A 228718-nucleotide genomic window follows, 5' to 3' on the forward strand; every position below is an offset into this window, starting at 1 on the left:
CAACGTGATCGGCTACGGCGCGACCTCGGGCGAGATGTTCATCCGCGGCGTCGTCGGCGAGCGTTTCTGCGTCCGCAACTCCGGCGCGGTGGCCGTCGTCGAGGGCGTCGGTGACCACGGCTGCGAGTACATGACCGGCGGGCGGGTCGTCGTCCTGGGACGCACCGGGCGCAACTTCGCGGCCGGCATGTCCGGCGGCGTGGCCTACCTGCTCGACATGGACCGCAACCGGGTCAACCCGGAGATGGTCGACCTCGACCCGCTGTCGGACGAGGACCGCTCGATCGTGCACGACCTCGTCGAGCGGCACCACGCCGAGACCGGGTCGGCGGTGGCGCACGCGCTGCTCGCCGACTGGGACGCCGCCGTCGAGCGGTTCGGCAAGGTCATGCCCAAGGACTACAAGCGCGTGCTGCTCGCGACGGAGAACGCCGAGCGCGAGGGCCGCGATGTCAACCAGGCGATCATGGAGGCTGCTCATGGGTGACCCCAAGGGCTTCATGACCACTCCCCGGCAGACGCCGACCCGGCGGCCGGTGGACCTGCGGCTGATGGACTGGCGCGAGGTCTACGAGGACTTCCCGCAGAAGACCCTCGAGGCCCAGGCCGGGCGCTGCATGAACTGCGGCATCCCGTTCTGTCACCAGGGCTGCCCGCTGGGGAACCTCATCCCCGAGTGGAACGACCTGGTCTACCGCCAGGACTGGCGGGAGGCGATCGAGCGGCTGCACGCCACGAACAACTTCCCGGAGTTCACCGGGACGCTGTGCCCCGCCCCGTGCGAGGCGGCGTGCGTGCTGGCCATCAACGACGACGCCGTCACGATCAAGCAGGTCGAGATCGAGATCGTCGACAAGGCCTGGGACGAGGGCTGGGTCACCCCGCAGGTGCCCGAGGCGCGGACCGGCAAGAAGGTCGCCGTCGTCGGGTCGGGGCCGGCCGGGCTGGCCGCCGCCCAGCAGCTGACCCGGGTCGGGCACGACGTCGTCGTGTTCGAGCGGGCCGACCGCATCGGCGGGCTGCTGCGCTACGGCATCCCCGAGTTCAAGATGGAGAAGGCGCGCCTGGACCGGCGCCTGGAGCAGATGGTCGCCGAGGGCACCCACTTCCGGGCCTCGGTCGACGTCGGCACCGACGTCACCGTCGAGCAGCTCCGTGCCGAGTACGACGCGATCGTCCTCGCCGGCGGCGCGACGGCGTGGCGCGACCTGCCCGCCGACGGCCGCGAGGCCGAGGGCGTGTACCAGGCCATGGAGTTCCTGCCGTGGGCCAACCACGTGCAGCAGGGCGACCTGGACGCGCCGCCGGTCTCCGCCGAGGGCAAGGACGTCGTGATCATCGGCGGCGGTGACACCGGCGCCGACTGCCTGGGCACCTCGCACCGCCAGGGTGCGCGCTCGGTGACCCAGCTGGAGATCATGCCGACCCCGCCGGAGCACCGCACCGACGGCATGCCCTGGCCGACCTACCCGATGGTCTACCGGGTCTCCTCCGCGCACGAGGAGGGCGGCGAGCGGCTGTTCTCGGTCAACACCACCGAGTTCGTGAAGGACGCCGACGGGAAGCTCGCCGGCATCCGGATCGTCGAGGTCAAGCGCGGCGACAACGGGTTCGAGCCGGTCGGGGGCACCGAGCAGGAGCTCCCGGCGCAGCTGGTGCTGCTCGCGATGGGCTTCGTCGGCCCGGAGAAGGGCGCGCTGCTGAACGACCTCGAGGTCGACCTCGACGAGCGCGGCAACGTCGCCCGCGACGAGCGCTACATGTCCTCCGCCGACGGCGTGTTCGTCGCCGGGGACATGGGCCGCGGGCAGTCGCTGATCGTGTGGGCGATCTCCGAGGGCCGCTCCGCGGCCGCCGGGGTGGACGAGTACCTGACCGGGCGCACCGTGCTGCCGCGCCCGATCGACCCGACCGACCGGCAGATCGCCTGACCGCACGCACCACCGCCGGACCCGAGGGCCCGGCCGCGCACGCTCCCGTCGCGCGGCCGGGCCCTCGGGCGTCGCGGGATGGCGGGGCGGTGCGGCTCAGTCGAGCCGTTCGAGCTCGAAGGCGTCGTCGCCGATCCAGATGCGCACGCCCTCGCCGTCGTCGGAGACGTAGCCGTCCTCCTCCTCGCCGAGCTCGCGGATCGCCCCCAGCGCGCGGCGGGAGAACTCGACGACACCGCCGCCGACGTCCATCGGGCGGTACTCGCGCGCCAGCAACGCGGTCCGGCACCGCGTCGCGAGCCACTCCGCGTTCTCCGGCCCGACCTCGACCCGCCACCGCTCCTCGGCCATGCCGCCCAGTATGACCGAGGGACGACCGCGGTATGACCGCGATCACTCCGTCCGTCGCCGATCGGCTACCGGCGATCGTGACGGAACGCTGCCGACCGGACGCACCGGGCGAACCGGGGCCGTCCGCCGCGGACGCGACGCCGCTCACGGTGGCGGGCGAGACGGGCACCACTGCACCCACAACCCGACGCGGAGTCGGGCGTTGAACCCCATGACCGGCATCTGCAGAACCGGGAGCCCCTGTCGATGCCGGGCACCATCGGGTCACCGGGTACCGCGGCCACGCGCCGCGGTCCCGGTGCCCGGTGGTGTATCCCCGCCGGGGCCGATGAGTTCCACCGCGACGGACGGTCGGAACGACGAATGCCCCGGGCAGGCCGGGGCCGTGCCCCGGAGGTCACCGTGACCGTCTCCACGTCCCGCTCCCGCCTCACCCACCGTGCGCTGTGGGTCCTGCAGGTGCTGCTCGGACTGTTCTTCGTCCTCGCCTCGGCGCTGCCCAAGTTCTGGGGCGACCCGTTCGCCGTCGCGATCTTCGACGGCATCGGCCTCGGCCAGTGGCTGCGCTACGCCGTCGGTGCCCTCGAGCTGGCAGGGGGCATCGGGCTGCTCGTCCCCCGGTTCGCGGCGCCCGCGGCGGCGGGACTGGTCGTCGTGATGATCGGGGCGACGCTGACGCAGGCGTTCGTCCTGCACGGCGGGGTGCTCGTCGTGACGCCGATCGTGCTCGGCCTGCTCGCCGCGGTGATCGCCGTCGCACGGCGGGGCGAGACGCGCGCCACGGCTGTCTGAGCCGCGTTTGCCGATCCCGATCTTCGGGCATTCCCGGCGGGAGAAGACCGTGCCGGACGCCCCGGTACGCCCGAGCAGTTCCCGTCCAGGGGAGGAACCCGCCATGGCCGATCGCCACGTCAAGCCGGTGGACGACGGTTGGACCGTCGAGAAGGAAGACGCCCAGCGCCCGAGTGCCCGCACGAGCACCCAGGCCGAGGCCATCACCCGGGCGGTGGAGATCATCGCCAACGACGGCGGCGGCAACCTCGTGGTCCACGGCACCGACGGCTCGGTGCGCGAGCGCCGCGCGATCGACACCGACGCCGACGGCGGCACCGCCGCCAAGGCGGCCACCGGTGCGGCCGCGACCGCGGTCAAGGACACCGCGTCCACGGCCGCGAAGACCACCGGCGCGGCCGCGGAGGAGGTCGGCGCGGACACCCGCACGACCGCCAAGAAGGTCGCGGGCGAGACCGGCGACGCCGCGTCCAAGGCCGGTGACGCGCTGAAGGCCGGCGCCGCCGAGGTCGCCGCCGAGGCCCGCAAGGTCGACCAGAACGGCAAGGACCCGAAGAAGGCGGGCAAGGCCGCCGCGGCGGCCGCCAAAGCCACCGGTGAGCACCTCGCCGACACCGCGCAGCGCACCGGCAAGCAGGTCGCCGGTGAGGTGGCCGCCTCCGCCGAGCGCTCGGCCGCCACCGTGCAGGCCGTCGCCGACCAGGGCGCCGACTCCGCGGTCCGCACCGCCGACCGGGCCGCCCGCGTCGGCGAGCGCATCGAGGACGACCTCGACGACACCGGCGCCACGCTCGCGCGGCGCCTGTACGAGAACGGCGAGCGGGCCGCGGGCAAGCTCGACGAGTTCGCCCTGCGCGTCTACAAGCCGCTGAACCCGATCCGGTTCACCAGCCGGGTCGCGGCCGGGGCGGTCGCCACCGCGTTCGGCGTGACCGGTGCGGTCACCTCGCGCGCGGGCAAGCTGTTCCAGCGCGGCACCCGCAAGGCCACCGGCCGCTGAGGCCGCACGGCCACCGAGACCACGCAGCGACCACTCAGCGACCACTCAGCCGCGACGGCGCCCCCGGGACCACGGTCCCGGGGGCGCCGTCGTGTCAGCCGGTGGGCCGCAGCACGTAGTCGCCGGTGTCGTCGCTCCACTCCATCGCGACGAGGTCGCGCGCCCGCGCTGCCTTGGCGAAGGACAGGAAGCTGCCGAAGCCGTAGCGCTTCTCCGAGAAGTCCGGCACCCGCTTGCGGAGCTGGTTCTTCAGGCCGGACAGCTGCGGCGCGTCGCCGGAGGCGGCCAGCTCGCGGACCACGTCGACCAGCAGCGCGAACGCGTCGTGGTCGGCGTCGGGGTCGTCGGGCAGCGCCACCTCGGGGTCGCCCTGCGCGGCACCGACGGTCAGCGTGACCGCCCCCCGGTCCTGCAGGTGGCGCAGCAGCTCGCCGAACCCGCGGAAGCCGTGGTCGGACTCGTCGAAGGTGGGGTCCTTGCGCAGGATCGCCCGCTTCAGGCGCGACGCCAGCACCGGCCCGTCGGCCTGCCGGGCGAGCCCGCCCAGGGTGGAGACGACGAGCCCGGACAGGTCGCGCTCCTCGGCCCCGGTGGTGGCGGTGTCGTCGGTGCCGTCGGAGAAGGTGACGTCGAACGGGTCCGGCGGGACGGCCGGGACCGGTGCCGGCTCCGGAGCGGCGGCCGGGACCGCCGACGGGGCGGCCGCGGCGGGGCGCGAGGAGCCTCGGCGCCGCCGGGCCGGGGCGGGCGCCTGCGTCGGCTCGACGCCGGGCAGCCGGTCGTAGAACAGGAACTCGTCGCAGGCCGGGGGCAGCAGCGCCGACGTCGAGGACTGCACGCCGATGCCGATCACCCGCTTGTCCAGCTCGCGCAGCTTGTGCATGAGCGGGGTGAAGTCCGAGTCGCCGGTGGCGATGGCGAAGGTCGTGACGAAGCCGCGCTCGTAGGCCAGCTCGATGGCGTCGACGGCGAGCTTGATGTCCGCGGCGTTCTTGCGGGAGCCGCCGATCCGCTGCGGGATCTCGATCAGCTCGACCTGGGCGCGGGCCATCAGGCGGCGGTCCTCGTCGAAGGCCGACCAGTCGGCGTAGGCGCGCCGGACCACGACGCGGCCGCGCTCGGCCAGCGCGTCGGCGACCGGGCCGAAGTCGAACGGCACGACGCCGAGCCCGTCGCGGGCACCGATCGCCAGGTTCTCGTAGTCGAGCAGCAGTGCGATGCGTTCGTCCTCGTGGGCCACCGCGGAAGCCTAATGCGCTGGCCGGGACCCGCGTGGGCAGGGCAGGGTGCACCCGTGCGAGCCGAGGACGTCGAGGACGCGGTGACGATGCTGGTGGCGGCGCTGGAGGCGGTGCCCGACGACGGCTGGTCCCCGCCCGCGGGCCCGCTGGAGTGGTCGTGCCGCGACACCGTCGTCCACGTCGCGGACGACCTGATCGGCTACGCGGGCCAGGTCGCCATCGCCCCGCCGGACGGCTACGCCCCGTTCGACGTCGCCGTCGACCCCGCCACCGGCACCGCCGGGCTGCTGCGCGTGGTCGAGGCCGGCGGCGCGCTGCTCGCCGCGGCCGTGCGCACCAGCCCGCCCGGCGTCCGCGGCTGGCACCCCTACGGGGACTCCGACGCCGCCGGTTTCGCCGCGATGGGCGTCACCGAGGTGCTGGTCCACACCCACGACATCACGCGGGCCACGGCCCCGTCGTGGGCGCTGCCGCCCGGTCCGTGCCGCGCGGTGCTCGCCCGGCTGTGGCCGGGCGTCGACCCCGGCACCGACCCGGGCGCCACACTGCTGCACCACACCGGGCGGGCCCCGCTGGACGGTGTGCCGGCGCCCTCGCGCTGGCGCTGGCACGGCGCACCGGCCTGAGCACGGTCAGTCCGCGTCGGGGGCTCCGCGCCGCTCCTGGCCCGGCAGCGGCTGCTCGCTGAACTGCCCGGTCCAGGCGGCCCGCGCGCCGGACTCGCCGATCTGCACCGTCGTCACCACCGCACCGACCGCGACGACGACGGCGAGCACCGCGAGCAGCACCGTCACCGCGGTCCCGCCCGGCGGGCGCGCCGGCTCCGCGGGGATCTCGGCGGACGGTCCGCCGACCGTGGCCGGGACCCGCCGGTCGGCTCCGGCGCGCCGGGCCACGAGGACGTGGCGGACGGCGACGGCCAGGGCCAGCACCGTCAGCCCGGCCGCCCACGGCAGCAGCCCGTCGCCGAGCTCGGTGTGCTCGTGCAGCAGCTCGGTGCGGGGCAGCCGGTGCTCCAGCCACTCCCCCGCCTCGGTCGTCACCGGCACCAGCGCCGTCGACACCACGGCGAGCGCGACCGTCGGCCAGACCAGGCGGGCCCGGGCTGCCGGCCACACGGCGACGAGCACCAGGGCGAGTGCGGTCAGCGGTACGAGCACGACGACCGCGTGCACGAGCAGGATGTGCGCCGGCAACCCGGCGATGGTGGACTCCACGGCGGCACGCTAGGACGCCGCCGGCACCGCGGCCCAGAGGTCTCAGGCGATCCTCACCGAGTTCTCACCCGGGCCTCACGAACCCGCGCGATGATCCCCCGGGCTCGAGCGAGGGGACGGTACATGGGCGCCGCCGTCAGCACGATCACGATCACCGGCCCCGGCTTCGTGGTGGGGTTCGCCGTCGCCGGGCTCGGGGTGCTGGTGCTGCTCGTGGCGGGGGTGCGGCGGGCCGGCCGGTCGCGGCGGCGGACGGTGCGGGTGGCCGCGCGGGCCGCCGCCGGCGCCACCGCGCTGGTGGTGCTGCTCGCCAACGCCCTGGTCGGGGTGAACGCGGGACTGGACTACCTGCGCACCGTCGGCGACGTCGTCGGCACCGGTCCCGCGGCGGGGGTCGGGGTGGCGCAGCTGCTGCTGTCGCGGCAGGTGCCGGCGACCGGTGAGGTCGCCGACGTCCCGATCCCCGGCTCGGTGTCGGGGTTCGCCGCACGGCCCGCGGTCGTGTGGCTGCCACCGGTGTGGTTCGCCCGGCCCCGACCGCAGCTGCCGGTGGTCGTGCTGCTGCACGGCACCCCCGGCCGGCCGGCGGACTGGGTGGACTCCGGCGGCGCCGCCGACGTCGCGGACGCCTGGGCCGCCGCCCACCACGGCGTCGCCCCGATCCTGGTCATGCCCGACGTCAACGGCACCTACACCGCGGACTCCGAGTGCGTCGACACCCCGGGCTCGCGGGTCGAGACCTACCTGACCCGCGACGTCCCGCGGGTGGTGACGCACCTGTTCGGCACGGCGCCGCCGGGCCGGGCGTGGGCGGTGGCCGGGCTGTCGGAGGGCGGGACCTGCGCGGTCGTGCTCGCCGCGCGCCACCCCGCGCTGTTCGCGACCTTCGGCGACTACGCCGGGCTGCTCGGACCGCGCACCGGGGACACCAACGGCGGCGTCGCCGACACCGTGGCGGCGCTGTTCGACGGGTCGCGGGCCGCGTTCGACGCGCACGACCCGGCGACCCTGCTGGCCCGCCCGGCGCCCGGGCTCGCCGGCTGGTTCGAGGCCGGCGACGCCGACACCGACCCCGCCGCCGCGGCGCGCCGGCTGTCCGCGGTCGCGTCCGGCGCCGGGACGGAGTCCCACCTGGTCGTCGTGCCGGGCGGCGGGCACGACTTCGACCTGTTCTCCCGCGCGCTGACCGACTCGTGGCCGTGGCTCGTGGCGCGGGTCACCCCGGCGGTCCCCGAGCCGGGACCACCGGCCCTGTCGTCCAGGTGCCCCTGCCGCGCAGGCTGACCGGACCAGCACCACCCGGGAGGACCACGATGGTGACCGTCGTACGGCCGCAGGCCGAGACCCTCCGGCGCGCGGTCGCCGCCGCCCTGCTCGCACCGTCGGTGCACAACACCCAGCCCTGGCGCTGGCGCGTCTGCACCGACCGGGTGGAGCTCTACGCCGACCGTGACCGCCGGCTGCCCGCCACCGACCCCGACGGCCGGGACCTGCTGGTGAGCTGCGGCATCGCGCTGGGCCACCTGCACGTGGCGCTCGCCGCGGCGGGGGTGGCGTCCACGACGCTGCGCTTCCCCGACGGCGACCGCGACCGCCTGGCGACGGTGCGCGTCACCGCCGGGCCGCCCGACCTCGACGCCCGCGCCGACGCCGTCCTCGCGCCGGCGATCGGGCGGCGCCGCTCGGACCGCAGGCCCTACCCGGACGGGGTGCTCGCCGCGCCGGTGCGCGCCGCGCTCGGGGTGCGTGCCGCGCGGCGCGGCGCCACCCTGCTCGTCGTCGACGACCCGGCGGCGCGCGCGCACCTCGTCGAGCTGGAGGCCGAGGCCGCCGGTGACGCCCGGGGCCGGCCGGGGCACGCCGCGGAGCTGCTCGTCTGGACCCACCGCTACGCCGGGTCCGGTGACGGCGTGCACGCCGAGTCCGTCCCGTCGGGCACGCGGTGGCCGCAGGAGCCCGAGCTCGGCCTGCGCTTCCCGCCGGGTCGGCTGCCCGCCCCGTCGGGGGCGCCGGACCGGGCCGCGATCCTGGTGCTGACCACCCCCGCCGACGACGACCCGGCCCGCCTGGCGGCCGGCGAGGCCGCGTCCGGGGTGCTGCTGTCGGCCACCCGCTCCGGGCTCGCCACCTGCCCGCTGAGCCGGGTGCTGGAGTCCCCGCGGACCCGGTCGGCGGTGGCGTCGCGGGTGCTGCGCACGACGGCACACCCGCAGCTGCTGATCCGTGTGGGGCGCCCGCCGGACGACCGCGAGCTGCCCGCCACGCCGCGCCGCCGGCTGTCGGACGTGCTGGCCCACGGCGGGTGATCCCCGGCACGGACCTTCGGCCCGGTCCCGCCGGTCGTCCGGCGGGTTACCGTCGTGGCCAGGGCCCCGCCGGGGCCGGTGACGGGGAACGGGGCGCGACCATGACGATCTCGGTGTTCCTGCTCGACGACCACGAGATCGTGCGCCGCGGGCTGGCCCAGCTGCTGGAGTTCGAGGACGACGTCGAGATCGTCGGCGAGGCCGCGACCGCCGCCCAGGCGCTGGCCCGGATCCCCGCGCTGCGCCCGGACGTCGCGGTGCTGGACGTGCGCCTGCCCGACGGCGACGGCGTCTCGGTGTGCCGCGACATCCGCTCGTCGATGGTCCCGCCGCCGGCCTGCCTGATGCTGACCTCCTACGCCGACGACGAGGCCCTGTTCGGCGCGATCATGGCCGGGGCCGCGGGCTACCTGCTCAAGCAGGTCGCCGGGGTGGACCTGGTCGGCGCGGTCCGCACGGTGGCCGCGGGCGGGTCGCTGCTGGACCCGCGGGCCACCGCGGCGGTGCTGGAGCGGCTGCGCCACCCGGCCGCCGAGGAGGACCCGCGCTACGACTCGCTGAGCCCGCAGGAGCAGCGGATCCTCGAGCTCGTCGCGGACGGGATGACGAACCGGCAGATCGGCGAGACGCTGCACCTGGCCGAGAAGACCGTGAAGAACTACGTGTCCTCGGTGCTGCACAAGCTCGGGTACTCGCGCCGCACCGAGGCCGCGGTCTACGCGGTGGAGCGCCGCCGCCGCTGACGTGCGCGGGCACTCAGGGCAGCGGGACCGTCCACACCAGACGGGTGCCGCCGTCCGGCGGGGTCTCGGTGCGCAGGGTCCCGCCGAGCCCGGCGGCGCGGTCGGCGAGGTTGCGCAGCCCGCTGCGCCGTCCGGTGCCGCCGATCCCACGGCCGTCGTCGGTGACCTCGACCGTGAGGTCCCGCCCGGCCGTGACGGCCACCTCCAGGGACGACCCGCCGGAGTGGCGCACCGCGTTGGTCACGGCCTCGCGGACGACGGCGAGCAGCTGCACCGCGACCGGCTCGGGCACCAGCGTGTCCACCGGGCCGGTGGTCGTCACCGACGTGCTCAGCCCGGAGTCCGTGCCGACCTCGGCGACCAGGTCGAGCAGGGCCCGCCGCAGCCCGCCGTGGCCCTGGTGGGCGTGCAGGTCGAAGATGCTCGTGCGGATCTCGCGGACGGTGCGGTCCAGCTCGTCGACGGCCTGCTCCACGCGCCCGCGGACCTGCTCGTCGGTGGTGCGCCGCAGCGTGCCCTGCAGCTTGAGCCCGACCGCGAAGAGCCGCTGGATGACGTGGTCGTGCAGGTCGCGGGCGATCCGGTCGCGGTCGGCGAGCACCGCGACCTGCTGCTGGGCGCGGTGCTTCTCCCCCAGCTCCAGCGCCAGCGCCGCCTGGTCGGCGAACGACACCAGCAGGGGCACCTCCGACGGCCGGAACGGGGGCGCGCCCGGCTCCCGCTCGGCGACCAGGACCCCGATCACCCGCTCGACCGCACGCATCGGCACGGCGACGGTCGGTCCGCCGGGCCGGGTGCGCTCGGCCTCGCCGAGGAAGTCCGCCGGGTGCCCGGCGAGCACCGGCTGGCGGCCGTCGACGACCTCGCCGAGCAGCGTCCCGCCCAGCCCGCCCGCCGGCCAGCCGCGGCCCGCCGTGGCGCCCTCGCGGAAGCCGCCGCCGGCGCCGGGGCCGAGCGCGATCAGGGTGGCCCCGGCGCGGGACAGCTCCAGGCAGCGCCGGGCGATCAGCGCGAGGATGTCGGGCTCGTCGGACCCGGCCAGTACCTCGCCGCGGATCTCCGCGGACGCCTCCAGCCAGTGCTGGCGCAGCCGGCCCTGCTCGAACAGGTCCGCGTTCTGCAGCGCGATCCCGGCGGCCGCGGCGAGGGCCTGCAGGATCAGCTCGTCGTCCGGGGTGAACTCGGCGCCGCCGCGCTTCTCGGTCAGGTAGAGGTTGCCGTAGACGGCGTCACGGATCCGGACCGGGACGCCGACGAAGCTGTGCATCGGCGGATGGTGCGGCGGGAAGCCCGACGACGCCGGGTGCGCGGACAGGTCGGCCAGCCGCAGCGGCCGCGGGTCGTCGATGAGCTGGCCGAGCAGCCCCTTGCCGGCGGGCGGGCGGCCGAGCGCGGCCCGGGTGTCCTCGTCGAGACCGACGTCGACGAAGCGGGCGATCGAGCCGTCCGGGGCGAGCACGCCCAGCGCGCCGTAGCGGGCGTCGACCAGGTCGACGGCGGACTGCACGATCCGCTCCAGGGTCGCGTCGAGCTCGAGCCCGGCCGCGACGACGAGCACCGCGTCGAGCAGCTTCTCCATGCGCCGGCGCGCGGTCACGATCTGCCCGAGGCGGTCCTGCACCTCCGCGAGCAGCTGGTCGAGCCGCAGCCCCGAGAGCAGCTGCGCCAGCTCGCCCGGCTCCGGTCCCCGATCGTCGATCGTCACACCCGTCCCTCCCGCCGTCTCCGGGGCAGAACCTGGCACCGCACGCGCCCGGGCACAAGGACCGGGGCGGGAGAGAGGACCTTCGCACCTGACGCGACGGCGGGGCCCGGGCGGACGCTCACGGCGCACACCCCCGCCCCCCGCGGGACGTGGCCGGGGTCATCGAGGAGGACGGACATGGAGGCGCTCTGCCGCACGGGCACGGTCACCGGAGCCCTGGGGCTCGACGCGGGCCGCACCGCCGAGGTGCTCGCGACGGCGACGCGCGCGCCGTCGCTGCACAACAGCCAGCCGTGGCGGTTCCGCCTGCACCCGGACCGGATCGAGCTGCTCGCCGACCGGGAGCGGCGCCCCGCCGTCGCCGACCCGACGGGCCGCGAGATGCGCATCGGCTGCGGTGCCGCGCTGTTCACCCTGCGCCTGGCGCTGGCCGGGCAGGGGATCCGCCCGATCGTCACGCGCTTCCCGGACCGGCACCGCCACGACCTCGTCGCGGTCGTCCGTCACGGCGGGACCGTCCACCCCGGCCCCGACCAGCGACGGCTGCTCGAGGCGGTACCGCGGCGACGCACCAACCGGCGCCCGTTCCGCGACACCGAGGTCACCGCGCCGGTGCGCTCGGCCCTGCGCCGCGCCGCGTTCGAGGAGGACGCCTGGCTGCACCTGGTGACCGACGACGACGAGCGCCGCGCGCTGGGGCGCCTCGCCCGCGAGGCGCACCGCCTCCAGCTGGCCGACCCGGCGTTCGCGGCGGAGCTCGCGGCGTGGACCGGGCACGACGGGAAGCGCGACGACGGCGTCCCCGCCTCGGCGGGCGGGCCCTGCCCCCCGCCGAACCAGCCGTGGGTGGTGCGCGACTTCGGCGGGGACTCCCGCCCGCGCCCGGCACCGGCCGCGTTCGAGAACGACCCGCTGATCGCCGTGCTCACCGTGCACTCCGACGGTCCGCGCGAGGAGCTGCGGGCCGGGGAGGCGCTGCAGCGGGTGCTGCTGACCGCGACGACCGAGGGCCTGTCGGCGTCGTTCCTGTCCCAGCTGGTGGAGGTGCCCGACGTGCGCGAGCGGACCCGGCGGCTGATCGCGGGCTCGCGCCCGCCGCAGGTGGTGCTGCGGCTCGGGCACGGTGTGCCCGTCCCGCCGACCCCGCGGCGCGCGCCCGCAGACGTCGTCGAGCGCGGGTGAGGGACCAAGGTCGCCACCTCGCGGGACCTTCGTGCACCCGGGGTGCGGACCTGCGGCAGATCCGCACCCCGGGCCCGGCGCGCCAGGCTCTGCGGTGAGCGGCCCGACCGGGGCCCGCACGTCGGAGAGGCGCGATGAACCTCGATCTCGCGCGGTGGCAGTTCGCGATCACCACCGTCTACCACTTCCTGTTCGTCCCGCTGACGATCGGCCTGTCCCTGCTGGTCGCCGGCATGCAGACCGCCTGGCACGTCACCCGCGGGGAGCACTGGCTGCGCGCCACGAAGTTCTGGGGGACGCTGTTCCTGATCAACTTCGCGATGGGCGTGGTCACCGGCATCGTCCAGGAGTTTCAGTTCGGGATGAACTGGAGCGACTACAGCCGCTACGTCGGCGACGTCTTCGGGGCCCCGCTGGCCATCGAGGGCCTGCTGGCGTTCTTCCTGGAGTCGACCTTCCTCGGCCTCTGGATCTTCGGCTGGGACCGGCTGCCCGAGCGGGTGCACCTGGCCTGCATCTGGCTCGCCTCGCTCGGCACCGTGCTCAGCGCGTACTTCATCCTCGCGGCGAACTCCTGGATGCAGCACCCGGTGGGCTCGCGGGTGAACCCGGTGACCGGGCGGGCGGAGCTGACCGACGTCACGGCGATGCTGACCAACCCCACCGCGCTCGGGGCGTTCACCCACACGCTGACCGCCTGCCTGGTGACGGCCGGCATGTTCGTGGTCGGGGTCGGCGCGTGGAACCTGGTGCGCGAGCGGGCGCCGGAGGTGTTCCGGCCCTCGGTCCGGCTCGGCCTGTGGACCACGCTGGTCGCGGGGCTCGGCGTCGTCGTCACCGGTGACCTGCAGGCGCGGCTGATGACCGTGCAGCAGCCGATGAAGATGGCCGCCGCGGAGGCGCTCTACGACACCGTCGCGCCCGCGTCGTTCTCGCTGTTCACGATCGGCACCCCGGACGGCTCGACCGAGCTGTGGAGCCTGCGCGTCCCGCGGCTGCTCTCCTACCTGGCCACCGGGACCTGGGACGGCCGTGTCGAGGGCATCCGCCAGCTGCAGGCGCAGGCGGTGGCCGCGTTCGGGCCCGGCGGGTACGTGCCCGACGTGCCGCTGACCTACTGGACGTTCCGCCTGATGATCGGGTTCGGGCTGCTCGCGGCCGTGCTGGCGGTCGCGGGGCTCTGGCTGACCCGGCGCGCGCGGGCCGACCGGCCGCTGCCGCGGTGGTTCGGCACCGCCGCACTGGCCGGGGTCGCGGCGCCGCTGCTGGCGAACTCGGTCGGCTGGATCTTCACCGAGGCCGGCCGGCAGCCCTGGCTGGTGTACGGCGTGCTGCGCACCGCCGACGGGGTGTCCCCGAGCGTCGGGTGGGCGTCGGTGCTGACCTCGCTGGTGGTGTTCACGCTGCTCTACGGCGCGCTGGCCGTCGTCGAGGTGGTGCTGCTGGTCCGTGCCGTGCGGGGCGGGCCGCCACCGGCGCGGCTCGTGACCGAGACGTCCGAACCCGTCCCCGCGCCGTCGTACTGAAGGAGGACCCGTCATGGCCCTGGTCGACCTGTGGTTCGTGCTGATCGCGGTCCTGTGGACCGGCTACCTGTGCCTGGAGGGCTTCGACTTCGGCGTCGCGATGGTGCTGCCCGTCGTCGCCCGCGACGACACCGACCGGGCCGTCGCGCTCGGGACGATCGGCCCGGTGTGGGACGGCAACGAGGTGTGGCTGCTCGTCGCGGGCGGCGCCACGTTCGCGGCGTTCCCCGAGTGGTACGCGAGCATGTTCTCCGGCTTCTACCTCGCGTTGCTGCTGCTCCTGGTCGCGCTGATCCTGCGCGGGATCGCGCTGGAGTACCGGCACCGGGAGCCGGCGTGGGCGGCGGTGCTCGACCGGGTGCTGACCGGGTCGTCGCTGGCCGCGGCGCTGCTGGTCGGTGTCGCACTGGCGAACGTCGTGCACGGGATCCCGCTCGACGCCGACCACGAGTTCACCGGCACGCTGCTGACCCTGCTCCACCCCTACGCCCTGCTCGGCGGGGTGACGACGGTCCTGGTCTTCGCCCTGCACGGTGCGGTGTTCCTGGCGCTGAAGACCGACGGGCCGGTGCGGGAGCGGTCCCGGTCGGTCGCGGTGACGGCGGGGATGCTCGCCGTCCCGGCGGGCGGGGTGTTCCTGGTGTGGACGCTGCTCGGCGGGGCGCCGGTCTGGGTTCTGGCGCCGGTGGTCGTCGCCGCGGTCGGGCTCGTCGGCGCGACCGCGGCCGTGGCCCGGGGGCGCGAGGGCTGGTCGTTCACCGCGACGACCGTCGCGATCGTCGCGGTGGCCGTGACCCTGTTCGGGTCGCTCTACCCCGACGTGCTGCCCTCGACGACCGACCCGGCGTACTCGCTGACGGTGACCAACGCGGCGTCGACGCCGTACACGCTGACCGTCATGACCTGGGTCGCGGGGATCGTCACGCCGGTGGTCCTGGCCTACCAGGCGTGGACCTTCTGGGTGTTCCGGCGGCGGCTGACCCGCGCCGACGTGGGCGCCGGGCACTGACGGCCGCCCCGGGCGGCGGGGCGGACGGACGACGGCGGGGCGGGCCCGGGAGACCGGTGCCCGCCCCGCCGTCGCGGTGCCCGGGTCAGGGCGTGCCGAAGCCCGCCGCGGTGAGGACCTGGCGGCCCTCGTCGCCGGTCACGAACTCCACCCACCTGCGGGCGAGATCGGCGTCGCGGGCGTTCTTCAGCACCGCGATCGGGTACTGGTTGACCGCCTGCGACGCCTGCGGCACGTCGACACCGCGGGCCTGACCGTTCGACGCCGCGACGTCGGTCCGGTAGACCAGCCCGGCGTCGGCGTTGCCGGTGGTGACCTTCTGCAGGACGGCCTTGACGTCCTGCTCCTCCGAGACCGGCGTGATGTCGACGCCCGCGGCCTGCTCGACCTTCTGCGTCGCCGCGCCGCACGGCACCTGCGGTGCGCACACCACGGTGCGCAGACCGGGCTTCGTCAGGTCCTGCAGCGAGGCGATCTGCTTCGGGTTGTCCGGGCCGACCGCGATCTGCAGGGTGTTGGTCGCGAAGATCTGCGGCTCGCCCTGGGCGTTGCCGGCGTCGGTGACCTTCTTCATGTTGTTCTGGTCCGCCGAGGCGAACACGTCCGCCGGGGCGCCCTGGTCGATCTGCTGGGCCAGGGTCGACGAGCCCGCGAAGTTGAGCGTCACGTCGGTGCCGGGGTTGGCGGCCTCGAACCGCTTCTCCAGCTCGCCGAACGTCCCGGTCAGCGACGCGGCCGCGAACACCGTCAGGGTGCCGCCCTGCGCCTGGCCGCTCGGCTGCGCGGCGCCGGAGCCGCCCGACCCGCCCCCGCAGCCGGCCAGCGCGACCAGCGCCGTCGCCGCGAGCGCGACACCGGCGGCGCGACCTCGTCCTCGGATCCTCACGTACACCCTCCCGGGGTCGACTCCGTCGCCACATCCGACGATCACGAGATGCGGCGTCGCGGGGATCCTATGCACGCAGACACAGATCCGCTACGGGTGATCGAGGCGCATTCCCGGTTCTGCCGTCCGGACCGCTGCGCCGACTCTCAGTGATCACACAGCGTTCTCTGGGACTGCTCCGCGCCTCGACCGGCGGTCTCGGACCGCCGGCGGCGGACGCCTGCCGGCGCGACGGGAGGACGGTCGGGAATGGTGCTGGTGACGCTGGCTGCGGTGGCCCTCGGTGCGGCGGCGGTGGCCGCGGCCGCACGGGCCCGGGACAGCAGCCGCAACCGGGTGGAGTGGCGCGAGCGGGCCCACGACGTGCGTGCGCGCCGGGACGCCCGGGCGCGTCCCGCCGGACCCGGCCGGCACGGGGACACCCGTCCGCTCGCCACGCACCGGTGAGCGCGCTGCGCTCCCCCGAGCGGCCCGCCGGTGGCGGCCGTCCCGCCCGGCTGCGGACCCGCCGGCGGCGGGCCGGGGCCGCGCTCGGCGTGCTCGCCCTGCTCCTCGGCGGGGCCGGAGCCGGGGTCGGCGTGCTGACGGCGGGCGCCCCCGCCCGGCGAGGGGGTGTGGCAGACCGTCGTCACCGACCACGGACGGCCCGCGGTGCAGGTGACGACACTGCGGGTCGACGACACCCCTACCTCCTACGTCGCCGGGGTGCTGCGGATGGACCCGGCGCTGGTGCGGGGCACGCTGCACCCGGGCGTCGGCGAGCCGGCGGGTCGCTGGCGCGCGTCGACGTCGCCGGCCGGAGCGGCCGGCGACGGCGTGGCGGTCGCGTTCAACGGGGGCTTCACGCTGTCGGACCCGAGCCACAACGGCTACCTCGCCGAGGGGCGCACGGTCGCCCCGCTGGTGCCGGGCCGGGCCGGCCTCGTGCTGCGCACCGACGGGACGGCCGACGTCGGCGCCTGGGGCAGCGAGGTCACGGCGGGCCCGGACGTGGCGAGCGTGCGGCAGAACCTGCTCCCGCTCGTCGACGGCGGCGCGGTCACCCCGACCTGCGCGACCGGCGGCACCGCGGAGTGGGGCAGCACCGTCGGGCAGGACGCGTTCGTGCACCGCTCGGGGTTCGGGGTGACGGCCGACGGCGCGGAGGTCTACGTCGCCGGGCCCGCCCTGTCGGTGTGCACGCTGGGCCGGCTACTCGCCGACGCCGGTGTGGTCCGCGGGATGGAGCTCGACATCAACCCGGCCTGGGTGAGCGGGGCGTACTTCCACGACCGCCCGGGGCGCGCACCGCAGGGGTTCGCGCTGTTCCCCGCGGAGCAGGTCCCGCCGACGCACTACCTGACACCGACGACACGCGACTGGTTCGCCTGGTACCTCCGCCCGTGACCGGCACCGGGCCGCACCGGGGCCCGTCCGGCGACGGTCCCGGGTCACCCGGTGGCGGGCCCGGCGGGCCGGGCAGGGGGCTCCGCTCCGCGACGGCCCCGGGTCAGCGCGCGACGGCCCCGGGTAAGCCCGCGGCGGGCCCGGTCAGCCCGCGGCGGGCCCGGCGGGTCCGCGGACGGGGGTCCGCTCCGCGACGGCCGCGGCCGCCCGGGTGGCGACGGCCGAGTACGCGGTCGCGGCGGCCACCTGGTCCGGCCCGAACGTCACCGCACCCACGGCGATCCCGGGCCCCACGGCCGCGGCGACCTCGGCGACGGCCGCGGCGCCGAACCCGCCGCAGAGCTCGACGAGGGTGATCCCCTCCTCGCGCACCAGCGTGGCCGCGACGGCCGGTGCCGACGCGGTGTCGGGCACGCCCACGATCACCGACCGCTGGGCGGGTGAGTCGAGGACGAGGACGTCCCGGGCCGGATCGGCGCCGGGGTGCTCGAACAGGTAGGCCCACCGGGCCGGATCGATGGTCATGCCGCGATCATCGGAGCTGAACCCCACTCGAGGTCAAGCTCCGCCCGGCACGTCACCCGGCTCAGTCGTCGGGCGGAGCCTCGCCCAGCTCGTCGGCGTCCGCGCCGGCGGCGGCGATCTCCTCCTTGACCACGCCGTAGGCGACGCCCGGCCCGTACCCCTTGCGGGCGAGCATCCCGACCAGTTTGCGGGCGGTGGACTGGCGTTCCTCGCGGCTGCCGACGGGCAGGCTGCGCAGCCGCCGGACGACGAGCTCCCGGGCGCGGTCGCGCTCGGAGTCGTCGTCGATGTCGCTCAGCGCCTCGTCGGCGATCTCCCGGTCGACGCCCTTGCGGTGCAGCTCCAGCGCGATGGCCCGCCTGCCCAGGCCGCGGTGCCGGTGCCGGGACCGCACCCACTGCTCGGCGAAGGCCTGGTCGTCGACCAGGCCGACCTCGTCGAACCGGTCGAGGACGCGGTGGGCGATCTCGTCGGGGATCTCCTTGCGGCGCAGCGCGTCGCCGAGCTCCTTGACGGTGCGGGCGCGGTCGGTGAGCAGGCGAAGGCAGATGTCGCGGGCGCGGGTCTCCTGCTCCTGCGGCGTCTCCGTGCGGGGTTCGGCCGCCGCCTCGCCCCGGGGCCCACCCCGCCGGCGACCGCGCCGCCGGTCCTGCCCCGGGTCCGGCAGTCCCTGCGCCCCGGGGTACGGACCCGGCCGCGCGGACGGCGCCCGGTCCGGGGCCGTCACCGGCGTCCGCCCACCGGTGCCGCGACGGCCGCCGTCCCGGGAGCCGCGTGCTCCGCCACGGCGCGTGCCCCGGCCGGACAGCTCCTCGAAGGAGACGACCCTCGGGGCGCCGCTCCGCCCGTGCCCGCCGTCCGGGTCGGGCACGGCGCCGTCGCCGTCCCCGTCGGCGACGAGCGTGAGGCGGCGGGGCGCGGTGTCGGACGGACCGGAGGCACCGGTGTCACCGCTGAGGGCGGCGAAGGAGACCTGCGTGGGTGCGGGGGGCTCGGGGTCGTCCGGGGCGTCGTCGGCGGGGCCGTCACCGGTGCTCGCCGGCGCCGGATCCCCGAGTGCCGGGTCCAGGGTCGGGATCGCGGGGAGGCCCTCGCCGTCGGGCCCCGCGGCCGCGACGCCGAACAGGTCGTCGAGCGGGACGGTGCGGGGCCCTGCCGGCTCCGCACCGTCCCGGCCGGACGTGCCTCCGGCCCCGTCGTGCTCGCGGGTCACGCTCAGAAGTCGACCGGCGCCGGGAGGGGCTCGACCGGGCTGGTGTCCTCGGCGTCGACGACCGCGCCGATGCCGAGCTTCTCCTTGATGCGCTTCTCGACCTCGGCCGCGACGTCCGGGTTCTCCTTCAGGAACTTGCGGGCGTTCTCCTTGCCCTGCCCCATCTGGTCGCCCTCGTAGGTGTACCAGGCACCGGACTTGCGGATGATCCCCTGCTCGACGCCCACGTCGATCAGCGAACCCTCCTTGGAGATGCCGACGCCGTAGAGCACGTCGAACTCGGCCTGCTTGAACGGCGGCGCGACCTTGTTCTTGACGACCTTGACCCGGGTCCGGCTGCCGACCATGTCGGTGCCGTCCTTCAGGGTCTCGATGCGGCGGATGTCCATGCGGACCGAGGCGTAGAACTTGAGCGCCTTGCCACCGGTCGTGGTCTCCGGGGACCCGAACATCACGCCGATCTTCTCGCGCAGCTGGTTGATGAAGATCGCGGTGGTGCCGGAGTTGCTGAGCGCACCGGTGATCTTCCGCAGCGCCTGGCTCATGAGGCGGGCCTGCAGACCGACGTGGCTGTCGCCCATCTCGCCCTCGATCTCGGCGCGGGGCACGAGCGCCGCGACCGAGTCGATGACGATGATGTCGAGCGCGCCGGAGCGGATCAGCATGTCCGCGATCTCCAGCGCCTGCTCACCGGTGTCCGGCTGGGAGACCAGCAGCTCGTCGGTGTCGACGCCGAGGGCCTTCGCGTACTCGGGGTCGAGCGCGTGCTCGGCGTCGACGAACGCGGCGACGCCGCCGGAGGCCTGCGCGCTGGCGACGGCGTGCAGCGCCACCGTCGTCTTACCGCTGGACTCCGGGCCGTAGATCTCGACGACCCGGCCACGCGGGATGCCGCCGACGCCGAGCGCCACGTCGAGCGCGATGGAGCCGGTGGAGATGGCACTGATCGGGACGCGGGCCTGGTCGCCCAGGCGCATCACCGATCCCTTGCCGTGGTTCTTCTCGATCTGGGCGAGGGCGAGTTCGAGCGCCTTCTCGCGGTCCGGAGCGGCCATCTCTTGACTCCTCGCTGGTGGTCGACGATCGGGGCCTGCTGGTGTCTTTCGGGGAGGCACACCACAACGGTATGGGGTACCCCCGACAGTTCCGGGGCCGGATCCGCGCCTGTGGACAACTCGTCCCGCCGCGGGGCACCGCGCCCCGTCCCGGACGGTAGCCGAACACCCGTTCGACCCGACACCGCGACACGCCGACCGGACGCCCGCGGGAGCCGAGCGGTCACCCGCCGTGGCGCCGACCGCGGTCCGGGCGGCTCAGCGCCGCGCGGGCGGCACGTCGTAGGCGGCGCAGACCGCGCGCCAGATCCGGCGCAGGTCGACCCCGGACTCGACGGCCTGCTCGACCGTCCGCCCGTCCAGCTCGGCGAAGACGTGGTCGCGCGACAGCGACGCCGCCCGCACGGGCCCGAACTCGCCCTCCATCAGCTCCCGGAAGTGGCTCAGTCGCACGGGCCGAGGGTAGCGCCGTCACCCGGACGCGCACGATCATGCCCGTATCCGCCGTCGACCGGTAGCATGGGTGATATGTCCGAACTGCTCGCGACGGTCCCCGTCGACGTCGCCGACGAGGTCCTCGCGACGACCGGCATCGGCTCGCCGCTGGCCTGGCAGGTCGTGTCGCTGGTCGCGCTGGTGTCGGCCCTGGTCGTGCTCGTCCGCTGGTGGATCCACCAGCGGCGGCGCTGAGGGCGCCGAGGGGGATCAGGCCGCCACGCCGCGCCCGGCCCGCGCCGCGCGCAGCGCCACCAGCAGGAACGGCGCGGTCAGCAGCACCGCGAGCCCGCCGAGCACCGCGTAGGACGCCACCGTCACCAGCACCCCCGCGACGACCCCGGCCGCGGCACCGGCCAGGTTCATCGCGACGTCCACCGAGCCCTGCACGCGCGGGCGGTCGGCCACCGGGACCGAAGCCGTCAGCAGCGCCGAGCCGCCCACGACGGCCGCCGACCAGCCCAGGCCCAGCAGCACCAGGCCCACCGTGAGCAGCGCCGTCGCGGTCGGGGCGGCCAGCGCGCAGCACACCCCCGCCGTCAGCAGGAGCACCGCGGCACCGGCCAGCACCCGCCCGGGGCCGGCGCGGTCGGCGAGCCACCCGAACAGCGGGCTCAGGGCGTACATCCCCGCGATGTGCAGGCTGATGACCAGACCGACCACCGAGAGCGTCGCGCCGCCGTGGTCCATGTGCACCGGCGTCATCGACATCAGCCCGACCATCACCGCGTGCCCCAGCACGACGCCCGCCGCACCGAGCAGGGCGGGCGGGGACGACCGCAGCACCGCCCACGGCCGCACGGCCGGGGCGTCCGCGGCGGCGGGCGGTGCCCCGGCGCGCTCGCGGGCGCGCAGCAGCGGGTCCGGCCGCAGCCCCGCGCCGCTGACCAGCGCGGCGAGGGCGAACGCGGCCGCGCAGAGCAGGTACGGGCCCGCGACCGCGGGCAGCCCGGCCGCGCCCGCGACCGCCTCCAGCGGGGCGAGCAGGTTCGGCCCCGCGACGGCGCCGACCGTCGTCGCCCACACCACCAGGGCCAGCGCGCGACCGGCGCGGGCGGGGGCCGCGAGGTCGGTGGCGGCGTAGCGCGCGGCCAGGCCCACCGCCGTCCCCGAGCCCACGAACAGCAGCGACACCAGCAGCAGCACCACGCTGCCCGTCGCGGCACCGGCGACCGCACCCAGCGCACCGGCCAGGCCCACCAGGTAGCCGCCCGCGAGGGCGGGTCGGCGGCCGCGGGCCTGTGCGACCCGGGCGACGACCGCGGCCGCACCCGCCGCCCCCAGCACGCCCGCGGTGGAGGCGGCGCCCCCGACCGCGGGCGAGCCGGACAGCCGCGCCGCGACCAGCGAGCTCGCGGCCACCGAGGTCGCCACGGCCGTCCCGCCGAGCACCTGGCCCGCGGCGAGCACCGCGAGCAGTCGGGGCTGGGCGGGATCCTGCTCCGGGGCGTGGGTCACGACCGGATGCTGCCGTGCGCCCGCCGGGTCGCGCCAGGGCGTTAGGCTCGGCGCCGCCGATCACGACCGGGAGGACGGTGACCATGGCCGCACGGGCCGGGAACGCGGGCGGGCCGACGGGTGCCGACGCCGAGCTGGCGGACGCCTACCGCCTGGTCTCCGACGTCCTCGCGGGCGCGGTGCGCGAGACCCTGGCCGCGCCGGGACCGGACCCGGCCCGCTTCGCCGTACGGCGGCTGACCGCGGTCGACCGGGAGCTCCCGCCGGACGCCACGCCGCCGGGATGGTCGCTGGCCTTCCTCGTGCTCGCCGACTGGTACGACGCCGCCCGCACCGCGCTCGCCGGCACCGACGACCGCGCCGACCGGGCGCTGGGCTGGGTCGAGCAGCACCTCGGGAAGCGCTACGCGGCCCGCGCCCGCTACACCGTCGCGCCGCTGGTCGACCCGGCGGACGCGCGCGAGACCTCGCACTACGTCGACGCGCTCGGCCAGGACTTCCTGGCGACGATGGTGTGGACGGTGGCCGGGCTCGTCGCGGAGTTCCCGGCCGAGGACCCCGACGAGATCTGGCCGCGCACCCGCGCCGACGCCGCCCGCTGACCACCCGCCGGGCGCGGTCCGACGGGTGACTGTCGGACCCCCCGGTCATGATGGGCGGCGTGAGCGCACTCGAGGGCTTCTCCCCCGCCACCCGGCAGTGGTTCGAGGGTGCCTTCGCCGCGCCCACCGCCGCCCAGCAGGGGGCCTGGTCCGCGGCCCAGGCCGGCCGCAACGCGCTCGTCGTCGCCCCCACCGGGTCGGGCAAGACCCTGGCGGCGTTCCTCTGGGCGCTCGACCGGCTCGCCGCCGAGCCGCCGCCCGCCGAGCCGAAGCACCGCTGCCGGGTGCTCTACGTGTCCCCGCTCAAGGCACTCGCCGTCGACGTGCAGCGCAACCTGCGTTCCCCGCTGACCGGGATCCGGCAGGCCGCGCAGCGCCTCGGTGAGCCGGTCCCCGACATCACCGTCGGCATGCGCACCGGCGACACACCGGCCGACGAGCGGCGCCAGTTCGCGCGCACGCCGCCCGACGTGCTCGTCACCACCCCCGAGTCGCTGTTCCTGCTGCTCACCTCGGCCGCGCGGGAGTCGCTGCGCGGGGTGTCGACGATCATCCTCGACGAGGTCCACGCCGTCGCGGGCACCAAGCGCGGCGCGCACCTGGCGGTGTCGCTGGAGCGGCTCGAGGAGATCACCGAGACCGCACCGCAGCGGATCGGGCTGTCGGCGACGGTCCGCCCGGTGGACGAGGTGTCCACGTTCCTGTCCGGCGCGCGGCCGGTGGAGGTGGTGCAGCCGTCGACGCCGAAGACGATCCGGGTCGAGGTGCAGGTCCCGGTCCCGGACCTGGCCGCGCTCGACGAGCGGCCCGCCCCCGGCAGCAGCGACGAGGAGGTCGTCGGGTCCGCCGCGGGCACCGCGCAGAAGCCGTCGATCTGGCCCGCCGTCGAGGAACGGCTGCTCGGCCTGGTGCGCGAGCACCGTTCGACGATCGTGTTCTCCAACTCCCGCCGGCTGGCCGAGCGGCTCACCTCCCGGCTCAACGAGCTGGCCGCCGAGCAGGAGGCGGCCGCGGCCGAGGAAGCCGCGCCGCCCGGTCCCGGCGCCGGTCCCGGCGCCTTCCCCGCCGAGGCGGTCGGGCAGTCCGGGGTGGGCGGCGGCGCCGCGCCGACGGTCGCCAAGGCCCATCACGGCTCCATGTCCCGCGACCAGCGCACACTGGTCGAGGAGGAGCTGAAGTCCGGCGTGCTGCCCTGCGTGGTGGCCACCTCCAGCCTGGAGCTGGGCATCGACATGGGCGCGGTCGACCTCGTGGTGCAGGTGGAGGCGCCGCCGTCGGTGGCGTCCGGGCTCCAGCGCGTCGGGCGGGCCGGGCACCAGGTGGGCGCGGTGTCCGAGGGCGTGGTCTTCCCCAAGTACCGCGGGGACCTCGTGTCCTGCGCGGTCGTCGCCGAGCGGATGACGACCGGGTCGATCGAGTCGACGCGCTACCCCCGCAACCCGCTCGACGTGCTGGCCCAGCAGATCGTGGCGATGGTCGCGATGGAGCCGTGGTCGCTGCCGGACCTGGCCGCGACGATCCGCCGCGCGGCACCGTTCGCGGCGCTGCCGGACTCGGCGCTGCACTCGGTGCTGGACATGCTGGCGGGGCGCTACCCGTCCGAGGAGTTCGGCGAGCTGCGCGCCCGCATCACCTGGGACCGGGTGACCGACGAGCTGCGCGGGCGCCCGGGTGCCCAGCGCCTCGCCGTCACCTCCGGCGGCACGATCCCCGACCGCGGGCTGTTCACCGTCATGACCCCCGGCGGGGCGGACGGCGCGGGCTCGCGGGTCGGCGAGCTGGACGAGGAGATGGTCTACGAGTCCCGCGTCGGGGACACGTTCCTGCTGGGCACGTCGTCGTGGCGGGTCGAGGACATCACCCACGACCGCGTGATCGTGACCCCGGCGCCGGGGGTGCCGGCGCGGATGCCGTTCTGGAAGGGCGAGTCGATCGGCCGCCCGCTGGAGCTGGGCCGGGCCGTCGGCGCGTTCGTCCGGGAGATGACCGGGCTGGCCGACGCCGAGGCCCGCGAGCGCGCCGCCGCGGCGGGACTCGACGAGTGGGCGTGCGACAACCTGCTGTCCTACCTGCGCGAGCAGCGCGAGGCGACCCGCCACGTGCCGAGCGACCGCACGATCCTCGTCGAACGCTTCCGCGACGAGCTGGGCGACTGGCGCCTGGTCGTGCACTCCCCCTTCGGCGCGCAGGTCAACGGGCCCTGGGCGCTCGCGATCGCCGCCCGGATGCGGGAGCGCCGCGGGGTCGAGGTGAGCGCCTCGGGCGCCGACGACGGGATCGTGCTGCGCCTGCCCGACGCGGTGGACGACGCGGGCACCGAGGTCGTCCCCGGCGCGGAGGACGTGCTGCTGGAGCCGGGCGAGATCGAGCAGATCGTCGTCGCCGAGCTGGGGAGCTCGGCGCTCTACGCCTCGCGGTTCCGCGAGTGCGCGGCCCGGGCGCTGCTGCTGCCGCGTCGCGACCCGCGCCGGCGCAGCCCACTGTGGCAGCAGCGCCAGCGCTCGGCGCAGCTGCTGAGCGTGGCGGGCAAGTTCGAGCAGTTCCCCATCACGCTGGAGGCCATGCGCGAGTGCGTGCAGGACGTCTACGACCTGCCCGGGCTGCGCGAGCTGATGGGCGACGTCGCCGCGCGGAAGGTGAAGGTCGCCGAGGTCGAGTCGGCGCAGCCGTCGCCGTTCGCGCGCAGCCTGCTGTTCGGCTACGTCGGGATGTTCCTCTACGAGGCCGACGCGCCCCTGGCCGAGCGCCGCGCCGCCGCCCTGTCGCTGGACTCGACACTGCTGTCGGAGCTGCTGGGCTCCGAGGCGATCCGCGAGCTGCTCGACCCCGAGATGCTGGCCGAGATCGAGGCCCAGCTGCAGCGCACCGACCCCGACCGGCACGCCCGCGACGTCGAGGGCGCGGCGGACCTGCTGCGGTTCGTCGGCGACCTGTCCGAGGCCGACGGCCGCGCCCGCGGCGTCGACCCGGCGTGGCTGGCCCAGCTCGAGCGCGACCGGCGCGCGCTGCGGGTGCGCATCGCCGGCGAGGAGCGGTTCGTCGCGATCGAGGACGCCGGGCGCATCCGGGACGCGCTCGGCGCCGCCCTGCCGGTCGGCGTGCCCGAGGCGTTCACCGAGCCGGTCCCCGACCCGCTCGGGGACCTGGTCCTGCGCTGGGCACGCACCCACGGCCCGTTCACCGCGGCCGAGCTCGCCCGGCGGTTCGGGCTGGGTGTGGCCGTCGTGGCCGGGGTGCTGGAGCGGCTGACCGGCACCGGTCGGCTGGTGAAGGGCGAGCTGCGCCCGCAGGCGGCGGTGCCGTCCGGGTCCGGGGGCGAGCTGGAGTACTGCGACGCCGAGGTGCTGCGCCGGCTGCGGCGGGCGTCGCTGGCGAAGCTCCGGCACGAGGTGGAGCCGGTCGAGCAGCGCGCGCTGGGCCGCTTCCTGCCGCTGTGGCAGGGCGTGCAGGTGCGCTCGGGCTCGGAACGGCGGGGGCGGGTGCGGCGCGCTCCCGGCCCCGAGGACGTCCTGGGCGTGGTCGAGCAGCTCGCCGGGGCACCGTTGCCGGCCAGCGCCGTGGAGTCGCTGATCCTGCCCGCCCGGCTGCCCGGCTACACCCCGGCACTGCTCGACGAGCTGACCGCGGCCGGTGAGGTGACGTGGGCGGGCTGCGGCGCGCTGTCCGGGCAGGACGGCTGGCTCGCGCTCGCCCCGACCGACGTCGCGGACCTGCTGCTGCCCGCCCCCGACCTGGACACAGCGGGCACCCCGCTGCACACCGCGGTGCTGGCCGCGCTCGGGCTGACCGACCCGGCCGTGCTGACGGATCCGGAGGCCGCACCCGATTCCGGGGGCGGTGCGCTGTTCTTCCGCGAGCTCGCGACCCGAGCTGGGGTGCTGCTGAAGGAGCAGGACGACGCGGCCCCTTCCGACGACGACGTCGTCGCCGCCGTCTGGGACCTCGTGTGGGCCGGTGCGCTCACCAACGACACGCTCGGCCCGCTGCGGGCCCGGCTGTCCGGCGGCGGGGCGCGGCGCGGCGCGTCCGGCCGCCAGGGCGGCGCGCACCGCACCGCCCGGCGTCCGGCCCGCGGCCGCTACGCCCAGCTCCGCGCGGGCCGCCCGTCGATGCCGAGCCGGACCGGGCCGCCGTCGGTGGGCGGTCGCTGGTCGGTGGCCGTACCCCGGGAGCCGGACGCGACCCGGCGGGCGCACGCCGCCGCCGAGGCGTTCCTGGAGCGCCACGGCGTGCTGACCCGCGGAGCGCTGGGCACCGAGCGCGTCACCGGCGGGTTCGCGGCGGTCTACAAGGTGCTGCGGGCGATGGAGGAGTCCGGCCGGTGCCGGCGCGGCTACATCGTGGAGGGTCTCGGGGCGGCACAGTTCGCGGTGCCGGGGGCGATCGACCGGGTGCGGGCACTGGCCGGGCCGGACGGCGGCTCCGCCGCTCCGCCCCCCACCACCCCCCGGACGCTCGGGGCCGGTCCCGGCGCGGTGACCACGGACCCCGGCGACCCCGGCGGCACGGCGACCGGCGACGACGACACCGGCGCGCTCTCCGGCCCCTACGCCGACGTCCCCGAGGACCTGCTCGCCCCCGGCCTGCACCCCGGCGCCGGTGCCGGGCGCCACGACGAGTTCGACAGGCGGGGCGGGCGGCCGCAGACCCCGCGGGAGGCGTGGCGCGGGCTGTCGCGGCTCGTCCTCGCCGCGACCGACCCCGCCCAGCCCTACGGGGCCGCCCTGCCGTGGCCGGACACCAGCGGCGACACCCGGCACCGGCCCGGCCGCAAGGCGGGCGCGCTGGTCGCGCTCGTCGACGGGGCACCCGCCCTCTACGTCGAACGCGGCGGGAAGTCGCTGCTGTCGTTCACCGAGTCCCACGACGAGCTCCGTGCCGCCGCGGAGTCCCTCGCGGGCGCGGTGCACGAGGGCTGGCTGGGGTCGCTGGCCGTCGAGCGGGCCGACGGGCAGGACTCGCTGGCCTCGGCGCTGTCGGAGGTGCTCACCGAGGCCGGGTTCCGGGTCACGCCGAAGGGCCTGCGGCTGCGGGCCTGACCGGCCACGAGGCCGGGGCGCGACCGGCGACGAGGGCAGGTCCGACCGGGCACGAGGGCGGGCCCGGCCGGCCACGGGGGCGGGCGTCGCGGCGGGGTGGCACGATCCCGGCGTGATCCCCCGCTCCCCCGCCGACACCCGCACCGACCGCCGTCTCGCCGCCGGGCTGGCCGGCCTGCTCGGTGTCGCCGCCGTCCTGCACGTCGTGCGCCCCGAGCCCTTCGACTCCATCGTGCCGCGCAGCATGCCCGGTGAGCCGCGGTTCTGGACCTACGCCTCGGGCGCCGCCGAGGGCGCGGTCGCCGCGGCGATCGCGCACCCGCGCACCCGCCGCGCCGGGGGCTGGGCCGCGGCGGGGCTGTTCGCCGCGGTGTTCCCGGCGAACGTGTCGATGGCGCTGCGGTGGCGGGACAAGGCGCCGGTCCTGCGGGCCGTCGGCTGGGGCCGGCTGCCGCTGCAGGTCCCCCTCGTCCTGTGGGCGCTGCGGATCGCACGGACCGCGCCGCGCCGCTGACCCCGGCGCGGCGCGCCCCGCACAGCGCCCCCCGCACAGCGCGCCCCGCACAGCGTGCCCGGCACAACGCGCCCCGCACAGCGCACCCGGCACAGCGCGCCCGGCACAGCCCGGCGCGGCGCGGCCCGGTTCGGCGCGGCGCGGCCCGGTTCGGCGCGGCCCGGTTCGGCGCGGCCAGATCCGGCGGGGCGGGGCGGATGCGCGGTCCCGCTCGGCCGTGACCGCCCGAACTCGATCGCGCCCGCGTCGCGGACGGGGCACGATGGACGGACACGTCAGAGTCCGGGGGGAACCATGACGTCGTCCACCACTCCGTCCGTTCCGACGGGCCCACCGAGCGTGCCGGCCACACGGTCCACGGCGCCGCCGGGCACCGTCCCGCCGTTCGCGCACACACCCGTCGGGCTCGTCGCCGCGGTGGTCGCGGTCTGCCACCTCGTCGCCGGCGCGCTGGGCGGCGGCCGGTACTTCGACGAGGCCCTGATGCTCGCGATCGGGCGCCACCACCTCGACTGGGGCTCGGCCGACCAGCCGCCGCTCACGCCGGTCGTCGCGTGGGCCGCCGACGCCCTCGCGCCCGGGGTGCAGCTGGTGCTGCGGGTCGTGCCGTCGCTGGCGACCGCGGGCGCCGTCGTCGTCGCGGCGCTGCTGGCGCGCGAGCTCGGCGGGGACCGCCGCGCCCAGGTGCTCACCGCCCTCGCCCAGGCCACCGGGCTGTGGGCCGCGGCCTTCGGGCACCTCCTCACCCCGTACTCCCTCGAACCGGTGCAGTGGCTGCTGATCCTGCTGCTGCTCGTGCGCTGGATCCGGGTCCGCGACGACCGGTTGCTGCTCGCGATCGGCCCGGTGCTGGGGCTGGCCGCGCTGACGAAGTTCCAGGTGATCCTGTTCGGGGCGGTGCTGGTGCTCGCGCTGGCCGCGGTGGGCCCGCGCGCGGTGCTGCGCCGCCCGGCGTTCTGGGCGGCGGCCGCGATCGGGGCGGTGATCGCCGCGCCGACGCTCGTCTGGCAGGCGATGAACGGGTGGCCGCAGCTGAGGATGTCCTCCGTCGTGGCCGGGGAGGCCGCGCTCTTCGGCGGCCCGGGCCCGAACGCGGTGCTGATGCTGCTGCTGGCCGGTGTGCTCGGGACGGCGCTGGTGCTGGTCGGCACGGTCGCGGCGTTCACCACGCCGCGGCTGCGGCCGTACCGGTTCGTGGTCGTGACGTTCCGGGTGCTGTGGGTGGTGTTCGCGGTGACCGTCGGACGCGCCTACTACCTGTGCGGCATCCACGCCGCGGTCGCCGCGATCGGGGCGGTCGGGCTGCAGCAGCGCCGCGAGTCCGGGCACCGGCGGCTGTCCTGGGTCGCGTGGCCGGCCGCGGCACTGGCGGTGCTCCTCGCCGCGGGATCCGTCCGGGGCGGGATCGCCGCCGACGACGCGACGGTGCCCGACCGCATCGTCGCCGCCGTCGCCCGCGCCTACGCCGCACTGCCGCCCGACCAGCGCGAACGCACCGTCGTCTACGGCGGGTCCTACCTCTACTCGGCCTACCTCGACACCGCCGACCCCGCGCTGGGGCTGCCCCCGGCCCACGGTGGCAACCGCAGCTACGGCTACTTCGCACCACCTCCCGGCGACCACGACGCGGTGCTGTTCGTCGGCTCCGACACGGGCGCGCTCGCGCCGACCGGCGTCCGGCTCCGGCCGGTCGCCGACCTCGGCGACGGCACCGGGATCTGGTTCGGTGACGGCATGACGCGGCCGTGGTCGCAGGTGTGGCCGCAGCTGCGGACCCTGGTCGTCGGCTGAGCGGGCGCGCGGCCCGGGCACCCCGGGTAGCGTCGCGGCCGTGCCCGAGGGAGACACCGTGTACCTGGCCGGCAGGCGGCTGCACGCCGCGCTGTCCGGGCACGCGCTGCTGCGCGGCGAGCTGCGCCACCCGCGGCTGGCCGAGCAGGACCTCGCGGGGCTGACCGTCACCGGTGTCGCGTCGGTCGGCAAGCACCTGTTCACCCGCTTCGACGACGGCCGCAGCCTGCACAGCCACTTCCGGATGGACGGCGCCTGGCACCTCTACCGGCCGGGGATGCGCTGGCGGCGGGTCGCCCACGAGGCCCGCGCGGTGCTGGAGACCGACGACCGCGTCGCCGTCGGCTTCGCGCTGCACGACCTGGAGCTGCTGCCCACCGCCGACGAGCACACCCTCGTGGGGCACCTCGGCCCCGACCTGCTCGACCCCGGCTGGGGCCCCGGGCACGACGCCGAGGCGCTGCGGAGGATGACCGCGCGCGGCGACCACGAGCTCGGGCTGGTGCTGCTGGAGCAGCGGGTGATGGCGGGTCTGGGGAACCTCTACCGCAACGACATCTGCTTCCTGCTGGGCCTCACGCCGTGGGTCCCGGTCCGCGAGGTGCCCGACCTGCCCGGGGTGATCGACCTGTCCCGGCGGCTGCTGTCGTCCAACAAGGACCGCCCGGAGCAGACGACGACCGGATCGCTCGCCGCGGGCGAGGCGCACTGGGTGTTCGAGCGTCCGGGACGTCCCTGCCGCCGGTGCGGCACCCGGATCCGCACCGCCGACCAGGGGGTGGACCACCGCGCCCGGGTGACCTACTGGTGCCCGCGCTGCCAGCGGGGCCCGGCCCCGCGACCGGTCCGCCGCGCCGGCGGCCCGCGTCGCGGCGCACCCGGGCGTCCGCCGCCCGGCGCGACCCGCACCCGCTGACCCGGGTCCCGCCGCCGGCGCGGCCGGTCCCGGACGCGCGGACGCCGCGACCCGGCGTGGGTCGCGGCGTCCGTGGGTGCCGGCGGCTCAGGCGGTGCCGGGCTGCTGCTGGTTCTGCGTGGTGTTCTGCTGCGGGGCCGGCGACGAGGACGGCAGCTGCTGGGTGGGCTCGCCCTGCCCGACCTGGGGCGCCTGCTGGCCACCCGCGATCGGTGCGCCCGACATCGACGCCCGGATCTGCTCCAGGCGCGAGGCGCCCGCCATGTCGGTGGTCGACTGCTGCACCTCGAGCATGCGGCCCTGCACCGAGTTCTGGGCCAGCTCGGCCGACCCGAGTGCGGTCGCGTACCGCTTCTCGATCTTGTCGCGGACCTCGTCGAGCGACGGCGCGTTGCGCGGCGCGGACAGCTCGCTCATCTGCTGCAGCGACTTCGCGGCCTGCTCCTGCATCTTGGCCTGCTCGAGCTGGCTGAGCAGCTTGGTGCGCTCGGCGATCTTCTGCTGCAGCACCATCGAGTTGCGCTCGACGGCCTGCTTGGCCTGCGCGGCCGCGCCGATCGACTGGTCGTGCAGCGTCTTGAGGTCCTCGACGCCCTGCTCCGCGGTCACCAGCTGGGTCGCGAAGGTCTGGGCGGACTGCTCGTACTGCTGGGCCTTCTGCTCGTCGCCCTGGGCGCGGGCCTGGTCGGCCAGCACCAGCGCCTGACGCGCCGAGGACTGCAGCTTCTCGATCTCGCCCAGCTGCCGGTTGAGCTTCATCTCCAGCTGGCGCTGGTTGCCGATCACCGCGGCCGCCTGCTGCGACAGCTGTTGATGCTGGCGCTGCGCGTCCTCGATGGCCTGCTGGATCTGCACCTTCGGGTCGGCGTACTCGTCGACCTTCGACGAGAACAGGGCCGACAGATAGCTGAAGAACTTGGTGAATCCGTTGGCCATCTCTGCGCGTCCTCCGCCTGCGTTCGCTCGCGACCGTGCCCGCCGCCACGGCGGGCGTGCGGACCCCGGTCCGGCCCCGCGGTCCCCCCGCGGCCGGTGCCGGACCTCCGGCCCTGTCCATCCTGGCATCGCTGCCGGTCTGCCCGCACCCTACCGCGCAGGAGCGGTGTGCCGGGGCGGCCCGCCGCGACCGGGGTCAGGCGGCGGAGGCGACCGGCCCGCCCGACGACGCGGGCGCGGCGACCACCGAGCCCGGCCGGCCGGCCAGACGCAGCTCGGCGTGGCGCTGCCCGATCGGGACGAGGACGTCGTCGCGCCGGGCGGTCGCGGTCGCCATGTCGGCGGCCACGGTGGTCAGCAGGTCGGGCACGGAGATGCCCAGTGCCTCGCAGATCGCGGCGAGCAGCTCGCTGGAGGGCTCCTTGCGGCCGCGCTCGACCTCCGAGAGGTAGCCGAGGCTCACCCGCGCGGCCCGCGAGATGTCGCGCAGCGTGCGCCGGCGCGCCGTGCGCACCTCGCGCAGCCCACTGCCGATCGCTTCCCGCAGCAGCATGTGCCCTCCTCGCCCGCTCCCCGGACACCCGGTGAGACCTCACCGTACCGACTCCGCGCCCCGCGCCGCGTCACGACGCTGTACGCCCAGGGCGAACACCTCAACGCCGGCCGTGGCCGTTCTCGTCCCCGCAGGTCAGGAGGGGCGCGGGCGCAGCGCCTTGCGGACGTAGTCGACGCCGGTCACGACCGTGAGGACCAGCGCCACCGCCATGACCGCCCACTGGAGGACGAGCACCGCCGTCGCGGCGGCCGTGTCCGGCCCCACCAGCACCGGCAGCGGCAGCAGGAACAGCCCGATCGCGACGGTCTGGGCGACGGTCTTGGCCTTCCCGCCGCGGCTGGCCGGGATGACCCCGCGGCGGATCACCACGAACCGCAGGGCGGTGATGCCGAGCTCGCGTACGACGATCACGACCGTCACCCACCACGGGAGCACGCCCAGCAGCGACAGCCCGACCAGGGCGGCGCCCATCAGGGCCTTGTCCGCGATCGGGTCGACGAGCGCGCCGAACCAGGTCACCAGGCCCCGGCTGCGGGCCAGCTGGCCGTCGAGCCGGTCGGTCGCCGCCGCGACGGCGAACACCGCGAACGCGGCCAGCCGCCACGCCACGTCGTGACCGCCACCGGCGAACAGCACGACCACGAAGACGGGGACCAGCAGCAGCCGCAGCACCGTCAGCGCGTTGGCGATGTTGAGCAGCGGCGGGTCGCCGACCCCGGCGGCGCCACCGGCCGGCCGCGGGGTGCTCATCCGGCGGTCGGGGCCGCCGGGACGGCACCGACGGGCGTCCGTGGCCCGAGCAGCTCCAGCGCCTCCACCAGCAGGTCGACGCCCTCGGTGTCCAGCACCCGGGCGCGGACCAGGTCCCCGGGGCGCAGCGAGCCGGGCTCCGGGCCCCCCTCGGCGGCGGCCACGACGGTGGACTCGCCGTCGGCGTCGGGTCCCTGGTGGGCGGCGCGGCCGGTGCAGTCCTCGTCGTCGGAGTCGGCGGTCTCCACCAGCACGACGACCTCGGTGCCGATCCGTTCCTCGGCGCGCTGCTCCATCAGCTCGTCGACGAGCGCGGAGATGCGCTCGACGCGGGCGCGGACCTCGGCCGGGTCGACCTTGCCGTCGTAGCCCTCGGCCTCGGTGCCGTCCTCGTCGGAGTAGCCGAACACGCCGACGGCGTCGAGCCGGGCGCCGGTCAGGAACGCCTCCAGCTCGGCGAGGTCGTCCTCGGTCTCCCCCGGGAACCCGACGATGACGTTGGAGCGGATCCCGGCCTCCGGCGCGAGCGCGCGGATGCGCTCGCAGAGGTCGAGGAAGTCGGTGCGTGAGCCGAAGCGGCGCATCCGGCGCAGCAGCGGCCCCGAGGCGTGCTGGAACGACAGGTCGAAGTACGGCGCGATCCCCGGCGTCGTCGCGATGACCTGCAGCAGGTCCGGCCGCAGCTCGGCCGGCTGCAGGTAGGCGACCCGGATCCGCTCGATCCCCTCGGTCCGCGCGAGCTCCGGCAGCAGGTCGACCAGGGCGCGGGTGCCGCCGGGCAGGTCCTTGCCGTAGGAGGTCGAGTTCTCGCTGACCAGCACGAGCTCGCGCACGTCCTGCCCGGCCAGCCACGCGGCCTCGCCGAGCACGTCGGCGGGCGGGCGGGACACGAAGCTGCCGCGGAAGCTCGGGATCGCGCAGAACGCGCAGCGCCGGTCGCAGCCCGAGGCCAGCTTGAGCGACGCGACCGGTCCGCCGGACAGGCGGGTGCGGGCGATGTCGGGGACCCAGTCGTGGCCGGGCACCGAGACGTCCGCGGTGGCCGCGGGCCGCGCGACGGGCGAGATCGGCAGCAGCCGGCGGCGGTCGGTGGGGACGTGCGGGGCCGGCGCGTGCCCGCCCAGGACGTCGCCGAGCCGCTCGGCCAGCTCGGGGTAGGCGTCGAAGCCGAGCACCGCGTCGGCCTCGGGCAGGTCGGCGGCGAGCTCGGCGCCGTAGCGCTCGGCCAGGCAGCCGACGGCGACGACCTTGGCCCCGGCCGGGCGCGCCACGTCCGCGGCCGCGAGCACGGTGTCGATCGAGTCCTTCTTCGCCTGCTCGACGAAGCCGCAGGTGTTGACGACGATGACGTCCGGGCTGCCGTCCTCGGCGTCGACCAGCTCCCAGCCGGACCCGGCCAGCCGGCCCGCGAGCTCCTCGGAGTCGACCTCGTTGCGCGCGCAGCCCAGGGTCAGCAGGGCGGCGCGCCGGGGCGCGTTCTCGGGGGAAGCCACGGGTACCAGGGTAGACGTCACCTCCGGCGGGTCCCGAGGTGGACACTAGGCTCCTGCCGTGCCCGAGCCCGAGGTGACCGTCCGCCGCGCCCGCACCCGCGACGTCCGCCGCATCCGGGAGCTGGTCGACGAGTACGCCGGGACCGTCCTGCTGGCCAAGGAGACCGTCACCCTCTACGAGGCCGTGCCGGAGTTCCTCGTCGCCGAGGTCGACGGCGCGGTCGTCGGCTGCGGCGCGCTGCACGTGCTCTGGGAGGACCTCGGCGAGATCCGCACGGTCGCGGTGTCGCCGTCGGTGCTGGGCCGCGGGGTGGGGCACCGGATCGTCGCCGCGCTGATCGGGGGCGCCCGCGAGCTGGGCCTGGAACGGCTGTTCGTGCTGACCTTCGAGAAGCAGTTCTTCGCCCGGCACGGCTTCGCCGAGATCGACGGCACGCCGGTCTCGGCCGAGGTGTTCGCGGCCATGCTGCGCTCCTACGACGCCGGCGTCGCGGAGTTCCTCGACCTCGCCCACGTCAAGCCGAACACCCTGGGCAACGTGCGGATGCTGCTGACACTCTGACCCCGTGGCGGGCGCGTGGCGGTGGCGGACCAGCGCCGCGCTGCGCCCGCTGGTCAGCGAGATCTGGGCGTGGTCGACGCCGGCCGGTCCGCCCGGGGTGCACCAGGGCGTCGCGAGCGGGCACCTGACGGTCGTGCTGTGCCTGCGCGGCACGGTGGACCTGCTGCACACGCCCCGGGCCGGCTCCGGCCGGTTCGTCGCCTCGGCGGCCGGGCTGCACGCGTCACCGGCGGTGATCGCGACCGGCCCGGCGCAGGAGGGCGTGCAGCTGGCCCTGACCTGGCGGGGTGCCCGCACGCTGCTCGGCCTGCCCGCCGCCGAGCTGGCGGGCGACGTCGTCGACCTCGCCGCGCTGCTGCCCGGCGTCGACGCCCTGCTCGACCGGCTGCACGCGGCCCCCACCTGGTCCGCCCGCTGCGCGCTGCTCGACGCGGAGCTGTGCCGCCGGGCCGCCGCCGGACCGGACCGCGCGGCGCCCTCGGAGGTCGGGCGGGCCTGGGACCTGCTCGTCGCCTCCGGCGGGACGGCCCGCATCGCCGCCGTCGCCGACGACGTCGGCTGGTCGGCCCGCCACCTGTCCGAACGCCTGCGCCGCGAGACCGGGCTGGCGACCAAGACCGCCGCGCGGGTCATCCGGTTCGAGCGCGCCTGCCGGGTGCTGCGCTCGCCGGCCGCTCCCCCGCTGGCCGAGCTGGCCGTGCGCTGCGGCTACGCCGACCAGCAGCACCTGGCCCGCGACTTCCGCGACCTCGCCGGGACCACGGCGACGGCGTGGCGGGCCGAGCGGACCTGAGTTGCTCCGGTTCGTCCACGACGACGGGCCCCGACCGCGGGAGCGTCGGCGCCATGAGAGCACCGACTGGCCTCTGGGCCTCCCTGTCCTGCCGCGACCCCCGCGCGACGATCACCTTCCTCACCGCCGCGTTCGGGCTCACCGAGCGCGCCGTGCACACCGAGGCCGGGGAGGTCGTGCACGCCGAGCTGCTCCACGACGAGGGCGGCGGGCTGATGCTCGGCCCGGCGCGTCCGGGCGGCTGCCCGCCGGGCGGCGCCTCGGTGCACCTGGTGTGCGAGGACCCGGACGCCGTGTTCGCCCGCGCCGTCGCGGCCGGCGCGGCGGTCGTCGCCCCGTTCGACGCCGACTACGGCAGCCGGCTGTTCGTCGTCACCGACCCCGAGGGCAACCACTGGAGCGCGGGCACCTGGTACGAGTAGCGGCGTGGTCCGCCTCGCTCTGCACACCCCCGAGATCCCGCCGAACACCGGCAACGCGATCCGGCTGGCCGCCAACACCGGCGCCGAGCTGCACCTGGTCCGGCCGCTGGGGTTCTCGCTGGACGAGCGGTCGGTGCGCCGGGCCGGGCTCGACTACGCCGACCTCGCCCACGTCGTGGTGCACGAGCACACCGCCGCGTTCGCCGCCTGGGTGCGCGCCCGGGCGGCGCGGGTCTACGCGTTCGTCCCGGGCGCCCCGCTGCGCCACACCGAGGTCGCCTACCGGCCCGACGACGTGCTGCTGTTCGGGCGCGAGTCGACCGGCCTGCCGCCCGCGGTGACCGGCGCGGACTGGGTGACGGCCACGGTGTCGCTGCCGATGCGCCCGTCCAACCGGTCGCTGAACCTGTCGAACGCGGCGGCCGTCGCGGTCTACGAGGCGTGGCGCCAGCTGGGGTTCAGCTGATCCCGTCGAGCAGACGCGCGAGCCCGGTGTCGACGATGCGGGCCAGGTCGTAGGGGTAGTCGCCGATGCGGGCCAGTGCCGGTCCGCCGTGGCGGCGCAGCGCCGCCCGCAGGCCCGGGTCGTGCTCGGACCAGGTGTCGGCGTCGACCCCGGTGTCGGCCTCGGCCTCCTGCTCGGCGGCCAGCGTGAGGGCCATCCCCCGCACGAAGCCGGTCAGTGCCACGTGCAGGTCGAACCGCTCGACCGGGTCGGCGACGACCTCCTCCAGCGCGGCGAGCTCGAACTCGGCGAAGCGCAGCAGCGACGGGACCGCCTGCGGGCGCGACAGCGACAGCACCCGCGCGAGCCACGGGTGGCGCCGGTGCACCCGCCACTGGGCGCGCGCCGCGCCCTCCAGCCGGGCCCGCCACGGGCCGTCCGCAGGGGGCAGCACCACCTCGGCGAACACCGCGTCGATCATGTGCAGGAGCAGCTCGTCGCGGCTGCGCACCCGGCGGTAGAGCGACATCGTCGGGACCCCGAAGGCGGCCGCCAGCCGTCGCATCGACAGCGCGGACAGCCCGTCGGTGTCGGCGACGCCGATCGCGGTGCGCACCAGCCGGGCCGTGTCCGGCGGCGCAGCCGTCGGGGGCCGCGACGCCCGTCCGGCGACCACCGAGCCGACCCGGTCGGTCGTGGCCAGCAGCCCCTCCTCGCGCAGCCGGGCCAGCGCCCGGGCCGCCGTGGACGTCGCGACGCCGTGCTCCGCGGCCAGCGCCCGGACCGACGGGGCCCGCGCGCCGGGACGCAGCTCACCGGCGTCGATCCGGGCGCGCAGCGCCGCCACGACCCGGTCCGCCGCCGACTCGGCCATGTGCTCCTCCTGTACCACCTGTACCGGCACAGATGTGGCGTCGCCGCAGCTCCGTCGCCGATCCTCGCTGCGTACACCGTACCGAGGAGTGCACATGACCGACATCCTGATCAGCGGGGCGGGCATCGCGGGCGAGACGCTCGCCTGGTGGCTGCGCCGGCACGGGCTGCGGCCCGTCGTCGTGGAGTCCGCGCCGGGACCGCGTCCGGGTGGGCAGGCCGTCGACGTCCGCGGCCCCGCGCTCGAGGTCGTCGACCGGATGGGGCTGGGGCCGGCCCTGCGGGCAGCGCGCACCGCGATGGACGGGATGTCGCTGGTCGACGAGCAGGGCACCGAGGTCTTCCGCAGCACCGAGGTGACACTGACCGGCGGGCCGGTCGCGAGCGAGGACGTCGAGATCCTGCGCGACGACCTGGCCGCCCTGCTCGGCGGCGCCGTCTCCGGCGTCGAGCACCGCTGGGGCGACCGGGTCACCGCGCTGCGCCCCGGCCCGGACGGTGTCCGCGTCACGTTCGCCTCGGGGACCGAGGAGCGGTTCGACGCCGTCGTCGGCGCCGACGGGCAGCACTCGGGCGTGCGCCGGCTCGCCTTCGGCCCCGACGACGACGGCCGGCTGGTCCCGCTCGGGCAGCACGTCGCCGTGTTCTCCCTGCCCAACACCTTCGGCCTGCGCCGCTGGCAGGTCTTCCTGCAGCGCCCCGACGCGATGGCCGGGCTCTACACCGCCCGCGACGACACCGAGGTCCGGGTGATGCTGGGCTTCACCGACGCCGCCGCCCGCTACGACCACCGCGACACCGACGCACACCGCGCGCTGCTCGCGCGGCACTTCGGCGACGGCGCGTGGTGGCTGCCGGAGCTGCTCGCCGGGTCGGCGACCGCCGAGGACCTCTACCTCACCCCGGTCACCCAGGTCCGGATGCCGTGCTGGTCGCGCGGCCCGGTCGTGCTGCTCGGCGACGCGGCCTGGAGCCCGACCCTGCTCTCCGGCCAGGGCACCACCCTCGCGATCGCCGGGGCGTACGTGCTGGCCGGCGAGCTGGCCCGGGCCGGCGGCGACCCGGTGACCGCGGCCGCGGCCTACGAGCGCCACCTGCGGGGCTGGGTCGTGGCGAACCAGGAGCTCGCGCTGACCAACGCCGAGCGGGTCCGGGAGCTGCGCGACCCCGCCGCGGCCGCGCCGGGGATCGTCGAGCACGGGGCCGCGGCCGCCGCGACGGCGGTCGCGCTCCCCCGCTACCCGTCCTAGCTCTGGCGGATCGCCTGCACGTCGAGCTGGATCTCGATCGTGGAGCCGACCACCGGCAGCCCCTTGGCGATCGTCTGCTGCCAGTTGAGCGTGTAGTGCTCGCGGTGCAGCTGGGTGGTGGCGATCGCGCCGACCCGGTCGCCGTTCCACTCCGCGGCGCCGAGGAACGTCGTGTCGAGCGAGACGTCGCTGGTCAGGCCGTGCAGCGTGAGGTCGCCGTCGACGGTCCACCGGTTCCCGCCGTGCGCGACGAAGCGCACGCTGGAGAAGCGCAGCTCCGGGAAGCGCTCGACGTCGAGGAAGTCGGCCGAGCGCAGGTGGGTGTCGCGGGCGGGCACGTTGGTGTCGACGCTGGCCGCGTCGATGACGACGTCGACCGAGGACTCCTCGAACGGCTCCGCGATCCGGATCTGGCCCTGGAAGCGGTTGAACCGGCCGTACACCTTGGACAGTCCGATGTGGCGCGCGACGAAGCGCACCGAGCTGTGGTCGCCGTCGATGACGAACACGCCCGGCCGCGGCGGCCGCAGCGCCGGGTCCTCGCCGAGCACGATGTGGCCCATCTCGGCGTGCTCGCCCCACGACACCTCGACCAGGTCGGTGACCTGCTGGTACCCGCCGGCCTCGACCCGCACCCGGTAGCGGCCGGGCATCAGCGACGCCGCGAAGCGCCCGAACGGGTCGGTCTCGACGAACACCGCGCGCCGGTCGGCCGCGTCGATCACGGAGATCTCGGTCCCCGCCAGCGCGCCGCCCTGCTGGTCCCGGACCTGCCCGGACAGGACGCCGCCGGTCAGCGGAATCGGGACGAGCGCGTGCCGGTCGGTGGTACCCCGCGCCGGGCGACGACGGTCCTTCTTCCTCCAGAACACCAGCCAGACCTCCTCTGCCCGACGGTGGGGGCAGCACGGCGTGCGGCCACCGGTCGGTGACCCGCCGCCACTCTGGCACGTTCGTGACGGTTTCGTTAACCCGCGGGCGCGAAAGATCGATGACCCACGGTGTTCGTCACATCACGCTGTCGCACAGGGTCAGTCGTCGTCGGCGACCTCGCCGCCGTCGGCGGTGCCGCCACCGCGGATCAGGTACAGCGCACCCTCCAGCTCGTCGGGCTTGACGAGCACGTCGCGGGCCTTCGAGCCCTCCGACGGCCCGACGATGTTGCGCGTCTCCAGCAGGTCCATCAGGCGGCCCGCCTTCGCGAACCCGACCCGCAGCTTGCGCTGCAGCATCGACGTCGACCCGAACTGCGAGGTGACGATGAGCTCGGTGGCCTGCAGCAGCAGGTCGAGGTCGTCGCCGATGTCGGCGTCGATCTCCTTCTTCTCGCCGGCCTTCTGCGCCGTGACGCCCTCGGTGTAGCTGGGCTCGGCCTGCTCCTTGGTGAACGCGACGACCTTGGAGATCTCGTCGTCGTCGACGAACGCGCCCTGCATGCGGACCGGCTTGCCCGCGCCCATCGGCAGGTAGAGCGCGTCGCCCATGCCGATCAGCTTCTCCGCGCCCGGCTGGTCGAGGATGACCCGGCTGTCGGTCAGCGACGACGTGGCGAACGCCAGCCGGGACGGCACGTTCGTCTTGATCAGGCCGGTGACGACGTCGACCGAGGGGCGCTGGGTGGCCAGGATCAGGTGGATCCCCGCGGCCCGCGCCTTCTGCGTGATCCGCACGATCGCGTCCTCGACGTCGCGCGGGGCGGTCATCATGAGGTCGGCGAGCTCGTCGACGATGCACATGATGTACGGGTACGGCCGGTAGACCCGCTCCGACCCGGGCGGCGCGGTGATCTCGCCGGTGCGGACCTTGCGGTTGAAGTCGTCGACGTGGCGGACCCGGTTGGCCTGCATGTCCTGGTAGCGCTGCTCCATCTCCTCCACCAGCCAGGCCAGCGCGGCGGCGGCCTTCTTCGGCTGGGTGATGATGGGCGTGATCAGGTGCGGGATGCCCTCGTAGGGCGTCAGCTCGACCATCTTCGGGTCGATGAGGATCATGCGGACCTCGTCCGGCGTGGCCCGGGTCAGCAGCGACACCAGCATCGAGTTGACGAAGCTCGACTTGCCGGAGCCGGTGGAGCCCGCGACCAGCAGGTGCGGCATCTTCGCCAGGTTCGCGACGAGGTAGTGCCCCTCGATGTCCTTGCCCAGCCCGATGCCCATCGGGTGCTGTTCGGCGCGCGCGTTGCCCGACCGGAGCACGTCGCCGAGGCGGACCATCTCGCGGTCGGTGTTGGGCACCTCGATGCCGACCGCGGACTTGCCGGGGATCGGCGCGAGCAGCCGGACGTTGTCGTTGGCGACGGCGTAGGCGAGGTTGCGCTGCAGCTGGGTGATCTTCTCGACCTTCACCGCCGGGCCGAGCTCGATCTCGTAGCGGGTGACCGTCGGGCCGCGGGTGAAGCCGGTGACCTGGGCGTCGACGTTGAACTGGTCGAGCACGCCGGTGATCGCCTCGATCATGGCGTCGTTGGCGGAGCTGCGGGACTTCGGCGGCGGGCCCGACTCCAGGGTGTCCGCGGGCGGCAGGATGTACTCGGTGTCGCTCTGCGGCTCGCGGATGGCCATCGAGAGCTGCTCGCCCTCGATCGGCTCGTCGACGGCCTGCGGCGTCTCGACGACCGGCCGGCGGGGCTTCGCCGGCGCCGCGGCGGCGGGCGGGACGGCGGCCTGGGCGGGCTGCGCGTCGTCGGGCGCGCCGGGCAGCGACGGGTCGACCGGGGCGGGGGCGTGCTCGCCGTCCCCGGCCCGGAACGCGTCGGCCTCCGAGGCGCCCTGGCGCCGTCGCGACGGGCGGCGCCGCTTCGGGGCCTCCTCGCCCTCGGCGGCGAGGGCCTCCCGCTCGGCGACGGCGTCGGCGACGGTGCGGGGCCGGTCCCCGCCGTCGCCGGAGGCGTCCTGCTCCTCCGCGCCGTCCTCGGGCGGCAGCTGGCCGGTCAGGCGGCGGAAGCGGTCGGGGAGCTCGCGCACCGGGATGCCGGTGACCAGCAGTGCCGAGTACAGCGTCAGCAGGACGAGAACGGGCACGGCCGTCCACACCGTCAGGCCGGCCTGCAGCGGGGTGCCCGCGAGGTAGCCCAGGGCCCCGCCCGCGCCGCGCCAGGCGTCGGGCTCGGACGGTCCGCCGTGGGCGAGGTGCACCAGCCCGAGCACGCCCAGGGCCAGCAGCAGCGACCCGGTGACGATCCGCGGCCGTGCCTCGGGGTGCGCCGGCGTGGTCACCAGCACGACGCCGACGCCGAGCAGGATCAGCGGCAGCAGGACGCCGGCGACGCCCATGACCGCCTGCACGACGAAGGTGAACCAGTAGCCGACCGAACCGCCGGCGTGCCACCACAGACCGGCGGCCGCGATGACCGCCAGCACCAGCATCCCGAACCCGAGGCCGTCGCGGCGGTGGGCCGGGTCGATGTCGCGGGTGCGCCCGACCGCGCGGCCCGACGCGCGGAAGGTCCTGGCGACCCCGCGCCCGACCGCGTCGATCCCGCGGTCGACGAGGTCGGGGCCCTGGCGCTTCGGCGGCGTGCGCCGGGTCGCGGGCCGCTTGCGGGCGCCGGACGCACGGGAGCCGGACCGCCCCGAGCCGCGGCCCGCGGCCGCCCTCGTGGTGGTCCTGCCCGTACCCGTGCGTCCCGCCATGTCACACACGGTAGCCCGCTTCGATGATCGAACCGGGGACCGACGCGGATCCGGGCCCGGCCCCACCCCGCCGGGCGGCGGGCGGGGCCGGGCCGCGGTCGGCTCAGACCGCGATGACCGTGGGGACGATCATCGGGCGCCGGCGGTAGGTGTCCGACACCCAGCGCCCGACGACCCGGCGCACCCCCTGGGCGATCCGGTGCGGGTCGCTGACGCCCTCGTTCTCCAGCCGGGACAGCTCGTCCTCGACCAGGGACTGGGCGGCGTCGAGCGCCTTGGGGTCGTCGGAGAAACCGCGCCCGGACAGCGTCGGACGCGACAGGGCCCGGCCGGTCTTGTGGTCGATCGCGACGTTGATCGCGATGAACCCGCCCTCGCCGAGCGCGATGCGGTCACCGAGCGTGGTCTCGCCGATGTCGCCGACGGCGAGCCCGTCGACGTAGACCTGGCCGACCTCGACCCGGCCGGTGATGGCCGCGCGCCCGTCGACGAGGTCCACGACCACGCCGTTCTCCGCGATGACGACCGACTCCTCCGGCACCCCGGTGCGCACCGCGAGCGCGGCGTTGGCCCGCAGGTGGCGCCACTCGCCGTGCACCGGCATGACGTTGGACGGGCGCACCGCGTTGTAGAGGAACAGCAGCTCGCCGGCCGGGGCGTGCCCCGACACGTGCACCTTCGCGTTGCCCTGGTGGACGACGGTCGCACCGAGGCGGGTCAGGCCGTTGATGACGGCGAAGACCGCGGTCTCGTTGCCCGGGATCAGCGAGCTCGCGAGGATGATCGTGTCGTCGGGCCGGATGGTGATGCTGCGGTGGTCGCCGCGCGCCATCCGCGACAGCGCCGCGAGCGGCTCGCCCTGCGACCCGGTCGAGACGAGCACGAGCTTCTCGTCGGGCAGGCGCATGGCCTCGTCGATGTCGACGAGCAGGCCCTCGGGGATCCGCAGCAGCGAGTGGTCGTCGGCCAGGCCCATGTTGCGGACCATCGAGCGGCCGGTCAGGCACACCTTGCGGCCGTGCGCGGCGGCGGCGTCGAGCACCTGCTGCACGCGGTGCACGTGGCTGGCGAAGCAGGCCAGGATGATCCGCGACGGCGCGCGGCGGACCAGGTCGGAGATGACCGGCCCGATGTCGGCCTCGGGGGTGACGAAGCCGGGCACCTCGGCGTTGGTGGAGTCGACCAGGAACAGGTCGACGCCCTCCTCGCCGAGCCGGGAGAAGCCGCCCAGGTCGGTGAGGCGCCCGTCCAGCGGGAGCTGGTCGAGCTTGATGTCGCCGGTGTGCAGCAGCAGGCCGGCGGGCGTGCGGATCGCGACCGCGACGGCGTCGGGGATCGAGTGGTTGACCGCGAAGTACTCGCAGTCCCAGCCGCCGTGGCGGACCCGGTCGCCCTCCTTGACCTCCTGCAGGTGCGGGGTCAGGCGGTGCTCCTTGCACTTGGCCGCGACCAGGGCGAGCGTGAACCGCGACCCGACGACGGGGATGTCCGGACGCATCCGCAGCAGCCACGGCACGGCACCGATGTGGTCCTCGTGCCCGTGGGTCAGCACGAGCGCGTCGATGTCGTCGAGGCGGTCCTCGATGGCCCGGAAGTCGGGCAGGATCAGGTCGACGCCCGGCTCGGAGTCGGACGGGAACAGCACGCCGCAGTCGACGACGAGCAGCCGTCCCTCGTACTCGAAGACGGTCATGTTGCGACCGACCTCACCGATGCCGCCGAGCGCGTAGACGCGCAGGCCGCCCCGCGCGAGGGCGGGGGGTGCGGCGTCCGGCAGCTCGGGGCGCTCGATGCTCTCCGGCGGGGCGGAGAGCGACCGGCCGGGCCGGTTGCGGCGGTCGTTGCGCTGGGGGCTCACAGGGGTTCGTGCCTCACATGGGTTCGTGTTCTCGGACTCGTGTCGGTTCCGGGGAGCGGGGGCTCACGTCCGGTACAGAAGCTCCGTTCGCTCCGCTCACGTTCGGTGCGGATTCTCCGTTCGCTCCGCTCACGTTCGGTGGTAGGCCACCTCGGCGCCCAGGTCGGCCGCCGTGCGACCGCCCAGTGCGCCGTGGCCGCGCTCATAGGCGGGCTTGTTCGGGCGGGCCTGTGGGTCCAGCGCCACCCCTGCGACGGCCAGGTCCCCGGCGATGGCGGCGACCTGCTCCTCGGTGGCGGGCGGCAGCGGCAGCCGGGTGTCGCCGACGTCGATGCCGCGCAGGCGCAGTGCGGTCTTGGCGAACACCGCACCGCCGACCCGGCCCATCCCGCGGATGACCGGCAGCATCGCGTAGTGCAGCGCACGGGCCCGCTGGTGCTCGCCCGCGTGGTAGGCGTCGATCATCGCACGCAGCCGGTCGGCGACGACGTGCCCGATCACCGAGACGAAGCCGACCGCGCCGACCGAGAGCCAGGGCAGGTTCACCGGGTCGTCACCGGAGTAGTACGCCAGCGTGGTCGTCGCCAGCACCTCGGTGCCGACCCGCAGGTCGTTGCGGGCGTCCTTCACCGCGACGATCCGCGGGTTCTGCGCGAGGCGCTGGAAGGTGTCGACGTCGATCCCGATCACGCTGCGCGGCGGGATGTCGTAGAGCATGACCGGCAGGTCACCCGCGTCGGCGACGGCGGTGAAGTGCGCGAGCAGGCCCTCCTGCGGCGGCCGCGAGTAGTAGGGCGTCACCACGAGCAGGCCGTGCGCACCGGCCCGCTCGGCGCTGCGGGCCAGCTCGACGGAGTGCGCGGTGTCGTAGGTGCCGGCCCCGGCGACGACGGTCGCCCGGTCCCCCACCGCGGAGACCACCGCGCGGATCAGCTCGGACTTCTCGGTGTCCGACGTCGTCGGCCCCTCACCGGTGGTGCCGTTGACGACCAGGCCGTCGTTGCCGAGGTCGACCAGGTGCGCGGCCAGCTCCTCGGCCCGGCCCAGGTCGAGCTCGCCGTCGGCGTCGAAGGGGGTGACCATCGCCGTCAGCACCTCGCCGAACGGTCGGCGCGGCGGGTGCTGCTGCCCGCCGGCTGCGGGCTCGGGACCGGTGCTCATGACTGGTGACGGTACCGCCGCGGGGGCCGCGGATCCCGGTCACATCCCGGACGGTGCCGCCCGGTAGGCCTCGACGTCGGCGGGCAGGCCGGTCACCTCGACCCGGGCGGCGTCGCGGCCGAACGCGTGCAGGACCAGCTCGGCGGGCTCGCCCGTCACCGTGACCACGCCGAACCCGGTCGCGACGACCTGCCGGGCACCCTCCGGGCGGGCCAGCACGACGCCCACCGGGCTGCGCCGGAACAGCAGCCTGGACTGGGTCGCGAGCAGGTTCCACAGCTGCCCGTCGCGCCCGGGGTCGGCCGGGCGGGGCTCCCAGCCGGGCTCGCCGCGGCGCAGGTCCTCGTGGTGGACGAAGAACTCGGCGCCGTTCGCGAGCTCGTCGACCTTGCCCACCTTGAACGGCGACCACGCCGGAGGGCCCTTCCGCAGGTCGTCGATCATGTTCGGCCACGCCTCGGAGGCGTAGCCCTCCATCGCCTTCTCGGTGACCCCGGACAGCGCGGGCACCACGATCCCCGCCGCACTCCACGGCTGGCGCTCCCGCACCAGCAGGTGGGTGAGCAGGTCGCGGGCGTTCCAGCCCTCGCACAGCGTCGGGCGGTCCGGGCCGGAGCGTTCGAACTCGGCGCAGAGGGCGGCACGTTCGTCGGTGGCGAGGCTCACCGTCCCCAACCTAGTCCCGACCGCCCGGCCCCGCATCGAGCGACGAACGGTCGACAGACGGCTGACGGAACGCACGCCTTCTGTAGCCGGTGATACAGATCTCACCCCATCGGTGTCCCGATACTCCGGTCCGTCCCACTCACGCACTACGTCTCGACGGGGAGAACGCACGTGACGAACGCTGCCACCACGCAGCCGCCGCGGTCGATGCGCCGGATCGCGCTCGCGAGCATGACCGGCACGGTCATCGAGTTCTACGACTTCTTCATCTACGGCACCGCCGCGGCGCTGGTGTTCAACAAGGTCTTCTTCCCCGAGCTCGGTGCGGCGGCCGGCACGGCGCTGGCACTGGCGACGTTCGGCGTCGCCTTCGTCGCGCGGCCGTTCGGCTCGATCCTGTTCGGCCACTTCGGCGACCGCCTCGGCCGCAAGGGCACGCTCGTCACCACGCTGTTGCTGATGGGCTTCTCGACGCTGGCGATCGGCCTGCTGCCCACCACCGGGATGATCGGCGTCCTGGCCCCGGTCCTGCTGGTGGTGCTGCGCATCCTGCAGGGCCTCGCCGTCGGCGGCGAGTGGGCCGGGGCGACCCTGCTCACCGCGGAGAACGCACCGACCAAGGCCCGCGGCAAGTACGCGCTGTTCCCGCAGCTCGGCCCGTCGGTCGCGTTCGCGCTGGCCTCGGCCACCTTCCTGGTCACCGCGCTGACCATGAGCAACGAGGCGTTCCTGGCCTGGGGCTGGCGCATCCCGTTCATCGGGTCGGTGCTGCTCGTCGCGGTCGGGCTCTACGTGCGGCTCGCCCTGGAGGAGACCGCCACCTTCAAGCAGAGCGCCCCGGCCTCGACGAGGCTGCCCGTCGCGGAGGTCTTCACCACACGTCCGGCCGCGGTGTTCCTCGGCGCCGGCTCGACGACCGCGGTGTTCGCGTTCTTCTACATCGGCGTCACCTACCTGACCAGCTACGGCACCCAGCAGCTGCAGCTGCCGCGCCCGTCGGTGCTGGCCATGGGCATCGTCGGCGGTCTCGTGTTCGCGATGACGACGATCGCCTCGGCGATCCTGTCCGACCGCGTCGGGCGCCGGAAGATGGTCGTCGGCGGCAACATCGCCTCCGTGGTCGCCGGCCTGATCGCGTTCCCGATCATCGACATCGGCACCGTGTGGTCCTTCGGCCTGGGCCTGTCGCTGGTCCTGGGCGTGGTCGGCATCGCCTACGGCCCGATCGGCGCCCAGCTCCCGGAGCTGTTCCCGACCCGGTTCCGCTACACCGGTGCCGGCATCGCCTACAACCTGGCCGGCGTGTTCGGGGGTGGCGTGGTGCCGCTGTTCGCCGCGGCGCTGGCCGCGTCGACGCTGGGCAGCCTCGGCATCGGACTGCTGCTGTCGGCGGTCTCGCTGCTCAGCCTGCTCTGCACGCTGGCCCTGCCGCACACGAACGCGGACTCGCTGGCCGAGCAGGACGCGCAGCTGGCGTCGGCCTGACCGCACCGGGGCGGCCGGGCCGGGAGGCCGCCCCGCACCGCGGTGCCGGCAGCCGCCGGCCGGCACCCACCCGGACCGGACGGACCGGACGCCCACGCGGCGTCCGGTCCGTCGCCGTGCGCGCTACCCCCCACCCTCCGCCGCGGGATACCGTCCGGCGGACGGGGCACCGGCCCCCGGGGAGGGGGCGAGGATGGGCACCGACGCCGTACGCAGGCCGGACCCGCCCGTGCGCGCTCTGCCCGCACCCGACCCCGACGAGCACCCGGTCACGCCGTTCCTGTCCGCGCCGTGGACGGGCCTGACCCCGCGGATCGCCGCACTCGGCACCCCGCGGCACTACGCCCGCGGCGAGCACGTCTACACCCAGGGCCAGCTGTCGTCGCGGTTCCACCTGGTCGTGTCCGGGCGGGTGCGGATCTACCTGCACCGCCCCGACGGCTCCGAGCGCTCACTCGCCTACGCCGAGCCGGGCGCGAGCCTGGGCGAGGCGGCCTGCGTCGACGGGCGGCCGCGCCACCTCGCCTCGGTCTGCACGCGGCCCTCGGAGATCGTCGCGGTGACCCGCGACGCGCTGCTGGACGCGGCCCGCGAGGAGCCCGAGCTGCTCCTGGAGATCACCCGCCGCATCGCCTACAAGCAGCGCGTCATGCAGCTGCACGTGCTCATCGAGGGGCTGCCCGCGCGGGAGCGGATCGTGCTGCTGCTCGGCCACCTCGTGGAGACCTACGGCGAGATCGCCCTGGACGAGGTCGCGCGGCTGTCCATCCGGCCCGCCGTCGACGAGCTGGGCCTGCTGGTCGGGCTCACCCGGGTCACGACCAGCCGGGAGCTGTCCCGGCTGGTCGCGGAGGGGCTGCTGGAGAAGGAGGGACGCGGGTTCGTCGTGCGGGACCTGCCCGACCTGCGACGACGGGTGCACGCCGTGCTGGCGTGAGCCCCGCTCAGCCCTCGGTGACCAGCGGGCTCGACGCGATCTCGGTGCCGTCGGCCAGGGTCTGGATCTGGAAGTCGGCGAACACGTTCGGCACCTCGCGCTGCAGCTGGCGCAGGCACTCGACGGCGAGGTCGCGGATCTCGACGTCGGCGGCCTCGGAGGCGCGCATCGCGATGAAGTGCCGCCACGCCCGGTAGTTCCCGGTGACGACGATCCTGGTCTCGGTCGCGTTGGGCAGCACCGCACGCGCGGCCTGGCGGGCCTGCTTGCGGCGCAGGGTCCCGTTCGGGACGTCGGCGAAGCGCTTCTCCAGGCCCTCGAGGAGCTTCTCGTAGGCGGCGAGCGCGTCCGCCGAGGCCTGCAGGAACAGCTCGTGCAGCTCGGGGTCGTCGGCGATGACGTCGGGCTCGACCATCGCCGCGTCGCGCTCGGGGACGTAGCGCTGGGAGAGCTGGCTGTAGGAGAAGTGCCGGTGGCGGATGAGCTCGTGGGTCAGCGAGCGCGAGATGCCGGTCAGGTAGAAGCTGACCGAGCCGTGCTCGAGCACCGACAGGTGGCCCACCTCGAGGATGTGGGCGATGTAGCCGGCGTTGGTCGCGGTGCGCGGGTTGGGCTTGGACCAGGACTGGTAGCAGGCCCGGCCGGCGAACTCGGCGAGCGCCTGGCCGCCGTCGGCGTCGGTGGTCCACGGCACGTCCGCGGGCGGGGTGAACTCGGTCTTCGCGACGAGCTGCACGGTCAGCGGGACGGTCAGCGGGACGGTCGTGGGCGTGGTCCCCGGCGTGGTCTCCGGCGCGGTCTCCGACATGGCGACGAGGGTAACGACCTGCGGACCGCGCCCCTCGGGTGGCCGCCGCGTCGACCGTGACGCCGTCGATGACGTCGTCGTGGTTGCGCTGCCGTCACGTGTGACGCCATAGTGACGTCATGGACCTCACGCCCTACGTCGCGCAGCTGCGCGACGACCTGGTGGCCGCCGCGGCCGCGGGCGACGAGCAGACCCGCCGCACCGCGGCGCTGCTCGGCTCCGCGATCGAGCCCGCCGCCCGGCTCGCGATCATGAACGCCCTGTCCGACCTGGCCTCGGAGGCGACCGCCGCGCTCGGCGACCGGTCGGTCGAGGTCCGCCTGCACGGCCGGGAGGTGCGCGTGTCGGTGTCCGGCGGCGACACCGCACCCGGGCACGGCCCGGCCACCGGACCGGCGCCGCACGGCGCTCCCGCCGATCCCGGCACGGCCGGCCCGTTCGGCGCCCTCGGTGGCGACGCCGGCGACATCAGCCGCGTCACCCTGCGGATCGTGGAGCAGATCAAGGCCCAGGCCGAGCGTGCCGCCCAGTCCCAGGGCGTCTCGCTGAACACCTGGGTGTCCCAGGCGGTGCAGGGGGCGCTGGCCGGCGCGGAGGGGCGCGCCGGGCGCGCCCCCCGCGACGGGCGGAGCCTGCGGGGATGGGTGCAGGGATGAGCGACGACGAGCAGAACGGCCCCGTCGGCCCCGAGGGCGGCGACGCCCCGGCCCCGGCGCGGCACGAGCGTCACGACTGCGCCGGGACCGCCGAGATCGAGGTCACGACCGGCGCCGGACGCGTGCGGGTGGACCTGGTCGAGGGCGGGACCGAGGTCCGCGTCGAGGTCGCCGCGGACCGCTCCGCCGCACCGTGGTCGGGCGGCCTCGGCGGGCTCCTGGACTGGATCGGCAGCTCGATGACCGGCGGGGCGCCGGGCCCGCGGGCCGGGGCCGGCTGGTCCGGCCGCGGGTTCGACCCGATCGTCGGCGCCCCGTGGGAGGCCTCGGGCGACCCGTCGGCCGACGCCGTCGACGCCGTGACCGTGGAGTGGTCGGCCTCCTCGCGGCGGCTCGTGGTCCGCGGCCCGGAGGACCCGGCGCTCGGCGCGGTCCCGCTGCTGGTGACGGTGTCCGCGCCCGCCGGGTCGCGCCCGGCGGTGCGGACCGGCGCCGCCGCCGTCGAGGTGACCGGGCGGGCGTCCTGGACGGCGGTGCGGACCGGGTCCGGGACCGCCCGGGTCGCCGAGGTGGCCGGCGACGCCGACGTCACCACCGGGTCGGGCGCCATCGACCTGGGCTCGTGCACCGGGCGGGCGCACCTGCGCACCGGCTCCGGCGTGGTCGAGGCCGGGTCGCTGGGCGGTCCGTCCCGGGTCCGCACCGCCAGCGGCGACGTGCGCGTCGGCGAGCTGACCGCGGACCTGGAGGTGCGCTCCGGGTCGGGGGACGTCGTCGTCGCCGACGCGGTGTCCGGCGAGGTGCACCTGGGCACCGGGTCCGGCTCGGTGCGGATCGGGGTGCACTCCGGGGTCGCGGCGACGCTGGACCTGACCACCGGGTCGGGCCGGGCCCGCTCCGAGCTCGACGTCCGCCACGACGGGCCGCCCGCGGACCCGGCGCTGCGGCTGTCCGGGCGGACCGGCAGCGGCGACGTCCTGGTCACCCGGGCGGCCGCCGTCTGACCCGCGAGGTACCTCGCTCGTCGAGATGGTCGGCGAGCGAGGCACCGGCGTAGGCTCGGCCCCGTGGACCGCACGGAGATCGCCGCGATGAACACCTCGATGACCGGACGGGTGCTGGCGATGCCGCCCGCACCCGTCGTGGACGGCGGGTACGCCCTGCGCGTGCTGCGCACCCGGGGGCGCCGCAGCGGCGAGGACCGCGACACCCCGATCGGCCTCGTCGGTCACGACGGGGCGCAGTACGTCGTCTCCCCCGTCGGCGACCGGGACTGGGTCCGCAACCTGCGGGCCGCGCCGGGGTGCGCGGTGCGCTCCTCCGCGGGCGACGAGCCGCGCCGCGCCGTCGAGCCCGGGCGCGACGAGGCCGCCGCGGCCGTCGTCGGCTACCTGCGGGCGCTCGACGTGCCGTGGGCGCTGCAGGCGTTCCCGGTGCCCGCCGACGCCGGCCCGGAGCAGGTCGCCGAGCACCTCGACACGATCGCGGTGTTCCGCCTCGACCCCGCCTGAGCGGCGGGTCAGCGCACGGCCGCGGCCAGCTCGGCCGCGAGGTCGCCCCGCTCCCCCACCGCGACGCCGTCGAGGCCGAGCCACTCCGCCATCCCCGCGAGCTCCGCGGCCAGCTCGGCCGCGAGGCGCCCGCGCGGCGCCGCCGCGCCCGGCTCGGCGAAGGCCCCCGGCACGCGCAGCAGCCCGGCGCCGCGGTCGGCCTTGAGGTCCACCCGGGCGGCCAGCTCGCCGTCGAGCAGGAACGGGAAGACGTAGTAGCCGTACTGCCGCTGGGGCTCCGGCACGTAGATCTCGATGCGGTAGCGGAACCCGAACATCCGCTCGGTGCGGTCGCGCTCCCACACCAGCGGGTCGAACGGGCACAGCAGCGCCCGCCCGGTGACCGCGCGCGGCACCCGGGCCGCCGGGTCCCGGTAGGCGGGGCGGTCCCAGCCGCGCACCGCGACCGGCTCCAGCGCCCCCGCGTCGACGAGCTCGGCGATCGCGGTGCGGGTGCGCTCCGGGCCGAGGCGGTAGTAGTCGCGCAGGTCGGTCTCGGTGCCGACGCCCAGCGCCGACGCCGCCTTCGCGACGAGCTCGCGGGCCGCGTCGGACGGGTCGGGCGCGGGCAGGTCCAGGACCTCCCGCGGCAGCACCCGGTCGGGCAGGTCGTAGCGCCGCTCGAAGTGCACCCGGGTGCCGACCATCAGCTCCCCCACCGCGAACAGGTACTCGCAGACCCGCTTGACCTCCGAGCGCTCCCACCACGTCGCGCCCGGCGGGCGGGGCCGCACCGTCCCGGCGCGGCCCCCCGGTGCGAGCGCCTTCTCGATCGCACCGGCGCCCAGCGGCCCCGCCTCGGCGACGACGTCGACGATGTCCCCGGCGAGGCGGGGGTGCTTGTCGAGCAGCGGCCCGTAGTGCTTCCACCAGCGCCGCGGCAGCGTCTCGTGCGACAGCAGCGGGCGGTCGACGACCGGGACGAGGCTCGCCTCGTGCGCCCAGGTCTCCACCAGCAGCCGGGGGCGGCGGCCGGTGGGCGACCAGGCGGCGTCGTCGAGCAGGGCGGCGGGGTAGGCGCCGAGTCGGCTGAACACCGGCATGTAGTGGGCGCGGACCGCGACGTTGACCGAGTCGAGCTGCAGCAGCTTCACCCGGTCCAGGACGCGGCCGAGGTGCCGGCGGGTGACCGGCCCCGACGGCCGCGGGTCCGCGAATCCCTGGGCGGCGAGGAAGGTCCGTCGGGCCACGTCGGGCGAGATCGTGCGCACGCCGCGGATGGTGCCACCCGGCACCGACGGTGAACGGGCCGCCGTCAGTTGCCGGGCGGCGGACCGCCGGGCCCGCCACCGCCGGGCCCACCGGCGGGCATCGAGCCGCCCGACGGCTCGGTGGTCGTGTCGACGGCCGCGGTGAGCGCGACCGTGTATCCGGTCGCGGGGTCGCCGGTCGTGGTCCCCACCTGCAGCGCGCCGCCGTCGTCGCCGAAGACGTTGTCGGAGGCGAGGGTGACCTGCGAGAGGTTGGTGACCGACTGCTCGTAGCCGGAGGTGGCGTAGACGGCGTCGCAGGCGGCCTGCGGCAGCGCGACCTGGGAGGTGGCGATCGCGTTGCCGGCGTCGGTGATGTCGGCCTGCGACGGGTAGACCTCGAAGTGGACGTGCGGCCACCGGCCGGAGTAGCACGCCGGGAAGATGCTGGTGAAGCGGACCTTCCCGTCGGTCCCGGCGACCTGCACGCCGCGCAGGTAGTTCTCGTTCTCGATGCCCTCGGAGTACAGCGAGTACTTCCCGTCGCGGTCGCAGTGCCAGACGTAGACCGCGGCCCCGGCCATCCCGGCCGCGGCCATGTCGGTGATCGTCAGCTCCAGGGTCATCGGGACGCCCGGGGCCGTGGTGGTGCTCGTGCCGAAGCTGGAGCGGATGTCGCTGCGGACCACGCCGGACTCGGTGAGCACGTTCGCGCCGTTGGACCCGTCGCCCGGGTAGGGCCCGGCGGTCTCGTCGGGGATCTCGCCGGTGCTCGTGGTGGCCGCCGACGACGAGGTCGACGCGGCGCTGCCGCAGGCGACCAGCCCCACGGTGGCGGCGCCGGCGCCGAGCACGGCCAGCATCCGGCGGCGGTCGAACAGCGTGCCGAGGTCGAAGCCGAGGCCCTGGTCGACGACCTCGTCGTCGGGGCGGGGCAGCTCGCGGCCCTGGTAGCGGGGCATCTGTGGTCCTCCGTGTGCGTCGTCGTCCGGAACTGGGACCGACGGTAGGAACCGGACATGGGACGCGGACCGGAGCCGGCTGTGCGTGCGCTGTGAGCGACACGGTAGGCATGGCACATGGCCACCGCGACCGTCCGCCCCGCCACCGACGACGACGTCGGGACGATCATGGCGATCCAGGACCGCACCTGGCGCACCGCGTACGCCGGGCTGCTGCCCGAGGAGGCGTTCGCGAGCCTGGTCTCCGACGCCGCCCGGGACCACTGGGGCGACGCGGTGCACGCCGGTGACGGCTTCCACCTGCTGGTCGCCGCCGAGGGCGCCACGACCGTCGGGTTCTGCGCCGCGGCCCGCTACGCCGGCGCCGACGGTCTGGCGATCGCCGAGGTCAGCACCCTGGTGGTCGAGCCCCGCTGGGGGCGGCGCGGGCACGGGGGGCGGCTGCTGGCCGCGGCCGCGCAGGCGCTGCGCGAGGGCGGCTCGGACACCGGGCGGGCCTGGGTGCCGGAGGCCGACACGGCGTCGCGGGCGTTCTACGCGCGGGCCGGCTGGGAGGCCGACGGCGCCGTCCGCACCCTGGACACCGGGACCTCCACCCTGCGCGAGGTCCGCGTCGCGGGAACGCTGGACCTGCGCCTCACCGCTTCCTGAGCGGGTCCCGGCCGGGCAGGATCGCCCCCGTGACGGCGTACTGGGTCAACACGTTCACCGCGATCCGCGACGAGGACCGGCTGCGGCGCTACGCCCAGCTCGCCGGCCCCGCGATGCGGGCGGCCGGCGGACGGTTCCTCGCCCGGGGCACGCCCGTCGACGTGCTGGAGGGCGGGCCGGGGCTGCGGACGACGATCATCGCCTTCCCGGACGCGGCCGCGGCCCGGGCCGCCTACGAGTCCGACGCCTACCAGGACGCGCTGCGCGTGCTCGGCGACGCCGCGACGCGCGAGATCCGGGTCCTCGACGGCGTCGACGAACCCTGAGCGGCGCCGGTCAGACCAGCCCGAGCAGCGGCTCGAGCCCGATCGTCAGCCCCGGGCGCCCGCGGACGGCGCGCACGGCCATCAGCACCCCGGGCATGAAACTGGTGCGGTTCATCGAGTCGTGGCGCAGCGTGAGGACCTCGCCGTCGGTGCCCAGGACGACCTCCTGGTGCGCGACGAGGCCGGGCATCCGCACGGCGTGCACGTGGACGCCCTCGACGACCGCGCCACGCGCGCCGTGCGGGTCGTCGGTGGTCGCGTCGGGGACCGCGCCGAGCCCGGCGTCGCGACGGGCCTGTCCGATCACCGCGGCGGTGCGGGCCGCGGTGCCGGACGGGGCGTCGACCTTGCCGGCGTGGTGCAGCTCGATGATCTCCGCGGAGTCGAAGAACCGGGCGGCCTGCGCGGCGAAGTGCATCATCAGGACCGCGCCGACACCGAAGTTCGGCGCGACGAGCACGCTGCCCGAGCCGTGCTCGTCGAGGATCGCGCGGACCGCGTCGAAGCGGGCCGCGTCGAACCCGCTGGTGCCGACGACCGGGGCGACCCCGCGCGCCAGGCAGGCGCGGATGTTGTCCAGCGCGGCACCGGGGTGGGTGAAGTCGACGGCGACGTCGGCGCCGTCGAGTGCGGCCAGGTCGTCGCCCGCGTCGAGCGCGGCGACGAGTTCGGTGTCGGGGGCCGCCTCGACCGCCCGGCACACCTCGGACCCCATCCGGCCCTTCGCCCCGAGAACCGCCACCCTGATCGTCACCGTCTCCGCGCTCACGGCGCTCACCCTACGACGAGCCCGCCGATCCACACCGCGACGGCGACCAGACCTGCGGCGAGCTCGATGAGGATGCTCCACCCCACCGCGGTGAGCGCCTCGCGCGCCGAGCGCCAGGCCGTCGCGGCGTCGGGCAGGCGCACCAGCTCGGCCAGCCACACCCCCAGCACGAAGCCCAGGAACAGCCCGACCACCGGCACGACGAAGAACCCGACCGCGCCCAGGACGAGGCCGGCGAACAGGGTCCGGGTCGGTACCCCGGAGGCCTTCAGACGGCGGCCGGGCAGCAGGTACTTCGCGACCTGACCGGCGACCGTCACCAGCACCGTGATGCCGAGCACCCACCAGCCGACGGCGTCGCCGCGCGGCACCGCCCAGACCGCGACCCCGCCGACGATCAGCACCGGGCCGGGCAGCACCGGCAGCACGATCCCGGCGAGCCCGACGGCGATCATCAGTCCGGCGATCACGGCGAGCCCCGTCATGCCGTCCACCCTGCCAGGAGCAGCACCGGCGTGGACACGGTGTGACCCGCCGCCGTCATCATCACGAATGGGTAAACGCTGTGAGCCGGATCTACCGGATTCTGGTACCGCCGTGCCAGCCTCGATGTCACCCGACACAGCGACACCCGCTCACACAGCGGCCTTCCCACCACCCGTGCGTGCCGGTCACCACCGCACCGCGGACGGAGAAAGAGAAGAGCAGCGTTGCTCCGCTACCTCCTGCGCAGGGGCGCCGGGTGGCTCGCGATGATCGTCGTCGCGACCAACCTCGTCTACTTCCTCGCCAACTCCTTCCTCGACCCGCGGGTCAACTACCTGCAGCTGCGGCCCCCGCGGACCGACGAGGAGATCGCCCGCTCGCTCGGCCAGTACAACCTGGACTCGAACGTCCCGGTCCTGCAGCGGTGGTGGACGTGGGTCACCGGGGTCCTCACGCGGTGGGACTGGGGCGCGAGCCCGATCGGTGACCCGGTGAACGACCAGGTCGCGTTCCGCATCGTGGTGTCGGGCCAGCTGGTGTTCTTCTCGCTGCTGCTGGCGATCGTCATCGGCGTCGCGCTCGGGGTGTACTCCGCGCAGCGCCAGTACCGGGTCGGTGACCGGGCCGCGCAGCTGACCTCGGTGCTCACCCTCAACATCCCCTCCGCGGTCGCGGCGCTCGCGGTCGTGTTCGTGGCGATCGCGGTCAACCAGTCCGTCGGCGGGACCCTGTTCTACGTCGCCGGGTCCGAGACCCCGGGCGTCACCGGGTTCTGGCCGCTGCTCGTCGACCGGGCCCAGCACCTGGTGCTGCCGACGGTCTCGCTGCTGCTCATCTCCTACGCCGGCTACCACCTGCTGCAGCGCTCGATGCTGCTCGACGTGGTCAACTCCGACTACGTGCGCACCGCCCGCGCCAAGGGCCTCACCCGCAACCAGGCGATCCGCCGCCACGGGCTGCGGAGCTCGATGATCCCGGTCGCCACCCAGGTCGCGTTCGCGATCCCGGCGCTGTTCACCGGGGCCGTCATCACCGAGAAGATCTTCGCCTGGCAGGGCATGGGCGACTACTTCATCCGCACGATCGCGACCAACGACATCCACGGCGTCGTCGCGACGGCGGCCTTCGGCGCGGTGACGACGGCGGTCGGCGCCATGCTCGCCGACGTCGCCGTCGTCGCCCTCGACCCCCGGGTGCGGGTGAGCTGACATGAGCCTGAACCTCCCCGAGCTCGCCGTCGGCGACGGTGCCGACGCCGCCCCGCCGGCCGTCGCGGCGCCCCGGCGCCGCGGCGGGCGCACCGCGCTGATCTGGCGCCGCTACCGCCGCAACCGGCCCGCGGTCGCCGGGCTCGCCGTGTTCGCCCTGCTGGTGCTGTTCTCGCTGTTCGGCGGCCTGCTCACGCCCTACTCCCACACCGACGTCGACTTCGCCGCGCTGACCGCGGCGCCCTCGCTGGACCACCCGCTGGGCACCACCGCCGGCGGCAACGACGTCTACGCCCAGGCCGTGCACGGCCTGCAGCGCTCCCTCACCATCGCGGTGACGGTCTCGCTGCTGACCACCCTGATCGCGGCGGTCGTCGGCGCCGGGGCCGCCTACCTCGGCGGCGGGCGCGCCTGGGCGCGGCGCGGGGAGCGCGCGCTGCTCACCGTCATCCACTTCCTGATGGTCGTGCCGACGTTCCTGATCCTGGCGCTGGCCTCGCAGTGGGGCTCCGGTGACTACCGGGTCCTGATCCTCGCGCTCACCGTCCTGGGCTGGATGACCACCGCCCGCGTCGTGTGGACCGTCGCGACGACACTGCGCGAGCGCGAGTACGTCGCCGCCGCCCGCTTCATGGGCGTGAGCGGCCCGTCGATCGTGTTCCGCCACCTCATCCCCAACATCGGCTCGCTGCTCATCGTCACCTTCACCCTCAACGTGGTGAACACGGTGCAGAGCGAGACCGCGCTGTCGTTCATCGGCTTCGGCGTGCAGATCCCCGACGTCTCGCTCGGCACGATGCTCGCCGACGGCGGCTCCTCGATGGCCACCGCGCCGTGGATCTTCATCGTCCCGTCGGTGCTGCTGGTGCTGCTGACCGCGTCGCTGGCCTTCGTCGGCGACGGCCTGCGCGACGCCCTCGACCCCACGTCACAGGCAGGAGGCCGGGCATGAGCCCCGCTGTGCCGTCCCCGGTGCTGTCCGTGCGCGACCTGACCGTCGCGTTCCCGTCCGAGGCGGGCCGGGTCGAGGCCGTCCGCGGCGTCGGCTTCGACCTGCTGCCCGGGCGCACCCTCGGGATCGTCGGCGAGTCCGGTTCGGGCAAGTCGGTCACCTCGCTGGCCGTGATGGGCCTGCTGCCCGCGGCGGCCTCGGTCACCGGGTCGATCACGCTCGGCGGGCGCGAGCTCGTCGGGCTGTCCGACACCGCCATGTCGGGGGTCCGCGGCCGCGAGATCGGCATGATCTTCCAGGACCCGCTGTCCTCGCTGACCCCGATCTTCACCGTCGGCGACCAGCTCGTCGAGGCGATGCAGATCCACCGCGACATCGGCCGGACGCAGGCCCGGGAGCGGGCCGTGGAGCTGCTGGACCTCGTCGGCATCCCCGACCCGCGACGCCGCGCGCGCTCGTTCCCGCACGAGTTCTCCGGCGGCATGCGCCAGCGCGTGATGATCGCGATGGCGATCGCGAACGACCCGACCGTGATCATCGCCGACGAGCCGACGACCGCGCTGGACGTCACCGTGCAGGCGCAGATCCTCGACGTGCTCACGGTGGCCCGGCAGGAGACCGGCGCCGCGGTCGTCATGATCACCCACGACCTGGGGGTCGTCGCCGGCGTCGCCGACGACGTGCTGGTCATGTACGCCGGACGACCGGTGGAGACCGCCGGCGTCGACGAGCTGTTCGCCGCACCGCGGATGCCGTACACGATCGGGCTGCTCGGCGCGGTCCCCCGCGTGGACAGCGTCGGGCGGCGCCCGCTCGTCCCGGTGCCGGGCACCCCGCCCGCCCCGACCGAGCTGCCCGCGGGGTGCGCGTTCGCCCCGCGCTGCCCGGTCGCCGTCGACGACTGCCGCACCGGCGAGCCGCCGCTCGTCGCCGTCACCGGACGCGACGCCCACGCCGCGGCCTGCGTGCGGTCCGGCGAGATCACCGACGGTGCGATCGGCGGCGAACCCGTCTTCGCCGTGCCCGACGTCGCGGCCCGCGACGAGGACACCGGCGACCGCGACGCACGCGAGCCCGTCCTCGCGGTGAGCCACCTGCGCCGGACGTTCCCGCTGATGAAGGGCTCGCTGATCCGGCGCCGGGTCGGGACGGTGCACGCCGTGGCCGACGTCGACCTCGACATCCGGCGCGGCGAGACCCTCGGCCTGGTCGGCGAGTCCGGCTGCGGCAAGACGACCACGCTGCTGGAGATCATGAACCTGCGCCCGCCGGAGGGCGGGCGGATCGAGGTCGCGGGCACCGACGTCGCGACCCTGGGCGGACGCGCCGACGTCGCGGCGCTGCGCCGGGAGATCCAGATCGTCTTCCAGGACCCGATGGGCGCCCTGGACCCGCGGATGACCGTCGGCGACATCCTCGCCGAGCCGCTGCGTGCGGCCGGGCGCGCCGACCGGGACACCGTCACCACCCGCGTCGACGAGCTGATGGCCCTGGTCGGGCTGGACCCCGAGCACGTCGACCGGTTCCCCGCCGCGTTCTCCGGCGGGCAGCGCCAGCGCATCGGCATCGCCCGCGCGCTGGCCACCAGCCCGTCGCTGCTGGTCCTCGACGAGCCGGTGTCGGCACTGGACGTCTCGGTGCAGGCGGGGGTGCTGAACCTGCTCGCCGAGCTGCAGCGCGACCTGGGCCTGAGCTACCTGTTCGTCGCGCACGACCTGTCGGTGGTGCGCCACGTCGCCGACCGGGTCGCGGTCATGTACCTGGGCCGGATCGTCGAGTCGGGCGCGGTCGCCGACGTGTTCGGCAACCCCCAGCACCCCTACACCCAGGCCCTGCTCTCGGCGATCCCGGTGCCCGACCCGCGGGTGGAACGCACCCGGCAGCGGGTCGTGCTGTCCGGGGACCTGCCGAGCCCGACCGACGACGCCCCCGGCTGCGCGTTCCTCGGGCGCTGCCCGCTGGCCCGGACGCTGTCGGAGCACGAACGGTCCCGCTGCGCCGGCGAGACCCCGCCGCTGCTGGTCAAGGACGGCGCGAACGAGGCCGACACCGACCACCGCAACGCCTGCCACTTCCGGTGACCACCCTGCTCCCGCCCGGCCGCGACCCGCGGACGGGCCGGGACGTCTGCCCCGTACCGGGGACGAGGAGAAGGAGAGACATGCGCAGACCGATCCGACACGGGGTGACGACCGCCGCGGTCGCGGCCCTGGCCCTGCTGCTGGCGGGCTGCGGCGGGGGCGCCGACGGCCCCGCACAGACCGGGCAGTCCCTGTCGACGACGCCGTCGTTCAACCAGCAGCCCTACGACAACGTGAAGGACGGCGGGCAGGTCACCCTGCCGATGCGTGCCGAGATCACGCCGCAGTTCAACACCTTCCAGGGCGACGGGACGACCGACACCCGGCTGGCCTGGGACTGGTACAACCCGATCATGGTCACCTACACCCCCACCGGTGACCCGCAGTTCAACCCGGACTACATCGTCGAGGCGAAGGAGGCGGAGACCGGCGGCAACACCACCATCACCTACACGCTGAACCCGAAGGCCGTCTTCAACGACGGCACGCCCATCGACTGGCGCGCCTTCGAGTCGACCTGGAAGGCCAACAACGGCTCGAACACCGCCTTCATCGCCAACTCCACGGACGGCTACGACCGCATCACCTCGGTGGCCCGCGGCACCGACGACCGCCAGGCCGTCGTGACCTTCAAGGGCGGCTACGCGGCCTGGCCGGGCCTGTTCAACCAGGTGCTGCACCCGAAGGCCGCCACGCCGGACGCCTACAACAAGGGCTACCTGAACAGCCCGCACCCCGAGTGGGGCGCCGGGCCGTACGCACTGACGAACTTCGACAAGCAGAACGCGACGCTCACCTTCGAGCGGAACCCGAAGTGGTGGGGCAAGAAGGGCAAGCTCGACAAGGTCACCCTGGTCGCGATGGAGCAGCAGGCCAAGGTCAACGCCTTCCGCAACGGCCAGCTCGACGCGACCGAGGCCGAGACCGCCGACTTCCTGGCCCAGGCCCGCACCGCGCCCGGCGCCGACATCCGGATCTCCGGACGCCCGTCCAGCTACCTGATGACCTTCAACAGCACGGCCCCGGCGCTCAGGGAGCTGCCGGTGCGCAAGGCGCTGATGCAGGCCGTCGACCGCAGCCAGCTGACCCAGATCGCGTTCCAGGGCATGAATTACACCGAGGACCCGCTCGGCTCGCTGGTGAACAAGCCCTACCAGGAGGGCTACGAGGACAACGTCGCCGCGAGCATCGGCGGCTTCGACCCCGAGGCGGCCAAGCAGGGCCTCGACGCGGCCGGCTGGACTCCCGGCCCCGACGGCATCCGGGCGAAGAACGGCCAGCGGCTCGCCGTGAGCTACGTGCAGACCGGTGACTCCCCGACCAAGCGGGCCACCTCGGGCGCGCTGGTCGCGATGATGAAGAACGTCGGCGCCGACCTGCAGGTGCGCCAGGTCCCGTCCGCCCAGTTCGCGACGGTGCTCGCCAACAAGGAGTTCGACCTGCTGATCTCCGGCTTCTTCTCCTACGACCCGTACGGCGTCGCCGGCATCTGCCAGCTGTACTGCTCGGACTCCCAGCTGAACCTCTCCGGCACCGGGACCCCGCAGCTGGACACCGAGCTGCGCGCCATCGCGGACCTGCCGACGCTGCCCGAGCAGAACACCGCCGGCAACGCGGCGGAGAAGAAGGCGCTGGCCACCTACGGCCTGCTGCCGATCTACTCCGGCCCCGAGGTCTGGGCGACCAAGCCCGGTCTGGCGAACTTCGGCGCCGACATCTTCGGCAAGCCGCTGCCGGAGACCGTGGGCTGGCAGAACGGCTCCTGACCCGCGACACCCCACCGGAGCACCGACGAGCCCCGGACCCGCACCGGGTCCGGGGCTCCGCCCCATCTCCCCCTCCCCGCCGCTCCCAGGGGCACCCTCGTCGCGCTCTAAGCCACGAGAGTGCCCCTGGGAGCAGCACGGGGTGGTGGCGAGCGGGCGCGGAGCGCTCCGTCAGGCCAGGTCGCGCAGCGGGGCGGGGAGGTCGTCGAGCTCCTCGTAGGGACCGACGACGGCCCCGGTCAGCGGCTGGGCCAGCAGCTCCGCCGCCATCGTCGCGACCTCGCCGGGCGTGACGGCGTCGATCCGCGCCAGGCTGTCGGCCAGCGACCGCTGACGGCCGTGGTCGAGCTCGGCGCGCCCGAGCCGGTTCATCCGCGACGCGGTGTCCTCGCAGCCCAGCACGAGCCCCCCGCGCAGCGCGCACTTCGCGCGGACGACCTCGGCCTCGGTCAGCCCGTCGGACGCGACCTGCGCGAGCACGTCCCGCACGACGGCGACGACCTCCCCGAGCCGCTCCGGTGCGCAGCCGGCGTAGACCGACAGGGCGCCGGCGTCGGCGTAGCGCACGGTCGAGGAGTACACCTGGTACGCCAGCCCGCGCTGCTCGCGGACCTGCTGGAACAGCCGCGAGGACAGGCCGCCGCCCAGGGCGGTGTTCAGCACGGCGAGCACCGGGCGCCCGGCGCCGGCGCGGCCCTCGGTCGGCACCCCGAGCATCACGTGCGCCTGCTCGGACTCGTCGTCCTGCAGGCCGAGCGCGCCGGTGCGGACGGGCCGCACCCCGGTCGCGGTGCGCGGCGGCACCGGACGGGCACCACCGTGCGCGCGGGCGGCCGGGGCCAGGGCGGCCGCGACGAGCTCCGCGACGTGCGAGTGGTCCAGGTTCCCCGCCGCGGCGACGACCATCCGCGGCGCGGTGTACTCGCCCCGCCAGAAGGTGTGCAGCGTGTCCCGGCTCATCGCCCGGATCGACTCCTCGGAGCCGATCACCGGACGCCCGAGCGGGTGGTCGCCGAACAGCGTCTCGTCGAACAGGTCGCCGAGCAGGTCCTCGGGGTCGTCGTCGCGCATCGAGATCTCCTCGAGCACGACGCCGCGTTCCAGCTCGACGTCGGTGTGCGCGAGCTCCGCGTCGGTGACGACGTCGGCGAGCACGTCCACCGCGAGCGCCACGTCGGTGTCGAGGACGTGGGCGTAGTAGCAGGTGTGCTCCTTCGCGGTGAACGCGTTGAGCTCACCGCCGACCGCGTCCATCTCCTCGGCGATGCCCGCCGCGGTGCGCCGCCGGGTGCCCTTGAACAGCAGGTGCTCCAGGAAGTGCGCGGCCCCGGCCTGCTCGCCGGACTCGTCGACCGAGCCGATGCCGATCCAGATCCCCAGGGCGACCGAGCGGACGCCGGGCACCCGCTCGGTGACGAGCCGGACCCCGCCGGGCAGGTCGCTGCGGCGGACCGTGTCGTCGTCGGGGACCGACGGTGCGGACACACGGGCGGCGGCCCGGGACTGCTCCCGGGCCGCCGCAGCGTGGTCGTTCTCCAGAGCCAAGGTCAGCTCGGGTTCGCGGCCTCGGCCGGGGTGTCCTCGGACACCGCGCCGTCGGCCGGGGCGGACTCGTCGGAGCCCTCCTGGACCGGGACCAGCGAGATCTTGCCGCGGTTGTCGATGTCGGTGACCTCGACGCGGAGCTTGTCGCCGACCTTGACGACGTCCTCGACCTTGCCGATCCGCTTCCCGTTGCCGAGCTTCGAGATGTGGACCAGGCCGTCCTTGCCGGGGACCAGCGAGACGAAGGCACCGAACGCGGCGGCCTTGACCACCGTGCCCAGGAACCGCTCGCCGACCTTCGGCAGCTGCGGGTTGGCGATCGCGTTGATCATGCCGATCGCCTCCTCCGCGGAGGGGCCGTCGTTGGCGCCGACGTAGATCGTGCCGTCGTCCTCGATCGAGATGTCGGCACCGGTCTTCTCGGTGATCGAGTTGATCATCTTGCCCTTCGGGCCGATGACCTCGCCGATCTTGTCGACCGGGACCTTCACCGCGGTGACGCGCGGCGCGTACTTGCTCATCTCGTCCGGGCCGTCGATGGCCTCGCCGATCACCTCGAGGATGGTCAGGCGGGCGTCGCGGGCCTGGTTCAGCGCGGCGGCGAGCACCTCGGACGGGATGCCGTCGAGCTTGGTGTCCAGCTGCAGCGCGGTGACGAACTCCTTGGTGCCGGCGACCTTGAAATCCATGTCGCCGAACGCGTCCTCCGCGCCCAGGATGTCGGTCAGCGCGACGTAGCGGGTCTGCCCGTCGACCTCGTCGGAGACGAGACCCATCGCGATGCCGGCGACCGGCGCCTTCAGCGGCACACCGGCGTTGAGCAGCGACATCGTGGACGCGCAGACCGAGCCCATCGAGGTCGAGCCGTTCGAGCCGAGGGCCTCGGACACCTGCCGGATCGCGTAGGGGAACTCCTCGCGGGTCGGCAGGACCGGGACCAGCGCACGCTCGGCGAGCGCGCCGTGGCCGATCTCGCGCCGCTTCGGCGAGCCGACGCGGCCGGTCTCGCCGGTCGAGAACGGCGGGAAGTTGTAGTGGTGCAGGTAGCGCTTGGTCGTCTCCGGGCCGAGGGAGTCGATCGTCTGCTCCATGCGGAGCATGTTCAGCGTGGTGACACCCATGATCTGGGTCTCGCCGCGCTCGAACAGCGCCGAGCCGTGCGCCCGCGGGACGACCTCGACCTCGGCCGACAGCGGCCGAATGTCGGTGAGGCCGCGGCCGTCGATCCGGACCTGGTCGGTCAGGATGCGGCGGCGGATCAGCTTCTTGTTCAGCGCGCGGAACGCGTTGCCGAGCTCGGCCTCGCGACCCTCGAAGCGCTCGCCGAGCTTCTCCAGCACCGAGGCCTTGACCTCGTCGGTCTTCGACTCGCGCTCCTGCTTGCCGGCGATGGTCAGCGCCTGCGCCAGCTCCTGCTCGACGGCCTCGGAGACCGCCTCGAAGGCGTCGGCCTGGTAGGCCGGGAACACCGGGTAGTCGGCGGTCGGCTTGGCGGCGACGTCGGCCAGCTGCTGCTGGGCGATGCACAGCGAGCGGATGAACGGCTTCGCGGCCTCGAGGCCGTCGGCCACGACGCCCTCGGTCGGCGCGGAGGCGCCGCCGGCGACGAGCTCGATGGTGTTCTCGGTGGCCTCGGCCTCGACCATCATGATCGCGACGTCGTCGCCGACGACCCGGCCCGCGACGACCATGTCGAACGCGGCGCGCTCGAGCTGGTCGTGCGTCGGGAACGCCACCCACTGGGTGTCGGTGCCGGTCTCGTTCGCGACCAGGGCGACGCGGACGCCGCCGACCGGGCCGGAGAACGGCAGGCCGGCGAGCTGGGTGGACGCCGACGCGGCGTTGATCGCCACGACGTCGTAGGGGTCCTTCGGGTCCAGCGACATGACCGTCACGACGACCTGGACCTCGTTGCGCAGGCCGTCGACGAACGACGGGCGCAGCGGGCGGTCGATGAGGCGGCAGGTCAGGATCGCGTCGGTGCCCGGGCGGCCCTCGCGGCGGAAGAACGAGCCGGGGATCCGGCCCGCGGCGTACATCCGCTCCTCGACGTCCACCGTGAGCGGGAAGAAGTCGAACTGGTCCTTCGGCCGCTTCGAGGCGGTCGTGGCGGACAGCAGCATGGTCTCGTCGTCGAGGTACGCGACGACGGACCCGGCGGCCTGGCGGGCGAGCCGGCCGGTCTCGAACCGGACGGTGCGGGTGCCGTAGGTGCCGTTGTCGATGACGGCGGTGCTCTCGTGCACGCCGTCCTCGGAGATGACGTCAGTCATTCGGGGGTGTTCTCCTCGTCGTTGGGAGTGGTCTTCGTCTACCCCCGCCACCGTGACGCCGGATCGCGTCCCCTGCTGGGCCGGTCTTCGATCGAAGCCTCCGGCCGCGCGTCGCGCTCCGGGGGCCACTACCGAGGACCGGCGGACCGCCGGTCGTCCCGCGTGGCGGGCTCTGTTCAGTTGTGTCGCTCGTGGGTGTCGCTTCTACGGAACGACCCGGCACCGGGATCCGGTGCCGGGTCGTCCCGGGCGGGTCAGCGGCGCAGACCCAGCTTCTCGATCAGCGCGCGGTAGCGGGCGACGTCCACCTCGCGCAGGTACTTGAGCAGCCGGCGACGACGACCGACCAGCAGCAGCAGGCCGCGCCGGCTGTGGTGGTCGTGCTTGTGCTGCTTCAGGTGCTCGGTCAGACCGATGATGCGCTGCGTCAGCAGCGCCACCTGGGCCTCGGGGGACCCGGTGTCGGTGGCGTGGGTGCCGTACTTCTCGAGCGTGCTCTTCTTGTCGGCGGTGGTCAGGGCCACTGCTCACTCCTTCATCATCGAGACGGTCCGTGGGGCCGTGCCGTCCGGCGATCCCGGGGAGCTCCCCGGTGGGACGGCAGGAAGTCGGTCGCGGCCGCCACGGACTGCAGCCGGACCCAGCACGAAACGGTACCAGCGACGGGTCCGCGCCCCGTGCCCGCCCCGGGCTCAGCGGCGCCCGCCCGCGGCGCGGCGCAGCACCTCGGCGATCTCGGGGAACGACGGCGACAGCTCCGCCGCCGCGGCGACCAGCCGGGCCGGGGCGCTCACCCCGCGCAGCGCGTCCTCCGCCGTCGGCTCCGCCGCCGCCCGCCGCGGGTGCGGCACCCCGGGCCCCGGCGCGGGGTCCCCGCAGCGGCACGCCGCGGGCGGCCCGGCGGTACCCGTGTCGCGCACCCGGGCGAGCAGCGGGTCGCGCTCGGCGTCGGGGACCGGGCCGTGGGCGAGCCTGCGGTCGAGCACGGCCATGCGGCCCAGCACGGCCGGATCGCCGATCTTGACCCGGCGCCCGCCCGCGAGCTGCGAGAGCATCGCCGGGCTGAGCCCGACGGTGGCGGCGAGCCGGGCCTGGGTGATGCCCAGCCCGGTGGTCAGCCGCCGGATGCGCTCGTCGAGGGACTCGCCGTAGATCGCCCGTTGCCGGTCGCGGTTGCGGCTGATCTCCTGCGCCACCTGCTCGGCGGCCGACCGGTCGTCCATGCCGGCCAGCCTGTCCGGCGGGACCGGTGCGGCACGGCGGATCGGGCCCGGCAGGGGGTTTCCACCTAGTCCGTGCCGTTCGGCCGCGCCGCTCCGGTGTCGTCGGGCCCGGTCGCGTCGCCGGTGGCGGTGAGGATCGCGCGGCAGGTGTCGACGTCGCGGCCCATCTGCTCGACCAGGGCCTCGATGCCGTCGTAGTGCTCCTGGCCGCGCAGCCGCTCGACGAACTCGACGCCGACCTCGTGGCCGTAGAAGTTCTCGTCGACGTCGAGGACGTAGACCTCGACCGTCCGCACCCGCCCGGAGAACGTGGGGTTGGTGCCGACCGAGATCGCGCCCATCAGGCGGCGGCCGCCGATGCGGAACCAGCCGGCGTAGACGCCGTCGGCGGGAATCGCGGCGTGCGGCGGGCCGGCGACGTTCGCCGTCGGGTAGCCGAGGTCGCGGCCGCGCTTGTGACCGTGCACGATCACGCCGTCGACGCGGTGCCAGCGACCCAGCGCGTGCGCGGCGTCGCGGACGGCGCCGGCGTCGATGCAGGACCGGATGTAGGTCGAGGAGAACGTGACCTCGCGGTCGGAGACCAGGTCGAGCGCCTCGCAGGCGAACCCGAAGCGGCGCCCCAGCTCGGCCAGGGTGGCGACGTCGCCGGCGGCCTTGTGGCCGAAGGTGAAGTTGCTGCCGACCACCACGACCGCGGCGTGCAGCCGGTCGACCAGTACCTCGTGGGCGAAACCGGCGGGGGCCATCCGCGAGAGCGCCTCGGTGAACGGGATGACGCAGAAGACGTCGGCACCGGCCTCGGCGACGAGCTCGGCCCGCCTGTCCAGCGTGGACAGCCGCGCCGGGTGCGTGCCGGGGCGGACCAGCTCGGCCGGGTGCGGGTCGAAGGTCACGACGACGGCGGGCAGCCCGCGCTCACGGGCCCGCTCGACCGCACGGGTGATCAGCTGCCGGTGGCCGCGGTGGACGCCGTCGAACACCCCGACGGTGACGACGGACCGGCCCCAGCCGGGCGGGACGGCCTCCAGACCTCGCCAGCGCTGCACGGGCGCGAGCCTAGGCGAACCGGCCCGGCGCACGCGCGGGGGGCGCCCGGTCGGGGCGGGTCAGCCCGCCGGGGCGAGCACGACGACCGGACGCGCGGTGGTCCCCCGGTCGGCCATCAGCGCCAGCGCCGCGCCGTCCGGGGCGAACACGCCGTAGACGCCGTCGATCCCGGCCGCGGGCAGCGACCGGCCGAAGCGGACGTCGGCGGCGGCCTCGTCGCCGAGGTCGACCCGCGGGAACGCGGTCGCGACGGCGGCGGCGAGGTCGAGCGAGAGCCCCGGCTCCCCCGCGAGCTGTTCCACGGTGCGGGCGTGGTCGAGGGTGAACGGGCCGACCCGGGTGCGGCGCAGCGCGGTGAGGTGCCCGCCGGAGCCGAGGGCGGCGCCGAGGTCGCGCGCGAGCGCGCGGACGTAGGTGCCCGAGGAGCACGCGACGGCGACGTCGAGGTCGGTCCACGGGCCGTCGCGGCGCACGGCGAGCAGGTCGAACGCCGAGACGGTCACCGGGCGGGCGGGGATCTCGACGGTCTCGCCGTCGCGGACCCGCTGGTAGGCGCGCTTCCCGTCGATCTTCACGGCCGAGACGGCGCTGGGGACCTGCATGATCTCCCCGGTGAGGGCGGCCATCGCGTCCCGGATGCGGGGCTCGTCGGCGGCCACCGGGACGTGCTCGCCGACGGGCTCGCCCTCGGCGTCGTCGGTGTCGGTGGCCTGCCCGAGCCGCACGGTCGCGGTGTAGGCCTTCGTGTCGAGGGACAGGTGCCCGAGCAGCTTGGTCGCGCGCTCGATCCCGACGACCAGCACGCCGGTCGCCATCGGGTCCAGCGTGCCGGCGTGGCCGACCTTGCGGGTACCCATGATCCGGCGCAGCCTCCCCACGACGTCGTGGCTGGTCGGGCCGCGGTCCTTGTCGACGATCACGAGTCCGGGCGGCGGCGGGGGCGTACGGGGCGGCACCCACGCACGCTAACGCGCGAGCCGGTACCCGACCCCGCGCACCGTCACCACGACGTCGCGGGCGCCGAGCTTGGACCGCAGCGACGCGACGTGCGCCTCCAGCGTGCGGGCCGCGGAGGCGTCGGCGATGCCCCACACCTGCTCCAGCAGCTCGCTGCGGGGCAGCACCGCGCCCTCGCGGCGCGCGAGCGCGGCGAGCAGGTCGAACTCCTTGCGGGTGAGCGCGACGGCGGCGCCGCCCGCGGTGACCGCGCGCCGGTCGAGGTCGACGACGACGTCGCCGACCGTCACCGTCGCGGCGACCGCGGCGCCGGTCGCGCGGCGCAGGACGGCCTCGATCCGCGCCACGAGCTCGTCGGTGGAGACCGGCTTGACCAGGTAGTCGTCGGCGCCCGAACGCAGGCCCTGCACCCGGGCGGCGACGTCGCCGCGTCCGGTGATCGCCAGGATCGGCACCCGGGAACGCTCCCGGATCTCCCGGCAGACGCCGATGCCGTCGCGGTCGGGCAGGCCCATGTCGAGCAGCACGACGTCGGGCTCGCGCGCGGCGACGGCGGCGATCGCCGCGGTCCCGCTGGTGACGAGTTCGGTCGGGTAGCCCTGGCGGTCGAGGCTGCGTCGCAGCGCGTCGCCGAGCACGGCGTCGTCCTCGACCAGCAGCACCCGCACGCGGCCAACCCTAGTCATGATTCCTCAAAGGTTCCTCAAACCCGCCCCCGGCGCTGTTGCCGCACGACACGACGGGGCCCCATGGTTTCGGCACCGAACACGTCGAGGAGGACGGTCATGGCCGAGGTCGCCAACGCAGACGGCTCCACCGGGACGGGGGCACCCCCCGCCCGGCGCAAGAGGAAGGTCTACACCCAGCTCTGGTTCTGGGTGATCATCGGAATCGTCGGCGGCGCCCTCGTCGGCTGGCTCGCCCCCGACATCGGCAAGAGCACCAAGTGGCTGGCCGACGGATTCATCCAGATGATCAAGGTGATCGTCGGCCCGGTCATCTTCTGCACCGTCGTCGTCGGCATCGCCTCGATCGGCAACCTGGCCCGTGCCGGCGGCCTCGCGGTGCGCGCACTCGGCTACTTCTTGGCCGCCACGGCCGTCGCGCTGACGATCGGCCTGCTCGCCGCCAACATCTTCGCGCCGGGCGCCGGCTTCACCGGCACCCCGTCCGCCGCGGACCTGGCGCGGGCCCAGGGCCAGATCGACACCGGCTCGGCCTCGGGCCAGGAGGGTCTCGTCGGCTTCCTCCTCGACGACGTGCTGCCCACCAGCTTCCTGGCGCCGTTCGTCGACAACGAGATCCTGCGCGTGCTCGTGCTCGCGGTCCTCACCGCCTGCGCCGTCTCCGGCCTGACCCCGGCGCTGCGTGAGCGGGTCGTCGGTTCGATCGACACCATCGCCAAGGTCATCTTCGGCATCATCAAGCTGATCATGTGGGCGGCGCCGATCGCCGCGTTCGGCGGCATGGCCTACACCGTGGCCGCGTTCGGCGCGTCGTCGCTGACGAACCTGCTGCAGCTGATGGCCGTGTTCTGGGGCACCTGCCTGTTCTTCGTGGTGGTGGTCCTGGGCGGGGTGTCCGCACTCGCCGGGTTCAACATCTTCAAGGTCGTCCGCCTCATCAAGGACGAGCTGCTGATCATTCTCGGCACGTCGTCCTCGGAGTCGGTGCTGCCCCGCCTGCTGACCAAGCTCGAGGCGGCGGGCGCGTCGAAGCAGACGGTCGGCATGGTCATCCCGACCGGCTACTCGTTCAACCTCGACGGCACCTGCATCTACCTGACACTGGGCGCGCTGTTCATCGCCCAGGCCGGCGGCGAGACCCTGCCGATCGGCCTGCAGATCGGCCTGGCACTGCTGATGGTCCTGACCTCCAAGGGCGCCGCGGGCATCACCGGCGCCGGCCTGGTCACCCTGTCGGCGTCGCTGCAGGCCTTCGGCGGGGAGTTCTTCACCCCCGAGGCGATCGCCATCGGCATCGCGGTCATCATCGGCATCGACCGCGTGATGTCCGAGGGCCGGGCCCTGACCAACTGCATCGGCAACGTCGTCGCGACCCTGGTCATCGCCCGGTGGAACGGCGAGCTGGACCGCGACCGGCTGTCCGCCGTGCTCGACGACCCGAAGCTCGTCGACGCGGCCATGGAGGCCGAGCACGGGTCGGCCCCGGCGGCCACCGACGCGTCCGCGCAGACCGTCGCGGACGACGACCGCACCAAGGTCGGCGCCGGGTCCTGACCCGGCCCTCCTCCCCGACGATGACGACGGCCCCGCGGCGCGGCACCCCCGCCCGCGGGGCCGTCGTCGTGCCGCCCACGGGGATGCCGCTCCCCCGCGCGCGGTGGCACGCTGTCCCGGTGCGCCGGCCGTTCCGATCCTCGCCGCCGCTGCGCCGGTCGCGGCTGGTGCGGCGGCTGTTCCTGCTGCAGGTCGTCACGGTCCTGCTGACCGTGGCCGGGCCGGCCGCGCTCGGCGTGTACGGCGCGAGCCGGCTCGAGCACGACGCCGCCGGCCGGCTCACCACCGCGACCGCGCTCTCGCTCGCGTCGGACCCGGAGGTCCTGTCCGCGGTCCGCGACGGCGGCGACGTCACCACCCTCTCGGCGAGGCTGCAGCCGGTCGCCGAGCGCGTCCGCCGCGCCACGAACAGCAGCTTCGTGGTCGTGATGTCCCCGCAGGGCATCCGCTACAGCCACTACAACCCGGCCGAGATCGGGCTGCCCTACCAGGGCAACATCGCCCCGGCGCTGGCCGGACGGACCGCGACCGAGGTCTACACCGGCACCCTGGGACCGTCGGTCCGCACCGTGACACCGGTGCTCGTCGACGGCCGGATCGCCGCGGTCGTCTCGGTCGGCGTGCTGCAGACCCGCATCAGCGACCTCGCCCTGCGCTGGCTGCCCGCGATCGTCGCCGCCGCCGGGGTCGCCGTGCTGGTCGGATCGGGGCTCGCCGTGCTGCTGGCGCGCCGGCTGCGCCGCCAGACGCTCGGTCTCGAGCCCGAGGACATCACGGCCGCCTACACCCACCACGAGGCCGTGCTGCACGCCGTCGGCGAGGGCCTGCTCGTCGTCGACGGCGACGGGCGGCTCGTGGTCGTCAACGCCGAGGCGCGACGGCTGCTGGGCCTGCCCGACGCCGCCGACCCGGCCGACGTCGCGGTCCCCGGGCGCCCGGTCGCCGCGCTCGGCGCCGACCCGGCGGTGGCCGCGGTGCTGGGCAGCGGGCTGCGCGAGGACCTGCGCGACCGGCCGGCGCTGGCCGGGGAGCGGGTGCTGCTGGTCAACAGCCGTCACGCCGGCCCCGCCGCCGGCCCCGGGACCCGGGTCTTCACCCTGCGCGACCGCACCGAGCTGGCCGGGGCGCTGCGCGAGCGCGACGACGCCCGCGACAAGGTCGCCGCCCTGTCCGGGCAGGCCCACGAGTTCGGCAACCGGCTGCAGACGGTGCTGACGCTCATCGAGCTGGGCGACACCGCCGACGCCGCGGCCGCGGGCACCGCCGCGCTGGACCGCACCCGCGGGCCCGGCGCCCGGGTCGTCGCCGAGGTCTACGACCCGGTCCTCGCCGCGCTGCTCGCGGACAAGGCGTGGCAGGCCGAGGAGCAGGACGTCACGTTCACCGTCACCGACGCCTGCGACCCCGACGCGCTCCCGGACCTGCGCCTGCCCTTCGTCGCCGACGACCTCGTCTCGCTGGCCGGCAACCTCGTCGACAACGCGATCGAGGTCGTCGCCGGGCGCGCCGGGGAGCGGTCGGTGGCCGTGGCGCTGCGCACCACACCCGACGGCCGCGAGCTGCTCGTCGAGGTCGCCGACAGCGGTCCCGGGGTGCCCCCGGACACCGCGAGGGAGCTGTTCACCTTCGGGTTCAGCACCCGCGCCACGCCCGGGGGACGCCCCCGCGGGATCGGGCTCGCGCTCGTGGACCGGATCTCCCGGCGCCTCGGCGGGTCCGTGCGCGTCGGTACCCGCGACGACGGCAGCGGCGCCGTGTTCACCGTCCGGCTGCCGCTGCCCACAGGCCCCGGGGTCCGGCCCCCCGTGACGGCTCAGTCCGAGTAGATGTAGGGGCTGCGGCTGCAGTCCCAGTACGCTCGGGGTGCGTCGACGGAATCCGCGATCGCGGAGCGTCGCACCCGGTAGGTGCAGCCCGCACCGGACATCCAGTCCGCCACGCCCCATCCCGCGTACCGGGCCTTCATCTGCCGGATCGACGCGAGACCCTCGGGGCTCGCGTTGAACGCCTCGGAGTACTCCACGACGTCCTTGGTCAGGCAGCCCGCAGCCAGGACGAGCGACACCCAGCCGGCGCCCCGCGCCGCGACCTGCTTGAACATCGACGCCGTACTCGTCCCGACGCCGAGCAGCGTGCCGCAGACGCCGTTGATCTCCCGTACCGCGGGCGGAGTGGACCGTGCCGCAGCAGCCGAGGCGGCGGGCGCCGTACCGATGGTCAGGCCGACGAGCAGGACCGTGGCGACGACCGCCGCCGCCATCCGCCGGGCCGGAAGGAGGACGGTGTCCGGGTTCGTCATGGCAACTGGTCTACGCACACCGCCGTCGCACCGGGGCCGAACGGCCGCGGTCCGTCCGTCCTGATCCCCCGGGTCCCTCCTGACCTGCGGAGGCACTGCGACAGCCGGTTCGCCATCGCGATGCGGGCTGTGGTCAGACCCGGGTCTGTCCCGGCACCGCCCAGCGCCCGGAGCGGGCCCGCAGGCCCACCGCGACCAGGCGCACCACCATGAACGCCGCCAGCCCCGTCCAGATCCCGGCCAGCCCCCACCCGAACAGCAGCGACAGCCAGATCATCGGCAGGAACCCGCCGAGCGCGGCGAGCAGGGTCGTCGTGCGCAGGAACGCCGCGTCGCCCGCGCCGAGCAGCACGCCGTCCAGCGCGAAGACCACGCCCGCGACCGGCTGCAGCGCGGTGAAGAACCACCAGGCCGCGGGCACCGTCGCGAGCACGGCGGCGTCACGGGTGAACACCGGCGGCAGCACCGGGTAGAGCGCGGCGAACAGCAGACCGAACCCGCAGCCCAGCACCAGGCCGTAGCGGGTCACCCGGGCGGCCAGCGCCCGCGCCGGGGCCGTGTCGTGCCCCCGGACCGCACCGCCCAGGGCCGCACCGACCAGGGACTGGGCGGCGATCGCGACGGCGTCGAGAACCAGGGACTGGAACACCCACAGCTGCAGCACGATCTGGTGGGCCGCGACCGACTCCGCCCCGAACCGGGCGGCGACCGCGGTCGCGGACAGGAAGCAGGCCTGGAAGCCCAGCGACCGCACGATCAGGTCGCGGCCCATCGTGGCCTGCGCGCGCAGCACGGCGGTGTCGGGCGCGAACCGCACCGGGTCCGTGGCGGGGGCCCGGCGGCGCTCCACGGCCAGGGCCCGCAGGAACAGCGACGCCGCCACCGCCTGCCCCGCGACGTTCGCGACGGCCGACCCCTCCAGGCCCCAGCCGTCCCAGCTGCCGGCGCCGTGCACCAGCAGCGGGCACAGCAGCGCCGAGAGCAGGTTCCCGCCGATCACGATCCACATCGGACGGCGGGTGTCCTGCACGCCGCGCATCCAGCCGTTGCCGGCCAGCGTCACCAGCACCAGCGGGGCGCCGAGCAGCGCGATCCGCAGCCAGGACACGGCGCCGTCGGCGATGACCGGGTCACCGGCGAGCAGGCCCGCGAGGGGGGCGGCCGCGAGCTGCCCGAGTGCGACCACCAGCAGCCCGACGCCGAGCGCCAGCCACGTCGCCTGCACGCCCTCGGTCACCGCGGCCGCGCGCCGTCCGGCGCCGTAGAAGCGGGCGGCCCGCGCCGTCGTCCCGTAGGACAGGAACGTCAGCTGGGTCGTGACCTGCGCGAACAGCACCGCGGCGACGGCCAGCGACGCGAGCGGCAACCCGCCCAGCCGCCCCACGACGGCCGTGTCGACCAGCAGGAACAGCGGCTCGGCCGCCAGCACCGGGAGCGCGGGCAGCGCGAGCCGGACGATCTCGCGGGCACCGCCCGCCGCCGGGGCGGGCCGGATCACCGCCGGGGACGGCGGCAGAGGAAGCAGAACGCGGGCGGCAGGTTGCGCCACACCGTCCGGGTCATGACGACCTCGTCGAAGGTCTCGTGCAGGGTCGCCTTGAACCGGCGTGCCGAGGGCATCGGCAGGGTGTGGGAGTAGGCGAACGTGGCGAACGCCCCCGTGTCCCCCACGACCGCGACGACCTGGTCGAGGATCTCCTGCTGGGTGGCCCGGTCGAACAGCGACCACGGCAGGCCGGAGATCACCGCGTCGACGGCGGTGATGTCCCGCTCGGCGAGCAGCGCGCCGAGCTTGCGGGCGTCGCCGTTCACGACCTCGACGTCGGGATGGCGCTGCTGCAGGTACGCCGCCATCCGCGGGTCGAGCTCGACGGCGAGGTGGCGCCCGTCCGGCGCGAGGCGGCGGCCGACCTGTGCGGTGACCGCCCCCGTGCCGGGTCCCAGCTCGACGACGACGGGCGTGCCGTGCCCCGGCGCGATGCGGGCCAGCTTCTCCGACAGCTGCGGCGAGCTGGGCCAGACCGCGCCCACCTGGGCCGGGTTGCGCAGCCAGGCCCGGAGGAACTCCGGCCAGCCGCTGGACTCGTTGCCGTGACTGTCGCCCCCGCGGGCCGCAGCGGGCTCGGATCGCACCGCACACCTCCTGGTCTCGCGGGACACGCTACGTGTCCCGGTGCCGTGACACCGGACCGCCCCGAGGTGTACCCGGTCGGGGTGTCGAGGCCATGTACCCCGGATGAACCCGGTGAACCGGACGGACCGGCCACCGCTCAGCGGGCCAGCTCGCCGCGCAGCAGGCCGAGCAGCCCGTCGAGGGTGCCGGGGCGCTCGAACCCGGCGGCGCCGGTGTGCCCACCGCCGCCGAGCGCCGTCGCCACCCGGGACAGGTCCGGGGAGCCGTTGCCGCGCAACGACACCGACCACGCACCGGGCGCCGTCTCGGTCAACAGTGCGGCCACGCCGTCGCCGGCGGCGGCCTGCAGCGGGCCGAGCAGGGTCACAGTGCGGTCCCGGAACCGGGTGGCGGTGGCGACGTCGACGGCCGCCCACACCAGGTCCGCTCCCCCGGCGGCGCCCGGCTCGCGTCGCGCCCCGGCCAGCACGGTGGCCTGCGCCGCGAGCCAGGCGAAGGGGACCTGCCCGCCGATCCCACGCAGCAGCGGGCCGGGGTCGACGCCGGCGTCGACGAGCGCGGCGCCCAGGCGCAGCGCGCCGGCACCGCCCCGGCGGAAGCCGCCGGTGTCGGTGTACAGCCCGGCGAACAGGGCGCGGGCCAGCACGGCGTCGAGCGGGGTGCCGAGCTCGGCCAGGACCGCGCGGACCAGCGTCACCGTCGCCGGGGCGCCCGGGTCGACGAGGTACCGGTCGGCGAACCCGGTGAACGACGCGTGGTGGTCCACCGCGAGCGACGACCCGGCGCCGCGCAGCACCGGCTCGAGGTCCCCGAGCCGCGGCGCCGAGGAGATGTCGCAGCACACCAGCAGGTCCGGGGTGCGCGGCGCCTCGGCCGAGGGCACGACGAGGCCATCGGGGTCGAGGGTCCCGAGGAGCCCGTCGGGCACCGGGTCCGGCCCGCCGAACGACACGGTGACCGGGGTGCCCGCCCGGTGCAGGGCGGTGGCCAGCGCCAGCGCGCTGCCGGCGGCGTCGGCGTCGGGCCGGACGTGCCCGACGACGAGCACGTCGCGGGCCCGCCGCAGCACGGCCGCCGCGCCCGCCGGGTCGACCGGGCCGGGGCCCGGCACAGTCGGATCCGCGGGTCCGGTCACTCGGCGTCGGTCTCCCGCGGGGCCTTGTACGGGTCGGCCTCCCCCGCCGGCGACGCCGACGCGGCCAGCCGCGCCACCTCGGCGTCCGACTCGCGGGTGCGGGCCAGCAGCTCCTCCATCCGGCGTGCGGAGTCCGGGACCTGGTCCAGCACGAACGCCAGGCTCGGGGTGTGCCGGACGCCGGTCTGCTGCCCGACCCTGCTGCGCAGCACCCCGCTCGCGCTCGCCAGGGCCGCGGCCGCACCGGCCGTGTCGGGCTCGGTGTCCAGCGAGGCGCCCATGACCGTGTAGAACACGGTGGCCTCGCGCAGGTCACCGGTCACGCGGGTGTCGGTGATCGTCACCATCGCCAGCCGCGGGTCCTTCACCTCGTGCTCGAGGGCCTCCGCGACGATCTGCGAGATCCGCTTCGCGAGCTTGCGCGCGCGGGCCTGGTCGACCATGTCCTGCTCCTTCCACCGGGTCGTGCGGGCCCGAGTCTAGGCACGGGCCGGAGGGCTCCGCCGCGTCGCTGCGCACGGCGGAGGTCAGTCGTCGTCGGGGCCGAACAGCCGGGTCCGGGCCGACAGCAGCTCCAGCTCGGGGCGGGCGGCGACGAGCCGCTCGCACCGGTCCAGCAGGGCGCGCACGTGGCCGGCGTCGGCCGCCACGCAGCTCACCGCGATCAGGGCGCGCCGGTGCAGGTCGAGGTGGCCGGCCTCGGCCGCCGCCACCTCGAACCGGCGCAGCTCGGCCAGCAGCGGACGCACCGCCGACCGCTTCTGCTTCAGCGACCGGACGTCGCCGAGCAGCACGTCGCACTCCAGGGCGCCGACGTACACGTGCACCTCCACCGACACCGACGGGGCGGCCGGTCACCCGGCCGCCCCGTCGGATCGCACTCGCGGGGGATCAGTCCCGCGGCTTCTCGCGCATCTCGAACGTCTCGATGACGTCGTCGACCTTGATGTCGCCGTAGCTGCCGAGCGTCAGACCGCACTCGAAGCCCTCGCGGACCTCGACCACGTCGTCCTTGAAGCGGCGCAGCGACGAGACCGGGAGGTTCTCGTGGATCACCTTCGAGTCGCGCAGCAGGCGCGCCCGGGCGTTCCGGCGGATCTCCCCGCTCATCACCAGGCAACCGGCGATCGTGCCGAACTTGGAGGACTTGAAGACCTCGCGGACCTCCGCGCGGCCCAGCTCGACCTCCTCGTACTCCGGCTTGAGCATGCCCTTCAGGGCCGCCTCGATCTCGTCGATCGCCTGGTAGATCACCGAGTAGTAGCGGATCTCGACGCCCTCGCGGTTGGCCAGCTCGGTGGCCTTGCCCTCGGCACGGACGTTGAAGCCCATGACGATGACGTTGTCCGCGATGGCGAGGTTGATGTCGCCCTCGGTGATGCCGCCGACGCCGCGGTGGATGACCCGCAGGTCGACCTCCTCGCCCACGTCCAGCTTCATCAGGGCCTCCTCGAGCGCCTCCACGGTGCCCGAGTTGTCACCCTTGATGATCAGGTTGAGGGTGTTGGTCTCCTTCAGCGCGGCGTCCAGGTCCTCCAGGCTGACGCGCTTGCGACGGCTCGCCAGCTCGGCGTTGCGCTCGCGGGCGCGGCGCCGGTCGGCGATCTGGCGGGCCACCCGGTCCTCGTCGACGACGAGGAACGTGTCGCCCGCACCGGGCACCGAGGTCAGACCGATGACCTGCACCGGACGCGACGGGAGCGCCTCGGTGACGTCCTGGCCGTGCTCGTCGACCATGCGCCGGACGCGCCCGGAGGCGTCACCGGCCACGACCGAGTCGCCGACCCGCAGCGTGCCGCGCTGGACCAGCACCGTGGCCACCGGGCCACGGCCGCGGTCCAGGTGACCCTCGATGGTGACGCCCTGCGCCTCCATGTCCGGGTTGGCCCGCAGGTCGAGCGCCGCGTCGGCGGTCAGCAGGACCGCCTCCAGCAGACCCTCGATGTTGGTGCCCTGCTTCGCGGAGATGTCGACGAACATCGTGTCGCCGCCGTACTCCTCGGCCACCAGGTTGTACTCGGTGAGCTGCTGGCGGATCTTCTGCGGGTTCGCACCCTCGACGTCGATCTTGTTGACCGCGACCACGATCGGCAGCCCCGCCGCCTGGGCGTGGTTGATCGACTCGACGGTCTGCGGCATCACGCCGTCGTCCGCCGCCACCACGATGACCGCGATGTCGGTGGACTTCGCACCGCGGGCACGCATGGCGGTGAACGCCTCGTGACCCGGGGTGTCGATGAACGTGATGAGCCGCTCCTCGCCCTCGAGCTCGGTCGCGACCTGGTAGGCGCCGATGTGCTGGGTGATGCCGCCGGCCTCGCCCTCGCGGACGTTCGCCTTGCGGACCGTGTCCAGCAGTCGCGTCTTACCGTGGTCGACGTGACCCATGACGGTCACGACCGGCGGGCGTGCCGCCAGCGCGTCCTCGTCACCCGGGTCGCCGAACTCGATGTCGAACGACTCCAGCAGTGCGCGGTCCTCCTCCTCGGGGGAGACGACCTGCACGCGGTAGTTCATCTCCTGGCCGAGCAGCTCCAGGACCTCGTCGGAGACCGACGCGGTGGCCGTGACCATCTCACCGAGGTGGAACAACACCTGCACCAGCGAGGCCGGGTTGGCGTTGATCTTCTCGGCGAAGTCGGTCAGCGACGCGCCGCGCGGCAGCCGGATCGTCTCGCCGTTGCCCTTGGGCAGGCGGACGCCGCCCACCGAGGGCGCGGCCATGGCGTCGTACTCCTGGCGCTTCTGCCGCTTCGACTTGCGGCCCTTGCGGGCCGGACCGCCGGGACGGCCGAAGGCACCCGCGGCACCGCCGCGGCCACGACCGCCGCCGCCACCGGGACGACCGCGGAAACCGCCGGCCGGGGGCGGCCCACCGGGACCGCCGCCACCGGGACGGAAACCGCCGCCACCGCCACCGGGACGACCGCCACCGGGGCCACCACGACCGCCGCCGGGACCACCGCGACCGCCGCCGGGGCCACCACGGCCACCGGCGCCGGGACGACCGGCCGCCGGACGCGCGGGCATCATGCCCGGGTTCGGACGCGGGGGCATGTTGCCCGGGTTCGGACGCGGGCCACCGGCACCCGGGGCACCGCCCGGACGCGGGGGACGCGGCGGGGCCTCACCGGAACGCGCGGCCGGGGCCTCGGGACGGCCACCCTGCGGGGCGCCACCGCCCTGCTGCTGCGGCGGTCCGGGACGCGGGCCCGGCTTGGGCGAGCCCTGACCGACACCGAACGGGTTGTTGCCGACGCGCGGCTGGCGCGGGCCCGGCTTCGGGCCGCGCTCGCCACCGGGGCGCGGAGCGCCGCCGCCCTGGCCACCCTGTCCCTGACCGGGACGCGGGCCCTGGGCGGGCTTCGGCGCGGCCGGGCCGGGCTTGGGCGCGGCGGGGCCGGGCTTGGGCGCGGCCGGTCCCGGCTTCGGCGCCGCCGGGGCGGACGCCTCCGCGGCCGGGGCCGCGGGGGCCTGCGGACCGGGCTTCGGCGCGGCCGGACCCGGCTTGGGGGCGTCCGTGCGCGCCGCGGGCTGCGACGGCGACGGGGCACCCGGGGTCGGCGCCGCCGGGGCGGGCCCCGGACGCGGGCCGGGCTTGGGCACGCCACCCGGGGTGGGCCCCGGGGTCGGGCGCGACGGCGACGGGGCGCCGGAGCCGCCACGCGGAGCGGCACCACCGGCGCGCGGGCGACCGCCGCCGGGCGCACCGGAACCGCGGCGCTGGCCGTTGCCGGCGCCGCCTGCTCCACCGGCGGCCATCGCGTCGCGCAGCTTGCGCGCGACGGGGGCCTCCACGGTGGAGGAGGGAGACTTCACGTACTCCCCGAGGTCCTGCAGCTTGCTGAGGACCTGCTTGCTGCTGATTCCGAGCTCTTTCGCGAGCTCGTGCACGCGGGCCTTGCCTGCCACTGCTCTCCTCATCCTGACCGGAGGCCGGGCGGCAGCATCCCGCTCGACCTCGAACCTAGTGTCGAAGCACGTTCATGGTGCGATCTTCACTGCTGGCTCATGACTGGTCGACCTTGCTTTCCTCTGATGACGGGCCCGAGAGGTTCCCGGACCCCGGCGGGTCGCACGGCTCCTGCAGCCACCGCCTGATGGCGGTGACGTCCGGCTTCGTGCGGATCCGCAACGCCCGGGCGAACGCCGAGCGTCGCTCGGCCCTGTCCAGGCACCCCGTCGAGGGGTGCAGCCAGGCACCCCGTCCGGGGAGACGGCGGCGTGGATCCGGGACGAGACGTCCGTTCTCCGCGACCACCCGCAACAGTACGTCGGCCCGTTCCCGCGTCCGGCACCCCACACAGGTCCGGATCGGGTACGACCGGGTGTGTGCTGGCGCCGGACCGCGACCGCGGGCCGGTGACGAGTGTAGCGCAGCGCGATCCCCGGGCATTCCCGCGGCCGGGGGCCGCTCCGGATCGTGCTCGGTCAGGACGGCTCCTCCGCGGGGTCCACCGGCCCGCCACCGGGTGTCACCGGGTCGCGGGGGTCGGCGTCGCTGCGGATGTCGATCTTCCAGCCGGTGAGCCGGGCGGCCAGGCGGGCGTTCTGCCCCTCCTTGCCGATGGCCAGCGACAGCTGGAAGTCCGGCACGACGACGCGGGCGATCCGGGCGCGCTCGTCGAGCACGGTCACCGAGACGACCTTCGACGGCGACAGCGCGTTGCCCACGAACTCGCCCGGGTCCTCGGACCAGTCGATGATGTCGATCTTCTCACCGGCGAGCTCGGCCATGACGCCGCGCACACGGGCCCCCATCGGGCCGATGCACGCGCCCTTGGCGTTGAGCCCGGACCGGGTCGAGCGGACCGCGATCTTGGACCGGAAGCCGGCCTCGCGGGCCACCGAGACGATCTCGACGGAGCCGTCGACGAGCTCCGGGACCTCCAGCGCGAACAGCTTGCGCACGAGGTTCGGGTGCGTGCGCGAGAGCGTGATCGAGGTGCCGCGCGGGCCGCGGTTCACCCCGATGACAAAGCAGCGGACGCGGTCGCCGTGCTTGTAGACCTCACCGGGCACCTGCTCGGCCGCGGGCAGCACGGCCTCGGTCCCGCCGGAGAGCTGCACGACGACGACACCGCGGGCGTTCGCGCGGGCGTCGCGCTGCACGATGCCCGCGACGACCTCGCCCTCCTTGGTGGCGAACTCGCCGTAGGTGCGCTCGTGCTCGGCGTCGCGCAGCCGCTGCACGATGACCTGGCGGGCGGTGGTCGCGGCGATCCGGCCGAAGCCCTCGGGGGTGTCGTCGAACTCCGGGCCGGGGGTGCCGTCCTCGGCGCGGTCGGCGGCGTCGCGGGCCATGACCCGCACCACGCCGGTCTTCCGGTCGATGTCGACGCGGGCGTCGGGGTGGTGGCCGTCGGTGTGCTTGTAGGCGGTGAGCAGCGCGGTCTCGATGGCCGAGAGCACCGTCTCGAACGGGATCTCCTTGTCCCGCTCGATGGCGCGCAGCGCGGGGATGTCGACGTTCACCGGTTCTCCTCGTCACGGCCCGGGCCGGCCTGGCCGGGCGCGTCGGCTGTGGGTGCCCCGTCGGCTCCGTCGGCACCGTCGGTGCTGCTGCCCAGGGCGTCCGGGTCCAGCAGGGCGGTCTCGGCGGGCGGGGCGGGCTTGAACTCAACCTGCACCTGGGCGTGGCGCACGTCGGCGAGGGCGATCTCGCGCCGCTCGGGCGCCCGGCGCCCCGGCACGGCGACGGCGACCCGGTCGCCGTCGAGCCGCCCGACGCGGGCGTCGAGCACGCTGCCGTCGGTCAGGGTGATGCGGGCCAGGCGCAGGAAGGCCCGGCGCCAGTGCCGCGGCTCGGTCAGCGGGCGGTCGACGCCCGGCGAGGTCACCTCGAGCGTGTACGAGCCCTCGATGAGGTGCTCGTGCGGGTCCAGCTCGGCCGCCGCGGTCCGGCTGAGCCGGGCGATGTCGTCGAGGTCGATGCCGGTCGCGGGCGAGGACTCGGGCAGGTCGACCACGAGCTTGACCGCGTGCCGGCGCCCGGCGGTGCGGACCTCCACGGCGTCGATCTCCAGCCCGGCCCCGTGGACCACCGGCTCGAGCACGCCGCGCAGCTGGTCTGCCAGCTGTGCGGGGTCCGGACTGCGCATCGGGTGACTCTCCTCGTGTGGGGCAGGCGGCTCCCGCGACGGCGGGGTCGCCCGACGACGGCTCGGGCGGTGGCCGGGCACGACCACCGGGGCGGGCACGTCCGCAGCGTACGGACGCCCGCGACCGCGCGCCGCGGCGCCGCTGGGCGGCACGCGTGACGGCGGGGGACGGCCGACGAGCCTAGCGCCTCGGTCGCCGGCGTCGCCGCTCACCTCGCCCACCGCCCGTCGGCCCGGCCGGCGCCGAGCGGTCGGCCGCCGGGCGCACCGGCTCGGGCGGTGCCGGGGCGCGCGGCGCGTGCTGGCAGCATGACCCGGTGTGAAGGACCGGGAGCCCACCCCGCCGGAGACCGCGACGCCGCCCGAGCCGGCCCGCCCGACCCGGCGCCAGGTGCTGGCGGGCACCGTCGCCGCGGTGGCGCTGGCCCCGCTGGCGGCCGGCTGCTCGACGGCCGCGACGACGTCGGACGACGCGTCGGACGCCCTGCTCGCCATGGCCGACGCGGCCCGGATGGACGCGGCGCTCGTCGTCGCCGCGGTGACCGGGGACCCGTCGCTGGCGGGCCGGCTGGAGCCGCTGCGCGCGGCCCGGATGGAGCACGCCGCGGCCCTCGACCAGGCCGGCGGGCGCACCCCCGGCCAGGCCGCCGTCGCCGCCACCCCGCCGGCCGGGGACCTGGCCGCGGTGCGCGACGCCGTCGCCGCGTCGGCCCGCACCGCGGGCGAGGTGGTCCCCCGCGCCTCCGCGCTGCAGGTCGGGCTGGTCGCCGAGGTCGCGGCCTGCTGCGCGACCTACGCGGCCGTGCTGACCGGGGCGGCGTCGTGAGCGCCGGGGCCCGTCCGCGCCAGTCCGACGAGGACCAGCCGCAGGTCCCGCAGGTGACCATCGACGCGCTGCAGCGCTCGCTGGCCGGGGAGCACGCGGCACTGTGGGCGTACAAGATGGCGCTGGCCTTCGTGCCCCCCGACTGGGCGGGCCGGGCCCGCTCGGACATCGAGGCGCACACCACGCTGCGCGGCCAGATCACCCAGACGCTGTCCGACCTCGGCCAGCGCCCGGTGTCGGCCCAGCCGGCCTACGCGCCGCCGCAGCCGGTCGTCGACGCGGTGTCGGCGGGCGCCCTGCTGGTCTCGGCCGAGACCGACACGATCGCGGCGTGGCGGTCGGTGGCCGAGCGGTCCTCGTCGGTCCCGCTGCGCGAGGCCGCGCTGAAGGCGATGGTCGAGTGCACCGGGCGGCTCGCCTACTGGCGCGGGGTGACCGAGCGGTCCCCGGTCGTCCCGGTGTTCCCCGGGCGCGGCTGACCCGCCGGACGCAGCGCGGCCGCGGCCGCCTCCACGTCGTCGAGCGTGGTGGACAGGTGGAACGACAGCCGCGCCGCCCCGTCGCGCACCGCGGCGGTGATCCCGGCCGCGGCCAGGCGCCGCGCCGCGTCCTCGGTGCGGACCGACACGATCGCCGAGCCGGCCGGGGCCATGCCGAGGCGCTCGCGCAGCGCGTCGGCCAGGCCGGTGCAGTGCGCGTGCACGAGCCCCGGGTCGAGCGAGGCCAGCCACGGCAGCGTCACCGCCGCCCCGGCGTGGGCGAACCACACCGGGGACTCCTCGCCCCCGGGCGGGCCGGGACGGGCCGGCGCGTCGGGGGTGTAGAGCCCGCCGGTCCACCGGTCGACCGTGCCGTACCAGCCGGCGCCGTGCGGGACCACCTCCGGCCAGCCGCCCGCCCCGGGCGGACCGTCCACCCAGGACGGACGCCGGGCCAGCCAGGCGGCACCGCGCGGGGCGAGCAGCCACTTGTACCCCGCCCCCACGACGGCGTCGGCGCCGTCGAGCCGCAGCGGGAGCCAGCCCGCCGCCTGGGTCACGTCGAGCAGCAACCGGACGCCGCTGCGGGCCCGCGCGGCGAACAGCCCGTCGAGGTCGGCCAGGCGCCCGTCGGCGGACTGGACGACCGACACCGCGACCAGGTCGTGCTCCCCCGCGCGCTCCGCGAGCTCGGACAGCGGTGCCTCGGTCACGCGCACCCCGCGGTGGCCCTGCAGCGCGAACGGCCGGGTCACCGAGGAGAACTCCCCCGCCGCGACGAGCACCCGCGTCCCGTCCGGCACGGACGCGGCCAGCGGCCCGATCAGCCCGGACGCGGTGGACCCCTGCGCGACGTCGGCGGCGGGCACCCCGGCCAGGGCCGCGAACGCGGCGCGGGCGGCCTCCACGTCGTCGTCGAAGTCGCGGGGGGAGCCCAGCCCGGCCGCCCAGCGGGCCACCGCGTCGGCGACGACGGCCGAGGCCCGCAGCGGCGGGATCCCGATGCTCGCGGTGTTCAGGTAGCCGGGGCGGCGTGGCAGCGACCACTCCGCGAAGGTCACGGTCTCGTCCACGCTGCCCGACACTACCGACCGTCCTAGGGTCGCAGGCGTGCACAGCGAGCTGATCGAGATCCGCACCGGCTCCGAGGAGACCGTGGTCGACCTGACGAGCCGCATCGAGCGCTTCCTGGCCGGGTGCGGCGCCCGCGACGGGCTGCTCAACGTGTTCGTCCCGCACGCGACCGCCGGGATCGCGGTGATCGAGACCGGCGCCGGCAGCGACGGCGACCTCCTCGCCCAGCTCCGCGAGCTGCTGCCCGCCGACGACCGCTGGCGGCACCGGCACGGCAGCTCCGGGCACGGCCGCGACCACGTGCTGCCCGCGTTCGTGCCGCCGTCGACGACGCTGCCGGTGATCGAGGGCCGCCCGGCGCTGGGCACCTGGCAGTCGGTGTGCCTGGTCGACACCAACGTCGACAACCCGACCCGCTCGGTGCGGCTGACGCTGCTGCCCGGCTGAGCCGCCGCCGGGGCCGCCGTCCGGCCACCGGGCGGCGTCGCGGACCGCCGCGCCGGGCCCGGGGTGACCGCCGGGCGACGCCCGCCCGCCGCCCGGCCCGCCCGGCGCGACGGCCGCCCGGACCCCGGTGACACCGCCGTACGCTGCGCCGGTGACCTCCGGCCGGACGACGACGACCGACCGCCCGGCTGCGGCCGCAGGCCCCCGCCCGGGCGTCCCCGACCGCGGGCGCCGGCTGCGGCCCGTGCTCGCCGCGGCCGTCGCGGTGCTGGTGGTGGCCGGTGCGGTCGCCGCCCTCGGCGGTGCCGGGTCCTCCGCGGCGACGGCCCCCGCCCCGGCACCCGCGGTGTCCGAGGCGTTCGCCGTGACCGCCCCGCCCGGCTGGACGGTCGCCGCCGGCGCCCCCGCCCTGGACGTGTTCGGGGTGCCGTTCACGCGGCTGGCCGAGGTGCCGCCGTTCGCCGCGGGGCAGTGCCCGCCGGGCGCCGCCCCGCGCGGGGTCGCGGCCGCGGCGCTGGTCGCCGTCCCGGCGGGCACCACGGTGGAGCAGGCCGCGCAGGCGTTCGCGCGGGGTGCGGGCGAGTCGTTCTACGCCGGCTCGGCGCCACAGGTCGCGGTCGGGCCGCCCGGGCCGCGGCCGGGCACCGGCGGTGAGCCAGGGACCTGGGTGGAGGCGACCGTGCGCACCGACGGCACCGCGACCGGTGCCCAGGGGTGCCGCGCGACCGACGGCGCGGTCGGCGTGCTCGCGGTGCCCCGCACGCAGGCCCGCGACGGGTCGGTCGGGGTCGCGATGCTCGTCGTCGCCGGGGACGCGGCAGGCGGGCCCGGGGACACGGTCCCGCGCAGCGCGCTCACCGACCTCGCCACGTCGGCGGTCCGGCCCGGCTGACCGGTCCGGCCCGGCCGCCCGCCGACGGCGGCGGGCTCAGGCGCCCCGGACGATGCCGGCCACGTGCGCCCCGACGCCCTCGCGCGGGATCTCGGTGCGCTCACCGGTCGCCCGGTCCTTCAGCTCCAGCGTCCCGTCGGCCAGCCCGCGCCCGACGACCACGATCGTCGGCACGCCGATCAGCTCGGCGTCGGCGAACTTCACGCCGGGGCTGGCCTTGCGGTCGTCGAGCACGACCGACAGGCCCTGGGCCTGCAGCTCGGCGGCGACGGCCTCGCCGCCCTCGAGCAGCTCGGCGGACTTGCCCGCGACGACGACGTGCACGTCGAACGGCGCGACCGAGCGCGGCCACACCAGGCCGGAGTCGTCGTGGGACTGCTCGGCGATGGCCGCGACCAGGCGGGACACGCCGATGCCGTAGGAGCCCATCGTGATCCGGACCGGCCTGGAGTCCGGGCCGAGCGCGTCGAGCGCGAACGCGTCGGCGTACTTGCGGCCGAGCTGGAAGATGTGGCCGATCTCGATGCCGCGGGCGGCCTCCAGCACGCCGGTGCCGTCCGGGGACGGGTCCCCGGCGCGGACCTCGGCGGCCTCGATCATGCCGTCCGGGGTGAAGTCGCGGCCCGCGACCAGGTCGACGACGTGGTGGTCGGCCTTGTCGGCGCCGGTCACCCACGCGGTGCCGGTGACGATCCGCGGGTCGACCAGGTAGCGGACGCCGTTCGCGGCGAGCGCGCCCGGACCGATGTAGCCCTTGACCAGGAAGCCGTTGCGGGCGAAGTCGGCCTCGTCGAGCAGCGCCACCTCGGCGGGCTCCAGCGACGCCTCGAGGCGCTTCATGTCGACCTCGCGGTCGCCGGGCACGCCGACACCGAGCAGCTCCCACTCGGTCGCGCCCGGCTGCCGCGTCTTCACCAGGACGTTCTTCAGGGTGTCCGCGGCGGTGAAGGTGCGCTCCCCCGCCGCGTTCAGGAACGCGACGAGCGACTCGATGGTCGGGGTGTCGGGGGTGTGGTGCACCTGCGCGGCGGGCAGCCCGTCGAGCGGGACCGCCGGCGGTGCGGGCGTGGTGACGGCCTCGACGTTGGCCGCGTACCCGCCGGGGCCGCGGACGAAGGTGTCCTCGCCGGTCTCGGACTCGGCGAGGAACTCCTCCGACGCCGAGCCGCCCATGGCGCCCGAGGTCGCGGCCACGATCACGTAGCGCAGCCCGAGCCGGTCGAAGATCTTCACGTAGGCGTCGCGGTGCTTGCGGTAGGACTCCGCCAGGCCCTCGTCGGTGAGGTCGAAGGAGTAGGAGTCCTTCATCAGGAACTCGCGCCCGCGCAGGATGCCCGCGCGGGGGCGCTCCTCGTCGCGGTACTTGTTCTGGATCTGGTAGAGCACGACCGGGTAGTCCTTGTAGGACGAGTACTCGCCCTTGACCGCGAGGGTGAACAGCTCCTCGTGGGTGGGGCCGAGCAGGTAGTCGCCGCCCTTGCGGTCCTGCAGGCGGAACAGGTTCGGGCCGTACTCGGTCCACCGGTTCGTCGCCTCGTACGGGTCGCGCGGCAGCAGCGCGGGGAACTGGATCTCCTGGCCGCCCATGGCGTCCATCTCCTGGCGCACGACGTCCTCGACGCGGCGGAGCACCTTCAGGCCGAGCGGCAGCCAGGAGTAGACGCCCGGGGCCACGCGGCGGACGTAGCCGGCGCGGACCAGCAGCTTGTGGCTGGGCACCTCCGCGTCGGCCGGGTCCTCGCGCAGGGTGCGCAGGAACAGCGACGACATCCGGGTCAACACCTGCAGAAGGGTAGCGAGGGGCCGCGGGGCCCCTCATCCCGGTTCGGGAGCGGGCAGACTCCGGTGCATGGGAGACGAACAGCACGAGCTGCTCGCCGCGGCGCGCCAGGGCGTGCTCGCGACGATCAAGCGCAGCGGCATGCCCCAGCTGTCGCCGGTGACGCCGTACTACGACCGCGCGGCGGGCACGGTGCAGGTGTCGATGACCGAGGGCCGGGCGAAGACGGCGAACCTGCGCCGCGACCCGCGGGCGGCGCTGTCGGTGGAGAGCGCCGACGGCCGCTCCTGGGCGACGGCCGAGGGTCCGGTGGAGCTGGCCGGCCCCGACGACTCCCCCGACGGCCCCGCCGTGCAGGCGCTGGTCGACTGGTACCGCGCCGCGGCCGGGGAGCACCCTGACTGGGACGAGTACCGCGCGGTCATGGTGCGCGACCGGCGGGTGCTGATGACCATGCGGGTGCAACGGGTCTACGGCGAGAACCTGGGCTGAGCCCAGCGGGGCGGGCGGCGCCGTCGGCCCCGCGACGGCCGCGGCCGGCTCGTGCTCGGGGTCCCGGCGCAGCACCGTCGAGGCGACGAACCCGACGGCCGGGGCGACGGCCGTCGCCAGGATCACGCCCTGCGGACCGACGGTGGCGAGCAGCAGCGGGAACACGGACGGCCCGAGCAGCAAGGGGTCCAGCCGTCCCTGGTGGCGGCGCGGCAGCCACTCGGCGACGTGGGCCATGACGACGGCGATGTCCAGCGCCCGGGAGGCGCCCGCGAGCACGATCATCGGCAGGCGGCCCCAGCGCGAGACCGTGCCGCCGGGCCGCATCGGGCACACCGACGAGCTGACGGGCCTCGCGCTGCTGCCGGCCTCGGACGCGTCGAGCCACCTGACCGGCGGGGCCTACCCGATCGACGGCGGAGCGCTCGCGCTCCCGCACACCCCGCCCGAGCGGGGCCGGTCACACCGCCTCGTCGAGCAGCTCCCCCAGCATCCGGGCCACGGTCGGGGTCTCGACGAGGAACCCGTCGTGCCCGTACGGGGAGTCGATCACCTTGAGCGGGTCGGCGGCCGGGATGCCGTCGGCCAGCTCCTGCTGCTCGGAGATCGGGTACAGCCGGTCGGAGGTGACCCCCGCGACGTAGGTCCGGGCCCGCACCCGCGACAGCGCCGCGGCGGCCCCGCCGCGGTCGCGGCCGACGTCGTGGTGGTTCATCGCCTGGGTCAGCCGGACGTAGGACGCGGCGTCGAACCGGTGCACCAGCTTGGTCGCGTGGTGGTCCAGGTAGGACTCCACGGCGTAGCGGCCGCCGCCGAACGGGTCCTCGCCGGGCTGTGCGTCGCGCCCGAAGCGGGTCGCGAGCTCGTAGCCGGACCGGTAGGACAGGTGCGCGATCCGGCGGGCGACGCCGAGGCCGCGCCACGGCCCCTCCGGGGTGTCGTGGTAGTCGCCGCCGTGCCAGTGCGGGTCGGAGGTGATCGCGGCGATCTGCGGGTTCGCCCAGCCGATCTGGTCCGCCGAGGACGCGGCGGGACCGGCCAGCAGGAACAGCCGCCGTACCCGGTCGGGCTCGGTCGCGGCCCACTCCAGCGACCGCATCGACCCCATCGACCCGCCGATGACGCAGGCGAACGCGTCGATGCCCAGCGCGTCGGCGAGGTACTGCTCGGCCGCGACCGTGTCGCGCACGGTGACCAGCGGGAACCGGCCGCCCCAGGTGCGCCCGTCGGGTGCCCGCGACGCCGGTCCGGTGCTGCCCTGGCAGCCGCCGACCGCGTTCGGCGCGACGACGAACCAGCGCGCCGGGTCCAGCGGCCCGCCCGGCTCGATGAGCCCGGGCCACCAGCCGGGCGTCGGGTGCCCCGGCCCGGCCGGTCCCTGCAGGTGCGCGTCCCCGGTGAGGGCGTGCAGCACCAGCACGGCGTTCGAGCCGTCGGGGGCGAGCTCGCCCCAGGTCTCGTAGGCCAGCCGCACCCCCGCGAGCTCCCCGCCCGCCTCCAGCTTCAGCGGGGCGGGCAGGTCGAGGAACCGTCGGCGGCCGGGGTCGTCCCCCTCCCGCCAGGCGCCGCTGGCGGGAGGGAGCTCGGAGTCGTTCACGGACACCAGGTAATCAGACAGCGGACGGCAGCGACCCTCAGGCGTCCTTCGCGGCGCGGAAGCCGGCGTCCAGGTCGGCCTTCAGGTCCTCGACACCCTCCAGCCCGACGGAGAGCCGGACCAGGCCCGGGGTGACCCCGGAGGCGACCTGCTCCTCGGCCGAGAGCTGGCTGTGGGTGGTCGACGCCGGGTGGATCACCAGGCTGCGGACGTCACCGATGTTGGCGAGGTGGCTGTGCAGCTCCAGGGCGTTGACGAACTTCTTGCCCGCCTCCAGCCCACCCCGCAGCTCGAAGGCGACGATCGCGCCCGCGCCGCGCGGCAGGTACTTCTGCGCCGCCGCGTGCCACGGGCTGGACGGGAGGCCGGCGTAGTGCACCGTCTCCACCTCGTCGCGGGACTCGAGCCACTCGGCCAGCGCCCGGGCGTTCTGGTTGTGCCGGTCCATGCGCAGCGACAGCGTCTCGATGCCCTGCAGGATCAGGAACGCGTTCTGCGGGGAGATCGCCGGGCCGAGGTCGCGCAGCAGCTGCACGCGGGCCTTGATGATGTAGGCGATCGGGCCGACGGCGTCGGTGAACACCGCGCCGTGGTAGCTCGGGTCCGGGCTGGTCAGGCCGGGGAACTTGTCCTTGTTGGCCACCCAGTCGAACTTTCCGGAGTCGACGATGATGCCGCCGACCGAGGTGCCGTGGCCACCGAGGAACTTGGTGAGCGACTCGACGACGATGTCGGCGCCGTGCTCGATCGGGCGCACCAGGTACGGCGTCGGGACGGTGTTGTCGACGATCAGCGGGACGCCCGCCTCGTGGGCCACCCCGGCCACCCCGGCGATGTCGAGGACGTTGCCGCGCGGGTTGCCCAGCGTCTCGCCGTAAAGGGCCTTGGTGTTCGGCCGGATCGCGGCCTTCCACTCCTCCAGGTCGTCCGGGTCGTCGACGAACGTGACCTCGATCCCCATCTTGGGGAAGGTGTAGTGGAACTGGTTGTAGGTGCCGCCGTAGAGCGAGGCGCTGGAGACGATGTGGTCCCCGGCCTCGGCGATGTTCTGCACGGCCAGCGCCTGGGCGGCCTGCCCCGACGCGACGGCCAGCGCGGCGGCCCCGCCCTCCAGCGCGGCGACGCGCTGCTCCAGCACGTCCTGGGTCGGGTTCATGATCCGCGTGTAGATGTTGCCGAACTCGGCGAGCCCGAACAGGTTCGCGGCGTGGTCGGTGTCGCGGAAGACGTAGGACGTCGTCTGGTAGATCGGCGTCGCGCGGGCGTTGGTGGTCGGGTCCGGTGCGGCACCGGCGTGCACCTGCTTGGTCTCGAACGACCAGTTGGCGGTGGTGTCGGGGTCGGTCACGGTGATGCTCCTCGTCGGGTCGGTGCCGAGGTGGAGATGCCGAGGCGGGCCGGGCCCGGGTCGGTGGGTTCTCGGCGGTTGGCGGTGGTGCGGGGGCGGACGCGCACGCGCGTGGGCCCCGGACGGGCGCGGGTCAGCGGCAGGGGCGACAGGCCGCGCTCGTGATCCGCATGCAGTCGACGTGGATGCGCGCCACCAGGCAGGTCACACGGGCGAACCTAGTGCGGCCCACCGCCGGGCACAACGGTCCGCGGAGGCGATCACTAGTCTGGTGCGCCGTGCTCGTTCTGCTGCCGCCCTCGGAGACCAAGCGCGACGGCGGGGACGGCCCCCCGCTCGACCTCGCCGCCCTGTCCCACGACGCCGACCTCGGCGCCGTCCGCGCCCGGCTGTGCGACGAGCTCGTCGCGCTGGCCGGGGACCGTCCGGCGGCGCGCGCCGCGCTCGGCGTCTCCGAGCGCCAGGACGCCGAGATCGCCCGCAACGCCGCACTGCGCGAGAACCCGACCGGTCCCGCGCTGGACCGCTACACCGGGGTCCTCTACGACGCCCTCGACGCCGGGTCGTTCACCCGGGCCACCCGGGACCGGGCGCGCTCGCGGCTGGCCGTGTGCTCGGCGCTGTTCGGGCTGCTGGGCGCCGACGACCCGATCCCGCCCTACCGGCTCTCCGCGGGCTCGCGGCTGCCCGGCGCGGGCACCCTGGCGGCGCGCTGGCGGCCCGCGCTGAACCCGCTGCTCGCGCGCATCGCCGGCGGGGAGCTCGTCGTCGACCTGCGCTCCAGCGGGTACGCGGCGCTGGGCGCGGTCCCCGGCGCGGTGACGGTGAACGTGCTGGCCGAGCGCCCCGACGGCAGCCGCTCGGTGGTCAGCCACCACAACAAGTCGCACAAGGGCGGGCTGGCGCGGCGTCCCGCCGTCCCCCGGAGCCACACGTGTACTCCTCCGACCGTCCGCAGTCCGTCCGACGCCGCCGCCGGCGCTTCGACGACGAGACCGACCTCCCGCCCCGCCGCCGTGCCGGCGACCCGCCCGCCGAGCTCGACGGGCGCGCCGGCGCCGACCCCGACGACGTCCCGCCCGGCGCGGACCGCTGGTCCACCTGGCCGTCGGTGCCCGCCGGGTCCCGCGGGCCGACACCCCGCCCGGACTGGCTGGTCACCCACGCCGGCGCCGTCGACCGCGAGCTCGGCGTCCTCAAGACCGGCAAGGAGGCCGACGTCCACCTGATCGAGCGCGGCCTGCCCGGCCGGGCGGGCGTGCTGCTCGCCGCCAAGCGCTACCGCGACCCGAGCCGGCGCCTGTTCCACCGCGACGCCGGCTACCTGGAGGGCCGCCGGGTGCGGCGCTCCCGCGAGATGCGGGCGATGGCGCACCGCACCACCGTCGGTCGCGAGCTGGTCGCCGGGCAGTGGGCGGCGGCCGAGTTCGGGGCCCTGTCGCGGCTGCACGAGGCCGGTGCGCCGGTGCCCTACCCCGTGTCCGTCGCGGGCACGGAGGTGCTGCTGGAGTTCCTCGGCAGCGCCGACGGGCACGCCGCGCCGCGCCTGGCCGCGCTCCGCCCGGACGCCGGGGACCTGCGGGCGCTGTGGGACGACCTGGCCCACGGCCTGGGGATCCTCGCCGACCTCGGCCACGCACACGGCGACCTGTCCGCCTACAACGTGCTGGTCCACCACGGGCGGGCGGTGCTGATCGACCTCCCGCAGGTCGTCGACGTCGTCGGCAACCCGCAGGGCCCGGCGTTCCTGGAGCGGGACGTGACCCGCATCGGCGAGTGGTTCACCGCCCGGGGGCTGGACCCCGGCGAGCCCGCACGCCTGCACGCCGACCTGCGCGTCCGCGCCCGGCTGGCGTGACCCGCGGGGCGGGCGGGGCCGGGATCACAGGTCCCGCCCGTCCCGGCGGCGGAGGCACGGCGTAGTCTCGTCCGACGAGCGCCCGGCCACGAGCCGCCGGGCCGAGCCTTCCCATCACGGAGCGCGCGCCGCGAGGACGCGACCACCGCGCGCCCGGGCCCGTCGGCCGAGCACACCTCCCCCGAGGTCTCCGCAGGACGTGCCACGTCGTCCGAGGAGACCTGTGACCAGGCCCCAGTTCCGCCCGCCGTCGTCCGACGCCGGGAGCACCGACCGTCCCGCGCGCCGCCGCGCCACCCGCCCGGCCGGGCCGGCCGCCGACGGCGCGGGCCGCCGCGGCGGCGCCCGCCGCGACGGCCCCGCCCGCGGCGAGCGCCCCGCCCGCTCCGAGCGCACCGCCCGCTCCGACGCCCCGCGCGGCCGCGGCACCGGCGACGCCGGGGCCCCGTCCGGCAACCGCGCCGAGCGCCGTGAGCACCTGCAGGGCGACCGCCGCCGCGACGACCGGCGCGCCGAGCGCCGTGACGACCGCCGTGACGACCGCCGTGACGAGCGCCGTGACGAGCGCCGTGACGAGCGCGGCCCCGCCCGCTCCGAGGGGCGCGGCACCGGCCGTCGCTCCCGCCGCGGCGGCGCCGGCCCGCGCCCCGCGGCCCGCCCCGCGGCGGCCGCGCCCGCCCCGGCCCCCGAACCGGAGACCCACTGGACCGAGCCGGCCGAGGGCATGCCCTCGTTCGCCGAGCTCGGCCTGCCCGAGCGCCTGGTGAAGGCGCTGGCCGAGCAGGGCTTCACCGCCCCGTTCCCGGTGCAGGCGGCCACGCTGCCCGACACCCTCGCCGGGCGCGACCTGCTCGGCCGCGGCCAGACCGTCTCGGGCAAGACCCTCTCCTGCGGCCTGGCCCTGCTCGCCCGCCTGGCCGGCGAGCGCTCGCGGCCCACCGCGCCGCGCGGGCTGGTCCTGGTCCCGACCCGCGAGCTCGCCACCCAGGTCGTCGACGTCCTGCGGCCGCTGTCCACGGCCGTGGACCTGCGGGTCACCGACGTCGTCGGCGGCATGTCGATGAACAAGCAGGTCGCCGAGCTCCGGCGCGGGATCGACCTGCTGGTCGCCACCCCGGGCCGGCTCACCGACCACCTGCAGCAGGGCACCTGCGACCTGTCCGAGGTCGCGGTCACCGCGCTCGACGAGGCCGACCGCATGGCCGACATGGGCTTCCTGCCCCAGGTCCGCGCGATCCTCGACCGCACCCCGGCCGACGGGCAGCGGCTGCTGTTCTCCGCGACCCTCGACGGCGACGTCGACACCCTCGTCCGGCGTCACCTCACCGACCCGGTGACCCGCTCGGTGGCCCCGCCCACCGGCAGCGTCGCGACGATGGAGCACCACGTGCTCGTCGTCGAGCGCGACCACCGGTCCCGGGTCGTCGCCGAGATCGCCGCGCGCGAGGGCCGCACGATCCTGTTCGTGCGCACCAAGCACGGCGCCGACCGGATGGTGCGGGTGCTGCGCCGCCAGGGTGTCGCGGCCGGTCCGCTGCACGGCGGCCGCTCGCAGAGCCAGCGCAACCGGGCGCTCGACGACTTCCGCACCGGCGAGGTGCCGGTGCTCGTCGCGACCGACGTGGCCGCCCGCGGCATCCACATCGACGACGTCGGGCTCGTCGTGCACGTCGACCCGCCCGCGGACCCCAAGGCCTACCTGCACCGGGCCGGGCGGACCGCCCGTGCCGGGGAGGACGGCGTCGTCGTCACCCTGGCCATGCCCGAGCAGCGGGCCGAGGTGGACCAGCTGACCCGCCAGGCCGGTGTCTCCCCCGAGGTCGCGGTCGTGCGCCCGGGTCACCCGGACCTGGTCCGGGTGACCGGGTCGCGGGAGCCGTCGGGCGAGCCGATCGTCGTCGCGAAGCCGCCGAAGCAGCAGCCCCGGCGCCGTCCGGCGGCCGCGGGCGGCACGGGCGGCGGCCGGCCGCGCCGCCGGCGCTGAGGCCCCGCCGGGTCAGGGCTTGCGGGCCTGCCGGCGCAGCTGCAGGATCCGGCCGGTCCCCGGCACGGCGACCAGCAGGATCCCGGCGATCGCTGCGAAGAGCAGGGCGACCCCGGTGGGGAGCGTCCCGCTCAGCCACAGGAAGTTGATCACGACCGGACCGGTGTTCTGCAGGATGAACACCAGCAGGAAGATCAGCACGACCGCCGAGAGGATCAGCGCCGCCCACAGCCCGCCCGTACGGGTGTGCGGGATCGCGCGCTTGACCGTCGTGCTGTCGTCGCCGGCCGGCTCCTCGACCGGGACGGCCACGGTCGGCTGCTCGCCCGCGGGGTCCGGGGTGCGCAGCGCCGGCTGGGTCGCCGGGTCCGCCGTCGGGTCCTCCGGGCCGACCCGTCCCCACGCCGGCGAGTCGCCGCCCCGTCGGTCGTCGCTCATCCGTTCCGCCCTTCTCGTCCGCTCCGGTCCGGAGCACCTCGGTGCGGGAGTATCGCGCACTCCCGCCCCCGGCGACGGCGACGCGCGCAGCCGGGCCGGGGACTCCCCCGGCTGACCGGTCGTGCACGACCGGCCGAGCGGCTAGCGTCACACCGAGACCGGCACCGCCGCCGACACGCGAGGAGCGCACGTGGACCACGCCGAGGCCGTCAGGATGTTCTTCGCCGCCGCCCCGGAGGGGGTGGTGGTCCCCGGCGCCGTCACCGGGGGCGCCCCCGCCCGGCGGCTGCGCGACGCGCTGGAGCCGATCGCCATGCACGACGTGTGGTCCTCCCGTGTGGGGAAGGCCTGCGAGGCCCGCGGGTACGACTTCTTCGGCGCCTACGTCGGCGGCCGCGGCGGGCCCTTCGGCGGGCAGGCGCCCGGGGCGCTGGTCGCCGCCACCTTCGCGGTGTTCGAGCCCGGCTTCGTCGGGTCGACCTGGGACTCCGCCCGCGCGCTGCTCGACGTCGAGGAGCTGCAGCGGCTGCGCGACGACGAGACCGCCGCGAGCCTGCGCGAGGTGCTCGGCGACGAGGCCGGCTCCGCCCGGCTCGCGGAGGTCGCGGGGGCCCTGGAACGGGCCGTCGACGCCGTCTCCGGCGCCGGGCGGCCGCTGTTCTCCGCGCTGCGCGCCCGGCCCCGCCCGTCGGACCCCGCCGGACTGCTGTGGCGCGCCGCGGACCTGGTGCGCGAGCACCGCGGCGACGGCCACGTGGCCGCCTGCGTCGCCGCCGGTCTCGACCCCGTCCGGATGGGCATCCTCGCCGAGCTGTGGGTCGGCTACCCGCTCGGCGAGTACTCCGGCACCCGCGCCTGGCCCGAGGAGATGGCGACCGCGGGCGCCCGCAGGCTCGCCGAGCAGGGGCTGATCACCTCGGCCGGGCCGGACGCCGAGCTCACCGGCGACGGCCGCCGCTTCCGCGACGGCATCGAGGCCGCCACCGACTCCTCGCAGGACGACCTGCTCGCCGCGCTGGGCGCGGGCGACGCCGGGTTCGACGCGCTGGTCGCCGACCTCGACCGCTGGTCGCAGGCCTGCATCGACGCCGGCGCGTTCCCGCCCGACGTCCGCAAGCGCGCCGCCGGCTGAGGCGCCGGGGCGCTCACGCGCGCGGGAGCGCCATCGGGACGTGCGGGATGCCGTCCTCGACGAACGGCTCGCCGGCCGGGACGAACCCGTGGCGGGCGTAGAACGCCGTCTGCACCTGCTGGGCGTCCAGGACGACCGGCGCGTCGCCCGCCTCGTCGAGCGCGGCGTCCATCAGCCGGTGGCCGAGCCCGCGCCCGCGGGCGTCGGCGCGGGTGCAGACCCGCCCGATCCGCAGCACGCCCCGCGGGTCCCGCAGCAGCCGCAGGGTCGCGAGCACCCCGCCGTCGTCTGCGGCCAGCCAGTGGTGCGTGGTCCCCGGTTCCAGGTCGCGACCGTCGAGCTCCTGGTAGGGGCACTCCTGCTCGACGACGAAGACCGCCGTCCGCAGCGCGAGCAGCGCGTAGAGGGTGGCCGGGTCGAGGTCGGCGGCGCGGGCGCGGTGCAGCCGCGGCGTGGACGTGGGGACCGTCATCCCCGGTGGGTACCAGAGCGTCGCGAGCCCGCGGAAGCGGTTAGCCTCGCGGCGTGGCTCACCATGATCTGGTCGTCATCGGCACCGGCTCCGGCAACACCTTCCTCGACGAGCGCTTCGCCGACCTCGACGTCGCGATCGTCGAGCACGGCGTGTTCGGCGGGACCTGCCTGAACGTCGGCTGCATCCCGACCAAGATGTACGTCTACGCCGCCGACGTCGCCGAGACGATCCGGCACGCGCACCGCTACGGGATCGACGGCTCGATCGACAAGGTCCGCTGGACCGACATCCGCGACCGGGTCTTCGGGCGCATCGACCCGATCTCCGAGGGCGGCCGGTCCTACCGCGTCGACCGCAGCCCCCACGTCACCGTGTACTTCGGCCACGCCCGCTTCACCGGCGAGGGCGCACTGTCGGTCGAGCGCACCGACGGGTCGGGCACCGACACCGTCACCGCCGACCGGGTCGTCGTCGCGGCCGGGTCGCGGCCGAGCATCCCGCCGCTGCTGGCCGACGCCGGCGTGCCGTTCGAGACCTCCGACACCGTGATGCGCGTCGAGGACGTCCCGCGCCGGCTGGCGATCCTCGGCGGCGGCTACATCGCCTCGGAGTTCGCCCACGTGTTCTCCGCGCTCGGCGCCGAGGTCACCGTGATCGCCCGCGGCCCGAAGCTGCTCCGCCACCTCGACGAGACCCTCGCCGACCGGTTCACCGAGATCGCCACGGCCCGCTGGGACTGCCGGCTGGGCCGTCAGGTCACCGCCCTGGCCGGTGACGGCTCCGGCGGCCCCGGCGAGGTGACGATCACCCTCGACGACGGCTCCACCGTCGTCGCCGACACCCTGCTCGTCGCGACCGGCCGGATCCCCAACGGCGACCGGATGGACCTCGACCGCGCCGGGATCACCGTGCACGCCGACGGCCGCGTGGCCGTCGACGAGTACCAGCGCAGCGTGTCCGCGGCGGGCGTGTGGGCGCTGGGCGACGTGTCCTCCCCGCACCAGCTCAAGCACGTCGCCAACCACGAGGCCAAGATCGTCGGCCACAACCTGTCGCACCCCGGCGACCTGCGCGCCACCAACCACGAGTTCGTGCCGGCGGCGGTGTTCACCGAGCCGCAGATCGCCTCGGTCGGGCTGACCGAGGCCGAGGCCCGCGACGCCGGCTACGACATCGCGGTGAAGGTGCAGGACGTCGGCGACGTCGCCTTCGGCTGGGCGATGGAGGACCGCACCGGCATCTGCAAGCTCGTCGCCGAGAAGGGCACCGGGACACTGCTCGGTGCCCACCTGCTCGGCCCGCAGGCATCGACGCTGATCCAGCAGCTCATCCAGGCGATGGTGTTCGGCCAGACCGTCTCCGAGATCGCCACCCGTCAGTACTGGATCCACCCGGCGCTGCCCGAGGTGATCGAGAACGCCCTGCTGGGTCTCGAGATCTGACCCGGGCCCGGCCGGGGGCGCTCAGGAGGCGGCGCGCTCGGTCGGGTCGGCCGGCGTCTCCGGGCGGGCGAGCGCCTCCGGGTCGTACGGCTGCACCGGCCGGGTCTCGTCGCGCAGCTCCTCCAGCAGCGTGGTCACCGCGTCCATGATCTTCGCGGTCGCCGCGTCGAGCGTGGTCTTCGTGAGCGGCTTCCCGGCGAACTCCGAGAGGTCCACCGGCGGGCCGAGCGCGACCGTGACCCGCTTGCGCGGGAACGGCTGCGGCTTCCCGTCGGCGGGCAGGAACTGCTGGGTGCCCCAGTTCGCCATCGGGATGACCGGGGCGCCGGAGCGCAGCGCGATCCGGGCGACACCGTTCTTCGGGCGCATCGGCCAGCCGTCCGGGTCGGAGGTGTAGGTGCCCTCCGGGTAGATCGCGACGATCTCGCCGCGGGCCAGCGCGTCGATCGAGCCGGTGAACGACTCGGCGGCCCGCTTGGACGACCGGTACACCGGGATGTGCCCGCCGTGGCCGAGCACCCACTTCACCACCGGCACCGACCACAGCTCGCCCTTGGCCAGGAAGCGCGGCATCCGGCCGTGCGCGGTGCCGAACGCGATGTCGAAGATCGGGTCGGAGAACGACACGTGGTTGCCGACGAGCAGCGCCCCGCCGGTGCGCGGCAGGTGCTCGCCGCCGCGCCAGCCCAGCCGGGTGCCGAAGACGACGAACGGCCAGATCACCGCGATCGCCAGGCCGAACCAGAAGCCCGACCCGCGACGGCGGCGCCGCACCGTCGTCACGATCTTCTGCCACACCGTCAGCTCCGGTGGCACACCCATCTCCCCCGCCGTCCTCTCCTGCCGGTCCGTCCGCGGGCACCCGGCCCGGGTGCCCGCCCCATCCTCGCGTCCGCGCCGCCCGCCCGGGCGGTGACCCCGGTCCCGGTGGGCGCGGGGTCCATCCTCGCCCCCGCCGCGGCGCCCCGGCATCGGTGGTTCCACGGGGTCCGGCCCCGGCCGTCGTGAGTCGCACCACAGCGACCCGCGACCGTTGCGGATCCTCATGTCTCGACGAGCGAGATACCGTTCCGTCGATCTAGGGTCGGACGCAACCGGTCGCGGACCGTGGCCGGTCCGGCCCGATGTGAGGACGGTCCCACCGACCGGCCACGCCCGGCCCGGACGACGAACACGCGCCGAGACCCCCCGGTGCCCCGTGCACCCCGTCCCCCCGCGAGGTGCCCGTGCCCGATCCGAGTCCCCGGCTGGAGACCGCGGGCGACGCCCATGCCGAGCCGGCGGGCGTCGTCCTGGTCGCGCACGGCGGCAAGTCCCGTTCGACCGCACCGGCCCGGCGCGGGCTCGCCCACCTGCGGATGCTGCCGTTCGCCCACGCCGTCGAGCGGGGCGGGCGCGGGCACCGCACCGACCTCGGCTCGGGGGTGGCGGTGCACATGGTCCGCTACCGGTTCAAGGGCTGGAACGGCCCCGCGATGGACGCCTACCAGGACGTCCGCTGGGCCGTCGGGGAGCTCGCGCGCCGCTACCCGGGTCGCCCGGTGGTGCTCGTCGGGCACTCGATGGGGGGCCGGGCGGTGCTGCGCGCGGCCGGGGCGCCGGGGGTCGTCGCCGTCTGCGGGCTCGCGCCGTGGCTGGAGGGCGCCGACCCGGTCGACCAGCTCGCCGGGCGCGCCGTGCTCATCGCGCACGGCGACCGCGAACGGATGACCGACCCCGCCGCCTCCTACGCCTACGCCCTGCGCGCGCGGGCCGTGACCGACCGCGTCGCGCGCTTCGACGTGCTCGGCGACGGCCACGCGATGCTGCGCCGGGCCGGGGACTGGACGTCGCTGGTGCGACGTTTCGCACTCGGTGAGATCGGGGCCGAACCCCGCGACCCGGTCATCACGAACGCCATGGCGGAACCCGCCCCGGCCGGGCTGCGGGTCGCCCTCGAAGGAGCCCATCGGTGAAGCAGCCACGTCCGACCGTCGCCGTCGTCGGGAGCGGGGTGTCCGGTCTGACCGCGGCCCACCTGCTGTCGCGCAGCCACGACGTCACCCTCTACGAGGCCGACGACCGTCCGGGCGGGCACGCGCACACCCACGAGCTCACGACGTCGGACGGGGGCATCACCCACGTCGACTCCGGGTTCATCGTGCACAACGACCGCACCTACCCGAACCTGCTGCGCCTGTTCGGCGAGCTGGGCGTGTCCACCCAGGACTCGGACATGTCGATGTCGGTCCGCTGCGACGGCTGCGGCCTGGAGTACGCCGGCGCCCGCAGGCTGGGCGGGCTGTTCCCGCAGCCGTCGAACCTGGCCCGGCCCGCCTACCTGCGGATGCTGGGCGAGGTCGTCCGGTTCCACCGGCACGCCCGCCGCGTCCTGACCGACGAGGCGGCCGGCGACGTGACGCTCGGCGCGTTCCTCGCGATCGGCGGCTACTCCCGCTACTTCGTGCAGCACTTCATGATCCCGGTCGTGTCGTGCGTGTGGTCCGCGGGCGCGACGCTGTCGCTGGACTACCCGGCGCGCTACCTGTTCACCTTCCTCGACCACCACGGCCTGCTGTCGGTCGGCGGCTCGCCGCAGTGGCGCACGGTCACCGGCGGCTCGCGGGCCTACGTCGAGCGGATCGTCAAGCAGCTGTCCGCGGTCCGCACCGCGACGCCGGTGCGCTCGGTCCTGCGCACCCCGGCCGGCGTCGAGGTCCGCGACGACGCCGACGCCGTCGCCGCGTACGACCGGGTCGTCCTGGCCACCCACCCCGACCAGGCGCTGGCCGTGCTCGGCGACGGCGCGACGCCCGACGAGCGGTCCGTGCTCGGCGCGTTCGCCTACTCCCGCAACGAGACCTGGCTGCACCACGACACCTCGCTGCTGCCCCGCCGGGCCGGGGCGCGGGCGTCGTGGAACTACCTCAAGCCCTCGTGCGCGGACTCGGCGGACGCCCCGGTGCTGGTCAGCTACGACATGAACCGGCTGATGCGCCTCACCGACCCCGACGACTGGGTCGTCACCCTCAACGGCACCGGCCGCGTCGACCCGGACGCCGTCGTCGCCCGGATGACCTACGAGCACCCGGTCTACACCCCCGCCTCGGTCGCCGCGCAGCGCCGCCTGCCGGAGCTGGGCACCGGCGTCACCGCGTTCGCGGGCGCCTACCACGGCTGGGGCTTCCACGAGGACGGCTGCGCCTCCGGGGTGCGCGCCGCCCGTGCCTTCGGGGTCGACTGGTGAACGCCCTCTACGACGCCGAGGTGCGCCACGCGCGGCGCCGGGACCTGGAGACCTCGTTCGCGCACGCGGTCTACTACTGGCTCGTCGACCTCGACGACCTGCCACGGCTGCCGTTCTGGCTGCGCCCGTTCGCCCGGTTCCGCGCCGCGGACCACCTCGGGGACCCGGACCGCACGATCCGCGAGAACGTCGACACCTACCTCGCCGCGCACGGCATCGACCTCGCCGGCGGCCGGGTGCTGATGCTCGCGAACGCCCGGGTGCTGGGCTACGTGTTCAACCCGATCTCGGTGTTCTGGTGCCGGTACGCCGACGGGTCGCCCGCCTGCGTCGTCGCCGAGGTGCACAACACCTACGGCGAGCGCCACTGCTACCTGCTGCACCCCGACGAGGCCGGCCGCGCGCGCACCGACAAGGAGTTCTACGTCTCGCCGTTCCTCACCGTCGACGGGCACTACACGATGCGCCTGCCCGAGCCGGACGAGCGCCTGGGCATCGCGGTGACCCTGCACCAGGACGGTGCGCCCGCCTTCGTCGCCACGCTCGCGGGGGTGCGCCGGCCCGCCACCACCGGCCGGGTCGCCCGCACCGTGCTGCGCCGTCCGCTGGTCACCCAGCGGACCGCGGCGCTGATCCGGCGCCACGGCATCGCGCTGTGGCTGCGGCTGCCGGTCGTCCCGAAACCGGCCCGCCCGCCGCAGAACCGTTCGGGCCTGCCGGCCGAACACTCCACATCGGACCACCACGAGGAAGGGGTCACGCGATGACCATGCAGCACGACGACCTCACCGTTCCGGTGACCGGCGGGGCGCGCGGCGTCCGGGCCCGCACGCACGCCGTGCCCCGGCCGAACGAGGGCGTGTGGCCCGGCCTGGCGACCCCGCCGGCCGCCCCGGTGAAGGCGCGGATCGCCGAGTCGCTGTTCCGCAACGCCGTCCGGTCCCTGCCGGTGCGCGTGGTGTTCCCCGGAGGGCAGCGCATCGGCGCCGGTGGGCCGGACTCCCCGGTCATGCGCATCGAGCGCCCGGCGGCCTTCTTCCACCGGCTCGGCGCGAACTCCAAGATCGGGTTCGGCGAGTCGTACATGGTGGGCGACTGGACCACGACCGACCTGCCCGGGCTGCTCACCCCGTTCGCGGCGCGGCTGTCGACGCTGGTCCCGCCGGCCCTGCAGCGCGTCGGGCGCCGCTTCGCCGAGGCCCGCCAGCCCACCGCCGAGGTCAACTCGGTGGAGGGGTCGCGGGAGAACATCCACCGCCACTACGACCTGTCCAACGAGCTGTTCTCGCTGTTCCTCGACGACACGATGTCCTACTCCGCGGGCTGGTTCGCCGACGGCTCCGACGACCTCGTGCTCGCCCAGCAGCGCAAGATCGACGGCATCCTCGACATGGCGGGCGTCCGCGACGGGATGCACGTGCTGGAGATCGGCACCGGTTGGGGCGGGCTCGCGACGCGCGCGGCGCAGCGCGGCGCCCGGGTCACCACGCTGACGATCTCGCAGGAGCAGAAGACGCTGGCCGAGCAGCGGCTCGCCGAGGCAGGCGTCGCCGACCGGGTGCAGGTGCTGCTGCGCGACTACCGCGAGGCGCAGGGCTCCTACGACGCCGTCGTCAGCGTCGAGATGATCGAGGCCGTGGGCGTCGCGTACTGGCCGACCTACTTCGCCGCGCTGGACCGGCTGCTCAAGCCCGGCGGGCGCGTCGGGCTGCAGTCGATCACGATGCCGCACGACCGCATGATGGTCGCGCGCGACGACTACACCTGGATCCACAAGTACGTCTTCCCGGGCGGGATCATCCCGTCGGTCACCGCGATCGAGCAGAACCTGACCGGTGGGCTGCAGATCGCCGAGCAGCGCAGCCTCGGCCCCGACTACGCCCGCACCCTCGGCCACTGGCGGGAGCGGTTCCTCGCGCGCTGGGACGAGGTCGAGGCGCTCGGTTTCGACGAGACCTTCCGCCGGATGTGGGAGTTCTATCTCGGTTACTGCGAGGCCGGGTTCCGCGTCGGCTACCTCGACGTCTTCCAGTTCTCGCTCCAGCGCCGCACGGGTGGTGCCGCGTGAACGCCGCCGACCGTCTCGCCGCCCTGCTGGAGGACGTCCTGCGCGCCCCGCTCCCGGTGCGACTGCGCGCCTGGGACGGCAGCGAGGCCGGCCACCCCGGCACCCCCGACGACCCGAACCCGCCGACGGTGATCGTCAACCGGCGCCGGGCGCTGCGCCGCCTGCTGTGGGCACCGGGCGAGCTCGGGCTGGCCCGCGCGTTCGTATCCGGTGACCTGTCGGTCGACGGCGACGTCGCCGACGGGCTGTCCCGGTTCTGGGCGATCGCGCGGCCCGGCAGCGGGGCCGTGCGCCTGGACCTGCGCCAGAAGCTCGGCGCGCTCGGGACCGCGGCCCGGCTCGGCGCGGTGGGGCCGCCGCCGCGGCCGCCGTCGTCGGAGGCGCGCCTGGGCGGGCGGCGGCACAGCCGTCGCCGGGACCGCGACGCCATCAGCCACCACTACGACCTGTCCAACGAGTTCTACGCCTTCCTGCTCGACCCGCAGATGGCCTACTCGTGCGGCTACTGGACCCGCGACGAGGGCCCGGACTACACCCTGGTCGACGCCCAGCGCGACAAGCTCGACCTGATCTGCCGCAAGCTCGGCCTCGCGCCGGGGATGCGGCTGCTCGACGTCGGCTGCGGCTGGGCGTCGCTGCTGGTGCACGCGGCCGAGCACTACGGCGTGCACGCCACCGGCGTCACGTTGTCCGCCCAGCAGCGCGAGTACGGCGTCGAGCGCGTCCGCCGCGCGGGGCTCTCCGAGCGGGTCGAGATCCGGCTGCAGGACTACCGCGAGATCGACGACCAGCCGTTCGACGCCGTCTCGTCCATCGAGATGGGCGAGCACGTCGGCCAGGAGAACTACGGCGTCTACGCCGAGCAGCTGCACCGCATGCTGCGCCCGCACGGCCGGCTGCTGCTGCAGCAGATGTCGCGCGGCTCGGCCGGCGCGAACACCGCGCCCGGCGGCGGGGCGTTCATGGAGGCCTACGTCGCGCCCGACATGTTCATGCGCCCGCTCGGGGACACCCTCGGGTTCCTGGAGCGGGCCGGGCACGAGATCGTCGACGTCCACTCGCTGCGCGAGCACTACGTCTGGACGGTCCGGCCCTGGCTGGAGACGCTGGAGACCCACCGCGACACGGCGATCCGCATGATCGGCGAGGAGCAGTGGCGGATCTGGCTGCTGTACCTGGCCGGGGCCGCGCTCGCGTTCGAGGAGAACCGGATGGGCGTGCACCAGATCCTGGCCGTGCGCCCGGGTGCCGACGGCACCTCCGGGCTGCCGCGCAGCCGTACCGGGATCCTCGGGCTCGACCCGGCCGTCGCACCCGCCCGGGAGTCGCAGTCGGCATGAGCACGTTCCCCTGGACGGCGTGGGCCGTGAACCTCGGCGTGACGGCGGCAGCCGTCGCCGTGCTGATGACCGGCGCGTACGCGCTCGGCGTGCGCCGGGGCCGCCACGACGGCGTCGACGTCGTCTGGGGGCTCGGGTTCGTGTGGGTCGCGCTGGTCACCGCGGTGACCGCGACCCTGACCGACCCCTCCGGCGACGCCTGGCGGCGCGTCCTCGTGGTGGTGCTCGTCGCCGTCTGGGGCGGCCGGCTGGGCCTGCACATCGCCCGGCGCAACCACGGGAAGCCCGAGGACCGCCGCTACGTCGAGCTGGCCCGCCGCGGCGACATCGGACGACGGGTGTACCTCACCCAGGGCGTGATCATGTGGGTCGTGTCGCTGCCCGTGCAGCTGGCCCAGTACGGCCCCGCCGGGACCTGGGGGCTGGTCGTGAGCGTCGCCGGGGTGCTGGTGTGGGCCGTCGGGTTCACCTTCGAGGCCGTCGGCGACGCCCAGCTGGCCCGGTTCACCGCCGATCCCGGCAACCGCGGGCAGGTCATGGACCGCGGGCTGTGGCGCTACACCCGCCACCCGAACTACTTCGGCGACGCCTGCGTGTGGTGGGGCCTGGGCATCCTGGCGCTGCACCACCCGGCGGGCCTGATCGGCCTGGTCGGGGTCGCGGTGATCACGGTGAACCTGGTGAAGGGCACCGGCGCCGCCCTGCTGGAACGCGACATCGCCGGACGCAGGCCCGGCTACGCCGACTACGTCCGCCGCACCAGCGGGTTCCTCCCGCTGCCCCCGCGGACACCGGAGCCCCGCTGAGCGCCGCGGCGGCCGTCGCCGATCATCGAACCGCACCGTCCCCCGGGCCGAACGCCCCGGGACACCGTTCCCCCGCACCGAGGAGACACCATGGCCGTCGGCGACACCGCGACCGACTTCGAGCTTCCCGACGAGGCCGGCACCCCGCGCCGCCTGTCCGCACTGCTGGCCGACGGCCCGGTCGTGCTGTTCTTCTACCCGGCCGCGATGACCGGCGGCTGCACCGCCGAGGCCTGCCACTTCCGCGACCTGGCCGGTGAGTTCGCCGAGATCGGCGCGCAGCCCGTCGGGATCTCGTCGGACCGGCCGGACAAGCAGAACATGTTCGCCGCCGCGAACGGCTTCGGCTTCCCGCTGCTGTCCGACGCCGACCACTCCGTCGCGAAGTCCTTCGGGGCCTACCGGGCCTGGCTGCCGGGGAACTTCCACACCCGGCGCAGGACCTTCGTCATCGGCCGCGACCGCACGGTGCTGGCCGAGATCGGGTCGGAGACGGACATGAACAAGCACGCCGACGAGGCGCTGGCGCTGCTCCGCGAGCGCGCCACCGCCTGAGCCGCGCCGGCCACGCCACCCCGGCTCCCCGTCACGTCGTGAGGTCGGAGCGCGCGTGTGCCGGTCCGACCGCACCGACCCGGAGCCGACCGCACGCATCCTGCCGGTGTGAGCCGGGGGCTGCTGGGTGCGGGTCAGGCCCGGGCTCGGGCGGTCAGGAGCGCGGCCGAGATGTCGTCGTCGGTGTGGCCGTAGGCGAGCGCGGCATCGCGGACCCGGCCCGCTGCGTCCTCCACCTCACGAAAGTGCGCCCAGTGGACGTCGAGGACTCGATCGATCTTGGCCTGGAAGAGCACCCTCGCGTCGGCGGACACGGGATCCGCACCCGGGGCCTCGATGTGCCGAAGATTGTCGGCGTCGTCGAGCGCGACCCGCATGTGTTCCAACTGAACGGCGAGCAGGGCGTGCACGGCGAGGACGTTCTCCCGGGACACCGATACCAGGAGGGTGTCGGAACCCCGGTCTTTCGGCGTGCTCGATGCGACGTCCACGACGTGAACGGTAGCCGGGACTCATCGGGTCCGGAGCCGATCCGCCGCGATGCCGTCGCCATAGTGACCTCAGGACAGAGAGCGCGTGGTCGCTATTGCGTCGGCGGCCAGCCTCTCGGCCTCCGCGCATGTGCGCTCGATCGACGGTGACGCACCGTTCCGGTCGACGCCGACTGCTTGGACCTGGATGCGCATCAGTGCTCCGTCGGTCGCGTCGACGACGACCTCGCACAGCGGTGAGGTGGTCTCCCGGTCGGTGATGCGGACCGTGCCGAATCCGCCGATCTCTCCCACAGTCGATTTCGGTGATCCCACGGCCTCGATCGCATCCTGGGGGATCATCTGCACCCCGTAGCCGAAGTCTGCGGTCTGGAGGTCCGCCCATCCGCAGTCGGCGGTGACCGCGCCGCCGACGACGGGCCGCGACGCCCGTGCGTCCTCCTCGTCCAGCCGCCGGCTCGCGAGCTGCTCGGCCGTCAACGTCCGGCACGGATCGATCCGCATCACGTCGATCTCCTGCGGCCGCACCGGGAACGGCCCCGCGGACTCCACCGGTCCAGCGGAACACCCCGCCAGCACCAGCACCACCACGACCACCAGCAGCCGCGCCCCCATGCACCCTCCCGAGGTCCGGGCACAGACGCTAGCCGCCGCACCCCGCACCCCGCGGGTGATCCACTGCACCGGCGTCAGGGCAGGGTGAGGATCTCCGCGCCGTCCTCGGTCACGACGATCGTGTGCTCGAACTGCGCCACCCACGACTTGTCCTTCGTGACGACCGTCCAGTCGTCGTCCCAGGTGTCGTAGTCGATCCCGCCGAGGGTGATCATCGGCTCGATGGTGAACGTCATCCCCGGCTCGAGCACGGTGTGGACGTCGGGCTGGTCGTAGTGCAGGACGACCAGGCCGGAGTGGAACTCGTGGGCGATGCCGTGGCCGGTGAAGTCGCGCACCACGCCGTAGCCGAAGCGCTTGGCGTAGGACTCGATGACGCGACCGACCACGTTCAGCTCCCGCCCGGGGCGGACCGCCTTGATGGCGCGCATCGTCGCCTCACGGGTCCGCTCGACGAGCAGCCGCGCCTCCTCCGAGACCTCGCCGGCGAGGAAGGTCGCGTTCGTGTCGCCGTGCACGCCGCCGACGAACGCGGTGACGTCGACGTTGACCACGTCGCCGTCGTCGATCACGGTCGTGTCCGGGATGCCGTGGCAGATGACCTCGTTGAGGCTGGTGCAGCAGGACTTGGGGAAGCCGCGGTAGCCCAGCGTCGAGGGGTAGGCGTCGTGGTCGATCAGGAACTCGTGCACGACGCGGTCGATCTCGTCTGTGGTGACGCCGGGCCGCACGGTCTCCCCCGCGAGCCGCAGGGCCTGCGCCGCGATCCGGCCGGCGTGGCGCATGAGCTCGATGGTCTCCGGCGTCTGCACGTCACCCCGGCGGCTGCGCGCGGGGGCCGGCTTGCCGACGTACTCCGGGCGCGGGATGTGGGCCGGCACCTCACGGATCGGGGTCGGCGTGCCGGGGACGAGCAACGTGCGGGACGACATGCCCACCATGGTAGGCCCGCTCAGCGACCCGACGGGGCCCGCGGGGCCCGCATCCGGGCCACGGCGGCCGAGATCCCCCGCCAGCCCAGCAGCAGGACGGCCAGGGAGATCGTCGCCACGATCGCGAAGGACAGCGGCAGTCGCCCCAGGAAACCGAGCCGCAGCAGCAGGCCGACCACGACGGCTCCGGCCAGGACCACCGCCCCGGCCCGCAGCGACGCCGACGCCGCCCGCACCCACGGCGTCGCCCAGGCCGCCGCCGCGCCCAGCGCGAACGGCAGCGCCGTCCCGACGAGGCCGACCAGGCTGTCGGCCTCGGCGTGGCTCAGCCGCCCGATCGCGGCGAACACCACGACGGCGACGAGGTCGGCCACGAACGCCAGGGCGGGGATCCGGCTGGGGTGCACGACGACCAGGGTAGGCCCGCGGGCAAGGCTCCCCTGACCGCCGGTCTCAGCGCGGGACGCCGGCGAGGAACCGGGCCGTCATCTGCACCGCCGGGCCGGACGACCCGCCGTCGACGATGAGCGTCGCGAACGCCAGGTCGCCGCGGTAGCCGGTGAACCAGCCGTGCGAGCGGTTGGTGCCGTCCGGGCCGGCGTACTCGGCCGTGCCGGTCTTGCCGTAGACCTCGCCCTGCCCGTTCGCGGCGGTCGCGGTGCCCGAGGTCACGACCGCGCGCATCATCGGGCGCAGCTGGTCGAGCACCGCGCGGTCCGGGGTGCCCGGGGCGATCGTCGCCTCGGTCGTCGCCCCCCGGATCAGCGACGGCGTCACCGGCGCCCCGTGCGCGACGGTCGCCGACACCATCGCCATGCCGAACGGCGAGGCGAGCACGTCGCCCTGGCCGAAGCCGTCGCTGGCGCGCTGCAGGTCGTCGGTGGCGGGCGAGACGGTGCCGGTGATCGTCGTCATGCCGGGGATGCGCCAGTCGGCACCGAAGCCGAGCGCGCGGGCCGCGCCGGGCAGGCCGTCGGCGGGCAGGCCGAGCGCGAGCCGGGAGAACGTGGTGTTGCACGACTGCGCGAACGCCTCGGTCAGCGGCACCGTCCCGAGCACGAAGGAGTCCTCGTTGGGGATCGTGCGCCCGTCGATGACGGTGGTGCCCGGGCACTCGACCGGGCTCTGCGGGGTCAGGTTCTCCGCGGGCATCGCGCCGTACGCGGTGACGATCTTGAACGTGGAGCCCGGCGGGTAGCGGCCGGTCAGGGCGAGCGCACCGTCGCGGTCGGCGGCGGCGTTCTGCGCCACCGCGAGCACCGCGCCGGTGGAGGGCCGGACGGCCACGATCATGGCCTGGCGGGAGTCGGCGTCGACGGCGGCCTGCGCGGCGTCCTGGACGCGGCGGTCCAGCTCCAGCGTGACGGGCCTCCCGGGCCCGGCGGGCTGCCCGGCCACGGAGCGGACGGTCTCGCCACGGGCCCCGACGACGTCGACCGACCAGCCCGGGGTCCCGCCTGCGGCCCTGTCGATGTCGGCGCGGGCGCCCTGCACGAGCTGCCCGGCGAACCCGGAGTCCGGCGGCAGCAGCCGCGTCGAGGAGACGAACCGCACCCCCGGCAGGTCGTAGATCCGGTCGCGGACCCGCTGGTAGTCGGCGTCGCGCAGGACGGCGACGGTGTAGGCCTGCCCGTCCGGGGTGGCGTTCGCGCCCGCGGTGACGCTGGCCGCGGTGATCGCCGGGTCGATCCCGTTCAGCGCGGAGCCCAGGCCGGCCGCCGCGTCCGCCACCCGGGCCTTGTCCAGGGTCACGGTCACGACCGGGGTCGGGGCCAGCAGCGTGGCTCCCGTGGAGTCGAGCACGGGTGCGGGCGCGGCGGTGACGGTGCGCGCCACCGGGCGCTGGCCGTCGGCCAGGCCGGGTGCGAACGCGGCCGGCGACCACGTGACGGCCCAGCCGGTGTCGTTGCCCGCGGTGTCCTCGGCCGTGGCCAGCGGCAGGTCGAGGGTGTAGTTCCAGATGCGGCCCCCGCCGAGGTCCCAGGCGACCTCGACGGTGGAGGTGGCGCGGTCGCCCTCGGTGCGGGTGCCGGTGACCCGGGCCGTCATCGCGGTCGCGCCGAGGTCCTCGCGGGCCTTCTGCAGGTAGGCGCCTGCGGTGCCGGCGTCGCTGGTGTAGACGGCGGCGCCGGGCGCGTCCCCGGCGGCCCAGGCCCTCACGTAGCGCTCGGCCGTCGTGCCCGGACCGCCCCAGGGGCGCAGCAGCGCGACGACGACACCGGCCGCGACCAGGACGACGATCGCGGTGGCGAGGACCAGGGGACGCCGGCGCAGGGTGGCGAGCACGATGGTCGAGTATGCCGCCCCCCGCGTGAGGTCCCGGTGGCCGGGCCCGGTGCTCAGAACAGGACGGTCGCGAACCGCGCGGTCTGCACGAACCCCACCCGCCGGTAGGCGGCCCGGGCCGGGGCGTTGAACGCGTTGACGTAGAGGCTCGCGCGCCGTCCCATCGCGGCGAGCGCGACGGCGACGGCGGAGGTCCCGGTCGTCCCGAGGCCGTGTCCGCGCCAGGCCGGGTTCACCCAGACGCCCTGGATCTGCCCGACCGTGCGCGACAGCGCCCCGATCTCGGCCTTGAACACGACCTCGCCGTCGTGGAAGCGGGCGAAGGCGCGCCCGGAGGTGATGAGCTCGGCGACCCGCGCGCGGTACCCGGCGCCGCCGTCGCCCTCGCGGGGGTCGACGCCGACCTCCTCGGTGAACATCGCGACGGCGGCCGGCAGGTAGCGGTCCAGCTCGTCGATGCGGACCGGGCGGACCTGCGGGTCCGGCGCGATCGACGGCGGCCGGTCCAGGGTCATCAGCGGCTGGTCGGGCCGGACCTCGCGGGCCGGGCCCCACACCGGGGAGAGCTCCTCCCACAGCGGCAGCACCAGCTCGGCGCGGCCCACCAGCGACGAGCAGACCCGCCCGGCCCGCCGGGCGCGGTCGGCGAAGGCCCGGATGGCGGCCCGGTCGCCGCGCAGCGGCACCAGGTTGGCCCCGGAGAAGCACAGGCCGTCGGCGGGGGCACCGTAGGACCACAGCTCGCCGCCCAGGCGCCACGGGTCGAGACCGACGGCCTCGACGCGCGAGGCGACCATGCACGCGGCGACCGGATCGGCGTCGAGCGCGTCGTGCACCCCGGAGCGGTGACGATCGTCGAGAAGCCGTGCCCCGGCCACCCTCAGCACGGGTTCATCATGCCACGCCGGGTGCTCCTCAGCCGACGGTCACCTGCGGTTCACCGGTGGCGCCGTCGACGGGCTCGCCCATCTCCTCGGCGAGGCGCATGGCCTCCTCGATCAGCGTCTCGACGATCTTGTGCTCGGGCACGGTCTTGATGACCTCGCCCTTGACGAAGATCTGGCCCTTGCCGTTGCCGGAGGCGACGCCGAGGTCGGCCTCGCGGGCCTCGCCGGGGCCGTTGACGACGCAGCCCATGACGGCCACGCGCAGCGGGACCTCCATGCCGGACAGCCCGGCGGTGACCTCGTCGGCGAGGGTGTAGACGTCGACCTGGGCGCGCCCGCAGGACGGGCAGGAGACGATCTCGAGCTTGCGCGGGCGCAGGTTCAGCGACTCCAGGATCTGCTGGCCGACCTTGATCTCCTCGACCGGCGGCGCGGACAGCGAGACGCGGATCGTGTCGCCGATGCCCTGGCGCAGCAGCGCACCGAACGCGACGGCGGACTTGATCGTGCCCTGGAACGCGGGCCCGGCCTCGGTGACGCCGAGGTGCAGCGGGTAGTCGCACTGCTCGGCGAGCAGCTCGTAGGCGCGCACCATGACGACCGGGTCGTTGTGCTTGACCGAGATCTTGATGTCGTGGAAGTCGTGCTCGGCGAACAGGCCCGCCTCCCACATGGCCGACTCGGCGAGCGCCTCGGGCGTCGCCTTGCCGTACTTGTCCATCAGGCGCTTGTCGAGCGAGCCGGCGTTCACGCCGATCCGGATCGGCGTGCCGTGGTCCTTCGCGGCCTGCGCGATCTCCTTGACCTGGTCGTCGAACTTGCGGATGTTGCCGGGGTTCACGCGGACCGCGGCGCAGCCGGCCTCGATCGCGGCGAAGACGTACTTCGGCTGGAAGTGGATGTCGGCGATCACCGGGATCTGCGACTTCTTCGCGATCGCGGGCAGGGCCTCCGCGTCGTCGGCGGACGGGCACGCGACCCGGACGATGTCGCAGCCCGCGGCGGTCAGCTCGGCGATCTGCTGCAGGGTCGCGTTGACGTCGGAGGTCAGGGTGGTCGTCATGGACTGGACGGAGATGGGGTGGTCGGATCCGACGCCGACCGGTCCGACCTGCAGCTGCCGGGTCCTCCGGCGCGGGGCCAGGGTCGGCGCGGGCGCGGACGGCATACCCAGGGAGACGCTCACGGCCTCCACTATCCCACCGTGGCGCGGCGACCGCCGTACCCGGTGAGGGGCGGCACTGCGTGCTCGTGCGCACTCCCCGGTCCCCCGGCACCGGCGGTGCGCGCGGGCACCTAGGTCCGGCCCTGGTTCTCCTGGGCGTCCTGCAGGGTCGAGCTGTGCGGCAGCCAGGTCGCCAGCTCGACCGGCCAGCCGTCCTCGGCCAGCACGCGGACGACGGCGGGGTCGTCGTCGAGGATCATCGCGATCTCCCGCTCGCGGGCGAGCAGCCGCAGCACCTCGCGCTTGACCCAGCGGGCGGGGCGGTGGTCGTCGTCGGGGCGCATGAACAGCGGTCCGGTCGGCAGCCCGACGCGGGCGAGCCAGGTCTCGGTGAGCCGCCGGTTCCGCTCCGGACGCCCGGTCAGGTAGACGACGTCGTGGTCGGCCTGCGCCGCGCGCAGCCGTTCCGCGCCCTCGTCGAGCAGCGGGTCGGCGTGCGCGGCGGCGAAGAACTTCTCCCAGCGGTGCACGTCGAGGAAGTGCAGCCGGTGCGAGACGTCGGCGAGGACGCCGTCGATGTCGAAGACCGCCAGCGGGCGGTGGTCGGCCGGCCGGGTCACCCGAACAGCCGCACCGGGTTGACGACGTCGGCGATGGCCACCATCACCGAGAACCCCAGGAACAGGATCACGAACACGTAGGCGAACGGCAGCAGCTTGGCCGCGTCCACCGGACCGGGGTCCGGGCGGCCGAGCAGCTTCGCGGTGTTGCGCTTGATCGCCTCCCAGATCGCCGGGACGATCTGCCCGCCGTCCAGCGGCGGGATGGGCAGGAGGTTCAGCAGGAACAGCGACAGGTTCACCGCGGCCAGCATGTTGAGGAACAGCGACACGTCCTGCTGCCAGGGCACGTCCTGCTGGGCGAGGATCTCGCCGCCGATCCGCGAGACGCCGACGACGCCCATCGGGCTGTCCTGCCCGCGTTCCTCCCCGAGGAAGGCGGCGCCGAACACGGCCGGGATCCGGGACGGGATCGCGACGACGGCCTCCGCGGTGCGGGCGACGCCGTTGCCGATCTGCGCGAGCGTCTCGCCCGCGGTGAGCGACTGGTAGCTCGTGTCGAGCAGCACGCCCATGTACCCGGCCGTGACGGTCGCGTCCGGGTTCTCGAGGTCCCGCGCGGACACGGTGTTCGGGATGATGTCGACGGTCAGCGGGATCTCCCGCCCGGCCCGCTCGACGACGACCGGGGTCGGTCCCGAGGAGGCGCGGATCGCGTCCTGCACCCCGGTGCCGTCGTCGGGGCCGAACCGCTGGTCGCGGACGGCGACGATCCGGTCGTCGGGCTGCACGCCGGCGGCCAGCGCGGGTGCCTGCGGCGCCCCGGCCGGGCAGCGGTCCGGCGGGGCCTGGCCCTGCACCGCGACGGCGGGCAGGACGCACTCCTCGAGCGCGGTGATCTGCGTGGTCGCGGCGGGCATACCGACGCCCATCAGCGTCACGAAGAACAGCGCGACCGCGAGGACCAGGTTCATGAACGGCCCGGCGAACATGACGACGATCCGCTTCCACGGCGCGCGCGTCCAGAACTGCCGGTCGGCGTCCTGCGGCAGCACGTCGGCCTGGGACTGGCGGCGCGCGTCGTCCATCAGGCCCTGGAACGGGCCGGTGCGCCGGTTGCGGCCCAGCGTGCCGCCCCGCGCCGGCGGCAGCATCCCGATCATGCGGACGTAGCCGCCGAGCGGGATGGCCTTGATGCCGTACTCGGTCTCGCCGCGACGGACCGAGAAGACGGTGCGCCCGAACCCGACCATGAACTCCGGCACCTTGATGCCGAACCAGCGGGCCGTCGTGAAGTGCCCGAGCTCGTGCCAGGCGATCGACAGCAGCAGCCCGACGAAGAAGATCGCGATCCCGACGACCGTCCAGACGATGGTCACGTTCCCGCCTTCTCGCGCGCGTGGGCGCGGGCCCAGGTCTCGGCAGCCAGCACGTCGTCCACGGTAGCCGGGTCACCCGTCCAGGCGTCGGCCGCCTCCAGCACCTCGCCGAGCAGGTCGGTGATCGCCGTGTAGCCGATCGCGCCGGCGACGAACGCCTCGACCAGCTCCTCGTTGGCGGAGTTGAGCACGGCGGGCAGGCAGCCGCCCGCGGTGCCCGCGGCGCGGGCGAGCCGCACGCCGGGGAAGGCGTCGTCGTCGAGCGGCTCGAAGGTCCAGCTCTGCGCGGTGTCCCAGCGGCACGGCGCCGACGCCCCGGCGATCCGGTCCGGCCAGCCCAGCGCCAGCGCGATCGGCAGCCGCATGTCCGGCGGCGACGCCTGCGCGATCGTCGAGCCGTCGGCGAAGGTGACCATCGAGTGCACGATCGACTGCGGGTGCACGGTGACGTCGATGCGCTCGTAGGGCACCCCGAACAGCAGGTGCGCCTCGATCACCTCGAGCCCCTTGTTCACCAGGGTCGCCGAGTTGATGGTGATGACCGGGCCCATCGCCCAGGTCGGGTGGGCCAGTGCCTGCTCGACGGTCACGTCGTGCAGCCCGTCGCGGGTACGGCCGCGGAACGGCCCGCCGGACGCGGTGAGCACCAGCCGGTCGACCTCGTCGGCGCGCCCCCCGCGCAGGCACTGAGCCAGCGCGGAGTGCTCGGAGTCGACCGGCACGATCTGTCCGGGCGCGGCCGCCGCGGTCACCAGCGGACCGCCCGCGACCAGCGACTCCTTGTTCGCCAGCGCGAGCCGGGCCCCGGTCGCCAGCGCCGCCAGGGTCGGGCCGAGCCCGCGCGAGCCGGTGATCCCGTTCAGCACGATGTCGGCGCGCGCTGCGGTGACCAGCTCCGTCGCGGCGTCCGGGCCGTCGAGCACCTCGACCCCGGGCAGCAGCGCCCGCAGCTCGGCCGCGGCGGCCGGCGAGGAGACCGCGACCCGGCCGACCCGGTGCTCGTGGGCCTGGGCGGCCAGCAGGCCGACGTCCGACCCCCCCGCGGCCAGGCCGGACACGGTGAACCCGCCGGCGCGGGTGATCACGTCCAGTGCCTGGGTGCCGATCGACCCGGTGCTGCCCAACACGACGAGTGACTTCATCACGGCACATCATCCTCGCCGTGCGAGCTGTGCGACGATGACCCCGCACGGAGCCCGAGCAGGAGGACACCCAGTGGCGAGCAAAGAGCTGGCGAGCAGCACCCGAGAGGTCGCGATCCGGTCGGGCGTCGACCCGGCGGACGAGCCGTCGGTGGACTGGGGCTGGCACCAGAACTTCCACCGGGGCCTGCCGATCGCGGCCGCGGTCACCGGCATCGTGCTGCTGCTGTTCACGATCGGCCACCCGGTCAGCTGGACCGAGTTCCTGTTCTCGGCCGTGCCCGCCGCGGTCTGCCTGATCGGCGCCGTCGCGTACCCGATCCACCGGCGCCGTCGCCGCTACTGAGCGCCGTCCCCCTCTCCCCCGATGGCCGCGCGCGACGCGGGTGAGCCGGTCGAGCTGACGATCGGCGACCGCGTCGTGCGGCTGTCGAGTCCCGACCGCGTCTACTTCCCGGAGCGGGGCGAGACCAAGCGCGACCTCGCCGAGTACTACATCGCCGTCGGCGACGGGATCGTCCGCGCCCTGCGTGACCGGCCGTGCATGCTGCACCGCTTCCCCACCGGCGTCACCGGGGAGAAGGTCCACCAGAAGCGGCTGCCGCGCGGCGCCCCGGACTGGGTGCGCACCGTGCGGGTGCACTTCCCGCGCTACAACCGCACCGCCGACGAGCTGTGCGTCGCGCACCCCGCCGACGTCGTGTGGGCGGTGCAGATGTCGACCGTCGAGTTCCACCCGTGGAACTCCCGCGCCGCCGACGTCGAGTCCCCCGACGAGTGGCGCATCGACCTCGACCCGATGCCCGAGGCGTCCTGGGCCGACGTCCGCCGGGTCGCCGGCGTCGTGCACGAGGTGCTCGACGAGCTCGGCGCGACCGGCTTCCCGAAGACCTCCGGCGGCTCGGGCCTGCACGTCTACGTGCGGATCCCGCCCGACCACGGCTTCACCGACGTCCGCCGGGCCGCACACGCCTTCGCCCGCGAGGTGGAGCGTCGCTGCGACCGCGTCGACCTGTCCTGGTGGCGCAAGGACCGCGACCCGGCCGCGGTCTTCGTCGACTACAACCAGAACGCCCGCGACCACACGATCGCCTGTGCCTACTCGGTGCGTGGCACCCCGGACGCACGGGTCTCGGCGCCGGTGCGCTGGGCGGAGATCGACGACTGCGAGCCGCGGGACTTCACCATCGCCACCGTCCCGGCCCGCGTCGCCGAGCTCGGCGACCTGCACGCCGAGATCGACGAGGCCGTCTTCGCGATCGAGCCGCTGCTTCAGTGGGCGGACCGCGACGAGCGCGACGGCGCCGCGGTGCCCGAGGAGACCGGTCTGCCCGATCTCGACGGCTAGGACCGCGGGCACCCCCGGTCCCGGGCCCGGGCGCGCAGCCGCCCGAACTCGGCGGTCATCGCCGCCCGCGACCAGTGCGCGTTGAGGCCCGAGGGGTTCGGCAGCACCCACACCCCGGTCGCGCCGAGCCGTTCCGGCTGCTCTCCCACCGTCGCGTCGCGCCGCCCGAACGCGGTCCGGTAGGCGCCGATCCCGACCACGGCCAGCCAGGCGGGGGCGCGGTCGGCGACCAGCCCGCGCAGGCGCTCGCCGCCCGCGCGCAGCTCGTCGTCGGTGAGCTCGTCGGCGCGGGCGGTCGCGCGGGCCGCCATGTTGGTGATGCCGAGCCCGAGCCCGGCCAGTGCGCTCTGCTCACTGGGGCGCAGCAGCCGCGGGGTGAACCCGGACTCGTGCAGCACCGGCCAGAAGCGGTTGCCGGGACGGGCGAAGTGGTGCCCGGTCGCCGCCGAGACGAGCCCCGGGTTGATCCCGCAGAACAGCACCCGCAGCGGCGGGTCGCCCGGGCCGGGCAGGACGTCGTCGACGGTGGCGTCGCGGGCCGCCTCCAGCGCGGCCCGGTCCGGAAGTCGTCCCACACCGCTCAGTCTGGCCGATCCGGCCGGTCCACCCACGGACGGGCGAGCCGGGGTGCTCGCGCCGCCGATCGAGAGGAGACTCGTCCGCCGTGGACCTGCCCGTGATGCCCCCGGTGAAGCCGATGCTGGCCAAACCCGCCCCCGCCATCCCCGCGGGCAGGCTCTACGAGCCCAAGTGGGACGGCTTCCGCTCGATCGTCTTCCGCGACGGCGACGAGGTCGAGATCGGCTCCCGCAACGAGCGCCCGCTGACCCGCTACTTCCCCGAGGTCGTCGAGGCGGTGAAGGAGCACTTCCCGCCGCGGGCGGTGGTCGACGGCGAGATCGTCGTCGCCTCCGGGAACGCACTGGACTTCGAGGCGCTCCAGCAGCGGGTCCACCCCGCGGCCAGCCGGGTGCGGCTGCTGTCGACCGAGACGCCGGCGTCGTTCGTGGCCTTCGACCTGCTGGCCCTCGGCGACGACGACCTCACCGCGCGCCCGTTCGCCGAGCGCCGCGCGCTGCTGGCGGAGGCGTTCGCCGGCGTCGCCCCGCCGGTGCACCTCACCCCGGTCACCGACGACACCGCCACCGCGCGCCGCTGGTTCGAGAAGTTCGAGGGCGCCGGGCTCGACGGGCTCATCGCGAAGGACCCGGCCGGGACCTACCAGCCCGACAAGCGGGTCATGACCAAGATCAAGCACGAACGGACCGCGGACTGCGTCGTCGCCGGGTACCGGGTGCACAAGTCCGGACCGGACGCGGTCGGGTCGCTGCTGCTCGGGCTGCACGACTCCCGCGGGGTGCTCGTCTCGGTCGGCGTGGTCGGGGCGTTCCCGATGGCGCGGCGCCGCGAGCTGATGGCCGAGCTGCAGCCGCTGGTCACCGACTTCGACCACCACCCGTGGGCCTGGGCGAGGCAGATGGAGGGCGAGCGCACCCCGCGCAAGTCCGAGACGAGCCGGTGGAACGCGGGCAAGGACCTGTCGTTCGTGCCGCTGCGCCCGGAGCGGGTGGTCGAGGTCCGCTACGACTACATGGAGGGCGAGCGGTTCCGCCACACCACCCAGTTCGTGCGCTGGCGGCCCGACCGCGACCCCGCCTCCTGCACCTACGAGCAGCTCGAGCACCCGGTGAACTTCGACCTCGCGGAGGTGCTCGCCGGGCGCGGATGATCGGCAGGAGTGGCGCAGCGGGGGCACTGGACTCGCCGGCACACTCCACTCCCGGCGATCATGGACGGTCGGTCGTTCGCCGGCGCGACCGTTCCGCGTGGTTCGGCCGTGGCCGGGGACGCGCCGCGGCACCCTGCACCGGGTGCGTTACCAGGACGTCCTGCGCCACCAGGACGGCGTCATCAGCCGGGAGCAGGCGCGCCGCTGCGGGACGAGCGCGTTCGTGCTGCGCGGCAGGGTCGCCCGCGGCGAGCTCACCGAGATCCACCCGGGCGTGTTCCGTTCGTCCGCACACCGGCCGACCGACGGCGCGACGCTGCTCGCCGCCGCACTGTGGGCGGGGCCGGACGCGACGCTGCACGGGCCGGGCGCCGCCGTCGCCCTCGGTCAGCTGCCCGCGCTCCCCCGCGGTGCGCCGGTGGACGTCACGGTGGGCCGACGGGTGCGCCGCACGGCACCTCCCGGGATCCGGCTGCGACGTCGCGACCTGCCCGCAGCCGACCGCGTCGGGGCGCGCGGGATCACCGTCACCTCCCCCGGGCTGACGGCGCTGGAGACGGCGGCCGCGCTGCCCGACGGCGCGGCGTTCCTCGACCGGGTCCTGCAGCGCGGCCTGTCCCTGGCCGAGGTCACCCGGGCCCACCACCGCAACCTGGGCGCGAGAGGGATGGCCCGGGCCGGGGACCTGCTGGTCGAGGCGGCCGACCGGGCCGACTCCCGCGCCGAGCGACGCCTGATCGGTCACCTGCGCCGGGCGGGCGTGGACGGGTTCGTGCGCGGCCTCGGGTTCCGGCGCTGGGAGATCGACATCGCGTTCCCGGCCCGGCGGCTCGCCGTCGAGGTCGACGGGTGGGCCTTCCACTCCGACCCGGCGCGCTTCCGTGCCGACCGGGCCAAGCAGAACGCCCTGGTCATGGCGGGGTGGACCGTGCTGCGCTTCACCTGGCACGACATCCGGGACCGGCCGGACGCCACCGTCGCCCGGATCGTCGGGGCGCTACGGCGATGATCGCCGGGAGTGGAGTGCCGGACGCAGCCCACTCGCCGGCACCCTCCACTCCCGCTGATCATGGTCGGCAGCCGCAGGACTCCCGGTGCACGAACCGGGTGGGCAGGCGCACCGAGCGCCGCGGCGCGTCGGGCTCGGCCATCCGCCGCAGCAGCAGCCGGACCGCCTCGCGCCCGATCGTCGCGAACGGCTGCGCGACCACGGTCAGGCGCGGGTGGAACACGTCGGCCCACGGGAAGTCGTCGAAGGCGACGAGCGCCAGGTCGCCGGGGATGCGCAGGCCGAGGTCGTGGGCGGCCTGGACCGTGCCGATCGTCATCGCGTTGTTGCCGGTGACCAGCGCCGTGGGCCGGTCGGCGGAGTCCAGCAGCTCACGCACGGCGCGGCGCGCCGCGTCGCTCTCCGACCGGCCCTCGACCAGCGGCCCGGGCCCGAGGCCCGCGCGCCGCATCCCGAGCCGGTAGCCCTCGACGCGCTCGACGGTCGTCGCGAGGCCCGGCTGGCCCTCGACGTAGCCGATGCGGGTGTGCCCGGCCCCGGCCAGGTGGGCGACGAGCCCGGCGACCGGCTCGACGTTCTCCGAGCCGACCTCGTCGTGCCCCGCCCCCAGCATCCGGTCGACCAGCACCGTCGGCACCCCCTGGGCGGCGAGCGCCTCCAGGGTGGCGGCCGAGTCCGCCGACGGGGCCAGCAGGACGCCGTCGACGCGGCTGCGCAGCCGCGCGACGGCCGTCGCCTCGTAGCCGGGGTCGTCGTGCGGGTCGGCGAGCAGCAGGGTGTGCCCGGCGGCGGCGGACTCGTCCTCGATCGCGTGCAGCAGCTCGCCGAGATAGGGGTTGGAGATCGCCGACAGGGCGAGCCCGACGGTGCGGGTGCGCGAGGTCGCGAGCGAGCGCGCGGCGGCGTTGGGCGTGTAGTGGACCTGCGCCATCGCGGCGAGGACCTGCTCGCGGGTGGCCTCGCGGACCGGCCGGGTGCCGTTCAGGACGTGCGAGACGGTCGCGGTGGAGACCCCGGCGAGCCGGGCGACCTCGGCCATGGTCGCGATGGCACACCTCCGGGGGTCACGGGTTGGCGACAGGGTACAGCCAAGCGGTTGCGCAAGCGGTTGCCCTGGACATACCGTGCACCGGTCCAGCCGGTGAACTGTGGCGGGGACCACACCCTCGCACACGCCGGCGCCCTCGACGACGAGGAGAGTCCCGTGCGCCCGAGAACCAGGTCGCGCCCCGCCGTTGTCACCGCGTTGCTGGCGGTGCTCGCCCTGGCGCTCACCGGGTGCGCCGGAGCAGGGTCGCTGGGCCTCCCGGAGGGGGCGAGGATCGTGACCATCGCGATCGTGTCCAACCCCCAGATGGAGGACGCGATCGAGCTCAGCCCGCGGTTCGAGGCCGAGAACCCCGGCATCAAGCTGCGCTTCGTCAGCCTGTCGGAGAACGAGGCCCGCGCCAAGATCACCGCGTCGGTCGCCACCGGCGGCGACGAGTTCGACGCGGTGATGATCTCCAACTACGAGACCCCGCAGTGGGCCCGCAACGGCTGGCTGGTCGACCTCGACCCCCTGATGGACGCCGCCTACGACCGCGACGACTTCACCCCCACCATCCGCGGCGCGCTCTCCGGCCCGGACGGGCACATGTACTCGGTCCCGTTCTACGGCGAGTCCGCGTTCCTGATGTACCGCAAGGACCTCTTCGCGCAGGCCGGGCTGACCATGCCCGCGAAGCCGACCTGGGACGACGTCGCGCGCTTCGCCGACCGGCTCACCGACCGGCAGCAGGGCCGCGGCGGGATCTGCCTGCGCGGCAAGCCCGGCTGGGGCGAGGTCATGGCCCCGGTCGACGCGATGATCAACTCCTACGGCGGCCGCTGGTTCGACGAGCAGTGGAACGCCCAGCTCACCTCGCCCGAGGTGCGGCGCGCGGTGAACTTCTACGTCGACCTCGTCCGCCGCGACGGCCAGGCCGGCGCCGCCGGATCCGGGTTCTCCGAGTGCGGCAACCAGTTCAGCCAGGGCAACACCGCGATGTGGTTCGACGCCACCGTCGCCGCGGGTCTGCTGGAGGACCCGGACCAGTCCAACGTCGCCGGCAAGGTGGGCTACGCGCCCGCGCCGACCGGCGTCGACGGCCAGTCCTCGGGCTGGCTGTACTCCTGGGCACTGGCCATCCCCCGCACCACCGCGGAGAAGGGCCCCGAGCAGGTCGACGCGACCTGGAAGTTCCTGTCCTGGATGACGTCCAAGCCCTACCAGCAGCTGGTCGGCGAGGAGCTCGGCTGGACCTCCGTCCCGCCCGGCGCGCGGCAGTCGACGTACCGGATCCCCGAGTACGTCGCCGCGTCGCGGGCCTACGCACCGCAGACCCTGGCCGCCATCAACGCCGCCGACCAGGACCGCCCCACCCGCGACCCGGTGCCCTACACCGGGCTGCAGTTCGTCGGGATCCCGGAGTTCCAGGACCTCGGCACCCGCGTCAGCCAGCAGATCTCCGCCGCCATCGCCGGGCAGCAGTCCGCCGACGAGGCGCTGGAGCAGGCCCAGCAGTACGCCGCGACCGTCGGCGAGTCCTACCAGCAGAGCGGAGGCGACCGGTGACCACCACAGAGGCCCCGCCGCAGGCGGCACCGGAACGGCAGACCTCGCCGGCCGCGGAACGCCGCGACGGCTGGATCCGGCGGGCACCGCTGCTGCCCGCGCTGATCTTCACGATCATCGTCACGCAGCTGCCGTTCCTGGTGACGATCTGGTACTCGCTGCAGTCCTGGAACCTGGTGCGCCCGGGCAGCCAGCGCTTCGTCGGGTTCGAGAACTACGCGACGGTGTTCACCGACTCGCAGTTCCGCGGCGTCGCGCTGAACTCGATCCTGCTCACCCTGGGCGCGGTCGCGATCGCGATGGTGCTCGGGCTGCTGATCGCGCTGCTGCTCAACCGCGCGTTCCTCGGCCGCGGCATCGTCCGCACCCTGATCATCACGCCGTTCCTCATCACGCCGGTCGCCGGCGCGCTGCTGTGGAAGTCGGTGCTGTTCGACCCCACCTACGGCCTGGTGAACTTCCTGCTCTCGCCGTTCGGCGCCGGGCAGACCGACTGGGTGTCGACGTTCCCGCGGGCCGCGGTGATCATCGCGCTGGTGTGGCAGTGGACGCCGTTCATGATGCTGCTGATCCTGGCCGGGCTCGGCTCGCAGCCGCCCGAGGTCCTGGAGGCCGCCCGGATGGACGGGGCGACCGGGTTCGCCGTGTTCCGCGAGGTCACGCTGCCGCACCTGCGCCGCTTCATCGAGCTGGGCGTCGTGCTCGGCGCGATCTACCTGGTCAACACGTTCGACACCATCTACATGATGACCCAGGGCGGCCCGGGCACGGCGTCGGCGAACCTGCCCTTCTACATCTACCAGCGGGCGTTCCTGGGCTTCGACATCGGCGAGTCCGCCGCGATGGGTGTCGTCACCGTGGTCGCGACGATCATCGTCGCGACCCTGGCCCTGCGCCTGATCTTCCGCAGCTTCTCCGCCGCCGAGGAGGCGTGATGACCGCCGTCGACGAACGCACCACCGCCACCCCGGCCGCGACGGCACCGCGCCGCACGTCGCGCGGGCCGGGGGCGCTGCTGAGCGTGCTCGCCTGGATCGTCGGGCTCGGGTTCTTCTTCCCGGTGCTGTGGATGGTGATGACCGCCTTCAAGACCGAGGCGCAGGCGGTCACCATCCCGCCCACGGTCTTCTTCGTGCCGACCTTCGACAACTTCGCCGAGGTGTTCGGCGGCGGGGTCGGCCCGTACCTGCTGAACTCGCTGTTCGCGACCGTCGCCTCGACGGTGCTGGTGCTGCTGCTGGGCACGCCGGCCGCGTTCGCGCTGTCGCTGCGGCCGGTGAAGAAGACCCAGGACGTGCTGTTCTTCTTCATCTCCACCAAGATGCTGCCGGTCGTCGCCGCGATCGTCCCGATCTACGTCGTCGTGAACTACCTGGGCGCGCTCGACAACATCTGGACGCTGATCGTGCTCTACACCGCGATGAACCTGCCGATCGCGGTGTGGATGATGCGCTCGTTCTTCCTCGAGGTCCCCAAGGAGCTGCTGGAGGCCGCGAGCATGGACGGGGCCTCGCTGTGGCGCTCGCTGCGCGAGGTGGTCCTGCCGATCATCTCCCCCGGCATGGCCGCCACCGCGCTGATCTGCAGCATCTTCGCGTGGAACGAGTTCTTCTTCGCGGTGAACCTGACCGCCTCGCGGGCCGCGACCGTGCCCGTCTACCTGGTCGGGTTCATCACCTCGGAGGGGCTGTACTTCGCCAGCCTCTGCGCGGCGGCCACCGTCGCCGCGCTCCCCGTCGTCATCGCGGGGTGGATCGCCCAGAACAAGCTCGTGCAGGGCCTGTCCTTCGGGGCCGTCAAGTGACCGTGTTCGTGAACAGGATGGGAGCCCGCCGTGGCTGACGTGGTGTTCGACCAGGCGTCCCGGATCTACACCCCGGGCGCCAAGCCGGCCGTCGACCGGCTGGACCTGACCATCGAGGACGGCGAGTTCGTCGTGCTCGTCGGGCCGTCCGGCTCGGGCAAGTCGACGGCGCTGCGCATGCTCGCCGGGCTCGAGGAGATCGACGGCGGCTCGATCCGCATCGACGGCGAGAACATGGTCGGGGTCGCCTCCCGCGACCGCGACATCGCCATGGTCTTCCAGAACTACGCGCTGTACCCGAACAAGACCGTCGCGGAGAACATGGCGTTCCCGCTGAAGATGGCCGGGATCGACAAGTCCGACCGGGCCGTCAAGGTCAAGGAGGCGGCGGAGATCCTCGGCCTCACCGACTACCTCGACCGCAAGCCGCGCGCGCTGTCCGGCGGGCAGCGCCAGCGCGTGGCGATGGGCCGGGCGATCGTGCGCGAGCCGCGGGTCTTCCTGATGGACGAGCCGCTGTCGAACCTCGACGCCAAGATGCGCGTGCAGACCCGCACCGAGATCGCCGCGCTGCAGCGACGGCTCGGCGTCACCACCGTCTACGTCACCCACGACCAGGTCGAGGCGATGACGATGGGCGACCGGGTGGCGCTGCTCGCCGACGGCAAGCTGCAGCAGTTCGCCTCCCCGGCCGACCTCTACGACCGGCCGCAGAACGCGTTCGTCGCCGGGTTCATCGGGTCACCGGCGATGAACCTGTTCCGCGCGCGGGTCACCGAGCGCGGGGTCACCCTGGCCGGTCGCGAGGTCGCGCTGCCGCAGGACGTCCGGTCGACGATCGGGTCGAAGCAGCTCACGGAGGTGACGCTGGGCATCCGGCCCGAGCAGTGGACCGTCGCCCCGGACGGCGGCGAGGGCATCCCGGCCCGCGTCGACGTCGTCGAGGAGCTGGGGTCCGACGCCTACCTCTACGGCACCCTCGCCGAGTCCTCCGGGGACCTGTCGGCGACGGCGTCGCTGACCGGCTCGCACGACGACTCCGTGGTCGTGCGGACCGCGGGCCGGACCGGGGCGCGGCGCGGCGACCGGGTGGCGCTCACGCCGTCCACCGAGGGGCTGCACCTGTTCCACCCCGAGACGGGCGACCGCCTCTAGACGGGTACCGCCCGGCGGTTCGAGGGGGCCGCCGGGCGGTCAGCCCGGGTGCGACGCGGCCAGCTGCCCGCAGGCGGCGTCGATCTCCTGGCCCCGGGTGTCGCGCACGGTGCAGGCGACGCCTCCCGCGCGGACCCGGCGCACGAACTCCTCCTCCACCGGCTTGGGCGAGGCGTCCCACTCGCTGCCCGGCGTCGGGTTCAGCGGGATGAGGTTGACGTGCACCCGGGACGTGCCGATGTGCTGCCGCAGGACCTTCGCCAGCATGTCGGCGCGCCACGGCTGGTCGTTCACGTCGCGGATCAGCGCGTACTCGATGGAGACCCGGCGCCCGGTGGTGGTCGCGTAGCGGCGCCCGGCGTCGAGGACCTCGGCGACCTTCCACCGGTTGTTGACCGGCACGAGGGTGTCGCGCAGCTCGTCGTCCGGGCAGTGCAGCGAGATCGCCAGGGTGACCGGCAGGCCCTCCTCGCGCAGCCGGTCGATCGCCGGGACCAGGCCGACCGTGGAGACGGTGACGCCGCGCGCCGAGATGCCCAGCCCGTCGGGGGCGGGCTCGGTGATCCGGCGGACGGCGGCGACGACCCGCTTGTAGTTCGCCAGCGGCTCACCCATGCCCATGAACACGACGTTCGACAGGCGGGTGGGCTCGTCGAGCACGCCGTCGCGGGCCTGCGCCGCGGCGCGGCGGACCTGGTCGACGATCTCGGCCGTCGACAGGTTGCGCTGCAGGCCGCCCTGGCCGGTCGCGCAGAACGGGCAGGCCATGCCGCAGCCGGCCTGGCTGGAGATGCACACCGTCGCGCGGTCCGGATAGCGCATGAGCACGCTCTCGGCCAGCACGCCGTCGTGGCCGCGCCACAGCGTCTTGCGGGTGGCGCCGCCGTCGCACGCCTTCTCGGTCAGCGGGGTGACCAGCGGCGGGAGCAGCGGGCGCAGCTTCTCCCGGACCTCGCCGCCGAGGTCGCTCATGGCCTCGAGGTCGTCGGTGAGCCGGCCGAACCAGTGGCGGGCCAGCTGGTCGAGCCGGAACGTCGGCACGCCGAGCTCCGCCGCGACGGCGGCACGGTCGGCCGGGGCGACGTCGGCGAGATGGCGGGGCGGCGTGCCGCGGCGGGGTGCGTCGAAGACGAGCGGGAGGCTGGACATGGCACCCACCAGTGTGCCAGCCCCGCCCGCGGTCAGCGGATCCCGGGGATCCGCACGTTGTAGCGGCGCGACAGGTCCAGCAGGATCCCGAGGCGCCGCGCGGCGGCCACCCACAGCACGAGTGCCGCGCCCATGCCGATGACCGGGACCGCCGAGCCGGTGCCCTGACCGGTCCAGGTCAGCGCCAGGAACGCCCCGAACGCGGCGATGACCAGCACCAGCCCGCCCGTCGCGACCAGGCTGCGCTCCTCCAGCACGGTGGAGGCCTGGATCAGCAGCACGCCCACCAGGGCCGCGGACAGCGCCGTGGCCAGCTCGCCGTAGCCGACCAGCGACAGCAGCGTCGGCAGCAGCACGATCCCCGCCGCCCCGATCAGGATCAGGCGCTGCATCCGGCGCTTGCGCTCGGGGTGCAGGGTGACCGCGGTCGCGGCGTTGCGCCGCCGCACGATCCACAGGTACGCGGTGAGGAAGATGCCCAGGGCGATCAGGACGCTGGCGAGACCGCTCGCCAGGGCCCCCGCGCCGACCGCCCAGGCGAGCAGGCCCAGGACGATCTCCAGGCTCGGCGCGGGGACGCCGAGCGACGGCTGGCGCATCGTGTACGGCATGCACCCACGGTAGCGAGAGCGGCGTCCGGGCCGGCGCGGGTGTCGCGCAACGCGACACCCGTCACGCCGCGAATCGGACACCGTGGGAGGCTCGGGGGGTGCCCGGGTCCCCGACTCCCGGGCCGCCACCACCACACCGCCGGGCGCGCCCGGCCGTCCCCGGGAGTGCCATGACCCCCCACCCGACCTCCTCCCCCGCCGGCGAGCGGGACGAGCCCCGCACCCGCGGGCCCGTCCTCGGCCGCCGCGCCGTCGTCGCCGGGGCCGGCATCGCCGCCGTCGGCGCGGTCGCGGCCTGCAGCAGCGGCGGGAGCACCACCGCCGACTCCGGCGGCCAGGCGCAGACCGGCGACGCCCCGCAGGGCTCCCCCGGCACCGCGCTCGGCCCGGCCTCGGACGTCCCGGTCGGTGGCGGCAAGATCTACTCCGAGGAGCAGGTCGTCGTCACCCAGCCCACGCAGGGGCAGTACACGGGGCTGTCCGCCATCTGCCCGCACCAGGGCTGCACGGTCAGCCAGGTCACCGGCGGCCAGATCGTCTGCCCCTGCCACAACAGCCGCTTCTCCCTCGACGGCGCCGTGGTCGACGGCCCGGCCCAGCGCCCGCTGGACCCGCGCCGGGTCACCGTCGCGGACGGGTCGATCACCCTCGCCTGAGGCGTCCCCGGCGTCGCGTCACGGCAGGACGAGGCCGTCGGCGCGGCGCCGGACGTGCAGCCGGTAGCCTACCCGGACCGTGCGGTCGGCGACGTCGTCGATCGCCCGGCGGGCGGTGCGCACCGAGAACTCGATGCGCAGGACCTCCTCCAGGTCCGCGCGGCGCTCGAAGCGCCACGTCGAGAGCACCCGGCGCAGTGTGAAGCCCTGCGCGGCGAAGAAGCGGTCCACCGCCGGCGGGTCGTAGCGGGGCAGGTCGGCGCGCAGCCACGTGCCGTAGGGGCGGCGGGTGAAGTCGAGGTCGACGACGGCGAGAACCCCGCCCGGGCGCAGCACCCGCTCCGCCTCGGCCAGGCCGGGCTCGCAGCCGGGCCCGAAGAAGTACGCGGTGCGCGCGTGCACCAGGTCCGCCGACCCGTCGGGCAGCGGCAGGCGTTCCGCGCCGGCGGCGTGCACCGTGATCCGGTCGTCGCCGGCGACGCGGCGGCGGGCCCGCTCGACCAGCGGCGGGTGCGGCTCGACACCGGCGACGGTGGCGGCGCGCTCGGCGAAGCGCGGGAGGTGGAAGCCGTCGCCGCAGCCGACGTCGACGACGTCGGCGCCGTCCCAGCCGCCGGTCTCCTCGGCCAGCGCCGACCACAGGTCGCCGTCGGCGTCCTGGGCGCGGTTCTCGATCTCGTAGATCTCCGGCCAGTTCCAGATGTTCGGGCTCGGGATCGCGGGCCCGGCCTTCTGCTGACCGCCGAACCCGGGGTAACCGCGCCTCACGCGATCGGGACGACGATCCCGAGGATCGCCCACGCGACGAACGCGGTCGGCAGCAGCGAGTCCAGCCGGTCCATCAGACCGCCGTGGCCCGGCAGCAGGTGGCCCATGTCCTTGACCCCCAGGTCGCGCTTGACCAGCGACTCGACGAGGTCGCCGAGGGTCGCGGTCGCGACCATCAGCACGCCGACCACGGGGCCCCAGTACCAGTCGCCGTCCAGCAGCAGGCCGAGGCAGAGCGAGCCGGTGACCATGCCCGCGACGAGCGAGCCGGCGAAGCCCTCCCAGGACTTCTTCGGGCTGATCGTCGGCGCCATCGGGTGCCGGCCCGCGACGACGCCGGCGGCGTACCCGCCGACGTCGGAGGCGACCACGCAGAGCAGGAAGGTCAGGACGCGGCCCACGCCGTCCGGGGCCGTGGTCAGCTGCACGGCGAAGGCGACCAGCAGCGGGACGTAGACGGCGACGAACAGCGACGCGCTGATGTCGCGCAGGAAGTGCGCGGCGCCCGCACGCATCCGCCACAGCAGGCAGCCGAGCACGGTCGCGGCGAGCGCGATCGCGGCCCCGCGCAGCCCGAACGGCCACGACAGCCAGACGACGGCCTGCCCGCCGACGAGCAGGACCGGCAGCGAGACCCGGATGTCGGCGCCCCGGCGCAGCGCACCCGCGAGTTCCCAGGTGCCGACGGCGGTGACCGCGGCCAGCACCAGGACGAAGCCCTGCCGCACGACGAGCAGGCTCAGCAGGATGACGACGCCGAGACCGACGCCGACCGCGATCGCGGCGACCAGGTTGCGCCCGATGCGGGAGCGCTTGAAGCCCTTCTGTCCGCGGACCAGCGGCGGACCGTCGGGCGGCGGCGCGCCGGCCGGACCGTCACCCGGGAGCTCGGAGGTCACGGGGACGGCAGCGTCGGAGGAGGAGGGCACCGGGCTCAGACCTCGAGGAGCTCGGTTTCCTTGTTCTTGACCGCGTCGTCGATCTGTGCGACGTAGCGGTCGGTGACGGTCTGCAGCTCCTTCTCGGCGCGACCGACCTCGTCCTCGCCGGCCTCACCGTCCTTCTGGATGCGGTGCAGCTCGTCCATCGCCTTGCGGCGCAGGCCGCGGACGACCACGCGGGCGTCCTCGCCCTTGCCGCGGGCGACCTTGACCATCTCGCGGCGCCGCTCCTCGGAGAGGGCGGGGATGATCACGCGGATGATCTGGCCGTCGTTGGACGGGTTCACGCCCAGGTCGGACTCGGCGATCGCCTTCTCCAGCTGCTTGAGCTGGCTGGCGTCGTAGGGCTTGATGACCGCCATCCGGGCCTCGGGGATGTTCACCGAGGCGAGCTGGTTCAGCGGGGTCCAGGCGCCGTAGTAGTCCACGCTGATCCGGGAGAACATGTTCGGAGTCGCCCGGCCGGTGCGCACCGACGCGAGGTCGTCACGGGCGACCGTGACGGCCTTCTCCATCTTCTCCTCGGCGTCGAAGAGGGTTTCCTCGATCACGGTAGCTTCCCCCGGCCCTGGTCGTTCGCGCTGACGTTCTCGATCCTCTCACCCCCGGCCCGGGCGGTGCTGCGCGCACCACCCGGGCGGGGGCGGGGGATCAGTTCTGGCCGACCTCGAAACGGACGAAGTCGTTGACGGTCAGGCCGGCCTCGTCGGCGACGGCCTTGACCGACTTCTTCGGGTCCACGACGGAGGCCTGCTCCAGGAGCACGACGTCCTTGTAGTAGCCGTTGACCCGGCCCTCGACGATGCGGGGCAGGACCTGCTCGGGCTTGCCCTCCTCGCGGGCGGTGGCCTCCGCGATCTTCTTCTCGTTCTCCACGACGTCGGCCGGGACCTGGTCGCGGGTGAGGTACTGCGGGCGGGCCGCGGCGACCTGCATGGCGAGACCGCGGGCGGCCTCGGCGTCGTCGCCCTCGTAGGACAGCAGCACGCCGATCTGCGGGGGCAGGTCGGTGGCGCGCTTGTGCAGGTAGACGGCCGCCTGGCCGGCGACCTGGGCGTAGCGCTTGAGCTCGAACTTCTCGCCGATGCGGGCGGACAGGGCCTGGACGGCCTCGCCCACGGTGCCGTCCTCGAGCTTGGTCTCGCGCAGGGCGTCGAGGTCGGCGGGCTTCTGCTCGACCGCGGCGGCCAGGATCTTCTCGGCCAGCGCGATGAAGTCGTCGGACTTGGCGACGAAGTCGGTCTCGCAGTCCAGCTCGACCAGGGTGCCGCCGTCGGCGACGACCAGGCCGTTGGCGGTGGCGCGCTCGGCGCGCTTGCCGACGTCCTTCGCGCCCTTGATGCGCAGGAGCTCGACGGCCTTGTCGAAGTCGCCCTCGGACTCCTCGAGCGCCTTCTTGCAGTCCATCATCCCGGAGCCGGTGAGCTCACGGAGCCGCTTGACGTCGGCGGCGGTGTAGTTCGCCATCGGGTGTCTCTCGTCCTCTGGGTCGTGACGGGAACGGATGTCCGGGTCGCACCCGGCGCGCCCTGGTGGGGCCCGCCGGGTGCGCGCGCTCAGTTCTGGGTGCCGTTGCTGGTCGACGCCGGGGCGGCCGCGGCGGCCGCGCCGTCGCCACCGGCGGCGGCGAGGCTGGCACCGTCGGAGCCGACCTCGTTGCCCGCCAGCACGTCCTGCTCCCACTCGGCGAGCGGCTGCTCGGCGGTGGCCTCGCCACCCTCACCACGGCGCTGGCCGCGGGCGACCAGACCGTCGGCGGCGGCCTTGGCGATGACCTTGGTCAGCAGCGCGGCCGAGCGGATCGCGTCGTCGTTGCCCGGGATCGGGAAGTCGACCTCGTCCGGGTCGCAGTTGGTGTCCAGGATGGAGACGACCGGGATGTTGAGCTTCCGGGCCTCGCCGACGGCGATGTGCTCCTTCTTGGTGTCCACGATCCAGACCGCGGACGGGACCTTGGACATGTCCCGGATACCGCCGAGGGTCTTCTCCAGCTTGTCCTTCTCCCGGGTCAGGGTCAGGATCTCGCGCTTGGTGCGGCCCTCGAAGCCACCGGTCTGCTCCATCGACTCCAGCTCCTTGAGGCGCTGCAGCCGCTTGTGGACCGTCTGGAAGTTGGTGAGCATGCCGCCCAGCCAGCGCTGGTTGACGTAGGGCATGTTGACCCGGCCCGCCTCCTCGGCGATGACCTCCTGGGCCTGCTTCTTGGTGCCGACGAACATGATCGTCCCGCCGTGCGCGACGGTCTCGCGCACGAACTCGTAGGCGCGGTCGATGTACGACAGCGTCTGCTGGAGGTCGATGATGTAGATGCCGTTGCGCTCGGTGAGGATGTAGCGCTTCATCTTCGGGTTCCAGCGACGGGTCTGGTGCCCGAAGTGCACGCCGCTGTCGAGCAGCTGCTTCATGGTGACGACGGCCATGGCCTGCGTTCACCTCTCGGTCGGGCGCGGCGGGTGCCGCGCGAGCGGTTGCGTGGGCCCACCGGCAGGTGGACCACCCTGGCGCCCGCGGCGGGGCCGGACCCGGTGGCCCGTGTCGCGTGGTGCTGCGACGACGGGATCGCGGGACCGCCCGGCCTCCGCTCCCGGCGCCGGACCCCGGAGGGACGGTGCGCCGGGCGAGCGGGCGCGCGAAGTCACCACGACGAGCGTGGTGCGGGGACCAGTGTACGCCGGGGCCCGCGGGGCGATCGCGGCGGAGCCCGGTTGCGGGGTGCTCCGTCCACAACCGGCGGGTACGTCCACAGCCGGGCACTCCGCCGTGGCGACGAGCGGTCGTCGACGCAGGCTGGACGGGTGTCCTCCCGCTCCTGCGACGCGTCCGCCGAGTCCAGCCGCCCCGCCGACCCCGTCCACCCCGCCGGGACCGCCGGCTCCGTGGCCCCCGGTGCGCCGCCGCACCCGGCTGTCCCGCCGCCGGGCGGCTCCGCCACCGCGGGGTCCCGGACGGCGTCCCTGGCCGGGGCCCGGCCGCGGGCGGTGCTGCGGGTGCTCGTGGGGCTCGCCGCCGTCGTGGTGACGGTGCTCGCGCTCGGGCCGCCGGGGCCGGCGGCGGCCGCCGAGCCGGCGCCACCCGCGGGCCCCGCCCCGCCGGCCCGGCCGCCCGGCGCGGGGATCCCGGCCCCGGGGGCCGACTACTCCTGGCCGCTGCTGCCCGCGCCCGCGGTCACCGCGCTGTTCCGCAAGCCCGCGTTCCGCTTCGGCCGCGGGCACCGCGGCGCGGACCTGGCCGGGACACCGGGGCAGGCGGTGCTCGTCGCGCGGGAGGGCGTGGTCGTGTTCGCCGGGCGGATCGCCGGACGCGGGGTGGTGTCGGTCGACCACCCCGACGGGCTGCGGAGCACCTACGAGCCGGTCACCGCGGGCGTCGCCGCCGGGGACCGGCTCGCCGGCGGTGACCCGGTGGGGGCGCTGGAGCCCGGGCACCCGGGCTGTCCGGTCGCGGCCTGCCTGCACTGGGGCGTCCGGCGGGAACGCCTGGACCACCTCGACCCGCTGGTGCTGCTGCGCCCGCCGCGGGTACGGCTGCTGCCGTGGGACGGCGCGCCGGACCCGCCGGACCCGGTCGTGCTCAGCCTGCCAGCGCCGGTTCCAGCGACGCCCGCAGCCGGGTGATCATCCGGGCGTGCAGCTGGCACACCCGCGACTCGGTGACCCCGAGGACCCCGCCGATCTCGGCCAGCGTCCGGTTCTCGACGTAGTACAGGCGCAGGACCAGGCGGTCCCGCTCCCCCAGCCGGCCGATCGCGGCGCGTAGCTCGGCACCGGTCTCGCGGCGCACCGTGGCGGACACCGGGTCGGCGGTCTCGTCGGCGGGCAGCGTCGCGAGCGGGGAGCCACCGGCCGTTCCGGAGCCGAGGTCCTCGGCGCTGACCAGGTACATCGGCCGTCGCGCCAGGCGCAGGTCACGGATCGCGACGCCCAGCTCGGCGGCCAGCTCGCCGTCGGTCGCGGGGCGACCGGCGCGGAACTGGACGGCCTCGCGGGCCCGCTCGACCTCGCGGCTGCGGGCCCGCACGGTGCGCGGCACCCAGTCCTGCGCGCGCAGCTCGTCGAGCATCGCGCCGCGCACGCGCTGCACGGCGTAGGCCTCGAAGCGGATCCCGCGGGCCGGGTCGAACCGGTCGACGGCCTCCATCAGCCCGAACGTCCCGGACTGCAGCAGGTCCGCCAGCTCGATCGACGAGGGCAGCCGCACCGCGAGCTTCGTCCCGACCCCGCGGACCAGCGGCGCGTGGTGTTCGACCAGCCGCCGTCGCACGTCGGCGGCCCGGCCGGCCAGGAACAGCCGCCAGAGCGGCACGACGGCCGCCTCGACGGTCTCGATCAGGTGATCGCGCGGGCCGCCGGGCGTGTCGCGCCGCGGTTCGGCCGTCGCGGGGACCAGCGCGATCCGCGCCGCACCCGGGGCGGGCGAGGGCCGGTCGGTGGCCCGCACCCGTCCGAACGGCGCGAGGGGCAGGCCGTACGGACCGGCGCCGGGCGCGACCGGCAGCGGGTCGACGACGGTGCCGCGGTGGCCGTCCACCCCCGATGCGGTGCGGTCGAGGGCCGTGGCCAGGGCGATCGGGAACGCGTCGGGACGGTGCGGCGCCCGGGGGGCCACCTCACGCCCGAGGGTGGGCCTGGTCATGAACCACCTTCAGCCGGTCGACGGTCACATGCGTGTAGAGCTGTGTCGTCGACAGCGTAGCGTGACCGAGCAACTCCTGTACGTAACGAAGGTCGGCCCCGCCCTCGAGGAGGTGGGTCGCCGCGGCGTGCCGCAGACCGTGCGGCCCGACGTCCGGGACGCCCGGGACCGCCCGGATCGCGCGGTGTACGACGGTCCGCGCGACCCGCGGGTCGAGCCGTCCGCCCCGCACCCCGAGCAGCAGCGCAGGCGGTGACGCGGGGGTCGCGAGCGCGGGCCGCCCGTGCTCGCACCAGCGCCGGAGCGCCCGGGCGGCCGGGACTCCGAACACCACGGTGCGCTCCCGGTCGCCCTTGCCCCGGACCCGCAGCGTACGGGCGCTCTCGTCGACGGCGCCGACGTCCAGCCCGCACAGCTCCGCCACGCGGATCCCGGTCGCGTAGAGCAGCTCCAGGACCAGCAGGTCGCGCAGCGCCTCGGGCGTGTCCTCGGCGGCGCCGGCGGTGACCGCGTCCAGGACGGCGGCGGTCTCGGCGGCCGCGGGCACCTCGGGGAGCACGGTGCCCGCCCGGGGCGAGCCGAGCCGGGCTGCCGGGTCCTGGGCGAGGCGCCCGGTGCGCACGGCCCAGGCGCAGAACGTGCGGGCCGCGGCCGTGCGGCGGGCGACGGTGGCGCGCCCCGCGCCCGCCGCGTGCGTGGCACCCAGGCGACGGCGCAGGTGGTCGAGGTCCAGCGCGGCGAGCCCGGGCAGGTCGCGCAGCAGGTCGGTGAGGTCGGACCGGTAGCCGCGCACGGTGTGCGGGGACCGGTTGCGTTCGTGGCGCAGGTGGGCGGTGAAGTCCTCCAGCGCGGCGGCCACGTCCGGGGCGAGGCCGCCGCCGTCGCCGGGGACGGACTCGGAGGATCCGCTGCGCACCATGCCCGGACGGTCCGCCGACGCGGCGCCCAGGTCAAGGACCGCCGCGGCGCGCCGTGCGCTGCCACAGGCCCTGGTGGTACTCGGCCAGGCCGCGTTCCTCCAGCTCGGTCAGGGCGGCGCGCAGCTCGTCGGGCCCGGCACCGGCCGCCTCGCCGATCCGGCCGGGTGGCCAGGCCGCGCGGGCGGGCAGCGCGTCGTGCACGGCGAGCACCCGCGGGGCGAGGCCGTCGGTCGGCCGGCTCTCCCCCTGCGGCGGGACGGCGAGGTCGACGCCGAGCCGCCCGACGACCTCCAGCACGTCCTCGGGGCGGCCGACCAGCGAGGCGCTCAGCGACCGGACCAGCTCGTGACAGCCGACCGACAGGCCCGAGGTCACCGGGCCGGGCACGGCCATCAGGGGCCGCCCGAGCGCGGTGGCGTCGGCCGCGGTCCGCCTGGTCCCGCTGCGTGCCCCGGCCTCGACGACGAGCGTCCCGGACCCCAGCGCGGCGAGCAGCCGGTTGCGGACCAGGAACCGCAGCCGGCCGGGGACGGTGCCGGGCGGGTACTCCGACAGCACGAGACCGGTGGCCGCGATCCGTTCCAGCAGCTCGGTGTGCGCGGCCGGGTAGACCCGGTCGGGGCCGCAGGCCAGCACCGCGACCGTGCTGCCGTCGGTGGCCAGTGCGCCGCGGTGGGCGGCCGCGTCGATGCCGAACGCGGCCCCGGACAGGATCGCGACGCCACGCGCGGCGAGCGCGGCGGAGAACTCGGCCGCGACGTGCAGCCCGTACGGCGTCGCGGCCCGGGACCCGACGACGGTGAGCGAGCGGTCGGACAGCGCCGCGATCCCGCCGGGGCCCCGCGCCCAGAGCGCGACCGGGGGCGCGAGGTCGGCGCGACCCGCCCGGTCGAACGCGGCGAACGCCCACGCCGGCCAGCCGGGGTCCTCCGGGACGAGCAGCCGTGCGCCGGCGGCGGCCGCCGCGGCCAGGTCCGCCTCGGACCGGTCCGTGGCGCGCCGGGCCGCGGCGGCGCGCAGGAGGTCGTCGCCGACCGCGCCGCGGCGCAGCCGGTCGGCGGCCTCGACCGGGCCGTGGCGCCCGACCAGGGCGACGAGGTGGCGGTTGGGCGGCTCGACGCAGCGCATCAGGTAGGCGCGGGCCCGCAGGACCTCCGTCGGCACCGCGTGTCCGGGCGCGGCGGGCGCGGTCACGCCGCACCCCGCTCGCGGAAGTACAGCGCGGCGTCGACCTGGCCGCGGCCGGGCCGCTCGGCACCGGCGAGGTCGCTCAGCGTCCACGCCACGCGCAGGGCGCGGTCGGCCCCGCGTGCGCTCAGCTCCCCCGACCGCAGCCTCGCCTCCAGCGGGGCCAGCACCCGCCCCGGCAGCGGGAACCGGGTGCGCAGCTCGGTGCCGGGCACCTCGGCGTTGCACCGCCACCCGAACTCCGACCACCGCGCGACGGCGGCGGCGCGGGCGTCGAGGACCCGGCGCCGGACCGTCGCGGTGTCCTCGCCGCGCTCCCCCGTGACGCGCAGCGCGGTGACCGGCGCCATCGCGACCCGCAGGTCGACCCGGTCCAGCAGCGGGCCAGACAGGCGGGCGAGGTAGCGGCGCCGCGCGTCGGGACGGCAGGTGCAGTCCCGGTCGACCGGCGGCGCGCACGGGCACGGGTTGGCCGCCAGCACCAGCTGGAACCGCGCCGGGTAGCGGACGGTGCCGTCGGCCCGCGACAGCCGGACCTCGCCCTCCTCCAGCGGGGTGCGCAGGCCGTCGAGGACGGCGGCCGGCCAGTGCGGGCACTCGTCCAGGAACAGCACGCCGCGGTGGGCCAGCGACACGGCGCCGGGCCGGGCGACACCGCTGCCCCCGCCCAGCAGCGCCGCGGCGGACGCGGAGTGGTGCGGGGCGACGAACGGGGCCACCGTGCTCAGCGCCCCGGTGTCGCCGAGGCGACCGGCGACCGACCGGATGGCCGCCAGCTGCAGGGCCTCGTCGCGGTCGAGGTCCGGCAGGAGCCCGACCACCCGCTGGGCCAGCATCGTCTTGCCGGTGCCCGGGGGGCCGATCATCAGCAGGTGGTGCCCGCCGGCGGCGGCGATCTCCAGGGCGTGCCGGGCGTCCTCCTGCCCGAGCACGTCGGCGAGCTCGGGCAGCGACTGCGGCGCCGCCGCGTCGCCGGTCCCGTCGTGGCGGTGCAGCAGCCGGTTGCCGGCCGCCCAGTCCAGCACCTCGGCGAGGCTGTCGGCGCCGTACGCGGTGAGGCCGTCCACCAGGGCGGCCTCGGGCAGCGCCGCCCGGGGGACGACGGCGCGCTCCATCCCGGCCTCGCGGGCCGCGAGCAGGCAGGGCAGCACCCCGCGGACGGGGCGCAACCGGCCGTCGAGGGCCAGCTCGCCCAGCAGTGCGGTGCCGCGCAGCCGGTCGGCCGGCACCGCGTCCGCCGCCACCAGCACGCCGAGCGCGAGGGCGAGGTCGAAGCGGGACCCGGTCTTGCGCAGGGTCGCCGGGGACAGGGCGAGCACGATCCGCTCGTTGGGCCACGACCGCCCGGAGTGCACGACCGCGGAACGCACCCGGTCCTTCGCCTCGTTCAGCGCCGCGTCGGGCAGCCCCACCAGGTGCACGCCGGGCATCCCGCCGCCGATGACGGCCTCGATCTCGACGGGGACGCCGTCGACGCCGTGCAGCGCGACCGACCAGACCCGGGCCGGGGGCCGCATCAGAACGCCGCCGGGTAGTGGGTGAGGGTGGCCGGCCGGCCGGGCGGCATCAGCACCGCCACGACGTCGAACCGGACCTCGACCCAGGTGACGTGGTGGGCCGCCATGAACGCGCGGGCCAGCGCGCGGATCCGGCGGATCTTGCGCGGGGTCACCGACTCGGCGGGCTCGCCGAAGCGGAGCCCCGAGCGGGTCTTCACCTCGCAGAACACCAGGCGCTGCTGCCGGTCGACCGCGACGATGTCCAGCTCGCCGTCCTTGCACCGCCAGTTGCGGCTGAGCACGACCATCCCGTGCTGCCGTTCGAGGTACTCGGCGGCGGTGTCCTCACCGCGGCGGCCGAGCTCGTCCTTCGCTGCCATGGGTCCACGATCGGGCCGCGCGGGGTCCTCGCCGGGACGGATCGGCGGGCTGTGGACGGAATCGCGGGGTGTGGACGGGCACCCCGGACCGCGACGGCGCGGGCCCGGAACCGTCGGTGCCGCCTGCTACGGACGTCAGCCCGGGAACTGGTCGCTGTCGGGCAGCCGCAGGTCGGGGGTGTCGAGCTCCTCGATGTTGACGTCCTTGAACGTCACGACCCGCACGTTCTTCACGAACCGCGCCGGGCGGTACATGTCCCACACCCACGCGTCGGACATCCGGACCTCGAAGTAGACCTCGCCGTCGGCGTTGCGCGGCGCGACGTCGACGGAGTTGGCCAGGTAGAAGCGCCGCTCCGTCTCCACGACGTAGGAGAACTGCGCGACGATGTCGCGGTACTCCTTGTAGAGCGTGAGCTCCATCTCGGTCTCGTACTTCTCGAGATCCTCGGCGCTCACCGGCCCGCTCCTCCTGTGACGATCTCCAACGACTCCCACGCCCCGGCACCGGCTCCGGCCGCGTGGCCGGGGTCCGTCGCGCCGGGTTCCTCCTCGGGGACCGACACATTGTGGACCAGCCCCGTCGGCAGCCCGCGCCCGGCCACCGCCGCGACGTTGGCGAAGGAGAACCGGTGCTCCGGGCACGGCCCGTGGGTGCGCAGCGCGGCCTCGTGGTCGGGGGTGCTGTAGCCCTTGTGCACCGCGAAACCGTAGGCGCCGTGCTCGGCGTCGAGCTCGGTCATGATGCGGTCGCGGGTGACCTTCGCGAGCACCGAGGCCGCGGCGATGCAGGCCGCGACCCGGTCGCCCTTGGGCACGGCGAGGGCGGGGCGTCCGAACCCGCGGACCGGGAAGCCGTCGGTGAGCACGTAGCCGGGCGGCACGGCGGTCAGGCCGGCGACGGCCCGTCGCATGCCCTCGATGTTGGCGACGTGCACCCCGCGGCGGTCCACCTCGGCCGACGGCACGACGACGACCGCGTGGTCCAGCGCCCGGCTGCGGATCCGGTCGTACCAGTGGTCGCGCGCCGCCGGGGTGAGCAGCTTGGAGTCGGTCAGCCCGTCGAGGGCCCGGGCGTCGGCGGGCCGCAGCACCGCCGCGGCGATCACCAGCGGTCCGGCGCTGGCGCCGCGGCCGGCCTCGTCGACACCGGCGACCGGGCCCAGCCCGTGCCGCTGGAGCACGGTCTGCAGGGTCCAGCTGCCGCCGTCGCGGACCACGGCGCGGGGCGGGCGCAGGCCGTCGGGCAGGACCCGCACGGGGCGTCGGCGCGGGCGCGGCCGTCCGGTCGGGCGGGCGCGGACGGGAGGTACCGGCACGCCGCTCCCGGTCAGGATCGCCGGCGCCACCCGCGCGGGGGGCGCGTCGCGGGCAGGAACCGCTCGGCCTCGGCGCGGGCGCGCAGGGTCAGGCGCCGGTTCGCCGCGAGCGGCAGGGTCCCCATGATCCCGAGCGCCAGCGGCAGGCCGCCGGGCAGGCCCGGTGCTCCGGCCGCGTCGGCGGTCGTGACCTGCGGGTCGACCGCGCTGACCCAGCCGAACCGGTCGAACGGCAGCACGATCAGCCGGACCTTGCCGATGATGTTGGACTCGGGGATCGGGCCGTGCCCGGCCGCGCGCGAGTCCGCGGAGTTGTTCCGCGAGTCGCCCATCATCCAGTACTGGCCCTCGGGGACCGTGATCGGCCCGAAGGGGATCTGGCGGGCCGGGCCGGCCTCGGGCAGGTAGTAGATGTAGGGCTCGGTCAGCGGCTGGCCGTCGACGACGACCTGGTTCAGCGCGTCGCAGCAGGACACGGTCTGGCCGCCGACGGCGATGACCCGCTTGACGAAGTCCTTCTCGTCCGGCGGCGCGATACCGACCAGCGACCCGACCTGCTGCAGGCCCTTGAGCAGCGGGTTCTCCGTGCCCTCGCCGGAGTAGGTCTCGCTCGCCCAGCCGTCGGTCCCGCGGAACACGACGATGTCGCCGGGCGTGATGTCGGTGAAGTTGTAGGTGACCTTGTCGACGAGCACGCGGTCGTTGTTGCAGCCGGTGCAGCCGTGCAGCGTGGTCTCCATCGACCCCGAGGGGATGACGTAGACCTTCGCCAGGAACGTCTGGATGAGGACCGTCAGCAGGATGGCGACCCCCGCGAGGAGCAGGATCTCCTTCCAGAACGCCGGCTTGGACCTCTCCTCGCCGGCGGTGGCGGCCGCGGCCCCGCCGCGGCCGGTCAGCGCGGAGATCCGCCCGGCCAGTCCGGACGGTGCGCGACGACGGGCGGCGCGGGGGCCCGCGGGCTCGTCGGCGCCGGGGACGGCGGTGCCGTCGTCCTCGGGCTCGGCGGCGTCGTCGGCGGGTGCGGCGGCCGGGACGCGGGCGGCCGGTCGGCGGCGCGGCGGACGGGGGTCGCCCGCGTCGGGGTACGGGTCGGCGGCGTCGGTGTCCGGGAGGTCCTCCGGCGGCGGCGCGACCGGACGGCGACGGCGCGGATCCGGCCCGTCGGCGGGCCGGGACGGGCGCCGGGGCGGCAGCGCGCCCTCGGCCGGCGGGCCGTCGGGGCGTCGCGGCGCACGGTCGGTCGCGTAGGCACCGGTGCCCTCGGCACGGCCGGGGCGCTTCCCGGGGTACGGGGCCGCGGGGCGGCCGGTGTACTCGGCCGCCGGGCCGCGGGCGGGCGGGCCGGGCAGGGCGCGGGTATCGGCGGCATCGGGACGGCCGTGGGGGGCGCCCTCCGGGCCGCGCGCACGGCTGGGCGCGCCGGGAACGGGCGGCGGGATCCGGCGGGCGGGCATCCCGTCGTCCGGGCCGTGGCGGCGCGGGCGCAGGTCCTGCCCGGGCTCGGCCGGCGGCCGTACGCCGTGCCGTCCCGTGCCGTCGGGACGCCCGGCGGACGGGCGACGGCCGTCGGGGGCCTGCTCCGGGTGGGCACGCCCGGGCGGCGGCCTGGAACGGCCGGGCGGGCGCTCGGTCGCGGGCTGCTCGGTCCCGGCGGGGTTCAGCCGGGCCGCGGAGCGCGCCCGCAGCGAGTCCGGGCCCTCGGCCGGGGCCGGGACACCGTTGCGTGCGGGGCCGGCCGGCCCGGGCTCGGTGCCGTGCCTGCCGGTGCGCCCGGCGGCGAGCTCGTCGAACCCGTTGCGGTAACGACGGCCGCGGGGCCGGGCCCCGTCGGCGTCGTCGTCCGGTGCCGACGCGTGCCGGGTGCGGACGCCGCGCGGCGAGCCCTCGGGCTCACCGGCGGCACCGTCCCGGGCGGGCACCCCGTGCTGCAGAGCGGCCCCGAGCAGCCACTGCTGCTCGTCGGCCCCCGGCTCACCACCGGCGGGCGACGGGTCCTCGGGGGCCCGACGCCTGCCGGTGCGCTCGGGGGCGTCGCCGCCGCGATACCGCCGGGGGCGGGCCCGGCGGTCGTCGGGGAGCTCGGGGAAGGCCACGCGTCGAGATTACGTCACCGGTCCGTCACGACAGGGTGACGGTCAGGACGCGGTGGTCTCGCGGCGCTCCTTGATCTTCGCGGCCTTGCCGCGGAGGTCACGGAGGTAGTAGAGCTTCGCCCGGCGGACGTCGCCGCGGGTGGCGACCTCGATCTTCTCGATGTTCGGCGTGTGCACCGGGAAGGTGCGCTCGACGCCGACGCCGAAGGAGATCTTGCGGACGGTGAAGGTCTCGCGGGCGCCCGAGCCCTGGCGGCGGATGACGACGCCCTGGAAGACCTGGGTCCGGGAGCGGTTGCCCTCGATGACCTTCACGTGCACCTTGAGGGTGTCCCCGGGGCGGAAGTTCGGGATGTCGGAGCGCAGGGTCTCCGCGTCCAGTGCGTCCAGGGTGTTCATGTCGACGGTCCGTCCTCGTGTGTCGTTCGTGCGGGTCGTGCGGTGCCGCCCCGGTCGATCCGGGGATTCCGCCCGGGGCCACCCGGGCCGTCGTGCCGCCTGGGGCGACGACGCTCCTCCGGGCGGCAGGCACCGGTACGGCCGGCGCCTCCGGCGGGACCGGGGGGGCACGTGACCGCTACCGGGCACCGCACGCGGCGCTGGCAACCCGTCCATAGTGCCAGACGGGCCGACCGGGCCGGACACCCGGTGGTCTCCCGGGCGCCGGACCGGGCCCGCGGGCGCGCTCCGGGGGCGGACGGCGCGCGCCGCCGGTCGCGTCCGGTCCCCCGCCGGGCGACGGCGGCGGGGACCGTCCGGGGGCCCGCGCCGGCCCCGTCGCGGCGGGTGCGGCCGGGACGGCGTCGCCGGGCGGGGGTCCACCGCCCGGGAGCGGTCAGCCGGTGGCGCCGGCGTCGTCGCCGCCGGGGCGCCCGGCGGCGAGCACCGCGCGGTCGGCGGCGTCCAGCGCGCCCTCGGGGAGCATCCCGAGCAGGTCGGGGCGCCGGTCCCGGGTCCGTTCCAGGGCGCGGTCGCGGCGCCAGCGGGCTATCGCGGCGTGGTTGCCGCTGCGCAGCACGTCCGGCACGGCCAGGCCCCGCCACTGCTCCGGACGCGTGTAGGACGGCCCCTCCAGCAGCCCGTCGGAGAAGGAGTCCTCGGCCGCGGACCGCGGGTTGCCGAGCACCCCGGGCAGCAGTCGGGCCATGGCCTCGACCATCACCAGCACCGCGACCTCACCGCCGACCAGCACGTAGTCGCCGATCGAGACCTCGTCGACGGTGACGCCGCGCGAGCGGGCGTCGAGCAGGACGCGCTCGTCGATGCCCTCGTAGCGCCCGCACGCGAAGACGAGCCGCTCGTCGCCGGCCCAGGCGTGTGCGGTCGCCTGGGTGAACGGCCGCCCGGCCGGGGTGGGCACGACCAGCCGTGCGGGCCGCGGGTCCTGCGCGAGCACGGCGTCGAGGGCCTCGCCCCACACCTGCGGGCGCATGACCATACCCGGGCCGCCGCCGTACGGGGAGTCGTCGACGGCCTGGTGCACGTCGTGCGTCCAGTCCCGCAGGTCGTGCACCGCGACCTCGAGCAGCCCCCGCTCGATCGCCCGCCCCAGCAGTGCCTCGCGCAACGGTCCGAGGTAGGACGGGAAGATGGTCACGACGTCGATCCGCACGCCGCGGATCGTCGCAGGCGACGTCACCGCCGCGGAGAGGGAGGTCGGACGATGCCCGACGGATGGACCGGGCCGCTGTGGTCCACCTCCGCGCAGTGGGACCTGCTGCCGCCGGTGCTGCTCGCCCTGCTGCTCACGATCGCCATCGGGCTCGAACGCGAGGCCGGGGCCAAGAGCGCCGGGCTGCGCACGCACGTCCTGGTGGGCGTGGGCGCCGCGGTGTTCATGGTCATCTCCAAGTACGGCTTCGCCGACCTGCTCGGCACCGAGCACGTCGCGCTCGACCCCTCCCGGATCGCGGCCCAGATCGTCTCCGGGATCGGGTTCGTCGGCGCCGGGCTCATCTTCGTCCGGCAGGACGTGGTGCGCGGCCTGACCACGGCGGCCACGATCTGGCTGGCCGCCGCCGTCGGGACCGCGTGCGGGGCGGGCCTGCCGCTGCTGGCCGTGCTCGCCACCGGCGCACACTTCCTCGTGACCCGCGGGCTGCGGCCGCTGGCCCGGGTGGTGCGCCGCCACCGGCGCCGCCCGCCGGTCCTGCGCATCCGCTACGACGACGGACTCGGCGTGCTCCGCGGCGTCCTGGAACGCTGCACCGCGGCCGGGTTCTCGGTGGCCGGCGTCGCGGTGCACCGCGGCACCGTGGACGACGACGGCGCCCGGGTCACCGGGGTCACGCTGCGCCTGGACGGCCGGGGTGACCTCGTCGGCCTGGCCGCCGCCCTGTCCGAGACCGCGGGCGTCCGCTCGGCGGAGACCCGGGCGGACCCCGACGAGACCGACGACGAGGACCCCGACGACGCCGGGGCCCCGGCCCGCGGGCTGCACGACCACGCCTGACCCGGGCCGCGCCCCGGTCAGCCCGCCCGGCGTCCGCGGAGCTCGTCGAGGGCCCGGCGCGTCCGGTACAGGGTCATCCCGGCCTCGTCGAGGACCCGGGAGGCGGCCGTGTCCGGGCGCACCAGCCCCAGCAGCACGTGCTCGGTGCCGATGAACCGGTCCCCGCGCCGGACGGCCTCGCGCAGCGCGAGCTCCAGCACCGTCTTGGCGGCCCGGTCGAACCGCAGGTGCCCGGACCGCCACCGCCCGCGCGACGCCCGGTCGAACGCCCCCGCGCCGAAGCTGCGTTCCGCGGCGCGGCGCACGGCGTCGAGGTCGATGCCGAGCGTGGCCAGTGCGTCGGCGTCCGGCCCGGCCGGGCCGGCCGTCCGGTCGAGGGCCCGCTCGGCGGCTCGGGTGTCGACCCCGGCCGCGGCCAGCAGCTCCTCCCCCGGTGTCCCCGGGCAGCGCAGGAGCCCCAGCAGCAGGTGCTCGGGCCCGATCCGCGGCGCGCGCCGGATCCGGGCGATCTCCTGGGCCAGGACCACGACCCGCCGGGCCTCGTCGGTGAACCGTTCGAACACGTGCCTCTCCCCTCTAGAGGCCGAGCCGGCGGTACTTCTTGTGCACCGCCTGCCGGCTGATCCGGAGCGCGTCGGCGATCTGCTGCCAGGACCATCCCTGGTCCCGGGCGCTGGTGACCTGCAGCTCCTCCAGGGACTCCTGCAGCTCGCGCAGGGCCACCACCGCCCGCAGCCCCACGGCCGGGTCCGTGCTGGACGCCGCCGCGGCCACCGCCGTCGCATCGCTCATGTCCGTCAGTCTGGGTTGACACCACCCGCCTGTCAACCCAGGTTGACACCGGGGACCGACGAACGGCCCGGCACCGCGACGGGTACCGGGCCGGGATCAGTCCTGCGGGTCGAGCAGCCCCTCGGGCGGGTCGAGGACCACGCGGCCGCCGTCGAGGTCGACGGTCGGGACGATCGCCTCCACGAACGGCACCAGCGCGTCGTGCCCGGCCGGGCGCCGTACGACGAGCAGCGACCCGCCGGGGCCGTGCACGACGTCGGTGACGGTGCCGGCCGCCGTCCCGTCGGCCAGCTCGGCCCGCAGGCCGGTCAGCCGGTGGACGTGGAACTCCTCCGGGTCCTCCGGCTCGGCGAGGGCGGCGGTCGACAGCAGCAGCTGCACACCACGCAGCTCCTCGGCCGCGTTCCGGTCGGCGACGCCCTCGAAGAGCACCAGCCAGCGCCCGGAGTGGGCGCGCGCCCCGGCGACGGTCAGCGGGCCGGGAGCGGCGCCGCGGGGGCGCCGCCCCTGCAGGACCGATCCGACCGCGAACCGTTCGGCGGGCGAGTCGGTGCGCGGCTCGACGACGACCTCGCCGCGCAGGCCGTGCACACGCACGACGACGCCGACCAGGACCTGGCCGGCGTCGTCGGATGCGGTCGAGCTCACCGGTCGGTGTCGACGACGTCGACGCGCACGCCGCGACCGCCCACACCACCGATGACGTTGCGCAGGGCGGTGGCGGTGCGCCCGCCCCGGCCGATCACCTTCCCCAGGTCGTCGGGGTGCACCCGGACCTCGAGGATCCGGCCACGGCGCCCGGTGACCAGGTCCACCCGGACCTCGTCGGGGTGGTCGACGATGCCGCGCACGAGGTGCTCGAGCGCGTCCGCCAGCACGGTCACTCCGCGGCCGGCTCGGCCGAGTCCTTGGTCGCGTCGGCGACGTCGTCGCTCTTCGTCGCGGCCTCGGCCGGGGCGGCGTCAGCGGTCTTGCCGGCGCGGTCGCCACCCTTCTTCTTCGGGGTGGTGGCCGCGGTGCTCGGCTCCTCGTTGGCCGCAGCCAGCGCCTCGTTGAAGCGGGCCAGCTTGTCGACCTTCTCGACCTGCGGCTTGAGGGTGCCCTCGGTGCCCGGCAGGCCCTTGAACTTCTGCCAGTCGCCGGTGATCTCGAGCAGGTTCTGCACCGACTCGGTCGGCTGCGCGCCGACGCCCAGCCAGTACTGCGCCCGCTCCGAGTCGATCTCGATGAGGCTCGGCTCGTTCTTCGGGTGGTACTTGCCGATCGTCTCGATGGCCCGGCCGTTGCGGCGCGTACGGGAGTCCGCGACGACGACGCGGTAGTACGGCTGACGGATCTTGCCCAGACGCATCAGCTTGATCTTGACGGCCACGCTGTGGTGCTCCTCGCGAATGTCGATTCGTGCTGCGATGAGTCAGCCGGCCTCGCGTGGGGTTACGGGCTCGCTCACTCGTAGGTGTCGGCCGTGGCAGGTAGAGGGCCGGCCACGGACCCGATCGACCATTCTGCCAGACGTCGTTCAGACCGCGGGAAAGGCCCCGACGAGCATGAGGGCCAGCGCCAGCCCGGGCAGGAAGTTGTTGACCGCGTGGGCCACGATCCCGGCGGTGACCCGGCCGGTCAGCAGCCGCGCGACGCCCAGCGGCAGGGCCACCACGAACAGCAGCGGGGCGCGCAGGAACTCCAGGTGGGCCAGCGCGAACACCGCCGTGGTCAGCACGAACACGACCCAGCGGTTGCCGATCCAGTGGGCCAGTGCGTTCCACAGCAGCCCGCGGTAGACGATCTCCTCGCAGACCGGCGCGACCACCACGACACCGACCATGACGGCCAGCGCGACCGGCCAGGTCGTGCGGATGCCCGCGAAGGCGACCCCGACCGACGTCGTCAGGTCCGGGCCGACCAGGTAGAGGTAGGCCAGCGCGGCCGGGATCGTCACGAACAGCCCCGCGATGCCGATCAGCAGCCCGACGCCGACGTCCTCCCAGCGGAACCGCAGCCCCAGGTCGGCGGCCGGCCCGCTGCCGAACACCCGGCTCCAGACGACGCAGGTGAGCGCGGCCAGGATCGTCGGGATCGCGATGGCGAGCAGCACCTCGCCCGCGGAATCGACGTCGCCCAGGCCGAGCGCGAGCAGGAACGACGAGCCGAGGAACACGACCTCGACGACCGCGAAGGCCAGCAGCCCGCGGAACGGGCGGGGCGGCGGCGGTGACGCCTCGATGCCGAACGGCCCGCGGCGCGGCGGCCCGGGCGCTCCGTGCGGCGGGAGCGGTCCCCCGGGGTACGGCGCACCGGGGTACGGCGCACCGGCGGAGGCCCCGGGCGGTCCCGGCGCGGGACCGGGCGTGCTGCTCATGCCCCCACTGATACCCGACGCCCGCGGATCACGACCACCGACGGTGCCCGGAGCACGCCGAGATCCTCCCGCGGGTCGCGGTCGTACACGACCAGGTCGGCCGGTGCGCCCGGGACGGGACCGGCGGGACGGCCCAGCCAGGACCGGGCCGCCCAGCTGGCGGCGCCGATCGGGTCGGGGTGCCCGGCGCGGGCGAGCTCGGCGATCTCGTCGGCGATGCGGCCGTGCCGGATGCCGCCGCCGGCGTCGGTGCCGGCGTAGACCGGCACGCCGGCCTCGATCGCGCGCCCGACGGTCTCCCAGGCGTGGGCGTGCAGGTCGCGCATGTGCCCGGCGTAGCGGGGGTACCGCACGGCCTTGTCGGCGATCCCGGGGAAGGTCTCGACGTTGATCAGCGTCGGGACGAGCGCGGTGCCGCGGGCGGCCATCTCGGCGATCAGCTCGTCGGTGAGCCCGGTGCCGTGCTCGATGCAGTCGATCCCGGCCCGGACCAGCCCGGGCAGCGCGGCGACGCCGAAGACGTGCGCGGTGACCCGGGCGCCCGCCTCGTGCGCGGCGGCGATCGCCTCGGCGAGCACCTCGTCGGGCCAGAGCGGGGCGAGGTCGGCGTCGTCGGGGCCGAGGCCGCGGTCGATCCAGTCCCCCACCAGCTTGACCCAGCCGTCGCCGCGGGCGGCCTGGGTGCGGACCTCGTCGACGAGCAGCCGCGGGTCGTCGAGCTCGGTGGCCAGGCCGGAGATGTAGCGCTTGGGCCGGGCGACGTGCCGGCCGGCGCGGATGATCTCCGGCAGGTCCTCGCGGGCCTGCAGGGGCGAGGTGTCGACCGGGGAGCCGCAGTCGCGGATCAGCAGGGTGCCCGCGTCGCGGTCGGTGCGGGCCTGCTCGGCGCACTCCTCCAGGTCGGTGACCGGCCCGTCCGGGCCGAGCCCGACGTGGCAGTGCGCGTCGACCAGGCCCGGGACGATCCAGCCCTCCCGCACCAGGTCCTCGGCGCCGGGCAGCGGCTCGTCGCTGATCCGGCCGGTGCCGTCGACGTAGAGGTCGGCGCCGGTCGCGCCGTCCGGGCCGAGCAGGGTCCCGCGGAGCCGCCACCCTGCGGCAGGTAGATCCATGCGACGACCCTAGCCCGGGCTACTTCTTCTTCCCGAAGTTCAGCCGCGACGGGTCGAATCCGGGCGGCAGCTGGTCGAGGTTGCCCAGCCCCGGCGGGAGCTGCTGCAGCGACGGCGGCAGGTTCGACAGGTCCGGTCCGCCCTGCTGCGCGGCCTTGGCCGGGTTCCCGCTGCGGCGGCCCTTCTTGGCCTGCCGCGCCTTGCGCGGGTTCTTCGGGACCTTCTTGGTCGCGCTGCGCCCACCGCCGCCGAGGCCGAACTGCCCGGCCATCTGCTTCATCATCTTGCGCGCCTCGAAGAAGCGGTTGACCAGGTCGTTCACGTCGGTGACGGTGACGCCCGAACCGGTCGCGATGCGCTGGCGCCGCGACGCGTTGATGATCTTCGGGTCCGCCCGCTCGGCCGGGGTCATGCCGCGGATGATCGCCTGCAGGCGGTCGATCTGGCGGTCGTCGACCTGCTCCAGGGCCGCCTTGGCCTGCCCGGAGTTCATCCCCGGGAGCATGTTCAGGATGTTGCCGATCGGCCCCATCTTGCGCAGCTGCAGCATCTGCTGGAGGAAGTCCTCCAGCGACAGCTCGCCGGAGCTGATCTTCGCGGCGGCCGCGGCGGACTGCTCGGCGTCGAAGACCTGCTCGGCCTGCTCGATGAGGGTGAGCAGGTCACCCATCCCGAGGATGCGCGAGGACATCCGGTCGGGGTGGAAGACGTCGAAGTCCTCCAGCTTCTCGCCGTTGGACGCGAACAGGATCGGCTGCCCGGTGACCTCGCGGACGCTCAGCGCGGCACCGCCGCGGGCGTCGCCGTCGAGCTTGGTCAGCACGACACCGGTGAAGCCGACGCCGTCGCGGAAGGCCTCGGCGGTCGCGACCGCGTCCTGGCCGATCATCGCGTCGACGACGAACAGGACCTCGTCGGGCTGCACCGCCGTCCGGATGTCGGACGCCTGGCGCATCAGCTCCTCGTCGACGCCGAGGCGGCCCGCGGTGTCGACGACGACCACGTCGTACTGCTTCTCGCGGGCGTGCGCGATGCCGCCGCGCGCCACGCCGACCGGGTCGCCGGGGCCCTCGGGCAGCTCGCCGGAGCCGGTGGCGCCGGGGTGCGGTGCGTAGGTCGGGACGCCGGCCCGCTCGCCGACGATCTGCAGCTGGTTGACCGCGTTGGGCCGCTGCAGGTCGCACGCCACGAGCAGCGGCGTGTGCCCCTGGCCCTTGAGCCAGCGGGCGAGCTTGCCGGCCAGGGTCGTCTTACCGGCACCCTGCAGACCGGCCAGCATGATGACCGTCGGCGGCTCCTTGGCCAGGTTCAGCCGCCGCGTCTCGCCGCCGAGGATGGCGACGAGCTCGGAGTTGACGATCTTGACGACCTGCTGGGCCGGGTTCAGGGCCTGCGAGACCTCGGCGCCCTTGGCGCGCTCCTTGATCCGCCCGATGAACCCGCGGACCACCGGCAGGGCGACGTCCGCCTCCAGCAGGGCGATCCGGATCTCGCGCGCGGTGGCGTCGATGTCGGCGTCGGAGAGCCGGCCCTTGCCGCGGAGGTCACGCAGCGTGGATCCGAGCCGCTCGGAGAGGGAGTCGAACACCCTTACCAGCCTACTTGGCGAGTGCGAGGCCCCGGCGGGCGCCGGAGCGATCCGTGCACCGGACCGACGCCCACCCGGTCTCGGCGCCCGCCCGCAGGGCCGTGACGGTCCGTTCCGCGCGCCGCGCGTGCACCGAGAACGGCCGGGCCCGCACGACGCGCCCGCGGGCGCGCTGGCCGTCGAGCGCCTGCTCGGGAGGGGTGTCGAGCCACAGCAGGTGCGGCGTGCGGCGGCCGAGGCGGGCCAGCCGGCGCACCGCGCCGCGCACCCGCGGCGCCGTCGCGGGCAGGTGGACGACGACCGTCTCGGCGCGGCCCAGCACCGCCCCGACGACCGACGCGCGGTGCGCGAGGTGGGTCAGCCACCGGTAGGCCGGGTACGGCGTGCCCGCCGGCAGCCGGGCGGCGAGGGCCGCCCGCGCGGCCCCGGAGTCGAGCACGCGGGTGCCCGCCGGGGCGTCGAGCGCGGCGAGCAGCGTGGACTTGCCCGCGCCGGGCAGCCCCGCCACCAGCAGCAGCGTGCGGCCCGGCAGCGACAGGACCAGCGGGCCGTCGGACGGGACGGGGCCGGGGGCGGCGGGCGCGGCGTCACGGGTCGGCGCGGCGTCGCGGGTCGGCACGGCGCCGGTCGGCACGGCACGGGCGGTGGTCATGTGCGGTGAAACGGAAGGGACGCCCGGATCGTTCCGATCACCCGGTGTGTCCGGCCCGCCACCGCGGCGGCGTGGCGCGCGTCCCCGCCCGGCCCGGGCCGGGAACGTGCTGATCACCCGCGGTCCGGGCCGGGCACGGCGGCGCGGGCGGCCGGGCGACGATCACCCGGTCGGCGGTGCGGCGGGGCCCGTCCGCGGGGTGCTCAGAGCGCGTCGGCGCCGCGCTCGCCGGTCCGCACGCGCACGACGTTCTCCACCGGCACGACCCACACCTTGCCGTCGCCGATCCGGCCGGTGTGCGCCGCGTCGACGACGGCCTGCACGACCCGCTCGGCCAGCTCGTCGTCGACCACGACCTCGACCTTGACCTTCGGCACGAAGTCGACGGCGTACTCCGCACCCCGGTAGACCTCGGTGTGGCCCTTCTGCCGGCCGAAGCCCTGCACCTCGGTGACGGTCAGGCCCAGCACCCCGAGGCCCTCCAGCGCGTCCTTGACGTCGCCCAGCACGAACGGCTTGACGATCGCGGTCACCAGCTTCATCGGTCCCCCTCCGTGATCCGCCCGGCGGGCCCGCGGCCGGCCGTGCGCATCGTGCTGAACTCGTACGCGGTCTCGGCGTGCTCGGCCTCGTCGATGCCGCCGTGCTCGTCGTCGGCGGCGGCCCGGAAGCCGACAGTCCGCGACACCACCCACGCGATGAGCGCGCTCATCCCGAACGCCCACGCCGCGGCGACGACGACGGCCAGCGCCTGCTTGCCCAGCTGGGCGAACCCGCCGCCGTAGAGCAGGCCGTCGGCGCCGGCGTCGTTGACCGCGTCGGTGGCCACGAGGCCGAGCATCAGCATGCCGATGACCCCGCCGATCCCGTGGATCGCGACGACGTCGAGGGAGTCGTCGTAACCGAACCGGTACTTCAGCCGGATCGCGAGCTGGCACAGCAGCCCGGCCAGCACGCCGATGGCCAGCGCGCCCCAGGTGTCGACGTAGCCGCAGGCCGGGGTGATCGCGACCAGCCCGGAGATGGCGGCCGAGGCCGCGCCGAGGCTGGTCGGGCGCCCGTCGAGGCGGTCCTCCAGGACCAGCCAGGACACGACGGCGGCGGCCGCGGCCGTCATCGTGGTGAGGAAGGCGTTGGCCGCGGTGGCCCCGGCGGCGAGCGCGGAGCCGGCGTTGAAGCCGAACCAGCCGAACCACAGCAGGCCCGCGCCGAGCAGCACCAGCGGCAGGTTGTGCGGGCGCATCGGCTCGCGCGGCCAGCCGCGCCGGGCGCCGAGGACCAGGGCCAGCGCCAGCGCCGACGCCCCGGAGTTGATCTCGACGGCGGCGCCGCCCGCGAAGTCCAGGGTGCCGATCGTGTTGGCCAGCCAGCCGCCGCGCGTCGACACCGCGCCGTCGAGGGCGAAGGTCCAGTGCGCCAGCGGGATGTAGACCAGGACGACCCAGAGCGTCACGAACAGCGTCCAGGAGCGGAACCGGGCCCGGTCGGCGACGGCGCCGGAGACCAGCGCCCCGGTGATCACCGCGAACATCAGCTGGAACATCGCGAACGCCTGCACCGGCACGTCGCCCACCAGCGCGGTGGTGTCGGTGATCCCGGCCAGGCCGAACCCGCCGATCAGGCCCGCGTGGGAGTCACCGAAGGCCAGCGAGAACCCGAACAGGACCCAGACCAGACCGATCACGCCGAGACAGACGACGCTCATCATCATCATGTTCAGCACGCTCTTGGCGCGGACCATGCCGCCGTAGAACAGCGCCAGCCCCGGGGTCATGAGCATGACCAGGGCGGCGCTGACGAGCAGGAAGGCGGTGTTGCCGGTGTCCAACGGGGCGCTCCTCGTCGCGCGCGGCACCGGGCGAGCCCGCACCGGCGACGAGCATGATCGTCGCCCCGCGCGTGGGGTTGCAAGGCGACACGACGCGCGTCACCCCCCGGTACGGGCCTCCCCCCGCCCGGCCGCGACCGCCAGCACCGCCCGCTCGATCCCGGTGCGCGCGGCGCGGTCGGGCGAGCCCGCGATGCCGAAGGAGTCCACGACCGACGCGCCGAGGGTCTCCACGCGGGCCCAGACGAGGTCGACCCCGGTCCGTTCCAGGGCCGCGGTGACGTGGTGCAGCAGCCCGATCCGGTCGGTGCCGCGCAGCTCCAGGACGACGGCGCCGGTGGCCTCGTCGTCGAACCACAGGACCCGCGGCGGCGCGGTCCGCTCCACCTCCGGGGTGGACGGCGCGTAGTCGCGCTCCTTGCGGGCCAGCGCCTCGGGCAGGCTCAGCGACCCGGCGAGCACCCGGACCAGGTCGGAGCGGACCAGCGCCGGGTCGGGCAGGCCGCCGAACCGCGGGGTCACGGCGAAGGTCTCCACCGCCACGCCGCCGGCGACGGTGACGTCGGCGGTGTGGCACTGCAGCGAGTGCAGCGCGAGCACCCCGGCGACCGCCGACAGCGCGCCCCGGCCGTCGGGCAGCGCGACGGCGACCACGGCGACGTCGTCGTCGGTGGTGAAGCGGACCTGCGGCTCCCCGGTGCGGGCGACGGCCTCGACCATCTCCTGCTGGGCGGGGCCGGGCGGGCCCGGCTCGACGAACGGGCGGCCGTCCAGCGCGGTCAGGCAGCGCCCGGCCAGGCCCTGGATCAGGGTGCGCCGCCACGGGCTCCACACGCCGGGCCCGGTACCGAGCGAGTCGGCCTCGGCCAGCGCGTCGAGCAGCTCGACGAGCACCGCCACGTCCGGCCCGCCACCGTCGCCGTCGGCGAGGGCGTCGCGCAGCGTGTCGAGCACCCGCGACACCGTCGCCGGGTCCTCCGGGTCGCGGCGGGTCGCGGTGTGCGGCAGCAGCAGGTGGTGGCGGACCATCGCGGCGAGCAGCACGACGTCGCCGTCGCGCAGGCCCAGCCGGGCGCCGATCTGGCGGACCAGCGACTCGCCCACCACCGAGTGGTCGCCGCCGCGGCCCTTGCCGATGTCGTGCAGCAGGGCACCGATGAGCAGCAGGTCCGGGCGCGACACGCGGGTGGTGAGCCGGGCGGCCTCGGCGCAGACCTCGACGAGGTGCCGGTCGACGGTCCAGACGTGGGTGCGGTCGCGCGGGGGCAGGTCGCGCACCGCGCCCCACTCGGGCAGCAGCCGTCCCCAGAGCCCGGTGCGGTCCAGCGACTCGATCACCGCGACGGCGGCCTTCCCCGTCCCGAGCAGCGCGAGCAGCTCCGCGACGGCGGCGCGCGGCCACGGGGCGCGCAGCTCCGGGGCGGTGTCGGCGAGCCGGGACAGGGTGCCCGCGGAGATCGGCAGCCCGGTGCGGGCGGCGGTGGCGGCGACCCGCAGGACCAGCGCCGGGTCCTTCGCGGCGGAGGCGTCGCGGGCCAGGCCGACCTCGCCGGCGTGCTCGACGACGCCGGAGTCCAGCGGGCGGCGCACCGGGGCACGGCGCAGCGCGGCGAGCCCGCGGCGCGGCAGCGCGGCCCGGGCCTGGCGCAGCCCGACCTCGGTGGCGAAGGCGACCGCCCGCGCGGCGCCGGACAGCGCCCGGGCCAGGTCGAACCGGTCGCCGACGTCGAGCACCCCGGCGATCTCGTCGGCCTCCTGGGCCCGCAGCACGTCGCGGGCGCGCCCGGACAGCCGGTGCAGCTCGGTGCGGACGTCGAGCAGCAGGGTGCGGGCGGCGACGACGTCGGGCCCGGGCCGGTCGACGAGCTGGGCGGTGGCCAGCGCGTCGAGCAGCTGCACGTCCCGCAGGCCGCCGTGGCCGTTCTTCAGGTCGGGCTCGACGCGGTGGGCGACGTCGCCGTTGCGGCGCCACCGCTCGGCGGTGGACTCGACGACCTCGTCGAAGCGGCTGCGCATGCCGGCCCGCCACGCGGCGCGCACGGCGTCGCGGACCGTGGCGGTGAGGGCCGGGTCGCCGGCGACGTGGCGCAGCTCCAGCAGCCCGAACGCGGCCCGCAGGTCGGTCGCGGCGACCTGGACGGCCTGGCCGGGGGTGCGCACCGAGTGGTCCAGCCCGATCCCGGCGTCCCACAGGGGGTACCAGAGCTTCTCGGCGAGCGCCTCGACGTCGGCCCGGCCGTCGTGCAGGAGCACCAGGTCCAGGTCGGAGAACGGGCACAGCTCGCGCCGCCCGAGCGCGCCGACGGCGGCCAGCGCCGTCCCGCTCCCCTCGCCCCCGAACCCGAGCGAGGCGCACCGCGAGGACAGCCAGAAGTCGTGCAGGTCCACCAGCGCCGCCCGCAACGCCTCCGGGCCGTGGTGGTGGCGGCCGTTGGATTCCAGGAGGACCGATCTCGCCTTGACCAGGTCCGCCGCTTCGCCCGACCCGAGGACCGTCATCGCCCCGCGTCACCCGCTTCCTGTTCGTTCGACCAGTGATCCGGATAACTGTCCCGATGTCCGGTTCGGTGCCGGACGGCGGACGGCCCGCCGCACTCCGCAGGGAGCGCGACGGGCCGTCGCGGTGGTGCGCCGGTCAGATGGCGTCGGCGCCGCGCTCTCCGGTGCGGACGCGGACGACGGTCTCGACCGGGGTCACCCAGACCTTGCCGTCACCGATCTTGCCGGTACGGGCGGCCTCGACGACCGCGTCGACGACCTTGTCCAGCAGCGCGTCGTCGACGACGACCTCGACCCGGACCTTCGGCACGAAGTCGACCGAGTACTCCGCGCCCCGGTAGACCTCGGTGTGGCCCTTCTGGCGGCCGTAGCCCTGGACCTCGCTGATGGTCAGGCCGAGGACGCCGATCTGCTCCAGCGCGCCCTTCACGTCCTCCAGGACGAACGGCTTGACGATGGCGGTCACGAGCTTCATGGGTCAGACCTCCTGCTTCGCGACGGGGGTGGCCTTCGCCTCGGTGGCGGGCTTCGGCGCGGAGCCGAGACCGCCGCCGCCACGCAGGCCGGAGAACTCGTAGCCGGTCTCGGCGTGCTCGCCCTCGTCGATGCCGGTCTGCTCGACCTCGTCCTCGACCCGCAGGCCGATGGTGTACTTCAGGGCGACGACGATGATCGTGGTGACGACCGCGGTGTAGGCGATGACCGCGAACGCGGCCACGGCCTGCAGGCCCAGCTGGGTGAAGCCGCCGCCGTAGAACAGGCCGTTGACCTCGTCGGGGGCGACGTCGGTGGCGAAGAAGCCGATCGCCAGGGTGCCCCAGAGACCACCGACGAAGTGGACGCCGACGACGTCGAAGGAGTCGTCGTAGCCCAGCTTGTACTTCAGGCCGACGGCCCAGGCGCAGAGCGCACCGGCGATGGCGCCGATGGCGAGCGCACCCAGCGGGGAGACCGAGGCACAGGCCGGGGTGATCGCGACCAGACCGGCGACGATGCCCGACGCGGCGCCCAGCGAGGTGGCCTTGCCGTAGCGGATCTTCTCGACCAGCAGCCAGCCGAGGATGGCGGCGGCGGTCGCGGCGAGGGAGTTGACGAACGCGTAGCCCGCGGCCCAGCCGGCCGAGGTGGCCGAGCCGGCGTTGAAGCCGAACCAGCCGAACCAGAGGACGCCGGCGCCGAGCATGACCATGGTCAGGTTGTGCGGGCGCATGGCCTCGCGCGGCCAGCCGCGGCGCTTGCCCAGGACGATGCAGAGCACGAGGGCGGCGATACCGGCGTTGATGTGGACCGCGGTGCCACCGGCGAAGTCCTTCGCGCCGAGGATGACCGGGATCCAGCCCTGCTCCAGGTCGAAGACCCAGTGCGCGACCGGGAAGTAGACCAGCGTGGCCCACAGGCCGGAGAACAGCACCCAGGCGCCGAACTTCATGCGGTCCGCGGCGGCACCGGCGATCAGCGCGACGGTCAGGATCGCGAACATGCCCTGGAAGCTGACGAAGGCCAGTGCCGGGTAGGCCTCGGTCGCCTCGTCGTTGGGCAGCAGCGCGGTGAGGCCGAAGTACTCGGCCGGGTTGCCCAGCAGGCCGCCGCCGACGAGCTCGGTGCCGAACACCGTGGAGTAGCCGTAGAGGATCCACAGGACCCCGACGACGCCCAGGGCGCTGAAGCACATCATGAACATGTTGAGCACGCTCTTGGACCGGGCCTGGCCGCCGTAGAACAGCGCCACCCCCGGGGTCATGAGCATGACGAGCGCCGCGCTCGTCAGGAGCCAGGCGGTGTCACCGCTGTTGAGGCCTTCCACGGGCTTTGTACCTCCCACGTCTGTGGTTGTCCGACTGGGGAGGAAGAATGGTGAGCGCGTGTTTCGCATTCGGCGCCTGTCCGTTTCGTACCGGTTAACAGGGCGCCGGAGGACATGACGGTTGCGTTACCCAACCGGATCCGCGTGACGGATGGCCATCCGGATGGTCCGTTTCGTGACCTGCCGCACGGAGCGGCGACCCGTGCCGGCGGCCGGCGGCACGGGCCCCGCGGACCCGCGCCGCCGTGCGTCTCAGTCGAGCAGGGCGTCGACGAACGCGTCCGGCTCGAAGGGCGCGAGGTCGTCCGGGCCCTCGCCGAGACCGACGAGCTTGACCGGCACCCCGAGCTCGCGCTGCACGCGGAAGACGATGCCGCCCTTGGCGGTGCCGTCGAGCTTGGTGAGCACGACGCCGGTGACGTCGACGACCTCGCCGAACACCCGGGCCTGGGTGAGCCCGTTCTGCCCGGTGGTGGCGTCGAGGACGAGCAGCACCTCGTCGACCCGGGCCTGCTTCTCGACGACGCGCTTGACCTTGCCGAGCTCGTCCATCAGGCCGGTCTTGGTGTGCAGGCGGCCCGCGGTGTCGAGCAGGACGGCGTCGACGCCGTCGGCGGTGCCGCGCTTGACCGCGTCGAACGCGACGGCGGCGGGGTCGGCGCCCTCGGCCCCGCGCACGACGCCCGCGCCGGAGCGCTCGCCCCAGGTGACGAGCTGCTCGGCGGCCGCGGCGCGGAAGGTGTCGGCGGCGCCGAGGGTGACCCGGTGCCCGCCCGCGACGAGCACCCGGGCGAGCTTGCCGGTCGTCGTGGTCTTGCCGGTGCCGTTGACGCCGACGACGAGCAGCACGGCCGGGCGCCCGTCGTGCGGCAGGGCGTGCACGGAGCGGTCCTGCCCGGTGCCCAGCGCCTCCACCAGCACGTCGCGCAGGGTGGCGCGGGCCTGCTCGGCGGTGCGGACGCCGCGGCTCGCGATCTGCTCGCGGAGCCTGCCGACGATCTCCGCGGTGGTCTCGGGGCCGAGGTCGGCCTGCAGCAGCGTGGCCTCGACGTCCTCCCACGACTCCTCGTCGAGGTCGCCGGCGCCCAGCAGGCCCAGCAGGCTCTGCCCGAGCCCGGAGCGGGAGCGGGACAGGCGTCCGCGCAGGCGGTTGATGCGCCCCTCGGCGGGGGCGATCTCCTCGGCGGGGGCGGCCGGTGCGGTCCCGGTGCCGGTGGGGACCTGCGGCGTGGCCGCCGCGTCGGCGGGGATCTGCTGCGTGGCGCCGCCGTCGGCAGGGATCTGCTGCGTGGTGCGACCGTCGGCGGGGATCTGCTGCGTGGCGCCTCCGTCGGTGGGGGCCGCGGGGCGCTGCAGCTGCCGGGTGTCGGGGTCCTTGCCGGCCTCGGCGGTGTCGATGACGCGGGCGGCGCCCGGCGTGCCGGTGACCGTGCCGCCCGGCCCGGTCGACTGGGTCGGCTGGGGCGGCTGGGTCGGCTCGGTCGGCCGGGTCGGCACGGTCGGGCTGCTCGGCGGCGCCGTCGACGTCAGCGGCGGCGCCGTGCTGACGGGGATGCCGCCCGGTGGTGTGCGGGCCTCGGTGGCGCCGTCGACGACCGGGGTCCCGCCGGGCGGGGTGCGCACCTCGTCGGCGGTGGGGGTCGCGTCGGCCGGGACGGGCGCGGCGGGCCCCGCCGGGGCGGGCGCGTCGGCGGCGGGCGCGGCCGGGTCGCCGTCCCCCGGCGCGCGCGGGCGCTCGGGGGCGGCGGCGGTCCCGGAGGAGAACGCGAACCCGCCGCCGGCCTGGTACGAGCCGCCCTTCGGCTTCGGCGGCCCCGCCTCGAGCTCGCGCTGCTCCTCGTCGGACCGCAGGCTGATCCGCCGCCGCCGGGCGATCACCAGCCCCGCGGCGACGGCGATCAGCAACACCGCCACGACGATCGCGACGACGATCCAGATGGTCTGCGTGGTCACGGCGCCACCCTGCCACGCCCGGTCCGGGCGTCGCGCGGGACACGGCGCTCGCGCCCCGTGCGCGGCCCGCGGCGCGGGCGACGGGACCGGCTCAGGACGCGGGGCGCAGCCGTTGGGAGATGACCTGGGTGATGCCGTCGCCGCGCATGGAGACGCCGTAGAGGGCGTCGGCGACCTCCATCGTCGGCTTCTGGTGGGTGATGACGATGAGCTGGCTGGTCGCGCGCAGCTCCTCCATCAGCGAGATCAGCCGGCGCAGGTTGACGTCGTCGAGGGCGGCCTCGATCTCGTCGAGCACGTAGAACGGCGACGGCCGGGCCCGGAAGATCGCCACCAGCAGCGCCATCGCGGTCAGCGACCGCTCCCCGCCCGACAGCAGCGACAGCCGCTTCACCTTCTTGCCCGGCGGGCGGGCCTCCACCTCGATGCCGGTGGTGAGCATGTCGTCGGGGTCGGTCAGCACGAGCCGGCCGTCGCCGCCGGGGAACAGCGTCGCGAACACGGTCTCGAACTCCGCGGCCACGTCGTGGTAGGCGGTGGTGAAGACCTCGAGGATCTTGTCGTCGACCTCGCGGACGACGGTCAGCAGGTCGCGCCGGGTGTTCTTCAGGTCCTCGAGCTGGGTGGACAGGAAGCGGTAGCGCTCCTCCAGCGCCGCGAACTCCTCCAGCGCCAGCGGGTTGACCTTGCCGAGCAGGGCGAGGTCCTTCTCGGCGCGCCGCAGCCGGCGCTCCTGGGTGGGCCGGTCGAACCGGACCGGCGGCGGCGCGGACACCTGCTCGCCGCGCTCGCGGGCGGCCTCGTACTCGGCGACGTCGGCGGCCGAGGGCGGCACCGGCACGTCCGGGCCGTACTCGGCGACGAGGTCGTCGACGCCGATGCCGTGGTCGCCGAGGATCTTCTCGGTCAGCTGCTCCAGGCGCATCCGGGTCTGCTGGCGCACCATCTCGTCGCGGTGCACGGCGTCGGTGAGCTTCTCCAGCAGCGCGGTCAGCGTCGTCGAGGTGTCCCGGGCCTCGGCGTGCGCGCGGTCGCGCTCGGCGCGGGCGGCCTGGATCTCGTCGCGCTCGGCCGCGGCCGCCGCCAGGGACCGCTCGATCCGCTCCGACGCGGTGTGCCCGGCGTCGACGACGAGCCGCGCCACCTCCGAGGCACGGTCGCGTTCCGCGGCCGCGGCGGCCGCCCGGGAGCGCGCGAGGCGCTCGCCGTGGGCCTGGCGGCGCAGCGTCTCCGCCCGGCCGGCGATCGCGCGGGCGCGCTCCTCGGCGGTGCGCAGCGCGAGGCGGCACTCGACCTCCTCGGAGCGGACCTCCTCCACACGCTCGGCGGCCTCGTCGCGCAGCTCGGTGTCGGGCTCGTCGTCGACGGGGGCGTCGGAGGCCAGCGACAGCTGGTGCTCGGCGGCCTCCAGCTCGATCAGCGAGTCCGAGCGGCGGCGCTCGACGGTGTCGCGCCGCTCGCGCAGCCGCTGCGCCTCGGCCCGGGCCGAGGTGACGACCTGCTCCAGGCGCCGGAGCTGGGCCGCCGCGGCGGAGCGGCGCCGGTCGGCCTCGGGGACGGCGGCGCGGGCCGCGGTCAGGTCCTCGGCGCGCGCGGACTCCTCGGCGCGGGCGCCGTCGAGCGTGGGGCGCAGCGACTCCAGCTCGGCGTCGACGGCGTCGCGGGCCGCGACCGCGTCGTCGACCGCGGCCTGCAGCTGCAGCGCACCCTCGCCCGAGCCGCTGCCGCCGCGGGCGGTGTGCGCGGTGAGCACGTCGCCGTCGGTGGTGACGGCGGTCAGCCCCGGCCGGGCACCGACCGCCGCGGCCGCCCCGGCCAGGTCGTCCACGACGACGGTGTCCGCCAGCAGCGCGGCCAGCGCCGGGGCCAGCGCGGCGGGCGCCGTCACCAGCGACGCGGCCCACCGCCCGGCAGGCGGGGCCTGTCCGGGTACCGCGACCGGCACCCGTCCGCCGTGCCCGGCGGCCGCCCCCGGGCCGGTGCCGCCCGCCGCTGCGTCGCCCGGGCCGGCGCCGACGAGCAGGGCCGCGCGGCCGGCGTCGCCGCCGCGCAGCGCGGCCAGTGCCTCGGCCGCGGCCCCGACCGAGCCCACCGCGACGCCCTCGGCGACGTCGCCGAGCGCGGCGGCGACCGCGGCCCGCCCGGCGGGCTCGACCTCGACGAGCTCGGCGACGGCACCGAGCACCCCGGTGTCGCCGGAGTCCAGCAGCGCACCGGTGCCGTCCCGGCGGACCAGGCCGACCTGCAGCGCGTCCACCCGGGCCCGCCAGTGGGCGCGCCGCTGCTCGGCGTCGCGCTCGGCCCGGACGAGCTCGGCGACCCGATCCTGCGCGGCGCGGTGCCCGGCCTCGGCCTGCTCGACGCGCGCGGCCAGGTCGGCGCCGGCGTCGTCGTCGGCGATCCCGAGGGACTCCCGCGCGGTCTCCAGCTCGGCCTCGGCCTCGCCGGTGCGGGTGGCGGCCTCGGCGAGGGCCTCGGACAGCCGCTCGATCTCCTCGGCGGTGGCGGCGACGCCGGAGCGCAGCGCGTCGGCCTTGCCGGCCAGCGTGGCGATCCCGGCACGGCGGTCGGCGATCGCGCGCACGGCGGCGAGGTGCTCGCGCTCGGCGGCGGCGAGCGTGCGTTCGCGCTCGGCCTTCTCGGTGACGACCTCGTCGAGCCGGCGCCGGGCCTCGGCGACGGCGGCGACCAGCTCCTCCTCCTGCTCGGCGACCGCGTCGGCCTCGGCCTCGGTCTCGTCGGGGTCGCGGCCGGGGGTGCGCTCGGCGGCCGCGGAGGAGGTGAGGTGCCGGACCCGCTCCTCGGCCAGGCGGACCGTGCCGCGCAGCCGTTCGGCGAGCGCGGAGAGCTGGTACCAGGTGTCCTGCGCGATCTGCAGGCGCGGCGCGTCGGCGGCCAGCGCGGTCTCCAGCTCGGCCTGGCGCTCCCGGGCGACGTCGAGCTGCTCCTCGACCTCGGCGCGACGGCGCCGGGCCTGCTCCTGCGACGCCTGTTCGCGCTGCGTCTCCTCCGACAGCGTCACGTAGTCGTCGGCGGCCAGGCGCAGCCGGGCGTCGCGCAGCTCGGTCTGCACGGCCTGCGCGCGGCGGGCGATCTCGGCCTGGCGGCCGAGCGGCTTGAGCTGGCGGCGCAGCTCGGCGGTGAGGTCGCCGAGCCGGGTGAGGTTGGCCTGCATCGCGTCGAGCTTCCGCAGCGCCTTCTCCTTGCGCTTGCGGTGCTTGAGGACCCCGGCGGCCTCCTCGATGTAGGAGCGGCGGTCCTCCGGCTTGGACTGCAGCACCCCGTCGAGCTGGCCCTGCCCGACGATGACGTGCATCTCCCGCCCGATGCCGGAGTCGCTCAGCAGCTCCTGCACGTCGAGCAGCCGGGCACGGGAGCCGTTGATCTCGTACTCGCCGGCGCCGTCGCGGAACATCCGGCGGGTGACCGAGACCTCGGAGTAGTCGATGGGCAGCGCGCCATCGGAGTTGTCGATGGTCAGCGTGACCTCGGCCCGGCCCAGGGCCGCCCGGCCGGACGTGCCGGCGAAGATGACGTCCTCCATCTTGCCGCCGCGCAGCGCCTTGGCGCCCTGCTCACCGAGCACCCAGCTGATCGCGTCGACGACGTTGGACTTGCCCGACCCGTTCGGCCCGACGACGCAGGTGATCCCCGGCTCCAGGCGCAGCGTGGTGGCCGAGGCGAAGGACTTGAAGCCCTTCATCGTCAGCGTCTTCAGGTGCACGGGCGGGGATCTCCAGGTGCGCGGGGGCGACCAGGGTAGCCGGGTGGGCCGCCGCGTCCGACGGCCCGCCCGGACCTCACCCGGCCGACGGGGTCGAGGCGTTGACCACCCAGCGCACGCCGAACCGGTCCGTGACCTGTCCGAACTCGTCGCCCCACATCTGCTTCTCCATCGGCACGTCGACGGTCCCGCCCTCGGACAGACCGGTGAAGAAGCCGCGCAGCTTCTTCGGGTCGTCGCCGGAGAGGCTGACCGAGATGCCCGCGGGCGCCCCCGTCGGCCGCTGCGGGTCCCCGTCGGAGGCCATGAGCGAGAAGCCGTCGGGCGTGCCGAGGTAGGCGTGCATCACGCCGTCGGGCGGTGGGACGGGGCCGGTGGCCCCCATGTCCCCGAACGTCATGACCTGCAGCTCGCCGCCCAGCACGGAGCGGTAGAACTCCATCGCCGCGCGGGCGGTGCCGTCGAAGTGCAGGTAGGGGTTCATCTGGATGGGCACGGCGGCCTCCTCGTCGGTGGGTGTACCGAGGTGTGGACCCGGTACCGACAGCGAACTCGTCGCCGGGACCCGTCAGGCTTCGACGAAACCCGAAAATGCCCCGGACGGCGCAGTCCACTGCTCCGACACGGAGGTCACGCGGCCGGGGGTGCGGCCGCCGCGCAGCTGCTCCAGGAGCCGCTCGCAGGTCTCGCGGTCACCCTCCGCGGTCACCGCCACCCGGCCGTCGGACAGGTTGCGGGCCTGCCCGACCAGCCCGAGCTCGAGCGCCCGCGAACGCGTCCACCAGCGGAAACCGACCCCCTGTACGTCCCCCTGGACCCACGCGATCAGCCGAACGGTCGCATCTGTGTTGCCACTCACAGTGCTGGTACGTTACCCGCCCGTGACCCCAGGACGCACACCGCGCGCCGCCCGCGCGGTGCTCGGCGGGGTGGGGGCCGGCGCCGTACTGGCGATGGCCGCCCCGCTCGCAGCACCCGCGATCACCGGCGTGGCGCTCCCCGCCACCGACGGGTCGGTGGAGGACACCGTCCCGCTCGCCCCCGTCTCCACCGCCGCCCTCGCGACCCCGGCACCCGCCGCAGGCGGCCCGGTCGACGGGGCCGCGGTCGCCCGGGCCGCGCTGGCCGCCGCGCCGGCCGACCCCGGCTCCCCCGCCGTCGCCGCACGGGACGCGCTCGCCGCGTACCGGGCCGCCGAGGCCACCCGGGCCGCCGCGGCCGGTGAGGAGCAGGCCGTCCCCTCGCCCCGCACGGCGGAGCCGGCGGCGGCCGCCGCCCCGGGCGCGTCCGCGGGCCTGTCCGGCGAGCTCGCCCGGGTGGTCGCACTGACCAACGCCGAGCGGGCCGCGGCGGGCTGCGGCGCGCTGCGGGCCGACCCGCGGATCAGCGCCGCCGCGCAGGGCCACAGCGAGGACATGGCCCGGCAGGGCTACTTCGCCCACGACAGCCGCGACGGGCGCGACTTCGCCGACCGCATCACCGCGGCCGGCTACCCCTCCCCCGGCGCGGAGAACATCGCGATGGGCCAGCCCGACGCGGCCACCGTCGTCCAGGACTGGATGGAGTCGCCCGGGCACCGCCGCAACATCCTGGACTGCTCGCTGACCACGATCGGCGTCGGCGAGTCCGGCGGGTACTGGACCCAGGACTTCGGCCGCTGAGGCCGCCGGGGCCGCCGGCGCCGCCCTGGCCGCCGGGGCGGGCGCGGCCTCAGCCGTCGAAGCGGTACCCCATCCCGGCCTCGGTGATCAGGTACTTCGGCCGCGACGGCACCGGCTCCAGCTTGCGGCGCAGCTGGGCGAGGTAGACCCGCAGGTAGTGGGTCTCGGTGCCGTACTGCGGGCCCCACACCTCGCGCAGCAGCCGCTTCTGCTCGACCAGCTTGCCGCGGTGGCGCACCAGCAGCTCCAGGATCCCCCACTCGGTCGGGGTCAGGTGCACCTCCGCGCCGTCGGCGCGCACCACGGTCTTCGCGGCCAGGTCGACGGTGAAGTCGGCCGTGGCGACGACGGCCTCGCCGTCGACGGCGGACACCGCAGCACGGCGGACGGCGGCGCGCAGCCGGGCCAGCAGCTCGGCCATCCCGAACGGCTTGGTCACGTAGTCGTCGGCACCGGCGTCGAGGGCGCGGACCTTGTCGGCGGAGTCGGTGCGCGCGGACAGCACGATGACCGGCACCGTGCTCCACCCGCGCAGCCCCTCGACGACCTCGGTGCCGTCGAGGTCGGGCAGCCCCAGGTCCAGCACGACGACGTCCGGGTGCCCGTCCGCGGCGGCCCGCAGCGCCGCCGACCCGTCGGCGGCGGCGAGCACGGTGTAGCCGTGCGCGGTGAGGTTGATCCGCAGCGCGCGCAGGATCTGCGGGTCGTCGTCGACGACGAGCACCCGCACCCCGTTCGCGGCGCCGCGCGCGGGGGCGTTCACGACGCCACCACGACGGCCGCGGCGGGCAGCGACACGACGACGGTGAGGCCCCCGCCGGGGGTGTCCTCGGCCGTGAGCTCGCCGTCCATCACCGCGGTCAGCCCGCGGGCGACCGACAGCCCCAGCCCGAGCCCGGCCACGGCGTCGCGGTCACCGAGCCGCTGGAACGCCGCGAACAGCGCGTCCCGCTCGCGGGGGGAGACCCCGCGGCCGTGGTCGACCACCCGCAGCTCCACCCGGTCGGCGTAGGCGCTGGCGCGCAGCACGACCTCGGACCCGCCGCCGTGGCGCAGGGCGTTGTCCACGACGTTGGCGACGACCCGGTCCAGGAGCCCGGCGTCGGCGAGCACGTCGGGCACGTCCTCGCCGATCTCCAGCCGGACCCGGTCGGCGCCCTCCAGGCCGAGCAGCGCGGTCGCGGCGACCTCGTCGTAGCCGACCGGGGCGAGCAGCGGGGTCACCGCGCCCGCGGCGAGCCGCGAGGAGTCGAGCAGGTTGTCCACCAGCGCGGTGAGCCGGTCCGCGGACTCCTCGACGGTGGCGAGCAGCTCGGCGCGGTCGGCGTCGTCGAGGGGCAGGTGCTCGTCGCGCAGGCTGCCCGCGGCCGCCTTGATCGAGGTCAGCGGGCTGCGGAGGTCGTGCCCGACGGCCGACAGCAGCGCCCCGCGGGTCTCGTTGGCCGCCGCGCGCCGCTCGGCGTCGGCGGCGCCGGCCTCGGCGCGCTGCCCGCGCAGCGCCAGCAGCGCCTGCCCGCCGACGACCTCCAGCAGCCTGCGGTCCGCGGCGGGCAGGGTGCGGCCGGTCCCGACCAGGTGCAGCCCCTCGGCGACGACGACGTCGACGTCGGCCTGGTCGGGCCGCGCGCAGTCCCCGGCGTCGCCGGTGCAGGCGACCCGGCGCCACACCCGGTCCTCGCCGCGTTCGAGCAGCGCGACCGACCGCAGCGCCCACGTCTCGCGGACCTTGTCCAGCAGCCGCGGCAGCGGGTCGGAGCGGGTCAGCACCGTCCGCGCGAACGACGCCAGCAGCGCCGCCTCCGCCCGGGCCCGCGCGGCCTGCTCGGCGCGCCGCGCCGCCCGGTCGACGACCAGCGCGACGAGCACCCCGACCAGCAGCATCGTCGCGACGGTGAGGACGTTGCCCGGGTTGGCGATCACCAGCGAGTACAGCGGCGGGGAGAGGAAGAAGTTCAGCAGCAGCCCGCCGAGCAGCGCGGCGAGCAGGGCCGGGCCGAGCCCGCCGGCGAGCGCGGCGAGCACGGTGGCGAGGAAGTAGAGGACGACGTCGGTGGACAGGTCCACCCACGGCGACAGGACGACGCCCAGCACCGTCGCGACGGCCGGGCCCGCGAGGGCGACGACCCAGCCGAGCGCCTGGCGGGACGCGGGCAGCGCGGTGCGCAGCCGCGGCAGGCGCAGCGCGCGACCGGCCTCGCGGTGGGTGACCATGTGCACGTCGATCGGCCCGGACTCCTGCACGACGCGGGCGCCGATGCCCGGGTCGAACACCCGCGCCAGGCGCGAGCGCCGCGACGTGCCGAGCACCACCTGGGTGGCGTTGGCGCCGCGGGCGAAGTCGAGCAGGGCGTCCCCGACCGACTCGCCGACGACGGTGTGGAACGACGCGCCGACGCCCTCGGCCATCCGGCGCACCCGGTCGGCGGCACCGACCTGGCCACCGGACAGGCCGTCGCCGCGCAGCACGTGCACGGCCATGAGGTCCGCGCCGCCGGACCGTTTCGCGATCCGCGCCGCGCGCCGCAGCACCGTCTCCGACTCCCGTCCGCCGGTCAGCGCGACGACGACGCGCTCGCGGGTCTCCCAGATCTCGTCCACCTGCTTCTCGCTGCGGTAGCGGCGCAACGCGGTGTCCACCTCGTCGGCGATCCACAGCAGGGCCAGCTCGCGCAGCGCGACCAGGTTGGGGACCCGGAAGTAGTGGGCGAGGGCGGCGTCGACCTTCTCCGCGGCGTAGACGTTGCCGTGGGCGAGCCTGCGGCGCAGCGCCTCCGGGGTGATGTCGACGATCTCGATCTGCTCGGCGGCGCGCACGACGTCGTCGGGCACGGTCTCCTGCTGGCGGGCCCCGGTGATCGTCGCGACGACGTCGCCGAGCGACTCCAGGTGCTGCACGTTGACCGTGGAGATGACGTCGATGCCCGCGTCGAGCAGCTCCTGCACGTCCTGCCAGCGCTTGGCGTTGCGCGAGCCGGGCGCGTTGGTGTGGGCCAGCTCGTCGACCAGCGCGACCTGCGGGCGGCGCGCCAGGACGGCGTCGAGGTCCATCTCCTCCAGCCGGGTGCCGTGGTGCTGCACGACCCGGCGCGGGACGACCTCCAGCCCGTCGAGCAGCGCGGCGGTGCGGTCGCGGCCGTGGGTCTCCACGACACCGACGACGACGTCGGTGCCGCGCCCGAGGCGGCGGTGGGCCTCGCCGAGCATGGCGAAGGTCTTGCCGACCCCGGGCGCGGCGCCGAGATGGATGCGGAGCTCTCCCCTCATCCGGCCATTGTCGGCCCTGCTCACCCGCGCGCGTCCCGCACGGACAGGTTGAGTTCGGTGACGTTCACCCGCGGCTCCCCGAGGAACCCGAGGGTGCGCCCGGACGTCGCGGCGGCGACGAGCTCACCGACGCGCGCGACGGGCAGCCCGGTGACCCGCGCGACGCGGGGCACCTGCAGGGCCGCGTACTCCGGGCTGATGTCCGGGTCGAGCCCGGACGCCGACGCGGTCACCGCGTCGGCCGGGACCGCCTGCGGCGCGACGCCCTCGCGGGCGGCGATCACCGCGCGGCGCTGCTGCACGGCGGCCAGCAGCCCGTCGTCGAAGCCGCCCTTGTTCGACCCGCCGGAGGTGGCGGTGTCGGCCGGGCCGAGTCCGTCCTCGGCCTCGGCCGACGCCGCGGGCCGGGTGTGGAAGAAGGGGTCGGCGGCCGGGTCGGGCGCGACCGGGTCGATCCCGATCAGCGACGACCCGGTGCCGCCCGGCAGCACCGAGCCCTCGGCCCGGGCATCCAGGCCCGAGATCCGGGCGACGCCCCAGATCGCGAGCGGGTAGACGATCCCGCACAGGACCGTCATGACGAGGAGCACGCGCAGACCGGTGGCGGTCTGGCGGCGCAGGGTGGTGAGCATCAGATCCCCGGGACGAGACGGACGAGCAGGTCGATGAGGAAGATCCCGGCGAACGGGGTGACGACCCCGCCGAGGCCGTAGATCAGCAGGTTGCGCCGCAGCAGCGACGCCGCCGACGACGGCCGGTAGCGCACCCCGCGCAGGGCCAGCGGGATCAGCGCCACGATCACCAGCGCGTTGAAGATCACCGCGGAGAGGATCGCGGACTCCGGCGTCGCCAGGCCCATCACGTTGAGCAGCCCCAGTGACGGGTAGAGCGCGACGAACATCGCGGGCAGGATCGCGAAGTACTTCGCGAGGTCGTTGGCGACCGAGAACGTCGTCAGCGCGCCGCGGGTGATGAGCAGCTGCTTGCCGATCTCGACGATCTCGATCAGCTTGGTCGGGTCGGAGTCCAGGTCGACCATGTTCCCGGCCTCCTTCGCGGCGGAGGTGCCGGTGTTCATGGCGACGCCGACGTCGGCCTGGGCCAGCGCGGGCGCGTCGTTGGTGCCGTCGCCGGTCATCGCGACCAGCCGGCCGCCCTCCTGCTCGCGGCGGATGTAGGCGAGCTTGTCCTCCGGCGTGGCCTCGGCCAGGTGGTCGTCGACCCCGGCCTGCGCCGCGATCGCCGCGGCGGTGCGTGGGTTGTCGCCGGTGACCATCACCGTGCGGATGCCCATCGCGCGCAGCTCGGCGAAGCGCTCGGCCATGCCGGGCTTGACGACGTCGGACAGCTCGATGACGCCGAGCACGCGGGCGCCGCGCCCGTCCGGGGCGTCGGCGGCCGCGACGACCAGCGGGGTCCCGCCGTCGTCGGAGACGGTCTCGACGATGCGGTCGACCTCGGCCCGGTCGGCGGCCTGCGCCCACTCCAGGACGGCGGCCGCGGCGCCCTTGCGGACGACCTCGCCGTCGAGGTCGATGCCCGACATCCGGGTCTGCGCGGTGAACGGCACGAACTCCGCGACGGCCTCCGCGGCGTCCGCCTCGGGGGCGAGCCCGTGCTCGGACGCGCAGAGCTCGACGATGCTGCGGCCCTCGGGCGTCTGGTCGGCCAGGCTCGACAGCCGGGCCGCGCGGGCGAGCTCGTCGGTCCCGGTGCCGCCCACGCCGTGCAGCGCGGTGGCGCGCCGGTTGCCGAAGGTGATGGTGCCGGTCTTGTCGAGCAGCAGCGTGTCGACGTCACCGGCGGCCTCGACGGCGCGCCCGGAGGTGGCGAGCACGTTGCGCTGCACCAGCCGGTCCATGCCGGCGATGCCGATCGCGGACAGCAGCGCGCCGATGGTGGTCGGGATCAGGCAGACCAGCAGCGCGGTGAGCACGAGCAGCGGGACCTGGGTGCCGGCGTAGGCGCTCATCGGGGCGATCGCGACGACCGCGAGCAGGAAGATGATCGTCAGGGCCGAGAGCAGGATCGTCAGGGCGATCTCGTTCGGCGTCTTCTGCCGGGCCGCGCCCTCGACGAGCGCGATCATCCGGTCGACGAAGGACTCCCCGGGCCGGGTGGTGATGCGCACGACGATCCGGTCCGACAGCACCGTGGTGCCGCCGGTGACGGCGCAGCGGTCGCCGCCGGCCTCCCGGATGACGGGTGCGGACTCGCCGGTGATCGCGGACTCGTCGACCGAGGCGATGCCGTGGACGACGTCGCCGTCGCCGGGGACGGTCTCCCCCGCCTCGACGACGACCAGGTCCCCCAGCCGCAGCTGCGCGCCCGGCACCTGCTCCTCGCGGGCGTCCGGGTCGGCGGGGTCCTCGCCGAGCAGCCGCCGGGCGACGGTGTCGCGCTGGGTGGCGCGCAGCGACGCGGCCTGCGCCTTGCCGCGCCCCTCGGCGACGGCCTCGGCGAGGTTCGCGAACAGGACCGTGAACCACAGCCAGGCCGCGATCAGCACCGCGAACACGCTGGGGTCGACGACGGCGAGCACGGTGACCAGCACCGACCCGACCCAGACGACGAACATCACCGGGTTGCGGGCCTGCACGCGCGGGTCGAGCTTGCGCAGGGCCTCGGGCAGCGCGGCCAGCAGCTGCCCCGGGGCGAAGGCCCCCGCGGCGACGGGCGCGGGCGCCGGGTCGGACGCCTGCGGCCCGGTGGTGGGCCGCTCGGTGGACACGGACACGTTCTCCTCCGGTCGGGGACTCCCCCCGCCGCGGTCCGCTCCGAGGGTCACCCCCGTAGCGCTGTAGGCCTCGAGGGTTCCCCTGGGAGCACCGCCGGAGGCGGGCGACGGCGCCGGTGCGGGGGTGGGGGTGGACGCGGGGGCCGGACCGGTGTCCGGGCCGGGGCGCGGGGTCACGACAGGGCCTCGGCGATCGGGCCGAGCGCCAGTGCCGGGAAGAACGTCAGCGCCGAGACCAGCAGCACGGTGCCCCCGACGAGCCCGGCGAACAGCGGGCCGTCGGTCGGCAGCGTCCCCGCCCCGGCCGGGACGCGGCGCTGGCGGGCCAGGGCACCCGCCAGCGCGAGGACGGCGAGGATCGGCACGAAGCGCCCGAAGAGCATCGCCATCCCCAGCCCGGCCTGGAAGAAGTCGCTGGTCACGGTGATCCCGGCGAACGCCGAGCCGTTGTTGTTGGCGGCCGAGGCCCAGGCGTAGAGGACCTCGGAGAAGCCGTGCGCCCCGTCGTTGTTCAGTGCGTCGGCGGTGCCCGGCAGCGCGATCGCCAGACCGGCCCCCAGCAGCACGAACGCCGGCATGACCAGGATCGACACCGCGGCGTAGGTGATCTCGCGGCGGCCGAGCTTCTTGCCGAGGTACTCCGGGGTCCGGCCGACCATCAGCCCGGCGAGGAACACCGCGATGACGGCGAGCACGAGCAGGCCGTAGAGGCCCGCGCCGACCCCGCCGGGGGCGACCTCGCCGAGCAGCATGTTCAGCAGCGTCACGCCGCCGGCCGCGCCGGAGTAGCTGTCGTGCATCGAGTTGACCGCGCCGGTGGACGTCCCGGTCGTCGACACCGCGAACAGGACCGAGCCGGGGACGCCGAAGCGCACCTCCTTGCCCTCCAGCGCGCCGCCCGCGGCGAGCGCGGCGGGGCCGTTGGGGTGGTTCTCGGCGAGCCAGGCGGCGGCGAGCATGAGCGCCCACAGGCCGCCCATGACCGACAGCAGGACGACGCCCTGGCGGACCCGGCCGACCATGACCCCGAAGGTGCGGGTCAGCGCGACCGGGATCACCAGCAGCAGGAAGATCTCCAGCAGGTTCGCGACCGGGCCCGGGTTCTCGAACGGGTGCGCGGAGTTCGCGTTGAAGATCCCGCCGCCGTTGGTGCCGAGCTCCTTGACCGCCTCCTGCGACGCGGCCGGGGCCAGCGGGAGGGTGTGCACCGAGCCGTCCACGGCGGTGATCTCCACCCCGGAGCGCAGCGACTGCACGACGCCGGTCGCGACGAGGGCGACGGCGGCGACGACGGCGACCGGCAGCAGGATCCGGGTGACGCCGCGGGTGAGGTCGACCCAGAAGTTGCCGATGCGCCCGTCGTCGTCGCCGCGGGAGACGAACCCGCGGACCAGCGCGACGGCGACCGCCATGCCGACGGCCGCGGACACGACGTTCTGCACGGTCAGCCCGGCCATCTGGACGGTGTGGCCGAGGACCTGCTCCGGCACGTAGGACTGCCAGTTCGTGTTCGTCACGAACGAGACGGCGGTGTTGAACGCCATCGCGGGGGCCACGGAGCCGGGGCCCTCGAAGCCGTCGGTGCCGCGGCCGAAGCCGAGCGGCAGCAGCCCCTGGACACGCTGCATCACGTACAGCAGCAGGATCGAGACCAGGGAGAACCCGAGCACCCCGGCCGCGTAGGTGGTCCAGCGCTGCCCGGATCCGGCGTCGACCCGGCACAGCCGGTAGATCCAGCGCTCCACCCGCCAGTGCCGGGTGTCGGTGTAGACGCGGGCCATCCAGTCGCCCAGCGGCTTCCAGGTCAGTGCGAGCAGCGCGACCAGCGCGCCCGCCTGCAGCAGCCCGGCCATCAGAACTTCTCCGGTCGGAGCAGCGCGACGACCAGGTAGACGAGCAGGGCCAGGGCGAGCACCCCGCCCACGACGTTCGCGATCACAGCTTCTCCATCCCGCGCAGGGTGAGCGCGAACACGACGAAGCAGGCTGCCGTCAGCGCGATGTAGGCCAGGTCGGCCACGGGACACTCCTCGTACCTCGCACCCGCCGGTACCTCCGGCGGGCCGCGCAGGATCGTGCGCTCCGCGCCGCGGCCGCACGTGCGTGGTGACGCCGGATTGACGCCCGCCGGGGTCCGCGTTGACGCGTTCTTGACGCCCGGTGGTGGCGGTCACGTCCCCCACCCGGGCGATCGGTCTCAGGAGCCCGTCAACGAACCGGGGGGCGCGCGCCAAGGCGGCGTCAGTGCCCGTGGCGGGCGGGAGCCGGGCGGGGACGCTGTGCGCGTGCTGCAGCGTCGCCCGTCTCCCGTGGACCCACCGGTCCCGCCCCGCCTGCCCGGCCCGGCCGGGTTTCTGCTGTCCGTGCCGGCCGGGGTCCTGACGGCCGTCGCCTGCGGGACCGCCGCGGCGGCGGGGGTACCGGCCGGGGCGTCCGTCGTGCCGGCCGCGGCCCTGGCCACCGCGGCGGTCGCGGCCCGGACGACGACGCCCGGCGCGCTGGTCGCCGCGGCGGTGTGCTGGGCCTTCGCCGACGGCTTCGTCCTGAACGGCCGCGCGGAGCTGCACATTGGCCCCGACGACCTGGCGCTGCTGGTCACGCTGCTGGCCGTCGCCGTGCTCGCGCGTGTCCTGCCGGTCGCGGCCGGACGGCTGCGCCGCGGGGCGGGCCCCGTCCGGGACGGTTGCGGGCCGCGTCCCTGGATACCCTGACCGACGGCGCGGGATCGTCCCGGTCCCGCCCGGCCGGGGAGGCGCAGGCATGTCCGTGATCGACAACGCGGTCTACGTCGACGGCAAGCGGGCGGCCGCGCCGGACCACGTCGACACCGCCGTCGACGAGCTGCGCCGCTGCCGCGGTGACCACGCCGACGGCAGCACCGCGTTCTGCTGGATCGGGATGCTGCGCCCCGACGCCGAGGAGATCGCCGGCATCGGACGCGAGTTCGCGCTGCACGCGCTGGCCGTCGAGGACACCGTCAACGCCCACCAGCGCCCCAAGCTGGAGCGCTACGGCACCACCGAGTTCGTCGTGCTGCGCCCGGCCCGCTACGTCGACTCCGACGAGGTCGTCGAGATCGGCGAGGTCCACCTGTTCCTCGGCCCGGACTTCGTCATCACGGTGCGGCACGCGGTGGAGCCGCAGCTGGGCGAGGTCCGCGACCGGCTGGAGAACGACCCGGAGCTGCTCGCGCACGGCCCGATGGCGGTGCTGTACGCGGTGCTGGACCGCGTGGTCGACGACTACTTCCCGGTCCTCGACGGCCTGCAGGACGACATCGACGAGATCGAGGAGCAGGTCTTCCGCGGCGACCCCGAGGTGTCGCGGCGCATCTACCAGCTCACCCGCCAGGTGATCGCGTTCCAGCGGGCCGTCGAGCCGCTGCAGGAGATCTTCGTCGAGCTGCGGGCGCGCTTCGCCAAGTCCGGCGACGCCCCGGACCTGGAGCTGCGGCGCGCGATGCGCGACGTCATCGACCACGCCACCCGGGTCCGCGAGCGTGTCGAGGGCTTCCGCGACCTGCTCGGCAACATCCTGACGGTCAACTCCACGCTGGTCGCGCAGCGGCAGAACGAGGAGATGACCCGGCTGACCGAGGCCGGGTTCACCCAGAACGAGCAGATGAAGCGGGTGTCGTCCTGGGCGGCGATCCTCTTCGCGCCGACCCTGATCGCCGGCATCTACGGGATGAACTTCGACACCATGCCCGAGCTGCACTGGACGCTGGGCTACCCGATGGCGCTGGGCCTGATGCTGCTGCTCGGGCTGGTGCTGTACCTGGCGTTCAAGCGCAACGACTGGCTGTAGCCCGGCCGGGCGGCATCCGCACCCGCCGGCGGCGCTCAGGCGCGCAGTCGCATCCGTCCGACGACGGCGTCGGTGTGCCGTGCGGCGTAGCGCGCCAGCCCGGCGCCCCGGTGGCCGAGCAGCGGGGCGTGCCGTCGACGACGGGGCGCCGGCTCCGGGATCAGCAGCGTCACGTCGCGACCGCCCGCGGCGAGCGCCCGCAGGTACCCGCACACGGCAGGCCCGAGGCGGCGCCGGGGACGGCCGCGTTCGTCGGTGCCCGACAGCAGGACGAGCTCGACGTCGGGCCGCCATCGGGCCCAGCGGCGGCGCAGGTCGTCGGCGGCGGCGAGGTCGTCGGCGTCGCGGCCGAGGACGACGTGCACGGCCACCGTGTCCCGACCCATCGACCGCGCGGTCGACAGCGCGTGCTCGGCGAGCACGTCGATCTCCGCCACCGGGACGACGACCACCGACGGCGCCCCGTGCGGGAGCGCGGTGCACCGGTCCGCGGCGAGCCGGGCGGCCATGCCGGCGTACCCGCGGCGCACGGCGACGAACAGCGCCACCAGCATCGGCACGACGACCACCACCAGCCAGGCGCCGGCGGCCGCCTTCTCGACGGTGAGCACGACCGCGGCCACGGCGGTGAGGGCGGATGCGGTCCCGCAGAGCGCGACCCGGGCACGGGCGCCCGGGCCGCCCGTCCGCAGATGGTGCACGACCATCCCGGCCTGGCACAGCGCGAACCCCACGAAGACGCCGATGGCGAACAGCGGCACGAGCAGGGCGACGTCACCGCCGGTGACCAGCAGCAGCACGGCGGCGAGCACCGACAGGGACAGGATCGACGCGCGGTAGACCTGCCGGTCCCCGCGCACGGCGAACATCCGGGGCAGCGCGTCGTCGGCAGCCAGGCGGGCGGCCAGCACCGGCAGGCCGCCGTAGGAGGTGTTCGCCGCCAGGGCCAGCAGCACCACCGTCGTCAGCTGGACCCCGACGTAGATCCAGCCGCTGCCCAGCGACGCCTGGACCAGGAGCGAGAGCAGCGTCCGGTCCGGGGTCGGGGCGACACCGAGGCGGTCGACGAGGGCGCCCAGTCCCAGCAGCAGCAGGCCGAGGACCACGCCGAGGACGAGCTCGGCGTCGCGGGCGCGGCGACGCCGGTCGGCCCGGAACGACGGCGTCGCGTTCGCGATCGCCTCGACCCCGGTGAGCGCCGCGCAGCCGTTCGCGAACGCGGCGAGGAGCAGCAGGACCCCGACCTCCTGCGCCCCGACCACCGGGGCCGCGGGCGGCAGCGTCTCGGCCGGGCCGTCGCGCAGCAGGCCGACGACGATGACGACGGCGAGCGCCCCGACGAACACCGCGGCGGGGAGCGCGAACAGCCGTCCGCCCGTCACCACGCCGCGCAGGTTGACGGCCGTGACGACCGCCAGCGCCCCCAGGCACAGCGCGGGGGTCCAGCCGATCAGATCCGGGAACGCCGAGGTCAGGGCGGCGACACCGGCCGCGATCGACACCGCCACGTTGAGGACGTAGTCGACGACCAGTGAGGCCGCGGCGACCAGCCCGGCACCGGGGCCGAGATTGCGCCGCGCGACGGAGTACGCGCCCCCGCCGTCCGGGTAGGCCGCGATCACCTGCCGGTAGCCGAGCACCAGCAGGGCGAGCAGACCCACGATCACCGCGGTCACCAGCGGGGCGGCACCGAGCCCGGCCGCACCGGCCACGGCCAGGGCGACGACGACGGCCTCCGGCCCGTAGGCGCACGAGGCGAGGGCGTCCAGGCCCAGCGCGGCGACCCCGGTGATCGTGCCGAGACGGTGGCGGTCGCCGCCGTCCACGGACGACGTGCGGGTCGCGGACGGGGACGGATCAGGGGGCTCGCCGGCGTCGGCCGGCCGATCGGCGTGCACGGTCACGGTCGGAGAGCCTGCGCGGTGGACCGGGCCCGGCCCGGTGGTCCTGTCGCATTCTTGACGCCCCGCCGGCCGTCCGGTCCCGCAGCCGGCGGTGCGGCCCGGGGCCGCGGGCGCCGCGGGCCCGCGGACCGTCGCGGGAGACGGGGATCACCGTCCGTCAGCAGCGCGCGAAGCCCGCGGACCCCGGCGTCAACAGCGCGTCCGGACCCGCGGCGGTGGCCGGTCCTGCGGGCGATACCGGTGGGGCATGGCGCCCGCACCGGGCGCCCGCGACCAAGGAGTCCCCTCCGGTGACCCTCGCCGACCTCCTCCCCACCCTGCGCCCGACGCTCGCCGCCCGTCTCGAACCGGGCCTGTGGCCGGTCACGGCCCGCGCGGCCTCCGACGGCACCCTCACCGTGGGCGGTGTCGACCTCACCGAGGTCGCCGCCCGGTTCGGCACCCCGGTGCAGGTGCTCGACACCGCCGACGTCCGGGCCCGCTGCCGCGCCTACCGGGCCGCACTGCCCGACGCGGAGATCGTCTACGCCGGCAAGGCGTTCCTGTGCCGGGGCATGGCCCGGCTCGTCGCCGACGAGGGCTGCTCGGTCGACGCCTGCTCCGGCGGCGAGGTCGCCGTGGCCGCCGCGGCGGGCCTGCCCGGCGAGCGGATCGTCCTGCACGGCACGGTCAAGACCGACGAGGACCTCAAGGCCGCGTTCGCCGCGGGCGTCGGGCGGATCGTGCTCGACTCCGCCGCCGAGGTCGACCGGATCGCGGCGCTGGCGCCGGGCCGGCAGAGGGTGCTGCTGCGGGTCGCCCCGGACGTCGACGCCGGCACCCACCCCGGGCTCACGACCGGGACCGCGTCGAGCTGGTTCGGGATGCCGCCGGAGGAGGTGCTCGAGGCCGCGGGACGGGTGCTCGCCCGCCCCGAGCTGGAGCTCGCCGGCCTGCACTGCCACCTCGGCTCGCAGGTGCCCTCGGTGTCGCGCTACGAGCGCGCGGCCGTCCGCATGGTCGGTGTGCTGGCGGCCCTGCGGGCCCGCTACGGCGTCACGCCCGCCGAGCTCGACCTGGGCGGCGGTCACGCGGTCGGCTACGCCGAGGGCGAGCCCTGCCTGGACCCGGCGACGTTCGGCCGGGCGGTGCGCGGCACGCTCGCGCGGGCCTGCGCGTCCTACGGGCTGGCGGAGCCGCGGCTGCTGGTGGAGCCCGGCCGGGCGGTCGTCGCCCGGGCGGGGGTGACGGTGTACCGCGTGGGGGCGGTGCAGCGCTGCGGCGACGGCTCCACGACCGTGCTCGTCGACGGCGGCATGAGCGACGACCCGCGCCCCGCCCTCTACGGCGCCCGCTACCCCGTGCGGCTGGTCGGGCGCGCGACCCGGGCGCCGCTGGTGACGGTGCGGGTCGCGGGCCGGCACTGCGAGTCCTCCGACGTCGTCGCCGACGCGGTGCGGCTGCCCGCGGACCTCGCGCCCGGCGACCTGCTCGCGGTGCCGGTGTCCGGCGCGTACCACGCGTCGATGGCCTCGACCTACAACCAGGTGCCCCGTCCGCCGGTCGTCGCGGTCGCGGCGGGCGCGGCGATGCCGCTGCTGCGCCGCGACACCCCGGAGGACCTGCTGCGCCGCGACGTCGGGTAGGCGGCCCGGCCGGTCAGCGCCGGGGACGCGGCGCGGGCTGGCAGCGCGGGCAGGTGAACGAGGAGCGGTTCATGAACGCGTCCCGGCGGATCGGGGTGCCGCAGCGACGGCACGCCCGGTCCGCCTGGCCGTAGACGTTCAGGGAACGGTCGAAGTAGCCCGAGGCGCCGTTGACGTTGACGTAGAGCGCGTCGAACGAGGTGCCGCCCTGGGCCAGCGCCTCGTGCATCACGGTGCTCGCGGCGTCGAGGACGGCGTGGCCCTGCGCGCGGGTCAGCCTGTCCGTCGGTCGGGCGCCGTGCAGCCGGGCCCGCCACAGGGCCTCGTCGGCGTAGATGTTGCCGATCCCGGAGACGACGGTCTGGTCGAGCAGCGCGCGCTTGATCTCGGTGCGGCGCCGGCGCAGCGCGGCGACGGCGTCCCCGGCGACCCACGCCGGGTCCATCGGGTCGCGTGCGATGTGCGCGACGGGTGCGGGCACCAGGCCGCCGCCGGTGGCCGCGGCCAGCGGGTGCACCGACAGCCCGCCGAACGTGCGCTGGTCGACGAAGCGCAGCTCGGGGCCGTCGTCGTCGAAGCGGACGCGCACCCGCAGGTGCTTCTCGTCCGGCGCGTCCGGGGCCTCGACGAGCATCTGCCCGGACATCCCGAGGTGCGCGAGCAGCGCGTCGTCGCCCTCACCGGCGGAGTCCAGCTCCAGCCACAGGTACTTGCCGCGCCGGGCCGCGGCGGACAGGGTCCGGCCGGTGAGGCGGCCGGCGAAGTCGTCGCCGCCGGCGGGGTGACGGCGCACCGCGCGCGGGTGCAGCACCTCGACGCGCGCGATCCGGCGGTCCAGCACGTGGTCGGCCAGGCCGCGGCGGACGACCTCGACCTCGGGGAGTTCGGGCATCGGGTCGGGCGCCTAGAGGGTGGAGCCGGTGCTCTCGTCCGACAGGGCGCGCCAGGCGATCTCGGCCGCCTTCTGCTCGGCCTCCTTCTTGGTGCGCCCCGCGCCGCTGCCGAGGTCGCGGCCCCCGACCACGGCCGTCGCGGTGAACACCTTGAGGTGGTCCGGGCCCTCCTCGTCGATCCGGTACTCGGGCACGCCGTGCCCGCCTGCGGCGGTGAGCTCCTGCAGGCTGGTCTTCCAGTCCAGGCCCGCGCCGAGCAGCGGGGCGCTGTGGAGCAGGTCGGCGAACAGCCGGTGGATCAGCTCCCGCGACGGCTCCAGGCCGTGCTCGAGGTACACGGCGCCGAGCAGCGCCTCGGTGGCGTCGGCCAGGATGCTGGCCTTCGACCGGCCACCGGTCAGCTCCTCGCCGCGGCCCAGGTAGAGGTAGGCGCCGAGGCCGTGCGGACCGTCACCGGGGGTCGGCAGCTCGGCGGCGACGCTCGCGAGCGCGTGCATGTTGACCACGCTCGCCCGCAGCTTCGCCAGCTGCCCCTCCGGCAGGTCCGGGTGGTCCCGGTAGAGCCGCTCGGTGATCACGATCGACAGCACCGAGTCGCCGAGGAACTCGAGGCGCTCGTTGGTCGGGAGACCGCCGTGCTCGTAGGCGTAGGACCGGTGGGTCAGCGCCAGCGTGAGCAGCGCGTCGTCCAGGTCCACACCGAGTGCGGACAGCAGAGGTGACCGGTCCGTCGCCGGACCGGTCACGCTCTTGTCGCCCACGGGTGCGATCAGGCCGGGGTGGTGACCTGACGGCCGTCGTACTGCCCGCACGTCGGGCAGGCGATGTGCTGCAGCTTCGGCTCGCGGCAGGCGCGGTTCGAGCAGGCGACCAGGGTGGGCGCAGTGGCCTTCCACTGCGACCGGCGCGCACGCGTGTTCGACCGCGACATCCGGCGCTTGGGAACGGCCATGATGACACTCCTCAGTACTGAACGATCGGTTCTCTCGACACCGGAGGCCGGTACGGCCTACTCGGTGGAGGGCAGGCGCTCACGGAGCGCCGCCCAACGAGGATCCAGTGTCTCATGCCCGTGATCCGATGGGAGATCGGCCCACCTCTCACCGCACTCGGTGCACAGGCCGGGGCAGTCGTCCCTGCACAGGGGCGCCATCGGCAGGTCGGTGACGATCGCGTCCCGCACGGTCTGGGTGATGTCGATCCGGTCGTCGACCAGGCGCGGGATCTCGTCGGCGTCGGTGGTCTCCTCGGTGACCGAGTCGGGGTAGGCGAACAGCTCCCCGATCCGGACGTGCACGTCCTCGCCGACCGCGTCCAGGCAGCGCGAGCACTCCCCCACCAGCCGCGCGTCGGCGGTGCCGGAGACGTAGACGCCCTCGGTGACCGACTCCAGCGACAGGTCGAGCTCGACGTCCGAACCGCCGGGGACGGTGATCACGCCCGCCAGGCCGATCTCCCGCTCACCCGACGGCGCGGGGACGGTGCGCACCACGGTGCGCTGGGTGCCGGGGCGGCGGGCCAGTTCGCGGGTGCTGAACACCCACGGGTCGTCGTCGGGACGGGAGGAGCTGTGCGCGCTGTTCATCTCGCCCTCCAGGGTACGCGCCGCCCGCGACCCGGTTCAGCCGCGTCGCCGCACGTCGAACGCGTCGGCGACGAGCGCGGCCAGCTCCAGGAACGCGTCGGAGGTCGGCGGCCGCAGCCGGGCGGGGTCGATCCGCCCGCCGGTCGCCAGGTGCGGGTCGTGCGGCACCTCGACCACCCCGCGCACCCGTTCGGCGAAGTGCTCGCGGATGCGCTGGGCGTCCACCTCGGCGCTGCGCCGGTCGCAGGACAGGACCACGACGGCGTCGCGGGCCAGCTCGGCGTGGCCGTGCGCGACCAGCCAGTCCAGCGTCTTGGACGCCCGCCCGGCGCCGTCGACGGTCGGCGACCCGACCACGACGACCGAGTCGGCCCGCGCGAGGGTCCCCTCCATCGTGGAGTGCACCAGGCCGGTGCCCGAGTCGGTGACGATGATGTTGAAGTAGCGGCCCAGCAGGTCGCTGACCCGCTCGTACTCCTGGCGGGAGAACGCCTCGCCCGACCCCGGGTCCTGCTCGGAGGCCAGCACCTGCAGGCGCCCGGCGAGGCTGGTGTAGCGCGAGACCTCGGTCCAGGTCCCGACCGCGTCCAGGTCGTCGAGCAGCTCGCGCACGGTGACGCGGGCGTCTCCGGTGAGCCGGTCGGCGAGCGTGCCCGCGTCGGGGTTGGCGTCCAGGACGACCGCGCGGTCCCCCCGGTTCTCGGCCAGTGCCAGCCCCAGGCAGGCCGACACGGTCGTCTTGCCGACGCCGCCCTTCATCGACATGACCGCGACCCGGTGCGCACCGGCCAGCGGTGCGCGGACCCGGGTGAGCAGGCCCGACCGCAGCTCCTCGACGTCGCTGGGACCGGGGTTCAGACGGCCGCCGGTCAGGTCGTAGAGGGCGCGCCGCCAGCCCGTGCGCGGGCGGTCCGGGCGGGCGCGCAGCACGGAGTCCTCGCGCAGGTCCGACGCCGCGGACCTGCCGGACGCGCCCGGCCCGCCGGGCGCCGCGGGGGCGACGGGGGCCGCGGGCGCCGCGGGGACGCCCGGGGGCCGGGACGTCTCCGGGCGCGGGGCGGGCGGGGCCGGGGTGTCGGCCGGCGGCTGCGCCGGGTTCGTCACGGGAGGTCCTTCCAGCCGGTGCCCGTAGCGTTCCCACCAGGTCGTCGGGTCGGGTTCGGGCCGGCGTGCCATGCGCGGAGGGTAGTACGTCGGTGACCTGGGTTTGGTGCGTCCGGCGTATCCGACCACAGCACCTGCGCGCGGTGAAGCACCGGCGCCGCAGCCGTGCCGGTGATCACCCGGCCGCGCGGGCGGCCCGGCGGGTGGCGCCGGGCGTCTCCCCCAGCACGGCGCGGTAGCGGCGGGTGAAGTGCGCCTGGTCGGCGTAGCCCAGCTCGGCGGCCAGCCCGGCGAGCCCGGTGTCCGGGTCGGTCCGCAGCACCGCCGCCGCGTGCTGCAGGCGCCGGCACTCGATCAACCACAGCGGGGTGAGCCCGATGTGCCCGCGGACCAGCCGTTCCAGGGTCCGCGGGGCGACGCCGACGAGGTCGGCGAGCTGGTCGGCCCGGACGACGTCGCTGCGGGACTCGGCCAGCGCGCAGGCCCGGTTCACCAGCCGCCCGGCGTCGGTGACGGCGTCGGCCCACGGCTCCAGCCAGGCCCGCACGACGGCGGCGGGGTCGCCGTCGCCCTCGACGGCGGCGGTCAGCTCCGCCAGCGGGGCGCCGGTGACCGGCTCCTCCCCGCCCCGCAGCGCGGCCGGCGCGGTCGTCGTGAACAGCGGGGTCGCGCCGGGACGCAGCAGCACCCCGACCACCCACGAGCGGCCGGCCAGCTCCCGCACGTCGACGCCGGTGCGCGGCCCGTGCAGCGTCGCGGCCCGCGGCCCGGCGACGACGTTGAACGCCGGGTACTGCAGCACCCGCTGGCGCACCGTACGTCCGGGAGGCAGGTCCCAGCGGGCCGTCCACACCCAGCGGACCAGGTCGTCCAGCCCGATCGGCACGCGCCGCAGGCTGGTGCCGGGCGTGCCCGGGTTGATGTGGCCGCGCGACTCGATCACCGCCGTCGCACCTCCCGTCGCGAATGTTCAATCCCGCGCGCCCCGCCGCCGCCAGACTGGTCACATGGATCTCACCAGGGAGAACGTCGCCGCAGCCACCGGCACCCACACCACCGACGGGCGCCCGCACGGGTTCACGTCGATCACCCCGCACGTGGTCGCCTCCCCCGCGCGCGAGGCGATCGCACTCTACGGCGCCGCGTTCGGCGCGCGGGTCCTGTCGGTCACCGAGATGGGCGGGCTCGTCGGGCACGCCGAGCTGGAGCTGACCTCGGGGCGCTTCACCGTGTCCGACGCGATGCCCGGCTTCGGCCTGGTGGCCGCGCCGGCCGGTGACCACCCGGTGTCGCTGTCGCTGGCCGTGTACGTCCCGGACGCCGACGCGGCCGTCGCGGTGCTCGCCGAGGCCGGTGCGACCGTGCGGGAGCCGCTGTCGACCTTCGTGTCCGGGGACCGCTTCGCCTCGGTCGTCGACCCGTACGGGGTGCGCTGGGCGGTGATGACCCGGGTCGAGGACCTGTCGCCGGAGGAGAGCGAGCGCCGCGTCGCGGAGTGGGCCGCCGCGCAGGGCTGATCGGGGGCCTCGCCGGGCCGGGCCGCGGCGCCCCGAGCGGATCGCGGCGGCGTGCAGGACCGATCGCGGCGGCGCGCTGCCGGGCGGAACCGGGGTCGGCAGCGCGGCGGCCGGTGGAGCGGTGGCCGGTGGAGCGGCGGCCGGGCGGTCAGTCGATGAGGTCCATGCCGGTGCCGGTCCGGCCCGGCTCCGGGCGGCCGTTGCCGTAGCCGGGTCCGTACTGGCCGCGCCAGATCTGGCTGCGCCCGCGCCCGACGACGCCGAGCGCGTTGTTCAGCGTGGTCTCCAGCTCGGCGAGGGTGGTGTCGACGTAGTCGTCGCACTCGCGGCGCAGCCGGTCGGCCTCGGCGTGCGCGCCGTCGGTGATCCGGCCGGCCTCGGCGTGCGCGGAGCGGACCACCTCGGTCTGGGACACCAGGCGGGTCTGCTCGTTCTGCCCGTCGGCGATGAGGCGGTCGTGCGCGGCGCGCCCGGCGTGGCTCATCCGCTCGGCCTCGTCGCGGGCGCGGTCGGTGAGCTCGGCGTACTGGCGGCGGCCCTCGGCGACGGCGCGCTCGGCCTCGTGACGGGCCTCGGCCAGGGTGCGCGCGGCCTCCTCCTGGGCCTCGGCGACGAGCCGCTCGGCCTCGGTGCGCGCGTTCTGCAGCGTCTCCTCGGCCTCCGAGCTCGCCGCGGTCCGGGTCTCCTCGGCCTCGCGCTCGGCCTCGGACACGACCTCGTCGCGCCGGTCGAGGACGTCCTGGGCGTCGTCCATCTCGCCGGGGATCGCCTCGCGGACGTCGTCGAGGAGCTCCAGCACGTCGCCGCGCGGGACGACGCAGTTCGACGTCATCGGGACGCTGCGCGCCTCCTCGACGATCGTCACCAGCGCATCCAGCGACTCGAAGACCCGGTACACGCGACGGATCCTCTCACCGCCACCGGCGCGGACCGGTCATTCGGCGTCGTACCCGCGTGTCAAGTTCCGTCCGGGTGACCCCCACACGGGACGGGCGTCAGCCGGCGAGTCGCTGCTGCAACCGCGCGTGCACGCTCGGTGGCAGGAACGCGGTGACGTCGCCGCCGCCGCGGGCGACCTCCTTCACCAGCGAGCTGGAGACGTAGACCTGGCCGGGCGCGCCGGGCAGGAACAGCGTCTCGACGCCGGTGAGGTGCCGGTTCATGTGCGCCATCGGCAGCTCGTAGTCGTAGTCGGTGGCGCCGCGCAGGCCCTTGACCAGCGCCTGCGCGCCGCGCTCGCGGCAGTAGTCGACGACGAGCCCCTGGAAGGACTCCACCCGCACCCCGGGCAGGTCCGCGGTGATCTCGGTCAGCATGGCGACCCGCTCGTCGACGTCGAACAGGCCCTCCTTGCGCGGGTTGACCAGGATCGCCACCCAGACCTCGTCGAACAGGGCCGCGGTGCGGGCGATGACGTCGAGGTGCCCGACCGTCGGCGGGTCGTAGGAACCGGGACAGACGGCACGACGGACCTCGGGCATGCGCGGAACCTATCAGCCGGTGATCACCCGGTCCCCGCTCCGCGCCGCCCACCGCCGGCCCGCCCCGTCGGTCGGCGGACGGCCCACCACCGTGATCCCCCGCCGCGCACTGATCCCGACCGCGCGCGCGTCACAGCACGTGCGAACCACGGATCAGCGCGCGAACGACGGATCAGCACGCGCACGCCGACCACAACCCGACGACACCCCGCGCGCGCCCACGCGCCCATCGCCCCCCGGCACGCACCCGCGGAGCCGCATCCCGCACACCACCGGCCACCGGCCCGGCACCACCATGATCTCCCGCTCGCGCGCTGATCCGGCCCCCGCACGCGCCACAGCACGCGCGAACCACGGATCAGCGCGCGAACAAGGGATCTGCGCGCGGGACGGGCACCGATCGGCCCCGCCGAGCCGGATCGACGCGTGCCGATCCGACGCGGCCCGGCGGAAGCCGGTCGGCACGGCCCGATCAGGGCACGCTCGTCAGCGGGAGGCCGGATCGGCGCGGCCCGGATCGGCGCGGCCCGGGTCACCGCAGGCCCGGGTCAGCGCAGGGCCGATCAGGAGGTGGGCGCGCGGGACGGGGCGTGGCCGTGGTGCAGGACGGTGTCGCCGTAGCGCCGGGCCCGGCCCGGCTCGAACCCGGCGGGCCAGGCGAAGTCCCCGGAGGACTTCGCCCGCTCCACCACGACGACCGCCGCGGGCGCGAGCCAGCCGTGCTCGGCGGCGCCGGTCAGCCAGCCGGCGATCTCGGCGTCGGTGACGGCGTAGGGCGGGTCGACGAGCACGACGTCGAACGCCCGCGGCGCCGGACCGGCCAGCACCGTGCCCGCCCGGCCGGCGACGACCGCGCCCCCCAGCCCGACGGCGGCGAGGTTGCGTCGCAGCACCGCTGCGGCCCGCTTGTCGGACTCGACGAACACCGCGTCGACGGCCCCCCGCGACAGCGCCTCCAGCCCGAGCGCCCCGGAGCCGGCGCACACGTCGAGCACGGCGGCGCCGTCGAGGCCCGGGTCGTGGTCGAGCGCGGAGAACAGCGCCTCCCGCACCCGGTCCGAGGTGGGCCGGGTGCCGGAGGGCGGCACCGTCAGGCGCCGGCCCCCGGCGGCCCCGGCGATCAGCCTGGTCATGGCGCCTCCGGCGCTCGTGAGGGGAATCCGGTGTCGGAACACCGGAAGGTACTCACGAGTCGAGTTCGACCAGCAGGTCCCCGCCCTCGACCTGCTGCACCTCGCCGATGGCCAGGCGCTTCACGGTGCCGGCACGGTGCGCGGTGATCGACGCCTCCATCTTCATGGCCTCGATGGTGGCGACGGTCTGGCCGTCGTCGACGGTGTCGCCCTCGCCGACCTGCAGCGTCACGACCCCGGCGAACGGGGCGGCGACGTGCGCGTCGTCGCCCTTGTCCGCCTTCTCCGCGGCCTTGACCTCGGTGGCGACGGACTCGTCACGCACCGCGACGGGGCGCAGCTGCCCGTTCAGGGTGGTGAGCAGGGTGCGGTAGCCGCGCTCGTCGGGCTCGGAGACCGCCTCCAGCTCGATGATCAGCGTGACGCCGGGCTCCAGCTCGACGGTGTGCTCGAGGTCCTCCTCCAGCCCGTAGAAGAAGTCCTTCGACGACAGCACCGCGGTGTTGCCGTACTGCTCGCGGTGGCTGTCGAAGTCCTTCGTCGGGCCGGGGAACAGCAGCCGGTTCAGCGTGCGGCGACGCTCGTCGCGCAGCCCGCGGCGGTCCTCGATGGACAGTTCCGCCTTCTCCGCCTCGGGGCTGCGGCCCTCCAGCGCGCGGGTCCGGAACGGCTCCGGCCAGCCCGCGGGCGGCGAGCCCAGCTCACCGCGCAGGAACCCGATGACCGAGTCCGGGATGTCGAAGCTCGCCGGGTCCTTCTCGAAGTCCGCGGCGTCGACGCCGGCGCCGACCAGGTGCAGCGCGAGGTCACCCACGACCTTCGACGACGGCGTCACCTTCACCAGCCGGCCCAGCATCCGGTCCGCGGCGGCGTAGCAGTCCTCGATCAGTTCGAAGCGGTCGCCCAGACCCAGCGCGATCGCCTGCTGGCGCAGGTTGGACAGCTGCCCGCCGGGGATCTCGTGGTGGTAGACGCGCCCGGTCGGGCTGGCGAGCCCGGACTCGAACGGCGCGTAGACCTTGCGCACCGCCTCCCAGTACGGCTCCATGTCCCCGACCGCGGTGAGCGAGAGCCCGGTCGCGCGGTCGGTGTGGTCGGTGGCGGCGACCAGCGCCGACAGCGACGGCTGGCTCGTCGTCCCGGCCATCGAGGCGACCGCGCCGTCGACGGCGTCGACCCCGGCGTCGATCGCCGCGATCAGCGTCGCGAGCTGGCCGCCGGCGGTGTCGTGGGTGTGCAGGTGCACCGGCAGGTCGAACCGCTCGCGCAGCGCCGTGACCAGGGTGCGGGCCGCGGGCGGTCGCAGCAGCCCGGCCATGTCCTTGATCGCGAGCACGTGCGCGCCCGCCTCGACGATCTGCTCGGCCAGGTTCAGGTAGTAGTCGAGGGTGTAGAGCTTCTCGCCCGGGTCGGACAGGTCGGCGGTGTAGCAGAGCGCGACCTCGGCCAGCGCGGTTCCGGTGGCGCGGACGGCCTCGATCGCCGGACGCATCTGGGAGACGTCGTTGAGGGCGTCGAAGATCCGGAAGATGTCCATCCCGGTGTCCGCGGCCTCCTGCACGAAGGCGTCGGTGACCTCGGTCGGGTACGGCGTGTAGCCGACGGTGTTGCGCCCGCGCAGCAGCATCTGGGTGCAGATGTTCGGCGCCGCGGCCTTGATCGCGGCGAGGCGGTCCCACGGGTCCTCGGCCAGGAAGCGCAGCGCGACGTCGTAGGTCGCGCCGCCCCAGCACTCCAGCGACAGCAGCTGCGGCATCGTGCGCGCCACGTAGGGCGCCACCGCGACCAGATCGCGGGTCCGGATGCGGGTGGCGAGCAGCGACTGGTGCGCGTCGCGGAAGGTGGTGTCGGTGACCGCGACCGCGGTCTGCGAGCGCAGCCGCGCCGCGAAGCCCTCCGGGCCCAGCTCGCGCAGCAGCTGCGCCGAGCCGTCCGGGACGGGCTGCTCCAGGTCCACCCCGGTGGGCAGCTTCTCGACCGGTTCGACGACGACCGGGCGCGCCCCGTTGGGCTGGTTGACCGTGACGTCGCCCAGGTACTGCAGGATCCGCGACCCGCGGTCCGCCGACGGGCGCGCCTTGAGCAGGTGCGGGCGCTCCTCGATGAACGACGTGGTGACCCGGCCCTGCTTGAAGTCGGGGTCCTCCAGCACCGCGGCCAGGAACGGCAGGTTCGTCGACACCCCGCGGATCCGGAACTCGGCGATGGCGCGCCGGGCGCGGCGCGCGGCGTTGGCGTAGTCGTGGCCGTGGCAGGTGAGCTTGACCAGCATCGAGTCGAAGTGCGCGGACACCTCGGCGCCGACGTGCACGGTGCCGCCGTCCAGGCGCACCCCGGGACCGCCCGGGGAGCGGTAGACCGAGATGGTGCCGACGTCGGGGCGGAACTCGTTGGCCGGGTCCTCGGTGGTGATGCGGGTCTGCATCGCCGCGCCGGTCAGGGTGATCTCGTCCTGGGTGAGGTTCAGCTCGGGCAGCGTCATGCCCGACGCGATCCGCAGCTGGGCGATGACCAGGTCGCGGTCGGTGACCTGCTCGGTCACGGTGTGCTCGACCTGGATGCGCGGGTTCATCTCGATGAAGTGGTGCTGCCCGCGCTCGTCGAGCAGGAACTCCACGGTGCCCGCGTTGACGTAGCCGATCTGCGTGGCGAAGTTCACCGCGTCGGCGCAGATCCGGTCGCGCAGCTCCGGGTCCAGGTTCGGCGCCGGGGCGATCTCGACGACCTTCTGGTGGCGGCGCTGCACCGAGCAGTCGCGCTCGAACAGGTGCACGACGTTGCCGTCGGCGTCGGCGAGGATCTGGACCTCGATGTGGCGCGGGTTGACCACGGCCTGCTCCAGGAACACGGTGCCGTCGCCGAATGCCGACTCCGCCTCCCGGCTCGCGGCCTCGATGGCGTCGCGCAGGTCGCCGGGCTCGGTGACCCGGCGCATCCCGCGCCCGCCGCCCCCGGCCACGGCCTTGACGAAGATCGGGAAGTCGATGTTCTCGGCGGCGGCGAGCAGCTCGTCGACGTCGTCGGACGGGTCGCTGGACTCCAGCACCGGCACACCGGCCTCGCGGGCGGCGGCGACGGCGCGGAACTTGTTGCCCGTCAGGTGCAGGACCTCGGTCGGCGGGCCGACGAAGGTGATGCCCTCCTCGGCGCAGGCGCGCGCGAGGTCCGGGTTCTCCGACATGAAGCCGTAGCCGGGGTACACCGCGTCGGCGCCGGCCTTCTTCGCGGCCCGGATGACCTCCTCGACCGAGAGGTAGGCGCGGACCGGGTGCCCGGGCTCGCCGATCTGGTAGGACTCGTCGGCCTTCGCCCGGTGCAGCGAGTTGCGGTCCTCGTGCGGGAACACCGCGACCGTCGAGACACCCAGCTCGAACGCGGCCCGGAACGCCCGGATGGCGATCTCGCCCCGGTTGGCCACCAGCACCTTGCGGAACATCGGACTCCTCATCACGATCGGCGACGAACGCCCGATCGCCGTGGGGGTTCCCCGGGACCGGACGCGTGATCCTGGCACGGGCGACACGGTCCCGACCACCGCACGGGACGGGACGTCCACGGAGCGGGACGGCCGGGCCGCGCCGTCCCGCCCGCCCCGGACGCGCTGGCACGGACCGGACTCCTGGGGCACCGTGGAGGCACGCACCGCACCGGTGCGCGAGCCCGGCGGGCGGGGGGTGGCCGTGGCGGCCCTGGTGGTGCAGCTGCTGACGATCGCGCTGCTGACGATGGCGGTGATCGGCGCCTACCGCCGGCTGCGTGCCGAGCGCGGCCCCGACGCCGGCCCGCCCGCGGTGGGGTCGCGCCCCGGTCCGGATGCCCCGGCGCCCGCGCCCCTGTCCGACGAGGCGGTCGCCGCCGAGCAGGCCTGGCGCCGGGCCCGGGCGGAGTTCCAGCGCCTGGGCGCGGACTTCCTCGCCCACGAGTCGGACCCGCTCGCCGTGCTGCGCCGGCCCGCGCTGTCGGACACGACGGTCCCCTCCACCGCCCGGTTCGTCGACGCCTTCGCCGAGGCCCAGGCCCTGGACACCGACGGCTACCCCGGCGAGCCGCACGCGGGGCGCCACGTCCGCGCCGTCGCCGCCGCCCGGCGGGCCTGGACCGCCGCCGTCGACGCCGCCGACCGCATCCGGCTCGCCGGGCTGGACCCCGGGGAGCGGCGCACCGTCGAGCGGGTGGTGAAGCTGCTGACGACCGCCCGGGACTCCGACTCCGAGCCCGAGCGCCTCGCCGCCTACGGCCGCGCCCGCGCCGAGCTGGACCGGCTCGAACGATCGGGGCGGATGCAGCTGCCCCGCCGCGCCCGCGCGCGGCTCGACGCCGCCGCCCGCGGCGAGCTGCCCGGCCCGTGACCGGCGGGGGTCACGACTTGTCGAGGTAGGCGGCGCGCTCCTCGTCGCCCAGGGTCTCCCCCACCAGGTCGCGCAGCCGCGGGTGCGCGGCCAGCCCCGGGTCCTCGGCGACGAGGTGGCGGGCGTGGACCTGCGCCTTCTCGATGACCTCGCCGTGGCGCAGCAGCGACAGCAGCTTGAGCCCCGACCGCGAGCCGGACTGGCCGGTCCCGAGGACGTCGCCCTCGCGGCGCAGCTCCAGGTCCAGGCGAGCGAGCTCGAAACCGTCGGTCGTGGAGGCGATCGCGTCGAGCCGCTCGCGCGCCGCGGTGGCCGCCGGCATGTCGGTGACCAGCAGGCACAGCCCGGGCGCGCTGCCCCGCCCGACGCGCCCGCGCAGCTGGTGGAGCTGGGACAGGCCGAACCGGTCGGCGTCGAGCAGCACGATGCCGGTGGAGTTGGGGACGTCGACGCCGACCTCGATGACCGTGGTCGCGACGAGCACGTCCAGCTCGGCGCGCTCGAAGGAGCGCATCACCGCGTCCTTCTCCTCGGGCGGGAGCTTGCCGTGCAGGATCCCGATCCGCAGCCCGGCGAGCTTCTCCGAGATCAGCGGCGCGATGTCGAGCACCGCCAGCGGGGGGCGGCGCTCGGACCCGTCGTCCTCGGGCGGCGGCTCGGTCGCGTCGGGGTCCTCCTTGTCGGTGCCCCCGACCCGCGGGCACACGACGTAGCACTGGTGGCCGGCCTCGACCTCCTCGCGCACGCGCTGCCAGACCCGCTCGATCCAGGCGGGGTGCTCGGCCAGCGGGACGACGGTGGTGGACACCGGTGAGCGGCCCTTCGGCAGCCCCTTCAGCTCGGAGACGGCGAGGTCGCCGTAGACGGTCATGGCGACCGTGCGCGGGATCGGCGTCGCCGTCATCACCAGCATGTGCGGGGCCTTCTCGCCGCGGGCGCGCAGCGCGTCGCGCTGCTCCACCCCGAAGCGGTGCTGCTCGTCGACCACGACCAGGCCGAGCTCGGCGAACCCGACGGTGTCCTGGATCAGCGCGTGGGTGCCGACGACGATCCCGGCCGCGCCGGACTGGGCGTCGAGCAGCGCCTGCCGCTTGGCCTTCGCGCCCATCGAGCCGGTCAGCAGGGTCACCGCGGTGGCGTGCTCGGCCGCCCCCAGCTCGCCGCCGCGGGCCAGCGCGCCGAGCATCGCGCGCAGCGAGCGGGCGTGCTGGGCGGCGAGGACCTCGGTGGGGGCGAGCATCGCGGCCTGGGTGCCGGCGTCGACGGCCTGCAGCATCGCCCGCAGCGCGACGATCGTCTTGCCCGCGCCGACGTCGCCCTGCACCAGGCGGTTCATCGGGTGCGCGCGGGACAGGTCGGCGGCGATCTGCGCGCCCACCTCCTGCTGGCCCTCGGTGAGCGGGAACGGCAGGTCGGCGTCGAACGCGGCGAGCAGGCCGTCGTCGCGGACGGGGCAGACGGGGGCCGGGCGCGCGACGGCGGCCTCGCGGCGCAGCGCGAGCGCCAGCTGCACGCCGAGCGCCTCGTCCCACACCAGGCGGTGCCGGGCGGCGTGCAGGTCGGCCTCGGTCTCGGGCACGTGGATGCGCCGCAGCGCCCGCCCCAGCTCGGGCAGCTTCTCCCGCTCGCGCAGCGACGCCGGCAGCGGGTCGGTCGGGTCGTCGATCTGCTCGAGCACCTGGCGGACCGACCGGGCGATGGCCTGCGAGGTCACCTTGGCGTTGGCCGGGTAGACCGACAGGAAGGGCCGCAGCGAGTCGGTCTCGTCGATCTCCTCGAACTGCGGGTGGGTGAGCTGCAGCCGGTTGTTGAACACCCCGACCTTGCCGGAGAACACCCCGACGACACCCGGCTTGACGAAGCCCTGCAGCTTCCAGCCGTTGAAGAAGGTGGCGTCGAGCTCACCGCCGGACTCGTCGCGGATGACGGCCTTGAGCATCTTCCCGCGCCGGTTGCGCATCTCGCGCAGCTCGGCCCGGGCCACCTGTGCGACCACGGTGACGTGCTCGCCGGCGACGAGCCCGGCGATCTCGGTGAGCCGCCCGCGGTCGACGTAGCGGCGGGGGTAGTGCCGCAGCAGGTCGCCGACCGTGCTGAGCCCGAGCGGTTCCAGCGCGTCGGCCGCCTTGCGCCCGAGCGGCCCGTCGAGCCGGCTGTCGAGGTCGAACCCGTCCATCTACTCCACTCCCAGCACCAGCGGGAAGTCGCCCTGCTCCCCGCGGTGCACCACGACGTCGACCTCCGGGTGGGTGCGGCGCAGGTCCTCGGCGAACCGCTCGCCCAGCTCGTCGGCGGCCGCCGAGCCCAGCAGCACGGTCACCAGTTCCCCGCCCGGAGTGAGCATGCGGTGAGCCAACCACAGGGCACCGACAGCGAGATCCGGGGCGATCAGCACGACCTCGCCGTCGGACAGGCCCAGGATCTCACCGGGGCGGCACGGACCGGCCCAGGTGAGCGCCTCGGCCTCGGCGACCTGCAGCCCGCCGGTGCGCGTGGCGGCGCCGGCCTCGGCCATCGCGACGACGTCGTCGGGGGCCCGGCGGTCCGGGTCGTGCACGGCGAGCGCGGCCAGTCCCTGCAGCACCGACGTCGTCGGGACGACCACGGCGTCGATGCCCTCGGCCCGGACGCGCCCGGCGGCGGTCTCGGCCACCGTGCGCCGGTGCGCCGCGCAGGGCAGCACGGTGACGTGCGCGGCGCCGGTCGCGCGGATCGCGGCGAGCACCTCGTCCACGGTGGGGTCCGGCTCGGCGACGAGCACGTCGCCGCCCGCCTCCCGGGCCAGCGCGCCCGCCCCCGGGCTCTCGATCATCAGCAGCACCGCGCGCCCGCGCGGCGGCGTGGTCGGCGGCAGCGCCTCCACCCGGATCGACGACGGCCGCCCGGCCGCCAGTCCCGCCTCCACCGCGGGCCCGGCCTCGGTGGTGTGGACGTGCACCATCACCCCGCCCGCCCCGTCCCCCGCGACGCCGACGGAGTCGCCGAGCCCGGTGAGCCGCGCCCGCAGCGTCTCCAGCGCGGCCGCACCGGGGTCGGCGAGCCAGTAGGTGACCTCGTAGACCGGCTGCGGCACCCACGGCACCAGCACGCCGTCCGCGGTCACCGTGGACGACGGGCCCTCCGGCCCCACCCGCGACGGCGGCAGCGGGCCCGGCTCGCCCCCGGCCGCGGCGACCAGCGCGTCGAGCACGACGACCAGCCCCAGACCGCCCGCGTCGACGACCCCGGCGCGCACCCGCTCCGGCGGGCGCCCGGTGGCGCGCGCGAGCGCGGCGCGGGCCGCGTCGGCCGCGACCCGGGCGGCCTCGGCCAGCGCCGACGTCGCGACCGGGGCCGGGCGCTCGCCACGGACCGGGGCGGGCGCCGCGTCCGGGCCCCCGGGGGCGGGCTCCCCGCCCGGCGCGACGGGCGCCGGACCGGTCGCCGCGCCGGCCGCGACCCGGGCCGCCAGTGCCGCCGCCGCCGCGTCGAGCACGGTCAGCGCGGTCCCCGGGCGCGGCGCGGAGACCGCGACCGCGGCCAGCGCCGCCGCCCGGCGCAGCGCCCCGGCCAGCAGCTCCCCGGCCGGCGTCGCGGGGCGCCGCGACGCCGCCGCCTCCAGCTCCTCGGCCAGGCCGCGGAACAGCTGGGACAGGATCAGCCCGGAGTTGCCGCGGGCCCCGCGGACCGCGGCGGCGGCGAGCGCGGCGGCCGCGCGGACCGGGCCGGAGTCGGCCGCGCCGTCGGCCCCGGGTGGCGCGCCGGCGTCGAGCGGGGCGGAGGCGGCCGCGCGGGCGGTCAGCAGCAGGTTCGACCCGGTGTCGTGGTCGGCGACCGGGAACACGTTGATCCGGTCGATCTCGGCCCGCCCGGCGGTGAGCCGCTCGGCGGCGGCGTCGATCCAGCGGCGCAGCAGCGCGGGGTCGAACGGCGAGGCCACGGGGTCCACACTAGGTGCGGGAGCGGTCGCGGCGGCGCCGGACGGCCCCGCGCGCCGGTCGCGACACGGGGCTGGCTAGACTTGACGGCCGAGCCCCGGCACGCCCGGGCTTCGTGTTTCTGTTCGTCAACCCGAGGAGTGTCCGACGTGGCTGCCGTCTGCGACGTCTGTGGCAAGGGTCCGGGCTTCGGCATGTCCGTCTCGCACTCGCACCGCCGCACCAACCGCCGCTGGAACCCGAACATCCAGACGGTGCGCGCCGCGATCAACGGCGGCAACCGCCGCCGGATCAACGCCTGCACCTCCTGCCTGAAGGCGGGCAAGGTGACCCGCGTCTGAGTGCGCGAGACCCGAACCACGATCGAGGCCCGGCCCCCGCGAGGGGACCGGGCCTTCGTCGTCGTCGGGCCCGGCGGCCTCAGCCCAGGACCGACTTCCACCAGCCGCGGCGCGCGCCGCGCACGGTGACCGACCCCATCCCGACCTTGCCGTGCAGCACGACGTGCGGCCCGGCGGCGCCGGGGGCCGAGGGCACCCGCGTGGTCACCTCGCCCCAGGACGAGCGGACCCCGTCGACGTCGGCGGTGCCGCTGTCGGGCAGCACGAGCACGACCTCGCCCATGCCGAGCGACACCTCGATGTCGATGCGCGGCGGCAGCGACCGCACCTCGGACAGGTCCAGGTGGATCGTGCCCATCGACGAGGTGAGCCGCAGCGCCGAGGGCACCTGCCAGTCACCGGTGCGCTTGATCGTCCCGGCCCCGGCGCGCAGGTGCACCCGGTCACCGGACGCCGGCGCGACGGGCGCCCCCACCGCCACCGACGGCGGCAGCCCGCCGGGCAGGTCGGCCAGCGGCGGCACCAGGTCGCGGGCCGTGCGGGCCGCGTAGACGGCGTCGAGCCGTTCCTCCAGCTCGGTCAGCGTGATGCGGCCCTCGCCGAGCGCGTCGTGCAGCCGCCGGGCGGCCGCCTCGCGGTCGGCGTCGGAAATGCGCATGTCCCCCGGGTCGTCCACCCGCTCCAGCCTAGCCAGCCCGGACGCCCGCGTGCCTAGGGCAGCTTCCAGTCGACCGGCTCGCCGCCGATCTCCTCCAGCAGGTCGTTGGCCCGGCTGAAGGGCCGCGAGCCGAAGAACCCGCGGTCGGCCGACATGGGCGACGGGTGCGCCGACTCGACCGTCGGCACGTCCTCCAGCAGCGGCGCGAGGTTGCGGGCGTCGCGGCCCCACAGGATCGCCACCATCGGCTCGGCGTCGCGGGCCACCAGCGCGCGGATCGCCTGCTCGGTGACCTCCTCCCAGCCCTTGTTGCGGTGCGAGCCGGGCTCGCCGGGCGCGACGGTCAGGCACCGGTTGAGCAGCAGCACGCCCTGCTCGGTCCACGGCGTCAGGTCCCCCGAGGACGGCGCGGGGTGACCGAGGTCCTCGGCGTACTCGCGGAAGATGTTCTGCAGCGAGCGCGGCAGCGGCCGGGTCTCGGGCGCCACCGAGAACGACAGCCCGACGGCGTGCCCCGGCGTCGGGTACGGGTCCTGCCCGACGATCAGCACCCGCACCGCGTCGAAGGGCTGCTGGAACGCGCGCAGCACGTTCGCCCCGGCGGGCAGGTAGCGACGCCCGGCGCCGATCTCGGCGCGCAGGAAGTCGCCCATCGTGGCGATCGTGTCCGCGACCGGTTCCAGGGCCTGCGCCCACCCGGCCTCGACGACCTCGTGCAACGGCCTGGCCATCAGCCCTCCAGCTTCCGCAGCCCGGACCGGAACCGGCGGCCGCGGTCGACGTAGGACTCCACGGCGTGCCGCCACCGGTCGGCGGGGACCTCGTAGCCGTCGCGGACCCGGGCCGGGACGCCGAGCGCCATCCGGTACGCGGGCACCTCGGCGTTCGGCGAGACGACCGCACCGGCGGCGACGATCGCGCCCTCCCCGATCCGGGAGCCGTTGAGCACGACCGAGCCGGAGCTGATCAGCGCCCGGTTGCCGATCGTGGCCGCCTCGACGTGCACGTTGTGCCCGACGGTCACCTCGTCACCGATGACGGTCGGCTCGCGCAGCGTCGTGTGGATGATCGACCCGTCCTGGATGCTGGAGCGGGCGCCGACGGAGATCCGGCCGTCGTCGCCGCGCAGCACCGCGGTCGGCCACACCGTCGACTCCGCGCCGATCGTCACGTTCCCGATGACGACGGCGTCCGGATGGACGTAGGCGGTCGGGTGGATGTCCGGTTCGGCGTCACCGAGCGCGTACAGAGGCACACCGCGAGGGTACGAACCCGCCGGGCACCGCCACGCCCGGGGCTCCGCTGCGTCGCGCAACCCCCTGACGTTTCCCCGGCGGGCCGTGTGGAAACCGCGCGCACCGGGTAGAAAGCGGTCGAACCAAGATCGGGGTGCGTGCACCCGACGGCCCCGGACGGAGGCGCTCTCCGGTGATCCCCCTGGTCACCCTCCTCGGCGCGGTGGCGCTGGCCCTGCTGGCGCCGGTGCTCGCCCGCCTGCTGGGGCGCAACGCCGGCTACCCCCTCGCGGCGGGCCTGGCGGCACTGGCGGTGCTCGCCAACACCGCCGCCGGTGAGATCGTCGGCGGCGCGGTCCCGACCGCGCGGGCGGACTGGATGCCGTCGCTGGGCATCACGCTGAGCCTGCGGATGGACGGCCTGTCGCTGCTGTTCGTGACGATCGTGCTCGGCGTCGGCGCCCTCGTCATGGCCTACTGCCCGCGCTACCTGGAGACCCACTACCCGGTCGGCACGGTCTACGGGCTGCTCACCGGGTTCGCCGCCGCGATGGTCGGGCTGGTCACCGCGAACGACCTGGTGCTGCTCTACGTGTTCTGGGAGCTCACCACCGTCCTGTCGTTCCTGCTGGTCAACACCGCGGGCCCGGCCGCGGCGGCACCGGCGGGCCGGGCGCTGGTGGTGACGGCGACGGGCGGCTTCGCGCTGCTCGGCGCGGTGGTGATGGTGGGCGTGGCCGCGGGCTCGACCGACCTGTCGGTGATCCTCGCCGACCCCGGCGCCGTGCTGGCGAGCCCGCTCGCGCTGCCCGCGGGCGCCCTGCTGGTCCTGGCCGCCGCCACGAAGTCCGCGCAGCTGCCGTTCACCTTCTGGCTGCCCGGCGCGATGATCGCGATGACCCCGATCAGCGCCTACCTGCACGCGGCCACGATGGTGAAGGCCGGCATCTACCTGCTGATGCGCGTCACCCCGATCTTCAACCCGTCGGTCGCCTGGTCGGCGGTGCTGGTGACGCTGGGGCTGCTGACCGCCGTGCTGGGCGCGGTGCTGGCGCTGCGCGAGCACGACCTCAAGGCGATCCTCGCGCACTCCACGGTCAGCCAGCTGGGCCTGCTCACCGCGGCGATCGGCGTCGGCACCGAGTACGCGCTGTCCGCGGCCGTGCTGCACACCTTCGCCCACGCGCTGTTCAAGGCGACGCTGTTCATGCTGGTGGGGATCATCGACAAGGAGGCGGGCAGCCGCGACGTCCGCGAGCTCGGCGGGCTGCGGAAGGTCATGCCGGTGACGGCGACGCTCACCGCGCTCGCCGCGCTGTCGATGGCCGGGGTGCCGCCGCTGCTCGGGTTCGTGTCCAAGGAGAACCTCTACGAGGGCTTCCTGGAGGCCGACTTCGCGCCCGGCGCCGGGCCGGTCGCGGCCGTCGCCGCCGTCCTCGCGTCGGCACTGACGTTCGCCTACTCGGCGCGGATCGTGCACGGCGCCTTCGGCGGGACGCTGCGCCAGCCCGGCCTGTACGAGCCGCGGTTCTCCTTCCTCGCCCCGGCCGCGCTCGCCGCGCTGCTCGGTGTGGTGCTCGGCCCGGCCGTCGGCGTGCTGAACCCGCTGACCGACCGGGCCGCCCGCGACCTGGACCCCGGCGGCCAGCCGGTCACGTTCGTGCTGTGGCCCGGGTTCGGGGCCGCGCTCGTCCTGTCCGTGCTGACGATCGCCGCCGGGTTCGCGCTGTTCCACCGGCGGGACCGGGTCGACCGGCTGCTGCAGCGGATGCCCGTCCCCGACGGCGCCGCCGTGTTCGACCGGCTGCGCGCCCGGGTCATCGCCCTGGGCGGGCTCGTCGGGCGGCCCGACACCGACCCGTCGCCCGCGGCCGTCCTGGTCCGCCCGGTGCTGGCGCTGCCGGTGCTCGCCGTCGCGGCCGGGCTGCTCCTGCCGGCGCTGCCGCCGTACCCGGCGCCGGTGACCGGCCCGCTGGACTGGGTGGTGGTCGTGCTGGTCGCGGCGGCCGTCGCCGGGGCGGCGAGGACCCGCTCGGTGCTCGCCGCGCTCGCGCTGACCGGCTTCGGCGGCCTCGCGACGGCGCTGTGGCTGCTGCTGGCCGGCGCCCCGGACGTCGCGATGACCCTCCTGCTGGTCGAGGTGCTCACGACCGTCGTCGCGGTGCTGGTGCTGCGCGGGCGCCGGGTCCGGCTGCGGCGCCCGGCGCGGTGGCGGCGCGTCCCCGCCGCGCTCACCGCCGTCGCGGCCGGGCTGTCGCTGGGGGCGGCGACGCTCGCCCTGACCGGGCGGCGCGGCCCGTCGGAGGTCGGGACGTACTTCCTGGACACCGCCGAGGCCGCCACCGGCGGGACGAACGTGGTGAACACGATCCTCGTCGACTTCCGCGGCATGGACACCTTCGGCGAGGCCGTCGTCGTCGGGGCGGCCGCGCTCGGGCTGCTGGTGCTGATCCGGCGCTCCGAGGCGGGCGCCGACGGCGCCGGTCCGCAGCAGCGGGTCGCGACCGACGGGCCGGCCGACACCGTCGTCATGCGGGTCGCCAGCCGGGTGCTGGCCCCGCTGATGCTCGCGATGTCGCTGTTCCTGCTCTGGCGCGGCCACGACGAGCCGGGCGGCGGGTTCGTCTCCTCGCTGGTCGGCGGGATCGCGATCGTGTTCCTGCGCCTGGCCCACCGCGGCGACTCGTGGGCGCTGCGGCTGCGGCCCGAGCCGCTGGTCGGGTCCGGGCTGCTGCTGAGCCTGCTCACCGGGCTGGCGGTGTACCCGCTGGGCCTGCCGTTCCTGACGCCGGTGTACCTGCCCGGCGGGGTGCTGCTGTCGTCGTTCGTGTTCGACCTGGGGATCTACCTGATGGTGGTGGGGCTGATCGTGGCCGCGACCGACCGGATCGGCGGGCGGGCCCGCACCGGCTCGCTCCCGGCGCGGACGGGGGACGCGCGGTGACCGCCGCGGTCGTCGTCGCCGTGCTCGTCGCGGGCGGGGTGTACCTGGTGCTGCAGCGCGAGCTGCTGCGGGTGGTGCTCGGGTTCGTGCTGCTCGGGCACGGGGTGAACGTCCTGATCATCTCCGCGGGCGGGATGGCGGCCCGCGAGCCCGCCCTGCTCGGGCAGCAGGACCGGGCGCAGATGGCCGACCCGCTGCCGCAGGCGTTCGTCCTCACCGCGATCGTCATCGCCTTCGCGATCACCGTGTACCTGCTCGCCCTGCTCAAGGCCGGTGACACCGACGACGACGGCACCCAGCCCGACCCGTACCGGCGCGCCACCGGCGGGGAGGACGCGTCGTGACCGGGCTGCAGGCGCTCGTCGTCGCACCGGTGCTGGTCCCGCTCGCGGCGGCCGGGGTCCTGATCCTGCTCACCGCCCGCCCCCCGGGCGGCGGCGGGCCGTTCCTGCTGCCGATGGCGGCCCGGCGGGCCGTCGCCTTCACCGCCGTGGCCGCGACGACGGCGGTGTCGGCGGTGCTGCTCGCCGCGACCTCCGGCGGCGCGGTGGTCGTGCAGCGGCTCGGCGGCTGGCCGGCGGGCATCGCGATCCCGCTGGCCGCCGACGCGTTCGGCACGATCATGCTGACCGTCACGGGTGTGCTGGGGCTCGCCTGCCTGGCGTTCGCCGCGCTGAACGACGCCGACACCGACCGGGCCTTCCTGCCGCAGTCGCTGCTGCTGCTCGCCGGCGTCCACGGCGCCTACCTGACCGCGGACCTGTTCACCCTGTTCGTGTTCATCGAGGTCATGCTCGTGCCGAGCTACGTGCTCATCGCGACCGGCCGCGGACCGGAGCGGATCGCCGCCTCCCGGCTCTACCTCACGGTGAACCTGCTGGCCTCCACGGTGTTCCTGGCCGGGCTGGGCCTGGTCTACGGCGTCGCGGGCACCGTGTCGCTCGGCGACCTCGCCGGGCGCGCCGTCGCCGACCCGGCGCTGGCCGCCGCGACCGCGGTGGTCCTGCTGGCGCTGGCGGTGAAGTCCGCGCTGGTGCCGCTGCACAACTGGCTGCCGCGCGCCTACACCGCCGCGCCCGCCGCGGTCACCGTGCTGTTCTCCGGGCTGCTGACCAAGGTCGGCGTGTACGCGCTGTTCCGGGTCTACTCCGTGGTCTACGACGGCGACCCGCGCTTCCTGCCGGTCGTGCTCGTCGCGGCCCTGCTGACGATGGTCGTCGGCGTGCTCGGCGCGGTCGGGGCGGGCGGGATGCGCCAGATCCTCGCCTTCCACATGGTCAGCCAGATCGGCTACATCGTGCTCGGCCTGGCGATCTCCACCCCCGCCGGGCTGGCCGCGGCGATCTACTTCCTGGTGCAGTACGTGCTGGTCAAGGCGGCCCTGCTGATGGTGGCCGGCGCCGTCGAGCAGCACGTCGGCACCGACGCACTCGACCGGCTCGGCGGGCTCGCCGCCCGCAACCCGGCCACCGCGGCCGCGTTCGCGGTGTCGGCGCTGTCGCTGGCCGGCATCCCGCCGCTGTCCGGGTTCGTCGGCAAGCTCGCCCTGGTCGTTGGGGCCGTCGAGGCCGGCCGGCTCACCGCAGCACTCGTCGCGATCGGGGTCAGCGTGTTCACCCTGCTGTCGATGCTCAAGATCTGGAACGGCGCGTTCTGGGGCGGCCCGGAACCCGCGCCGGACCCCGGCGGCGGGACCGGGACGGTGGTCGCGCTGCGGGTGCCCGTCCGCGCCGTCGTCCCGGCGCTCGCCCTGGGCGGGCTGAGCCTGCTGCTCGGGCTGTGGGCCGAACCGCTGCTCGCGGTCGCCGGCGTCGCCGCGCAGGGCCTCGCCGACGCCGGCGCCTGGGCGACGGCGGTGGGGGCACCGTGACCACCCGCCGGCGCGCACCGGGCCGCGGCGGGCGCCCGCGGGCCGCGGCGGGCTTCCTGGTGTGGTTCACCGGCGAGTTCTTCCGCGCCAACGCCGTCGTCCTGCGGGAGGTCCTCACCCCCGGCCACGCGATCGACCCCGCGGTGGTCCGGGTGCGGCTGCGCTCGCGCAGCGCCGTCGAGCTCGCGACGATCATGAGCCTGCTCAGCCTGACGCCCGGCACCCTCGCCCTGGACCTGACCACCGGCTCGCGCAGCCCGGTGCTGACCGTGCACGGGATGCACGCGTCGGACCCGGAGCAGCTGCGGGCGAGCGTGCACGAGATGGAGGACCGGTTGCTGGCGTTCCTGCGCCGCCCGACCCCGGGCGTCGTCGACCGCGACCCCGGCACCGACGCCCCGGTGGAGACCACATGACCGCCCTGCTGCTCGACGCCGGCATCGTCGTGCTGGCCCTCGGCCTGCTCGCCGCGATCGGGCGGGTGCTCACCGGGCCCACCGCCGCCGACCGCGGGCTCGCCGTCGACTACGGCTTCGTGGTCGTCGTCGCGCTGGTCGCGCTGTTCGCGCTGCGGCTGGGCTCGACGGCGATGCTCGACCTCGTCGTCGTCGCGACCCTGGTCGGGTTCCTGACCACGGTCGCGGTGGCCCGGCTGATCTGGGCGGACTCGTGAGCGCGCCGGCGGCCGCGGTCCTCACCGGCGGGCCCGTGCAGAACACCGTGGGCGGGATCGTCGTCGGCGCCGGGGTGCTGCTGATCGCGGCCGGGGCGGTCGGGCTGCTGCGGCTGCCCGACGTCTACAACCGCACCAACGCCGTCACCAAGGCCGCGGGGCTCGGGATCGTCGCCGTGCTGGTCGGCGTGGGGATCCTGGTGCCCGAGCCGGGCGTGCTGGCCACCCTGGCCGTGGCCGTCGCGCTGCAGCTGTTCACGATCCCGATCGCCAGCTTCGCGGTCGGGCACGCGGCCTACCGCTCGGGTGCCCCGTCGACGCCGTCGACGCTGCGCGAGGACTCCGGCCCGGACGGCTCCCCGCCCGCGCGCGGCGACGGCGGCTGACCCGTCCGCGACGCCCGCGCGGCGCGGGAGTCGGCGTCCATCGCCTCGCCCAGGTCGTCCACGACCAGCGAGCCGCGGTCGATCGCCCCGCTGCGGTACGCCGAGCGGCCCACGACCTGCGAGATCACCGGCGCGGTCAGGACCTGGAACAGCACGACCAGGACCAGCGTGGAGGAGTTCTCGAACTCCAGGTTGACCGCGACCCCGAGCAGGATCAGCAGCAGCCCGAGGGTCTGGGGCTTGGTCGTCGCCTGCAGCCGGGCGGGCAGGTCCGGCAGGCGGACCAGCCCGAGCGCCCCGAGCAGGCAGGACAGCCCGCCCGCGAGCATCAGCGCGGCCGACACGACGTCGGCGATCATCGGTCCGGTGGGGCCCATCAGCGGTGCCGCTCCCATCGTTCGACCAGGCGGGCCGCCGTCGCCGACCCGACCAGCGCGATCAGCGCGACGGCCGCGAGCAGCGGGATGTTCGACCCGTCGGAGTAGATCGCGGCGTACACCGCGGCGGCGGCCACGATCAGCACGACGAACACGTCCAGGGCCGCGATGCGGTCCAGCGTGGTCGGGCCCTGCAGCAGCCGCCACAGCGTGAGCGCCGCCGCGGCCGTCAGCATGACCAGGACCAGGGTGTACACGACCGTCATCGGTCCTCCCTCCCCCCGCCCGCGCCGCCGGTCACGGCGGCGAGCGCACCGGCGCAGCGGGCGCGGTCGGCGTCGCTGCCGACGGCGTCGACGACGCGCCGCTGCAGCCGCATCATGTCCCGGCGGACCCGTTCGACCGCCCCGGGCCGGTGCAGGCCGAGCGCGTAGACGTACCAGCGACCGCGGGCGCGGTCGATCTGCAGGGTGAAGCTGCCGGGCGAGAGCGCGCAGGCCGCGACGATCACGGTCGCGGTGCGGTCCGAGGCGGTGCACAGCGGCAGCCCGACGATCCCGGACCGGGCCCGCGGGCCGTGCCGCAGGGTCACCATGCTGACCCGGACCCCGGAGACGACGAGGTCGACGGCCAGGAACGCCAGCAGCCGCAGCACCTGCCACGGCCGGAACGGCAGGCGCTCGGGCAGCAGCGGCAGCGGGAACACCGCCGTCACCACGATCCCGACGAGCACGCCGCCGACGATCGTCGCCGGGGCCAGGCTGCCCCACAGCAGCACCCACACCAGGGCCAGCGCGAGGACCTGCGGGATGCGCCGGCGCACGCTGCCGCCACGGGCGGAGCCGCCCAGCGGCTCGGCCTCGGTGTCGGGCACCGGCGGCGGCACCCGGGCCGGGGTACGGCCGTGGTCGGGATCGGGGGCGTCGCCGGCCTCGGCGGCGCCCATCTCCTGGTCCCGGCGGGCCTCCGGCGACGCGCCGACGCCGTCGGTGCCCCCGGTCCCGGCGGGGCCCTCGACGTCGGGGTCGGCGGGACCGGTCCCGGGGCGGTCGGGGTCGCGGGCGGTCACGGGCCCACCTCCAGGGGCTGTGCGGCGGCCGGGACCGGCCCGCCGCCGGGCGGGCCGCCGGCGTCGCCACCCGCGGTCCGGACGGTCAGCTCGCCGTCGAGGTCGCCGGGGCGGCCGGTGGCGGAGACGGTGGCGGCGGGGCCGGTCCCGGCGCCGGGGCCGAGCACCGCGTCGGTGTAGCCGCGCCGGTCGTGCAGGTCCTGCCCGGCCCGTGCGGTCACGCCCGACAGCGGGCCCGCGAACAGCGCGATGACCACGCTCACCCCCACCAGCGAGGCGGCACCCACGTACATGCCGCGCGCGCTGCGGGCGGTGCCGACGACCAGCTCGTCGTTCGGGTCGTCGTCGGCCAGCGGCTCCTTGGGCGCACCCCAGAAGACGCGCACCCAGACCCGGGCCACGGCGTAGAGGGTCAGCAGGCTCGCCAGCACCACGACCGCGGCGACCAGCTCACCGGGCACCCCGGCCCCCGCGCCCGCCTGCAGCAGCGCGAGCTTCGCGACGAACCCCGAGGTCGGGGGCAGGCCGGCCAGGGTGATGGCCGGGACCGCGAACAGCACCGCGAGGTGCGGGGCCTGCTGGGCGAGCCCGCCCATCTGGGAGATCGACACGGTCCCCGTCCGGCGGGTGATCAACCCGCTGACCAGGAACAGCGTCGCCTGCACGGTGATGTGGTGGACCACGTAGAGCCCGGTCCCGGCGATGCCGTCGGGGGTGTGCAGGGCCAGCCCGAACACCATGAAGCCGATGTGGCTGACCAGCAGGAACGACAGCAGCCGGTTGAGGTCGTCCTGGGCGACGGCGCCGAGCGCGCCGACGACCATCGTGACCGCGGCGATCACCAGCAGCAGCGTCGAGGGGCTGTCCTGCGGGAAGATCAGCGTCTGGGTGCGCAGCAGCGCGTAGATGCCGACCTTGGTCAGCAGGCCGGCGAACAGCGCCGTCACCGGGGCGGGGGCGTTGGGGTAGCTGTCGGGCAGCCAGAAGTGCAGCGGCACGATCGCCGCCTTGATGCCGAACACCACGATCAGCACCAGCGCCAGCACCGCGCGCAGCCCCTCGGGCAGCGCGCCCATCCGCCCGGCGAGGTCGGCCAGGTTCACCGTGCCGGTCGCGGCGTAGACGAGCCCGACCGCGGTGAGGAACAGCAGCGACGAGGTCAGCGAGACGATCACGTAGGTCATGCCGGAGCGGATCCGCGACGCCGACGTGCGCCGGGTGATGAGCACGTAGCTCGACGCCAGCATGATCTCGAACGCGACGAACAGGGTGAACAGGTCACCGGTCAGGTACGCCAGCGACACCCCCGTCGAGAGCAGCAGGAAGATCGGGTGGAAGGTCGTGCTCGCCGTCTCCCGGCCGTAGTCGGAGATGCGCTGGTCGATGGCGTACACGAGCACCGCGAGCGTCACCAGCGTGGAGATCAGCAGCAGCAGCGCCGACATGCGGTCGGCGACCAGCACGATGCCCATCGGCGCGGGCCAGCCGCCCAGCTCGGCGACGATCGGGCCGTTCGCGTCGGCCGACACCAGCAGCACCCCGGCGACGACGCACACCAGTGCGAGGGTGACCACGCCGATCACGCGCTGCGCCGAGGCGCGCCGGCTGACGACGACGCTGGTCGCCGCGCCCAGCATGGGCAGCAGCACGGGCAGGGTCACGAAGGCCTGCAGCGGGGTCACCGGCGGCCCTCCTCGAGCTCGTGGGAGTCGGCGGTGTCCTCGGGGCCGGCCTCGGTCTCGTCCGCGGTGCCCTCCTCCATCGCGCCCTTGGGCTTGAGCCGGTCGGCGATGCGGCGGTCCTCCACGTCGTCCTGCACCTCGTCGTGACCGACGAGCACCCAGGACCGGTAGCCCAGGGCCAGCAGCAGGGTGGTCAGCGCGAACGTGATGACGATGGCCGTGAGCGCGAGCGCCTGCGGCAGCGGGTCGGTGATCTGCTCGGGCAGCACCGCGTCGAGGATCGGGGCCCGCCCGGGCGGGCCGCCGGAGACCTGCAGCAGCAGGTTCGCGCCGTGACCGAGGACCACGATGCCGATCAGGATCCGCATCAGGGACCGCTGCATCAGCAGGTAGAACCCGACGGAGTACAGCACCGCGAGCACGATCGCCATGGTCAGGTTGATGGTGGTGTTCACCGGGCGCCCCCCGGTCCGGCGACGTCCTCGCCGGCCTCGCGGGCGTCGCGGGCGATGCCCGAGCCCAGCGAGCGCAGCAGGTCCAGGACCACGCCGATGATGAGCAGGTAGACGCCGACGTCGAGCAGCAGGCTGCTCACGACGTCCAGGTGGCCGAACGGCCCGAAGGTGATCGTCCACTTCACCGAGGACAGCACCGGCTCGCCGAACACGGCCGGGGCCAGCGCGGTGAGCACGGCGATGATCAGGCCGGTGCCGACGACGACGGGCGGGCGGATCCGGAACCGCGAGCCGAGGTTGTCGTCGCCCCCCGCGATGTGGCGCAGGACGAACGCGAGCCCGGCGACCAGCCCGCCGGAGAAGCCGCCGCCCGGGCCGTAGTGGCCCTCCAGCAGCAGGAACACCGAGAAGACGAGCACGACCGGGAACAGCAGCCGCGCCGCGGCCTCCAGCACCAGGGTGCGCTCGCGGGCGTCGGGGCAGGCGCCGGGCAGCATCCAGCGCCCGCTGGGCTGGTCCATCCGGGCCCAGGCCGCGGCCTCCTCGGCGCGGGCGTCGTCGCTCCCGCCGCCGGTCGGCCGGGTGCCGCCGGGGGCCTGTTCCGAGGTCGTCATCCGAGCACCTCCTCCTCGTGCTGCGGGGAGCCCGAGCCGCTGGACACGACCGTGCCGCCCTTCCGCTTGTCGTAGCGCGTGGCGAGCACCAGGCTCGCGGTGCCGGCGGCGCAGATCAGCAGCACGGTGATCTCGCCGACGGTGTCGAGCGCCCGGAAGTCGACGAGGATCGCGCTGATCAGGTTGGTCGCGCCCGCCTCGGGGGCGCCGGCGATGAACGGCCCGGTGGTGGCGGGCGGCAGCGTGCGGGCGCCGGAGAGCACGACGGCCGTCCCGGCGACGAGCACGCCCCCGACCGCGGCGACCGCGGCCTTGGGCGCCCGCACCCGCCGCTCGGTGTCGGGCTCGTCGAAGTGGGCGGGCAGCCGGCGCAGGACGAACACGAACGCCACCAGGGTGAGCGTCTCGACCAGGAACTGGGCCAGCGCCAGGTCGGGGGCGCCGTCGATGACGAACAGCCCGCCGATGCCGTAGCCGACCGCGCCGACCAGCAGCACCGCGGTGAAGCGGCGGTGGGCCAGGCACAGCGCGATCGCGGCGACGACCACCATCAGCCCCACCGGGACCTGCATGATCGAGTGGTACGGCAGCTGGTCGGTCGGGACCGTGCCGGTCAGCGCCAGCACCGGGCCGGGCAGCGCGATCAGGGTCGCGAGGATGCAGCCGAGGTAGACCGGCAGCGACCCGATCTGCAGCCGTCCGGTGACGGTGATCGCCGTCCGCTCCAGCCCGGTCACGACGGCCTCGTACCCGCGCTGGGCCGACAGGTGCCCGACCGGGGCGTGCCCGGTCAGCGCGCGGCCCCAGTGGTGCAGGGCGAGACCGCCGGCCAGCGCGACCGCGGTGAACAGCAGCGGCAGCCCGGGCTCGTGCCACAGCGCCAGCTCGTAGCGGGCGGCGTAGGCGTCGCCCGCGGGCGGCAGCGGCGCGGCGTAGGACGCGGCGATCTCCTGCACCAGCGGCGCGGCGATCCCGGCCGCGATGCCGGTGAGCGCGCACAGCCAGGCGGGGCCGGACAGCCCCAGCGGCACCGGGTCGCCGCCGGTGGGGTGCAGCCCCTTGGTGGAGAACGCACCCCACAGGAACCGGGCGGTGTAGGCGACGGTCAGCAGCGAGCCCGCGACCAGCCCGGTCGCGGTGACCCAGCCCCGCACGCCGCCCTCCAGCACGAACGCCTCGAACGCGGCCTCCTTGCCGACGAACCCGAGCATCGGGGGCAGCCCGGCCATCGACAGCCCGGCGAGCGTCGCGACCACCGCGAGCCCGCGCCGGCGGCGCCCCAGCCCGCACAGCTCGCGCAGGTCGCGGGTGCCGCAGGCCTTGTCGATCGCGCCGACGACCATGAACAGCGGCGCCTTGAACAGCCCGTGCGCCAGCAGCATCGCGATGCCCGCGAGCGCGGCGACCCGGGTCCCGGCCCCGAAGAGCACCATCAGGAAGCCCAGCTGGGAGACCGTGCCGAAGGCGAGCAGGCGCTTCAGGTCGGTCTGGCGCATCGCGCGCCAGCCCCCGACCACCATCGTCGCCAGGCCCAGCACCATCACCGGTACCCACCAGACCGGCTGCGCGGCGAACGCGGGCCCGAGCCGCGCGACGAGCACGACCCCGGCCTTCACCATCGACGCGGCGTGCAGGTACGCCGAGATCGGCGTGGGTGCGGCCATCGCGTACGGCAGCCACGGGTGGAACGGCAGCTGCGCGGACTTGGTCAGCGCGCCGAGCAGGATCAGCACCAGCGCGACGCCCAGGGCCACCGGCCGGTCCGGGGCGAGCGTCCCGGCGGTCGCGGCGGCGGTGAGCTCGGGGATGGAGTAGGTGCCCGCGAGCTGCCCGAGCAGCACGATGCCCAGCAGCATCGCGAGCCCGCCGAACACCGTCACGACCAGCGCCTGCACCGCGGCGCGGCGGTTCTCGCGGTACTGCCCGCCCTGCCCGACCAGCAGGAACGACGTCAGCGACGTCAGCTCCCAGAACACGTAGAGGGTCAGCAGGTCGTCGGCCAGGACCAGGCCCAGCATCATCCCGGCGAACGCGACGAGCAGCGCCGCCGAGCGGGCCGCGTCGGTGGAGCGCGGCCCGAAGTACCAGGCCGCGTAGATCATGATCAGCGCCCCGACCCCGGAGACCAGCACGATCATCGCCAGCGCCAGGCCGTCCATCCGCAGGCTCAGCGACAGCCCGAGCTCCGGGGCCCAGGCGAGGTGGTCGGACAGCCCGGGGCCCAGGGCCACCGGTGCCTGCACGGCCGCCCACACCAGGGTCCCGGCGAGCAGCGCGGCGCCGGCCCCGAACGCGACCCGCCGGTGGTACCGGGCGAGCGCGGGCAGACACAGCGCCAGGACGAGATGTGCGGCCACGACGGCGAGCACCGGCACCTCCTGGAGTCGGGGGTCGTACGGACCAGCGGTTCCGCTCGCGTCACGGCCGGACCGGGGAGCGCCGGAGGGGACCGCCACACGCACGCCGGACAGGGACGCGGCGACGACGCCGCCGTCATCCTATCGGCGCAACCGGACGTTTCGCCCGTCGCCGTACCCGGGCTCACGCCGGGAGCGGTTTGGCGAAGCACCGCGAGCGGGGGTCGTCCCGGTAGGTGCCGAAGTTGCCCATCCGACGGTATCCGCTCGCCGTGTACAGCGCGATCGCCGCGGGCTGGCCGTCACCCGTCTCGAGGATGACGCGGCGCCGCCCGGCCGTGGCCGCGGAGCGCTCCAGCGCGGCGAGCAGGGCACGCGCGTGGCCGCGTCCGCGGGCGGCCGGGTCGACGTACATGCGCTTGAGCTCGGCGTCCCCGTCCCGGCGGGCGGGGTCGGCGGGGTCGGCGTCGACGGCCCGCCAGGCGCCGGTCGCGACGGGCACGCCGTCGTCGTAGCCGAGCAGGAACAGCCCGTTCGGGGCCCGGAACTCGGCCGGGGCGACGGGCGTGTCGTCGCCCTCGCCGCCGTAGACCTCGCTGTAGAAGTCGAGCAGCCGCGCCACCAGCGGCGTCACGTCCGGATGGTCGAGCCCGGTCACCCTCAGTTCGAACGGCACGGACGCAGTATCGGCGGGGCCGGCCGGGCACGCGCCCGGGTTCTCACCGCTCCCAGGTGACCGGCAGCGCGCGCAGGCCGCCGGTCAGCACGTCCGAGCGCAGCGCGAGCTCCGAGCGCGGCACCGCGGGGCGCAGCGACGGGAACCGGGCGGGCAGCGCCCGGAACACCTCGGTGAGCTCGACCCGGGCCAGGCTCGCGCCCACGCAGAAGTACGGCCCGTGCCCGAACGCGAGGTGGGCGGGCTTGCGGGCGGCGTCGAAGCCCTCCGGGTCGGGGAACCGGCGCGGGTCGCGGTTGGCGGCGCCGGGGGCGAGCAGGATCGCGTCGCCCGCCGGGATGTGGACGCCCGCCAGGTCGATGTCGGCGTGCGCGTAGCGCGGGATGCCGCCGTTGCCGCCGCCCGGGGCGGCCAGCCGCAGGACCTCCTCCACGGCGCCGGGGACGCGCTCGGGGTCCGCCGCGAGTGCCGCCCACTCCTCGGGCTGCCCGGTGAGCAGCACGGTGCCGACGTCGATCCGGCCGACCGTGGTCTCGTGCCCGGCGAACAGCAGCCCCGCGCCGAGGGCGGCGAGCCGGTCGCGCTGCCCGGAGTCGGCGCCGAGCGCGGCGAAGTCGGACAGCACGTCCTCCCCCGGGTCGCCGGCCTTGCGGTCGAGCAGCCGGCGGACGTAGGCGAACAGCGCACCTCCGGCGGCCTCGGCGCGGGGACGGTCGTGCAGCAGCGCCAGCTCCTCGGACCAGTGGCGGAACTCGTCGCGGTCCGCGTAGGGCACGCCGAGCAGCTCGCAGATCACCAGCAGCGGGACCGGGAAGGAGAACAGCTCGTGCAGGTCCGCACCCGGCCCGGCCCGGTCGACGGCGTCGAGCCGGGCGGACACGAGCTCGGCGACGTGCCCGGACAGCCGCCGCATCCGCCGTGCGGAGAACGCGGGCGCGAGCAGCTTGCGCATGAGGGCGTGCTGGGTGCGCTCGGTCTCCGGCGACTCCCCCGACGGCCCGCCGAAGATCATCGAGTCGGAGATGCGCGCGGCGCGCTCCGGATCGGGGTGGCTGCGCCCGAGGCGGTCGTCGGCGAACAGGGCGCGGGCCTCGTCGTAGCCGGTGACCAGCCAGGCGACGTCCCCGGCGGGGGTGCGGACCGGGGTGATCGGGGTGCTCTCGCGCAGCTGCTCGAACAGCGGCGGGAGCTCGAGCACGTCGGTGCGCGGGAACGGGAGCCGGGGCAGGTCGTCCGTGGTGGTCACGGGTCCGACGGTACGAGCGCCCGCGGCGTCGCGCGTCCATCCGCGGGTGGAGCCACCGGGGTGGAGCGGCCATCATGCCCCCGTGGACGTCCACCATCACCCGACGGTCTCCTCGGACGACGCGGCGCGCCGTCGTCATCGACGGCTGCAGGGCGAGTGGCGCGCGTCTGTCCTGGGGCTCCCGCCCGGCGACGGCGGCCGGCCCCCACGGCCGGTCGACAGCATGCTGCCCGCGCACCACGACGGGACGACGCCGGAACGCGAGGGATGGAACCTCATGTCCGACGCGGCCCGGGCCTACACCCGCGCACGGGTCGCCGCCGTGCGCGCCGCGCACGGCACGATCGGCGACGACCGGCTGTGGCGGAACCTGCTGTCGAGCCAGCCGCTGGCGTTCAGCATCGCGGGCGAGCTGCGGGCCCGCCCGGCCGACGCCGTCGACGTCCTCGGCGACCTCGGTGGTCTCACACCGGTGGGGTTCGGTGCACTCGGCGATGCCGACGACGTGTACCGGCTCGACGGGCTGCAGGCCGAGTGGGCACCTGCCCCGGCCGAGGCCCTGGGCGACCGCTCCGCCGCTGATCTCGCGGCCGCGCTCGTCCTGGCCGACGGCCGTTCCTGCCTGATCACCGTCGAGGTCAAGTACACCGAGCCGTTCTCACCGGGACCGATCGCCGGCGATCCGCGCTACGCCGGAGCGCTGACGGCACTCGGGCTGACAGACGACGACGCGGTCGCGCTGGCTCCCTCCGGCGGGACGCAGTTCCTCCGCTCGGTACTGCTGACCGACGCCGTACGCCGCAGGCACGGGATCGACGAGGTGTTGGCCGTGGTCCTCGGCCGGAGCGACGACGCCACCGCCCGCGACGTCGTGGCGAGGGTCGGACAGGCGGTGCCGGACGTCCCGACCGCGTACTGGTCGCACGAGGACTTCCTGACCGTCTGTGGCGCCCGGCCTGCGCTGACCGAATGGGCCGATCGGATGCACCGGCGCTACGTCGGGACGCTCTGAGCCTCCGCCGTCGGCGCCCGGAACCCCGTCCTCCGCCGGTCACGACGCGGGCCCTCCCGGGCGGCGCTCAGCAGACCGGCGCCTGCTCGGCCGATGGCGCGGGAACTGCCCGCGCAACCCGGCGCGCACCGACCCACACCAGGGCCAGGCACAGCACCTCCACCCCCGCGACGACGGCGAGCAGCACCGGGTACCCCGCGGCGCCGGTCAGCGCCGCGAGCACCACCGGCAGCACGAACCCGACGTAGGTGAGCGAGTAGAAGACCGCGGTCAGCCCGGCCAGCTGCTCCGGCGCCGCGATGCGCTGCACCTCCTGCAGCCCGGAGAGCAGCACGAACCCGTAGCCCGCCCCGAGCAGGGCGGCCGCCCCGAACGCGACGGGGATGCTGCTCGCGCCCGCGCCCAGTGCGGCGACCACCGTCCCCGCGACGACGAAGCCGAGCCCGATCCGGGTGGCGGCCAGCGGCGAGCGGGCGTCGACCACGCGCGCCGCGGACTGGGCGAGGAAGCCGCAGCCGAGGGTGGCGGCGGTCAGCAGGGTGGCGACGAGCAGCCCGTAGCCGCCCACGGCGTCGCCCAGCGCGGCCGGCTGCACCGCGAACGACAGGGCCGCGGCGCCGAACACCCACGGCGCGGCCGGCAGCACCAGCCACACGAACCGGGGGTGCGCCGCCGCCGGCACCCGCAGGTCGCGCAGCCAGGACCCCGACCGGCCGGGGGTCACCCTCTCCGGGGCGGCGCGCAGCCACCAGGTGACCGGCACCATCAGCACGATGTGCACCAGGTAGGGCAGCTCCATCGGCCACGGCGCGAACTGGGCGAGCAGCCCGCCGACCAGCGGGCCCAGCCCGAACCCGGCGGTGAGCGCGAGCGCGGCGCGCCGGGCGCCCTGCCCCGGACCGGAGAGCTCCTTCACCCAGGTCGTCGCCACCGCCATCGCGACGCCGACGCACAGGCCGAACAGCAGCCGTCCGGCGTGGAGCAGGGGCTCGGCGACGGCGCCGAGCGCGAGGACCGCGCTGGCCGGGACCGCCGCGGCCGTCGCGGGCAGCAGGACCCGGCGGCGCCCCCAGCGGTCCGACGCGGGCCCGCCGACGAGCAGGCCCGGGACGAGGCCGAGCACGTAGACGCCGAAGAACGCGGCGACCACGGTCGCGGAGTAGTGCCCCTGCTCGCGGTACATGACCATCAGCGGGCTGAACTGGTTGGCGCCGTAGCCGACGCCGAACAGCACGGCCGCCGGTCGCATCCACGGCTTCACGATCGTGTCCTCCTCGGGACGCGACGACGCCCCCGGGACCGGGTCCCGGGGGCGTCGTCGTCGACGGGTGTCGGTTCAGGCGTTCGTCTTGGCCCGCTGACGCCACTGGGTCAGCGTGCGCTCGGTGTAGCCGTTCGGCTCGGTCGCACCGGAGAACACGAGCTCCAGCGCGGCCTGGAACGACTCGCTGCCGTCCAGGTCCTTCGCCATGGCCGGGTAGCCGTCCTCGCCGGCGTTCTGGTCGTCGACGACGGCGGCCATCCGGGCGAAGGTGTCACGCACCGTCTGCTCGTCGACGACGCCGTGGGCCAGCCAGTTCGCGACGAGCTGGGCGGAGATCCGCAGGGTGGCGCGGTCCTCCATCAGGCCGACGCCGTCGAGGTCCGGGACGGTCGAGCAGCCGATGCCCATGCCGACCCAGCGCACCACGTAGCCGAGGATCGACTGGGCGTTGGTCTCCAGCTCGTGGGTCACGTCGTCGGCCGACAGCGACGCGGTCTCGGTGACCGGGACCTCCAGCAGGGCGCGGCGGTCGGCGGTGGCGCGCTGCGCGATCTCGTCCTGCACCGCGTGCACGTCGACGCGCAGGTAGTGCAGCGCGTGCAGGGTCGCCGCGGTGGGCGAGGGCACCCAGGCGCAGTTCGCGCCGGCCTTCGGGTGCCCGATCTTCTGCTCGATCATCTCGGCCATCGCGGCGGGCTTGGCCCACATGCCCTTGCCGACCTGCGCGGTGTGCGCGAACCCGGCGCCGAGCGCGACGTCGACGTTGCGGTCCTCGTAGGTCTTGAGCCAGGTGGTCGACTTCATGTCGCCCTTGCGCAGCACCGGGCCCGCGGCGAAGCAGGTGTGGATCTCGTCGCCGGTCCGGTCGAGGAACCCGGTGTTGACGAAGATGACCCGGTTCGCCGCCTCGGCGATGCAGGCGGCGAGGTTGACGGTGGTCCGCTTCTCCTCGTCCATGATGCCGATCTTGAGGGTGTTCGGCTCCAGGCCGAGGGCCTCCTCGACCGCGCCGAACAGCTCGACGGTCAGCGCGACCTCCTCGGGGCCGTGCTGCTTGGGCTTGACGATGTAGACGCTGCCCGCGCGCGAGTTGGTGTGCGGACCCTTGCCCTGCAGGTCGTAGAGCCCGGCGACGGCCGAGACGAGCGCGTCCAGCACGCCCTCGGCGACCTCGGCGCCGTCGGCGGTGCGCACGGCGTTCGTGGTCATGTGGTGGCCGCAGTTGCGGATCAGCATGAGCGAGCGGCCGGGCAGGGTGAGGTCGGAGCCGTTGGGGGCGGTGTACTCGCGGTCGGGGTTGACCCGCCGGGTGACCGTCTTCCCGCCCTTGGTGAACTCCGAGGTCAGGTCGCCGCGCAGCAGGCCCAGCCAGGTGCGGTAGGCCAGCGCCTTGTCCTCGCCGTCGACGGTCGCGACCGAGTCCTCGAGGTCGACGATCGTGGTGACCGCGGACTCGAGCACGACGTCGGAGACGTCGGCGTGGTGCTGGGTCCCGACCCGGGTGGTCGGGTCGATCGTGATCTCCAGGTGCAGCCCGTTGCGGGTGAGCAGCACGGCGCCGCGGCCCTGGTCGTCGATCGCGCGGAAGCCGGCGAACCGGCCGGCGTCGGCGAGCCCGACGGTGCCGCTCGCGGTGTCGGCGACGAGCCCGTCGGCCGACGGGCGGTAGGCGGTGACGCCGGTGTGGCTGCCCTTGGCCAGCGGGAACAGCTCGTCGAGCAGCTCGTCGGCGGCGGTGATGACCTGCGCGCCGCGGCGCTCGTCGTAGCCCGCCTCGAGCTCGTGCTCCTGCGGCAGCGCGTCGGTGCCGTAGAAGGCGTCGAACAGCGAGCCCCAGCGCGCGTTGGCGGCGTTGAGGGCGTAGCGCGGGACGGTGGAGGGCACTACCAGCTGCGGCCCGGGGACCTCGGCGATCTCCGGGTCGACCCGGTCGACGGAGACGCTCGGGGACTTCTCGGGCAGCAGGTAGCCCAGGTCGGTGAGGAACTTCTCGTACTCCTCGACCGAGCCGGTGCCGTGCTCGCGGTGCCACTCGTCGATGCGCGCCTGGATCTCGTCGCGGCGCGCGAGCGCGTCGGCGATCTTCGGGGCGAAGCGCTCCTGGAGCCGCGCGAGGGTCGACCAGAACTCGTCCGCCGACACCTCGACGTCGGACAGCAGCTCGCCCTCGACGAAGGACTTCAGGTGCGGATCGACCTGCAGGCCGGCGGTGTCGGCCATCTGTGACCACCCTCTCCGTGTGGTTGTCGGACTGGCTGTATTTCTACCAGTGGATTATCTTTTCCGCATCCCGGAAGTGACACGGACCCCGTCGTGATCTCCGAACAGGCGTCGGGTTCCGGTGTCGGCTTACCCTTTCGTGAGCCCCGCCACGCAGCAAGGGAGTGCAGCGATGCCCCTGGACCGTCGGATCCACGACGAGTTCGTCGCCCTGCTGGGCGACGCGGACGTACTGAGCGACCCGGTACGCACCCGCACGTACGAGTGCGACGGCCTCACCGGCAACCGCGTCGTCCCCGAGCTGGTACTGCTGCCGCGCACCGCCTCCGACGTCGCCGGCTGCGTGCGGATCTGTGCGCGCCACCGGATCCCGTTCGTCGCCCGCGGCGCCGGGACCGGGCTGTCCGGGGGCGCTCTGCCCGTCGCGGACGGCGTCGTCATCGGGGTCAACCGGCTCAACCGGGTCCTGGAGGTCGACGCGGAGAACCGGCGCGCCGTGCTCGAGCCGGGCGTCACGAACCTGGAGATCACGGCCGCCGCGTCCCCGCACGGGCTCTACTACGCCCCGGACCCGTCGAGCCAGCAGGTGTGCACGATCGGCGGCAACGTCGCGGAGAACTCCGGCGGCGCGCACTGCCTGAAGTACGGCTTCACCACCAACCACGTGCTGTCGATGGAGGTCGTGCTCCCCGACGGCTCGGTCGTCACCCTCGGCTCGGACTCCATGGAGCAGTCCGGCCCGGACCTGCGCGGGGTGTTCCTCGGCTCGGAGGGCACGCTCGGGATCGTCACGAAGGTGACGGTGCGGCTGCTGCGCACCCCGGAGGTGATGCGCACGCTGCTCGCCGACTTCCCGTCGGTCGCCGCGGGCGGCCAGGTCGTGTCCGACATCGTCGCCGCCGGGATCGTGCCGGCCGCGGTCGAGATGATGGACGCGCTGGCCATCGAGGCCGCGGAGGGCGCCACCGGCGCCGGCTACTCCCTCGACACCCCGGCCGCGCTGGTCGTCGAGCTCGACGGGACCGTCGAGGAGTGCGACGAGCAGTTCGCGCTGGTCAAGGAGATCTGCGACCGGCACGGCTGCACCCGGCTGCACGTCGCGGGCTCCCCGGAGGAACGCGCGAACATCTGGCGGGGACGCAAGGCCGCCTTCGCCGCCGTCGGCCGGATCTCGCCGGACTACATCGTGCAGGACGGCGTGGTCCCCCGGACCCGCCTCGCCGAGATCCTCGGCCGCATCGACGAGATGGGCGCCGAGGCCGGGCTGCGCGTCGCGAACGTCTTCCACGCCGGCGACGGCAACCTGCACCCGCTGGTGCTGTTCTCCGCCGCCGAGGGCCAGACGGAGCGGGCCGAGCACCTGTCGTCGCAGATCGCCGAGCTGTGCGTGGAGATGGGCGGGTCGCTGTCCGGCGAGCACGGGATCGGGACCGACAAGGCCTGCTCCATGCCGACCATGTTCGGCGAGGACGACCTCGCGGTGATGGACCGGATCCGGGCGGGCTTCGACCCCGACCACGTCTGCAACCCGGGCAAGCTCCTGCCGACGCCGCGGCTGTGCGGGGAGAAGCCGGGCCGCTACCGCCCGCACCCGCTCGAAGAAGCCGGCCTGATCGAACGACTCTGAGAGGCCCCTCATGACCCGCGCTGCTCCCACCACGCTGCGCCCGACCTCCGCCAAGGAGGTCCGTGACGCCGTCCTCGACACCCCCGGCCGGCTCGCGATCGCCGGGGCCGGCACCGCCCGGCACTGGGCCGGGCGCCCGGGCGACGCCGACGCGACGCTCGACCTGTCCGGGCTGTCCGGGGTGATCCACCACAACCCCGGGGACATGACCGTCTCCGTGCACGCCGGGACCCCGGTCCGCGAGCTGCAGCAGATCCTGGCCGAGCACGGCCAGCGCCTCGCGTTCGACGCCGCCCGCGTCGCCCGCGGCGCCACGGTCGGCGGCCTGGTCGCCACCGCCGACGCCGGCCCCTCCGCCCTGGTCTGGGGCGGGCTGCGCGACCTGGTCATCGGCACCACCGCGGTGCTCGCCGACGGCACGATGGTCCGCTCCGGCGGGCACGTCATCAAGAACGTCGCGGGCTACGACATGGCCAAGCTCATGCACGGCTCCTACGGTCTGTTCGGCCCGCTCGTCGAGGTCGTGCTGCGGCTGCACCCGGTGCCGAAGGCGGTGGCCTGCGTCGCCGTCGACGGCCCGGTGGGCGAGGCGGCCGACCACGTGCTGGCGCTGATGGCCAGCCCGCTGGAGCCGATCGCCGTCGAGTGGGTCTCCGGCGACCCCGGACGCCTGCTGGTCCGCCTGGAGGGCGGCACCGAGACCCTGCCCGCGCGGGTCGGGCGCCTGTGCGAGCTGCTCGGCTCCGGCGCGCACGAGGCCGGCGAGGACGCCTGGGAGACCCACGCCGCGCTGACCGCCGGGCTCCCGGGCGGCGGCGGGGACGCGGCCGCGGGCGACCAGCCGGCCGCCGAGGGCGCCCCCGACGGCGCCGTGGTCCGGATCGGCTGCGCGCCGACCCGGCTGGCCCCGCTGCTCGCGCAGCTGCCGACCACCGCGGTCACCGCCGGTCTCGCGACCGGCGTCGCGACCGTCACGGTGCCCGGCGCCGCCGTCGCCGAGGTCCACGACGCGGTCGCCGCGGTCGGCGGCACCAGCGTGCTGCGCGACCGCCCCGAGGCCCTCGACGCCCCCGCGTGGGGCCCGGCACCGTCCGCCCTGACCCTGCTGAAGGCCGTCAGGGCCCGGCTCGACCCCGAGGCCCGGTTCGCCGCCGGCCGCTTCGACCCCTGGATGTGAGGCACGCGTGACCAGCACCGCTGACACCCCCGGCACCGCGGGCGGCGGGACCCCCGCCGGGTCCGCCGAGACCAAGATCCCGCAGCAGGGACCCAGCTCGTTCGACGCGGTCCACCCGCCCGAGCGCGAGCTGCTCGACGACTGCGTGCACTGCGGATTCTGCCTGCCGACCTGCCCCACCTACGTGCTGTGGGGCGAGGAGATGGACTCCCCGCGCGGCCGGATCCTGCTCATGGACCTGGCGGAGAAGGGCGACATCGCGCTCGACGGGCCCTTCACCGAGCACATGGACAACTGCCTGGGCTGCATGGCGTGCGTGACGGCGTGCCCGTCCGGGGTGCAGTACGACAAGCTCCTGGAGTCGGTCCGCCCGCAGATCGAGCGCAACGTCGAGCGGACCCGCTCCGACAAGCTGTTCCGCGATGCGATCTTCTCGCTGTTCCCCTACAAGCGGCGGCTGCGCGCCGCCGCGCTGCCCGGCGCGCTCTACCAGCAGCTGCGCAAGGTCCCCGCGATCCGTCGGCTCGCCGAGAAGCTGCCCGGACAGCTCGCCGCCATGGAGTCGCTGCTGCCCCCGGTGAGCGTGCGTGAGGCGTTCGCGACGCTGCCGGTGCACACGCCCGCCGTCGGCACCCGCCGGGCCCGGGTCGCGCTGCTCACCGGCTGCGTGCAGGACGTGTTCTTCCACCGGGTCAACGAGGCCACCGTGCGGGTGCTGGCCGCCGAGGGCTGCGACGTGCTCGTCCCCCGCGACCAGCAGTGCTGCGGCGCGCTGGAGGTGCACGCCGGGCGGTCGGAGTCCGCGCTGGAGCGGGCCCGGCGCACCATCGCCCGGTTCGAGACGCTCGACGTCGACGCGGTCGTCACCAACGTCGCGGGCTGCGGGTCCTCGATGAAGGACTACGGCCACATGCTCGCCGACGACCCGGAGTGGGCGGAGCGCGCGACGCGCTTCTCCGCGCGCTGCCGCGACGTCCACGAGGTGCTGGCCGACCTGTACTCCCGCGACGACGACGGCGGCCCCCGCGCCCCCCGCACCCCCGTGCAGGGCCGGGTCGCCTACCACGACGCCTGCCACCTCGGGCACGCCCAGGGCGTGCGCAGCCAGCCCCGCGAGGTGCTGCGGACGATCCCGGAGCTGGAGCTCGTCGACATCGCCGAGGCGTCGCTGTGCTGCGGCTCGGCGGGCATCTACAACATGGTCAAGCCGGACGCGGCCGAGGACCTGGGCGTGCGCAAGGCGGAGAAGATCCGGGCCGCGCAGCCCGACGTCGTGGTGACGGCGAACCCGGGCTGCCTGCTGCAGATCGGCAAGTACCTGCCCGCCGAGGGGTTCGCCGACATCCCGCTGCTGCACCCGGTGCAGCTGCTCGACGCCAGCATCCGGGGGGCGGCGGTCCCGCAGCGCTGACCCGGCCGGCGTCGTGCTCAGCGCCTGCGGCGCGGGCTCCCGGTGCGGTGGGACGCGCGGGAGCCGGTCGGGCGGTGGGTGCGGCGCCAGGCCGTCGGGCCGGTCAGCGTGCGCGGCCCCGTGGCCGCGGGGACGGTCCCCTCGGGGACGGTCCCCTCGGGGGCGGCCCCCTCGGGTGCGTCGGCCGCGGGCCCGGTGCCCGCGGGAGCGTCCGTCGTCCCCGCACGGGGCGCGTCGCGTCGCAGCGCCCGCACCTCGGCCCGCAGCGCGACGAGGTCCCACTTGCGGGCGGTGTGCTCGCGCTCCAGGCGCTCCAGCCGGCGGTGCGCCAGCACCAGCAGCACGCCCGCGGCGATCCAGCCCGCGAGAGCGGCCCACGCCACCAGCGCCACCAGCCCCGACACGCCCGCTCCGTCCGTCCCGATCACCCGTCCCGCACTCACGGTAGCGAGGACGGGCGGTCCCGACCGCCCCTCGGGTGAGCCACCGCACAGCGGTATCGGCCACCGGGGCCCGGTATCCTGGGCGGCGCAGGCACCGCCGCCCCGCGCTCCCCGTCCGGCCCGCGGTGCCCCCGGCCGGACACGGCACGCGCGGGCCCGCGCCCGTCCCCGACGGGCAGCACGGCGGCGCGCACCCCGCCCGGCACCGTGGGGAGGGCTCCCGGTGCCCGACGAACGGTAACGAGCCGGCCACGCGCAGCGATGGACCGGCCGTGGAGAGGACGCCCGTGCACCCCGAGAACAGCCCGTCCACCGGCTCGCGCCACTTCCCGCAGACCCTGGTCGCGATGGACCCGCCGACCCTGCCCGCGGCCGGGTCGACCCCGCCGCCCGCGGAGTTCCGGCAGTTCCCGACCCCACAGCGGTCGGTGCCGGGTCACCCCGGGCTGCGCGACCGCCTGCGCCGGTTCCTGCTGTTCTGGCGTCGCGGCTCCTGAACCTCCGGCGACGGCCCGGTCCCCGCAGCGGCGGGGCCGGGCCGTCGTCGTGTGCGGGGACCCCGGTCAGGCCGGCAGCCGGGTCGCCGCCCGCCGCAGGCCCACCACGATCGCGGCCAGCGTCAGCAGCACCAGGGTGAGCAGCACCGTGCCGGTGTTGAGCCCGACGCCGTGGATCAGCACGAACGCCAGCCCGCCCGAGAGCAGGCAGTAGTAGGTCATCGGGATGATCGTCATCCGGATCACGTCGCCCTCCCGGCCGAGCAGCCCCACCGTCGCCGACGCGGCGACGACGTTGTGCACGGTGATCATGTTCCCGGCGGCGCCGCCGACCGCCTGCGCCGCGACGACCGTCTCCGGGGTGGCGCCGATGTTCTCCGCGGTCGCGAACTGGAACAGCGCGAACGTCAGGTTGGACACCGTGTTCGACCCGGCGACGAACGCCCCCAGCGCGCCGATCCAGGGCGCCAGGACCGGCCAGGCGGGCCCGGCGACGGCGGCGGCCCCCTCGGCCAGCGTCAGCGGCATCGACGCCAGCCCGGTCGTGTTCAGCTCGGCGCCGGAGTTGATCAGGATGCGGACCAGCGGCAGCGCGAACAGCAGCGCGACCGCGGCACCGGCGAGCTGGCGTCCCGACACGGCCCACGACGTCGCGACCTGGCGGCCGTTCATCCGGTGCAGGCCGTAGGTGACCAGGCAGACCAGCAGGAACACCGCGCCCGGCGAGTAGAGCGGCTGCAGCGTCTCGTCGATACCGGTCCCGAGGATGTCCGCGGGGCCGACGGTGATGCCCGACAGCGCGTCCTTCACCGGCGCGACGGTGCGGGTCAGCACCAGCACCGCGGCGACGAGCACGTAGGGCGACCAGGCCAGCCAGGTGCTCATCCGGGCGCCGGTGACACCGACGTCGCCGCCCGCGGCGAGGGTGCCGGTCCAGCGGTCGAGCCACCGCTCGCGCGGCGGGAAGTCCCACACCGTGCGCGGCATGAGGAAGCCCCGGCTGGAGGTGAACATCACCAGCGCCAGCCCCACGAGCCCGCCGAGCAGCGACGGGAACTCCGGGCCGAGCAGCGCGGCGACGAGCACGTAGGGCACGGTCATCGCGAACGCGGCGTAGAGCGCGAACGGGGCGACGGCCAGGCCCTCGGCGAAGCTGCGGTTCTCGCCGAAGAAGCGGGTCAGCAGGCACACCAGGAACAGCGGGACGAGCGTCCCGGCGACCGCGTGCAGCGCCGCGACCTCGAACCCGATCGCGGACAGGTAGCCGGTCGCGTCCAGGCCGAGCGCGGCCGAGCGCGCGTCGACCTCGGCGGAGCCGGACAGGCCCTGCCCGATGCCGGTGAGCACGGGCGTCCCGGCGGCACCGAAGCTGACCGGCGTCGACTGGATGACCATGCCGACCAGCACCGCGGCCAGCGCCGGGAAGCCCAGCGCGAGCAGCAGCGGCGCGACGACGGCGGCCGGGGTGCCGAACCCCGACGCACCCTCGATGAACGACCCGAACAGCCAGCCGATGATGATCGCCTGGACCCGCCGGTCCGGGCTGATGCCGGTGAACCCCGCGCGGATGGTCGCGAGCGCGCCGCTCTGGGTGAGCGTCTGCAGCAGCAGCAGCGCGCCGAAGATGATGTACAGCAGCCCGACCGCGATGATCAGGCCCTCGATCGTCGACGCGACGATCGCGGTGGTGCCCATCCCCCAGACCAGCGACCCGATCAGGGCCGCCGCGACGAAGCCCAGCGGCATCGCGTACTTCGCGGGCCAGCGCAGCCCGACCAGCAGGACCGCGACGACGAGGATGGGGGTGAGTGCGAGCAGGCTGAGTACGCCCAGGTTGTCCACGGTGACACCCCTCCGGTGCGGGGCGAATCGCACTGTATGCCCGAATCGCCCGATCGTGAGGGCACGATGTCACCCGTCCCGGCCCGGCACAAGCACGAAGTGGAATCAATATTTCGCGAAGTGGACCCAGCCGCCGTCGCCGTCGTAGGGGCGGCCGTCGACGGTGACCGCCGGCCCGGCCGCGTCAGGCGCCTCCACCGCACCCACCTCGGTCCAGCCCTCGGGCAGCACCGCGGCCTGCGGGAACGTGGCGGCCAGCGCATGGTCCTCCCCGCCGGTCAGCACCCAGCGCAGCGGGTCCAGGCCGAGCGCCGAGGCGATCTCGGCCAGCCGCGACGGCACCGTGAACGCGCGTGACCGCAGCCGCAGCGCCACCCCGGAGGCCCGGGCCACGTGCCCGAGGTCGGCCAGCAGGCCGTCGGAGACGTCGATCATGGCGGTGGCACCGGCCGCGGCGGCCTGCGGACCGGCCGCGTAGGGCGGCTGCGGGACGCGGTGCGCGTCGACCAGCGCGGCCGGTGAGCGGAAGCCCCGCCCGAGCACCGCCAGCCCGCCCGCGGACCAGCCCAGGCGCCCGCACACCGCCACCCGGTCCCCCGGCCGCGCCCCGGATCGCAGGACCGCCTCGCGGCCCTGCAGCGACCCCAGCGCCGTCACCGACACGACGATCACCGGCCCGGACGTGAGGTCGCCGCCCACCAGCCCGGCGCCGACCGAGCGGGCCTCGGCCCACAGCCCGTCGGCGAGCTGCTCCAGCTGCGCCGCCGGCGTCGAGGACGGGCAGGCGAGCCCCACGAGCAGCGACGTCGGCACCGCGCCCATCGCGGCGACGTCGGCCAGGTTGGCCGCGGCGGCCTTGCGGCCCACCTGCTCCGGGCTCGACCAGTCGAGCCGGAAGTGCACGCCCTCGACGAGCACGTCGGTGCACGCGACGACCCGTCCGTCGGCCGCGGCGACGACCGCGGAGTCGTCGCCCGGGCCGAGCAGGGTCGTGTCCGGCTGGACACGGTCGGTGGTCACGCGGTCGATCAGACGGAACTCACCGACCTCCCTGAGTGAGACGCCGGTCTCGGAACCGCCCTCGGGCGTGATCGCGGATGGGGACACGGGGGCTGCCTCCGGTAGGTTCTGCGTCCGACATTCCTGCCGCCAACCATCCGGCAGGGCGGCACGTACCGGAAAGGGGCACGCCGTGGTGCAGGCATACATCCTCGTCCAGACCGAGGTCGGCAAGGCCGCCTCGGTCGCCTCCGAGATCGGGGGCCTGCCGGGAGTCGTCTCGGCCGAGGACGTCACCGGCCCGTACGACGTGATCGTGCGCGCCGAGGCGGACGACGTCGACGAGCTCGGCCGGCTGGTCGTGGCCCGGGTGCAGAGTGTCAACGGGATCACCCGGACGCTCACCTGCCCCGTGGTCAAGCTGAGCTGAGACGGAGCGCGCAGTGGCAGGGGCACGCGTGTCGCCGCCGGTCGTGGTGGCCCTCGCGCTGCCCCTGCTGCTCGCCGTGGTCGTCGCCGGGATCGCGATCTGGGCCCGGCTGACGACGGGGCCCGACACCGGCCCCCTGGAGCTGTCCGGGCCGGCCGGACCGCAGGCGTCCTCGGCGGCGTGCGCGGCCGTGCTCGGGGCGCTCCCGGCCGGGATCCCCGGTGACACCGGGGACCTCGCGCCGCGCGAGATCGCACCGCCGGTCCCCGGGGCGCGTGCCTGGGTCGCCGAGCCCGAGCCGGTCGTGCTGCGCTGCGGCACCGGCCGGCCCGCCGAGCTGGGACCGTCCTCGCCGCTGATCGTCGTCAACGGCGTCAGCTGGCTCCCGCTGGCCACCCCGCCGGGCGCGCTGGCCACCACCTACGCGGTGGTCGACCGGGGCGTCTACCTGGAGCTGTCCGCGCCGGCCGAGACCGGGCCGGGGCCGCTGCAGGCGGTGTCCGACGCCGTCGTCGCGACCCTGCCGGCCCGCCCGGTGCAGGTGCGCTGAGACCCGGCGCCCGACCTCGGCCTCAGCGCAGCCCGGTCCCGCGGGCCAGCGCCGTGTCGACCATGGTGCTGAGCAGCTCGGCGTAGTCCAGGCCGGTGACGGCCCACATCTTCGGGAACGCCGAGCTGGGCGTGAAGCCGGGCATCGTGTTGACCTCGTTGACGGTGACGTGCCCGTCGTCGGTCACGAAGAAGTCCACCCGGGCCAGGCCCTGCACGTCCAGCGCGCGGAACGCGGTGATCGCCTTCCAGCGCAGCGACTCGGTGATCTCGTCGTCGAGCTTGGCCGGGATCTGCAGCTCGGAGGTGTCGAGGTACTTGGACTCGAAGTCGTAGAACTCGCCGTGGTAGTTGAGCTCGGCGGGCAGGCTCGCCCGGACGCTGCCGTCGGGGAACTCCAGCACCGCGCACTCGATCTCGCGGCCGGGCACGGCCGCCTCGACCAGCACCTTCGGGTCGTGCCGGCGGGCCTCGGCGATCGCGGCGTCGAGCGCGGCGGGGTCGGTGACCCGGGTGACGCCCATCGACGAGCCCGCACGGGCCGGCTTGACGAACAGCGGCAGCCCGAGGCGGTCGCGGTCGGCGAAGCCGATGTCGGTGCCGGGGCGCAGCACGACGCCGTCGGCGACCTCGAGGCCCTCGGCGCGCAGCAGCTTCTTGGCGAACTCCTTGTCCATCCCGACCGCGGACGCGAGCACGCCCGCACCGACGTAGGGCAGACCGGCCATCTCGAGCAGGCCCTGGATCGTGCCGTCCTCGCCGAACGCGCCGTGCAGGATCGGGAAGACGACGTCGACCTGCGCGAGCGCCTCCCGGGTGTCGAGGCGGACCAGGCCGCGGCCGGGCTCGCCGGGCAGCACCAGCGACTCCGCGGAGCCGTCGACCTCGGGCAGGTCGCGGCCGGAGATCGCGAGCCGCGCCGGGTCGGACGGCCCGGTGACCCAGGCGCCGTCCGGGGTGATCCCGACCGGTACGGCCTCGAACCGCTGCGGGTCCAGGTGGGTCAGCACACTGCCCGCGGACACGCACGAGATCGCGTGCTCGGAACTGCGGCCACCGAAGACGACGGCGACCCTCACCCGGTCGGCACTCATGGGGCCCGAGGGTAGGCGGCGGGTCCGGCGCCCCGCGCAGCCGGTCGGAGGATCAGCCGGTGAGCGCCGCCAGCGCGGCGGCCTGATCCGCCCGCGTGCCCGCCGCGTAGCCGACGACCAGGCCGGACACCCGCGGGGCGCCGGCGTGGTAGCGGGCGAGACCGGACACCGCGACGCCGCGGGCCCGGGCCGCGGCGACGGCGGCCGCCTCCCCCGCGGGCGGGAACAGCACCAGGTGGGCCCCCGCCGGGTCGCCCCGGGCCGCCCAGCCCGCGTCGCGCGCCGCCTCCAGGACGGTGTCGCGGCGGGCCCGCAGCTCGCGGCGCAGCCGGCGCAGGTGCCGCGACAGGTCGCCGTGCGCGGCGAGCGCGGCGAACACCCGCTGCCCCGCCGGGGACGGCCGGGTGCCGGTGCGCGAGCGCAGGTCCCGCCACGCGTCGCGGACGGCGGGCGGGGCGACCGCCCAGCCGACGCCCAGCGTCGGACTGACGATCTTGCTGGCCGTGCCGAGGTGGACGACGTGGTCCGGGGCCAGCGCGGCCAGCAGCGGCAGCGGGGCGACGTCGTAGCGGAGCTCGCCGTCGTAGTCGTCCTCGATCACCAGCAGGTCCTCGGCGCGGGCCCGCTCGACCAGCGCGACCCGGCGGGCCGCCGACATCCGCACCGCGGTCGGGAACTGGTGCGCCGGCGTGGTGTAGACGGCCGCGCAGCCGGCCGGTACGGCGTCGACGACCAGGCCGTCGCCGTCGACGGGCACCGGCACGATGTCCAGCCCGGCGGCCCGCAGCGCGCTCACCGCACGCGGGTAGCCGGGCTCCTCGACGGCGACGGCCGCGCCCGCCGGGAGCAGCCGCGCCAGCTCGGCGACCGCGGCCGAGGTGCCCGCGGTGCTCAGCACCGCACCGGCGGGCGGGGTGAGCCCGCGGTGGCGCAGCAGGTGCCCGGTGACGGCCTCGTGGAACGGCGCCAGCCCGTCGGGGCGGGGCCGGTCGTCCGGGTCGGGGTCGGCGGCGGCGCGCCAGGCCCGCCGCCACATCGCGCGGTCCAGCGCCGCGACGCACGGCCGCCCGGGGTCGAGCACCGACGGCTCCGGTTCCGGCCCGGCGACGCCCGCGGCGGACGCGGCCGGCCGGGCGGCCCGCGGGCCGGGGACGGCCGTGACGTAGGTCCCCGCGCCCACCCGCCCGGCGACCCAGCCCTCGGCGAGCAGCTGGTCGTAGGCCGCGGCGGTCACGGTGCGGCTGACGCCCAGCGCCGTCGCCAGCCCCCGGGTGGACGGCAACCGGTCCCCCGGGCGCAGCGCACCACCGGCGGCCGCGCCGCGCAGCGCGTCGGCGAGCTGCACCGCCAGCGGGAGCGTGCCGTCGCGGTCGAGCAGCAGCGGCAGCGCCTCGATCTCCACAATGGCCCTCCCGGATCGCGAGGCATTGGCCGTTCCAGGATGCCACCGTGCGGGCGAGCATCGAGCCGTGACGCTCTCCCCCACCCGCCGCAGCACCCTGGGCCGCAAGCGCGACCGCGCCGCCACCGACCGGGCCGCCCTGCACGCGGTCCTCGACGAGGGCCTGGTCGCCCACGTCGCGTTCGTCCGCGACGGCGCACCGGTCGTCCTCCCGACCGGCTACGGCCGCGACGGCGACACCCTGTACCTGCACGGCTCGACCGGCGCCCGCTGGCTGGCCGGTGCGGACCTGCCCTGCTGCGTGACCGTCACCCACCTCGACGGGATCGTGCACGCCCGCGCGCTCATGCACTTCTCGATGAACTACCGCAGCGCCGTCGTCCACGGGACGGCACGCCGGGTGACCGGTGACGCGGAACGGCTGCACGCGCTGCGGGTGATCGTCGAGCACCTCGCGCCCGGCGCCTGGGACCACGCCCGGACCCCGGACCGGCGCGAGCTGGCCGCGACCGCGGTGCTGGCACTGGACCTGACCGAGGCGAGCGTGAAGAGCCGCTCCGGCCCACCGTCGGACGACGACGCCGACGTCGCCGCGGACCTCGCCTGGGCGGGCGTGGTGCCGCTGCGGACCGTCGCGGGCACCCCCGAACCGGCTCCCGACCTGCAGGGACACCGCGAGGTCCCGGCGCACGTGCGCGACGTCCGTCACACGGGCGGGTGACGTAGGCTCGGGGGCCGCCCCCGCCGGGGCTCCGCCGGCCCCGACGGCGCCGGTGACACGGCCGCGGCATCGGCGCCGCGGGCCCGGGCACCGTCCCGCGGACCCGGCCGTGCCGCCGCGCGGCCGCACCCGCCGGCGCCCCGGCGACGCAGCCCTCACCGCCCCCGAGGAGGACTCGTGACCCCCCGTGTGCTGCCCGACGTCCCGCTGCAGGACGCGATGCTGATGCCGGACTGCGTGCAGGACGCCGGCTCCTGGTGCGCGACGCTCTACCGCTGGACCAGCAACGACTTCCTGGCCCAGCACGCCGACACGCTGGTCGACAAGACCGTCGCGATCACGGTCATCGTCGTGGTCGCGGTGCTGTTCCGCTGGCTGGCGCACCGGTCGATCGGGCGGATGGTCGAGGGCGCCACCAACGGCCGGTTCACCGCGCTGGTCGGGCGCGCCCGGCGGCTGCGCCGCGCCGACGCCGCGGCCCCCCTGCTGCCCGACGCCGGGTCGCAGCGCCGCGCGCAGCGGGCCCGCACCATCGGCTCGGTGCTGCGCTCGATCGTCTCCGCGGTCGTGCTGCTCGTCGCCGTGATGATGGTGATGAACGAGCTCGGCTACCCGCTGGGCCCGCTGCTCGCCGGGGCCGGCGTACTCGGTCTCGCGATCGGTTTCGGCGCGCAGAACCTGGTGCGCGACTTCCTGTCGGGCATGTTCATGCTGCTCGAGGACCAGTACGGCGTCGGTGACGTCGTCGACGTCGGCGAGGCGGTCGGCACCGTCGAGGCGGTCGGCCTGCGCATCACCACGATCCGCGACATCAAGGGCACCGTCTGGTACGTCCGCAACGGCGAGATCCTGCGGGTCGGCAACATGAGCCAGGGGTACGCCGTGGCCGTGGTCGACCTGCCGGTCGCGCACAGCGCCGACGTCGAGGAGGCCACCGAGCTCGCCGGCAGCACGGCGACCGAGCGTGCCGCCCAGGACGACATCGCCGGCGACGTGCTGGAGGCGCCCGAGGTGCTCGGCGTCGACAAGATCGGACCGGAGGGCGTCACCCTGCGGATCACCGTGCGGGTCAGCCCGGGCCGGCAGTGGGCCGTGCAGCGCGCGCTCAACGGTGCCATCACCGACGCC

220 protein-coding genes and 1 pseudogene (2 of these 221 running past the window's edge) are annotated in these 228718 nt (G+C 75.4%); 87 read left to right on the plus strand and 134 right to left on the minus strand.

Going from position 1 to position 228718, the window contains the following annotated elements:
- Positions 1-487 carry the end of a glutamate synthase large subunit gene (gltB, locus tag WJX68_RS08905; protein ID WP_422785675.1) on the plus strand. Its footprint begins 3998 nt before the window's first position, so 487 of the gene's 4485 nt are visible here — the last part of the coding sequence; the start codon falls outside the window, past its left edge; the stop codon is at positions 485-487.
- A complete protein-coding gene (locus tag WJX68_RS08910; RefSeq protein ID WP_340287921.1) occupies positions 480-1931 on the plus strand; it encodes a glutamate synthase subunit beta in 1452 nt (483 codons plus the stop codon). Before gltB ends, WJX68_RS08910 begins: the two co-directional genes overlap by 8 nt.
- 96 nt (positions 1932-2027) lie before the next feature.
- Here the strand turns inward: WJX68_RS08910 and WJX68_RS08915 are convergent, their stop codons facing one another.
- Entirely contained in the window at positions 2028-2282 is a 255-nt protein-coding gene (locus WJX68_RS08915) for a hypothetical protein (protein WP_340287924.1), read from the minus strand.
- Positions 2283-2684: 402 nt separating this feature from the next.
- On the opposite strand from WJX68_RS08915, the gene WJX68_RS08920 reads away from it, so the two are divergent.
- A complete protein-coding gene (locus WJX68_RS08920; protein ID WP_340287927.1) occupies positions 2685-3074 on the plus strand; it encodes a DoxX family protein in 390 nt (129 codons plus the stop codon).
- A gap of 103 nt (positions 3075-3177) precedes the next feature.
- Positions 3178-4074, plus strand: coding sequence for a DUF2188 domain-containing protein (locus WJX68_RS08925; protein ID WP_340287930.1), 897 nt, complete (start codon positions 3178-3180; stop codon positions 4072-4074).
- Positions 4075-4168: 94 nt separating this feature from the next.
- Here the strand turns inward: WJX68_RS08925 and WJX68_RS08930 are convergent, their stop codons facing one another.
- Positions 4169-5314 (minus strand): PIN domain-containing protein, encoded by a 1146-nt coding sequence (locus WJX68_RS08930; protein WP_340287933.1) that lies wholly within the window; start codon positions 5312-5314, stop codon positions 4169-4171.
- Positions 5315-5368: 54 nt separating this feature from the next.
- Between WJX68_RS08930 and WJX68_RS08935 the strand changes: the two genes are divergently transcribed.
- Complete coding sequence (locus WJX68_RS08935; protein WP_340287936.1) at positions 5369-5941, plus strand: maleylpyruvate isomerase N-terminal domain-containing protein; 573 nt, start codon at positions 5369-5371, stop codon at positions 5939-5941.
- Positions 5942-5947: 6 nt separating this feature from the next.
- Here WJX68_RS08935 and WJX68_RS08940 read toward each other — a convergent pair whose 3' ends face one another.
- Positions 5948-6532, minus strand: coding sequence for a hypothetical protein (locus WJX68_RS08940; protein ID WP_340287939.1), 585 nt, complete (start codon positions 6530-6532; stop codon positions 5948-5950).
- Between the two features lie 123 nt (positions 6533-6655).
- On the opposite strand from WJX68_RS08940, the gene WJX68_RS08945 reads away from it, so the two are divergent.
- The 3 genes from WJX68_RS08945 to WJX68_RS08955 all read left to right on the plus strand — a co-directional run bounded on the left by WJX68_RS08945 (position 6656) and on the right by WJX68_RS08955 (position 9581).
- Positions 6656-7816 (plus strand): alpha/beta hydrolase, encoded by a 1161-nt coding sequence (locus WJX68_RS08945; protein ID WP_340287942.1) that lies wholly within the window; start codon positions 6656-6658, stop codon positions 7814-7816.
- 29 nt (positions 7817-7845) lie between these two features.
- A complete protein-coding gene (locus WJX68_RS08950; RefSeq protein ID WP_340287945.1) occupies positions 7846-8838 on the plus strand; it encodes an Acg family FMN-binding oxidoreductase in 993 nt (330 codons plus the stop codon).
- Positions 8839-8939: 101 nt separating this feature from the next.
- Positions 8940-9581 carry a response regulator gene (locus tag WJX68_RS08955; RefSeq protein ID WP_340287947.1) on the plus strand — a complete coding sequence of 214 codons (642 nt, stop codon included), beginning with the start codon at positions 8940-8942 and terminating at the stop codon, positions 9579-9581.
- Positions 9582-9594: 13 nt separating this feature from the next.
- Here the strand turns inward: WJX68_RS08955 and WJX68_RS08960 are convergent, their stop codons facing one another.
- Positions 9595-11286 carry a GAF domain-containing protein gene (locus WJX68_RS08960; protein WP_340287950.1) on the minus strand — a complete coding sequence of 564 codons (1692 nt, stop codon included), beginning with the start codon at positions 11284-11286 and terminating at the stop codon, positions 9595-9597.
- 177 nt (positions 11287-11463) lie between these two features.
- On the opposite strand from WJX68_RS08960, the gene WJX68_RS08965 reads away from it, so the two are divergent.
- The 3 genes from WJX68_RS08965 (at position 11464) to cydB (ending at position 15003) form a co-directional block, all read left to right on the plus strand.
- Positions 11464-12468, plus strand: a complete 1005-nt coding sequence (locus tag WJX68_RS08965; protein ID WP_340287953.1) for an Acg family FMN-binding oxidoreductase — start codon at positions 11464-11466, stop codon at positions 12466-12468.
- Positions 12469-12602: 134 nt separating this feature from the next.
- Positions 12603-13994, plus strand: coding sequence for a cytochrome ubiquinol oxidase subunit I (locus WJX68_RS08970; RefSeq protein ID WP_340287955.1), 1392 nt, complete (start codon positions 12603-12605; stop codon positions 13992-13994).
- Positions 13995-14007: 13 nt separating this feature from the next.
- Positions 14008-15003, plus strand: a complete 996-nt coding sequence (cydB, locus tag WJX68_RS08975) for a cytochrome d ubiquinol oxidase subunit II (protein WP_340287958.1) — start codon at positions 14008-14010, stop codon at positions 15001-15003.
- 85 nt (positions 15004-15088) lie between these two features.
- Here the strand turns inward: cydB and modA are convergent, their stop codons facing one another.
- On the minus strand, positions 15089-15889 hold the full coding sequence (gene modA, locus WJX68_RS08980) for a molybdate ABC transporter substrate-binding protein (protein ID WP_340287960.1): 801 nt from the start codon (positions 15887-15889) through the stop codon (positions 15089-15091).
- Between the two features lie 249 nt (positions 15890-16138).
- Between modA and WJX68_RS08985 the strand changes: the two genes are divergently transcribed.
- On the plus strand, positions 16139-16336 hold the full coding sequence (locus WJX68_RS08985) for a hypothetical protein (RefSeq protein WP_340287962.1): 198 nt from the start codon (positions 16139-16141) through the stop codon (positions 16334-16336).
- A 204-nt stretch (positions 16337-16540) separates the two neighbouring features.
- The gene (locus WJX68_RS08990) at positions 16541-17275 is read left to right on the plus strand and encodes a hypothetical protein (RefSeq protein ID WP_340287965.1); all 735 of its coding nucleotides are present in this window, start codon (positions 16541-16543) and stop codon (positions 17273-17275) included.
- Between the two features lie 144 nt (positions 17276-17419).
- Here WJX68_RS08990 and WJX68_RS08995 read toward each other — a convergent pair whose 3' ends face one another.
- The 4 genes from WJX68_RS08995 to WJX68_RS09010 form a co-directional block, all read right to left on the minus strand.
- Positions 17420-17800, minus strand: coding sequence for a DUF6506 family protein (locus tag WJX68_RS08995; RefSeq protein ID WP_340287968.1), 381 nt, complete (start codon positions 17798-17800; stop codon positions 17420-17422).
- Positions 17801-17861: 61 nt separating this feature from the next.
- Positions 17862-19013, minus strand: coding sequence for a regulatory protein RecX (locus WJX68_RS09000; RefSeq protein ID WP_340287971.1), 1152 nt, complete (start codon positions 19011-19013; stop codon positions 17862-17864).
- Between the two features lie 2 nt (positions 19014-19015).
- Positions 19016-20068: a recombinase RecA gene (gene recA / locus WJX68_RS09005; protein WP_340287974.1), complete on the minus strand. Its 1053-nt coding sequence runs from the start codon at positions 20066-20068 to the stop codon at positions 19016-19018.
- A gap of 258 nt (positions 20069-20326) precedes the next feature.
- Positions 20327-20521, minus strand: a complete 195-nt coding sequence (locus WJX68_RS09010; RefSeq protein ID WP_340287977.1) for a DUF3046 domain-containing protein — start codon at positions 20519-20521, stop codon at positions 20327-20329.
- Positions 20522-20596: 75 nt separating this feature from the next.
- Between WJX68_RS09010 and WJX68_RS09015 the strand changes: the two genes are divergently transcribed.
- Positions 20597-20758 carry a hypothetical protein gene (locus WJX68_RS09015; protein WP_340287980.1) on the plus strand — a complete coding sequence of 54 codons (162 nt, stop codon included), beginning with the start codon at positions 20597-20599 and terminating at the stop codon, positions 20756-20758.
- A gap of 15 nt (positions 20759-20773) precedes the next feature.
- Here WJX68_RS09015 and WJX68_RS09020 read toward each other — a convergent pair whose 3' ends face one another.
- A complete protein-coding gene (locus tag WJX68_RS09020; RefSeq protein ID WP_340287983.1) occupies positions 20774-22021 on the minus strand; it encodes an MFS transporter in 1248 nt (415 codons plus the stop codon).
- Positions 22022-22104: 83 nt separating this feature from the next.
- Here WJX68_RS09020 and WJX68_RS09025 point away from each other — a divergent pair, with 83 nt between their 5' ends.
- The 5 genes from WJX68_RS09025 (at position 22105) to WJX68_RS09045 (ending at position 30883) form a co-directional block, all read left to right on the plus strand.
- Positions 22105-22623: a hypothetical protein gene (locus tag WJX68_RS09025; protein WP_340287986.1), complete on the plus strand. Its 519-nt coding sequence runs from the start codon at positions 22105-22107 to the stop codon at positions 22621-22623.
- A gap of 47 nt (positions 22624-22670) precedes the next feature.
- A complete protein-coding gene (locus tag WJX68_RS09030; protein ID WP_422785676.1) occupies positions 22671-27662 on the plus strand; it encodes an ATP-dependent helicase in 4992 nt (1663 codons plus the stop codon).
- A 112-nt stretch (positions 27663-27774) separates the two neighbouring features.
- Positions 27775-28176 (plus strand): DoxX family protein, encoded by a 402-nt coding sequence (locus tag WJX68_RS09035; RefSeq protein ID WP_340287989.1) that lies wholly within the window; start codon positions 27775-27777, stop codon positions 28174-28176.
- Between the two features lie 339 nt (positions 28177-28515).
- Positions 28516-29967: a glycosyltransferase family 39 protein gene (locus WJX68_RS09040; protein WP_340287992.1), complete on the plus strand. Its 1452-nt coding sequence runs from the start codon at positions 28516-28518 to the stop codon at positions 29965-29967.
- Positions 29968-30007: 40 nt separating this feature from the next.
- Entirely contained in the window at positions 30008-30883 is an 876-nt protein-coding gene (locus tag WJX68_RS09045; RefSeq protein WP_340287994.1) for a DNA-formamidopyrimidine glycosylase family protein, read from the plus strand.
- Positions 30884-30970: 87 nt separating this feature from the next.
- On the opposite strand, the gene WJX68_RS09050 is transcribed toward WJX68_RS09045, so the two are convergent.
- From WJX68_RS09050 to WJX68_RS09065, 4 genes are all read right to left on the minus strand, one after another.
- A complete protein-coding gene (locus WJX68_RS09050) occupies positions 30971-31819 on the minus strand; it encodes a PspA/IM30 family protein (RefSeq protein WP_422785677.1) in 849 nt (282 codons plus the stop codon).
- A 196-nt stretch (positions 31820-32015) separates the two neighbouring features.
- Positions 32016-32372 (minus strand): helix-turn-helix domain-containing protein, encoded by a 357-nt coding sequence (locus WJX68_RS09055; RefSeq protein ID WP_340287997.1) that lies wholly within the window; start codon positions 32370-32372, stop codon positions 32016-32018.
- A gap of 135 nt (positions 32373-32507) precedes the next feature.
- Positions 32508-33125 (minus strand): CDP-diacylglycerol--glycerol-3-phosphate 3-phosphatidyltransferase, encoded by a 618-nt coding sequence (gene pgsA, locus WJX68_RS09060; protein WP_340288000.1) that lies wholly within the window; start codon positions 33123-33125, stop codon positions 32508-32510.
- Positions 33122-34618, minus strand: a complete 1497-nt coding sequence (locus WJX68_RS09065) for a MiaB/RimO family radical SAM methylthiotransferase (protein WP_340288003.1) — start codon at positions 34616-34618, stop codon at positions 33122-33124. Before WJX68_RS09065 ends, pgsA begins: the two co-directional genes overlap by 4 nt.
- Before the next feature lie 58 nt (positions 34619-34676).
- Here WJX68_RS09065 and WJX68_RS09070 point away from each other — a divergent pair, with 58 nt between their 5' ends.
- The 4 genes from WJX68_RS09070 to WJX68_RS09085 are packed head-to-tail and all read left to right on the plus strand — an operon-like array spanning position 34677 to position 36861.
- Positions 34677-35180 carry an amino-acid N-acetyltransferase gene (locus tag WJX68_RS09070; protein WP_340288006.1) on the plus strand — a complete coding sequence of 168 codons (504 nt, stop codon included), beginning with the start codon at positions 34677-34679 and terminating at the stop codon, positions 35178-35180.
- A gap of 4 nt (positions 35181-35184) precedes the next feature.
- Positions 35185-35973, plus strand: coding sequence for a helix-turn-helix domain-containing protein (locus WJX68_RS09075; RefSeq protein ID WP_340288009.1), 789 nt, complete (start codon positions 35185-35187; stop codon positions 35971-35973).
- Between the two features lie 53 nt (positions 35974-36026).
- On the plus strand, positions 36027-36395 hold the full coding sequence (locus WJX68_RS09080) for a VOC family protein (RefSeq protein ID WP_340288012.1): 369 nt from the start codon (positions 36027-36029) through the stop codon (positions 36393-36395).
- Positions 36396-36399: 4 nt separating this feature from the next.
- Positions 36400-36861, plus strand: a complete 462-nt coding sequence (locus WJX68_RS09085) for a tRNA (cytidine(34)-2'-O)-methyltransferase (protein ID WP_340288015.1) — start codon at positions 36400-36402, stop codon at positions 36859-36861.
- On the opposite strand, the gene WJX68_RS09090 is transcribed toward WJX68_RS09085, so the two are convergent.
- Positions 36854-37714: a GntR family transcriptional regulator gene (locus WJX68_RS09090; RefSeq protein ID WP_340288017.1), complete on the minus strand. Its 861-nt coding sequence runs from the start codon at positions 37712-37714 to the stop codon at positions 36854-36856. The two genes, WJX68_RS09085 and WJX68_RS09090, sit on opposite strands and share 8 nt — an antisense overlap.
- A 94-nt stretch (positions 37715-37808) precedes the next feature.
- Here WJX68_RS09090 and WJX68_RS09095 point away from each other — a divergent pair, with 94 nt between their 5' ends.
- Positions 37809-38963 (plus strand): FAD-dependent monooxygenase, encoded by a 1155-nt coding sequence (locus WJX68_RS09095; protein WP_340288020.1) that lies wholly within the window; start codon positions 37809-37811, stop codon positions 38961-38963.
- Here the strand turns inward: WJX68_RS09095 and WJX68_RS09100 are convergent.
- The 5 genes from WJX68_RS09100 to WJX68_RS09120 all read right to left on the minus strand — a co-directional run bounded on the left by WJX68_RS09100 (position 38960) and on the right by WJX68_RS09120 (position 46280).
- Positions 38960-39835, minus strand: coding sequence for a YceI family protein (locus WJX68_RS09100; RefSeq protein ID WP_340288023.1), 876 nt, complete (start codon positions 39833-39835; stop codon positions 38960-38962). The two genes, WJX68_RS09095 and WJX68_RS09100, sit on opposite strands and share 4 nt — an antisense overlap.
- A gap of 159 nt (positions 39836-39994) precedes the next feature.
- Positions 39995-42595 (minus strand): FtsK/SpoIIIE family DNA translocase, encoded by a 2601-nt coding sequence (locus tag WJX68_RS09105; protein WP_340288026.1) that lies wholly within the window; start codon positions 42593-42595, stop codon positions 39995-39997.
- Between the two features lie 103 nt (positions 42596-42698).
- Positions 42699-44387: a ribonuclease J gene (locus WJX68_RS09110; RefSeq protein ID WP_340288559.1), complete on the minus strand. Its 1689-nt coding sequence runs from the start codon at positions 44385-44387 to the stop codon at positions 42699-42701.
- Positions 44388-44582: 195 nt separating this feature from the next.
- Positions 44583-45614 (minus strand): 4-hydroxy-tetrahydrodipicolinate synthase, encoded by a 1032-nt coding sequence (gene dapA, locus WJX68_RS09115; protein ID WP_340288029.1) that lies wholly within the window; start codon positions 45612-45614, stop codon positions 44583-44585.
- A gap of 39 nt (positions 45615-45653) precedes the next feature.
- Positions 45654-46280 (minus strand): TIGR03085 family metal-binding protein, encoded by a 627-nt coding sequence (locus WJX68_RS09120; RefSeq protein ID WP_340288032.1) that lies wholly within the window; start codon positions 46278-46280, stop codon positions 45654-45656.
- Positions 46281-46451: 171 nt separating this feature from the next.
- Here WJX68_RS09120 and WJX68_RS09125 point away from each other — a divergent pair, with 171 nt between their 5' ends.
- Positions 46452-47765 (plus strand): MFS transporter, encoded by a 1314-nt coding sequence (locus WJX68_RS09125; protein WP_340288035.1) that lies wholly within the window; start codon positions 46452-46454, stop codon positions 47763-47765.
- A gap of 193 nt (positions 47766-47958) precedes the next feature.
- Entirely contained in the window at positions 47959-48702 is a 744-nt protein-coding gene (locus WJX68_RS09130; RefSeq protein WP_340288038.1) for a Crp/Fnr family transcriptional regulator, read from the plus strand.
- A 7-nt stretch (positions 48703-48709) separates the two neighbouring features.
- Here the strand turns inward: WJX68_RS09130 and thyX are convergent, their stop codons facing one another.
- Positions 48710-49510 (minus strand): FAD-dependent thymidylate synthase, encoded by an 801-nt coding sequence (thyX, locus tag WJX68_RS09135; protein WP_340288041.1) that lies wholly within the window; start codon positions 49508-49510, stop codon positions 48710-48712.
- 119 nt (positions 49511-49629) lie between these two features.
- Between thyX and WJX68_RS09140 the strand changes: the two genes are divergently transcribed.
- From WJX68_RS09140 to WJX68_RS09150, 3 genes are all read left to right on the plus strand, one after another.
- Positions 49630-50166, plus strand: a complete 537-nt coding sequence (locus tag WJX68_RS09140; RefSeq protein ID WP_340288044.1) for a toxin-antitoxin system HicB family antitoxin — start codon at positions 49630-49632, stop codon at positions 50164-50166.
- A complete protein-coding gene (locus WJX68_RS09145; RefSeq protein WP_340288047.1) occupies positions 50163-51170 on the plus strand; it encodes a DUF4097 family beta strand repeat-containing protein in 1008 nt (335 codons plus the stop codon). Before WJX68_RS09140 ends, WJX68_RS09145 begins: the two co-directional genes overlap by 4 nt.
- Before the next feature lie 63 nt (positions 51171-51233).
- On the plus strand, positions 51234-51677 hold the full coding sequence (locus tag WJX68_RS09150; RefSeq protein ID WP_340288050.1) for a nitroreductase family deazaflavin-dependent oxidoreductase: 444 nt from the start codon (positions 51234-51236) through the stop codon (positions 51675-51677).
- 8 nt (positions 51678-51685) lie between these two features.
- Here WJX68_RS09150 and WJX68_RS09155 read toward each other — a convergent pair whose 3' ends face one another.
- Both WJX68_RS09155 and WJX68_RS09160 read right to left on the minus strand, forming a co-directional pair.
- The gene (locus WJX68_RS09155) at positions 51686-52927 is read right to left on the minus strand and encodes a winged helix-turn-helix domain-containing protein (RefSeq protein ID WP_340288053.1); all 1242 of its coding nucleotides are present in this window, start codon (positions 52925-52927) and stop codon (positions 51686-51688) included.
- A gap of 44 nt (positions 52928-52971) precedes the next feature.
- Complete coding sequence (locus WJX68_RS09160) at positions 52972-53868, minus strand: dioxygenase family protein (protein WP_340288056.1); 897 nt, start codon at positions 53866-53868, stop codon at positions 52972-52974.
- Between the two features lie 117 nt (positions 53869-53985).
- Between WJX68_RS09160 and WJX68_RS09165 the strand changes: the two genes are divergently transcribed.
- The gene (locus WJX68_RS09165) at positions 53986-54519 is read left to right on the plus strand and encodes a GNAT family N-acetyltransferase (RefSeq protein WP_340288059.1); all 534 of its coding nucleotides are present in this window, start codon (positions 53986-53988) and stop codon (positions 54517-54519) included.
- Positions 54520-54548: 29 nt separating this feature from the next.
- The gene (locus WJX68_RS09170) at positions 54549-54845 is read left to right on the plus strand and encodes a DUF1330 domain-containing protein (RefSeq protein ID WP_340288061.1); all 297 of its coding nucleotides are present in this window, start codon (positions 54549-54551) and stop codon (positions 54843-54845) included.
- A 10-nt stretch (positions 54846-54855) separates the two neighbouring features.
- Here the strand turns inward: WJX68_RS09170 and dapB are convergent, their stop codons facing one another.
- Positions 54856-55623 (minus strand): 4-hydroxy-tetrahydrodipicolinate reductase, encoded by a 768-nt coding sequence (dapB, locus tag WJX68_RS09175; RefSeq protein ID WP_422785678.1) that lies wholly within the window; start codon positions 55621-55623, stop codon positions 54856-54858.
- On the minus strand, positions 55620-56099 hold the full coding sequence (locus tag WJX68_RS09180) for a DUF456 domain-containing protein (RefSeq protein ID WP_340288067.1): 480 nt from the start codon (positions 56097-56099) through the stop codon (positions 55620-55622). The genes dapB and WJX68_RS09180 overlap by 4 nt, the downstream gene beginning before the upstream one ends.
- 225 nt (positions 56100-56324) lie before the next feature.
- Here WJX68_RS09180 and WJX68_RS09185 point away from each other — a divergent pair, with 225 nt between their 5' ends.
- The 4 genes from WJX68_RS09185 (at position 56325) to WJX68_RS09200 (ending at position 62107) form a co-directional block, all read left to right on the plus strand.
- Complete coding sequence (locus WJX68_RS09185; protein ID WP_340288070.1) at positions 56325-57308, plus strand: ABC transporter permease; 984 nt, start codon at positions 56325-56327, stop codon at positions 57306-57308.
- Position 57309: 1 nt separating this feature from the next.
- A complete protein-coding gene (locus WJX68_RS09190) occupies positions 57310-58260 on the plus strand; it encodes an ABC transporter permease (protein WP_340288073.1) in 951 nt (316 codons plus the stop codon).
- Positions 58257-60341 carry an ABC transporter ATP-binding protein gene (locus WJX68_RS09195; RefSeq protein WP_340288076.1) on the plus strand — a complete coding sequence of 695 codons (2085 nt, stop codon included), beginning with the start codon at positions 58257-58259 and terminating at the stop codon, positions 60339-60341. The genes WJX68_RS09190 and WJX68_RS09195 overlap by 4 nt, the downstream gene beginning before the upstream one ends.
- 80 nt (positions 60342-60421) lie before the next feature.
- On the plus strand, positions 60422-62107 hold the full coding sequence (locus tag WJX68_RS09200; protein ID WP_340288079.1) for an ABC transporter family substrate-binding protein: 1686 nt from the start codon (positions 60422-60424) through the stop codon (positions 62105-62107).
- 171 nt (positions 62108-62278) lie between these two features.
- On the opposite strand, the gene WJX68_RS09205 is transcribed toward WJX68_RS09200, so the two are convergent.
- From WJX68_RS09205 to WJX68_RS09235, 7 genes are all read right to left on the minus strand, one after another.
- The gene (locus WJX68_RS09205; protein ID WP_422785679.1) at positions 62279-63652 is read right to left on the minus strand and encodes a M16 family metallopeptidase; all 1374 of its coding nucleotides are present in this window, start codon (positions 63650-63652) and stop codon (positions 62279-62281) included.
- A 2-nt stretch (positions 63653-63654) separates the two neighbouring features.
- Positions 63655-65925, minus strand: coding sequence for a polyribonucleotide nucleotidyltransferase (locus WJX68_RS09210; protein ID WP_340288082.1), 2271 nt, complete (start codon positions 65923-65925; stop codon positions 63655-63657).
- A 254-nt stretch (positions 65926-66179) separates the two neighbouring features.
- Positions 66180-66449 carry a 30S ribosomal protein S15 gene (gene rpsO / locus WJX68_RS09215; RefSeq protein ID WP_340288085.1) on the minus strand — a complete coding sequence of 90 codons (270 nt, stop codon included), beginning with the start codon at positions 66447-66449 and terminating at the stop codon, positions 66180-66182.
- Positions 66450-66617: 168 nt separating this feature from the next.
- Positions 66618-67148, minus strand: a complete 531-nt coding sequence (locus WJX68_RS09220; RefSeq protein WP_340288087.1) for a helix-turn-helix domain-containing protein — start codon at positions 67146-67148, stop codon at positions 66618-66620.
- 65 nt (positions 67149-67213) lie between these two features.
- Complete coding sequence (locus WJX68_RS09225; RefSeq protein WP_340288089.1) at positions 67214-68197, minus strand: bifunctional riboflavin kinase/FAD synthetase; 984 nt, start codon at positions 68195-68197, stop codon at positions 67214-67216.
- A gap of 60 nt (positions 68198-68257) precedes the next feature.
- On the minus strand, positions 68258-69154 hold the full coding sequence (truB, locus tag WJX68_RS09230; protein WP_340288092.1) for a tRNA pseudouridine(55) synthase TruB: 897 nt from the start codon (positions 69152-69154) through the stop codon (positions 68258-68260).
- Between the two features lie 9 nt (positions 69155-69163).
- Positions 69164-69823 carry a response regulator transcription factor gene (locus WJX68_RS09235; RefSeq protein ID WP_340288095.1) on the minus strand — a complete coding sequence of 220 codons (660 nt, stop codon included), beginning with the start codon at positions 69821-69823 and terminating at the stop codon, positions 69164-69166.
- Positions 69824-69940: 117 nt separating this feature from the next.
- Here WJX68_RS09235 and WJX68_RS09240 point away from each other — a divergent pair, with 117 nt between their 5' ends.
- Both WJX68_RS09240 and WJX68_RS09245 read left to right on the plus strand, forming a co-directional pair.
- Entirely contained in the window at positions 69941-71395 is a 1455-nt protein-coding gene (locus tag WJX68_RS09240) for a cation:dicarboxylate symporter family transporter (protein WP_340288098.1), read from the plus strand.
- Between the two features lie 119 nt (positions 71396-71514).
- Positions 71515-73221 (plus strand): sensor histidine kinase, encoded by a 1707-nt coding sequence (locus WJX68_RS09245; RefSeq protein ID WP_340288101.1) that lies wholly within the window; start codon positions 71515-71517, stop codon positions 73219-73221.
- On the opposite strand, the gene WJX68_RS09250 is transcribed toward WJX68_RS09245, so the two are convergent.
- The 10 genes from WJX68_RS09250 to rimP form a co-directional block, all read right to left on the minus strand.
- On the minus strand, positions 73209-73694 hold the full coding sequence (locus tag WJX68_RS09250; RefSeq protein ID WP_340288104.1) for a hypothetical protein: 486 nt from the start codon (positions 73692-73694) through the stop codon (positions 73209-73211). The two genes, WJX68_RS09245 and WJX68_RS09250, sit on opposite strands and share 13 nt — an antisense overlap.
- A gap of 133 nt (positions 73695-73827) precedes the next feature.
- On the minus strand, positions 73828-75192 hold the full coding sequence (locus tag WJX68_RS09255) for an MATE family efflux transporter (protein ID WP_340288106.1): 1365 nt from the start codon (positions 75190-75192) through the stop codon (positions 73828-73830).
- Entirely contained in the window at positions 75189-75827 is a 639-nt protein-coding gene (locus WJX68_RS09260; RefSeq protein WP_340288109.1) for a class I SAM-dependent methyltransferase, read from the minus strand. The genes WJX68_RS09255 and WJX68_RS09260 overlap by 4 nt, the downstream gene beginning before the upstream one ends.
- A 137-nt stretch (positions 75828-75964) precedes the next feature.
- On the minus strand, positions 75965-76963 hold the full coding sequence (locus WJX68_RS09265) for a DHH family phosphoesterase (protein WP_340288112.1): 999 nt from the start codon (positions 76961-76963) through the stop codon (positions 75965-75967).
- Positions 76960-77406 carry a 30S ribosome-binding factor RbfA gene (gene rbfA, locus WJX68_RS09270; RefSeq protein WP_340288115.1) on the minus strand — a complete coding sequence of 149 codons (447 nt, stop codon included), beginning with the start codon at positions 77404-77406 and terminating at the stop codon, positions 76960-76962. The genes WJX68_RS09265 and rbfA overlap by 4 nt, the downstream gene beginning before the upstream one ends.
- A gap of 84 nt (positions 77407-77490) precedes the next feature.
- On the minus strand, positions 77491-77784 hold the full coding sequence (locus tag WJX68_RS09275; protein ID WP_340288565.1) for a DUF503 domain-containing protein: 294 nt from the start codon (positions 77782-77784) through the stop codon (positions 77491-77493).
- A 70-nt stretch (positions 77785-77854) separates the two neighbouring features.
- Entirely contained in the window at positions 77855-80875 is a 3021-nt protein-coding gene (gene infB / locus WJX68_RS09280; RefSeq protein ID WP_340288118.1) for a translation initiation factor IF-2, read from the minus strand.
- Between the two features lie 97 nt (positions 80876-80972).
- A complete protein-coding gene (locus WJX68_RS09285; protein WP_340288121.1) occupies positions 80973-81359 on the minus strand; it encodes a YlxR family protein in 387 nt (128 codons plus the stop codon).
- Positions 81360-81394: 35 nt separating this feature from the next.
- Positions 81395-82438 (minus strand): transcription termination factor NusA, encoded by a 1044-nt coding sequence (nusA, locus tag WJX68_RS09290; protein WP_340288124.1) that lies wholly within the window; start codon positions 82436-82438, stop codon positions 81395-81397.
- Positions 82435-83064: a ribosome maturation factor RimP gene (gene rimP, locus WJX68_RS09295; RefSeq protein WP_340288127.1), complete on the minus strand. Its 630-nt coding sequence runs from the start codon at positions 83062-83064 to the stop codon at positions 82435-82437. The genes nusA and rimP overlap by 4 nt, the downstream gene beginning before the upstream one ends.
- Positions 83065-83383: 319 nt before the next feature.
- Between rimP and WJX68_RS09300 the strand changes: the two genes are divergently transcribed.
- Together WJX68_RS09300 and WJX68_RS09305 are read left to right on the plus strand one after the other, a co-directional pair.
- Positions 83384-83890, plus strand: coding sequence for a hypothetical protein (locus tag WJX68_RS09300; RefSeq protein ID WP_340288130.1), 507 nt, complete (start codon positions 83384-83386; stop codon positions 83888-83890).
- On the plus strand, positions 83887-84369 hold the full coding sequence (locus WJX68_RS09305; protein ID WP_340288133.1) for a ferritin-like domain-containing protein: 483 nt from the start codon (positions 83887-83889) through the stop codon (positions 84367-84369). The genes WJX68_RS09300 and WJX68_RS09305 overlap by 4 nt, the downstream gene beginning before the upstream one ends.
- Here the strand turns inward: WJX68_RS09305 and WJX68_RS09310 are convergent.
- Positions 84309-85442 carry an aminotransferase class V-fold PLP-dependent enzyme gene (locus WJX68_RS09310; protein ID WP_340288136.1) on the minus strand — a complete coding sequence of 378 codons (1134 nt, stop codon included), beginning with the start codon at positions 85440-85442 and terminating at the stop codon, positions 84309-84311. The two genes, WJX68_RS09305 and WJX68_RS09310, sit on opposite strands and share 61 nt — an antisense overlap.
- Positions 85443-85479: 37 nt before the next feature.
- Between WJX68_RS09310 and WJX68_RS09315 the strand changes: the two genes are divergently transcribed.
- Positions 85480-85890, plus strand: coding sequence for a secondary thiamine-phosphate synthase enzyme YjbQ (locus WJX68_RS09315; protein ID WP_340288139.1), 411 nt, complete (start codon positions 85480-85482; stop codon positions 85888-85890).
- A 151-nt stretch (positions 85891-86041) separates the two neighbouring features.
- Positions 86042-86782, plus strand: a complete 741-nt coding sequence (locus WJX68_RS09320; RefSeq protein ID WP_340288142.1) for a hypothetical protein — start codon at positions 86042-86044, stop codon at positions 86780-86782.
- A 36-nt stretch (positions 86783-86818) separates the two neighbouring features.
- Here WJX68_RS09320 and WJX68_RS09325 read toward each other — a convergent pair whose 3' ends face one another.
- Complete coding sequence (locus tag WJX68_RS09325; protein ID WP_340288145.1) at positions 86819-88564, minus strand: proline--tRNA ligase; 1746 nt, start codon at positions 88562-88564, stop codon at positions 86819-86821.
- Positions 88565-88631: 67 nt separating this feature from the next.
- On the opposite strand from WJX68_RS09325, the gene WJX68_RS09330 reads away from it, so the two are divergent.
- On the plus strand, positions 88632-89054 hold the full coding sequence (locus WJX68_RS09330; protein ID WP_340288148.1) for a PPOX class F420-dependent oxidoreductase: 423 nt from the start codon (positions 88632-88634) through the stop codon (positions 89052-89054).
- Between the two features lie 460 nt (positions 89055-89514).
- Here WJX68_RS09330 and metX read toward each other — a convergent pair whose 3' ends face one another.
- Together metX and WJX68_RS09340 are read right to left on the minus strand one after the other, a co-directional pair.
- Positions 89515-90651 carry a homoserine O-acetyltransferase MetX gene (metX, locus tag WJX68_RS09335; RefSeq protein WP_340288568.1) on the minus strand — a complete coding sequence of 379 codons (1137 nt, stop codon included), beginning with the start codon at positions 90649-90651 and terminating at the stop codon, positions 89515-89517.
- A gap of 37 nt (positions 90652-90688) precedes the next feature.
- On the minus strand, positions 90689-91999 hold the full coding sequence (locus tag WJX68_RS09340; protein WP_340288151.1) for a bifunctional o-acetylhomoserine/o-acetylserine sulfhydrylase: 1311 nt from the start codon (positions 91997-91999) through the stop codon (positions 90689-90691).
- Positions 92000-92277: 278 nt separating this feature from the next.
- Here WJX68_RS09340 and WJX68_RS09345 point away from each other — a divergent pair.
- The 3 genes and pseudogenes from WJX68_RS09345 to WJX68_RS09355 form a co-directional block, all read left to right on the plus strand.
- Positions 92278-92982 (plus strand): annotated as a pseudogene (locus WJX68_RS09345) (YaaA family protein); the annotation flags it as partial.
- Between the two features lie 128 nt (positions 92983-93110).
- Positions 93111-93857, plus strand: coding sequence for a serine protein kinase RIO (locus tag WJX68_RS09350; RefSeq protein WP_422785680.1), 747 nt, complete (start codon positions 93111-93113; stop codon positions 93855-93857).
- Positions 93858-94080: 223 nt separating this feature from the next.
- Positions 94081-95841 carry a DEAD/DEAH box helicase gene (locus WJX68_RS09355; RefSeq protein ID WP_340288157.1) on the plus strand — a complete coding sequence of 587 codons (1761 nt, stop codon included), beginning with the start codon at positions 94081-94083 and terminating at the stop codon, positions 95839-95841.
- A 12-nt stretch (positions 95842-95853) separates the two neighbouring features.
- Here the strand turns inward: WJX68_RS09355 and WJX68_RS09360 are convergent, their stop codons facing one another.
- Positions 95854-96279 carry a LapA family protein gene (locus tag WJX68_RS09360; protein WP_340288160.1) on the minus strand — a complete coding sequence of 142 codons (426 nt, stop codon included), beginning with the start codon at positions 96277-96279 and terminating at the stop codon, positions 95854-95856.
- A gap of 190 nt (positions 96280-96469) precedes the next feature.
- Here WJX68_RS09360 and WJX68_RS09365 point away from each other — a divergent pair, with 190 nt between their 5' ends.
- On the plus strand, positions 96470-97411 hold the full coding sequence (locus tag WJX68_RS09365) for an SCO6745 family protein (protein ID WP_340288163.1): 942 nt from the start codon (positions 96470-96472) through the stop codon (positions 97409-97411).
- A 13-nt stretch (positions 97412-97424) separates the two neighbouring features.
- Here WJX68_RS09365 and WJX68_RS09370 read toward each other — a convergent pair whose 3' ends face one another.
- Positions 97425-97883 (minus strand): GNAT family N-acetyltransferase, encoded by a 459-nt coding sequence (locus WJX68_RS09370; protein WP_340288166.1) that lies wholly within the window; start codon positions 97881-97883, stop codon positions 97425-97427.
- Positions 97884-97936: 53 nt separating this feature from the next.
- Between WJX68_RS09370 and WJX68_RS09375 the strand changes: the two genes are divergently transcribed.
- Positions 97937-99328 carry a mycothione reductase gene (locus tag WJX68_RS09375; protein ID WP_340288169.1) on the plus strand — a complete coding sequence of 464 codons (1392 nt, stop codon included), beginning with the start codon at positions 97937-97939 and terminating at the stop codon, positions 99326-99328.
- Positions 99329-99349: 21 nt separating this feature from the next.
- Here the strand turns inward: WJX68_RS09375 and WJX68_RS09380 are convergent, their stop codons facing one another.
- Positions 99350-100150, minus strand: a complete 801-nt coding sequence (locus WJX68_RS09380) for a lysophospholipid acyltransferase family protein (protein WP_340288172.1) — start codon at positions 100148-100150, stop codon at positions 99350-99352.
- 404 nt (positions 100151-100554) lie between these two features.
- Here WJX68_RS09380 and WJX68_RS09385 point away from each other — a divergent pair, with 404 nt between their 5' ends.
- The 7 genes from WJX68_RS09385 to WJX68_RS09415 all read left to right on the plus strand — a co-directional run bounded on the left by WJX68_RS09385 (position 100555) and on the right by WJX68_RS09415 (position 107323).
- Positions 100555-101283: an alpha/beta hydrolase gene (locus tag WJX68_RS09385; RefSeq protein WP_340288175.1), complete on the plus strand. Its 729-nt coding sequence runs from the start codon at positions 100555-100557 to the stop codon at positions 101281-101283.
- Complete coding sequence (locus tag WJX68_RS09390) at positions 101280-102554, plus strand: NAD(P)/FAD-dependent oxidoreductase (RefSeq protein WP_340288178.1); 1275 nt, start codon at positions 101280-101282, stop codon at positions 102552-102554. The genes WJX68_RS09385 and WJX68_RS09390 overlap by 4 nt, the downstream gene beginning before the upstream one ends.
- Positions 102548-103321, plus strand: coding sequence for a DUF1365 domain-containing protein (locus WJX68_RS09395; protein WP_340288571.1), 774 nt, complete (start codon positions 102548-102550; stop codon positions 103319-103321). The genes WJX68_RS09390 and WJX68_RS09395 overlap by 7 nt, the downstream gene beginning before the upstream one ends.
- Entirely contained in the window at positions 103318-104622 is a 1305-nt protein-coding gene (locus WJX68_RS09400; RefSeq protein ID WP_340288181.1) for a class I SAM-dependent methyltransferase, read from the plus strand. Before WJX68_RS09395 ends, WJX68_RS09400 begins: the two co-directional genes overlap by 4 nt.
- Complete coding sequence (locus WJX68_RS09405) at positions 104619-105962, plus strand: class I SAM-dependent methyltransferase (protein ID WP_340288184.1); 1344 nt, start codon at positions 104619-104621, stop codon at positions 105960-105962. The genes WJX68_RS09400 and WJX68_RS09405 overlap by 4 nt, the downstream gene beginning before the upstream one ends.
- A complete protein-coding gene (locus WJX68_RS09410; RefSeq protein WP_340288187.1) occupies positions 105959-106768 on the plus strand; it encodes a DUF1295 domain-containing protein in 810 nt (269 codons plus the stop codon). Before WJX68_RS09405 ends, WJX68_RS09410 begins: the two co-directional genes overlap by 4 nt.
- 90 nt (positions 106769-106858) lie before the next feature.
- Positions 106859-107323, plus strand: coding sequence for a peroxiredoxin (locus WJX68_RS09415; protein ID WP_340288190.1), 465 nt, complete (start codon positions 106859-106861; stop codon positions 107321-107323).
- 134 nt (positions 107324-107457) lie between these two features.
- Here the strand turns inward: WJX68_RS09415 and WJX68_RS09420 are convergent, their stop codons facing one another.
- From WJX68_RS09420 to dxr, 10 genes are all read right to left on the minus strand, one after another.
- Entirely contained in the window at positions 107458-107814 is a 357-nt protein-coding gene (locus tag WJX68_RS09420; RefSeq protein WP_340288193.1) for a hypothetical protein, read from the minus strand.
- A 69-nt stretch (positions 107815-107883) separates the two neighbouring features.
- Positions 107884-108429 (minus strand): DUF3558 family protein, encoded by a 546-nt coding sequence (locus WJX68_RS09425; protein WP_340288196.1) that lies wholly within the window; start codon positions 108427-108429, stop codon positions 107884-107886.
- Between the two features lie 74 nt (positions 108430-108503).
- Positions 108504-109361: a type I methionyl aminopeptidase gene (gene map / locus WJX68_RS09430; RefSeq protein ID WP_340288199.1), complete on the minus strand. Its 858-nt coding sequence runs from the start codon at positions 109359-109361 to the stop codon at positions 108504-108506.
- 20 nt (positions 109362-109381) lie between these two features.
- The gene (locus WJX68_RS09435; RefSeq protein WP_340288202.1) at positions 109382-109768 is read right to left on the minus strand and encodes a DUF3054 domain-containing protein; all 387 of its coding nucleotides are present in this window, start codon (positions 109766-109768) and stop codon (positions 109382-109384) included.
- Between the two features lie 46 nt (positions 109769-109814).
- Positions 109815-111647 (minus strand): penicillin-binding transpeptidase domain-containing protein, encoded by a 1833-nt coding sequence (locus WJX68_RS09440; protein WP_340288205.1) that lies wholly within the window; start codon positions 111645-111647, stop codon positions 109815-109817.
- A gap of 53 nt (positions 111648-111700) precedes the next feature.
- A complete protein-coding gene (locus WJX68_RS09445; RefSeq protein WP_340288208.1) occupies positions 111701-112534 on the minus strand; it encodes a GNAT family N-acetyltransferase in 834 nt (277 codons plus the stop codon).
- Between the two features lie 28 nt (positions 112535-112562).
- The gene (gene ispG / locus WJX68_RS09450; protein WP_340288211.1) at positions 112563-113720 is read right to left on the minus strand and encodes a flavodoxin-dependent (E)-4-hydroxy-3-methylbut-2-enyl-diphosphate synthase; all 1158 of its coding nucleotides are present in this window, start codon (positions 113718-113720) and stop codon (positions 112563-112565) included.
- Between the two features lie 110 nt (positions 113721-113830).
- Complete coding sequence (locus tag WJX68_RS09455; RefSeq protein WP_340288214.1) at positions 113831-114319, minus strand: phosphatase domain-containing protein; 489 nt, start codon at positions 114317-114319, stop codon at positions 113831-113833.
- Complete coding sequence (locus WJX68_RS09460; RefSeq protein WP_340288216.1) at positions 114316-115638, minus strand: M50 family metallopeptidase; 1323 nt, start codon at positions 115636-115638, stop codon at positions 114316-114318. Before WJX68_RS09460 ends, WJX68_RS09455 begins: the two co-directional genes overlap by 4 nt.
- A complete protein-coding gene (gene dxr / locus WJX68_RS09465) occupies positions 115635-116780 on the minus strand; it encodes a 1-deoxy-D-xylulose-5-phosphate reductoisomerase (RefSeq protein ID WP_340288218.1) in 1146 nt (381 codons plus the stop codon). Before dxr ends, WJX68_RS09460 begins: the two co-directional genes overlap by 4 nt.
- Positions 116781-116853: 73 nt before the next feature.
- Between dxr and WJX68_RS09470 the strand changes: the two genes are divergently transcribed.
- Entirely contained in the window at positions 116854-117126 is a 273-nt protein-coding gene (locus tag WJX68_RS09470) for a DUF2631 domain-containing protein (RefSeq protein WP_340288220.1), read from the plus strand.
- A gap of 21 nt (positions 117127-117147) precedes the next feature.
- Complete coding sequence (gene ligD, locus WJX68_RS09475) at positions 117148-118128, plus strand: non-homologous end-joining DNA ligase (protein ID WP_340288222.1); 981 nt, start codon at positions 117148-117150, stop codon at positions 118126-118128.
- On the opposite strand, the gene mug is transcribed toward ligD, so the two are convergent.
- On the minus strand, positions 118125-118703 hold the full coding sequence (mug, locus tag WJX68_RS09480; protein WP_340288225.1) for a G/U mismatch-specific DNA glycosylase: 579 nt from the start codon (positions 118701-118703) through the stop codon (positions 118125-118127). The genes ligD and mug overlap by 4 nt on opposite strands.
- A gap of 89 nt (positions 118704-118792) precedes the next feature.
- On the opposite strand from mug, the gene WJX68_RS09485 reads away from it, so the two are divergent.
- The gene (locus WJX68_RS09485) at positions 118793-119857 is read left to right on the plus strand and encodes an ATP-dependent DNA ligase (protein WP_340288228.1); all 1065 of its coding nucleotides are present in this window, start codon (positions 118793-118795) and stop codon (positions 119855-119857) included.
- A gap of 142 nt (positions 119858-119999) precedes the next feature.
- A complete protein-coding gene (locus WJX68_RS09490; RefSeq protein ID WP_340288230.1) occupies positions 120000-120866 on the plus strand; it encodes a DUF559 domain-containing protein in 867 nt (288 codons plus the stop codon).
- A gap of 58 nt (positions 120867-120924) precedes the next feature.
- On the opposite strand, the gene WJX68_RS09495 is transcribed toward WJX68_RS09490, so the two are convergent.
- Positions 120925-121905: a LacI family DNA-binding transcriptional regulator gene (locus WJX68_RS09495; RefSeq protein WP_340288232.1), complete on the minus strand. Its 981-nt coding sequence runs from the start codon at positions 121903-121905 to the stop codon at positions 120925-120927.
- A 300-nt stretch (positions 121906-122205) separates the two neighbouring features.
- On the opposite strand from WJX68_RS09495, the gene WJX68_RS09500 reads away from it, so the two are divergent.
- Genes WJX68_RS09500 through WJX68_RS09515 form a run of 4 tightly spaced genes read left to right on the plus strand, consistent with a single transcriptional unit; the run spans position 122206 to position 126421 of the window.
- A complete protein-coding gene (locus tag WJX68_RS09500; RefSeq protein ID WP_340288236.1) occupies positions 122206-123462 on the plus strand; it encodes an ABC transporter substrate-binding protein in 1257 nt (418 codons plus the stop codon).
- Positions 123459-124397: a carbohydrate ABC transporter permease gene (locus WJX68_RS09505; RefSeq protein WP_422785681.1), complete on the plus strand. Its 939-nt coding sequence runs from the start codon at positions 123459-123461 to the stop codon at positions 124395-124397. The genes WJX68_RS09500 and WJX68_RS09505 overlap by 4 nt, the downstream gene beginning before the upstream one ends.
- Positions 124397-125266 carry a carbohydrate ABC transporter permease gene (locus WJX68_RS09510; protein ID WP_340288239.1) on the plus strand — a complete coding sequence of 290 codons (870 nt, stop codon included), beginning with the start codon at positions 124397-124399 and terminating at the stop codon, positions 125264-125266. Before WJX68_RS09505 ends, WJX68_RS09510 begins: the two co-directional genes overlap by 1 nt.
- Before the next feature lie 30 nt (positions 125267-125296).
- A complete protein-coding gene (locus WJX68_RS09515) occupies positions 125297-126421 on the plus strand; it encodes an ABC transporter ATP-binding protein (RefSeq protein ID WP_340288242.1) in 1125 nt (374 codons plus the stop codon).
- A 39-nt stretch (positions 126422-126460) separates the two neighbouring features.
- Here WJX68_RS09515 and rlmN read toward each other — a convergent pair whose 3' ends face one another.
- Both rlmN and WJX68_RS09525 read right to left on the minus strand, forming a co-directional pair.
- Positions 126461-127570 (minus strand): dual-specificity RNA methyltransferase RlmN, encoded by a 1110-nt coding sequence (gene rlmN / locus WJX68_RS09520; protein WP_340288245.1) that lies wholly within the window; start codon positions 127568-127570, stop codon positions 126461-126463.
- A 32-nt stretch (positions 127571-127602) separates the two neighbouring features.
- The gene (locus tag WJX68_RS09525) at positions 127603-128181 is read right to left on the minus strand and encodes a hypothetical protein (protein WP_340288248.1); all 579 of its coding nucleotides are present in this window, start codon (positions 128179-128181) and stop codon (positions 127603-127605) included.
- Positions 128182-128351: 170 nt separating this feature from the next.
- Between WJX68_RS09525 and WJX68_RS09530 the strand changes: the two genes are divergently transcribed.
- Positions 128352-128837, plus strand: coding sequence for a Rieske (2Fe-2S) protein (locus WJX68_RS09530; protein WP_340288251.1), 486 nt, complete (start codon positions 128352-128354; stop codon positions 128835-128837).
- 18 nt (positions 128838-128855) lie between these two features.
- On the opposite strand, the gene WJX68_RS09535 is transcribed toward WJX68_RS09530, so the two are convergent.
- The 5 genes from WJX68_RS09535 to rpsB form a co-directional block, all read right to left on the minus strand.
- Positions 128856-129605 carry a class I SAM-dependent methyltransferase gene (locus tag WJX68_RS09535; protein WP_340288254.1) on the minus strand — a complete coding sequence of 250 codons (750 nt, stop codon included), beginning with the start codon at positions 129603-129605 and terminating at the stop codon, positions 128856-128858.
- The gene (locus WJX68_RS09540) at positions 129602-130504 is read right to left on the minus strand and encodes a phosphatidate cytidylyltransferase (protein WP_422785682.1); all 903 of its coding nucleotides are present in this window, start codon (positions 130502-130504) and stop codon (positions 129602-129604) included. Before WJX68_RS09540 ends, WJX68_RS09535 begins: the two co-directional genes overlap by 4 nt.
- 35 nt (positions 130505-130539) lie before the next feature.
- On the minus strand, positions 130540-131097 hold the full coding sequence (frr, locus tag WJX68_RS09545; protein ID WP_340288257.1) for a ribosome recycling factor: 558 nt from the start codon (positions 131095-131097) through the stop codon (positions 130540-130542).
- A 100-nt stretch (positions 131098-131197) separates the two neighbouring features.
- Positions 131198-132013, minus strand: coding sequence for a translation elongation factor Ts (tsf, locus tag WJX68_RS09550; protein WP_340288260.1), 816 nt, complete (start codon positions 132011-132013; stop codon positions 131198-131200).
- Between the two features lie 89 nt (positions 132014-132102).
- On the minus strand, positions 132103-132966 hold the full coding sequence (gene rpsB / locus WJX68_RS09555; RefSeq protein WP_340288263.1) for a 30S ribosomal protein S2: 864 nt from the start codon (positions 132964-132966) through the stop codon (positions 132103-132105).
- 375 nt (positions 132967-133341) lie between these two features.
- Between rpsB and WJX68_RS09560 the strand changes: the two genes are divergently transcribed.
- The gene (locus tag WJX68_RS09560) at positions 133342-134160 is read left to right on the plus strand and encodes a M23 family metallopeptidase (protein WP_340288266.1); all 819 of its coding nucleotides are present in this window, start codon (positions 133342-133344) and stop codon (positions 134158-134160) included.
- Here the strand turns inward: WJX68_RS09560 and WJX68_RS09565 are convergent.
- The 10 genes from WJX68_RS09565 to trmD all read right to left on the minus strand — a co-directional run bounded on the left by WJX68_RS09565 (position 134117) and on the right by trmD (position 144192).
- Positions 134117-135178 (minus strand): FliA/WhiG family RNA polymerase sigma factor, encoded by a 1062-nt coding sequence (locus tag WJX68_RS09565; protein ID WP_340288269.1) that lies wholly within the window; start codon positions 135176-135178, stop codon positions 134117-134119. The genes WJX68_RS09560 and WJX68_RS09565 overlap by 44 nt on opposite strands.
- Positions 135153-136097 (minus strand): tyrosine-type recombinase/integrase, encoded by a 945-nt coding sequence (locus WJX68_RS09570; protein ID WP_340288272.1) that lies wholly within the window; start codon positions 136095-136097, stop codon positions 135153-135155. The genes WJX68_RS09565 and WJX68_RS09570 overlap by 26 nt, the downstream gene beginning before the upstream one ends.
- Before the next feature lie 31 nt (positions 136098-136128).
- The gene (gene dprA, locus WJX68_RS09575; RefSeq protein WP_340288275.1) at positions 136129-137292 is read right to left on the minus strand and encodes a DNA-processing protein DprA; all 1164 of its coding nucleotides are present in this window, start codon (positions 137290-137292) and stop codon (positions 136129-136131) included.
- A complete protein-coding gene (locus WJX68_RS09580; protein WP_340288278.1) occupies positions 137289-138803 on the minus strand; it encodes a YifB family Mg chelatase-like AAA ATPase in 1515 nt (504 codons plus the stop codon). The genes dprA and WJX68_RS09580 overlap by 4 nt, the downstream gene beginning before the upstream one ends.
- Complete coding sequence (locus WJX68_RS09585) at positions 138803-139165, minus strand: YraN family protein (protein WP_340288281.1); 363 nt, start codon at positions 139163-139165, stop codon at positions 138803-138805. Before WJX68_RS09585 ends, WJX68_RS09580 begins: the two co-directional genes overlap by 1 nt.
- A 135-nt stretch (positions 139166-139300) precedes the next feature.
- Positions 139301-139624 carry a DUF2469 domain-containing protein gene (locus WJX68_RS09590; protein WP_340288284.1) on the minus strand — a complete coding sequence of 108 codons (324 nt, stop codon included), beginning with the start codon at positions 139622-139624 and terminating at the stop codon, positions 139301-139303.
- Positions 139621-140424, minus strand: coding sequence for a ribonuclease HII (locus WJX68_RS09595; RefSeq protein WP_340288287.1), 804 nt, complete (start codon positions 140422-140424; stop codon positions 139621-139623). The genes WJX68_RS09590 and WJX68_RS09595 overlap by 4 nt, the downstream gene beginning before the upstream one ends.
- 71 nt (positions 140425-140495) lie before the next feature.
- Positions 140496-142580, minus strand: coding sequence for a signal peptidase I (lepB, locus tag WJX68_RS09600; RefSeq protein WP_340288290.1), 2085 nt, complete (start codon positions 142578-142580; stop codon positions 140496-140498).
- Positions 142581-142622: 42 nt separating this feature from the next.
- Positions 142623-142979 (minus strand): 50S ribosomal protein L19, encoded by a 357-nt coding sequence (rplS, locus tag WJX68_RS09605; RefSeq protein ID WP_340288293.1) that lies wholly within the window; start codon positions 142977-142979, stop codon positions 142623-142625.
- Positions 142980-143415: 436 nt separating this feature from the next.
- Positions 143416-144192: a tRNA (guanosine(37)-N1)-methyltransferase TrmD gene (trmD, locus tag WJX68_RS09610; RefSeq protein ID WP_340288296.1), complete on the minus strand. Its 777-nt coding sequence runs from the start codon at positions 144190-144192 to the stop codon at positions 143416-143418.
- A gap of 51 nt (positions 144193-144243) precedes the next feature.
- On the opposite strand from trmD, the gene WJX68_RS09615 reads away from it, so the two are divergent.
- Positions 144244-145032, plus strand: a complete 789-nt coding sequence (locus WJX68_RS09615; RefSeq protein ID WP_340288299.1) for an MgtC/SapB family protein — start codon at positions 144244-144246, stop codon at positions 145030-145032.
- 17 nt (positions 145033-145049) lie between these two features.
- Here the strand turns inward: WJX68_RS09615 and WJX68_RS09620 are convergent, their stop codons facing one another.
- The 18 genes from WJX68_RS09620 to WJX68_RS09705 form a co-directional block, all read right to left on the minus strand.
- On the minus strand, positions 145050-145595 hold the full coding sequence (locus tag WJX68_RS09620) for a Clp protease N-terminal domain-containing protein (protein ID WP_340288302.1): 546 nt from the start codon (positions 145593-145595) through the stop codon (positions 145050-145052).
- A gap of 13 nt (positions 145596-145608) precedes the next feature.
- Positions 145609-145824, minus strand: a complete 216-nt coding sequence (locus WJX68_RS09625) for a helix-turn-helix domain-containing protein (RefSeq protein ID WP_340288304.1) — start codon at positions 145822-145824, stop codon at positions 145609-145611.
- Positions 145825-145920: 96 nt separating this feature from the next.
- Positions 145921-146472, minus strand: coding sequence for a ribosome maturation factor RimM (gene rimM / locus WJX68_RS09630; RefSeq protein WP_340288306.1), 552 nt, complete (start codon positions 146470-146472; stop codon positions 145921-145923).
- Positions 146469-146708, minus strand: a complete 240-nt coding sequence (locus WJX68_RS09635) for an RNA-binding protein (protein WP_340288309.1) — start codon at positions 146706-146708, stop codon at positions 146469-146471. The genes rimM and WJX68_RS09635 overlap by 4 nt, the downstream gene beginning before the upstream one ends.
- The gene (gene rpsP / locus WJX68_RS09640; RefSeq protein WP_340288312.1) at positions 146705-147196 is read right to left on the minus strand and encodes a 30S ribosomal protein S16; all 492 of its coding nucleotides are present in this window, start codon (positions 147194-147196) and stop codon (positions 146705-146707) included. Before rpsP ends, WJX68_RS09635 begins: the two co-directional genes overlap by 4 nt.
- A gap of 147 nt (positions 147197-147343) precedes the next feature.
- Complete coding sequence (locus WJX68_RS09645; RefSeq protein WP_340288315.1) at positions 147344-148183, minus strand: CPBP family intramembrane glutamic endopeptidase; 840 nt, start codon at positions 148181-148183, stop codon at positions 147344-147346.
- On the minus strand, positions 148180-149295 hold the full coding sequence (locus tag WJX68_RS09650; protein WP_340288316.1) for an amidohydrolase family protein: 1116 nt from the start codon (positions 149293-149295) through the stop codon (positions 148180-148182). The genes WJX68_RS09645 and WJX68_RS09650 overlap by 4 nt, the downstream gene beginning before the upstream one ends.
- Before the next feature lie 19 nt (positions 149296-149314).
- On the minus strand, positions 149315-150883 hold the full coding sequence (gene ffh, locus WJX68_RS09655; RefSeq protein ID WP_340288318.1) for a signal recognition particle protein: 1569 nt from the start codon (positions 150881-150883) through the stop codon (positions 149315-149317).
- Positions 150884-150893: 10 nt separating this feature from the next.
- Positions 150894-151535: an AAA family ATPase gene (locus WJX68_RS09660; RefSeq protein ID WP_340288321.1), complete on the minus strand. Its 642-nt coding sequence runs from the start codon at positions 151533-151535 to the stop codon at positions 150894-150896.
- Between the two features lie 203 nt (positions 151536-151738).
- Positions 151739-152077 carry a P-II family nitrogen regulator gene (locus WJX68_RS09665; RefSeq protein WP_340288324.1) on the minus strand — a complete coding sequence of 113 codons (339 nt, stop codon included), beginning with the start codon at positions 152075-152077 and terminating at the stop codon, positions 151739-151741.
- Entirely contained in the window at positions 152074-153363 is a 1290-nt protein-coding gene (locus WJX68_RS09670; protein ID WP_340288327.1) for an ammonium transporter, read from the minus strand. Before WJX68_RS09670 ends, WJX68_RS09665 begins: the two co-directional genes overlap by 4 nt.
- A 99-nt stretch (positions 153364-153462) precedes the next feature.
- A complete protein-coding gene (locus tag WJX68_RS09675; protein WP_340288330.1) occupies positions 153463-155862 on the minus strand; it encodes a [protein-PII] uridylyltransferase in 2400 nt (799 codons plus the stop codon).
- Positions 155863-155998: 136 nt separating this feature from the next.
- The gene (locus WJX68_RS09680) at positions 155999-156337 is read right to left on the minus strand and encodes a P-II family nitrogen regulator (RefSeq protein WP_224391714.1); all 339 of its coding nucleotides are present in this window, start codon (positions 156335-156337) and stop codon (positions 155999-156001) included.
- Positions 156338-156340: 3 nt separating this feature from the next.
- Complete coding sequence (locus WJX68_RS09685) at positions 156341-157609, minus strand: ammonium transporter (RefSeq protein ID WP_422785686.1); 1269 nt, start codon at positions 157607-157609, stop codon at positions 156341-156343.
- 309 nt (positions 157610-157918) lie between these two features.
- Positions 157919-159619 carry a signal recognition particle-docking protein FtsY gene (ftsY, locus tag WJX68_RS09690; RefSeq protein ID WP_340288337.1) on the minus strand — a complete coding sequence of 567 codons (1701 nt, stop codon included), beginning with the start codon at positions 159617-159619 and terminating at the stop codon, positions 157919-157921.
- Positions 159620-159710: 91 nt separating this feature from the next.
- Positions 159711-163343 (minus strand): chromosome segregation protein SMC, encoded by a 3633-nt coding sequence (gene smc / locus WJX68_RS09695; protein WP_340288339.1) that lies wholly within the window; start codon positions 163341-163343, stop codon positions 159711-159713.
- A gap of 76 nt (positions 163344-163419) precedes the next feature.
- Positions 163420-163839 carry a VOC family protein gene (locus WJX68_RS09700; RefSeq protein WP_340288341.1) on the minus strand — a complete coding sequence of 140 codons (420 nt, stop codon included), beginning with the start codon at positions 163837-163839 and terminating at the stop codon, positions 163420-163422.
- Between the two features lie 72 nt (positions 163840-163911).
- Positions 163912-164202: an acylphosphatase gene (locus WJX68_RS09705; RefSeq protein WP_340288344.1), complete on the minus strand. Its 291-nt coding sequence runs from the start codon at positions 164200-164202 to the stop codon at positions 163912-163914.
- A 22-nt stretch (positions 164203-164224) separates the two neighbouring features.
- Between WJX68_RS09705 and WJX68_RS09710 the strand changes: the two genes are divergently transcribed.
- A complete protein-coding gene (locus WJX68_RS09710) occupies positions 164225-165004 on the plus strand; it encodes a CAP domain-containing protein (RefSeq protein WP_340288347.1) in 780 nt (259 codons plus the stop codon).
- A 49-nt stretch (positions 165005-165053) separates the two neighbouring features.
- Here WJX68_RS09710 and WJX68_RS09715 read toward each other — a convergent pair whose 3' ends face one another.
- From WJX68_RS09715 to kdpF, 6 genes are all read right to left on the minus strand, one after another.
- The gene (locus tag WJX68_RS09715) at positions 165054-165767 is read right to left on the minus strand and encodes a response regulator (RefSeq protein ID WP_340288350.1); all 714 of its coding nucleotides are present in this window, start codon (positions 165765-165767) and stop codon (positions 165054-165056) included.
- Complete coding sequence (locus WJX68_RS09720) at positions 165764-168268, minus strand: sensor histidine kinase (protein ID WP_340288353.1); 2505 nt, start codon at positions 168266-168268, stop codon at positions 165764-165766. Before WJX68_RS09720 ends, WJX68_RS09715 begins: the two co-directional genes overlap by 4 nt.
- Before the next feature lie 20 nt (positions 168269-168288).
- Positions 168289-168900, minus strand: coding sequence for a potassium-transporting ATPase subunit C (locus tag WJX68_RS09725; protein WP_340288356.1), 612 nt, complete (start codon positions 168898-168900; stop codon positions 168289-168291).
- Entirely contained in the window at positions 168900-170999 is a 2100-nt protein-coding gene (kdpB, locus tag WJX68_RS09730; RefSeq protein ID WP_340288359.1) for a potassium-transporting ATPase subunit KdpB, read from the minus strand. Before kdpB ends, WJX68_RS09725 begins: the two co-directional genes overlap by 1 nt.
- A 179-nt stretch (positions 171000-171178) precedes the next feature.
- Positions 171179-172858: a potassium-transporting ATPase subunit KdpA gene (kdpA, locus tag WJX68_RS09735; RefSeq protein WP_340288362.1), complete on the minus strand. Its 1680-nt coding sequence runs from the start codon at positions 172856-172858 to the stop codon at positions 171179-171181.
- Positions 172858-173187: a K(+)-transporting ATPase subunit F gene (gene kdpF, locus WJX68_RS25215; protein ID WP_422785683.1), complete on the minus strand. Its 330-nt coding sequence runs from the start codon at positions 173185-173187 to the stop codon at positions 172858-172860. The genes kdpA and kdpF overlap by 1 nt, the downstream gene beginning before the upstream one ends.
- A 126-nt stretch (positions 173188-173313) precedes the next feature.
- Between kdpF and WJX68_RS09745 the strand changes: the two genes are divergently transcribed.
- The gene (locus tag WJX68_RS09745) at positions 173314-173715 is read left to right on the plus strand and encodes a hypothetical protein (protein ID WP_340288365.1); all 402 of its coding nucleotides are present in this window, start codon (positions 173314-173316) and stop codon (positions 173713-173715) included.
- Between the two features lie 49 nt (positions 173716-173764).
- Positions 173765-174811 (plus strand): magnesium and cobalt transport protein CorA, encoded by a 1047-nt coding sequence (locus WJX68_RS09750; protein ID WP_340288368.1) that lies wholly within the window; start codon positions 173765-173767, stop codon positions 174809-174811.
- Positions 174812-174846: 35 nt separating this feature from the next.
- On the opposite strand, the gene WJX68_RS09755 is transcribed toward WJX68_RS09750, so the two are convergent.
- The gene (locus tag WJX68_RS09755) at positions 174847-176637 is read right to left on the minus strand and encodes an APC family permease (protein WP_340288371.1); all 1791 of its coding nucleotides are present in this window, start codon (positions 176635-176637) and stop codon (positions 174847-174849) included.
- A 368-nt stretch (positions 176638-177005) separates the two neighbouring features.
- Here WJX68_RS09755 and lysA point away from each other — a divergent pair, with 368 nt between their 5' ends.
- Complete coding sequence (gene lysA / locus WJX68_RS09760; protein WP_340288373.1) at positions 177006-178340, plus strand: diaminopimelate decarboxylase; 1335 nt, start codon at positions 177006-177008, stop codon at positions 178338-178340.
- A 13-nt stretch (positions 178341-178353) separates the two neighbouring features.
- Here the strand turns inward: lysA and mutM are convergent, their stop codons facing one another.
- From mutM to WJX68_RS09790, 6 genes are all read right to left on the minus strand, one after another.
- Complete coding sequence (gene mutM / locus WJX68_RS09765) at positions 178354-179232, minus strand: bifunctional DNA-formamidopyrimidine glycosylase/DNA-(apurinic or apyrimidinic site) lyase (protein WP_340288376.1); 879 nt, start codon at positions 179230-179232, stop codon at positions 178354-178356.
- Between the two features lie 12 nt (positions 179233-179244).
- Complete coding sequence (gene rnc / locus WJX68_RS09770; protein WP_340288379.1) at positions 179245-179994, minus strand: ribonuclease III; 750 nt, start codon at positions 179992-179994, stop codon at positions 179245-179247.
- A gap of 8 nt (positions 179995-180002) precedes the next feature.
- Entirely contained in the window at positions 180003-180185 is a 183-nt protein-coding gene (rpmF, locus tag WJX68_RS09775; RefSeq protein ID WP_340288382.1) for a 50S ribosomal protein L32, read from the minus strand.
- Between the two features lie 57 nt (positions 180186-180242).
- The gene (locus tag WJX68_RS09780; protein ID WP_340288385.1) at positions 180243-180818 is read right to left on the minus strand and encodes a YceD family protein; all 576 of its coding nucleotides are present in this window, start codon (positions 180816-180818) and stop codon (positions 180243-180245) included.
- Between the two features lie 36 nt (positions 180819-180854).
- A complete protein-coding gene (locus tag WJX68_RS09785) occupies positions 180855-181922 on the minus strand; it encodes a MinD/ParA family ATP-binding protein (protein WP_340288388.1) in 1068 nt (355 codons plus the stop codon).
- Positions 181923-182097: 175 nt separating this feature from the next.
- Positions 182098-182865 carry an AraC family transcriptional regulator gene (locus WJX68_RS09790; RefSeq protein WP_340288391.1) on the minus strand — a complete coding sequence of 256 codons (768 nt, stop codon included), beginning with the start codon at positions 182863-182865 and terminating at the stop codon, positions 182098-182100.
- 64 nt (positions 182866-182929) lie between these two features.
- On the opposite strand from WJX68_RS09790, the gene WJX68_RS09795 reads away from it, so the two are divergent.
- Complete coding sequence (locus WJX68_RS09795; RefSeq protein WP_340288394.1) at positions 182930-183439, plus strand: VOC family protein; 510 nt, start codon at positions 182930-182932, stop codon at positions 183437-183439.
- A gap of 148 nt (positions 183440-183587) precedes the next feature.
- Here the strand turns inward: WJX68_RS09795 and WJX68_RS09800 are convergent, their stop codons facing one another.
- From WJX68_RS09800 to WJX68_RS09815, 4 genes are all read right to left on the minus strand, one after another.
- Positions 183588-184337, minus strand: a complete 750-nt coding sequence (locus tag WJX68_RS09800; protein WP_340288397.1) for a DivIVA domain-containing protein — start codon at positions 184335-184337, stop codon at positions 183588-183590.
- A 97-nt stretch (positions 184338-184434) separates the two neighbouring features.
- Positions 184435-184920: a pantetheine-phosphate adenylyltransferase gene (gene coaD / locus WJX68_RS09805; protein WP_340288400.1), complete on the minus strand. Its 486-nt coding sequence runs from the start codon at positions 184918-184920 to the stop codon at positions 184435-184437.
- A gap of 563 nt (positions 184921-185483) precedes the next feature.
- Positions 185484-186053 carry a 16S rRNA (guanine(966)-N(2))-methyltransferase RsmD gene (gene rsmD / locus WJX68_RS09810; RefSeq protein ID WP_340288403.1) on the minus strand — a complete coding sequence of 190 codons (570 nt, stop codon included), beginning with the start codon at positions 186051-186053 and terminating at the stop codon, positions 185484-185486.
- A gap of 52 nt (positions 186054-186105) precedes the next feature.
- Positions 186106-189489 carry a pyruvate carboxylase gene (locus tag WJX68_RS09815; RefSeq protein WP_340288406.1) on the minus strand — a complete coding sequence of 1128 codons (3384 nt, stop codon included), beginning with the start codon at positions 189487-189489 and terminating at the stop codon, positions 186106-186108.
- 193 nt (positions 189490-189682) lie between these two features.
- On the opposite strand from WJX68_RS09815, the gene WJX68_RS09820 reads away from it, so the two are divergent.
- The gene (locus tag WJX68_RS09820; RefSeq protein WP_340288408.1) at positions 189683-190402 is read left to right on the plus strand and encodes a hypothetical protein; all 720 of its coding nucleotides are present in this window, start codon (positions 189683-189685) and stop codon (positions 190400-190402) included.
- Between the two features lie 10 nt (positions 190403-190412).
- On the opposite strand, the gene recG is transcribed toward WJX68_RS09820, so the two are convergent.
- Positions 190413-192578 carry an ATP-dependent DNA helicase RecG gene (gene recG / locus WJX68_RS09825; RefSeq protein ID WP_340288411.1) on the minus strand — a complete coding sequence of 722 codons (2166 nt, stop codon included), beginning with the start codon at positions 192576-192578 and terminating at the stop codon, positions 190413-190415.
- On the minus strand, positions 192579-194321 hold the full coding sequence (locus tag WJX68_RS09830; RefSeq protein WP_340288414.1) for a DAK2 domain-containing protein: 1743 nt from the start codon (positions 194319-194321) through the stop codon (positions 192579-192581). It lies immediately after the preceding gene.
- Between the two features lie 147 nt (positions 194322-194468).
- Here WJX68_RS09830 and rpmB point away from each other — a divergent pair, with 147 nt between their 5' ends.
- On the plus strand, positions 194469-194660 hold the full coding sequence (gene rpmB, locus WJX68_RS09835) for a 50S ribosomal protein L28 (RefSeq protein WP_010239613.1): 192 nt from the start codon (positions 194469-194471) through the stop codon (positions 194658-194660).
- A 79-nt stretch (positions 194661-194739) separates the two neighbouring features.
- On the opposite strand, the gene WJX68_RS09840 is transcribed toward rpmB, so the two are convergent.
- From WJX68_RS09840 to WJX68_RS09850, 3 genes are read right to left on the minus strand one after another with little or no spacing between them, the layout of a single operon-like run.
- Entirely contained in the window at positions 194740-195336 is a 597-nt protein-coding gene (locus tag WJX68_RS09840; protein ID WP_340288433.1) for a DUF1707 SHOCT-like domain-containing protein, read from the minus strand.
- Between the two features lie 35 nt (positions 195337-195371).
- On the minus strand, positions 195372-196052 hold the full coding sequence (locus tag WJX68_RS09845; protein WP_340288583.1) for a uracil-DNA glycosylase: 681 nt from the start codon (positions 196050-196052) through the stop codon (positions 195372-195374).
- Complete coding sequence (locus WJX68_RS09850; protein WP_340288435.1) at positions 196049-196573, minus strand: gamma carbonic anhydrase family protein; 525 nt, start codon at positions 196571-196573, stop codon at positions 196049-196051. The genes WJX68_RS09845 and WJX68_RS09850 overlap by 4 nt, the downstream gene beginning before the upstream one ends.
- Positions 196574-196746: 173 nt before the next feature.
- On the opposite strand from WJX68_RS09850, the gene mbhE (WJX68_RS09855) reads away from it, so the two are divergent.
- The 6 genes from mbhE (WJX68_RS09855) to mnhG (WJX68_RS09880) are packed head-to-tail and all read left to right on the plus strand — an operon-like array spanning position 196747 to position 202426.
- The gene (mbhE, locus tag WJX68_RS09855) at positions 196747-199497 is read left to right on the plus strand and encodes a hydrogen gas-evolving membrane-bound hydrogenase subunit E (RefSeq protein ID WP_340288437.1); all 2751 of its coding nucleotides are present in this window, start codon (positions 196747-196749) and stop codon (positions 199495-199497) included.
- Positions 199494-199841, plus strand: a complete 348-nt coding sequence (locus tag WJX68_RS09860) for a sodium:proton antiporter (RefSeq protein ID WP_340288440.1) — start codon at positions 199494-199496, stop codon at positions 199839-199841. The genes mbhE (WJX68_RS09855) and WJX68_RS09860 overlap by 4 nt, the downstream gene beginning before the upstream one ends.
- Complete coding sequence (locus tag WJX68_RS09865) at positions 199838-201367, plus strand: proton-conducting transporter transmembrane domain-containing protein (RefSeq protein ID WP_340288443.1); 1530 nt, start codon at positions 199838-199840, stop codon at positions 201365-201367. The genes WJX68_RS09860 and WJX68_RS09865 overlap by 4 nt, the downstream gene beginning before the upstream one ends.
- Positions 201364-201783, plus strand: a complete 420-nt coding sequence (locus WJX68_RS09870) for a Na+/H+ antiporter subunit E (RefSeq protein ID WP_340288446.1) — start codon at positions 201364-201366, stop codon at positions 201781-201783. The genes WJX68_RS09865 and WJX68_RS09870 overlap by 4 nt, the downstream gene beginning before the upstream one ends.
- Positions 201780-202040, plus strand: coding sequence for an MrpF/PhaF family protein (locus tag WJX68_RS09875; protein ID WP_340288449.1), 261 nt, complete (start codon positions 201780-201782; stop codon positions 202038-202040). The genes WJX68_RS09870 and WJX68_RS09875 overlap by 4 nt, the downstream gene beginning before the upstream one ends.
- Complete coding sequence (gene mnhG, locus WJX68_RS09880) at positions 202037-202426, plus strand: monovalent cation/H(+) antiporter subunit G (RefSeq protein ID WP_340288451.1); 390 nt, start codon at positions 202037-202039, stop codon at positions 202424-202426. Before WJX68_RS09875 ends, mnhG (WJX68_RS09880) begins: the two co-directional genes overlap by 4 nt.
- Here the strand turns inward: mnhG (WJX68_RS09880) and mnhG (WJX68_RS09885) are convergent.
- The 9 genes from mnhG (WJX68_RS09885) to WJX68_RS09925 all read right to left on the minus strand — a co-directional run bounded on the left by mnhG (WJX68_RS09885) (position 202336) and on the right by WJX68_RS09925 (position 210902).
- Positions 202336-202821, minus strand: a complete 486-nt coding sequence (mnhG, locus tag WJX68_RS09885; RefSeq protein ID WP_340288454.1) for a monovalent cation/H(+) antiporter subunit G — start codon at positions 202819-202821, stop codon at positions 202336-202338. The two genes, mnhG (WJX68_RS09880) and mnhG (WJX68_RS09885), sit on opposite strands and share 91 nt — an antisense overlap.
- Entirely contained in the window at positions 202803-203069 is a 267-nt protein-coding gene (locus tag WJX68_RS09890; RefSeq protein ID WP_340288457.1) for an MrpF/PhaF family protein, read from the minus strand. Before WJX68_RS09890 ends, mnhG (WJX68_RS09885) begins: the two co-directional genes overlap by 19 nt.
- Positions 203066-203872, minus strand: coding sequence for a Na+/H+ antiporter subunit E (locus WJX68_RS09895; protein ID WP_340288459.1), 807 nt, complete (start codon positions 203870-203872; stop codon positions 203066-203068). Before WJX68_RS09895 ends, WJX68_RS09890 begins: the two co-directional genes overlap by 4 nt.
- Entirely contained in the window at positions 203869-205545 is a 1677-nt protein-coding gene (locus WJX68_RS09900) for a Na+/H+ antiporter subunit D (protein ID WP_340288586.1), read from the minus strand. The genes WJX68_RS09895 and WJX68_RS09900 overlap by 4 nt, the downstream gene beginning before the upstream one ends.
- A gap of 5 nt (positions 205546-205550) precedes the next feature.
- Positions 205551-206009 carry a Na(+)/H(+) antiporter subunit C gene (locus WJX68_RS09905; protein ID WP_340288462.1) on the minus strand — a complete coding sequence of 153 codons (459 nt, stop codon included), beginning with the start codon at positions 206007-206009 and terminating at the stop codon, positions 205551-205553.
- Complete coding sequence (locus tag WJX68_RS09910; protein ID WP_340288465.1) at positions 206006-206623, minus strand: MnhB domain-containing protein; 618 nt, start codon at positions 206621-206623, stop codon at positions 206006-206008. Before WJX68_RS09910 ends, WJX68_RS09905 begins: the two co-directional genes overlap by 4 nt.
- Entirely contained in the window at positions 206620-208992 is a 2373-nt protein-coding gene (gene mbhE, locus WJX68_RS09915) for a hydrogen gas-evolving membrane-bound hydrogenase subunit E (RefSeq protein ID WP_340288468.1), read from the minus strand. The genes WJX68_RS09910 and mbhE (WJX68_RS09915) overlap by 4 nt, the downstream gene beginning before the upstream one ends.
- Positions 208993-209164: 172 nt before the next feature.
- Positions 209165-209656 carry a GNAT family N-acetyltransferase gene (locus tag WJX68_RS09920; protein ID WP_340288471.1) on the minus strand — a complete coding sequence of 164 codons (492 nt, stop codon included), beginning with the start codon at positions 209654-209656 and terminating at the stop codon, positions 209165-209167.
- A gap of 43 nt (positions 209657-209699) precedes the next feature.
- A complete protein-coding gene (locus WJX68_RS09925) occupies positions 209700-210902 on the minus strand; it encodes a cytochrome P450 (RefSeq protein WP_340288474.1) in 1203 nt (400 codons plus the stop codon).
- A gap of 82 nt (positions 210903-210984) precedes the next feature.
- Between WJX68_RS09925 and WJX68_RS09930 the strand changes: the two genes are divergently transcribed.
- Positions 210985-211914 (plus strand): PGN_0703 family putative restriction endonuclease, encoded by a 930-nt coding sequence (locus WJX68_RS09930; RefSeq protein ID WP_340288477.1) that lies wholly within the window; start codon positions 210985-210987, stop codon positions 211912-211914.
- 67 nt (positions 211915-211981) lie between these two features.
- Here the strand turns inward: WJX68_RS09930 and WJX68_RS09935 are convergent, their stop codons facing one another.
- Positions 211982-213175, minus strand: a complete 1194-nt coding sequence (locus WJX68_RS09935) for an MFS transporter (RefSeq protein WP_340288479.1) — start codon at positions 213173-213175, stop codon at positions 211982-211984.
- 75 nt (positions 213176-213250) lie between these two features.
- On the minus strand, positions 213251-215398 hold the full coding sequence (locus WJX68_RS09940; protein WP_340288481.1) for a malate synthase G: 2148 nt from the start codon (positions 215396-215398) through the stop codon (positions 213251-213253).
- Between the two features lie 172 nt (positions 215399-215570).
- On the opposite strand from WJX68_RS09940, the gene WJX68_RS09945 reads away from it, so the two are divergent.
- Genes WJX68_RS09945 through WJX68_RS09955 form a run of 3 tightly spaced genes read left to right on the plus strand, consistent with a single transcriptional unit; the run spans position 215571 to position 219613 of the window.
- Complete coding sequence (locus WJX68_RS09945; RefSeq protein ID WP_340288483.1) at positions 215571-217025, plus strand: FAD-linked oxidase C-terminal domain-containing protein; 1455 nt, start codon at positions 215571-215573, stop codon at positions 217023-217025.
- Between the two features lie 10 nt (positions 217026-217035).
- Entirely contained in the window at positions 217036-218202 is a 1167-nt protein-coding gene (locus WJX68_RS09950; RefSeq protein ID WP_340288486.1) for an FAD-binding oxidoreductase, read from the plus strand.
- A gap of 7 nt (positions 218203-218209) precedes the next feature.
- Entirely contained in the window at positions 218210-219613 is a 1404-nt protein-coding gene (locus tag WJX68_RS09955) for a (Fe-S)-binding protein (protein ID WP_422785684.1), read from the plus strand.
- 17 nt (positions 219614-219630) lie between these two features.
- Here WJX68_RS09955 and WJX68_RS09960 read toward each other — a convergent pair whose 3' ends face one another.
- Entirely contained in the window at positions 219631-220017 is a 387-nt protein-coding gene (locus tag WJX68_RS09960) for a hypothetical protein (protein ID WP_340288489.1), read from the minus strand.
- A gap of 311 nt (positions 220018-220328) precedes the next feature.
- Here WJX68_RS09960 and WJX68_RS09965 point away from each other — a divergent pair, with 311 nt between their 5' ends.
- A complete protein-coding gene (locus tag WJX68_RS09965; RefSeq protein WP_340288492.1) occupies positions 220329-220553 on the plus strand; it encodes a hypothetical protein in 225 nt (74 codons plus the stop codon).
- Positions 220554-220619: 66 nt separating this feature from the next.
- On the opposite strand, the gene WJX68_RS09970 is transcribed toward WJX68_RS09965, so the two are convergent.
- A complete protein-coding gene (locus WJX68_RS09970; protein WP_340288495.1) occupies positions 220620-222395 on the minus strand; it encodes an L-lactate permease in 1776 nt (591 codons plus the stop codon).
- 105 nt (positions 222396-222500) lie between these two features.
- Positions 222501-223487, minus strand: coding sequence for a thiamine-phosphate kinase (locus WJX68_RS09975; RefSeq protein ID WP_340288592.1), 987 nt, complete (start codon positions 223485-223487; stop codon positions 222501-222503).
- A gap of 100 nt (positions 223488-223587) precedes the next feature.
- Between WJX68_RS09975 and WJX68_RS09980 the strand changes: the two genes are divergently transcribed.
- Positions 223588-223824 carry an Lrp/AsnC family transcriptional regulator gene (locus WJX68_RS09980; RefSeq protein WP_340288498.1) on the plus strand — a complete coding sequence of 79 codons (237 nt, stop codon included), beginning with the start codon at positions 223588-223590 and terminating at the stop codon, positions 223822-223824.
- 13 nt (positions 223825-223837) lie between these two features.
- On the plus strand, positions 223838-224374 hold the full coding sequence (locus tag WJX68_RS09985) for a DUF3515 domain-containing protein (RefSeq protein ID WP_340288501.1): 537 nt from the start codon (positions 223838-223840) through the stop codon (positions 224372-224374).
- 22 nt (positions 224375-224396) lie between these two features.
- Here WJX68_RS09985 and WJX68_RS09990 read toward each other — a convergent pair whose 3' ends face one another.
- Together WJX68_RS09990 and pdxR are read right to left on the minus strand one after the other, a co-directional pair.
- Complete coding sequence (locus WJX68_RS09990; protein ID WP_340288504.1) at positions 224397-225467, minus strand: D-alanine--D-alanine ligase family protein; 1071 nt, start codon at positions 225465-225467, stop codon at positions 224397-224399.
- A 52-nt stretch (positions 225468-225519) separates the two neighbouring features.
- Positions 225520-226869: a MocR-like pyridoxine biosynthesis transcription factor PdxR gene (gene pdxR, locus WJX68_RS09995; RefSeq protein WP_340288506.1), complete on the minus strand. Its 1350-nt coding sequence runs from the start codon at positions 226867-226869 to the stop codon at positions 225520-225522.
- Between the two features lie 67 nt (positions 226870-226936).
- Between pdxR and WJX68_RS10000 the strand changes: the two genes are divergently transcribed.
- Both WJX68_RS10000 and WJX68_RS10005 read left to right on the plus strand, forming a co-directional pair.
- Positions 226937-227590: a pyridoxamine 5'-phosphate oxidase family protein gene (locus tag WJX68_RS10000; RefSeq protein ID WP_340288509.1), complete on the plus strand. Its 654-nt coding sequence runs from the start codon at positions 226937-226939 to the stop codon at positions 227588-227590.
- 219 nt (positions 227591-227809) lie between these two features.
- Positions 227810-228718: the 5' portion of a mechanosensitive ion channel family protein gene (locus tag WJX68_RS10005; protein ID WP_422785687.1), read on the plus strand. It continues 72 nt past the right edge of the window; 909 of the gene's 981 nt are visible here — the first part of the coding sequence; its start codon is at positions 227810-227812; its stop codon lies beyond the right edge, outside the window.

It is taken from the genome of Pseudonocardia spirodelae (assembly GCF_037727765.1).
In the GTDB taxonomy this organism is placed as follows: Bacteria; Actinomycetota; Actinomycetes; order Mycobacteriales; family Pseudonocardiaceae; genus Pseudonocardia; species Pseudonocardia spirodelae.

Bases quoted from the DNA above. Each gene is read 5' to 3' on its own strand.
- WJX68_RS08910 (WP_340287921.1), top strand. From the start codon at position 480: ATGGGTGACCCCAAGGGCTTCATGACCACTCCCCGGCAGACGCCGACC.
- WJX68_RS08915 (WP_340287924.1), bottom strand. From the start codon at position 2,282: ATGGCCGAGGAGCGGTGGCGGGTCGAGGTCGGGCCGGAGAACGCGGAG.
- WJX68_RS08925 (WP_340287930.1), top strand. From the start codon at position 3,178: ATGGCCGATCGCCACGTCAAGCCGGTGGACGACGGTTGGACCGTCGAG.
- WJX68_RS08945 (WP_340287942.1), top strand. From the start codon at position 6,656: ATGGGCGCCGCCGTCAGCACGATCACGATCACCGGCCCCGGCTTCGTG.
- WJX68_RS08950 (WP_340287945.1), top strand. From the start codon at position 7,846: ATGGTGACCGTCGTACGGCCGCAGGCCGAGACCCTCCGGCGCGCGGTC.
- WJX68_RS08955 (WP_340287947.1), top strand. From the start codon at position 8,940: ATGACGATCTCGGTGTTCCTGCTCGACGACCACGAGATCGTGCGCCGC.
- WJX68_RS08965 (WP_340287953.1), top strand. From the start codon at position 11,464: ATGGAGGCGCTCTGCCGCACGGGCACGGTCACCGGAGCCCTGGGGCTC.
- WJX68_RS08970 (WP_340287955.1), top strand. From the start codon at position 12,603: ATGAACCTCGATCTCGCGCGGTGGCAGTTCGCGATCACCACCGTCTAC.
- cydB (WP_340287958.1), top strand. From the start codon at position 14,008: ATGGCCCTGGTCGACCTGTGGTTCGTGCTGATCGCGGTCCTGTGGACC.
- WJX68_RS08985 (WP_340287962.1), top strand. From the start codon at position 16,139: ATGGTGCTGGTGACGCTGGCTGCGGTGGCCCTCGGTGCGGCGGCGGTG.
- WJX68_RS08995 (WP_340287968.1), bottom strand. From the start codon at position 17,800: ATGACCATCGATCCGGCCCGGTGGGCCTACCTGTTCGAGCACCCCGGC.
- recA (WP_340287974.1), bottom strand. From the start codon at position 20,068: ATGGCCGCTCCGGACCGCGAGAAGGCGCTCGAACTCGCCCTCGCCCAG.
- WJX68_RS09015 (WP_340287980.1), top strand. From the start codon at position 20,597: ATGTCCGAACTGCTCGCGACGGTCCCCGTCGACGTCGCCGACGAGGTC.
- WJX68_RS09025 (WP_340287986.1), top strand. From the start codon at position 22,105: ATGGCCGCACGGGCCGGGAACGCGGGCGGGCCGACGGGTGCCGACGCC.
- WJX68_RS09030 (WP_422785676.1), top strand. From the start codon at position 22,671: ATGATGGGCGGCGTGAGCGCACTCGAGGGCTTCTCCCCCGCCACCCGG.
- WJX68_RS09050 (WP_422785677.1), bottom strand. From the start codon at position 31,819: ATGGCCAACGGATTCACCAAGTTCTTCAGCTATCTGTCGGCCCTGTTC.
- WJX68_RS09055 (WP_340287997.1), bottom strand. From the start codon at position 32,372: ATGCTGCTGCGGGAAGCGATCGGCAGTGGGCTGCGCGAGGTGCGCACG.
- pgsA (WP_340288000.1), bottom strand. From the start codon at position 33,125: ATGAGCACCCCGCGGCCGGCCGGTGGCGCCGCCGGGGTCGGCGACCCG.
- WJX68_RS09080 (WP_340288012.1), top strand. From the start codon at position 36,027: ATGAGAGCACCGACTGGCCTCTGGGCCTCCCTGTCCTGCCGCGACCCC.
- WJX68_RS09090 (WP_340288017.1), bottom strand. From the start codon at position 37,714: ATGGCCGAGTCGGCGGCGGACCGGGTCGTGGCGGCGCTGCGCGCCCGG.
- WJX68_RS09095 (WP_340288020.1), top strand. From the start codon at position 37,809: ATGACCGACATCCTGATCAGCGGGGCGGGCATCGCGGGCGAGACGCTC.
- WJX68_RS09105 (WP_340288026.1), bottom strand. From the start codon at position 42,595: ATGGCGGGACGCACGGGTACGGGCAGGACCACCACGAGGGCGGCCGCG.
- dapA (WP_340288029.1), bottom strand. From the start codon at position 45,614: ATGAGCACCGGTCCCGAGCCCGCAGCCGGCGGGCAGCAGCACCCGCCG.
- WJX68_RS09130 (WP_340288038.1), top strand. From the start codon at position 47,959: ATGGGCACCGACGCCGTACGCAGGCCGGACCCGCCCGTGCGCGCTCTG.
- thyX (WP_340288041.1), bottom strand. From the start codon at position 49,510: ATGTCGGAGACCGCGCCGGAGACCACGCCGGGGACCACGCCCACGACC.
- WJX68_RS09140 (WP_340288044.1), top strand. From the start codon at position 49,630: ATGGACCTCACGCCCTACGTCGCGCAGCTGCGCGACGACCTGGTGGCC.
- WJX68_RS09145 (WP_340288047.1), top strand. From the start codon at position 50,163: ATGAGCGACGACGAGCAGAACGGCCCCGTCGGCCCCGAGGGCGGCGAC.
- WJX68_RS09160 (WP_340288056.1), bottom strand. From the start codon at position 53,868: ATGCCCCGCTACCAGGGCCGCGAGCTGCCCCGCCCCGACGACGAGGTC.
- WJX68_RS09165 (WP_340288059.1), top strand. From the start codon at position 53,986: ATGGCCACCGCGACCGTCCGCCCCGCCACCGACGACGACGTCGGGACG.
- WJX68_RS09180 (WP_340288067.1), bottom strand. From the start codon at position 56,099: ATGACGGGGCTCGCCGTGATCGCCGGACTGATGATCGCCGTCGGGCTC.
- WJX68_RS09190 (WP_340288073.1), top strand. From the start codon at position 57,310: ATGAGCCTGAACCTCCCCGAGCTCGCCGTCGGCGACGGTGCCGACGCC.
- WJX68_RS09195 (WP_340288076.1), top strand. From the start codon at position 58,257: ATGAGCCCCGCTGTGCCGTCCCCGGTGCTGTCCGTGCGCGACCTGACC.
- WJX68_RS09200 (WP_340288079.1), top strand. From the start codon at position 60,422: ATGCGCAGACCGATCCGACACGGGGTGACGACCGCCGCGGTCGCGGCC.
- WJX68_RS09210 (WP_340288082.1), bottom strand. From the start codon at position 65,925: ATGACTGACGTCATCTCCGAGGACGGCGTGCACGAGAGCACCGCCGTC.
- WJX68_RS09220 (WP_340288087.1), bottom strand. From the start codon at position 67,148: ATGGACGACCGGTCGGCCGCCGAGCAGGTGGCGCAGGAGATCAGCCGC.
- WJX68_RS09240 (WP_340288098.1), top strand. From the start codon at position 69,941: ATGGCCGAGGTCGCCAACGCAGACGGCTCCACCGGGACGGGGGCACCC.
- WJX68_RS09250 (WP_340288104.1), bottom strand. From the start codon at position 73,694: ATGACGAACCCGGACACCGTCCTCCTTCCGGCCCGGCGGATGGCGGCG.
- rbfA (WP_340288115.1), bottom strand. From the start codon at position 77,406: ATGGTCGACCAGGCCCGCGCGCGCAAGCTCGCGAAGCGGATCTCGCAG.
- WJX68_RS09285 (WP_340288121.1), bottom strand. From the start codon at position 81,359: ATGCCCGGGGATCGCGCTGCGCTACACTCGTCACCGGCCCGCGGTCGC.
- rimP (WP_340288127.1), bottom strand. From the start codon at position 83,064: ATGCGCAGTCCGGACCCCGCACAGCTGGCAGACCAGCTGCGCGGCGTG.
- WJX68_RS09330 (WP_340288148.1), top strand. From the start codon at position 88,632: ATGGGAGACGAACAGCACGAGCTGCTCGCCGCGGCGCGCCAGGGCGTG.
- WJX68_RS09360 (WP_340288160.1), bottom strand. From the start codon at position 96,279: ATGAGCGACGACCGACGGGGCGGCGACTCGCCGGCGTGGGGACGGGTC.
- WJX68_RS09370 (WP_340288166.1), bottom strand. From the start codon at position 97,883: ATGACGGTCCCCACGTCCACGCCGCGGCTGCACCGCGCCCGCGCCGCC.
- WJX68_RS09380 (WP_340288172.1), bottom strand. From the start codon at position 100,150: ATGGGTGTGCCACCGGAGCTGACGGTGTGGCAGAAGATCGTGACGACG.
- WJX68_RS09400 (WP_340288181.1), top strand. From the start codon at position 103,318: ATGACCATGCAGCACGACGACCTCACCGTTCCGGTGACCGGCGGGGCG.
- WJX68_RS09410 (WP_340288187.1), top strand. From the start codon at position 105,959: ATGAGCACGTTCCCCTGGACGGCGTGGGCCGTGAACCTCGGCGTGACG.
- WJX68_RS09415 (WP_340288190.1), top strand. From the start codon at position 106,859: ATGGCCGTCGGCGACACCGCGACCGACTTCGAGCTTCCCGACGAGGCC.
- WJX68_RS09425 (WP_340288196.1), bottom strand. From the start codon at position 108,429: ATGGGGGCGCGGCTGCTGGTGGTCGTGGTGGTGCTGGTGCTGGCGGGG.
- map (WP_340288199.1), bottom strand. From the start codon at position 109,361: ATGTCGTCCCGCACGTTGCTCGTCCCCGGCACGCCGACCCCGATCCGT.
- dxr (WP_340288218.1), bottom strand. From the start codon at position 116,780: ATGAAGTCACTCGTCGTGTTGGGCAGCACCGGGTCGATCGGCACCCAG.
- ligD (WP_340288222.1), top strand. From the start codon at position 117,148: ATGGCCGCGCGCGACGCGGGTGAGCCGGTCGAGCTGACGATCGGCGAC.
- WJX68_RS09495 (WP_340288232.1), bottom strand. From the start codon at position 121,905: ATGGCCGAGGTCGCCCGGCTCGCCGGGGTCTCCACCGCGACCGTCTCG.
- WJX68_RS09510 (WP_340288239.1), top strand. From the start codon at position 124,397: ATGACCGCCGTCGACGAACGCACCACCGCCACCCCGGCCGCGACGGCA.
- rlmN (WP_340288245.1), bottom strand. From the start codon at position 127,570: ATGTCCAGCCTCCCGCTCGTCTTCGACGCACCCCGCCGCGGCACGCCG.
- WJX68_RS09525 (WP_340288248.1), bottom strand. From the start codon at position 128,181: ATGCCGTACACGATGCGCCAGCCGTCGCTCGGCGTCCCCGCGCCGAGC.
- WJX68_RS09530 (WP_340288251.1), top strand. From the start codon at position 128,352: ATGACCCCCCACCCGACCTCCTCCCCCGCCGGCGAGCGGGACGAGCCC.
- tsf (WP_340288260.1), bottom strand. From the start codon at position 132,013: ATGGCGAACTACACCGCCGCCGACGTCAAGCGGCTCCGTGAGCTCACC.
- rpsB (WP_340288263.1), bottom strand. From the start codon at position 132,966: ATGGCCGTCGTCACCATGAAGCAGCTGCTCGACAGCGGCGTGCACTTC.
- WJX68_RS09565 (WP_340288269.1), bottom strand. From the start codon at position 135,178: ATGACCAGGCCCACCCTCGGGCGTGAGGTGGCCCCCCGGGCGCCGCAC.
- WJX68_RS09570 (WP_340288272.1), bottom strand. From the start codon at position 136,097: ATGGTGCGCAGCGGATCCTCCGAGTCCGTCCCCGGCGACGGCGGCGGC.
- WJX68_RS09580 (WP_340288278.1), bottom strand. From the start codon at position 138,803: ATGCGGCCCCCGGCCCGGGTCTGGTCGGTCGCGCTGCACGGCGTCGAC.
- WJX68_RS09585 (WP_340288281.1), bottom strand. From the start codon at position 139,165: ATGGCAGCGAAGGACGAGCTCGGCCGCCGCGGTGAGGACACCGCCGCC.
- rplS (WP_340288293.1), bottom strand. From the start codon at position 142,979: ATGAACACCCTGGACGCACTGGACGCGGAGACCCTGCGCTCCGACATC.
- WJX68_RS09615 (WP_340288299.1), top strand. From the start codon at position 144,244: ATGCCCGACGGATGGACCGGGCCGCTGTGGTCCACCTCCGCGCAGTGG.
- WJX68_RS09625 (WP_340288304.1), bottom strand. From the start codon at position 145,824: ATGAGCGATGCGACGGCGGTGGCCGCGGCGGCGTCCAGCACGGACCCG.
- WJX68_RS09645 (WP_340288315.1), bottom strand. From the start codon at position 148,183: ATGAGCAGCACGCCCGGTCCCGCGCCGGGACCGCCCGGGGCCTCCGCC.
- WJX68_RS09650 (WP_340288316.1), bottom strand. From the start codon at position 149,295: ATGGATCTACCTGCCGCAGGGTGGCGGCTCCGCGGGACCCTGCTCGGC.
- WJX68_RS09660 (WP_340288321.1), bottom strand. From the start codon at position 151,535: ATGACCACCGCCCGTGCCGTGCCGACCGGCGCCGTGCCGACCCGCGAC.
- WJX68_RS09665 (WP_340288324.1), bottom strand. From the start codon at position 152,077: ATGAAGCTGGTGACCGCGATCGTCAAGCCGTTCGTGCTGGGCGACGTC.
- WJX68_RS09675 (WP_340288330.1), bottom strand. From the start codon at position 155,862: ATGACGGTCCTCGGGTCGGGCGAAGCGGCGGACCTGGTCAAGGCGAGA.
- WJX68_RS09680 (WP_224391714.1), bottom strand. From the start codon at position 156,337: ATGAAGCTCGTGACCGCCATCGTCAAGCCGTTCGTCCTGGAGGACGTG.
- WJX68_RS09685 (WP_422785686.1), bottom strand. From the start codon at position 157,609: ATGCTCATGACCCCGGGGGTGGCGCTGTTCTACGGCGGCCAGGCCCGG.
- WJX68_RS09720 (WP_340288353.1), bottom strand. From the start codon at position 168,268: ATGAGGGGAGAGCTCCGCATCCATCTCGGCGCCGCGCCCGGGGTCGGC.
- WJX68_RS09725 (WP_340288356.1), bottom strand. From the start codon at position 168,900: ATGCTCACCACCCTGCGCCGCCAGACCGCCACCGGTCTGCGCGTGCTC.
- kdpA (WP_340288362.1), bottom strand. From the start codon at position 172,858: ATGGCCGGGCTGCTGCAGGCGGGCGCGCTGGTCGCGCTGCTCGCACTG.
- WJX68_RS09750 (WP_340288368.1), top strand. From the start codon at position 173,765: ATGTCCGTGATCGACAACGCGGTCTACGTCGACGGCAAGCGGGCGGCC.
- mutM (WP_340288376.1), bottom strand. From the start codon at position 179,232: ATGCCCGAACTCCCCGAGGTCGAGGTCGTCCGCCGCGGCCTGGCCGAC.
- rpmF (WP_340288382.1), bottom strand. From the start codon at position 180,185: ATGGCCGTTCCCAAGCGCCGGATGTCGCGGTCGAACACGCGTGCGCGC.
- WJX68_RS09780 (WP_340288385.1), bottom strand. From the start codon at position 180,818: ATGAACAGCGCGCACAGCTCCTCCCGTCCCGACGACGACCCGTGGGTG.
- WJX68_RS09795 (WP_340288394.1), top strand. From the start codon at position 182,930: ATGGATCTCACCAGGGAGAACGTCGCCGCAGCCACCGGCACCCACACC.
- coaD (WP_340288400.1), bottom strand. From the start codon at position 184,920: ATGCCCGAGGTCCGTCGTGCCGTCTGTCCCGGTTCCTACGACCCGCCG.
- rsmD (WP_340288403.1), bottom strand. From the start codon at position 186,053: ATGACCAGGCTGATCGCCGGGGCCGCCGGGGGCCGGCGCCTGACGGTG.
- WJX68_RS09815 (WP_340288406.1), bottom strand. From the start codon at position 189,489: ATGTTCCGCAAGGTGCTGGTGGCCAACCGGGGCGAGATCGCCATCCGG.
- recG (WP_340288411.1), bottom strand. From the start codon at position 192,578: ATGGACGGGTTCGACCTCGACAGCCGGCTCGACGGGCCGCTCGGGCGC.
- WJX68_RS09875 (WP_340288449.1), top strand. From the start codon at position 201,780: ATGACCGCCCTGCTGCTCGACGCCGGCATCGTCGTGCTGGCCCTCGGC.
- mnhG (WP_340288454.1), bottom strand. From the start codon at position 202,821: ATGGGAGCGGCACCGCTGATGGGCCCCACCGGACCGATGATCGCCGAC.
- WJX68_RS09890 (WP_340288457.1), bottom strand. From the start codon at position 203,069: ATGACGGTCGTGTACACCCTGGTCCTGGTCATGCTGACGGCCGCGGCG.
- WJX68_RS09910 (WP_340288465.1), bottom strand. From the start codon at position 206,623: ATGACGACCTCGGAACAGGCCCCCGGCGGCACCCGGCCGACCGGCGGC.
- WJX68_RS09940 (WP_340288481.1), bottom strand. From the start codon at position 215,398: ATGGCCGACACCGCCGGCCTGCAGGTCGATCCGCACCTGAAGTCCTTC.
- WJX68_RS09945 (WP_340288483.1), top strand. From the start codon at position 215,571: ATGCCCCTGGACCGTCGGATCCACGACGAGTTCGTCGCCCTGCTGGGC.
- WJX68_RS09950 (WP_340288486.1), top strand. From the start codon at position 217,036: ATGACCCGCGCTGCTCCCACCACGCTGCGCCCGACCTCCGCCAAGGAG.
- WJX68_RS09990 (WP_340288504.1), bottom strand. From the start codon at position 225,467: ATGAGTGCCGACCGGGTGAGGGTCGCCGTCGTCTTCGGTGGCCGCAGT.